The organism is Streptomyces sp. NPDC002853 (assembly GCF_053591915.1).
In genome coordinates this window covers 114279-344964 of record NZ_JBSFUS010000007.1, presented here as the reverse complement: position 1 = coordinate 344964, position 230686 = coordinate 114279, and the positions used below count along the sequence as shown (strand labels likewise).

At 71.0% G+C, this 230686-nt stretch carries 186 protein-coding genes and 3 tRNA genes (2 of these 189 only partly in view); 84 read left to right on the top strand and 105 right to left on the bottom strand.

Annotation, left to right across the window (positions count from 1 at the left end; translation table 11 throughout):
• Positions 1-591 carry the 5' portion of a DJ-1/PfpI family protein gene (locus ACWD02_RS21090; RefSeq protein ID WP_451212830.1) on the bottom strand. Its footprint begins 42 nt before the window's first position, so 591 of the gene's 633 nt are visible here — the first part of the coding sequence; its start codon is at positions 589-591; the stop codon falls past the left edge of the window.
• A gap of 10 nt (positions 592-601) precedes the next feature.
• Positions 602-1594 carry a GlxA family transcriptional regulator gene (locus ACWD02_RS21085; protein ID WP_451212827.1) on the bottom strand — a complete coding sequence of 331 codons (993 nt, stop codon included), beginning with the start codon at positions 1592-1594 and terminating at the stop codon, positions 602-604.
• A gap of 143 nt (positions 1595-1737) precedes the next feature.
• Between ACWD02_RS21085 and ACWD02_RS21080 the strand changes: the two genes are divergently transcribed.
• The 3 genes from ACWD02_RS21080 to ACWD02_RS21070 all read left to right on the top strand — a co-directional run bounded on the left by ACWD02_RS21080 (position 1738) and on the right by ACWD02_RS21070 (position 5353).
• On the top strand, positions 1738-2628 hold the full coding sequence (locus ACWD02_RS21080) for an SCO6745 family protein (protein WP_451212824.1): 891 nt from the start codon (positions 1738-1740) through the stop codon (positions 2626-2628).
• Between the two features lie 118 nt (positions 2629-2746).
• Complete coding sequence (locus tag ACWD02_RS21075; RefSeq protein WP_451212821.1) at positions 2747-2914, top strand: LPFR motif small protein; 168 nt, start codon at positions 2747-2749, stop codon at positions 2912-2914.
• A gap of 63 nt (positions 2915-2977) precedes the next feature.
• On the top strand, positions 2978-5353 hold the full coding sequence (locus ACWD02_RS21070; protein ID WP_451212818.1) for a Tex family protein: 2376 nt from the start codon (positions 2978-2980) through the stop codon (positions 5351-5353).
• Between the two features lie 21 nt (positions 5354-5374).
• Here the strand turns inward: ACWD02_RS21070 and ACWD02_RS21065 are convergent, their stop codons facing one another.
• The 7 genes from ACWD02_RS21065 to ACWD02_RS21035 all read right to left on the bottom strand — a co-directional run bounded on the left by ACWD02_RS21065 (position 5375) and on the right by ACWD02_RS21035 (position 15743).
• On the bottom strand, positions 5375-7018 hold the full coding sequence (locus ACWD02_RS21065) for an ABC-F family ATP-binding cassette domain-containing protein (protein ID WP_451212815.1): 1644 nt from the start codon (positions 7016-7018) through the stop codon (positions 5375-5377).
• Between the two features lie 58 nt (positions 7019-7076).
• Entirely contained in the window at positions 7077-7952 is an 876-nt protein-coding gene (locus ACWD02_RS21060; RefSeq protein WP_451212812.1) for an RNA polymerase sigma-70 factor, read from the bottom strand.
• Between the two features lie 120 nt (positions 7953-8072).
• A complete protein-coding gene (locus tag ACWD02_RS21055) occupies positions 8073-9263 on the bottom strand; it encodes an NAD(P)/FAD-dependent oxidoreductase (RefSeq protein ID WP_451212809.1) in 1191 nt (396 codons plus the stop codon).
• A 150-nt stretch (positions 9264-9413) separates the two neighbouring features.
• Positions 9414-10445: an oxidoreductase gene (locus tag ACWD02_RS21050; protein ID WP_451212806.1), complete on the bottom strand. Its 1032-nt coding sequence runs from the start codon at positions 10443-10445 to the stop codon at positions 9414-9416.
• A gap of 240 nt (positions 10446-10685) precedes the next feature.
• On the bottom strand, positions 10686-12350 hold the full coding sequence (locus tag ACWD02_RS21045; RefSeq protein WP_451212803.1) for a BCCT family transporter: 1665 nt from the start codon (positions 12348-12350) through the stop codon (positions 10686-10688).
• Positions 12351-12483: 133 nt separating this feature from the next.
• Positions 12484-13785, bottom strand: a complete 1302-nt coding sequence (locus tag ACWD02_RS21040; RefSeq protein ID WP_451212800.1) for a M14 family metallopeptidase — start codon at positions 13783-13785, stop codon at positions 12484-12486.
• On the bottom strand, positions 13782-15743 hold the full coding sequence (locus tag ACWD02_RS21035) for a Xaa-Pro dipeptidyl-peptidase (RefSeq protein WP_451212797.1): 1962 nt from the start codon (positions 15741-15743) through the stop codon (positions 13782-13784). Before ACWD02_RS21035 ends, ACWD02_RS21040 begins: the two co-directional genes overlap by 4 nt.
• A 203-nt stretch (positions 15744-15946) precedes the next feature.
• On the opposite strand from ACWD02_RS21035, the gene ACWD02_RS21030 reads away from it, so the two are divergent.
• A complete protein-coding gene (locus ACWD02_RS21030; RefSeq protein ID WP_451212794.1) occupies positions 15947-17473 on the top strand; it encodes a M1 family metallopeptidase in 1527 nt (508 codons plus the stop codon).
• A gap of 99 nt (positions 17474-17572) precedes the next feature.
• Here ACWD02_RS21030 and ACWD02_RS21025 read toward each other — a convergent pair whose 3' ends face one another.
• Positions 17573-18466, bottom strand: coding sequence for an oxygenase MpaB family protein (locus tag ACWD02_RS21025; protein ID WP_451212791.1), 894 nt, complete (start codon positions 18464-18466; stop codon positions 17573-17575).
• A gap of 364 nt (positions 18467-18830) precedes the next feature.
• Here ACWD02_RS21025 and ACWD02_RS21020 point away from each other — a divergent pair, with 364 nt between their 5' ends.
• Entirely contained in the window at positions 18831-20291 is a 1461-nt protein-coding gene (locus ACWD02_RS21020; protein ID WP_451212788.1) for an aldehyde dehydrogenase family protein, read from the top strand.
• Positions 20292-20317: 26 nt separating this feature from the next.
• Here ACWD02_RS21020 and ACWD02_RS21015 read toward each other — a convergent pair whose 3' ends face one another.
• Positions 20318-20929 carry a TetR/AcrR family transcriptional regulator gene (locus ACWD02_RS21015; protein ID WP_451212785.1) on the bottom strand — a complete coding sequence of 204 codons (612 nt, stop codon included), beginning with the start codon at positions 20927-20929 and terminating at the stop codon, positions 20318-20320.
• A gap of 113 nt (positions 20930-21042) precedes the next feature.
• Between ACWD02_RS21015 and ACWD02_RS21010 the strand changes: the two genes are divergently transcribed.
• Positions 21043-22197 (top strand): acyl-CoA dehydrogenase family protein, encoded by a 1155-nt coding sequence (locus ACWD02_RS21010; protein ID WP_451212782.1) that lies wholly within the window; start codon positions 21043-21045, stop codon positions 22195-22197.
• Positions 22198-22218: 21 nt separating this feature from the next.
• Here the strand turns inward: ACWD02_RS21010 and ACWD02_RS21005 are convergent, their stop codons facing one another.
• The 5 genes from ACWD02_RS21005 to ACWD02_RS20985 form a co-directional block, all read right to left on the bottom strand.
• Positions 22219-22992 carry an alpha/beta fold hydrolase gene (locus ACWD02_RS21005; RefSeq protein ID WP_451212779.1) on the bottom strand — a complete coding sequence of 258 codons (774 nt, stop codon included), beginning with the start codon at positions 22990-22992 and terminating at the stop codon, positions 22219-22221.
• A gap of 60 nt (positions 22993-23052) precedes the next feature.
• Positions 23053-23532 (bottom strand): F0F1 ATP synthase subunit B family protein, encoded by a 480-nt coding sequence (locus tag ACWD02_RS21000; RefSeq protein ID WP_451212776.1) that lies wholly within the window; start codon positions 23530-23532, stop codon positions 23053-23055.
• A gap of 93 nt (positions 23533-23625) precedes the next feature.
• Positions 23626-24105: a macro domain-containing protein gene (locus ACWD02_RS20995; RefSeq protein WP_451212773.1), complete on the bottom strand. Its 480-nt coding sequence runs from the start codon at positions 24103-24105 to the stop codon at positions 23626-23628.
• Between the two features lie 54 nt (positions 24106-24159).
• The gene (locus ACWD02_RS20990; protein WP_451212770.1) at positions 24160-25617 is read right to left on the bottom strand and encodes an amino acid permease; all 1458 of its coding nucleotides are present in this window, start codon (positions 25615-25617) and stop codon (positions 24160-24162) included.
• A gap of 205 nt (positions 25618-25822) precedes the next feature.
• Positions 25823-27634: an AMP-dependent synthetase/ligase gene (locus ACWD02_RS20985; protein WP_451212767.1), complete on the bottom strand. Its 1812-nt coding sequence runs from the start codon at positions 27632-27634 to the stop codon at positions 25823-25825.
• A gap of 151 nt (positions 27635-27785) precedes the next feature.
• On the opposite strand from ACWD02_RS20985, the gene ACWD02_RS20980 reads away from it, so the two are divergent.
• Entirely contained in the window at positions 27786-28520 is a 735-nt protein-coding gene (locus tag ACWD02_RS20980; protein WP_451213357.1) for a MerR family transcriptional regulator, read from the top strand.
• Between the two features lie 21 nt (positions 28521-28541).
• Here the strand turns inward: ACWD02_RS20980 and ACWD02_RS20975 are convergent, their stop codons facing one another.
• The 5 genes from ACWD02_RS20975 to ACWD02_RS20955 form a co-directional block, all read right to left on the bottom strand.
• Positions 28542-30713, bottom strand: a complete 2172-nt coding sequence (locus ACWD02_RS20975; RefSeq protein WP_451212764.1) for a 3-hydroxyacyl-CoA dehydrogenase NAD-binding domain-containing protein — start codon at positions 30711-30713, stop codon at positions 28542-28544.
• 264 nt (positions 30714-30977) lie between these two features.
• Positions 30978-32198, bottom strand: coding sequence for an acetyl-CoA C-acetyltransferase (locus ACWD02_RS20970; protein ID WP_451212761.1), 1221 nt, complete (start codon positions 32196-32198; stop codon positions 30978-30980).
• A 47-nt stretch (positions 32199-32245) separates the two neighbouring features.
• On the bottom strand, positions 32246-33388 hold the full coding sequence (locus ACWD02_RS20965; RefSeq protein ID WP_451212758.1) for an acyl-CoA dehydrogenase family protein: 1143 nt from the start codon (positions 33386-33388) through the stop codon (positions 32246-32248).
• A gap of 18 nt (positions 33389-33406) precedes the next feature.
• Positions 33407-34432, bottom strand: coding sequence for an LLM class F420-dependent oxidoreductase (locus ACWD02_RS20960; RefSeq protein ID WP_451212755.1), 1026 nt, complete (start codon positions 34430-34432; stop codon positions 33407-33409).
• On the bottom strand, positions 34432-35589 hold the full coding sequence (locus ACWD02_RS20955) for a CaiB/BaiF CoA transferase family protein (protein WP_451212752.1): 1158 nt from the start codon (positions 35587-35589) through the stop codon (positions 34432-34434). Before ACWD02_RS20955 ends, ACWD02_RS20960 begins: the two co-directional genes overlap by 1 nt.
• Before the next feature lie 196 nt (positions 35590-35785).
• On the opposite strand from ACWD02_RS20955, the gene ACWD02_RS20950 reads away from it, so the two are divergent.
• Positions 35786-36997 (top strand): saccharopine dehydrogenase family protein, encoded by a 1212-nt coding sequence (locus ACWD02_RS20950; protein ID WP_451212749.1) that lies wholly within the window; start codon positions 35786-35788, stop codon positions 36995-36997.
• Here the strand turns inward: ACWD02_RS20950 and ACWD02_RS20945 are convergent.
• Both ACWD02_RS20945 and ACWD02_RS20940 read right to left on the bottom strand, forming a co-directional pair.
• Complete coding sequence (locus ACWD02_RS20945; protein WP_451212746.1) at positions 36969-37697, bottom strand: endonuclease V; 729 nt, start codon at positions 37695-37697, stop codon at positions 36969-36971. The two genes, ACWD02_RS20950 and ACWD02_RS20945, sit on opposite strands and share 29 nt — an antisense overlap.
• 39 nt (positions 37698-37736) lie before the next feature.
• Positions 37737-38300: a hypothetical protein gene (locus ACWD02_RS20940; protein ID WP_451212743.1), complete on the bottom strand. Its 564-nt coding sequence runs from the start codon at positions 38298-38300 to the stop codon at positions 37737-37739.
• Positions 38301-38456: 156 nt separating this feature from the next.
• Here ACWD02_RS20940 and ACWD02_RS20935 point away from each other — a divergent pair, with 156 nt between their 5' ends.
• Positions 38457-38753 (top strand): YciI family protein, encoded by a 297-nt coding sequence (locus ACWD02_RS20935; RefSeq protein WP_363207602.1) that lies wholly within the window; start codon positions 38457-38459, stop codon positions 38751-38753.
• Here the strand turns inward: ACWD02_RS20935 and ACWD02_RS20930 are convergent.
• On the bottom strand, positions 38750-39871 hold the full coding sequence (locus ACWD02_RS20930) for a WD40/YVTN/BNR-like repeat-containing protein (RefSeq protein ID WP_451212740.1): 1122 nt from the start codon (positions 39869-39871) through the stop codon (positions 38750-38752). The two genes, ACWD02_RS20935 and ACWD02_RS20930, sit on opposite strands and share 4 nt — an antisense overlap.
• Before the next feature lie 171 nt (positions 39872-40042).
• Here ACWD02_RS20930 and ACWD02_RS20925 point away from each other — a divergent pair, with 171 nt between their 5' ends.
• Positions 40043-40459 carry an SsgA family sporulation/cell division regulator gene (locus ACWD02_RS20925; RefSeq protein WP_451212737.1) on the top strand — a complete coding sequence of 139 codons (417 nt, stop codon included), beginning with the start codon at positions 40043-40045 and terminating at the stop codon, positions 40457-40459.
• 21 nt (positions 40460-40480) lie between these two features.
• Here the strand turns inward: ACWD02_RS20925 and ACWD02_RS20920 are convergent, their stop codons facing one another.
• Positions 40481-41200 (bottom strand): GOLPH3/VPS74 family protein, encoded by a 720-nt coding sequence (locus tag ACWD02_RS20920; RefSeq protein ID WP_451212734.1) that lies wholly within the window; start codon positions 41198-41200, stop codon positions 40481-40483.
• A 292-nt stretch (positions 41201-41492) separates the two neighbouring features.
• On the opposite strand from ACWD02_RS20920, the gene ACWD02_RS20915 reads away from it, so the two are divergent.
• The 4 genes from ACWD02_RS20915 to ACWD02_RS20900 all read left to right on the top strand — a co-directional run bounded on the left by ACWD02_RS20915 (position 41493) and on the right by ACWD02_RS20900 (position 47442).
• Positions 41493-43124, top strand: coding sequence for an ABC-F family ATP-binding cassette domain-containing protein (locus ACWD02_RS20915; RefSeq protein ID WP_451212731.1), 1632 nt, complete (start codon positions 41493-41495; stop codon positions 43122-43124).
• A 10-nt stretch (positions 43125-43134) separates the two neighbouring features.
• Positions 43135-45435 carry an ATP-binding cassette domain-containing protein gene (locus ACWD02_RS20910; protein WP_451212728.1) on the top strand — a complete coding sequence of 767 codons (2301 nt, stop codon included), beginning with the start codon at positions 43135-43137 and terminating at the stop codon, positions 45433-45435.
• 77 nt (positions 45436-45512) lie between these two features.
• Positions 45513-46289: a dimethylargininase gene (gene ddaH, locus ACWD02_RS20905; RefSeq protein ID WP_451212725.1), complete on the top strand. Its 777-nt coding sequence runs from the start codon at positions 45513-45515 to the stop codon at positions 46287-46289.
• Positions 46290-46470: 181 nt separating this feature from the next.
• Entirely contained in the window at positions 46471-47442 is a 972-nt protein-coding gene (locus ACWD02_RS20900; RefSeq protein ID WP_451212722.1) for an acyl-ACP desaturase, read from the top strand.
• A 66-nt stretch (positions 47443-47508) separates the two neighbouring features.
• Here the strand turns inward: ACWD02_RS20900 and ACWD02_RS20895 are convergent, their stop codons facing one another.
• From ACWD02_RS20895 to ACWD02_RS20875, 5 genes are all read right to left on the bottom strand, one after another.
• Positions 47509-50862, bottom strand: coding sequence for a hypothetical protein (locus ACWD02_RS20895; RefSeq protein WP_451212719.1), 3354 nt, complete (start codon positions 50860-50862; stop codon positions 47509-47511).
• Positions 50863-50914: 52 nt separating this feature from the next.
• A tRNA-Trp gene (locus ACWD02_RS20890) sits at positions 50915-50987 on the bottom strand.
• A 78-nt stretch (positions 50988-51065) separates the two neighbouring features.
• The gene (locus tag ACWD02_RS20885) at positions 51066-52259 is read right to left on the bottom strand and encodes a ribonuclease inhibitor (RefSeq protein ID WP_451212716.1); all 1194 of its coding nucleotides are present in this window, start codon (positions 52257-52259) and stop codon (positions 51066-51068) included.
• Positions 52256-53728 (bottom strand): SDR family NAD(P)-dependent oxidoreductase, encoded by a 1473-nt coding sequence (locus ACWD02_RS20880; RefSeq protein ID WP_451212713.1) that lies wholly within the window; start codon positions 53726-53728, stop codon positions 52256-52258. The genes ACWD02_RS20885 and ACWD02_RS20880 overlap by 4 nt, the downstream gene beginning before the upstream one ends.
• Positions 53729-53758: 30 nt before the next feature.
• Positions 53759-53830: transfer RNA gene (locus tag ACWD02_RS20875), tRNA-Ala, on the bottom strand.
• A 129-nt stretch (positions 53831-53959) separates the two neighbouring features.
• Between ACWD02_RS20875 and ACWD02_RS20870 the strand changes: the two genes are divergently transcribed.
• Positions 53960-56434 (top strand): hypothetical protein, encoded by a 2475-nt coding sequence (locus ACWD02_RS20870; RefSeq protein WP_451212710.1) that lies wholly within the window; start codon positions 53960-53962, stop codon positions 56432-56434.
• Positions 56435-56439: 5 nt separating this feature from the next.
• Here the strand turns inward: ACWD02_RS20870 and ACWD02_RS20865 are convergent, their stop codons facing one another.
• Together ACWD02_RS20865 and ACWD02_RS20860 are read right to left on the bottom strand one after the other, a co-directional pair.
• Positions 56440-56679: a WhiB family transcriptional regulator gene (locus ACWD02_RS20865; RefSeq protein WP_451212708.1), complete on the bottom strand. Its 240-nt coding sequence runs from the start codon at positions 56677-56679 to the stop codon at positions 56440-56442.
• 165 nt (positions 56680-56844) lie between these two features.
• The gene (locus tag ACWD02_RS20860) at positions 56845-57639 is read right to left on the bottom strand and encodes a VOC family protein (protein ID WP_451212705.1); all 795 of its coding nucleotides are present in this window, start codon (positions 57637-57639) and stop codon (positions 56845-56847) included.
• A gap of 232 nt (positions 57640-57871) precedes the next feature.
• Between ACWD02_RS20860 and ACWD02_RS20855 the strand changes: the two genes are divergently transcribed.
• Positions 57872-59098: a glycoside hydrolase family 64 protein gene (locus ACWD02_RS20855; protein ID WP_451212702.1), complete on the top strand. Its 1227-nt coding sequence runs from the start codon at positions 57872-57874 to the stop codon at positions 59096-59098.
• Between the two features lie 108 nt (positions 59099-59206).
• Here the strand turns inward: ACWD02_RS20855 and ACWD02_RS20850 are convergent, their stop codons facing one another.
• The 3 genes from ACWD02_RS20850 to ACWD02_RS20840 all read right to left on the bottom strand — a co-directional run bounded on the left by ACWD02_RS20850 (position 59207) and on the right by ACWD02_RS20840 (position 62291).
• Positions 59207-59455 (bottom strand): chaplin, encoded by a 249-nt coding sequence (locus tag ACWD02_RS20850; RefSeq protein WP_451212700.1) that lies wholly within the window; start codon positions 59453-59455, stop codon positions 59207-59209.
• Between the two features lie 133 nt (positions 59456-59588).
• Positions 59589-60608: a LacI family DNA-binding transcriptional regulator gene (locus tag ACWD02_RS20845; RefSeq protein WP_451212697.1), complete on the bottom strand. Its 1020-nt coding sequence runs from the start codon at positions 60606-60608 to the stop codon at positions 59589-59591.
• A gap of 84 nt (positions 60609-60692) precedes the next feature.
• Positions 60693-62291 (bottom strand): GMC family oxidoreductase, encoded by a 1599-nt coding sequence (locus ACWD02_RS20840; protein WP_451212694.1) that lies wholly within the window; start codon positions 62289-62291, stop codon positions 60693-60695.
• Between the two features lie 238 nt (positions 62292-62529).
• On the opposite strand from ACWD02_RS20840, the gene ACWD02_RS20835 reads away from it, so the two are divergent.
• Together ACWD02_RS20835 and ACWD02_RS20830 are read left to right on the top strand one after the other, a co-directional pair.
• Entirely contained in the window at positions 62530-62706 is a 177-nt protein-coding gene (locus tag ACWD02_RS20835; protein WP_451212691.1) for a hypothetical protein, read from the top strand.
• A gap of 83 nt (positions 62707-62789) precedes the next feature.
• Positions 62790-64307, top strand: a complete 1518-nt coding sequence (locus tag ACWD02_RS20830) for a HEAT repeat domain-containing protein (RefSeq protein WP_451212688.1) — start codon at positions 62790-62792, stop codon at positions 64305-64307.
• Between the two features lie 17 nt (positions 64308-64324).
• Here the strand turns inward: ACWD02_RS20830 and ACWD02_RS20825 are convergent, their stop codons facing one another.
• Positions 64325-65374 carry a multicopper oxidase domain-containing protein gene (locus tag ACWD02_RS20825; RefSeq protein WP_451212685.1) on the bottom strand — a complete coding sequence of 350 codons (1050 nt, stop codon included), beginning with the start codon at positions 65372-65374 and terminating at the stop codon, positions 64325-64327.
• A gap of 215 nt (positions 65375-65589) precedes the next feature.
• Here ACWD02_RS20825 and ACWD02_RS20820 point away from each other — a divergent pair, with 215 nt between their 5' ends.
• Positions 65590-68136 carry a ThuA domain-containing protein gene (locus ACWD02_RS20820; RefSeq protein WP_451212682.1) on the top strand — a complete coding sequence of 849 codons (2547 nt, stop codon included), beginning with the start codon at positions 65590-65592 and terminating at the stop codon, positions 68134-68136.
• 53 nt (positions 68137-68189) lie between these two features.
• Complete coding sequence (locus tag ACWD02_RS20815) at positions 68190-70337, top strand: OmpL47-type beta-barrel domain-containing protein (RefSeq protein ID WP_451213355.1); 2148 nt, start codon at positions 68190-68192, stop codon at positions 70335-70337.
• Between the two features lie 62 nt (positions 70338-70399).
• Here the strand turns inward: ACWD02_RS20815 and ligD are convergent, their stop codons facing one another.
• Positions 70400-71413: a non-homologous end-joining DNA ligase gene (gene ligD, locus ACWD02_RS20810; RefSeq protein ID WP_451212679.1), complete on the bottom strand. Its 1014-nt coding sequence runs from the start codon at positions 71411-71413 to the stop codon at positions 70400-70402.
• Positions 71414-71486: 73 nt separating this feature from the next.
• Here ligD and ACWD02_RS20805 point away from each other — a divergent pair, with 73 nt between their 5' ends.
• Positions 71487-72548: an ATP-dependent DNA ligase gene (locus tag ACWD02_RS20805; RefSeq protein WP_451212676.1), complete on the top strand. Its 1062-nt coding sequence runs from the start codon at positions 71487-71489 to the stop codon at positions 72546-72548.
• Here the strand turns inward: ACWD02_RS20805 and ACWD02_RS20800 are convergent.
• From ACWD02_RS20800 to ACWD02_RS20785, 4 genes are read right to left on the bottom strand one after another with little or no spacing between them, the layout of a single operon-like run.
• Positions 72545-73891: an LLM class flavin-dependent oxidoreductase gene (locus tag ACWD02_RS20800; protein WP_451212673.1), complete on the bottom strand. Its 1347-nt coding sequence runs from the start codon at positions 73889-73891 to the stop codon at positions 72545-72547. The two genes, ACWD02_RS20805 and ACWD02_RS20800, sit on opposite strands and share 4 nt — an antisense overlap.
• Positions 73888-74688 (bottom strand): ABC transporter ATP-binding protein, encoded by an 801-nt coding sequence (locus ACWD02_RS20795; protein WP_451212670.1) that lies wholly within the window; start codon positions 74686-74688, stop codon positions 73888-73890. The genes ACWD02_RS20800 and ACWD02_RS20795 overlap by 4 nt, the downstream gene beginning before the upstream one ends.
• Entirely contained in the window at positions 74664-75521 is an 858-nt protein-coding gene (locus ACWD02_RS20790) for an ABC transporter permease (protein ID WP_451212667.1), read from the bottom strand. The genes ACWD02_RS20795 and ACWD02_RS20790 overlap by 25 nt, the downstream gene beginning before the upstream one ends.
• The gene (locus ACWD02_RS20785; RefSeq protein WP_451212664.1) at positions 75518-76582 is read right to left on the bottom strand and encodes an ABC transporter substrate-binding protein; all 1065 of its coding nucleotides are present in this window, start codon (positions 76580-76582) and stop codon (positions 75518-75520) included. The genes ACWD02_RS20790 and ACWD02_RS20785 overlap by 4 nt, the downstream gene beginning before the upstream one ends.
• A gap of 442 nt (positions 76583-77024) precedes the next feature.
• On the opposite strand from ACWD02_RS20785, the gene ACWD02_RS20780 reads away from it, so the two are divergent.
• Together ACWD02_RS20780 and ACWD02_RS20775 are read left to right on the top strand one after the other, a co-directional pair.
• Positions 77025-78821 carry a hydroxysqualene dehydroxylase gene (locus ACWD02_RS20780; RefSeq protein ID WP_451212661.1) on the top strand — a complete coding sequence of 599 codons (1797 nt, stop codon included), beginning with the start codon at positions 77025-77027 and terminating at the stop codon, positions 78819-78821.
• A gap of 38 nt (positions 78822-78859) precedes the next feature.
• Positions 78860-79801, top strand: coding sequence for a DUF3048 domain-containing protein (locus tag ACWD02_RS20775; protein WP_451212658.1), 942 nt, complete (start codon positions 78860-78862; stop codon positions 79799-79801).
• A 1-nt stretch (position 79802) separates the two neighbouring features.
• Here the strand turns inward: ACWD02_RS20775 and ACWD02_RS20770 are convergent, their stop codons facing one another.
• A complete protein-coding gene (locus ACWD02_RS20770) occupies positions 79803-80270 on the bottom strand; it encodes a MarR family winged helix-turn-helix transcriptional regulator (protein ID WP_451212655.1) in 468 nt (155 codons plus the stop codon).
• A 191-nt stretch (positions 80271-80461) separates the two neighbouring features.
• On the opposite strand from ACWD02_RS20770, the gene ACWD02_RS20765 reads away from it, so the two are divergent.
• The 8 genes from ACWD02_RS20765 (at position 80462) to ACWD02_RS20730 (ending at position 88806) form a co-directional block, all read left to right on the top strand.
• On the top strand, positions 80462-81244 hold the full coding sequence (locus tag ACWD02_RS20765; protein ID WP_451212652.1) for a CoA transferase subunit A: 783 nt from the start codon (positions 80462-80464) through the stop codon (positions 81242-81244).
• Positions 81244-81903: a CoA transferase subunit B gene (locus ACWD02_RS20760; protein WP_451212649.1), complete on the top strand. Its 660-nt coding sequence runs from the start codon at positions 81244-81246 to the stop codon at positions 81901-81903. Before ACWD02_RS20765 ends, ACWD02_RS20760 begins: the two co-directional genes overlap by 1 nt.
• A gap of 2 nt (positions 81904-81905) precedes the next feature.
• Positions 81906-83108: a thiolase family protein gene (locus ACWD02_RS20755; protein ID WP_451213352.1), complete on the top strand. Its 1203-nt coding sequence runs from the start codon at positions 81906-81908 to the stop codon at positions 83106-83108.
• Positions 83109-83155: 47 nt separating this feature from the next.
• Complete coding sequence (gene pcaH, locus ACWD02_RS20750) at positions 83156-83926, top strand: protocatechuate 3,4-dioxygenase subunit beta (protein WP_451212646.1); 771 nt, start codon at positions 83156-83158, stop codon at positions 83924-83926.
• Entirely contained in the window at positions 83926-84480 is a 555-nt protein-coding gene (gene pcaG, locus ACWD02_RS20745) for a protocatechuate 3,4-dioxygenase subunit alpha (RefSeq protein ID WP_451212643.1), read from the top strand. The genes pcaH and pcaG overlap by 1 nt, the downstream gene beginning before the upstream one ends.
• Positions 84477-85892 carry a 3-carboxy-cis,cis-muconate cycloisomerase gene (gene pcaB, locus ACWD02_RS20740; protein WP_451212640.1) on the top strand — a complete coding sequence of 472 codons (1416 nt, stop codon included), beginning with the start codon at positions 84477-84479 and terminating at the stop codon, positions 85890-85892. The genes pcaG and pcaB overlap by 4 nt, the downstream gene beginning before the upstream one ends.
• Positions 85889-87001 (top strand): bifunctional 3-oxoadipate enol-lactonase/4-carboxymuconolactone decarboxylase PcaDC, encoded by a 1113-nt coding sequence (pcaDC, locus tag ACWD02_RS20735; protein WP_451212637.1) that lies wholly within the window; start codon positions 85889-85891, stop codon positions 86999-87001. Before pcaB ends, pcaDC begins: the two co-directional genes overlap by 4 nt.
• 116 nt (positions 87002-87117) lie before the next feature.
• A complete protein-coding gene (locus tag ACWD02_RS20730; RefSeq protein ID WP_451212635.1) occupies positions 87118-88806 on the top strand; it encodes a serine/threonine-protein kinase in 1689 nt (562 codons plus the stop codon).
• Positions 88807-88869: 63 nt separating this feature from the next.
• Here ACWD02_RS20730 and ACWD02_RS20725 read toward each other — a convergent pair whose 3' ends face one another.
• Both ACWD02_RS20725 and ACWD02_RS20720 read right to left on the bottom strand, forming a co-directional pair.
• Positions 88870-89886, bottom strand: coding sequence for an alpha/beta fold hydrolase (locus tag ACWD02_RS20725; RefSeq protein WP_451212632.1), 1017 nt, complete (start codon positions 89884-89886; stop codon positions 88870-88872).
• An 84-nt stretch (positions 89887-89970) separates the two neighbouring features.
• Complete coding sequence (locus ACWD02_RS20720; RefSeq protein WP_451212629.1) at positions 89971-90627, bottom strand: TetR/AcrR family transcriptional regulator; 657 nt, start codon at positions 90625-90627, stop codon at positions 89971-89973.
• A 141-nt stretch (positions 90628-90768) separates the two neighbouring features.
• Between ACWD02_RS20720 and ACWD02_RS20715 the strand changes: the two genes are divergently transcribed.
• The 3 genes from ACWD02_RS20715 (at position 90769) to ACWD02_RS20705 (ending at position 94374) form a co-directional block, all read left to right on the top strand.
• Positions 90769-92205, top strand: coding sequence for a DHA2 family efflux MFS transporter permease subunit (locus tag ACWD02_RS20715; protein WP_451212627.1), 1437 nt, complete (start codon positions 90769-90771; stop codon positions 92203-92205).
• 176 nt (positions 92206-92381) lie between these two features.
• Positions 92382-92753 (top strand): hypothetical protein, encoded by a 372-nt coding sequence (locus ACWD02_RS20710; RefSeq protein WP_451212624.1) that lies wholly within the window; start codon positions 92382-92384, stop codon positions 92751-92753.
• A gap of 118 nt (positions 92754-92871) precedes the next feature.
• The gene (locus tag ACWD02_RS20705) at positions 92872-94374 is read left to right on the top strand and encodes a SulP family inorganic anion transporter (RefSeq protein ID WP_451212622.1); all 1503 of its coding nucleotides are present in this window, start codon (positions 92872-92874) and stop codon (positions 94372-94374) included.
• A 138-nt stretch (positions 94375-94512) separates the two neighbouring features.
• Here ACWD02_RS20705 and ACWD02_RS20700 read toward each other — a convergent pair whose 3' ends face one another.
• Together ACWD02_RS20700 and ACWD02_RS20695 are read right to left on the bottom strand one after the other, a co-directional pair.
• On the bottom strand, positions 94513-95457 hold the full coding sequence (locus ACWD02_RS20700) for an SDR family oxidoreductase (RefSeq protein ID WP_451212620.1): 945 nt from the start codon (positions 95455-95457) through the stop codon (positions 94513-94515).
• Between the two features lie 20 nt (positions 95458-95477).
• A complete protein-coding gene (locus ACWD02_RS20695) occupies positions 95478-96245 on the bottom strand; it encodes an SDR family oxidoreductase (protein ID WP_451212617.1) in 768 nt (255 codons plus the stop codon).
• 67 nt (positions 96246-96312) lie between these two features.
• Here ACWD02_RS20695 and ACWD02_RS20690 point away from each other — a divergent pair, with 67 nt between their 5' ends.
• From ACWD02_RS20690 to ACWD02_RS20675, 4 genes are read left to right on the top strand one after another with little or no spacing between them, the layout of a single operon-like run.
• Complete coding sequence (locus ACWD02_RS20690; RefSeq protein ID WP_451212614.1) at positions 96313-97083, top strand: enoyl-CoA hydratase family protein; 771 nt, start codon at positions 96313-96315, stop codon at positions 97081-97083.
• Positions 97080-97943 (top strand): CoA transferase subunit A, encoded by an 864-nt coding sequence (locus ACWD02_RS20685; RefSeq protein ID WP_451212611.1) that lies wholly within the window; start codon positions 97080-97082, stop codon positions 97941-97943. Before ACWD02_RS20690 ends, ACWD02_RS20685 begins: the two co-directional genes overlap by 4 nt.
• Positions 97940-98737: a CoA-transferase subunit beta gene (locus ACWD02_RS20680; RefSeq protein ID WP_451212608.1), complete on the top strand. Its 798-nt coding sequence runs from the start codon at positions 97940-97942 to the stop codon at positions 98735-98737. Before ACWD02_RS20685 ends, ACWD02_RS20680 begins: the two co-directional genes overlap by 4 nt.
• A gap of 17 nt (positions 98738-98754) precedes the next feature.
• Positions 98755-99795, top strand: coding sequence for an NAD(P)H-dependent flavin oxidoreductase (locus ACWD02_RS20675; RefSeq protein WP_451213349.1), 1041 nt, complete (start codon positions 98755-98757; stop codon positions 99793-99795).
• Between the two features lie 384 nt (positions 99796-100179).
• On the opposite strand, the gene ACWD02_RS20670 is transcribed toward ACWD02_RS20675, so the two are convergent.
• The 4 genes from ACWD02_RS20670 to ACWD02_RS20655 all read right to left on the bottom strand — a co-directional run bounded on the left by ACWD02_RS20670 (position 100180) and on the right by ACWD02_RS20655 (position 105603).
• The gene (locus ACWD02_RS20670) at positions 100180-102828 is read right to left on the bottom strand and encodes an ATP-binding protein (protein ID WP_451212605.1); all 2649 of its coding nucleotides are present in this window, start codon (positions 102826-102828) and stop codon (positions 100180-100182) included.
• A gap of 129 nt (positions 102829-102957) precedes the next feature.
• Complete coding sequence (locus tag ACWD02_RS20665) at positions 102958-104115, bottom strand: acetyl-CoA C-acetyltransferase (RefSeq protein WP_451212602.1); 1158 nt, start codon at positions 104113-104115, stop codon at positions 102958-102960.
• Between the two features lie 57 nt (positions 104116-104172).
• Positions 104173-104805 carry a TetR/AcrR family transcriptional regulator gene (locus tag ACWD02_RS20660; protein WP_451212600.1) on the bottom strand — a complete coding sequence of 211 codons (633 nt, stop codon included), beginning with the start codon at positions 104803-104805 and terminating at the stop codon, positions 104173-104175.
• A gap of 15 nt (positions 104806-104820) precedes the next feature.
• The gene (locus ACWD02_RS20655) at positions 104821-105603 is read right to left on the bottom strand and encodes an SDR family oxidoreductase (protein ID WP_451212597.1); all 783 of its coding nucleotides are present in this window, start codon (positions 105601-105603) and stop codon (positions 104821-104823) included.
• 146 nt (positions 105604-105749) lie between these two features.
• On the opposite strand from ACWD02_RS20655, the gene ACWD02_RS20650 reads away from it, so the two are divergent.
• From ACWD02_RS20650 to ACWD02_RS20640, 3 genes are read left to right on the top strand one after another with little or no spacing between them, the layout of a single operon-like run.
• The gene (locus ACWD02_RS20650; RefSeq protein ID WP_451212595.1) at positions 105750-106904 is read left to right on the top strand and encodes an acyl-CoA dehydrogenase family protein; all 1155 of its coding nucleotides are present in this window, start codon (positions 105750-105752) and stop codon (positions 106902-106904) included.
• Complete coding sequence (locus ACWD02_RS20645; protein ID WP_451212593.1) at positions 106904-107908, top strand: acyl-CoA dehydrogenase family protein; 1005 nt, start codon at positions 106904-106906, stop codon at positions 107906-107908. The genes ACWD02_RS20650 and ACWD02_RS20645 overlap by 1 nt, the downstream gene beginning before the upstream one ends.
• Before the next feature lie 41 nt (positions 107909-107949).
• Positions 107950-108687 (top strand): VOC family protein, encoded by a 738-nt coding sequence (locus tag ACWD02_RS20640; protein ID WP_451212591.1) that lies wholly within the window; start codon positions 107950-107952, stop codon positions 108685-108687.
• A gap of 130 nt (positions 108688-108817) precedes the next feature.
• Here ACWD02_RS20640 and ACWD02_RS20635 read toward each other — a convergent pair whose 3' ends face one another.
• Positions 108818-109795: a hypothetical protein gene (locus tag ACWD02_RS20635; RefSeq protein ID WP_451212588.1), complete on the bottom strand. Its 978-nt coding sequence runs from the start codon at positions 109793-109795 to the stop codon at positions 108818-108820.
• A gap of 120 nt (positions 109796-109915) precedes the next feature.
• On the opposite strand from ACWD02_RS20635, the gene ACWD02_RS20630 reads away from it, so the two are divergent.
• On the top strand, positions 109916-111085 hold the full coding sequence (locus tag ACWD02_RS20630) for an anhydro-N-acetylmuramic acid kinase (RefSeq protein ID WP_451212585.1): 1170 nt from the start codon (positions 109916-109918) through the stop codon (positions 111083-111085).
• A 108-nt stretch (positions 111086-111193) separates the two neighbouring features.
• Positions 111194-112204 (top strand): DUF2510 domain-containing protein, encoded by a 1011-nt coding sequence (locus ACWD02_RS20625; protein ID WP_451212582.1) that lies wholly within the window; start codon positions 111194-111196, stop codon positions 112202-112204.
• Between the two features lie 144 nt (positions 112205-112348).
• On the opposite strand, the gene ACWD02_RS20620 is transcribed toward ACWD02_RS20625, so the two are convergent.
• Positions 112349-112984, bottom strand: coding sequence for a TetR/AcrR family transcriptional regulator C-terminal ligand-binding domain-containing protein (locus ACWD02_RS20620; protein WP_451212579.1), 636 nt, complete (start codon positions 112982-112984; stop codon positions 112349-112351).
• Positions 112985-113181: 197 nt separating this feature from the next.
• On the opposite strand from ACWD02_RS20620, the gene ACWD02_RS20615 reads away from it, so the two are divergent.
• Positions 113182-113994, top strand: coding sequence for a phosphatase PAP2 family protein (locus ACWD02_RS20615; RefSeq protein WP_451212577.1), 813 nt, complete (start codon positions 113182-113184; stop codon positions 113992-113994).
• The gene (locus ACWD02_RS20610) at positions 113991-114935 is read left to right on the top strand and encodes a DMT family transporter (RefSeq protein WP_451212574.1); all 945 of its coding nucleotides are present in this window, start codon (positions 113991-113993) and stop codon (positions 114933-114935) included. Before ACWD02_RS20615 ends, ACWD02_RS20610 begins: the two co-directional genes overlap by 4 nt.
• 68 nt (positions 114936-115003) lie before the next feature.
• On the opposite strand, the gene ACWD02_RS20605 is transcribed toward ACWD02_RS20610, so the two are convergent.
• From ACWD02_RS20605 to helR, 5 genes are all read right to left on the bottom strand, one after another.
• Positions 115004-116008, bottom strand: a complete 1005-nt coding sequence (locus ACWD02_RS20605; RefSeq protein WP_451212571.1) for a phospholipid scramblase-related protein — start codon at positions 116006-116008, stop codon at positions 115004-115006.
• Positions 116009-116154: 146 nt separating this feature from the next.
• Positions 116155-117876, bottom strand: coding sequence for a valine--tRNA ligase (gene valS / locus ACWD02_RS20600; protein WP_451212568.1), 1722 nt, complete (start codon positions 117874-117876; stop codon positions 116155-116157).
• 1 nt (position 117877) lies between these two features.
• Positions 117878-118714: a class I tRNA ligase family protein gene (locus tag ACWD02_RS20595; protein ID WP_451212565.1), complete on the bottom strand. Its 837-nt coding sequence runs from the start codon at positions 118712-118714 to the stop codon at positions 117878-117880.
• A gap of 112 nt (positions 118715-118826) precedes the next feature.
• A complete protein-coding gene (locus tag ACWD02_RS20590; RefSeq protein ID WP_451212562.1) occupies positions 118827-120884 on the bottom strand; it encodes a phosphocholine-specific phospholipase C in 2058 nt (685 codons plus the stop codon).
• A 214-nt stretch (positions 120885-121098) separates the two neighbouring features.
• A complete protein-coding gene (gene helR / locus ACWD02_RS20585; protein WP_451212559.1) occupies positions 121099-123264 on the bottom strand; it encodes an RNA polymerase recycling motor ATPase HelR in 2166 nt (721 codons plus the stop codon).
• Between the two features lie 192 nt (positions 123265-123456).
• Here helR and ACWD02_RS20580 point away from each other — a divergent pair, with 192 nt between their 5' ends.
• Together ACWD02_RS20580 and ACWD02_RS20575 are read left to right on the top strand one after the other, a co-directional pair.
• On the top strand, positions 123457-124641 hold the full coding sequence (locus ACWD02_RS20580) for a serine hydrolase domain-containing protein (RefSeq protein WP_451212556.1): 1185 nt from the start codon (positions 123457-123459) through the stop codon (positions 124639-124641).
• Positions 124642-124766: 125 nt separating this feature from the next.
• The gene (locus tag ACWD02_RS20575) at positions 124767-125459 is read left to right on the top strand and encodes a TetR/AcrR family transcriptional regulator (RefSeq protein WP_451212553.1); all 693 of its coding nucleotides are present in this window, start codon (positions 124767-124769) and stop codon (positions 125457-125459) included.
• Here the strand turns inward: ACWD02_RS20575 and ACWD02_RS20570 are convergent.
• Positions 125456-128056 (bottom strand): beta-glucosidase, encoded by a 2601-nt coding sequence (locus tag ACWD02_RS20570; RefSeq protein ID WP_451212550.1) that lies wholly within the window; start codon positions 128054-128056, stop codon positions 125456-125458. The genes ACWD02_RS20575 and ACWD02_RS20570 overlap by 4 nt on opposite strands.
• Before the next feature lie 404 nt (positions 128057-128460).
• On the opposite strand from ACWD02_RS20570, the gene ACWD02_RS20565 reads away from it, so the two are divergent.
• On the top strand, positions 128461-129393 hold the full coding sequence (locus ACWD02_RS20565; protein ID WP_451212547.1) for an NADP-dependent oxidoreductase: 933 nt from the start codon (positions 128461-128463) through the stop codon (positions 129391-129393).
• A gap of 183 nt (positions 129394-129576) precedes the next feature.
• On the opposite strand, the gene ACWD02_RS20560 is transcribed toward ACWD02_RS20565, so the two are convergent.
• Positions 129577-129966 carry a (2Fe-2S) ferredoxin domain-containing protein gene (locus ACWD02_RS20560; RefSeq protein ID WP_451212545.1) on the bottom strand — a complete coding sequence of 130 codons (390 nt, stop codon included), beginning with the start codon at positions 129964-129966 and terminating at the stop codon, positions 129577-129579.
• Between the two features lie 123 nt (positions 129967-130089).
• On the opposite strand from ACWD02_RS20560, the gene ACWD02_RS20555 reads away from it, so the two are divergent.
• Positions 130090-130527: a VOC family protein gene (locus ACWD02_RS20555; RefSeq protein ID WP_451212542.1), complete on the top strand. Its 438-nt coding sequence runs from the start codon at positions 130090-130092 to the stop codon at positions 130525-130527.
• A 46-nt stretch (positions 130528-130573) separates the two neighbouring features.
• Here ACWD02_RS20555 and ACWD02_RS20550 read toward each other — a convergent pair whose 3' ends face one another.
• Positions 130574-131920, bottom strand: coding sequence for a 6-phospho-beta-glucosidase (locus ACWD02_RS20550; RefSeq protein WP_451212541.1), 1347 nt, complete (start codon positions 131918-131920; stop codon positions 130574-130576).
• Positions 131921-132072: 152 nt separating this feature from the next.
• Here ACWD02_RS20550 and ACWD02_RS20545 point away from each other — a divergent pair, with 152 nt between their 5' ends.
• The 3 genes from ACWD02_RS20545 (at position 132073) to ACWD02_RS20535 (ending at position 134947) form a co-directional block, all read left to right on the top strand.
• The gene (locus tag ACWD02_RS20545; RefSeq protein WP_451212538.1) at positions 132073-132951 is read left to right on the top strand and encodes a hypothetical protein; all 879 of its coding nucleotides are present in this window, start codon (positions 132073-132075) and stop codon (positions 132949-132951) included.
• Between the two features lie 77 nt (positions 132952-133028).
• Positions 133029-134333: an MFS transporter gene (locus ACWD02_RS20540; RefSeq protein ID WP_451213346.1), complete on the top strand. Its 1305-nt coding sequence runs from the start codon at positions 133029-133031 to the stop codon at positions 134331-134333.
• A gap of 122 nt (positions 134334-134455) precedes the next feature.
• Positions 134456-134947, top strand: coding sequence for an excalibur calcium-binding domain-containing protein (locus ACWD02_RS20535; RefSeq protein WP_451212536.1), 492 nt, complete (start codon positions 134456-134458; stop codon positions 134945-134947).
• Positions 134948-134959: 12 nt separating this feature from the next.
• Here ACWD02_RS20535 and ACWD02_RS20530 read toward each other — a convergent pair whose 3' ends face one another.
• The 6 genes from ACWD02_RS20530 to ACWD02_RS20505 all read right to left on the bottom strand — a co-directional run bounded on the left by ACWD02_RS20530 (position 134960) and on the right by ACWD02_RS20505 (position 141976).
• Positions 134960-135496: a thioesterase family protein gene (locus tag ACWD02_RS20530; RefSeq protein WP_451212533.1), complete on the bottom strand. Its 537-nt coding sequence runs from the start codon at positions 135494-135496 to the stop codon at positions 134960-134962.
• Positions 135493-136503, bottom strand: a complete 1011-nt coding sequence (locus ACWD02_RS20525) for a 3-hydroxyacyl-CoA dehydrogenase NAD-binding domain-containing protein (RefSeq protein WP_451212530.1) — start codon at positions 136501-136503, stop codon at positions 135493-135495. Before ACWD02_RS20525 ends, ACWD02_RS20530 begins: the two co-directional genes overlap by 4 nt.
• A 33-nt stretch (positions 136504-136536) precedes the next feature.
• Positions 136537-137433 carry a 3-keto-5-aminohexanoate cleavage protein gene (locus tag ACWD02_RS20520; protein WP_451212527.1) on the bottom strand — a complete coding sequence of 299 codons (897 nt, stop codon included), beginning with the start codon at positions 137431-137433 and terminating at the stop codon, positions 136537-136539.
• Positions 137434-137549: 116 nt separating this feature from the next.
• Positions 137550-138428: a TetR family transcriptional regulator C-terminal domain-containing protein gene (locus ACWD02_RS20515; RefSeq protein ID WP_451212525.1), complete on the bottom strand. Its 879-nt coding sequence runs from the start codon at positions 138426-138428 to the stop codon at positions 137550-137552.
• A gap of 253 nt (positions 138429-138681) precedes the next feature.
• On the bottom strand, positions 138682-140619 hold the full coding sequence (locus ACWD02_RS20510; protein WP_451212522.1) for a beta-N-acetylhexosaminidase family protein: 1938 nt from the start codon (positions 140617-140619) through the stop codon (positions 138682-138684).
• A 94-nt stretch (positions 140620-140713) separates the two neighbouring features.
• Complete coding sequence (locus ACWD02_RS20505) at positions 140714-141976, bottom strand: alpha-L-fucosidase (RefSeq protein ID WP_451212519.1); 1263 nt, start codon at positions 141974-141976, stop codon at positions 140714-140716.
• A gap of 409 nt (positions 141977-142385) precedes the next feature.
• Here ACWD02_RS20505 and ACWD02_RS20500 point away from each other — a divergent pair, with 409 nt between their 5' ends.
• Positions 142386-144635: a terpene synthase family protein gene (locus ACWD02_RS20500; RefSeq protein ID WP_451212516.1), complete on the top strand. Its 2250-nt coding sequence runs from the start codon at positions 142386-142388 to the stop codon at positions 144633-144635.
• A 27-nt stretch (positions 144636-144662) separates the two neighbouring features.
• On the opposite strand, the gene ACWD02_RS20495 is transcribed toward ACWD02_RS20500, so the two are convergent.
• The 5 genes from ACWD02_RS20495 to ACWD02_RS20475 form a co-directional block, all read right to left on the bottom strand.
• Positions 144663-145520, bottom strand: coding sequence for a metallophosphoesterase family protein (locus tag ACWD02_RS20495; protein WP_451212514.1), 858 nt, complete (start codon positions 145518-145520; stop codon positions 144663-144665).
• Positions 145521-145560: 40 nt separating this feature from the next.
• A complete protein-coding gene (gene qcrB / locus ACWD02_RS20490) occupies positions 145561-147210 on the bottom strand; it encodes a cytochrome bc1 complex cytochrome b subunit (RefSeq protein ID WP_451212511.1) in 1650 nt (549 codons plus the stop codon).
• Between the two features lie 128 nt (positions 147211-147338).
• The gene (locus ACWD02_RS20485; protein ID WP_451212508.1) at positions 147339-148400 is read right to left on the bottom strand and encodes an LLM class flavin-dependent oxidoreductase; all 1062 of its coding nucleotides are present in this window, start codon (positions 148398-148400) and stop codon (positions 147339-147341) included.
• Positions 148400-148933, bottom strand: coding sequence for an SRPBCC family protein (locus tag ACWD02_RS20480; RefSeq protein WP_451212505.1), 534 nt, complete (start codon positions 148931-148933; stop codon positions 148400-148402). Before ACWD02_RS20480 ends, ACWD02_RS20485 begins: the two co-directional genes overlap by 1 nt.
• 103 nt (positions 148934-149036) lie before the next feature.
• Positions 149037-149534 (bottom strand): winged helix-turn-helix transcriptional regulator, encoded by a 498-nt coding sequence (locus tag ACWD02_RS20475; protein WP_451212502.1) that lies wholly within the window; start codon positions 149532-149534, stop codon positions 149037-149039.
• Between the two features lie 230 nt (positions 149535-149764).
• Here ACWD02_RS20475 and ACWD02_RS20470 point away from each other — a divergent pair, with 230 nt between their 5' ends.
• The 3 genes from ACWD02_RS20470 to ACWD02_RS20460 all read left to right on the top strand — a co-directional run bounded on the left by ACWD02_RS20470 (position 149765) and on the right by ACWD02_RS20460 (position 153298).
• Positions 149765-150625 (top strand): AAA family ATPase, encoded by an 861-nt coding sequence (locus ACWD02_RS20470; RefSeq protein ID WP_451212500.1) that lies wholly within the window; start codon positions 149765-149767, stop codon positions 150623-150625.
• A complete protein-coding gene (locus ACWD02_RS20465; protein ID WP_451212497.1) occupies positions 150622-152052 on the top strand; it encodes a vWA domain-containing protein in 1431 nt (476 codons plus the stop codon). Before ACWD02_RS20470 ends, ACWD02_RS20465 begins: the two co-directional genes overlap by 4 nt.
• A 145-nt stretch (positions 152053-152197) precedes the next feature.
• Positions 152198-153298, top strand: a complete 1101-nt coding sequence (locus ACWD02_RS20460) for a M20 family metallopeptidase (protein WP_451213343.1) — start codon at positions 152198-152200, stop codon at positions 153296-153298.
• Positions 153299-153720: 422 nt separating this feature from the next.
• On the opposite strand, the gene ACWD02_RS20455 is transcribed toward ACWD02_RS20460, so the two are convergent.
• Genes ACWD02_RS20455 through ACWD02_RS20445 form a run of 3 tightly spaced genes read right to left on the bottom strand, consistent with a single transcriptional unit; the run spans position 153721 to position 156711 of the window.
• A complete protein-coding gene (locus ACWD02_RS20455; RefSeq protein ID WP_451212494.1) occupies positions 153721-154581 on the bottom strand; it encodes an ABC transporter ATP-binding protein in 861 nt (286 codons plus the stop codon).
• Between the two features lie 4 nt (positions 154582-154585).
• Complete coding sequence (locus tag ACWD02_RS20450; RefSeq protein WP_451213340.1) at positions 154586-155680, bottom strand: FecCD family ABC transporter permease; 1095 nt, start codon at positions 155678-155680, stop codon at positions 154586-154588.
• An 11-nt stretch (positions 155681-155691) separates the two neighbouring features.
• Positions 155692-156711, bottom strand: a complete 1020-nt coding sequence (locus tag ACWD02_RS20445; protein WP_451213337.1) for a FecCD family ABC transporter permease — start codon at positions 156709-156711, stop codon at positions 155692-155694.
• A 226-nt stretch (positions 156712-156937) separates the two neighbouring features.
• Here ACWD02_RS20445 and ACWD02_RS20440 point away from each other — a divergent pair, with 226 nt between their 5' ends.
• The 9 genes from ACWD02_RS20440 to ACWD02_RS20400 all read left to right on the top strand — a co-directional run bounded on the left by ACWD02_RS20440 (position 156938) and on the right by ACWD02_RS20400 (position 167276).
• On the top strand, positions 156938-157918 hold the full coding sequence (locus tag ACWD02_RS20440; RefSeq protein ID WP_451212492.1) for an ABC transporter substrate-binding protein: 981 nt from the start codon (positions 156938-156940) through the stop codon (positions 157916-157918).
• Positions 157915-158733 carry a 2,3-dihydro-2,3-dihydroxybenzoate dehydrogenase gene (locus ACWD02_RS20435; protein WP_451212489.1) on the top strand — a complete coding sequence of 273 codons (819 nt, stop codon included), beginning with the start codon at positions 157915-157917 and terminating at the stop codon, positions 158731-158733. Before ACWD02_RS20440 ends, ACWD02_RS20435 begins: the two co-directional genes overlap by 4 nt.
• Before the next feature lie 39 nt (positions 158734-158772).
• Positions 158773-159993, top strand: coding sequence for an isochorismate synthase DhbC (gene dhbC / locus ACWD02_RS20430; protein WP_451212486.1), 1221 nt, complete (start codon positions 158773-158775; stop codon positions 159991-159993).
• The gene (locus tag ACWD02_RS20425) at positions 159990-161615 is read left to right on the top strand and encodes a (2,3-dihydroxybenzoyl)adenylate synthase (RefSeq protein WP_451212483.1); all 1626 of its coding nucleotides are present in this window, start codon (positions 159990-159992) and stop codon (positions 161613-161615) included. Before dhbC ends, ACWD02_RS20425 begins: the two co-directional genes overlap by 4 nt.
• An 83-nt stretch (positions 161616-161698) precedes the next feature.
• Positions 161699-162331, top strand: coding sequence for an isochorismatase family protein (locus tag ACWD02_RS20420; RefSeq protein WP_451212480.1), 633 nt, complete (start codon positions 161699-161701; stop codon positions 162329-162331).
• A gap of 1 nt (position 162332) precedes the next feature.
• On the top strand, positions 162333-162563 hold the full coding sequence (locus tag ACWD02_RS20415; protein WP_451212477.1) for a phosphopantetheine-binding protein: 231 nt from the start codon (positions 162333-162335) through the stop codon (positions 162561-162563).
• Positions 162560-166456: an amino acid adenylation domain-containing protein gene (locus tag ACWD02_RS20410; protein ID WP_451212474.1), complete on the top strand. Its 3897-nt coding sequence runs from the start codon at positions 162560-162562 to the stop codon at positions 166454-166456. The genes ACWD02_RS20415 and ACWD02_RS20410 overlap by 4 nt, the downstream gene beginning before the upstream one ends.
• A complete protein-coding gene (locus ACWD02_RS20405; RefSeq protein WP_451212471.1) occupies positions 166453-166653 on the top strand; it encodes an MbtH family NRPS accessory protein in 201 nt (66 codons plus the stop codon). The genes ACWD02_RS20410 and ACWD02_RS20405 overlap by 4 nt, the downstream gene beginning before the upstream one ends.
• The gene (locus ACWD02_RS20400) at positions 166650-167276 is read left to right on the top strand and encodes a 4'-phosphopantetheinyl transferase family protein (protein WP_451212468.1); all 627 of its coding nucleotides are present in this window, start codon (positions 166650-166652) and stop codon (positions 167274-167276) included. The genes ACWD02_RS20405 and ACWD02_RS20400 overlap by 4 nt, the downstream gene beginning before the upstream one ends.
• Positions 167277-167278: 2 nt before the next feature.
• Here the strand turns inward: ACWD02_RS20400 and fes are convergent, their stop codons facing one another.
• Positions 167279-168568 (bottom strand): enterochelin esterase, encoded by a 1290-nt coding sequence (gene fes / locus ACWD02_RS20395; RefSeq protein WP_451212466.1) that lies wholly within the window; start codon positions 168566-168568, stop codon positions 167279-167281.
• 126 nt (positions 168569-168694) lie between these two features.
• Here fes and ACWD02_RS20390 point away from each other — a divergent pair, with 126 nt between their 5' ends.
• Positions 168695-169591: a hypothetical protein gene (locus ACWD02_RS20390; RefSeq protein ID WP_451212463.1), complete on the top strand. Its 897-nt coding sequence runs from the start codon at positions 168695-168697 to the stop codon at positions 169589-169591.
• 25 nt (positions 169592-169616) lie between these two features.
• Here ACWD02_RS20390 and ACWD02_RS20385 read toward each other — a convergent pair whose 3' ends face one another.
• The 4 genes from ACWD02_RS20385 to ACWD02_RS20370 all read right to left on the bottom strand — a co-directional run bounded on the left by ACWD02_RS20385 (position 169617) and on the right by ACWD02_RS20370 (position 174530).
• Entirely contained in the window at positions 169617-170297 is a 681-nt protein-coding gene (locus tag ACWD02_RS20385) for a response regulator transcription factor (RefSeq protein ID WP_451212460.1), read from the bottom strand.
• On the bottom strand, positions 170294-171457 hold the full coding sequence (locus ACWD02_RS20380) for a sensor histidine kinase (protein ID WP_451212456.1): 1164 nt from the start codon (positions 171455-171457) through the stop codon (positions 170294-170296). The genes ACWD02_RS20385 and ACWD02_RS20380 overlap by 4 nt, the downstream gene beginning before the upstream one ends.
• Before the next feature lie 149 nt (positions 171458-171606).
• Positions 171607-173871, bottom strand: coding sequence for an MMPL family transporter (locus ACWD02_RS20375; RefSeq protein WP_451212454.1), 2265 nt, complete (start codon positions 173869-173871; stop codon positions 171607-171609).
• Positions 173872-174032: 161 nt separating this feature from the next.
• Positions 174033-174530, bottom strand: a complete 498-nt coding sequence (locus ACWD02_RS20370) for a MarR family winged helix-turn-helix transcriptional regulator (RefSeq protein WP_451212451.1) — start codon at positions 174528-174530, stop codon at positions 174033-174035.
• A 173-nt stretch (positions 174531-174703) separates the two neighbouring features.
• On the opposite strand from ACWD02_RS20370, the gene ACWD02_RS20365 reads away from it, so the two are divergent.
• The gene (locus ACWD02_RS20365; protein WP_451212448.1) at positions 174704-176173 is read left to right on the top strand and encodes an MFS transporter; all 1470 of its coding nucleotides are present in this window, start codon (positions 174704-174706) and stop codon (positions 176171-176173) included.
• 112 nt (positions 176174-176285) lie between these two features.
• Here ACWD02_RS20365 and ACWD02_RS20360 read toward each other — a convergent pair.
• Positions 176286-176373: transfer RNA gene (locus ACWD02_RS20360), tRNA-Leu, on the bottom strand.
• 140 nt (positions 176374-176513) lie between these two features.
• Between ACWD02_RS20360 and ACWD02_RS20355 the strand changes: the two genes are divergently transcribed.
• The gene (locus ACWD02_RS20355; RefSeq protein ID WP_451212445.1) at positions 176514-177848 is read left to right on the top strand and encodes a DUF2254 domain-containing protein; all 1335 of its coding nucleotides are present in this window, start codon (positions 176514-176516) and stop codon (positions 177846-177848) included.
• A gap of 27 nt (positions 177849-177875) precedes the next feature.
• On the opposite strand, the gene ACWD02_RS20350 is transcribed toward ACWD02_RS20355, so the two are convergent.
• The 3 genes from ACWD02_RS20350 to sucC all read right to left on the bottom strand — a co-directional run bounded on the left by ACWD02_RS20350 (position 177876) and on the right by sucC (position 181592).
• Complete coding sequence (locus tag ACWD02_RS20350) at positions 177876-179429, bottom strand: aldehyde dehydrogenase family protein (RefSeq protein ID WP_451212442.1); 1554 nt, start codon at positions 179427-179429, stop codon at positions 177876-177878.
• A 134-nt stretch (positions 179430-179563) separates the two neighbouring features.
• Positions 179564-180442 (bottom strand): succinate--CoA ligase subunit alpha, encoded by an 879-nt coding sequence (sucD, locus tag ACWD02_RS20345; RefSeq protein ID WP_451212440.1) that lies wholly within the window; start codon positions 180440-180442, stop codon positions 179564-179566.
• Positions 180443-180452: 10 nt separating this feature from the next.
• Positions 180453-181592 (bottom strand): ADP-forming succinate--CoA ligase subunit beta, encoded by a 1140-nt coding sequence (sucC, locus tag ACWD02_RS20340; RefSeq protein ID WP_451212437.1) that lies wholly within the window; start codon positions 181590-181592, stop codon positions 180453-180455.
• A 200-nt stretch (positions 181593-181792) separates the two neighbouring features.
• Here sucC and ACWD02_RS20335 point away from each other — a divergent pair, with 200 nt between their 5' ends.
• The 4 genes from ACWD02_RS20335 to ACWD02_RS20320 all read left to right on the top strand — a co-directional run bounded on the left by ACWD02_RS20335 (position 181793) and on the right by ACWD02_RS20320 (position 188394).
• Positions 181793-183487: a thiamine pyrophosphate-binding protein gene (locus ACWD02_RS20335; protein WP_451212434.1), complete on the top strand. Its 1695-nt coding sequence runs from the start codon at positions 181793-181795 to the stop codon at positions 183485-183487.
• A 12-nt stretch (positions 183488-183499) separates the two neighbouring features.
• Positions 183500-184732 carry a formyl-CoA transferase gene (frc, locus tag ACWD02_RS20330; protein ID WP_451212431.1) on the top strand — a complete coding sequence of 411 codons (1233 nt, stop codon included), beginning with the start codon at positions 183500-183502 and terminating at the stop codon, positions 184730-184732.
• A gap of 3 nt (positions 184733-184735) precedes the next feature.
• Positions 184736-186880: an acetate--CoA ligase family protein gene (locus ACWD02_RS20325; protein ID WP_451212429.1), complete on the top strand. Its 2145-nt coding sequence runs from the start codon at positions 184736-184738 to the stop codon at positions 186878-186880.
• Between the two features lie 125 nt (positions 186881-187005).
• Positions 187006-188394 (top strand): OFA family MFS transporter, encoded by a 1389-nt coding sequence (locus ACWD02_RS20320; RefSeq protein ID WP_451212426.1) that lies wholly within the window; start codon positions 187006-187008, stop codon positions 188392-188394.
• 81 nt (positions 188395-188475) lie between these two features.
• Here the strand turns inward: ACWD02_RS20320 and ACWD02_RS20315 are convergent, their stop codons facing one another.
• The 16 genes from ACWD02_RS20315 to ACWD02_RS20240 form a co-directional block, all read right to left on the bottom strand.
• Complete coding sequence (locus ACWD02_RS20315; RefSeq protein WP_451212423.1) at positions 188476-189639, bottom strand: sugar phosphate isomerase/epimerase family protein; 1164 nt, start codon at positions 189637-189639, stop codon at positions 188476-188478.
• Positions 189640-189753: 114 nt separating this feature from the next.
• Positions 189754-191130 carry a nucleotide pyrophosphatase/phosphodiesterase family protein gene (locus ACWD02_RS20310; protein ID WP_365815979.1) on the bottom strand — a complete coding sequence of 459 codons (1377 nt, stop codon included), beginning with the start codon at positions 191128-191130 and terminating at the stop codon, positions 189754-189756.
• Positions 191127-192296, bottom strand: coding sequence for a metabolite traffic protein EboE (gene eboE, locus ACWD02_RS20305; protein WP_451212421.1), 1170 nt, complete (start codon positions 192294-192296; stop codon positions 191127-191129). The genes ACWD02_RS20310 and eboE overlap by 4 nt, the downstream gene beginning before the upstream one ends.
• A gap of 3 nt (positions 192297-192299) precedes the next feature.
• Positions 192300-193148, bottom strand: a complete 849-nt coding sequence (locus tag ACWD02_RS20300) for a TatD family hydrolase (RefSeq protein WP_451212419.1) — start codon at positions 193146-193148, stop codon at positions 192300-192302.
• The gene (locus tag ACWD02_RS20295; RefSeq protein WP_451212416.1) at positions 193148-193831 is read right to left on the bottom strand and encodes an EboA domain-containing protein; all 684 of its coding nucleotides are present in this window, start codon (positions 193829-193831) and stop codon (positions 193148-193150) included. The genes ACWD02_RS20300 and ACWD02_RS20295 overlap by 1 nt, the downstream gene beginning before the upstream one ends.
• The gene (locus tag ACWD02_RS20290) at positions 193828-194766 is read right to left on the bottom strand and encodes a sugar phosphate isomerase/epimerase family protein (protein WP_451212413.1); all 939 of its coding nucleotides are present in this window, start codon (positions 194764-194766) and stop codon (positions 193828-193830) included. The genes ACWD02_RS20295 and ACWD02_RS20290 overlap by 4 nt, the downstream gene beginning before the upstream one ends.
• Positions 194763-196037: an SCO3242 family prenyltransferase gene (locus tag ACWD02_RS20285; RefSeq protein ID WP_451213334.1), complete on the bottom strand. Its 1275-nt coding sequence runs from the start codon at positions 196035-196037 to the stop codon at positions 194763-194765. Before ACWD02_RS20285 ends, ACWD02_RS20290 begins: the two co-directional genes overlap by 4 nt.
• Positions 196038-196087: 50 nt before the next feature.
• The gene (locus tag ACWD02_RS20280) at positions 196088-197275 is read right to left on the bottom strand and encodes an inositol-3-phosphate synthase (RefSeq protein WP_451212411.1); all 1188 of its coding nucleotides are present in this window, start codon (positions 197273-197275) and stop codon (positions 196088-196090) included.
• Between the two features lie 101 nt (positions 197276-197376).
• Positions 197377-198759, bottom strand: coding sequence for a ThuA domain-containing protein (locus tag ACWD02_RS20275; protein ID WP_451212408.1), 1383 nt, complete (start codon positions 198757-198759; stop codon positions 197377-197379).
• Between the two features lie 18 nt (positions 198760-198777).
• Positions 198778-201291, bottom strand: coding sequence for a PQQ-dependent sugar dehydrogenase (locus tag ACWD02_RS20270; RefSeq protein ID WP_451212405.1), 2514 nt, complete (start codon positions 201289-201291; stop codon positions 198778-198780).
• A gap of 217 nt (positions 201292-201508) precedes the next feature.
• Complete coding sequence (locus ACWD02_RS20265; protein WP_363207726.1) at positions 201509-202510, bottom strand: sugar phosphate isomerase/epimerase family protein; 1002 nt, start codon at positions 202508-202510, stop codon at positions 201509-201511.
• 12 nt (positions 202511-202522) lie between these two features.
• Positions 202523-203740 (bottom strand): Gfo/Idh/MocA family protein, encoded by a 1218-nt coding sequence (locus ACWD02_RS20260; RefSeq protein ID WP_451212402.1) that lies wholly within the window; start codon positions 203738-203740, stop codon positions 202523-202525.
• A gap of 48 nt (positions 203741-203788) precedes the next feature.
• Entirely contained in the window at positions 203789-204838 is a 1050-nt protein-coding gene (locus ACWD02_RS20255) for a substrate-binding domain-containing protein (RefSeq protein ID WP_451212399.1), read from the bottom strand.
• A 57-nt stretch (positions 204839-204895) separates the two neighbouring features.
• On the bottom strand, positions 204896-205915 hold the full coding sequence (locus tag ACWD02_RS20250; protein ID WP_451212397.1) for an ABC transporter permease: 1020 nt from the start codon (positions 205913-205915) through the stop codon (positions 204896-204898).
• Positions 205912-207429: a sugar ABC transporter ATP-binding protein gene (locus ACWD02_RS20245; protein WP_451212394.1), complete on the bottom strand. Its 1518-nt coding sequence runs from the start codon at positions 207427-207429 to the stop codon at positions 205912-205914. The genes ACWD02_RS20250 and ACWD02_RS20245 overlap by 4 nt, the downstream gene beginning before the upstream one ends.
• 180 nt (positions 207430-207609) lie before the next feature.
• Positions 207610-208791, bottom strand: a complete 1182-nt coding sequence (locus ACWD02_RS20240; protein ID WP_363207731.1) for an ROK family transcriptional regulator — start codon at positions 208789-208791, stop codon at positions 207610-207612.
• Between the two features lie 236 nt (positions 208792-209027).
• On the opposite strand from ACWD02_RS20240, the gene ACWD02_RS20235 reads away from it, so the two are divergent.
• Complete coding sequence (locus tag ACWD02_RS20235; protein WP_451212390.1) at positions 209028-209444, top strand: PaaI family thioesterase; 417 nt, start codon at positions 209028-209030, stop codon at positions 209442-209444.
• Between the two features lie 4 nt (positions 209445-209448).
• Here the strand turns inward: ACWD02_RS20235 and ACWD02_RS20230 are convergent, their stop codons facing one another.
• The 4 genes from ACWD02_RS20230 to ACWD02_RS20215 all read right to left on the bottom strand — a co-directional run bounded on the left by ACWD02_RS20230 (position 209449) and on the right by ACWD02_RS20215 (position 212743).
• Positions 209449-210129 carry a GntR family transcriptional regulator gene (locus ACWD02_RS20230; protein ID WP_451212387.1) on the bottom strand — a complete coding sequence of 227 codons (681 nt, stop codon included), beginning with the start codon at positions 210127-210129 and terminating at the stop codon, positions 209449-209451.
• A 97-nt stretch (positions 210130-210226) separates the two neighbouring features.
• Positions 210227-211174 (bottom strand): beta-ketoacyl-ACP synthase III, encoded by a 948-nt coding sequence (locus ACWD02_RS20225; protein ID WP_451212385.1) that lies wholly within the window; start codon positions 211172-211174, stop codon positions 210227-210229.
• A gap of 122 nt (positions 211175-211296) precedes the next feature.
• Entirely contained in the window at positions 211297-211440 is a 144-nt protein-coding gene (locus ACWD02_RS20220) for an MFS transporter small subunit (RefSeq protein ID WP_451212382.1), read from the bottom strand.
• Positions 211409-212743: an OFA family MFS transporter gene (locus tag ACWD02_RS20215; RefSeq protein WP_451212379.1), complete on the bottom strand. Its 1335-nt coding sequence runs from the start codon at positions 212741-212743 to the stop codon at positions 211409-211411. Before ACWD02_RS20215 ends, ACWD02_RS20220 begins: the two co-directional genes overlap by 32 nt.
• A gap of 226 nt (positions 212744-212969) precedes the next feature.
• On the opposite strand from ACWD02_RS20215, the gene ACWD02_RS20210 reads away from it, so the two are divergent.
• The 7 genes from ACWD02_RS20210 to ACWD02_RS20180 all read left to right on the top strand — a co-directional run bounded on the left by ACWD02_RS20210 (position 212970) and on the right by ACWD02_RS20180 (position 223139).
• Positions 212970-213947 (top strand): 2-dehydropantoate 2-reductase, encoded by a 978-nt coding sequence (locus tag ACWD02_RS20210; protein ID WP_451212376.1) that lies wholly within the window; start codon positions 212970-212972, stop codon positions 213945-213947.
• A 48-nt stretch (positions 213948-213995) separates the two neighbouring features.
• On the top strand, positions 213996-215933 hold the full coding sequence (locus ACWD02_RS20205; RefSeq protein ID WP_451212373.1) for a molybdopterin oxidoreductase family protein: 1938 nt from the start codon (positions 213996-213998) through the stop codon (positions 215931-215933).
• Positions 215934-215936: 3 nt separating this feature from the next.
• A complete protein-coding gene (locus ACWD02_RS20200; protein WP_451212370.1) occupies positions 215937-218003 on the top strand; it encodes an NADH-ubiquinone oxidoreductase-F iron-sulfur binding region domain-containing protein in 2067 nt (688 codons plus the stop codon).
• Positions 218000-218860 (top strand): 2Fe-2S iron-sulfur cluster-binding protein, encoded by an 861-nt coding sequence (locus tag ACWD02_RS20195; protein WP_451212367.1) that lies wholly within the window; start codon positions 218000-218002, stop codon positions 218858-218860. The genes ACWD02_RS20200 and ACWD02_RS20195 overlap by 4 nt, the downstream gene beginning before the upstream one ends.
• A gap of 5 nt (positions 218861-218865) precedes the next feature.
• Positions 218866-219729, top strand: coding sequence for a formate dehydrogenase accessory sulfurtransferase FdhD (fdhD, locus tag ACWD02_RS20190; protein ID WP_451212364.1), 864 nt, complete (start codon positions 218866-218868; stop codon positions 219727-219729).
• Positions 219730-219970: 241 nt separating this feature from the next.
• Entirely contained in the window at positions 219971-221869 is a 1899-nt protein-coding gene (locus tag ACWD02_RS20185) for an exo-alpha-sialidase (protein WP_451212361.1), read from the top strand.
• Between the two features lie 10 nt (positions 221870-221879).
• Positions 221880-223139: a DUF4185 domain-containing protein gene (locus tag ACWD02_RS20180; RefSeq protein WP_451212358.1), complete on the top strand. Its 1260-nt coding sequence runs from the start codon at positions 221880-221882 to the stop codon at positions 223137-223139.
• Here the strand turns inward: ACWD02_RS20180 and ACWD02_RS20175 are convergent.
• The gene (locus ACWD02_RS20175) at positions 223075-224088 is read right to left on the bottom strand and encodes a bile acid:sodium symporter family protein (protein ID WP_451213331.1); all 1014 of its coding nucleotides are present in this window, start codon (positions 224086-224088) and stop codon (positions 223075-223077) included. The genes ACWD02_RS20180 and ACWD02_RS20175 overlap by 65 nt on opposite strands.
• Positions 224089-224230: 142 nt before the next feature.
• Between ACWD02_RS20175 and ACWD02_RS20170 the strand changes: the two genes are divergently transcribed.
• The gene (locus ACWD02_RS20170) at positions 224231-225154 is read left to right on the top strand and encodes a LysR substrate-binding domain-containing protein (protein WP_451212355.1); all 924 of its coding nucleotides are present in this window, start codon (positions 224231-224233) and stop codon (positions 225152-225154) included.
• Here ACWD02_RS20170 and ACWD02_RS20165 read toward each other — a convergent pair.
• Positions 225129-226139 carry an Lrp/AsnC family transcriptional regulator gene (locus ACWD02_RS20165; RefSeq protein WP_451212352.1) on the bottom strand — a complete coding sequence of 337 codons (1011 nt, stop codon included), beginning with the start codon at positions 226137-226139 and terminating at the stop codon, positions 225129-225131. The genes ACWD02_RS20170 and ACWD02_RS20165 overlap by 26 nt on opposite strands.
• Positions 226140-226257: 118 nt before the next feature.
• Here ACWD02_RS20165 and ACWD02_RS20160 point away from each other — a divergent pair, with 118 nt between their 5' ends.
• The 3 genes from ACWD02_RS20160 to ACWD02_RS20150 all read left to right on the top strand — a co-directional run.
• Positions 226258-227781 (top strand): MFS transporter, encoded by a 1524-nt coding sequence (locus ACWD02_RS20160; protein ID WP_451212349.1) that lies wholly within the window; start codon positions 226258-226260, stop codon positions 227779-227781.
• A 204-nt stretch (positions 227782-227985) separates the two neighbouring features.
• Positions 227986-229809 carry an AMP-dependent synthetase/ligase gene (locus ACWD02_RS20155; protein WP_451212346.1) on the top strand — a complete coding sequence of 608 codons (1824 nt, stop codon included), beginning with the start codon at positions 227986-227988 and terminating at the stop codon, positions 229807-229809.
• A gap of 134 nt (positions 229810-229943) precedes the next feature.
• Positions 229944-230686, top strand: partial view of an ABC transporter substrate-binding protein gene (locus tag ACWD02_RS20150; RefSeq protein WP_451212344.1) — the 5' portion only. The gene runs 520 nt beyond the window's last position; the window shows 743 of its 1263 coding nt (coding positions 1-743); its start codon is at positions 229944-229946; its stop codon lies beyond the right edge, outside the window.

Sequence of the window (230686 nt, the reverse complement as noted above, 5' to 3'; positions counted from 1 at the left end):
GTGGGCGGGCGCCTTGTGCGGGGACCCGGCGTCGTAGGGCGGCTGGGGGTCATACTCCGTCAGGAGCTGCAGGGTCTGGGCCTGCTCGTCGCCCGCGATCCGGCCGATGAGGGCGAGCCCCATGTCGATGCCGGAGGAGACCCCGGCCGCCGTGACGTACTTGCCGTCGAACACCACCCGCTCCCCCGTCGCCTCCACGCCGAACCGCCCCAGCTCCGGGAGCGCGAGCCAGTGCGAGGTGGCGCGGCGCCCCTTCAGGAGCCCGGCGGCGGCGAGCAGGAGGGAGCCGGTGCACACGGACGTCGTCCAGGTACTTGTGGCGTCGGCGGACCGCAGCCAGCCAAGCAGCGTCTCGCTCTCCATGTGGTCGCTCTGCCCCGGGCCGCCGGGGACGAGGAGGATGTCGGGGTTGGGCACGTCGGCGAAGGCACGGTCGGCGACGAGCGCGAGGGAGCCGTTGTCGTTGCGCACCGGCCCGGGACGCTCCGCCACGAAGACGGTCTCTGCGCCCGGCGTACGGCCGAGCATCTCGTACGGTCCGACCGCGTCCAGCGCGGTGAAGCGTTCGAACAAGGCAATGGCGATCTGCATGGAGTGCTGCCTATCTGTTGAGGGCGGGTGCGGGCCGGGGGACGAGAGGGGCGTGGAAGCGCCGCCGGTACTCGGCGGGCGCCGCCCCGAGGAGCTTGACGAAAGCGCGGCGCATCGCCTCCGGGGTGCCGTAGCCGCAGGCGCGTGAGACCTCCCCGATCCCGTGCGACGTGTCCTCCAGGAGGCGGCGCGCGTGCTCGACGCGCACGCGCTCGACGTACTTGCCCGGCGTCATCCCCGTCTCCGTCTGGAACGCGCGGGCGAAGTGCCGCGGCGAGAGCCGGGCACGGGCGGCGAGCGACTCGACGCAGAGGTTGTCGTCCGGGTGCTCGGTGATCCACTGCTGGACCTCGCGCAGGGGCTCGCGCAGGGCCGTCTGCGCGGCGAGCTGGGCACTGAACTGTGCCTGGTTCCCCGGCCGCCGCAGGAAGACGACGAGGTAGCGCGCGACCATCAGCGCCTCGTCCCGGCTCAGGTCCTCCTCCACCAGGGCCAGGGCCAGGTCGATGCCCGCGGTCACGCCCGCGGAGGTCGCGACATGACCGTCACGGACGAAGATCGGGTCGGGGTCGACCTCGACGGCCGGGTGATCACGCGCGAGCTCGGCGCAGAACGCCCAGTGCGTCGCCACCCGGCGGCCGTCCAGGAGCCCGGCCTCGGCGAGGAGGATGGCGCCGGTGCAGACCGAGACCAGGCGCTGCGCCCGCGGGGCGTTCGTCCGGAGCCAGTCGATCAGGCGGGGGTCGGCCTCGCGGCTGCCGATGCCGCCCGGGGCGAGGAGGGTGTGCGGCAGGGGGGCGTCGGCGAGGGAGGAGTCCGGTACCAGCGTGAGCCCGCTCGACGTGCGGACGGGGCCACCGTCCAGGGAGGCGGTGCGGACGCGGTACGCGAGCCGGTCTCCGCCGTGGCAGGCGGCGGCGCCCGCGAACACCTCCACCGGTCCCGTGACGTCGAGGCTCTGGACACCGTCGTAGAGGACGACCAGGACAGTTCGCTGTTCCATGCCCCGATTGTTGGCCTCCCACCGGATGGCCGCAATGACGAATGGCCCTCCTTTCCTGCCACCGGCGGCGGTGACGCGCGGGCGGCCAGTTCTCGCGGCGCCCCGGGCTTCACGTCATACCAACCAGTCGGTAGCGTGCGGCCATGACTTCTCTCAAGCCCCCCTCCCCGGCCGCGGCACTGCACCCGCGCGCGGGACGCCGGTGTCACAACGTGCTCAATTCGCTGCACTCGACGCACTACTTCTCGCCCGACACCGGGCGCGAGCTCACCGAGATCGGCATCACCCACCCCAAGGCCGTCAATTTCGCCGTGCGCACCGCGGCGATGGGGCCGGTCGGCGCCGGAGTGGTCACGGCGGCGTTCTACAACTACAAGCACGAGACGGTCGCCCGGCACGTGCCCGGGATCTGGCGCATCGCGTCCCCCGAAGACGTCCTCGCGGCACGCGCGCGTGCCGTCGACTCGACGCTGCGGCGCCTCCTCGGAGAGGAGGCCCTCGCGTCGCCGGAGATGGCGGAGGCCGCCGAGCTCGCGCTGCGCGCCACCGAGGCCTGCTCACGCTCGGCACGGCCGCTCTACGCCGCCCACGCGGACCTGCCCGTACCCGAGCAGCCCCACCTGGCGCTCTGGCACGCCGCGACGCTGCTGCGCGAACACCGGGGCGACGGGCACCTCACGGCCCTCCAGCACGCCGAACTCGACGGCCTGGAGGCGCTGGTGAGCCACACGGCCACCGGCAAGGGCATGCGGCCGAAGTGGAACTTCCACACGCGCGGCTGGACCCAGCAGGACTGGGACGAGGCCGTTGAGCGGCTGCACGCCCGCGGACTGCACGACGGGGTGGCCGAGTTGACCGAGGCGGGCGTCGCGCTGCGCAAGGACGTCGAGGAGGCCACGGACCGCCTGGACCGGGCACCGTACGAGCACCTGGGCGCGGCCGGCGTCGAGCGTCTGACGGAGCTGGGGACCGTCTTCGCGGGCGCGGCGCTCCAGGCGGGAGCGTTCCCCGCGGATCTGCTCGGCAAGGAGTAGCCGGACCCACGGCGCGGTCGGCACCACGGCGCAGGCATGGGTGGCGCCGTGCGAGGTACTCGTTCGTCTCCGCTCCGGCGCATCTGGCGCCGGACCGGGCGACGAAAGGGGAAATCCCGTGTTCCGAGCGATCGCAGATGTCCTGCGCCAGATCGGCGCGGCACTCGCCACCGTGGTGACGCTGCCGTTCCGCGCCGTTGCCCGGCTGTTCGGCGGTGCCTCGAGCTCCACACGGCGATCGGGGCGCCGGTCCGGACGCCGCCCGGGGCGGGCGAGCCGGGTCTGATCCCCCCGCTGTCGGTGCCACCTGCCACAATTGCCCCGCAACCCCAGTGAGAAGGCGGGAAACGTGGCACCTCTGCAGACGTCCACAGCATCGATCGAAGGCAGGATCGCCGAAGAACTCGGCGTACGGGAGCGGCAGGTGAAGGCCGCCGTCGACCTGCTCGACGGCGGCTCGACGGTGCCCTTCATCGCTCGCTACCGCAAGGAAGCGACCGAGATGCTCGACGACGCGCAGCTGCGCACGCTCGAGGAGCGGCTGCGTTATCTGCGGGAGCTCGAGGAGCGGCGCGCCGCGATCCTCGAATCGGTCCGCGAGCAGGGCAAGCTCACCGACGAGCTGGAAGCGCAGATCCGCGCCGCGGACACCAAGGCTCGGCTCGAGGACATCTACCTGCCGTTCAAGCCGAAGCGCCGCACGAAGGCGCAGATCGCCCGCGAGGCAGGGCTCGAACCGCTGGCCGACGGCCTGCTCGGCGACCCCTCGGTGGACCCGCACGCCGCGGCCGCCGCCTTCGTGGACGCCGACAAGGGCGTCGCCGACCCGCAGGCCGCGCTCGACGGTGCCCGCGCGATCCTCGCCGAGCGGTTCTCCGAGGACGCCGACCTGATCGGTGAGCTGCGTGAGCGCATGTGGGTGCGCGGCCGCCTCGCCGCGAAGGTCCGTGCGGGCAAGGAGGAGGCGGGCGCCAAGTTCGCCGACTACTTCGACTTCGCCGAGCCCTTCAAGGAGCTCCCCTCGCACCGCGTCCTCGCGATGCTGCGCGGCGAGAAGGAGGACGTGCTCGATCTCGTCCTGGAGCCGGAGGAGGCCACGGAGGGCCCGTCCTCGTACGAGGGGATGGTCGCCCACCGCTTCGGCGTCGTGGACCGCGGCCGCCCGGCCGACAAGTGGCTGCAGGACACGGTGCGCTGGGCCTGGCGGACCCGCATCCTGGTGCACCTGGGGATCGACCTGCGCCTGCGCCTGCGCACGGCCGCCGAGGACGAGGCCGTGCGGGTCTTCGCGTCGAACCTGCGCGACCTGCTGCTCGCCGCACCCGCGGGCACGCGCGCGACGCTGGGGCTCGACCCCGGTTTCCGTACGGGTGTGAAGGTCGCCGTGGTCGACGCGACCGGCAAGGTCGTCGCCACCGACGTCATCAACCCGCACGTCCCGGCGAACAAGTGGGACCAGTCCCTGGCGACGCTCGCGAAGCTCGCCAAGGAGCACTCGGTCGACCTGATCGCGATCGGGAACGGCACGGCGTCCCGCGAGACGGACAAGCTCGCCGGTGAACTCATCACGAAGCACCCGGAGTTGAACCTCACGAAGGTGATGGTCTCCGAGGCGGGCGCCTCGGTGTACTCCGCTTCGGCCTTCGCCTCGCAGGAGCTGCCCGACATGGACGTGTCGCTGCGCGGCGCCGTGTCCATCGCCCGGCGCCTGCAGGACCCGCTCGCCGAGCTGGTGAAGATCGACCCGAAGTCCATCGGCGTCGGCCAGTACCAGCACGATCTCTCCGAGGTGAAGCTGTCCCGCTCCCTCGACGCGGTCGTCGAGGACTGTGTGAACGGCGTCGGCGTGGACGTGAACACGGCCTCCGCCCCGCTGCTCTCCCGGGTCTCCGGCATCGGCGCCGGCCTCGCCGAGAACATCGTGGCGCACCGCGACACGAACGGCCCCTTCTCCTCCCGCAAGGGCCTCAAGGACGTCGCACGGCTCGGCCCCAAGGCGTACGAGCAGTGCGCGGGCTTCCTGCGCATCCGCGGCGGCGACGACCCGCTGGACGCGTCCAGCGTGCACCCCGAGGCGTATCCGGTGGTGCGCAAGATGGCGAAGAAGACGGGCGGCGAGGTCGCCTCGCTCATCGGCGACACGGCGACGCTGCGCTCGCTGCGGGCGGACGAGTTCGTGGACGAGTCCTTCGGCCTGCCCACCGTCAGCGACATCCTGAAGGAGCTGGAGAAGCCGGGCCGCGACCCGCGTCCCGCCTTCAAGACGGCGACCTTCAAGGACGGCGTCGAGAAGATCTCCGACCTCGCGTCCGGGATGGTCCTGGAGGGGGTCGTCACGAACGTGGCGGCGTTCGGCGCCTTCGTGGACATCGGCGTCCACCAGGACGGGCTCGTCCATGTCTCCGCGATGTCCAGGACGTTCGTCAAGGACCCGCGTGACGTGGTGAAGCCGGGCGACATCGTCAAGGTGAAGGTGATGGACGTCGACATCCCGCGCAAGCGGATCTCGCTGACGCTGCGCCTTGACGACGAGGCGAGCGCCTCCGGCGGGGAGCAGCCGAAGCGGGGCGGGCGTCCCCCGCAGCAGCGGCAGCAGGGCGGCGGCCAGCGCCCCCAGCGGCAGGGCGGTGGTCAGGGGAAGCGGCAGCAGGGGCCGCCGCCGGCCAATGACGCGATGGCGGACGCCTTGCGGCGGGCCGGGCTCCTGGACCCCAAGAAGCGCTGACCCGGGGAGAGTTGACGGAGGTCAGGGTGACAGTTCGGTCACCTTGCCCTCCGTCACCTCCAGCCGCCTCGTCACCCGCACCGCGTCCAGCATCCTGCGGTCGTGCGTCACCAGGAGCAGCGTGCCCTCGTACGCCTCCAGGGCGGACTCCAACTGCTCGATGGCCGGCAGGTCGAGGTGGTTCGTCGGTTCGTCGAGGACCAGGAGGTTGACTCCCCGGCCCTGGAGCAGCGCGAGGCCCGCCCGGGTGCGTTCGCCCGGGGAGAGGGTGGCCGCGGGGCGCAGGACGTGTGCCGCCTTCAGGCCGAACTTGGCCAGCAGCGTGCGGACGTCGGCCGGTTCGGTGTCGGGCACGGCGGCGCAGAACGCGTCCAGGAGCGACTCCGGACCGTGGAACAGCGCACGGGCCTGGTCCACCTCGCCCACGAGCACTCCGGAGCCGAGTGCCGCGTGGCCCGCGTCCGTGGGGATGCGGCCGAGCAGGGTGCCGAGCAGGGTCGACTTGCCCGAGCCGTTCGCGCCGGTGATCGCCACCCGGTCCGCCCAGTCGATCTGCAGGGTCACGGGGCCGAGCGTGAACGCGCCGCGGTGCACCTCGGCGTCGCGAAGGGTGGCGACGACGCTGCCGGAGCGCGGAGCCGACGCGATCTCCATCTGCAGCTCCCACTCCTTGCGGGGCTCCTCCACGGCGTCGAGCCGTTCGATCATGCGCTGCGTCTGGCGCGCCTTGGCTGCCTGCTTCTCGCTGGAGTCGCTGCGGAAGTTACGGCCGATCTTGTCGTTGTCCCCCGCCTTGCGCCGGGCGTTCTTGACGCCCTTGTCCATCCAGGACCGCTGCATCTGGGCGCGGCCTTCCAGGGCGGATTTCTTGTCGGCGTACTCCTCGAACTCGTCGCGGGCGTGGCGCCGTGCGACGTCTCGCTCCTCCAGGTAGGCGTCGTAGCCGCCGCCGTAGAGGTTGACCTGCTGCTGGGCGAGGTCGAGTTCGAGGACCTTGGTGACGGTGCGGGTGAGGAACTCGCGGTCGTGGCTGACGACCACCGTGCCGGCCCGCAGTCCGCGGACGAAGCTCTCCAGGCGTTCGAGGCCCGCGAGGTCGAGGTCGTTGGTCGGCTCGTCCAGGAGGAAGACGTCGTAGCGGGACAGGAGCAGGGAGGCGAGGCCCGCCCGGGCGGCCTGGCCGCCGGAGAGCGAGGTCATGGGCTGGTCGAGGCTGACGTCGAGGCCGAGGGAGGCGGCGACCTCCTCCGCCCGCTCGTCGAGGTCCGCGCCGCCGAGCGCCAGCCAGCGCTCCAGGCTGGAGGCGTACGCGTCGTCGGCGCCCGGGGTCCCGTCGACCAGGCCCTGGGTGGCCTCGTCCATGGTCCGCTGGGCTTCGTCGACACCGGTGCGGCGGGCCAGGAAGGCGCGGATGGTCTCGCCGGGGCGGCGGTCGGGCTCCTGCGGCAGGTGGCCCACGGCCGCGCCGGCCGGGGCGAGGCGCAGTTCCCCGGTCTCCGGGGTGTCCAGGCCGGCGAGGAGGCGCAGGAGGGTCGACTTGCCGGCGCCGTTGGCACCGACCAGGCCGATGACGTCGCCGGGCGCGACGACCAGCTCCAGTGCGGAGAAGAGGGAGCGGTCGCCGTGGCCTGCGGCGAGATTCTTGGCGACGAGGGTTGCGGTCATCAGGGGGTCGAGTTTAGGCGAGACCCGAGCTCGCTCGTCCGGCAGCACGGCCCGGCCGTCACGTGAGGCGCAGGCCGCCGAGTTTGTCCGGGTTGAACTGGAAACGCATGTTGTGGATCAAGCCGTCCGCGAGGTCGTAGGTCAGGCACCCTCCGATGTAGTCGCCCAGTTTGAAGAGGACGCCCAGTTCGCCGTTGATGGTGGCGGGCTCGCAGGTGACGCCCGTCATCACGGGCTTGGCCAGGACGCCGAGGAACCAGCGCGCCACATGGTCGGTGCCGTGCAGCGGGCGGCGGGCCGCCGTGACCTTGCCGCCGCCGTCCGACCATGCGGTGACATCAGGGGCGAGGAGTTCCATGACCGCGTTCAGGTCGCCGCCCGAGCAGGCCGCGAGGAAGCGCGCGGTGACCTGGCGGCGCTCGTCCGCGTCCGTGTCGAAGCGGGGGCGGCGCGCCTGGACGTGGGCGCGGGCGCGGCGCGCGATCTGCCGGACCGTGGCCTCGGGGCGGTCCACGGTCTCGGCTATCTCCGCGTGCGAGTAGCCGAAGACCTCGCGGAGCAGAAAGACCGCGCGCTCCACCGGGCTCAGGGATTCGAGGACGACCAGCATGGCCGTGGAGACGGTGTCGGCCAGCTCGCTCTCCTCGGCTATGTCGGGCGCGGTCAGGAGCGGTTCGGGAAGCCACGGGCCGACGTACTTCTCGCGGGTGGCCCGCGCCGAGGTGAGGCGGTTCAGCGACAGGTTGGTGACGGTGCGCACCAGGTAGGCCTTGGGGTGGCGGACGGTTTCGCGGTCCGCGGAGTTCCAGGTCAGCCACGCGTCCTGCAGGACGTCCTCGGCATCGGTGACGCTGCCCAGCATCCGGTAGGCGGTGGAGTGCAGCAGTCGCCGGTGCTCGAGGAACGGGTCAAGTGCGGGCGTGGCGTCGGTCATCGGGGCATGCTCCCAGCGTGGCGACAGGGCGACAAGGCGTACGCGGCCCTCGCCCGGCCCCTTCACTTGCGGAGGCGGGTCGCCCGTATCGCGGTGACCGCGAACTGGTGGCGAGGCTCGTCACGCGTCCCTCGCGGGCCGGGTCGCGCGGCCGCCGTGGGACAAGTAGGCGGAGACGTAGACGCGCTTGGTGAGGCGGTACATCTTGACCGGACTGCCGCTGATCAGCTCCTTGTAGGCGACAGCGGGCCTGCCGCGCAGGAACCAGCGGCGCGGGGTGTCGTCGGCGCGGGTGAACTGGATGACCGCGTCACGGCGGCCGAGACTGACGGGCTGGTGGAAGTAGCCGAAGCGAAACGGCTTGACGCTCTTGCCACGCAGCCGCCCGGCCAGGGCGTCGGCGGTGTACGCGGCCGTGGGGAGGCCGCTCTGGCAGGTGCCGTGGACCTGGCCCCAGGCCTGGTGGACGGCGGCCGCGTCGCCGATCGCGTGGATCTCCGGGTGCGAGGTCGAGCGGAGGGTCGCGTCGACCAGGATCAGTCCGCGTTCGTCGACGGCGATGCCCGCGTCCGCGGCCAGGGCCGGTACCCGTACGCCGGTGGTCCACAGGCACATGTCGGTCTGGACGATCACGCCGTCGGCCAACTCGACCCCGCCGGGCAGGACTTTGCTGATGGCGGAGCCGGCGCGAAGGGTGATGCCGAGGCGTTCGAACGCGGCGTGGAGGTGGGCGCGCGCCTTCGTGTTCAGCAACGGGCCGGGCTCGCTCCGACTGATCAGCGTGACGCGCAGGCCGGGGTGGCTCTCGGCGATCTCCGTGGCGGCCTCGACGCCGGTCAGGCCGCCTCCGCACACACTCACCGAGCCTCCGGTCGCGGCCAGTTGGGCGAGACGCTCCACGAAGTGGCGTGCGTTTTTCGGATTGTTCAGGGTGTGGGCATGCTCGGCGGCTCCGGGGACCGTGCTCGTGTCGGTGGCGCTGCCGAGGGCGTACACCAGGCTGTCGTAGGCGAGTTCGGCGGACCCGTCAGGTGTTTCGACGGTGACCGCCCGGCCCGCGGTGTCGATGGCCGTGGCCGTGCCCCGGACGAACACGACGCCCGTCCCGTCGAGCAGATCGGCGATGTGGTGATCCGCCAACTCCTGCCCGGCGAAAACCTGATGCATCCGCAGCCGCTCGGTGAAACGGGGCGAGGGATTGACCAGGGTGACGCGGACGCCGGTGCGCCGGGTGCGGCGGGCCAGACGGATGGCGCACAGCATGCCGGTGTAGCCGCCGCCCAGGACGAGGATCCGGTGGTTGGTCTCCATCTTCGACTCCCGCGCTCATGCCCCGGATTCGGGGGCGTCTTGTCGGTGACGCCCATGGGACAAACACGCCGGCCCTGGCGTGACAGGTCGGGGGTGTGAGCCACGTCACACAATCGCAGCCCCCTCGGGGAGAAGTCGAAGACTCTCGGATCATCTCACTATCGGAGCCGTCAGGACGCTGTCCGTCGTCCGGGCCACCACGAACGATTCTCCCTTCGTCGCCTTGGCGTCGAGCCGGACGCGGTGCTCGCCCGGTTCCAGGACGCCGTCGAAGACCTCGTGGACCTGGGTGCGGGAGAGCCGGTCCAGGCGGTAGGCGACGAGCTGCACCCGGCACGTCGAGGTGATCTCCACGTCCGCCGAGCCGTCGGCCGCCGCGAGCCGCGTCAGACGCCGCAGTTCCAGCGGGCTGCGGTCCAGGGCGTGCTCTATCTGCGCGACCAGGAGCGGGATGATCGGGGCAAGCCCGTCGACGTACGCGACCCGGAGTCCTGCCCCGTCGAAGGCCGCCCGCACCCCGTCGCGTGTCACCGCAGGGACGGAGCGGCCGAAGGCCACCGCCCCGTACGTCCGCAACTCGTCCGGGGGCACGCCCGCGGCGTCCGCCGCGATCTCGGCGCCGACTCCGATCGTGCGCAGCGCCGCCGCGAGCTTGGCCAGGACGGCGACGCGGGCGCCGATGAGGAGCACCCTGCGGCGCGGCGCCGGCTCGCCCGCGGTCAGCAACTGCCGCAGTGCCTCGCGGTATTCGGCTCCCTGGAACCGGAAGGGCCCTATGCCGTGATAGCCGTTGAGCTGCAGGTCGGCCCGGTCGGCGGTCTGCCAGGCGAAGTCCCGCCATACGTAGGCGTCGGTGCCGTCCGGTGCCCGCTCGATGACCGCGGTGACCGCTCCGCAGTCCAGGCCCTCGCACTCGGGACAGCCGTAGATGACGTGCCGGTCGTCGAGCAACGGTGCCCGGGTCTCCAGGAGGAGTCCGCGTACATGGTGGGTGAAGATCGCGGGTGGTACGTCGGAGGCGAGCGGGGAGACGGCGTCGAGGTCGGAGAGCTGGAACAGCAGCGGGCGCCCGTTCACGATGAAGTCGACGAAATCCCGGTGGACTTGGAAGTCACCGTTGGCGAGAACTCCACCGGCGCGCATGGCCGGTGCCAGACCGAAAGTCGCGTACTCGGCAGACATGGTGTGAGTATCCCCATCTGGGCGGTGATGTGAGCACGGCATGACGGATTCCGCCACGTTCCCCGTGGGGAGGGGGTGCCGGTCAGTGAGCCGGACGGCACGGACCGGCCGTACGCATGGTCGATGGCGTACGCGGCGAGACGCGGCTGGACTTTCCGCCGCCGGTGCCGGGGGTGCGAGGACGCGCAGAAGGCGGCGCGCCTCGGACACGAAGCGGCCGCCTCCTGAAAGCGGATGAACTCAGACCTTGGTGGCCCCGCTGTCCTCCTCGTCTCCGTTGTCGCTCGGGCCGATGCGGAGCTCGAAGTCACCGTCGTACTGCTCGTGGCCCGCGATCACGGCCTTCTCGACGGCCTCCGTGCCGTGCTCACCGCGGACGATCAGCGGGTCGTGGCGCAGGTCCCGCATCAGGGCCACGCACATCCCGATCATCACCAGGGTGAAGGGCGCGGCGACCAGGATCGTCAGATTCTGCAGGCCCTGGAGTGCGTTGCCGGACCCGTCGCCGATGAGCAGCATGATCGCTGCCACGGCTCCCGTCACGACGCCCCAGAAGACCACCACGAGCTTGCCGGGTTCCAGCGCGCCCTTCTGCGAGAGCGTGCCCATCACGATCGACGCCGCGTCGGCACCCGACACGAAGAAGATGCCCACGAGGATCATCACGAGCAGGCTCGTCACCGTGGCGATCGGGTACTCGTGCAGCAGGCCGAAGAGCTGGCCCTCGGGGGTCGACTCGCCACCGAGACCGCCGCTCTCCTTGACCTTCATCGCCGATCCGCCGAAGACGGCGAACCAGACGAGGCTGACGGTGCTCGGCACCAGGATGACGCCACCGACGAACTGCCGGATCGTGCGCCCGCGGCTGATCCTGGCGATGAACATGCCCACGAAGGGCGTCCAGGAGATCCACCAGGCCCAGTAGAAGACCGTCCAGCTGCCCAGCCAGTCCGAGACACCCTTGCCGCTCGACGCCTCGGTGCGCCCGATGAGCTGGGGCAGGTCGCCGAGGTAGGAGCCGATCGAGGTCGGCAGCAGGTCGAGGACGATGACGGTTGGGCCCGCGATGAAGACGAACACGACGAGCAGCAGCGCGAGCACCATGTTGATGTTGGACAGCCACTGAACGCCCTTCTCCACACCGGAGATGGCGGACGCCACGAAGGCCACCGTGAGGACGGCGATGATGGCGACGAGCAGGCCGGTGCCCGCGTTCTCCATCCAGTCGAGCACCTCGAAGCCGCTGCCGATCTGCAGGGCGCCGAGGCCCAGCGACGCGGCGGAGCCGAAGAGCGTCGCGAAGATGGCGATGATGTCGATGACCCTGCCCCAGGCGCCGTTCGCGCGCTTCTCGCCGATGAGCGGCGTGAAGACGGCGCTGATGGTCTGCCTGCGCTTGCGCCGGAAGGTGCTGTACGCGATGGCCAGACCCACGACCGCGTAGATCGCCCACGGGTGGAGCGTCCAGTGGAAGAGGGTGGTGGACATCGCCGTTTCCATCTTCGCCGCCGAGTCGGCGGGATCGGTGCCCGGCGGGGGCGTGGTGAAGTGGGCGAGCGGCTCGCTCACGCCGTAGAACATCAGGCCGATGCCCATACCGGCGCTGAACATCATCGCGACCCAGGAGATGGTGCGGAACTCCGGCTCCTCACCCTCCTCACCGAGGGTGATCTTTCCGTACCTGCTGCAGGCGAGCCAGAGCGCGAAGACCACGAACCCGCTCGCCGCCAGCATGAAGGCCCAGCCACCGTTGTGGATGAGGCCGTTGAGCATCTTCGTGGAGGCGCTCTCGAGCGAGTCCGTCGCCACGGCACCCCAGACCACGAAGGCCAGGGTGAGCACGGCGGTCACGCCGAACACGATGCGGTCGGTCTGGGGATGGGCGCCGCCATGAGCGGCGTGCATCAGATGTCCGTCCCCTCCCCCGCCGTCCGCTTTCTGTTGGTCTTGCGTCACAAGTACACCTCTCACGGTTTCGCATTCGTACAAACTCTGTGGTCCGCTACCCAGTACCACATGTGACGCACCTAACAACCACTCAACAATTGGTGTCGGGCGAACCTGTGACGAGGTGGTAGGCAGCGCGCTCGTCGAGAAGCAACGGTACGAGAGATCGCGCCGACTGCCGCATCGGCACGTAGGCTCCCTTGCCGTCCTTCCTGACCTTTACTCCGTGCAGGGCGAGTTCGTCCTTGATGTCGCCGAACTGGCCCGCGTCGAGCCGGTAGCCGCACGGCGGGTCCTGGATCACCTCGGCGGGCTCGGCGGGGTCGTTGTCGGCGCCGCCGACATAGACGGGCCCGCGGTCGCGGAAGCCTTCGAGGCGGGCCGCGCCGGTGGCCGCCTCCAGCTGTCCGCGCCGTTCGTCGGCGTAGGTGAACAGGCCTTTCAGCGCCGCCAGTTGAGAGGTGACGCGGCGCCGGTTGTTCAGCGCCTCGTCCTTCTTCTCGGCCTCGGTGAGCGGATCGACGCGGCTCTCGATGAGCAGACCGGCCGCGTGCTTGATGCCGGAGACGTTGCGCAGGATGCGTTCCTGACCGTCACCCGCCGTCTGTTTGATGGGCTCACCGGTCACCGGATCGGTCCAGATTCCATACGTCCCCGTCGTATGTCCCGCCTTGCCCGCGGCGGGCCTGACGTACGCCTTGGACAAGGTCTGCGCCTCCTTGTGGACCGCCTCGTCGGTGTTGAGGTTGCGCGGCCACAGGTCGAACAGGTCTTTGTCGTAGTACTTCGGGGTGGCGCCGTACTCGTGCAGGTCGTAGATGGAGTCGGGCTTTTTGTCGCGGATGACGGCGGCCATGGCGCGGGCCTCCGCGGTCTGCAGGGAGATGTGGTCGCGGTTGATGTCGACGCCGTCGGAGTTGCCGCGGGTGTCGGCGGCGCGGCCGTCCGGATTGGCGGTGGGGATGACGAGGAGTGTGGTGCGCGAGAGGAACTTGTGGGTCTTCTTGTCCTTCGCGTACGCCAGATCGCGGATGGTCGACAGGCAGGCGTCGCGGCCCGACGGCTCGTCGCCGTGCTGGCTGCAGATCAGCAACACCGTGTTCTTCGTGGGGCGTTCGCCGATGCGGACCAGCTGCACGGGCCGGTCCTGCTTGGTGGTGCCGATGCGGGACACCGAGACCCGGTCGGTCGCCTTGTCGACGGTGGCGAGCAGCTTCTGCTCCTCGGGCTGACTGGTCCAGCGCGCGCCGTTGCTCTCCTCGAACCCGGTGCGGGGCGGGGACGGCGTCGCCTGCGCGGGCACCGTCAGGAGCGGCGCGGCGAGCGCGGCGGTGGCGCAGGCGAGCGCCAGGGTGCGGACACGGGGCCTGAGGCGGCCGGTGCGGGGGCTCATGAAGTGCTGCCTCCAGGTACGGGGCGGAACGGACGCGGCGGGGCCACGCCGTCGAGACGGGAGTCGCGGTCGGTGACGGTTCCGGTGGCGCGGAAAGCGTCGGCGCCGCCCACCAGCGGGACCTGCGCCGACGTACGGGACAGGTCGATGGCGAGCGTCGGGGTGTCGGACGGCGGGTCGATGAGGCCCTTGTCCGTGCCCGCGATGATCAGCGCGAGGCGGTGGCCCTTGGGCACGACGTGGTCGCTCGCGGCCAGGTCGAGGGTGATGGTGTGCTTCTTGCCCGGCGTGAGGGGACGGCCCTGGTGGTCGTCGGCCCAGTTGCCGAGGTCGGCCCAGCCGCGGCTGAAGACGGTGTGGTCGACGTCGGCGGTCTTCGCCTTCGTCTCCTTGAAGCAGGAGCTGTCGCCGCCGGTGCTCGGGCCCCAGCAGGTGCGCTCGGGAAGCGTGGTGATGCCCTCGCCGGCACTCGCGTAGTCACGGATGGTGGCGGGGCCGAGGTCGACGAGGACCGCGGAGAGGTGGGCGGTGCGGGTCGTCGGGGTCGCGGTGACGGTGACCTCGGAGGAGCCGGAGAGTCGCAGGTCGCTGCCGAGGGGTCGGCTGACGAACCCGGCCTTCGACGGGGTGGAGGTGTCGATCTGTGCGGCCCAGTCGGTCTCGCTCAGGTTCGGGTCGTCGGTGAAGGTCTCGGTGCCGGAGCCGGGGCGCGTCCCCAGGGTGCCGACGCCGGGCGAAGTCCCCTTGCCGGGGCGGAGCTTGACCGTGTCGGTGGAGCGCGGGGGCCAGACGCGGTCGGTGGTCCACCGTCCGGGTGCGCGCTCGATGTCGGCCATCGGCTCGCGGTCGATGCCGTTGTCGTATCCGAGGAGTTCGTGGTCGAACCAGCGGTGCAGGGTGCGCACCCAGTCACCGCGGCGGAAGTCGAAGGGGTCGACGTGACCGGTCTGGCTGAGCCACACCTTGCGGTCGACGCCCTCGTCGGCGAGCGCGTCCCACCACTGGCCGAAGTGCTTCATCCGGACGTTCAGGTCCTGCATGCCGTGTACGGCGAAGACGCTGGCCCGCACCTTGTCGGCGTCCGGGGTGTGGTCGCGTTCGCTCCACAGCCGGGTCCAGTCGCCGGTGCGGGGCGCCTCGTCGACGAGGCGCTTCTGTACGGCGCCGCAGCGGGCCCTCGCCTCCGGGCTCTCCACGTAGTCCGAGAGCCATTCGGGGCCGCTGTCGTAGAGCGGGGCGCCCTTGGCGAAGTAGTAGTCGTACCACGAGGAGATCGCGCCGATCGGGACGATCGTCTTGAGACCTCGCACTCCGGTGGCGGCCACGCCGTTGGCGACCGTGCCGTCGTAGCTCTTGCCGATCATGCCGGTGGCGCCGTTCGACCAGGACGCCTTGGCGCTCTTGCCTCCGGTGCGGGTGGTGTAGCCGCGGGCCCGGCCGTTCAACCAGTCGACCACGGCCTTGGCGGACTGGACGTCGGAGCGGCCGCCCACGTCCACGCAGCCGTCGGAGCGGTTCGTTCCCGCGAGGTCGACGGCGACGAATCCATAGCCGCGGGGGACGAAGTAGTTGTCGTAGTAGAGCGGGAACTGGACGGGGTTGCCGTCCGCGTCGTACGTCTTCTTCTGGCTCTCGTTGCCGCGCCCGCAGCAGGAGTAGTACGGGCTCGCGTCCATGATCACGGGTATTTTCCGGCCGTGCTGCGCCGGTTCGCGGGGCCGGACGATGTCGACGGCGACCCGGTCGGTCTTCCCGTCGCTGTCACCGTCGATCTTCGTGTCGACCCAGACGGATTCGCGGATCGCGCTCTCGTACGAGTAGACGGGCTTGCTCTCACGTGGGGCGCTCGGCGCCCCTTGGGCGGCTCCCGGGGTCAGGAGCGTGGACAGCAGGGCGGCGATGGCCGCCGCCGGCAGGGATCTCCAGATCAAGCGCGTGCGTCGCGCACGTATCGGCATGGCGCGGAAGGTACACCGGTCAACTCCCGCGCGACAGAGGGCCGTACACACGCATGACAGGTTCGTGGGGCGTTTTGGCACATGTCGGCCGAATGGCGATCGTGTGACAGTAGCGACCATGGACATGACGCGTGGCCAAGGGCTCAATATGGTCGGACCCAGCTACGGATCCACCCCTTCGACGCGTACGACTTGGAGCTCTTGTGCACCGCAGACTCATCGCCCCGGGCGCGCTCGCGGCCTCCCTGCTGCTGGCGATCCCGGCATCGGCGGCCGACTTCACCCCTGGGGCGCCGGGTATCGGCGATCCCTACTACCCGGCGAGCGGCAACGGCGGATACGACGTCTCGCACTACGACCTGCGGCTGAAGTACCAGCCGAAGACCGACCTGCTCGAAGGCACGGCGACCATCAACGCCACCACGACGCAGAACCTCTCCCGCTTCAACCTCGACCTCGGCCTGAAGGTCAGCGAGGTGCGCGTCAACGGCAAGAAGGCCGCCTTCAAGAAGTCCGGCGAGCAGGAGCTGGAGATCACTCCGGCGGCAGGACTGCCCAAGGGCACACCGATCACGGTGGTCGTCCGTTACGCGGGCAAGCCGTCCGAGGTGAAGATCAACGGCTTCACCGCATGGGCGCGCACGCCGGACGGCGGTGTGGCGGCGCAGGAGCCCGACTCGGCCGCCTGGTGGTTCCCGTCCAACGACCACCCGCTGGACAAGGCGACGTACGACGTCTCGGTCTCCGTGCCCGACGGTTCGCAGGCCATCTCCAACGGCGTACTGCAGTCGCAGAGTTCGAAGCTCGGCTGGACGCGCTACAACTGGCGCTCGAACAAGCCGCAGGCCAGCTATCTGGCCACGCTCGCCGTCGGCAAGTTCGACATCACGACCGACAAGACCGCGGACGGTCTGCCCGTCCTGAACGCCTACAGCAAGGACCTCGGCGACAACGCGGGGGCCGCGCGGGCGAGCATCGAGCGCTCCACCGAGGTCGCCGAGTGGCTGGAGACGGTCTTCGGCAAGTACCCCTTCAACGCCCTTGGCGGGTACGTCCCGAACGTGACGAGCGGCTTCGCCCTGGAGACGCAGACGCGGCCGTTCTACAGCCCGAGGCAGTTCGCGAACGGCTCGAACGTGTCCGTCGTGGTCCATGAGCTGGCCCACCAGTGGTACGGCGACAGCGTGTCCGTCGACGGCTGGAAGGACATCTGGATCAACGAGGGCTTCGCGCGGTACAGCCAGTGGCTGTGGTCGGAGAAGGAGGGCGAGGGGACGGCGCAGGAGCTTGCGGACTACGTGTACGCGCAGCACCCCGCCGACGACCCGTTCTGGAAGGTCAAGCCGGGCGACCCCGGTCCGGAGAACCAGTTCGACATCGCCGTGTACGACCGCGGGGCGCTGGCCCTGCAGGCGCTGCGCAACGAGATCGGCGAGAAGTCCTTCTCGGCGATCTTGAAGGGGTGGCCGAAGGAGCACGCGTACGGGAACGCGAAGGTGAGTGACTTCGTGAAGTACGCGGAGAAGGTCTCCGGGAAGCCGCTGGCTTCGCTCTTCGACGCGTGGCTGTTCCAGCCGTCCCGGCCGGATGCTCCCGCCGCGCGGGGCGCGGGGATCGCTCGGTCCTCGGCGGTCCCGGCCGCACCGAAGTCGTGGAAGTCCATCGCTGCGACGAACGGTGTGCACGGGCACGGTCGCGGCCACGATCACGGGCACGGTTCCGGTCACTGATACTGAGCCGCCGCTTCGCGGCGGATGCTTCCCGCCCACCCACCTGATCACCCGGCAGCGAGCTGCTGGGAAGGGTGGGTGGGTCGGCGGGTGGGGGAATCAGCCCGTCCGGCGCTTGAGGACGAGCTCGGCAGAGGCGGTGGTTCTTCCCCGGTGCGCCCGAGCCCTGCGAGCCATCGGCAGGTAGCGCAGGCGTTCCGGCAGGCGGGGCACCACCGTCCGCACGACTCCGCCGAGGCGGCGCAGCCTCCGCTCCTGCGCCGCCGTCCACGGCAGCCCGATGGCCGCCCTCGCGTCCGGGGGCATCAGGCCGATCGTGATGAAGCGCCGGAAGCGGGCCAGCGGCGGCAGCAGCAGCGGCCACAGGGCGCGCAGCGTCACCCGCAGCAGGTAGGGGCCGCGGTCCGGTGGCGGGACCGGGCGGTCCGTGGCGACGAGGTCGCGGACCACCTCGGTCTCCTCGAGCTCATCGGCGAGGATCTTCGCGTAGTACGGCCAGAACTCCTCGATCGTCTGCGGCATGTCCCGGTCACGTATCCCGAGAATGCGGCCCACCTGGAGCCACTCCGCGTACAGCTGCCGCGCCTGCGCCTCGGTGAACGGGCGGCCCAGGTACTTCTGCGCGTGGTGGTAGACGGGGAACCCGGTGGCGTGGACCCACGCGTAGTAAGCGGGCGTCAGCGCGTGGTAGCCACGGCCGTGCGCATCCGTGCCTTGTATGTGTTTGTGCAGGTCACGCAGTCTGCGCCCTTCCTCGGCCGCGCTCTCGCCGCCGTACACCCAGGTCTGCAGGGACCGCAGCGACCGCTCGCCGCGCCCCCAGGGGTCGGTCCGGAAGACGGAGTACGTGTCGACACCCGCGCCCACCGCGGGGTGCGCGACCTGCATCGTGAGCGCGGCGGGCAGCGCGAGCAGGGCGCGGACGTCGCCCGCGATGTCCCACAGGATCCCGCCGGGCGGGGGCGGCTCGGGAGTCTGGCGGCGGTCCGGCATCACACGGCTCCCAGGGTTCGGGGCGGCGGGCCCCGCCGGTCGGTGCCCGGTTTGTACGTCTTCCAGTATGCGACTGCCCAGGTCACGGCCATCCACAGGGGTGGCGGCCCGCACCCGTCCCGCATCTCCCGTCCGGCGGTGACCCGCGGCAGCGGTGTTGACGCGTCCGGCGATACAAGTCGATAGTTCTTGTAACTTTGACACACCGAGCGGAGGAAGGGCATCAAATGGCTTGGCGCGGGGGCAAGTTGAGGCCAGTGACGGCCGGTCAGGTACTCGTGGACGCCGCCGAGGTCCGCTACACCGTACTGAGGCAGCGTCGGCCCGCACTGCCCGTACCCCGGTCACATCCCTGGAGTGCCGCATGACCACCTTCTTCGTACGTTCCCCCGCCACCGGCGAACCGGTCGGCGAGCACCCGGTGCACGGCGCCGACGACATCGCGCACGCGGTCGCACGCGGCCGGGGCGCCGCCGCCGTCTGGGCGGGGCTCGGCTGGTCGGGCCGCCGTGCGCGGCTGCTCAAGTGGAAGCGGTCGCTCGCCGTGCGGATGGACGAGCTCGCGGGGACGGTCGCCGCCGAGACGGGCAAGCCGGAGCACGACGCGCGCGCCGAGGTGCTGCTGTCCCTGGTCCACCTGGACTGGGCGGCCCGGCACGCGCACGGCGTGCTGCGGGTGCGCCGGGTTCCCTCGGGGCTGCTCTCGGTCCACCAGCGGGCGCTGCTCGGCTACCGGCCGCTGGGCGTCGTGGGGGTGATCGGTCCGTGGAACTACCCCGTCTACACCCCCATGGGTTCGATCGGCTACGCACTCGCGGCGGGCAACGCCGTCGTCTACAAGCCGTCCGAACTGACGGCGGGCACCGGGGTGTTACTGGCGTCGACGTTCGACGACGCCGTGCCGGACTGCGCGGGGCTGTTCCAGACGGTGACCGGGCCCGGGTCGACCGGGCAGGCGCTGGCCGAGGCGGGTGTCGACAAGGTCGCGTTCACCGGATCACCGGGGACCGCACGCAAGGTGGCCCAGGTGTGCGCGCGGTCGCTGACGCCGCTCCTCGCGGAGTGCGGGGGCAAGGACGCGGTGATCGTGGGCGCGGACGCCGACCTGACGGCGGCCGCGGACGCGGTGGTGTGGGGCGCGATGGCCAACGCGGGGCAGACCTGCGCCGGTGTGGAGCGGGTGTACGCGGTCGAGTCCGTGCACGAGAGGCTCTGCTCGCTGATCGTCGAGAGGGCGCGTTCGCTCAGCGCCGGGGAGACCTACGGGCCGATGACGCTGCCCGCCCAACTCGGCGTCGTGGAGCGTCACATGAAGGAGGCCCTGGCCGCGGGGGCGCGGGCGCCGCTCGGCGGCCCCGAGGCCGTGCGCGGACCCTATGTGCATCCGGTCGTCCTGGTGGACGTGCCCGAGGACTCGCCCGCGATGACGGAGGAGACCTTCGGCCCGGTGGTCGCGGTGAACCGCGTGCGCGATCTGGACGAGGCCGTACGGCGGGCCAACGCGTCGGCGTACGCGCTGGGCGCGGCGGTCTTCACCGGGTCGCGCAGGACCGGGCTCGCGGTGGCCGCGCGGCTGAACTCCGGCGCTGTGTCGGTGGGTTCGGTGCTCGGGTTCGCGGCTGTGCCCGCGCTGCCGTTCGGCGGCACCGGGGAGTCGGGGTACGGCCGGATACACGGCGCCGAGGGGCTGCGGGCGTTCGCGGTGCCGCGCTCGGTGACGGTGAAGCGGTTCGCGCCGTACGCGGACCTGACGTCGTTCACGACCGCGCGGGAGAAGACGGCGCGGGCGGTGGAACTGGGGCGCAGGCTGCACACCCGGCTCTAGGCCGCCCGTTCACCGACTCTCGGTGCTCAGCTGCCGAGCAGCGGGACCAGGTAACGGCGCGCGAAGTCCCGTACGTGGTCGTCCTCTTCGAGTGCGAAGCAGCTCACCGGATTGAGCAGGAAGGAGACCGTGATCCGCACCATCAGCTCGGCCACCGGCGTCGGATCACCTTCCTCCTTCCCCTCGGCCCGCTGCGCGCGGCGCAGCCGGTCCGTGAGGTATCCGCGCATCGCGAGGAAGGCAGGGCCGCTTTCCAGCGTCAGGAACGGCAGCATCGTCTCCGGTTCCAGGCGCATCAGGCCGCCGATGAGCGGGTGTTCGCGGATGTGCCGCAGCACCACGACGAAGCCCTCGACGATGCGGTCCTCCATCGTCGGGAGCGGGGCGACGGCCTCGTCCACCTCCCCCACGAACCGGCGGTACTCGCGCAGCAGGCAGGCGGAGACGAGCGCCTCCTTGTTGCCGATGCGGCGGTACACGGTGACGCGTGAGACCTTGGCGCGCTTGGCGACGTCGTCGACGGTCGAGCGGCGCAGGCCGAACGTCATGAACTGTTCGCGCGCCGCGTCGAGTATCTGCTCGGTCAGGGCGTCGGGCGGCGGCGCCGCGTCCAGCGCGCGCTCCATCATCGAATCCATGAGCCCTCCCCGTCGTCCCCACGCACTCAACCACAGCTACGGCGCCAACTCCCCGTGGCTACATGGACACTAACTCACGCTCTTTGTAACTATGCCCAGACCAGGAGGGTTCCATGACGCAGCGCCTCAGCTCGGAGCAGTTCGACTTCACCGCCGCGCTCCGCGACTTCGCGCAGCGCGAGTGCGGCACCCGGGAGCAGCGCGACGCCCTGACCGGGGAGTCGGGCGGCCCGCACTCCCCCGCCCTCTACGCGAAGCTGGCCGAACTGGGCTGGCTGGGGGTGTGTCTGCCCGAGGAGTACGGCGGGTCGGGCGGCGGCATGACGGACGCCTGCCTCTTCCTGCGCGAGACGGCGCGCGGCCTGGTCCCCGCGGGCGGCTTCGTCACCTCCGTCATCACGGCCAAGGCGTACGAGAGGTTCGGCTCGGCGGCGCAGAAGAAGGTGGCGGTGGGCGGGGCCGTCGCCGGGCAGGTCCTCTCGATCGCGATGTCGGAGCCGGACGCCGGGTCGGACGTGGCGGCGCTGCGCTGCCGGGCCGAACGCTCCGGTGACCCGGGCGCCGGCGGGTGGTCCATCAACGGGCACAAGACATGGATCTCCAACGCGCACCTGGCCTCGTACATCCTCCTGGTCGCCCGCACGGACGCGAGCGGGCCCAGGCACGAGGGCCTGACCATGTTCCATGTGCCCGCGGACACCCCGGGGATCGAGATCCGGGGGATCTCCACGATGGGCGGCCGCGAGGTCAACGACGTCTACTTCACGGATGTCCGGCTGCCGGCGGACGCGGTGGTGGGAGTCGAGGGCAGGGCGTGGCCGCAGCTGATGGCGGGGCTCAACGCGGAGCGGCTGTTCCTGGCGGCGAACATGCTGGGGCTCGCGGAGCGCATCCTCGACGACACGCTCACGTATGTGCGCGGGCGCGAGCAGTTCGGGCGGCCGGTCGGCTCCTTCCAGGCGCTGCGGCACCGGATCGCGGATCTGGCGACCGAGATCGAGTGCGTACGGCTACTCGTCCTCGACGTGGCGGCGAGGTGTGACGCCGAGCCGGAACGCCTCTTCCCGCGCGAGGCCTCGATGGCCAAGCTGAAGGCCACCGAGACGGCCAAGCGCGCGGCCCTCGAAGGCATGCAGATGATGGGCGGTTACGGCTACGCGACCGAGTACGACATGGAGCGGCATCTGCGGGCCGCGGTGGTGTCGACGGTGTACGGCGGCACCAGTGAGATCCAGCGGGACATCATCGGGAAGAGCTACGGACTGTGAGCCGGCCCCCCGCCGCTCCGCTCAGCGGGCGGCCGCGTACGCCTCGAGCACGAGGTCGGTGACCGCGTCGGGCTCGCGCAGGGTCGGGAAGTGGTCGCTGTCCCGCAGCCGCACGAGCCGGCAGTCCGGGATGCGTGCCGCCATCTGCTCGTTGCAGCGGACCACCTCGGGGTCGTCGTGCTCCCCCAGGGCGAGCACGCACGGCACGTTCAGCTCACCGAGGCGGTCGAAGGCCGGCGGGTCGGGCACGTGGTGGGGGTGAACGGCGAACCAGGACGGGATCACCTCCCTGATGAGCGCCGCCGCGGGGTCGTCCCCGGCCCCCGCGGCGGCCGACGTGCGCCTCACCAGAGCCACGATGCCGTCCATGTCGCCGGCCTCCGCGAGCCTGCCCACCTCGGCGGTGAACTCCTCCATGACGAAGTCCGGGTTGCCGGTGATCCCGGGGACGAGCAGCGCGAGTCCCGCCACCCTGGCGGGGTCGGCGAGCGCCATGCCGATGGCGGTGGCACCGCCCATGCTGGACCCCGCGAGGAACGCCCGTGCGACGTCGAAGTGGTCGAGGACGGCGCTCAGGTCCTCGACGAGCGAGAAGGACGCGGTGGGGACGGGAGACCTGCCGTAACCCCGCGCGTCGTAGCGGATGACCCGGCGTCCTTCCGCCAGGCGCGGCACGATCCCGTCCCAGACCCGGGAGTCGGCGACTCCCGGGTGCAGCAGGACCAGCGGCATTCCCGCGCCGCCGGAGTCCTGCGCCCACACTTCGCCGTCCTTGACCGGCACCATGAGTTCCATGGTGCGAGCGTGCCGTGGGTCCGGCCCGGTGGCCAGACGGAACTCGGCCTGTCTGCCGGCCTAGCGGCCCGAAGCCGACGCCGCCGGGAGCGGCTCTCCCACGATCCTGCTCGCGAGCACCGTCGCCAGCTGGGGAACCCTCGCGTGCAGTTCCACCTCCGCCGACGCACGTTCCGTCGCGATCGCGGCCCGGCCCGCGGCGGAGATCTCGTCGCGTTCGCGCACGGCGTCCTCGCGGGCGGCGGCGATCAGGGCGGCGCCTTCCTCCCGGGCCTGCTGCCGCGTCTGCGCGGCTTCGTGGCGGGCCCGGGCCAGCAGTTCGTCACGCTCGGCGCGTATCCGCTCGGCCTCGCGGCGCAGGTCCGCCGCCGGTCCGCCGGTGACGCCCTCAAGGATCGTGGCGCGCTCTTGGAGTACGCGGTCGACGCGGAGGATCATGCGCCTGACGAAGAAGTAGAGGGAGCCGAACAGCACGGCTCCGACAGCAAGATTCTCGACATCCGGGTTGATCGGCCCTAGCGGCATGGGAATGAGCTGCATGCCGCTGACCTACCCGCTCATGCGTGCCCAACAACGCGCATTTGCACGCCACTTGAGTGACCCCCACCACTCGACGGCTGCCCGGACGGCGGCTCAGTCCCCGAAGTCGTACACCGTCACGGCGATGCCCCGCTCCACCAGACGCCGGGTGATCAGCGGCTCGACGCGGGACCACTTGCCGCCCGCGAGCCCACAGCCGATGCGCGGCATGTGCACGGAGGCGCCGAGCTCGGCCGCCCTGTCGGCGAGCGTGGCCAGGGCGGTGTCGATCGCCTCGTACCGCACGGGGACGCCCTTGCTGCCGGTGCGCATGCCGTGCTGGCCGATCATGTTGGCCACCCAGGTGTAGGGGCCGACCTCGACGAACTGGACGGCTCCCAGGCCGAAGTCGTTCTTCGCGCGCTCGCGGTGCCATCGGCGGTACGCGGCCTCCGGCTCGGGCCAGCGGCGCGACACCGCGACGACGAAGCCCTTGCCCCAGCCGCCGAGGTCGTTGCAGACATGGGCGATCAGCTTGATGCCCTTGCCCGACGGCGCGGTGGCGTCACCTCGGACGTAAGTGATCTCCGACATGACGCCACCGTAGGCGCTGCCACTGACAGTGGCCGTTGACCTGCTGTTGGTGCGCTACTTCGTGAGGCCCGCGGCCTCGCGGTCCACCCTGCGGCGGATGCCGTACCAGCCGACGGCCAGCGCGGCCGCGATGATCGGGATGAGGTAGAGCGTCTTGCGGCCGATCTCGGGGTCCTTCCACATCAGGCCGAGCACGGACAGCAGGAAGACGATCGTGACGATCTCCGTGACCGGGCTGCCGGGGAGCCGGAAGCTCGGGCGGGTGAGCAGGCCCTCCTTGGCACGGCGGACGAACGCCAGGTGACAGATCATGATGATCACCCAGGTGCTGATGATGCCGAGGGACGCCACGTTCAGGACGATCTCGAAGGCCTGGCTCGGCATGAGGAAGTTCAGGCCGACGCCGAGCACGCACACCGCGGAGGTGAGCAGGATGCCGCCGTAGGGGACCTGGCTCTTGTTCATCCTGGCGGTGAACTTCGGCGCCGAACCCGCCATCGCCATCGAGCGCAGGATGCGGCCCGTGGAGTACAGGCCCGAGTTCAGCGAGGACATCGCCGCCGTGAGGACGACCAGGTTCATCACGTCACCGGCCGCGGGGACGCCGATCTTGGACAGGACCGTCACGAACGGACTCTGGTCGGCGGAGTACACCGACCCCGGCAGGAGCAGCGCGAGGAGGACGACCGAGCCGACGTAGAAGAGGCCCACGCGCCACATGATGGAGTTCACCGCGCGCGGGACGATCTTCTGCGGCTCGGCGGTCTCGCCCGCCGCGACACCGACCAGCTCCAGCGAGGCGTACGCGAAGACGACACCCTGCATCACGATCACGACCGGCATCAGGCCGTGCGGCAGGAAGCCGCCGTTGTCGGTGATCACACTCAGGCCCGGCGTCTCGCCGCCGACCTTGTGCTGGGTGACCAGCAGGAAGATGCCGATCAGCATGAAGGCGATCAGGGCCGCGACCTTGACGATCGCGAACCAGAACTCCATCTCGCCGAAGTACTTCACCGAGATCAGGTTGATCACGAGGACGACGGCGAGGGCGATCAGCGCGAGCACCCACTGGGGGATGTCGGTGAAGAGGCTCCAGTAGTGCGTGTAGAGCGCGATCGCGGTGATGTCGGCGATGCCGGTGGTCGACCAGTTGAGGAAGTACATCCAGCCGGCGACGTAGGCGCCCTTCTCGCCGAGGAACTCACGCGCGTAGCTGACGAACGATCCCGACGAGGGCCGGTAGATGACCATCTCGCCGAGGGCGCGCACGACGAAGAAGGCGAAGATGCCGCACACGAGGTACGCGACGGCGAGCGCGGGGCCCGCGGAGTGCAGGCGGCCGCCCGCACCGAGAAAGAGTCCAGTTCCGATCGCGCCACCGATGGCGATCATGTTGACGTGACGGGCCTTGAGGTCCTTGCTGTAACCGGCGTCGCCCGCGTCCGCGGGGGCCTGGGACGCATCTGTGCGGGATGCGTCCGCAGCGGCCGTGTCTACGGCTTCCTTGCTCACGTGGGGGGTCTACTCTCTGGTGCCCGGAAAACTCCGGTGTCCGGATGTGCTCCGGTCCACGACACCCCTGACATGTGCGTGGACCGACGCGACACCTTCCCCCAGAGATCGCCCGACATGCGGTGGCGCACGTCACATAGCGGCACTTCTCACATGGTGGGCAGGGGGTGTACACACCATGATCACAGGGTGTACAGACCGTGCATCACTGGGAGTACAGCCCGTCGATGGCCTCCGCGTACTTCTCCCGGATGACCCTGCGGCGCAGTTTCAGGGAGGGCGTCAGCTCGCCGGTCTCCGGGCCCCACTCCTCCCCCAGAAGCCGGTAGCGCTTGATCTGCTCGGTGCGGTTGAGGCGGGCGTTGGCCGCCTCGACGGCCCGCGCGACCTCGTCCTGTACGGCCTCGCTGGCCAGCAGGTCACCCGTGATCCCGTGGCCCGCTGCCCACACGGGTGCCATCTCGGCGTCCAGGACGAGCAGCGCGACCAGGTAGGAGTGGCCGTCGCCGTGCACGAGGGCCTGGCCGATGAGGGGGTGCTCCTTGAGGGTGTTCTCGACGAGCGCGGGCGAGACGTTCTTGCCCGTCGACGTGACGATCAGCTCCTTCTTGCGGTCGGTGAGCCACAGGAAGCCGTCCTCGTCGATGCGCCCGACGTCACCGGTGGCGAACCAGCCGTCCGCGTCGCAGGCCGACTCCACGCCCCCGTCGGGCAGGAGATAGCCGTCGAAGACCGTAGCGCCGCGCACCAGGATCTCGCCGTCGTCGGTGGTGCGGATCTCCAGGCCGTCCAGGGGCCTGCCCACGGAGCCGAGCCGGAAGGCGTCCGGAGTGTTGATGGTGACGACCCCGGTGGTCTCCGTGAGACCCCACGCGTCCATGATCACGATGTCGAAGCCCGCCCAGAAGCGCACGACGTCCAGGGGCATCGACGCCGCCGCGCTCGCGGTCCACACCAGGCGGTCGAAACCGGCCAGCGAGAGCAGCGGGCCGATGACCTTCTCCTTGGCCTCGCGATACGCCCTCTCCAGGTCGGCCGGCGGTTCCTCGCCGCGCTCGACGCAGTCCACGCGCGCGCGTGCCGTCTCGTTCGCCGCCTCGATGGACTCCCGCTGCTCCTGCGGCAGCCCGGCGAGCACGGCCTTCACGGACGCGGCCAGCTTCTCCCACACGCGCGGGACCCCGAAGAACTGCGCGGGACGCAGCTCACGCGCGGTCGCGGCGACGGCGGTCGGATCCGCGCACAGGTACACGTGCGAGGCGCGGAACACGGGCAGGTAGATGCCCAGCATGCGCTCCGCGACATGGGCGAAGGGGAGGTAGCTGATGTGCTCCACGAAGTCGGGGAGCTCGACCACGGCGTCCAGGGCGACGCCGTTCAGGACGACGTTGCGGTGCGTGATGCGGACACCCTTGGGGTCGCCCGTGGTGCCCGAGGTGTAGACGACGGTCAGCGGATCGTCGGCCCGGGACTCGCGCCATGCCTTCTCGAAGGCGTCCGGATCGAACAGCCGGCCTCCGGTGGCGTGCAGGGAGCCGTACGTGCGGTGCGGGCCCGCGTCGGCCGCCTCGACGACCACCAGGCGCTCGATCGGCGCCTCGGGGTCGGCAAGGAGCGGCTCCCAGCGTTCCAGCTCGCGGGCGCCCTCGATGATCGCGAAGCGGGCACGGCTGTGCCGGGCGATGTGCGCGATCTGCTCGGGGGCCGATGTGCCGTACACGGTGATGGGGACCGCGCCGATGTGCACGAGGGCGAGATCGCTCAGCCAGTGTTCGGGGCGGTTGCCCATCATCATCAGGACGTGCTCGCCGCGCCGTACGCCGAGTGCCGTGTAGCCGGCGGCGAGGACCGCGACCTTGCGGCGTGCCTCGCGCCAGGTCAGTGTCGACCACTCCCCTTCGGGGGTGGCACGCCAGGAGAGTGCGGGGTGGTCGCCGTGGTCCTCGGCGTTGCGGAGCAGCAGGGCGGGGAGCGTGATGTCGGCGGGGTCCCCGGGGAGTCGCAGGATCGTGGTCATGACCGCCTCCTGGCGTCATCGACGAAGCAAGTGACTGGGCGGGACGCTTTCACAACAGTGGTGAGACAGCAATACTGTTGCACCTGATCGGTGCACAACTCGGTGCCCGGCCACGGGTGTACGACTGGGGAGGCGATGCGCTGCCATGACGATGACGACGGCTTCGGACACGGACGAGCCGACGCTCACGGTCGACGAGCTGGCCGCGCGCGCGGGCGTCACCGTCCGCACCATCCGCTTCTACAGCACGAAGGGCCTGCTGCCGCCACCGGTGATCGGCCCGCGCCGGGTGGGGCACTACGGCCAGGAGCATCTGTCCCGGCTCGGTCTCATCGAGGAACTGCAGCACCAGGGCATGACACTGGCCGCGATCGAACGGTACCTGGAACAGCTGCCGCCCGGTCTGAGCGCCCACGACCTCGCCATCCACCGTGCGGTGGTGGCTTCCTGGGCCCCCGACTCGGCCGAGGACACCGACCACGCCGAGCTGGAACGCAGGGCGGGCCGAGCGCTGACGGACGGGGACCTTGACCGGCTCTCGGCGATGGGCGTCGTGGCGCCCGCGGAGGACTCTGGGGCGTACCGCGTCGACCCGGGACTGCTGCGCCTTGGGGTGCAACTGCTCGACGTGCCCATCGCGCACGAGACGATCCTGGCGGCGCGCACGGTCCTGATGGAGCACACCCGCTCGGCCGCCGTCGAACTCTCCCGGCTCTTCCGCGACGAGGTGTGGAGCCCCTACCGCGACCGGGAGTCGGACCCCGAACACGTGGCCGCGATGCGCTCCCTGTCGGCCCACATGCAGCCGATGGTGGTGCAGGCCCTGGTGACGGCGTTCCAGCGCTCCCTCAAGGAGGAGCTGCGGGAGTGGCTCGCAGAAGGCTGAGCCACTCCCGCCTCCCTGCTGTCAGGCGTCGCTGAACTTCTCGCCGTTGTCCGCCTTCTCGACGAGCAGCGCGGGCGGCGTGAACCGCTCGCCGTAGCGGTCGGCCAGCTCACGGGCGCGGGCCACGAATCCGGGCAGGCCGCCCTCGTAGCCGTTGATGTACTGCAGGACACCGCCCGTCCAGCCGGGGAAGCCGATGCCGAAGATGGAGCCGATGTTGGCGTCCGCGACGGACGTCAGGACGCCCTCCTCCACCAGGCGCACCGTGTCGAGCGCCTCCGAGAAGAGCATCCGCTCCTGCATGTCCTGGAACGGGATCTCCGTGCCCGGCTTGGTGAAGTGCTCGCGCAGCCCCGGCCACAGGCCCGCGCGCTTGCCGTCCACGTACTCGTAGAAGCCCGCTCCCCCGCTCCTGCCGGGACGCTCGAACTCGTCGACCATGCGGTCGATGACGGAGTCCGAGGGGTGCCCGGCCCAGGTGCCGCCGGCCTCCTCGACGGCGCGCTTCGTCTCGTTGCGGATCTTGCGGGGCAGGGTGAGGGTCAGCTCGTCCATGAGGGACAGGACCTTCGCCGGGTAGCCCGCCTGGGCCGCCGCCTGCTCGATGGAGGCGGGCTCGATGCCCTCGCCGACCATCGCGACGCCTTCGTTGATGAAGTGCCCGATCACGCGCGAGGTGAAGAAGCCACGCGAGTCGTTGACGACGATCGGCGTCTTGTTGATCTGGCGTACGAGGTCGAAGGCGCGGGCGAGCGCCTCGTCCCCGGTCCGCTCGCCCTTGATGATCTCGACGAGCGGCATCTTGTCGACGGGCGAGAAGAAGTGCAGGCCGATGAAGTCGACGGGCCGCGTGACGCCCTCGGCGAGCTGGGTGATCGGCAGCGTCGAGGTGTTGGAGCACAGCAGCGCGTCCGGCTCGATGACGTCCTGGATCTCCTGGAACACCTTGTGCTTGAGCGAGGTGTCCTCGAAGACGGCCTCGATCACGGCGTCGCAGCCCGCGAGGTCCTGCGGGTCGGCGGTCGGCGTGATCAGGGCGAGCAGCGCGTCGGCCTTCTCCTGGGTCGTACGCCCCCGCTGCACCGCCTTGGCGCACAGCTTCTCGGAGTAGGCCTTGCCCTTGGCGGCGGCCTCGGCGGAGACGTCCTTCAGGACGACCTCGATGCCGGCGCGGGCGCACGAGTAGGCGATGCCCGCGCCCATCATCCCGGCGCCGAGGACGGCGGCCTTGCGGACCTGACGCGGCTCGATGCCCTTGGGGCGGTTGGCGCCGGAGTTGACGGCCTGGAGGTCGAAGAAGAACGCCTGGATCATGTTCTTCGCGGTCTGGCCCGTGACCAGCTCGGTGAAGTACCGGGCCTCGATGGTCAGCGCGGTCTCGAAGTCGACCTGCGCTCCCTCGACGGCCGCCGCGAGGATGTTGCGCGGGGCCGGGTAGGGGGCACCGTTGATCTGCTTCTTCAGGTTGGCCGGGAAGGCGGGCAGCTTCGCGGCGAACTTCGGGTTGGCGGGGGTGCCGCCGGGGATGCGGTAGCCCGGCTTGTCCCAGGGCTGCGCCGACTCGGGGTTGGCGTCGATGAAGGCGCGGGCCTTCTCGATCATCTCCTCGCGGGTGGCGGCCACCTCGTGGACGAGGCCGTTCTCCAGGGCGCGCTTCGGGTTGTACTGGGTGCCCTGGAGCAGCACCTTGAGCAGTGCGTCGGCGATACCCATCAGGCGTACGGTGCGGGTCACGCCGCCGCCCGCCGGGAGCAGGCCGAGGGTGACCTCGGGCAGGCCGATCTTGGATCCGGGCGCGTCAAGGGCGACGCGGTGGTGGCTGGCCAGGGCGATCTCGTAACCGCCGCCCAGGGCCGCGCCGTTGATCGCGGCGACGACCGGCTTGCCCAGGGTCTCGATGCGGCGCAGGGACCTCTTGATGGCGACACCCGCCTCGAACGCGTCCTGCGCGTTCTCGGGGCCCGCCTGCATCATGTCCTTGAGGTCACCGCCCGCGAAGAAGGTCTTCTTGGCGGAGGTGTAGATGATGCCGCGGATGGAGTCCTTCTCGGCCTCCGCGCGGTCGGCGATGGCCGCGATGGAGTCCTTGAACCCCTGGTTCATGGTGTTCGCGGACTGGTTGGGGTCGTCGAGGACGAGCGTGACGACACCGGTGTCGTCCTGTTCCCAGCGGATGGTCGTGCTTTCGGTCATTTTCGGGTCTCCGTGAAGTCAGATGCGGTGGGCGCTTGGCGGTGGCGGGGTCCGGGGAGGGCGCTGCTGTCTCGTTGCCGACTGACGCCGGTGGGGGCTGGTCGCGCAGTTCCCCGCGCCCCTGAGATGCGCACTGCGTGCGCCATCTCAGGGGCGCGCACCGGGGAAGGCAGCGGCGCAGCCGCACGCCTTCAGGGATGCGGGGAACTGCGCGAGCAACCACGACGCACCCGCATTCGGCGACGGACAACAGCCCCACGGCGCTTAGCCGGAGACCCGTTCCACGATCGTGGCGATCCCCATGCCTCCGCCCACGCACAACGTGGCGAGCCCGTACCGCTTGTCCTGACGCTCCAGCTCGTCGACGAGCGTGCCCAGGATCATCGCCCCGGTCGCGCCCAAGGGATGCCCCAACGCAATCGCGCCGCCGTTGACGTTGACCTTGTCCAGGGACAGGCCCATGTCCTTCACGAAGCGGAGCACCACCGCCGCGAAGGCTTCGTTGATCTCGACGAGGTCGATGTCGTCGATGGTCAGACCGGCCTTGGCGAGCGCCTTGCGGGCCGCCGGGGCAGGACCGGTGAGCATGATGGTCGGCTCGGAGCCGGAGACCGCCGCGGAGACGATGCGGGCCCGTGGCGCGAGCCCGTACCGCTCGCCGACCTCCTTCGTGCCGATGGCCACAAGCGCCGCGCCGTCCACGATGCCGGAGGAGTTGCCCGCGTGGTGGACGTGGTCGATCTTCTCGATCCAGTGGTACTTCTGCAGCGCGACGGCGTCGAAGCCTCCGAGGTCGCCGATGTCCTTGAAGGACGGCTTCAGCTTGGCGAGCGAGTCGGCGGTGGTGCCGGGGCGCATGAACTCGTCGTGGTCCAGGACGACCAGACCGCTGCGGTCCTTCACCGGCACGACGGACTTCTCGAAGCGGTTGTCCTTCCAGGCGGCCGCGGCACGCTCCTGGGACAGGGCCGCGTACTCGTCGACGTCACGCCGGGAGTAGCCCTCCACCGTGGCGATGAGGTCGGCGCCGATGCCCTGCGGCACGAAACCCGTCTCGTAGTTGGTCATCGGGTCGGCGAACCAGGCGCCGCCGTCCGAGCCCATCGGAACGCGCGACATCGACTCGACGCCGCCCGCGAGGACGAGGTCCTCCCAGCCCGAACGCACCTTCATCGCGGCCATGTTGACCGCTTCGAGGCCCGAGGCGCAGAAGCGGTTCTCCTGGACGCCGGCGACGGTGTCCGGAAGACCGGCGGCGATGGCCGCGACACGCGCGATGTCGGAGCCCTGGTCGCCGACGGGGCCCACGACGCCGAGGACGATGTCGTCGACGGCCGCCGGGTCCAGGTCGGGGAACCGCGCCCGGATCTCGTGGATCAGGCCGACGACGAGGTCGATCGGCTTGGTGCCGTGCAGGGCACCATTGGCCTTGCCGCGTCCGCGCGGGGTGCGGATCGCGTCGTATACGTACGCTTCGGTGGTCAAGACAGCAGCCTTTCGCAAAGAACTTTGCAGGTGAGGGTGGGGAAGGCTCAGGCGAGCAGGGAGCGGCCGATGATCTCCTTCATGATCTCGGTCGTGCCTCCGTAGATCGTCTGGATGCGGCCGTCGGTGAAGGCCTTGGCGACGCGGTACTCGGTCATGTAGCCGTACCCGCCGTGCAGTTGCAGGCAGCGGTCGGCGACGCGCTTCTGGAGTTCGGTGGCCCACCACTTGGCCATCGAGGCGTGCACGGCGTCGAGTTCGCCGTTCGAGTGGTCGACGATGCAGCGGTCGAGGAACGTACGGGTGACCGCGCACTCGGTGGCCATCTCGGCGATCTCGAAGCGGATGTGCTGCAGCTTGGAGAGCGGGCGCCCGAAGGCCTCGCGCTCCTTGACGTACGACGTGGTGATGTCCAGGAGGTGCTCGGCGGCGGCGATCCCCGCGACGGCGATGCCCATGCGCTCCTGCGCGAGGTTCGTCATCAGGTGGATGAAGGCGCCGTCGAGCTCGCCGAGGAGGTTCTCCTTGGGGACGCGTACGTCGTTGAAGAACAGCTCGGCGGTGTCCTGGGACTTCTGGCCGATCTTGTCGAGGTTGCGGCCCCGCTCGAAGCCGTCCGTGCCGCGCTCGACGACCAGGAGGGACAGGCCCTTCGCGCCGCCCTCCGGGGAGGTCTTGGCGACGACGATCACCAGGTCGGCGAGGATGCCGTTCGAGATGAACGTCTTGGAGCCGTTGAGCAGCCAGTGGTCGCCCTGGTCGGTGGCGGTGGTGCGGATGCCCTGGAGGTCGGAGCCCGCGCCCGGCTCGGTCATCGCGATGGCCGTGATGATCTCGCCGGAGCAGAAGCCGGGCAGCCAGCGCCGCTTCTGGTCCTCGGTGGCGAGGGAGGTCAGGTAGGGGCCGATGATGTCGTTGTGCAGTCCGAGCGCGAGCCCTGAGGCGCCCGCGCGGGTGAACTCCTCGGCGAGGACGGCGCTGTAGCGGAAGTCGGTGTTCCCGCCGCCTCCGTACTCCTCGGGCACGGCGAGCCCGAGCAGCCCCTGCTTGCCCGCCGCGAGCCACGCGTCACGGCTGACGATCCCGTCCTTCTCCCACTCTTCGTAGTGGGGCAGCACTTCCTTGCTGAGGAAGGTGCGGACGGTCTCGCGGAACGCCTCGTGTTCGGCGGAGAAGATCTGTCGCTTCACGTACGGCCTCCTACAGCCCTAGAGCCAGCCCTTGACGGTCTCGATCGACTTGGCCGGCTCGGGGCCGACGGGAATGACGTTGAGCATGGTGACGCCCGCCTCGCGGAAGGCCTCGACACGCTCACGGACGTAGCTCTCGGGACCGCACAGCGACATGAGCTCGCAGAACTCGTCCGGGACGGCGGCCTCGGCCTCCCTCTTCTTGCCCGCGAGATACAGCTCCTGGATGAGCCTTGCTTCCTTCTCGTAGCCGTACGCGACCGCGAGGTCGTTGTAGAAGTTCTTCCCCGGGGCGCCCATGCCGCCTACGTAGAGGGCGATCTGGGGTCGGGCCAGATCCCGTGCGGCAGCCGCGTCGTCACCGATGGCGAGCAGTCCGCCCGCGACCGTCTGCAACGGCCCGAGCGCCGGATCGCGCTTCTCCTTGCCCTCGGCGAGCGGAGCGCCCCACACCTGGTGGGCCTTCTCCGGGATGAAGAGGGTGGGCAGCCAGCCGTCGGCGACCTCGGCGGTCATGCGGACGTTGGCCGGACCGAGGGACGCCACGTACAACGGCACTTCCGGACGCACCGGCCTGGTGAGGATCTTGAGCGGCTTGCCCAGCTTGCCGCCCTTCTCCGCGGGCAGCGGCATGTCCGTGATGCCGTGGTGGTCGATGACCTCGCGGCGCAGGATGCGGCGGGTCAGCTCGATGGCCTCGCGGGTACGGGCGAGGGGCTTGTCGTACGGCTTTCCGTGCCAGCCCTCGACGACCTGCGGGCCCGATGCGCCGAGCCCGATGATCGCCCGGCCGCCGGAGATCGCGTCGAGCCCGGCCGCCGTCTGGGCGATGAGGGCGGGGGTACGCGAGTAGACGTTGAGGATCGCGGCGCCGATCTTCATACGCTCCGTGCGCGCGGCCAGGTAGCCCATGATGGTGGGCGAGTCGAAGCCGTACGCCTCCGCCACCCAGACGGCGTCCAGACCGGCGGACTCCAGGGCCGCGACATCGTCGGCGGCCTGCCGCGGGTCGCCCGCGTAGGCGAGAGGTGCGGAGATCTCCATCAGCTGTGTTCCTTCGTGGTGGTGTCGGAATGCTGGACGAGGGCCGGTACGTCCCAGTCGCGGGCCACGGCATCGGTGTCCGCGCCCGGCTGGGCGGGGCCGCTCCGGACGTCCGTGGGTGTCGCGGAGAAGCGCGGCGCGGGGGCGGGCTGGGTGATGCCGCCGTGGTCCACGAAGGTGCCGCGGGCGGCGAGGTGGGGGTGTGCGGGGGCCTCGCGCAGTGAGAGCACGGGCGCCACGCACGCATCGGAGCCCTCGAAGACGGCCGTCCACTCCTCGCGCGTGCGGGCCTTGAAGCGGGCGGCGACCGCCTCGCGCAGCTCGCCCCAGCGGGCGAGGTCCTTGCGCGCGGGCGCTTCGTCGCTCAGGCCGAGCAGCGCGATGAACTCGTCGTAGAACTGCTGCTCAAGGGCGCCGACGGCCATGTAACCGCCGTCGGAGGTCTCGTAGTTGCCGTAGAACGGGCAGCCGCCGTCCAGGAGGTTGGCGCCGCGCCGGTCCTGCCAGCCGCCGGCCGCGAGCATGCCGTGGATCATCGACGTGAGGTGCGCGGTGCCGTCGACGATCGCGGCGTCCACGACCTGACCGGCGCCGGTCGCACGCGCGTGGTGCAGGGCCGCGAGGATGCCGACGACGAGGTAGAGCGAGCCGCCCGCGTAGTCGCCGACGAGGTTCGCGGGGACGGTGGGCGGCTCACCGGGGTTGCCGATCATGCCGAGGGTGCCGGTGATCGCGATGTACGCGATGTCGTGCCCGGCGCGCTGGGCGAGCGGCCCCTCCTGGCCCCAGCCGGTCATCCGGCCGTAGACGAGCCTCGGGTTGCGGGCGTGGCAGGCGTCCGGGCCGACGCCGAGGCGCTCGGCGACGCCGGGGCGGTAGCCCTCGATGAGGACGTCCGCGCGGTCGACCAGGTCGAGGACGCGGTCCGCGCCGTCCGCCGCCTTGAGGTCGACGATCACGGAGCGTTTGTTGCGGTTGGTGACGTCGTACTCGGGATTGATCGCGAGGCCGCCGCCGCCCGGCCGGTCGACGCGTACGACGTCGGCACCGAGGTCGGCGAGGAGCATGGCCGCGAACGGGCCGGGACCGATGCCCGCGAGCTCGACCACACGCACCCCTGCGAGCGGTCCGTGAACGCCCTTGTCCGGAACTGCCATTGAGCCCCCAGCGCTATGGCACAGCTATGACACAACTGATGTAACACCAGTGATGCTAAGAACGTGTTCCACTCCGCACAAGACCCTAGCAAGCAAGCGCTTAGACAAATCGGGGGACGGGCCTTGCGCCGCGACTCCCCTCGCACGCTAGCCTCGGCCACCGACATCGGCGTGGGGCGCACGGCAGAGAGGTGCCATGACCAGTCAGAACGGCAACGGCAAGGAGCGTGCGGCGGACCGCACGTACGACATCGTGCTCTTCGGGGCGACCGGTTTCGTCGGTGTGCTCACCGCGGAGTACCTCGCGGCACACGCCCCCGAAGGGGTGCGCTGGGCGATCGCGGGGCGTGACACCGGGAAACTGGAGCGGCTGCGGGACAAGCTCGCCGAAGCCCACCCGGCGTGCGCGAAGCTCCCCCTCGTCCGCGCCGACGTGGCGGACCCGGCGTCCCTGCGGGAGATGGCGGGGCACGCGCGCGTGGTGGCCACGACCGTCGGCCCCTACCTCGAGTACGGCCAGGAACTCGTCGCCGCGTGCGCCGACGCGGGCACGGACTACGTGGACCTCACCGGTGAGCCGGAGTTCGTCGACCTCATGTACGTGCGGCACGACGCCCGCGCGCGGGAGACCGGCGCACGCCTCGTGCACTCCTGCGGCTTCGACTCGGTCCCGCACGACCTGGGCGCGTACTTCACGGTGCGCCAGCTCCCCGAGGGCGTGCCGCTGCGCGTCGACGGGTTCGTGCGCAGCAACGCGACCTTCTCCGGGGGTACGTTCGCCTCCGCGCTCGCCCAGTTCGCGCGGGGCCCGCAGATGCTGGCCGCCGCACGGGACCGGCGGCGGCACGAGCCGCGTGTGGTGGGCCGCAAGGCGTACGCCCCGCCGAGCGCGCCCCGGTACGCGGGTGAGGTCGGCGCCTGGGCCCTGCCCCTGCCGACGATCGACCCGCAGGTGGTGCAGCGCTCGGCCCGGGCGCTCGACCGCTACGGGCCCGACTTCCGTTACCGCCACTACGCGGCCGTGAAGACCCTGCCCTTCGCGGTGGGCGGCGCGGTGGCCGTCAGCGGTCTGGTGGCCGCGGCCCAACTGCCGCCCGCGCGGCGGTGGTTGTCCTCACGCCTGAAGCCCGGCGAGGGGCCGAGCGAGCAGCGGCGCGCGGACAGCTGGTTCTCGGTGCGGTTCGTCGGCGAGGGCGGCGGCAAGCGCGTCTACACGGAGGTCTCGGGCGGCGATCCGGGGTACGACGAGACGGCGAAGATGCTGGGCGAGGCGGCCCTGTGCCTGGCCGTCGACGACGATCTGCCGGACGTGGCCGGGCAGCTGACCACCGCCGTGGCGATGGGCGACGCGCTGACGGCGCGCCTGACGGCGGCCGGGCTCAGCTTCCGGGTGGCGGCGTCGCGGTAGCGGTCGCCTCGCGCAGGGCCGCGCGGCAGAGGGCGTCCGCGCGGCGGGTGGACTCCGGGAGGCGGTAGCGCGGTGTCAGCCGGAGCGTGTGGGCGCAGGCGTTGTCCAGGCTCACGCGGTGGCCGACGGAGACGAAGACCGGCTTGACGTCCTCGCGGGTGCGCAGGGCGCGGCCGATCTCCTCGGCCCCGTCCAGGAGCGGGGCCGCGCTCCCCCGGGGCGCGTCCGGAGCCTCGTACGTGAACGTGAAGGGGTTCTTCGCGACGCCGATCGTGGCCAGCCCGGTGAGGACGCCGAGGTGGCTCGCCAGGCCGAACCTGCGGGGGTGGGCGATGCCGTAGCCGTCGCAGACGACGAGGCCCGGGGCGGCCTTGAGTTCTCCCAGGGCGGCCAGCACGGTGGGGATCTCGCGGAAGGCGAGCAGCCCCGGCACGTACGGGAAGGCCACGCGGCCCACCGCGGTCGCCTCCTCGACGACGTCGAGGGTCGCCGCGTCCAGGACGACGACCGCGGCCGCGACGATGTCGCGCTCGTCGTCGTAGGCGACGTCGACGCCGGTGACGTGTCCGGTGCCCGGCTCGGGGCCCGCCTCGTCGAGCACGACCCTGGCGCGGAGCCGGTCCTGGACCGCGCGGGCGGCCGGCTCGTCAACGGGCCAGTTGTCGGGCGCGTGGGAGGGGGCAGTCGTGTGCGTCGTCATCGTGCGGGCAAGCCTAGGCGGCCTCCCGGCTCCCTCGGCTCACTCGGCCGCCGGGAACTTCCAGATGAACGTCCGGCCGTTCTGCTCGGACCAGTGGACCTCCAGGTCCTTCGCGTCCTTGGGGACCAGATAGGTCTCGCACATGACGTGGGTCTCGCCCCGCTTCCAGCCCTTGATGGACGAGGGGGACTCGCAGCCCGGCGCGTTGTCGGCGGCGCCGACGATCAGGGTGCCGCGCCTGCCGTCCGCATAGATCGTGGTGGGCTGGCTGGCGCGCGGGCGCTCCGTGAGGGTCGGTCCCGACCTGTGCGTGTACTTCACGTGGGCGATGGCCGGGACCAGGCCCTTTGCCAGCTTGGGCGCCGAGACCATCTTCGCGGTCTCGGCCTCCGTGCCCAGTTCGACCTTCTGCGCGGTGAGGTCGTAGGTGACGAAGACGTCGCCCTCCTTGGCCTCGCCGGTGGCGCTCTCACCGGTGGCGCGCGCGACCCGCTTCCTGTCCGATGCGTCCTTCTTGCCGCCGTCGCCGCCACAGGCGGTCAGCGCGAGGGCGAGCACCGCCACCGTCGCGACAACCCGCGAAGTGGTCTTTCTGTACAGCAAAGTGAACTCCCGGCAGAAATGGGGCAGCCGCGCGGCGCAGAGTGGCCCCATGGAGCGGCAGGTGGAGCCGTCAGCATAAGAGTCGGTCGGGCGAGGGGCCGCGACCGCCCCGGGCCGCCACCACGGATGGCGGCGCGCGGCGGTAGCCTCGCGATCATGTTCGTTCTCGAGTTGACCTACACCGCGCCCGTGTCCGCCGTCGACAAGGAGCTCGAGGCCCACGTCGCCTGGCTCGACCAGCTCTACGAGCAGGGCGTCTTCATCGCCTCGGGGCGCAAGAATCCGCGCGACGGCGGCGTGATCCTGGCCGTGGCCGACGACCGTGCCGCGATCGAGGAGATCGCGGCGGGCGACCCGTTCGTGCTCGCGGAGGTCTGCGAGTACCGCATCACCGAGTTCATCGCCACGAAGACGGCCCCGGCACTCGCCCCCTACCGCCAGCAGCTTCCCTAGGACCCTGACCGTTCCCAGCGCGCGATCCGGCCCTTCTCGCCGGACGCCCAGCAGGCGCGGTCCCGCGTGCAGTCGACGGTGTCGTAGGACCCGGGGTCGACGGTCCGCCAGCTGCGCCCGCCGTCCGACGTGACGTCCGTGCCGGTCGGCCCGACCGCGAGCGCGTCCCGACGGCTCCCGGGCAGCCAGGCCACGCCGGAGCGGTAGGCGGGCGGAGGCTCGGTGGCCGTGGTCCAGGTGCGGCCGCCGTCGCGGGTGGTGGCCGCGGCCCTGGGAGAGGGTCGGCCCGCGTTGTAGTCGCCGCCGACCGCGATGCCGTGCGTACGGTCGCGGAAGGCGAGGCCGAAGACACCGCGGGCCGGGTCGCCCGCCGGGATCGGCGTGTCCGTGGCCGTCCAGGTGCGACCCCGGTCGCCGGAGTGCAGGACACGCGCGCGTGCCGCTCCCCCGGTGGCGAGCCACACGTCGCGGGAACCGGAGCTCACCAGGCACTGGCCGCTCGCCGCGAAGCCCGCCTCGCCCTCCTGGGCGGCGGGCATGCCGTCGCTGGGCAGGACCTTCCAGGAGCGGCCGCCGTCGGCGGTGGACAGGATGCGGTACTTGCCGTCCACCGGATCACTCATCGCCAGGCCGTGGTGCCGGTCGAAGAACGTCATGCAGTCGTAGAAGGCTTTCGGGTCGGTGTTGCGGAAGCTCTCCGTCCAGGTAGCTCCGCCGTCCGACGTGCGAAAGACCCGTGAGGCCTCGCCCTCGCCGATGGCGAGCACCACCGCGCGGCGGCCGTCGAAGGCTTCGACGTCCCGGAACTCCAGCCCCTCGGCTCCGGGCGGAGAGACGTTTCGCCAGTTCGCGCCGCCGTCCGACGTGCGCAGCACGGTGCCCTTGGAGCCGGCCACCCAGGCGGTGTGCCTGCTGACGGCGGCGAGACCGCGGAAGCGCGCGTCGGTGCCGCTGTCCTTGAGGTCCCAGCCGCCGCCCCGCTGTGCCTGGCTCCCGGCCGCCGCCTGGGCCGTGCCCGGCGCGGCCAGCGCCGTCGCGGCGAGCGCCGCCCCGCACAGTCCCACCGACACCGCGCGGCCCATGGACCGCACCCATCTCGTCTTCCCCAAGGACTTCATGGCGGGCGAAGTTACCACCGGAACGCAGGATTCCTTCCGGGGATTCCGTGAAGAGAGTGAAGAGCACGCGGTGACCGAGGTCACTCCGTGTTCGCGTGCACGGATTCCGTCATTCCGACGTCTATGAAAGTGCCGACCCGAGTCGTCCAGCTGTAGTTGAGGGAGCAGGCGTTGTCCACCAGCATCGAACAAGCCGTAGAGGCCCGCCTCGTCGCCGCCGCACCGCGGATGTCGACCATCCCCGCGACGCTGCACTACGACCCGAGCGATCCGTTCGCCGTCCGGATGAGCTTCCCCGCCCCGGCGACCCTGGAGGGCATCGAGGTCTACTGGACCTTCGCCCGTGAGCTGCTCGCCCAGGGCCTGGAGCAGGCGGTGGGCGACGGAGACGTCCGCGTGCGGCCCTACGGCTTCGACCGCACGGTCGTGGAGTTCCACGCCCCCGAGGGCACGGCGATCGTCCACATCCGCACCGGCGAGCTGCGCGGCTTCCTGCAGCGCTCGCTCTCCCTGGTGCCCATGGGCGACGAGCATCTGTACATCGACCTGGACCGGGACCTCGCCGACCTGATGCGGGACGCCTGCTAGCACCCCACCGCGGACCGCCCCTCAGCCACCCCCGCTGCCGCCCGACCTGGCCGCCTCCGCGGCCGACACCGCCGACGCCAGGGCCTTGCGCAGCCCGCGCATCAGCTCCGGAAGCTCTGGGGCAGGGGCCCCGCCACGGTCGGTGAGCGCGTCGAGCCGGTCCTTGTACTGCCTGCGTTCCTTGCCTGAGATGAGGCCGCGCAGTTTGCCCGTCGCCGCGCAGACCACCAGGGCCGCGTCGCCCGCCGGGACCTCGGAGACCGGCACCGGGCCGCGCAGGACCGCGAGCGCCTCGGCGTGCAGAACCTCCACGTATCCGGCGCGCTCCAGTTCGTGACGCCGGGAGGGGAAGATCCCGAAGACCCGAACGCGCTCCGTCCGCAGATAGCCCTCCGCCACCAGCTGATCGCGCACCCTGTCCATCGTGTACCGCGACTTGTGGGTGATCCAGCCGCGCCATTTGCGGGGCCGGGACTCCTCGATGAGTTCGAGGACGGCGTCGAGCCCCGGGTCCCCGGTGCGGGCGCCGAAGACCGGCGTGACGATGCCGTTCACGTCCGAGACGAGTCCTCGCTGGGCCAGCTCCGCGAGCGCGCAGGCCCGTACCGCGTACTGCAGGTCGGGGGCGCCGGTGATCCTGTTGCGACCGGTGTCCCAGGCCAGCAGGAAGATCCGGGTCGGAAGTGAGAGCGAGCCATAGGGCATGAGGGCCTCCTCGTACGCGCTCTTGTCCGCGCTCACGATAAATCGTTGACAGCCCCAGGGCTGCACCCTACGGTGTATAGCGGTTCTGTTGTCGCCGATAGGAGTAGGACGTTGCTCGTCTGAGGTCTGGTGTCACCGCGTCACACGGCTCGGCCGTGTGCGTAGCGTGCGACCTCGGCGTACGAGCCGTCCCCGGGCGCAGGGCCCTTTTTTCTGCCCTCCTTCCCGCCTTCCGACGACGCTCCTCCCGTCCTCCTGTCGCACCTCGCGGTGTCCCGAAACGCGTTGCCCCTGACCGCGCTTCATCTCACGCAACCGCGAGGACCACATGTCTACCCACCCCACCTCCATCACGTGCACGTCGCTCGACTTCACCTGGCCGGACGGCACCGGCGTCTTCGACGGTTTCCAGGCGGCGTTCGGCACCGGCAGGACCGGCCTCATCGGCGTCAACGGGTCAGGAAAATCGACCCTGTTGAAGCTCGTCGCCGGTGAACTCACGCCGACCGACGGCACCGTCCGTGTCGCCGGCGAGATCGGGTACCTGCCGCAGAACGTCACCCTCGACACCGCTCTGCGCGTCGAGGAGGTGCTCGGCATCGCGTCGACTCGCGCCGCCCTGCACGCCATTGAGGCGGGCGACGTGGCCGAGGAGCGTTTCACGGAAGTCGGTGACGACTGGGACGTGGAGGAGCGCGCCATCGCGGCCCTCGATCAGCTCGGTCTCGGCCACATCGGTCTGGACCGCACCACCGGCGAGGTGTCCGGCGGCGAGTCCGTGCTGCTGCGCCTGGCCGCACTGCTCCTTCGCCGGCCTGACGTGCTCCTGCTCGACGAACCCACCAACAACCTTGACCTGTATGCCCGTCGGCGCCTGTACGCGGCCGTCGAGGCCTGGTCCGGGGTCCTGGTCGTGGTCAGCCACGACCGTGAACTCCTCGATCTGGTCGACCAGATCGCCGATCTGCGGGACGGAGAACTCAAGTGGTACGGAGGCAACTTCTCCGCGTACGAGGAAGCGCTGGCCGCGGAACAGGAGGCGGCGGAGCGCATGGTCCGTGTCGCCGAGTCCGACCTGAAGAAGCAGAAGCGTGAACTGGCCGACGCACACGTCAAGTTGGCCCGCCGCAAGCGGTACGGCCAGAAGATGTGGGACACCAAGCGCGAGCCCAAGGTCGTCATGAGCGAGCGCAAACGGCAGGCCCAGGTGTCCGCGGGCAAGCACCGCATCATGCACGAGGAGAAGCTCACCGAGGCGAAGGAGCGCCTGGACGACGCCGTCGACGCGGTGCGCGACGACGACGAGATCCGCGTCGACCTGCCGTTCACCGCGGTCCCGCCGGGCCGCACGGTGCTCACGCTGCGCGAGCTGACCCTGCGCTACGGAGCCCGCGTGCAGGGCGAGTTCGAGCTGCGCGGCCCCGAGCGGATCGCGCTGGTCGGGCGCAACGGCGCGGGCAAGACCACGCTCCTGCGGACCATCGCCGGAGAGCTGGCAGCCGTGGAAGGAGAGGCGCTCGCGCACGTCCCGCTGCGTTTTCTGCCCCAGCGCCTCGATGTCCTCGACGAGGCGCTGACCGTCGCCGAGAACGTGGCACGGTACGCCCCCGGAGCCACCAACAACAGGATCCGGGCCCGCCTGGCCCGCTTCCTGTTCAAGGGCGCGCGGGCCGATCAGCGGGCGGCGACCCTGTCGGGCGGCGAGCGGTTCCGTGCGGCGCTGGCCGCGCTGCTGCTCGCGGAGCCCGCGCCGCAGCTCCTGATGCTGGACGAGCCGACGAACAACCTGGACATGGCGAGCGTGAAACAGCTGGCCACGGCTCTGGAGTCGTACGAGGGGGCGCTGATCGTGGCCAGTCACGACGTGCCGTTCCTGGAGTCGATCGGCATCACGCGGTGGCTGCTTCTCGACGGAGAAATGAAGGAAATCACGACAGAAGCTGTCGGGTATCCCGGCTAGCTTCGCGTGTATGCACCAATTCATCACCATCACAGGGGCCCGTGAGAACAACCTCAAGGAGGTGAACCTGCGTATTCCGAAGGACCGGCTCACGGTGTTCACCGGCGTATCGGGTTCAGGGAAGTCGTCGGTCGTGTTCGACACGATCGCGGTCGAGTCGCAGCGCCAGCTGAACGAGACGTTCACGTGGTTCGTCCGTAACCGGCTGCCGAAGTACGAGCGGCCGCACGCGGAGACCATCGAGGAGCTCTCGCCCGCGATCGTCGTCGACCAGCGGCCGATCGGCGGTCACTCGCGCTCCACCGTGGGCACCATGACGGACATCTACTCGGTGATGCGCGTGCTGTTCTCGCGGCACGGCACACCGAGTGCGGGTCCGGCCACCGCGTACTCGTTCAACGACCCCTCCGGCATGTGCACCCGGTGCCACGGCCTGGGCAAGACCGTGCGGCCCGACTACGACCGCATCCTGGACCCTGCCAGGTCCCTGGCGGACGGCGCGATCCTCTTCCCGCCGTTCGCCGCCGGGACCTGGCAGGGCCAGACGTACACCAACACCCCCGACCTGGACACCCACAAGCCGGTGGGACGGTTCAGCGCGCGGGAGCGGGAGTTCCTGATGCGCGGCGGCAAGCAGAGCGGCAAGGTCAACGTCGACAACACCGGCGGCGCGCGGGACATCGACTACGAAGGGCTCGCGGACCGCTTCGAGCGGCTCTACCTCAACCGCGACCTGTCGACGCTCTCGCAGAAGACCCGCGACCTCGTGCAGCGCTTTCTGGTCGAGGGCGAGTGCGACCTCTGCGAGGGGGCACGGCTCAACGCGGCGGCGCTCGCCACCCGTATCGACGGCATGAGCATCGCCGACTGCTCGCGCATGGAGGTCACCGATCTCATCCCGGCGCTCGCCCGCATCGACGACCCGGTGGCGGGGCCCGTCGCGTCGGCGGCCGTGGCGGCGCTCGAACGGATCGAGGCGATCGGCCTCGGCTACCTCAGCCTCGGCCGCGAGACGTCCACGCTCTCCGGCGGTGAGGGGCAACGCCTGAAGACCGTGCGGCACCTCGGCTCCAGCCTGACCGGCATGACGTACATCTTCGACGAGCCCAGCGTCGGCCTGCACCCGCGTGACGTGGGGCGGCTGAACGATCTGCTGCTGCGCCTGCGCGACAAGGGGAACACGGTCCTGGTCGTCGAGCACGACCCGGACGTGATCGCCGTCGCGGACCACGTCGTCGACATGGGTCCCGCGGCGGGCACGGGCGGCGGTCTGGTCGTCTTCGAGGGGACACCGCAGGAGCTGCGCCGCGCCGACACACTCACGGGCCGGCACCTGCGCCGCTCGACGGGCGTCAAGGAGAGCCCGCGCGAGGCGATCGGCGGACGGTGGGTCAAGGGCGCCGACCTGCACAACCTCAAGGACGTCAGCGTGCGCGTGCCGACGGGGGTGCTCACGGCGGTGACGGGCGTCGCAGGGTCGGGCAAGAGCACGCTGGTGTCGCGGGCGTTCGTCGCCGAGCACCCGGACGCCGTGGTCGTCGACCAGTCGGGCATCGGCATCTCGGGCCGGTCGACCCCGGCGACGTACCTCGGGATCATGGACTCGCTGCGCAAGCTGTTCGCGCGCGAGACCGGCCGGGAGGCGGGGCTGTTCAGCTTCAACTCGGCGGGAGCGTGCGGGAGTTGCCAGGGGCGCGGGATCATCTACAGCGACCTGGCCTTCATGGATCCGGTGACGACGACCTGTGAGGCGTGCGAGGGGCGCCGCTTCAAGGAGGAGGTGCTGCGGCTGACCGTCGGCGGCAGCTCCATCGCCGACGTCCTCGACATGACGGCCGAGCGCGCCCTGGAGTTCCTCGCCGCGGTCGATGCCGCCGACGCCACAGCCGTGAGCCGCCGGCTGCGGGCCCTGCACGACGTGGGGCTCACCTATCTGACGCTCGGGCAGCCGCTGAGCACCCTGTCGGGCGGTGAGCGGCAGCGCATCAAGCTCGCCACACAGCTGCACCGCACCGGCACGACGTACGTCCTCGACGAGCCGACGACCGGCCTGCACATGGCGGACGTGGACGGCCTGCTCGCCCTTCTGGACCGGCTCGTGGACGCGGGGAACACCGTGCTCGTCGTCGAGCACAACCTGGAGGTCGTCAAGCACGCGGACTGGGTGATCGACCTCGGCCCCGACGGCGGCAAGCACGGGGGCCGGATCGTGTTCGAGGGAACGCCGGGACAGCTGGTCGAGGCGGAAGGCTCGTTCACCGCCGATCATCTGCGCCGAGACCTGGGCCTGGACCCCTCGCACGCTGCATGATGTGCGGCAGGTCCCCGGGCCGGCGTCCGCCGGACGGGGGCGCCCCCCCGCCGCTCCATCCCTACGGAGAACATCCCGTGCCCAGCAGGAAAGCGCTGATCCGCCGGCCAGGACCGCGCCTCGCCGAAGGCCTGGTCACCCATGTCGAGCGGACCCCGGTCGACGCGGGTCTCGCCCTCCGGCAGTGGGAGGCGTACGCCGACGCGCTGCGGGCGCACGGCTGGGAGACGGTCGAGGTGGAGCCGGCCGACGACTGCCCGGACTCGGTCTTCGTCGAGGACACCGTCGTCGTCTTCCGCAACGTGGCACTGATCGCCCGCCCCGGCGCCGAGTCGCGGCGGGCGGAGACGGCCGCCGTGGAGGAGGCCGTGGCCCGCCTCGGCGCCTCCGTGAACTGGGTGTGGGAGCCGGGCACGCTGGACGGCGGCGACATCCTCAAGGTCGACGACACCATCTACGTGGGGCGCGGCGGGCGCACGAACGCCGCCGGCGTGCGGCAGCTCCGGGCGGTCTTCGAACCGTTGGGGGCGCGGGTCGTGGCCGTACCCGTCAGCAAGGTCCTGCATCTGAAGTCGGCGGTGACGGCGCTGCCGGACGGCACGGTCATCGGCCACCCGCCTTTCGTGGACTCGCCCTCGCTCTTCCCGCGCTTCCTGCCCGTGCCCGAGGAATCCGGGGCTCACGTGGTGCTTCTCGGTGGCGCGAAACTGCTCCTTGCGGCGAGTGCGCCCAAGAGCGCGGAACTGCTCGCGGACCTCGGTTTCGAACCCGTCGTGGTGGATATCAGCGAGTTCGAGAAGCTTGAAGGCTGTGTGACATGCCTCTCAGTCCGGCTCAGGGAGCTGTACGCCTGACCAGTCCTGGGGCGGGCGGGACACGAGGGGGTCATGGGCCCCCTGTCTCGGCCACTTTACGGAGGGCTTAACCTACGGCAACGTAACCTACGAGACCGTAGGTAGGTAGCACCCGCTCGGGCTACCGCGTAACCCCTACGCACGTAATCCGTAAAAAAACTCCCGTCCCCCTGGAGCCCCCGTGACGATCACCTCTCCTCATCTCGGCAGCACCGACGACTGGACCGATGCCCGGTTGCTGTTCGCCCTGGAAGAAGTGGTCGAGCAGGAGCTGAACCGCCACCTGAAGGTGGCGAAGGACTGGATGCCGCACGAGTACGTCCCGTTCTCCGACGCCCGGAACTTCCCCGGTTACTTCGAGGACGGCGAGGCCTGGGAGCCCGAGCAGTCCAAGGTGACCGACATCGGCAAGATCGCCCTCGTCGTCAACCTGCTGACCGAGGACAACCTCCCCAGCTACCACCACGAGATCGCCTCCCTCTTCGGCCGTGACGGCGCCTGGGGCACCTGGGTGCACCGCTGGACCGCGGAGGAGGGCCGCCACGGCATCGTGATGCGCGACTACCTCCTGGCCTCGCGCGCCGTGGACCCGGACAAGCTCGAGCAGTTCCGCATGGCGCACATGGCCGAGGGCTTCGAGTCCGACAACCGCCACTCGATGCTCCACTCGGTGGCGTACGTGGCCTTCCAGGAGCTCGCGACCCGCGTCTCGCACCGCAACACGGGCCACCAGTCTGGCGACCCGGTCTGCGACCGCATGCTGGCGCGCATCGCCACCGACGAGAACCTGCACATGGTCTTCTACCGCAACCTCCTGGGCGCGGCCTTCGAGCTCGCCCCGGACCTGACCATGCAGTCCGTGCGTGACGTCGTCGTCAACTTCCGGATGCCCGGCCACGGCATGCCCGGCTTCGAGCGCGCCGCCGCCCAGATGGCGATCGGCGAGATCTACAACATGCGCATCCACCACGACGACGTGATCCAGCCCGTCCTCCGCTTCCTGAAGGTCATGGAGATCGGCGGGCTCGGCCCCGAGGGTCTCAAGGCGCAGGAAGAGCTCGGCCTGTACATGAACGGCCTGGACACCGAGGCCGCCAAGTTCGACGAGAAGCTCGCCGCCCGCAAGGCGCGGATGGCGGCTCGGGGCAAGTAGGCCCTTGGCCCGCGGGCTGCCGGGTGGGCGGGTTCTTGCCCGCCCACCCCTCTGATCGCCCCGCGGTCACTCGTACGACGTGCACACCGACAGCGCGGCGTCCCGCACGTCCGGGACTCCGTGCCCCCGCAGGGACCCCAGCAGGTCCCGCCACGGGGCCGCCCAGCCGTCCCGCTCCCCGCAGGACTCCACCACCGCCACGGCGAAGAGGCCGGACGCAAAGCTGCCGTCCCCGGCCAGGCCGCCGGCCACCGCGAGGAGCGGAGCCACCCCGCCCGCAAACTCCGTGCCGGAGAGCCGCGCGCCCAGCGTCGACGCCGTCCGCACGGCCAGCGCGGGCCGCCCCTCGTGCAGCCTGGCCAGTCGCGCCAACGCGGCCGCCGCTTGCGCGGGCTCGCCGTCCAGCGCCACGGCGCCGGCCAGCACCTCAGCGGCCTGCGGCACGAAATCCCCGTACCCGGCGAGCAGCCCGGCCGCCCGCAGGGCAGCCGTCCGGTACACCTCGCCCTCGTCCGCCAGCGTCCGGGCCACATACTCGATCCGCCGCCGCGCGGGCAGATCCCGGTCCGGCGAATCGGGCGCATCGACCCCTGCCAAGGCGGCGAGGGCGCCGCACAGCGCCTCGCCGCCCCGGGGCGCGGTCGCCGCCGCCGTCACGAGCCCCCGCGCGGCCACCTGCCACGTGGCCCGCCGGTCGAGGTCCGCGACCGCGTGCGCGAGGACCGGGGCCGCATCCGGCGACCACGGGGCCCACCGCGCCAGGGCGGCGAGCGCCTGGCCCGCCACGTCGTCGTCATCGGCGCCGACCGCGTCGCGCACAAGATGCGCGTACCGCTCCCGGTGTTCCCGCGCCAGGTCGAGCGGCCGGACCCGCAGCACCGCCGTCCGCAGCACTGCCTCTCCCCCGGCCGCGTCCCTCAGCAGCTCCCACACCCGCTCCTCGCCGAGCAGCCCGCCCGCGAAGGCGACACACGCCGCGCGCACGTCACGGTGGGCGTCCGGTGCCTCATAGGCGTCGCCGAGCAGCGCAGCCGCCCGAGGCGCGGGCAGCCGCACGGCGGCGAGACGCGCGGCCTCCTTGCGGCTCGTGACCTTCTTGCCGGGCCCGCACAGGACGTCGCGCAGCATCTCCGCGAGCCGGGACGGCGCGACGTGCCGGGACGCCCGCGTCGCCGCGTACACGGCGACCCGCGCCCGCTCGCCACCCGCGTGCGCGAGCAGGGCGGGCAGTGTGTCCCCGGGCCGCGAGGTGTGGGCGAGGGCGCCGATGGCCGCCTCGGCGAGCACGGTGTCGGACGATCCGGTCCAGCGGTGTACGAGCTCGTCGCCCGCGCCGGGGATGCACGCACCGCGTGCGATCGCCTCGGCGCGGTCCCACGCCGGGAGCCCCGCGTCGTCGGCCGCCTGCTCCAACTGCCGCGCCAGTGCTGCCTGTTGACGCGGCAGCCAATGGCGGACCTCGCGGGCGTCGGCGGGCACGGTCCAGGTCGCACCCTTGGTCAGGAACCGTCCGTAGGGCGGCGTGGTGGAAAGAAGCGGGTCGAGCAGGTCCGTGCGGCGCGAGCACAGCACGGTGTGGACCGGGGTGAGCACGCCGGTCGACTGCTCGTGTGCCAGTACGCGGGCGACGCGTTCGTCGCGGGTCGCGGGTGGCTGCAACCACAGGTCGACCGCTCTCGACACCGTCGCGTTGCTGCCGAACCTGATGGCCTGCCAGAGGAGTTCCTGCAACTCCCTCATTCCGGCGGCACGGCGGCCGACCGCGCGGGCCAACGCGAAGGTGAGGCTGTAGTCGGCCTTCTCCGCGCCCGCCTCGATCCAGGGGCGCAGCGCCTCGAACACGTCGTGCTCCTGGCCACGGCGCAGGGTGTGGTCCAGGCGCCCGAGGTCGGCGCCGCCGGTGTTGCCGGAGATGCGGACGAGCGTGCGCAGCGCCCAGTTCACCAACTCCCGCTGCCCGCCCGCAGCGTGCTCGCGCAGGACGGCGACGGCCAGGCGGCTGAGGCTGCCGCGGGTGGCGTGCGAGGAGTCGCGGGCCGCGACGGCGTCTGCGGAGATCCGGTCGAGGAACGGTTCGGCGTCGGCCCCGAAGAGGGCGGGGCGGGTCTCGGCGAGCGCGGTCAGGGCAGCGGCCCGAACAGGATCCTGTTCGTTCGCGAGCCGGGTCATCTCGCCGAGTACGGCTGTGACTTGGGCAACTTCACCGGAGCGGGCGGCGTTGCGGACGAGCAGCGGCCAGGCTTGCGCGCGGTCGTCGGCCGCGGGCCGCCGGGTCGCCGCCACGAGCCGGTCGCGCACCTCCGCACAGGGCAGGAAGGACTCGGCGAGCAGTATCGCGCTCCAGTGTCCGCCGTTCCGCTCGGCCCGTCCGGCCATCCGTCGCGCCTCTTCGGCCACGGCGTTGCGGGGCAGCGCGCCGAGGATGACCCCGTCGACGATGCGGAACCCCGCGCCACGCCCCTCGACGGCGCGCGCGTGGACCGCGGCCCGTTCGGCCGGCCGGTGGGCGAGCATCAGCCGGGCGAGGTCGGCGGAGTCGTCGGCGACGGTGCGGGCGTACGCGCGCAGTTCGGGAGCGCCGGAGCGGGCGAGCTTGCGCAGCACGGAGGAGGTGAGCGCACCACTGCGTCGCAGGGGCCATCCCCAGGGACCGGCGAGGATCGTGAGGACACGACCCGGCGCGGCGTCGGCCAACACACCGAGGCGCCGTCGGAGTTGAGTCGGAAACGCGCTGGGCGCGAACCGTTCGAGCAGGTCGAGCACCCGGGTCGGCTCCGCCTCCGTGACGGCCGCGACCCCCGCCGCGTACCGCTGCCACCACGTGTCCCGCAGCGCTTCGGGCAGGTCGTCGAGCTCACGTCCGGCGACGTCGAGCAGGGCTCCCGCGTGCCGTGCGGCCAGCGGGCGCCAACCCCGTACGGCATGGAAGAGCCCGGGCAGCAGCCGCTCGACCACGGGGCCCGAGCAGCCGGGGAGCAGCCTGGCCGCCTCGGCGTCACCCCATTGCCCGCGCAGCGGGTCGATGACGCGATCGGCGAGCGTGCTGCGCCGCCCGGCGACGATCGCCCGCAGCAACTGCCGCCGCACCACCTCGGGAGCGTCGTCGAGCGCGGCCTCGAAGGCGGCGTCCGGCACCCCGTGGCTCTCCGCGACCCGCAGCGCGTGCCCCCGCACGAAGGGGTCGGGGTCGGCGATCCGCGCCCCGGTCCACTCGGCGTCCCCACCCGCACAGGCCAGCAGGACGGCCACTCCCCGCTCGTACGGGCCGCCGCGCTCGAGCTCCTCGACGACCGGCCGCAGCGCCCCGCGCCCCGCGAGGTCCCGGGCAGTCTCGGCGATCTCCCGTACCCGTCGCGGATGGGGCAGGGGGTCGAGGTCGGAGAGCAGGTATTGGGCGGCGGTCTTCTCGTGCGGAGCCATGCGCGGATTCTGCCCGGCGGGACCGGCCCGCGGACAGCGAATTGCGAAGGGGGCGGGACGGCTGGAATCGAACCAGCGTGTTCCGGTTTTGGAGACCGGCGCGACAGCCCCTGCGCTACGCCCCGCCTTGCGGTGAATCGTATCCCCAGGGCGGGCCGAGGGCTCGCGATTCGGGGCGGTGAGAGGGGATTCGCCTCACGAGCTCAACGGTGCACGCTGCGTACCGCCGCCACATCCCGTGGGGTCGCCGGTGCCGGAATGTGTGCGCTGAAGGCGGCGAGACGGCGTTTGATGCTCGCCGCGATGCCCTGGCCGAGGACGAAGCGGGTGGGTGTGCGCGCGTGTGCGGCGGTGTCGAGCAGACGGTGGGCCTGGCGACTGCGCAGGCCGGTGTGGCTGAGCACCAGGTGCACCAGGCGGTGTTCGACCGCGGCGAGGCTTTCCGCGATGGCTCCGGCCGCCGTGTCGTCGACGTGGTTGTCCGCCGCGCCGAGCGTCCCCGCGGCGCGCACCCGGCCGAGGTCGAGCAGCCGCACCCCGGCGGTCACGGAGGCCGCGACAAGCCGGGCGGCGCCCCGCGGCCCGATGCCGTTGCTGGCCAGAGCCAGGCGATCGAGCCCGCCCGGCGCCGCGCGCTCCAGCGCCTCCGCGATCAGCAACGCCCCCTCGTCGCCCAACCCCGCGGCCGATACGTACAGTTCGCGCACACCGCCCCGCGCGATCAGCTCGGCCAGCGGGGCCGCGCCCGACGGTCCGAGCGGGTTGCCGCCCAGGAAGACCCGCTCGACGCCTCGCCCGGCACCGGACGCCGCGAGCAGGGCGTCGGCGACGGCCGCCGTGCCGGCCGCGTCCAGGCCGGTCTGGACGAGGTCGAGGGTGCGCAACGTGCGTACGGACTCGATCAGTTCGGTGGCGGCGGCTCCCGCACCCGGGCCCAGCGGATTGCGTTTGAGCCAGAGACCGGTCACGACCTGCGGCGAGGCTCGCAGCTGGTCCGCGATGCGGCAGGCGCCGCCGGCGGTGATGCCGTTGCAGCCCAGGTAGAGCGTCTCGACGCCGGTGGGGCCCGCCTCGCCGGTCGCGGCCGCCGCCGCGACGGCCGCTCCCTCATCGCCCAGGCCGTCCGTGCCGAGCAGCAAGTGCCTCACGGCGGGCCCCTGCTCGCCTCGATCGGCCCGTAGCGCCCCGGCGATCAGTGCGGCGCCTTTCGCTCCGATCGCTTGCTTGCACAGGTCGAGCCGCCCGTCCGGGAGCACCGTCCCGGCTGCGAAGTCGAGACGCGCACTCGCCGCCTTCCCGTCTCGCAACCAGGCCAGGAGTGGGGCCAGTTCGGAGGTGGGGCGCGGATCGACGCCGGGCACAACCGCGAACCGCCGCGCCTCGAAGGGGTCGTTCACCACTCGGCCTCCCTGTAGTCCTTGAGGAAGACTCCCGAGACCGGCACGCCCGCCTCGCCGCGCACGATCGGGTCGTAGATCCGGGCCGCGCCGTCGACCACGTCGAGGGGCGTGCGGAAGCCCGCTTCGGCGATGCGGTCCTTCTTCGGCGCGGGGTTCTCGTCGGTGATCCAGCCGGTGTCGATGGCGCACATGTGCACGCCCTGGTCGGCGAGTTCGGCGGCGCTCGTGCGCGTGAGCATGTTCAGGGCGGCCTTGGCCATGTTGGTGTGCGGATGCCCGGCCGTCTTGTTGCGCACCGCGAAGCGCCCCTCGACCGCGGTGACGTTGACGATGTACGTGCGGGGGCGCGGCGAGGCGAGCAGCAGCGGCAGCAACCGGTCACAGAGCAGGGCCGGGGCGAACGCGTTGACCAGCTGCGTCTCGAGGACCTCGGCCGGGTCGAGGTCGCCGAGCCGGGCCGACCAGGAGTTCTCCGGCGAGGGATCGGGCAGCAGGCCCGCCTCGTCGGCCGCGCGCAGGGCAGCGGACGCGCTCTGCGGGCCCCCGTCACCCGGGGCGTCGGCCTCGCTCAGGACGAGAGCGAGCGCGCCCCGCGTCGCGGCGGAGCCCTCCAGTGCCGCCATCGGGCGGAATCCGGGCGCGCCACGGGCCCCGGCGGGCAGTCGCGCCGCTTCCCCCGCCGTGAGCGCCGCGTACGACTCAGGTGGTCTGCGCACCGTCTGCGCGGCGTTGTTGACCAGGATGTCCAGCGGTTCGCCCTCCTGCCGCAACTCCTCGCACAGGCCCAGGACTTGGCGCGGGTCACGCAGGTCGACGGCGAGCACGGTGAGCCGGTCGAGCCACTTCTCGCTGCCCGGCACGGCAGCGAAGCGCCGCCGTGTGTCGTGCGGGAAGCGGCTGGTGACCAGGAGTTCCACGCCGTCGCGCAGCATCATCAGGGCCAGTTGGAAGCCGATCTTCACGCGGCCTCCGGTGAGCAGCGCACGGCGCCCGCTCAGATCGGTGGCGAGACCGCGCCGGGCCCGGTTGTCGGCGGCACACTCGGGGCAGAGCCGATGGTAGAAGGAGTCGACCTGTCGATACGACGCCTTGCAGACATAGCAGGGCCTGGGTCGCCGGAAGACTCCCGCGACACCCGCAGGGACCCCAGTGCTCGCGACACCCGCGACACCCGCAGCCCCCGCAGCCCCCGCAGCACCATCGGCGACCAGCGGCGCGTCCTCACGGCGGTCGTCCGCCCCGGTGGCCGTGGCGGCCATCACGGCCGCGTCGGCGGCGGAGAGTTCGGCTCCGCGCGCCTTGCGCCTGCGCAGCCGTCCGTCGCGGGCGAAGGACGCGGCGACCTGCTCGGCGCGCAGCCGGGCGGGGTCGTCGACCGGCAGTGCGCGGAGCCTGCCGATCACGTCGTGGAAGACCGCGAGATCGGCCTCGCTGATCACCTCGCCGGTGTCACCGCTCTCACTCATCCGTCCCGCCCCGCCCGTACCGTCCGCTCGTGGTCCCGACCGGATTCGAACCGGCGTATCCGCCATGCCATGGCGGTGAGTCTGCCTCTGCTCTACAGGACCCCGCACACACGCGGACCAGGAGTGTTCCGGTCCGCCCGCGCCCCCGGATCGTAACCGCACAAGACCCCTGTGCCGAACCGATTTACGACCGCCCGCCCCGGTGCAACGGTGGGCACGGGGGTGGAACCCATGGCACAGACCCATGAATGGATGTTCTACGAGGTCATGTGGCGCGGCTGGGCGGGACGGGCTCAGGTGCCCTACCCCGTTCCGTGGTGGGCCCAGGCGGCCTTCCGGCGCTGGAGCGACGACTTCGACCCGGGAACGTACGAATCCAAGGAGGCCGCCTTCGCCTCCAACGCCCTGTACCGCTACTGGCACATGGTGGGCGTCAAGGACCACCGGCAGGAGTCCCTGATCGGGCAGGCGGGCGAGATCGAACCGGTCTACGACAAGTACTGCCTGTCCTTCTTCCTCTACTCACCGTCGACCGGCGCCGTCCGGCTGCCGCAGCTGACGGACGCCGGGGCCGTCGGCCAGCGCATGGAGGCGCCCCATCTGCCGGTGGTCCTGACGACGTTCCGCACCGCGGACGGCACCGAATTCGTGCAGCGCACCTTCGGCACGGCGATCGGCCCCCGGCAGCGGGACCTCGTCGTGACCCGGCTGACCGTGGGCAGCGCCACCGGGCAGCCGCGCGAGGGCTGGCTGTGCGCGGCCGTCATGCCCGCGGGGCCGAGCGGTTTCCAGCGGCACGACCGCAACGGCCGCCAGATCACCGACCGGCGCCTGACGTTTCTGCGCCACCTGCCCGACGAGGGGCGGGTGGAGACGAACTCGGGCTGGGGCCCGGTGTTCGACACAGCCCCCGAGCAGTACGGCGTGTACGGCAATCCGGACTTCACGTACGACCCGGGCTCCTATCTGACCCGCAACCCGTTCCACGACCTCGTCACCGGCGGCAAGCTGAACGGTGCCCTGCAGGCGCAGGACCAGATCGCCGGCCTGTGCAGCGCGGCCTTCGCCTGGCCCTACCGCATCACCGACGACGAGCTGTTCGAGCTCGATGTGCGGCTTCCTGTCGACCTCTACAGCGGGCCCGCCGACCTGGCGGAGATCAAGGCCACGCCCGCCGCGGACCTGGAGGAGGCCAACCGAGTGTTCTGGACGGGCCAACTGATCGCGCACGGCGTGCAGCCGCAACTGCCGCAGCCCGTGGCCCACTTGGCCGACCAGTTCCGCCAGTGCCGCTCGCAGCTCCTGATCCTCTCCGACCACGGCGAGATCCACCCGGGGCCGACGGTGTACGACTCCTTCTGGATCCGTGACTCCTCCGTCGAGGCCACGGCGTGTTCACTGGTCGGCGACACGGCGCTCGCCGAGCGCCAGTTGGGCACGCACTACCCGCTCAAGTTCAACCGCGGCTCGGGCCGCATCGGGCCGTGCGCGGAGTACGGCTTCTACGGCGGGCCGCACGAGAAGGACGACCGCGAGTGGGACAGCAACGGCCAGGCGCTGTGGGCGATCGGCCGCTTCGACCGGACCCATGGCCGAGCCACCGCGTTCGGCGCCAAGCTCTACACGCCGTACGTCATCGACGGCGCCCGGTGGCTGCGGGACAACCGCGACCAGAACGGCCTGTTGCACAGCGGCTGGAGCGCCGAACACCTCGGCGAGCGCCACAAGCCGCACTACTGGGACGACCTGTGGGGCCTGGCAGGGCTCTACGAGGCCGCGCGGCTGGCGGAGCGGCTCGGCTCCCCCGACGTGGCCGAACTCTGGGGAGCCTTCGACGACTTGAAGCGAGCGACGGCCGCCTCGATCCGCTGGGTCCTCGATGAGCAGCGCAAGCAAGGTGCCTGGGAGACGTACATCCCGACCGGGCCGGCCGACGTCGGGCGGCTCGACTCGACGATGATCGGCACGGCGGCGTTCTTCCACCCGCTGCGGCTGCACATGGGCAGCAAGCTGGGCGAGGACATCGACCGGGCGGCCCGCTGGACGCTCGACACGATGTACGCGCACTTCGTGACCGGCGGCTACCGCCACGAAGCGGCCTGGAACACCTACGGCCCCTACCTCACGACCCAGTTGGCGCACGCCTATCTGCTCGCCGGGGACACCGAGCGAATGGACGCGCTGCTCGGCTGGATCGTCGGCGCGTCGCTGCCGCGGGCCGAGGAGCGGGCGGTGGCGCTCGGCGCGTGGAACGAGCAGCACGCCTTCCCCATCGCCTCCGACTACCGCGAAGTCCCCGACCGGCACTGGTACATGGGGGACATCCCGCACGGCTGGGCGGCGGCGGAGTATCTGCTCCTGATCCGCGACATCCTCTTCTTCGAGGCCGACGAGGACCGCGACCCGCACCTCTACATCGCTCCGGGCATACGCCCCCACTGGGTGCCGGACGGCGCCACGGTGGCCGTCGACGACGCCCCGAACCTGTTCGGCGCGCCATTCGGCTACCGGCTCGCCCACGACGCGGGCGGGCGGAAGGTGACCGTGGACATCACGCGGGCCCCGAAGCGGGTGCGCTACGTCTATCCGTGCCGGTTCGGCCCGGTGCGGGCGGTCACGGCGGACGGCCGCGACCTGACGGTGACGGGGGACAACGTACACATTCCGGCGGGCACGAGGAGGTTCACGGTCACCTACGGCACGTGAGGGGGTCAGGTGCGTCTGAGGCTGAGCCGCTCCTTCTCCGAGAGGCCGCCCCAGACGCCGAACCGCTCGTCATGGGCCAAGGCGTATTCGAGGCACGCGGGGCGCATCTCGCAGAGCCGGCAGATGTACTTGGCCTCGCGCACCGAGCTGCCCGGTTCGGGGAAGAAGAACTCGGATCCGGTCTGGGCGCACAGGGCCTGCTCCTGCCAGGCGAGTTCCGGCTCGGCTGTCATCTCGATCTGCATGCCGCCGATGCTGGCAGGGCGCGCGAAACAGGAGATCAACGAACGATCAACGCGGCGACGTGCACCGATTTCGGGCGCCTTCTGCTTGCCCACGTGGAACGTGGCGAAAACGCGCACGCCGCCGCAAAGCCGCAAGCCGTCAGCCGCAAGCAGCAACCGCTCCTCTCAGCCCGCGCCCGGCGCCTCCGGCTGCATCAGCGCGAACCGCGCCCCCGAGGGATCGGCAAGCTTGGCGAAGCTGCCGACGCCCGCGAGGTCCATGCGCGCCGTCCGCACCGTGCCCCCGGCAGGCTCGACCTGGGCGAGCACCGCGTCGATGTCGGTCACCTGGAAGTACGGAGTCCAGTACGCCCCGGCCTCGGCTTCGTCCGGGGCGTCGGACAGCGGCCACAGGCCGGCGAACATGTCGTCCGCCGTGCCGCCCGCGGGGTGCACCATCGTGTACGAACCGCCCTCGATGCCCTGGGTGGTGGCGCCCCAGCCGAACACGGAGGCGTAGAACTCCTGGGCCGCCGCGATGTCCGGGGTGTAGAGCTCGGTCCAGGACATGCTGTTCGGGGCGTCGACCAGGTCGAGGCCCTTGTTCGTGCCCGGCTGCCACACCGCGAAGCCGACGCCCTGGGGATCGCTCAGGACGGCCATGCGACCCAGGTCGCCTACGTCCATCGCCTCGTACACCACGCTGCCGCCTGCCTGCTCGACCGCCTTCACCGTCGCGTCGGCGTCCGTCGTCCTGAAGTAGATCGTCCAGGCCGGAGGCGCCTGGTCCGCGGGGACGGTCATGGCGCCCGCCACGGTCTTCCCGTCCGCCTGATACATGCCATATCCACCGAATTCCGCACCGCCGGACAGGAACTCCCAGCCGAACAGTGCGCGGTAGAAGGCATGGGCGCCTTCAAGATCCGGGGTGCCGAGGTCCACCCACGTGGGAGCGCCCACGACATAACGGGTATTGAGCATGATCGACTCCTTTGTCGCATCTCTCTGCCGTCCTTCCGAGTCTGACACCCGGCACTGACAGTGCGCGCTTGCTGCCACCTTGTGAAAGAAACAAGATTCTGAGAGCGCTCTCAGTCACAACTCTTGACGACCGAATTGGCCGACGCGACAGTGGTCGCACCACACGGCCACCACCCCCCACACGGCCGCACGGCCGCACGACATCCCCCCCACACATCCCGGGAGACCTTCCGTGATTTCGCGTCGAGTGTTCCTGTCCACTGCCGCCGGTGCCGCCGGAGCCCTCACCTACCCCGTCTGGGGAAGCGCCCTCAGCCCCGGCGCCAAGGCAGCCCCCGCGACCTGTGAACTCGCCCTGCAGAACAAGTCGTTGCCCGGCGAGGTCCGCGCCTACGTCACCGGACACGAGCAGGGAACCGACCGCTGGGTCCTGCTGAAGCCGGACGGGGGCGTCTACCGGCCCGACTCCCCGTCGGCCCCGCAGACCCCGCTGCCCGTAGACTGCGCGATCCCGCTCGGCGCCGCGGGCTCAGCCCCGAAGGTCCTGACGCTGCCTCAGATGTACGGCGCGCGCGTCTACTTCGTGCGGGACGACAAGCTGGACTTCTTCCTGAACCCGGGCCCTTCGCTGGTCGAGCCGGCCTTCGCGACCAAGGAGGACGCCAACTACGGGCGCACCTGGTCGTTCTGCGAGTTCACCTTCAACAGCTCGCAGCTGTACGCCAACATCAGCTACGTGGACCTCGTCACCGCCCTGCCCATCGGGCTGACCCTGGAGGGCGACGGCACGCACACGGTGGCCCCGCTGCCGGACGGCGCCGTCGACAAGATAGCCGCCGACCTCGTGGCCCAGGGCGAGAAGGACGGGCAGCCCTGGGGTGATCTGGTGATCCGTGGCGACGGCGACAAGGTACTCCGGGTCATCTCGCCGCAGAACCTGATGGCCCCGTACTTCGACCGCCCGAACGAGATGCCGTTCCGGGACGTGTGGAACAGCTACATCGACCAGGCGTGGGAGAAGTACCGCGGCACCGACCTGAAGATCGACCTCCAGGGCGGCCGGGGCGTGTTCACGGGCCGCGTGAGCGGCGACACGCTGACGTTCAACGGCGGGCACACCTTCCCGAAGCCGACGTCGAAGGACATCTTCACCTGCAACCACGGGCCCTTCACCAACAACCCCGGGGACTCCGACGACAAGAAGGGCCTCCTCGCGCGGCTCGCGGCGGGCTTCAACCGCAGCATCATGCTGTCGCACGCGCAGCAGCCGAACGGGGCCGGCGCCGGGGACTACTACAAGGGTGACGTGACCAACCACTGGGCCCGTGTGGTGCACGCGAACTCACCGATCGGCTACGCGTTCCCGTACGACGACGTCCGGCCGGACGGCGAGCCCGATGTCTCCGGGGCGGCGCACGACGGCAACCCGCGCCGCTTCACGGTGAGCGTCGGTTCCTGACACCAGCGGCTCTCGCGGGCCCACCCCCACACGTGCTCCGCCCCGTCGCGCACTGGTCGCGACGGGGCGGCGTGCCGTCCGGCAGGGATCGCCCGCCGGCCCGGAGACCTACTTGCAGTGGTTGCCGGCGGCCGGGTTGAGGAGACCGACGACGTTCAGCGAGTTGCCGCAGGCGTTGATCGGAATGTCAACGGGAACCTGGACGACGTTGCCGCTGAGGACGCCCGGCGAGTTCTTGGCCGTGCCCTCGGCGTAGGCGCCGGAGCCCGGGCCGGGGTCGGCGGCGGCGGAACCGGCCCCGCCGATGACGGTGACCGCGGCGAAGGCCGCTGCTGCCAGGATCGCGCACTTGCGCATGGTGTTACCTCCGGATGAGTGGAAGTGCTGAAGCGAGCCTCACCCGGCCACGACGCGACAAAAACGCGGGTGGACCGTGCGGGGGAACGAGGGCACCCGTTCGTGGGACGGAGAGGGTGCCGGGCCCCCGCGCCTACGCCGACGTCCGTCGCACCAGCTTGGTCGGCAGGACCACGCTCTCCGGGGGGAGGGCATCGCGTGACAGCAGCATGCGGGCCATGAGACGGCCCATCTCCTCGATGTCCTGGCGCACCGTCGTCAGCGGTGGGTCCACCTGTTCGGCCACCGCGAGCATGTCGTCGAAGCCCACCACCGCGACGTCCTCCGGCACCCGCTTGCCCCGCTCCCGGAGCACCCGGAGCGCACCCGACGCCGTCAGGTCGTTGGCGGCGAAGACCGCGTCCAGGTCGGGTACGCGGTCCAAGAGCTCGCGCATCGCCCGCTCGCCGCCCGCCGGGGTGAAGTCGCCGTGCGCGACGAACCTCTCCCCCGCCTCCGGAAGCACGTCGCGGAAGCCGTCGAGGCGGTCCACGGCCGACGTCTGGTCGAGCGCACCGGTGATGTGCGCGATGCGCGTGCGGCCCAGCGAGCGGAGGTGACGGACCGCGTCCCTGGCCCCGCCGCGGTTGTCGCAGTCGACGTACGGAGTCGTCACCGTGCCGTCCGGCCACCCGGGACGGCCGCCGAAGACCGTCGGCACCCCCGCGCCCTGGATGATGCCGGGCAGCGGGTCGTCCAGGTGCAGGGAGAAGACGAGGGCGCCGTCCACATGGCCACCGGCCAGATAGCGGCCGACCCGCTCGTGATCGTCCCGCCCCTCCGTGAGCAGCAGCACCAGCTGGACGTCCCGCGACGTCAGCTCCTTGCTGATGCCCCGCAGTTGAAGCGCGAAGAAGGGGTCGGCGAAGACCCGGGTCTCCGGTTCGGCGATCACCACGGCGACCGCGTCATGCCGACGGGTCACCAGACTGCGGGCGGCGCGGTTCGGGACGTAGCCGAGCTCGTCGACCGCCAGCCTGACCCTCTCGGCCAGCACCTCACGTACGCCCGTGTCGCCGTTGACGACACGGGACACCGTGGCCCGCGAGACCCCGGCTCGGGCGGCCACGGCCTCCAGGGTGGGGCGCGGGGCGGCGCTCGGCGGCTCGGTCACGTGGGGCTCCTCGGGGGCGGCTGGCTGGTGCGCCGGTCAGGATACGACCGGTGGGCGGGGCGGGGGGATGTCCCCCCGCCCTCGTCACGCGCGCGCGTCCGCCCTGATCAGCTCGGCCGCCTTCTCCGCGAGCGCCACCGTGGGGGCGTGCGTGTGGCCGCGCGTGATCCGCGGCATCACCGAGGCGTCCACGACCCGCAGCGCCAATGTGCCCCGCACCCGCAGCGCCGGATCGGTCACGGAGGCGTCGTCGAGGCCCATCCGGCAGGTGCCGACCGGGTGGTAGAGGGTCTCGGACGCCCCGCGGATCGTCCGGGCGAGCGTCGCGTCGTCGACCGTGCCCGGATGCGGCGCCAGCGGCCCCGATGTGTACGGGCCGAGGGCGGGCCCCGCGAGCAGTTCCTCGGCGCGGCGCACCCCGGCGACGAGCGTGCGGATGTCGGCCTCGGCCGTCAGATATCCGGGGTCTATGAGCGGCGCGGCGCCCACGCCCGGCCCCCTCGGCGTGATCCGGCCCTCGCTCTCCGGCTGGAGGAGCACCACGCCGATCGTGATGCCGTGTTCGGTGGGCGGGGTCAGGCCGTGGTGGACGAAGGGGACGGGGGCATAGACCAACTCGATGTCGGGGGCCGCCAGTTCCGGCCGCGTCTTGATGAAGGCGACGGCCTCGCCGACGTTCGACGTGAGCGGGCCACGCCCGCCGAGCAGGAAGCGTCCGACGTTGGCGAGGGAGTCCGCGCCGGTCAGCGTGACGGGCTCCGGGCAGCGCATGGTGACCGCGTAGGCGAGATGGTCCTGGAGGTTGCGGCCCACGCCACGGGACGCGATGCGTGGTTCGATGCCCGCCTTCGCGAGGTCGTCCGGGTCGCCGACGCCGGACGCCTGGAGAAGCTGCGGGGAGCCGATCGCGCCCGCGCTGAGGAGCACCTCGCGGCGGGCGATCAGCTTGCCGGGGACACCGTCGGCGATGACCCCGGCCACGCGCGTCCCGTCGAACTCCAGCCTGCGGACCCGCGCTTCGGTCAGGACGTCCAGGTTCCGGCGCCGCCTGGCCGGTTTCAGGTAGCCGTCGGCGGCGCTCCACCGTCGCCCGCGGCGCTGGTTGACCGGGGTGAGCGCGAAGCCGCTGTGGTCCGGCTCGTTCAGCTCCGTCAGCTCGCGCAGGCCCGCGTCGCGGCAGGCGTCGAGGAACGCGCCGGTGGTCGGGTTGAGGGCGCGGGGCGGCGAGATCCAGAGCGGCCCGTCACTGCCGTACACACTGCGGGCGCCGGAGCCGCACGCCCCGCCCGCCCACCGCTCCGCGCGCCGGAAGTACGGCTCCAACGCGTCGTAGGACCACTCGGGCCCCGCGGCCTCGCCCCAGGCGTCATAGTCGTCGCGGTGGCCGCGCACCCACATCATGGCGTTCATCGAGGACGAGCCGCCCAGCGTGTGGCCGCGCGGCCAGTACAGTTCGCGGCCGTCGAGCGCGGACTGCTTCACGGTGGAGTAGTCCCAGTCGTAGGACGTCTTGAACAGCTTCGGGAAGGCCGCCGGGACACGGATCTCGGGCTTGCGGTCACGTGGCCCCGACTCGACGAGCGCCACCCGCACCTTGGGGTCCTCGGAGAGCCGTGCGGCGAGAACACATCCCGCGGAACCGGCACCGACGATGACGTAGTCGTACACGCTGTCCTTGCTCAACTCGACTCCCTTGAATGGCAGTTCACGGAGGGGTGCGCACAGGGGACGTACGGGTGCTGCGCATGGATGACGCGTACAAGGAGTACACCCATCGTGGACCTCTGGGTAAAGGGATGGCGCGAGGATCGGCCTGTCCCACACGATCTCCACATGACGAACAGAAAGGACGACGCCGAGCACAGCACCCGGCGGGCCTTCTCCCTCCTTCGGCGGGTACGGCGAAGAGCGTGACCGGCTCGTGCACGCCGAGCTCCGGCAAGACGAGGTCCGGCCGTACACCTCCGGACGGCTCGTCGGGCCCGGCGGAGACCCGCTCGGATGCCGCGGGACCGTCAGCCGTGGCCCGCGGATCTACGTACAGGACGAGCCGTACACCGCGTGGGCCGTGCTCGACATCGGCACGCTCGGCGTGTGACGCGGCCACTGCGGACGAGCGTCGCCGGTCGCCCGGCCCTCATCGGGCCTCATCGGTCCTCAGGAGGACCCTAGGCTGTCGGGATGTTCACGAAGCGCAGGGAGCGCAAGCAGGCGGAGTTGCACGAGAAGCTGGCCGCCGAGCTCCGGGACCCGGACGCGGCGGTCCGGCGCAGGGCGGCGGCCACCGCGGCCGCGAGTGCCGATCCGCGGTGGGCACTGCGCGAGCTGACGTCGGCCGTCGAGCGCGAGCCGTGGGCGGAGGAGTTCCAGGAGACGGTGGTGGACGGCTTCGCCGCCGCGCTGCGCCGCGAGCAGCCGGTCCGCGAGCGTACGGAGCGGATCTTCGCGGCGCATCTCGACGACCCCGAGGGCTTCGTGCGGGCCTGGACCGAGCTGACGGAGGAGCTCGGCGGCGCCCCCGCCGTGCGGGAGGTCCCCGGGGACCTGCGCGACGACATGCGGGCGCGCCTCACCTCCCTGAAGGAGCGGGGCTGGACGGCGCAGGGCCTGGCCGGTCTCGGCCGGCCGGACGACTTCGTACGGGAGCTGGCGTTCGACCTGGCGGTTCTGCTGGCGTCCGTCGTGATGCGCCGGAACACGCCGCTGCCCGCCGAGGAGGCGGCGCAGGTCCGCGCCGAGGCGCGCGCGACCCTCAAGAAGGCGCTGCCCCACGCACCGGGGAGCACCGAACGGGCGGCGCTCCTGGGCCCCTTTCCCCGCAAGGCGGAGCTGGGGTCGTGGACCGACCGGGCGCGCGCGGGCCTGCGCGCCGACGAGGCACTGGCGCTCTGCGCGAGCGACGAGCCGGAGTTGATCACGCTCGGCGCCGAGGCCCTGGCCAAGCTGCTCTTCGGCGAGGCGGTCCGCCGCGAGGAGGTACTCACCACCCTCGACCGCCTGCTCACCGACCCGGCCCCTTTCCTCCTGAGCCGGATTCTGGACTGCTACAGCAACCTGCACGCGGTGCTGCCCCTGGACCCGGCGCCCCTTGGCCTCTTCCTGGACGGTCTTCGCCACCCTGATCCCGGGGTCCGGGCCTCCGCCGCCGAAGGTCTCGAATCGATCGCGCCGGGCTCCGCCGACGAGGGCCGGGCCGTGGAGGGGCTCGTCGATCTTCTGGACGACGACCCGGAGATTCTGGTCCGCCGGCACGCCGCGACCGCGCTGCGCTGGATGGACTACGGCGAGGACCGCCACTCCCGCGTCGGCGCCGAGGCCCTGAAGCGTCAGGCGGACGCCGCCGACCCCGAACTGCGCGCGCACAGCGTCGCCGACGCGCTGCGCTGTGGCGTCCCGGACGCGTACGACCGGTTCCTCGCCGGGCTCGAATCTCCCCACGTGCACAGCCAGTTGCTGTCGGGGCTCCTCAACGTACCCACCGACTCCGGGTTCGTCCTGCCCTCGCGCTCCGTACGCAAGGAGCTCATCGAACGCCTGGAAGCCCTGCGCGACTCGGGCTGGGCGGACCAGGAGGCGCCCGGCGCCACCGCGCCCAAGACCCCGGGCCCCGACTCGGCCCGCCCGAACGTGGAGTTCCTGACCGCCGCCGACCGGGCGGAGCTGCTCGCGGACCTCATCGAGGCCCTGCGCGACCTCTAGGGCCCCGTCCTTGGCCCCTAGCCGTGATCGTGCCCGGACGCACCGGACTTGGCCTCTCCGGAGTCGCTCGACTTGCCGGAGTCGCTCGACTTGCCGGACTTCCTCGCGGCCGACGGATGATGCGGCTCGTAGTCCGGGATGGTGCCGTCCGCCTTCTTCACCAGGAAGTATCCCGCCATCCCCATGTCGGAGTGGCTCTGCACATGGCAGTGGTACATCCAGGCGCCCGCGCCCACCCCCTCCCCCGCGATGACCTGGAAGCCGAAGGAGTCGCCGGGCCCGGTGATCTTGTCGTCCAGGACCTGGCTCGGGTCGTCGGGGCCGGTCAGCAGGCCCGTGCGGTTGTCGGCCCAGCGGTGACCGTGGACGTGGAACGTGTGGTAGTACTCCCCGTGCGTGATCGAGATGAACTCGACCCGATCGCCCACCGTGGCCTCGAAGTTGGGGCTGTCATGCCCCGCCTTGTTGTTGATCGTCATGTCGTTGAAGACGATCGTGAAGGTCTTGTCCGGCAGCAGGTCGCCCTTGCGGCGCACGACCAGCGCGCCGTAGAGCCCCTTGCGCACGCCACCCGTCCCGTGATCGGTGCCGACGACGTGGTCGTGGTAGTGCCAATAGCCCGCCGTGCCCGGCCGCCACGTGCCGTCCTTGCGGCGGCCCGGGGCGTGGGTGCGCCAGGTGTACGTCCGCTTGCCGCCCGGCTCGACGTGGCTCTTGGTGTGTCTGGTGCCGTCGCTGGAGATCTCGTAGTCCATGCCGTGCACGTGCAGGCTGGCGTCCACGTCCATCGTGTTCTCGAACTCGATGTGCAGCGTGTCGCCCTCGTTCAGCTCGATGAGCGGGCCGGGGATGGACGCCTTGCCCTTCTCCAGGCCGTATCCCATCTGCCCGTCCGGCAGCTTCTCGGCGTACATCTTGATGCGGCGCACCTCGCCGCCCGCGGGGGCGGTCTTGGGCCCTTCGGCCGTGCTCGCCTCGGGCGCGGTGGCCAGCGACAACGATGTCACCCCGGCCGTCGCGACCGCCCCGCCCACGAGCATCCGTCGGTTGAAGCTCCGTCGGTCCATGCCGAACCGGTCCATGCCGAACTCCCCACTGCGGTACGGGTGCTGACGGGGCGCAGGTGGCCCCCGGGACGGCCACACGGTATCGGGGGGATCTTCGTTTATCCACACGCAGGACAAAGTTCGCGGTATTCCGTCCGTACCTATTGGCGAGTGGCAAAAAGAGGTCTAGCTTCGTCCGCGCCTGTTGCTGTGACCGACGAGGGGTGGGTGTACTCATGCGGCTCACACCGCATCAAGAGCCCTTGGCTGTACGAGGGTTGAGCAGAGCCAGACGCAGACCGAACCGCAACGACCGGAACCGGAGCCGCACACGCCGCGCCTGGGCCGCCGCCCTGATCTCCGGGGTCATGGTCACCGGCGCGCTCTCCACACAGGCCGCCACTGCGCGGCCCTATCCCGAGCCACCGTTGACAACGATGTCCCTGCCGTCGCCGCCCGGCCAGGCGAACGTGCGTGTCCTCGTGTTCCACGGATCGGCGGCGGGCGGCGACGAGTCGCCCGTCGTGAACGCCGGCATCGAGGCCATCGAGAAGATCGGCCAGTCCGGCCCGGCCGCCCAGCGGTTCAAGGTCGAGGCGACGGACGACCCGGCGGTCTTCACGAACGAGGCCAAGCTCGGCAAGTACAACGCGATCGCCTTCCTGACCGGCGGCGGCGACGTCCTGGACCCCGAGCAGGAAGCGGGCCTGGAGGCGTACATGGAGGCGGGCGGCGGCTTCGTCGGCATCCATGACGCGGCGCGCGCCGAGCCGTACTCGACCTGGTTCACCGGCCTGATCGGCGCCCGCCCGGCCGATTCGAGCCCGACGAACGTGCAGCGCGCCACCGTCGAGGTCGGTGACCGGGAGAATCCGGCCACCAAGGATCTTCCCCTGGAGTGGAAGCGCCCCGACCAGTGGCTGAACTGGACCAAGAACCCGACCGGCGAGGTCCACACCGTGGCCCGCGTGCGGGAGTCCACCTACCAGCCGGGGCAGAGCAAGAACGGCGCCGACCACCCGGTCTCCTGGTGCCGTGACTACGACGGCGGGCGCTCCTTCTACACCGGAATGGGCGGCACGGCAGCCTCGTACGACGAGACGGACTTCCGTCAGCACCTGCGGGGCGCCCTGCTCTGGACCAGCCGCATCGCGCGGGCCGACTGCAAGTCGACCATCACCGCCAACTACAAGGCGTCGCGCCTGACCCAGCCCAACCAGCCGGGCCAGAACGACCAGATCGGCGAGCCGCACGGCCTGGTCACCGCGCCCGACGGCCGTGTCTTCTACATCGGCCGCGGCGGCGCCGACTCCTCCCAGCCGGTCATCACCGACTGGAACAACCCGGACATCGGCAAGGGCAAGGGCGAGATCCACGTCTACGACCCGAAGACCAAGAAGACGACTCTCGCCGGAGCACTGACGATCTTCGGCAACAAGGGTGGCGGCGATGAGCTGATCAAGGTCGAGGAGGGCCTGCTCGGCATCGAGCTCGACCCCGAGTTCGAGCAGAACGGCTGGGTGTACCTGCACTACACGCCCCACTCGAAGATCAACCGTGAGACGCACATGGCCGAGCGCTACGTCTCGCGCTTCACGCTCGACCAGGCCACGAACAAGCTGGACCTCGCGAGCGAGAAGGTCCTGCTCAAGTGGCCGGTTCAGATCCACAGTTGCTGCCACGCGGGTGGCGGCATGGCCTGGGACTCCAAGGACAACCTCTACATCGCGACCGGCGACAACAACTCGTCGGGCTTCAGCGACGGGTACTCGGGCAACAACCCGCAGCCCAACTTCAAGGGCGTCTCCTTCGCCGACGCGCGCCGCACCGCGGGCAACACCAACAACCTCAACGGCAAGATCCTGCGCATCCACCCGGAGGCCGACGGGACGTACACCCTCCCCGAAGGCAACCTCTTCACCGGCAAGGAGCCGGACGAGGGCGGCGGCAAGACGCGCGGCGAGATCTATGTGATGGGTGTCCGCAACCCGGCGCGCATCTCCGTCGACAAGAAGACGGACACGCTGTACGCGGGCTGGGTCGGCCCGGACGCGGGCGCGCCGTCGACGACGTGGGGCCCGGCGAAGTACGACACGTTCGCCGCGATCACCCACGCCTCCAACCGCGGCTGGCCGTACTGCATGGGCAACAACCAGCCCTACCGCGACCGCAATCTGCCGGACCCGACGAAGCCGCTGGGCTGGTACGACTGCAAGAACCTCAAGAACGAGTCGCCCAACAACGACGGCCTGGTGAACATCCCGCCGGCCGAGCCCAACAACATCTGGTACTCGCCGCAGGGCGGCGGCGTCGACTACCCGCGCGACGCGAAGGGCGTCCCGAGCTACAAGACGGAGGAGCAGAAGATCCTCCTGCCGTGGCTCAAGGGCGGCGGCCAGGCCACGATGAACGGCCCGGTCTACCGCTTCGACGCGGCCAACACCAGTGCGGACAAGTGGCCTTCTTACTGGGACGGCAAGTGGTTCGTCGGTGACTTCTACGACGCCGACCAGCCCCGGCACGCGGTCCTGACCGACCCGAAGACGGTCGGCAAGGGCGGACTGCCCACGCACGCCGAGTCCCTGAAGAAGATCATCCTGATCGGCAACGACGGCATCAAGAACCTCATGGACTGGAAGTTCGCCGCCGACGGTTCGCTCTACGTCCTCGACTACGGCCGCGGGTTCTTCACCTCGGACTCCAAGTCGGCGCTGTGGCGCGTCACTTACTCGGGCGGCGCGGCCACACCGGCCGCCAAGGACCTGGCAAGGAAGGCCGGATGATGCCAACCGTGAACAAGCGAAGACTCTGGACGGCGCTGTTCGCGTCGCTCCTGATGGTGCTCGGCCTGACCTCGACGGCGGCGAGCCAGCCCGACAATCCGGGCCGGGCGGCGGCCCAGACCCTGACCTGGACCGCCGACAACGCGATCGACAAGTACGCCTCCGCGCCCGCCACGGCGGTCGCGGGCGCGACGACGATCGTCTTCGAGAACAGCGAGGCGACCGGCAACAACACCGGCATGCCGCACACGCTGACGTTCGACGTCTCGGACCCCGAGTACAACAACGACGTACCGCTGAACATCCTGGCCAACCCGAACGACGACCAGGGCGGCAAGCACACGGCGGAAGTCACCCTCACCCCCGGCAGGTACCGCTACCACTGCACGATCCCCGGCCACGGCTCGATGCAGGGCATCCTCGTGGTGACCGAGGGCGGCGGCGAGGACACCACCGCTCCCGAGACCGCGGCCAAGGTCGAGGGGCAGACCAACTCCGATGGCGCGTACGTCGGTTCCGCCACCGTCGCGGTGACGGCGACCGATGAGGGTTCGGGTGTCGACAAGACCGAGTTCGCGGTCGGGGCGGACGGCGCCTGGCAGCCGTACACGGCGCCCGTGGTCGTCGACCAGGTCGGCACCCACAAGATCCGCTATCGCGCGAGCGACAAGGCGGGCAACGTGGCCGCGGAGAAATCCGTGGACTTCACGGTGGTCCCGCCGTCGACCGACGACAAGACGCCACCGGAGACCTCGGCCACGGTGACCGGCGAGAAGAACGACAAGGGCGAGTACGTCGGGATGGCGACCGTCACCGTGACGGCGTCCGACACCGGATCCGGCGTCAACAAGATCGAGTACGCGGTCGGCGACGGCGGCGCGTGGACGGCGTACACCGCGCCGGTCATGGTCCACGCGGCGGGCGCGCACAAGATCCGCTACCGCGCGTCCGACAAGGCGGGGAACCAGGCGGCCGAGAAGTCCGTCGAGTTCACCGTGGTCACGCCGCCGGTCGAGGACAAGACGCCGCCGGAGACCACCGCGAAGGTCGAGGGCGACAAGAACTCGGACGGCGCGTACGTCGGCAAGGCGAAGGTTTCGGTCAGCGCGACCGACGCCGACTCCGGTGTCGACAAGGTCGAGTACTCCCTGGACGGCGGCCCGTATCTCGCGTACGCCGAACCGGTGGTCGTCGACCGCGTGGGCCGGCACACGGTGGCCTACCGCGCGAGCGACAAGGCGGGCAACACCTCGGCGGCCAAGGACGTGTCCTTCACCGTCGCGGAGGGTGGCGGTGTCCCGGCGCCCAACTGTGCCGAGTTCGACGAGCGGTTGACGGTCATCGTCGGCACGGTCGACACGGGCATCCCGAACCGCGTCACCAACAACCGGTGCCGCATCAACGAGATGATCGAGGACGAGAAGGAGTGGACGTCCCACGCGCTCTTCCTGAAGCACGTCAAGAGCGTCACGGACAAGCTCCTGAAGGCCGGTGAGATCGACCGGCGCGAGTACAACAAGATCAACCGCGCCGCCAAGCAGTCCGGCATCGGCAAGCCGGGCCAGACCGAGGGCTACCGCAAGATCTTCGACGGCACCCAGGAGTCCCTGAACAAGTGGGAGCAGGTCGGCGGCGGCAAGTTCGGCCTGAACGCCGACGGTTCGATCACCAGCAGCACCACCGTCGAGGGCATGGGCATGCTGTGGTTCCCCGAGCGCAAGTACGGCGACTTCTCGCTGAAGCTCCAGTGGCGGGACGACGCGCCGGGCAACGGCAACGCCAACGGCGGCGCCTTCGTGCGCTTCCCGCAGGTCCACGACCACCCGGAGGAGTCGCGTCCGGAGTGGGTCGCCATCAAGTACGGGCACGAGGTGCAGATGCTCGACCGGCCCGACGGCGACATGTACAAGACGGGGTCGATCTACGGCTTCGACCGGGTGGGTCTCGGCGGCGCCGGGGTCACCCCGAAGGGCACGTGGAACGACTACGAGATCAAGGTGGTGGACCAGCACTACTCGATCTACCGCAACGGCGTCCTGATCAACGAGTTCGACAACACGGGCGGCCAGGTCTTCACGCCGCCGCGTGGCGACGACCCGGGCACGGACGGACGGCGCTACTCGTCCGGCTATGTCGGGCTCCAGGTGCACGGGGTCACGGATGTGATCTCGTACCGGGACATCCGGATCAAGGAGCTGTAGTCGCCTCCTGATCGGCCCTTCTTCGGCCCCCGCACCCCGGCTTCGGGGAGCGGGGGCCGTCGTCAGTCCTCGTGCCTGGCCCGGCTCGGCTGCACCCGCTTCGGCTCGCCCGGCATCTTCGGGTACTCCGGCGGGTAGGGCAGGTCGCCGCGGCCATGGTCCCGCTCGTCCTTGGCGGCGAGTTCGAGGAGCGCGTCCAGGGTGAAGGCGTGTTTCTCCATGTCCGCGTGTACGTCGCCGACCTCGGCGAACCGCTCGGGCATCGTGCCGATGTCGAAGTCCTCGGGCACCGCGTCATCGACCTCGTCCCAGCGCAGCGGCGCCGACACGGGGGCGTTCGGCCGGGGGCGCACCGAGTAGGCGGAGGCGATGGTGCGGTCACGGGCGGCCTGGTTGTAGTCGACGAAGATCCGCTCGCCCCGCTCCTCCTTCCACCACGCGGTGGTCACCTGGTCCGGCATGCGGCGCTCCAGCTCGCGGCCGCAGGCGATCACGGCACGCCGCACCCCGGTGAACTCCCACCGCGGTTCGATCGGCACGAAGACGTGCAGGCCACGCCCGCCGGACGTCTTGGGCCAGCCCTGGAGGCCGTACTCGTCGAGGATCGCGCGGAGCTCGTGCGCGGCGCGGACCGCGTCGGCGTAGTCCGTGCCGGGCTGCGGATCCAGGTCGATGCGGAGTTCGTCGGGGTGGTCGGTGTCGCCGCGCCGTACCGGCCAGGGGTGGAAGGTCAACGTGTTGAACTGGGCGGCCCATACGACCGCGCCCACCTCCGTGGGGCACATCTCCTCGGCGGTGCGGCCGCTGGGGAAGGCGATGGTGGCCGTGGGGATCCAGTCGGGGTGAGTCTTGGGGATGCGTTTTTGGTAGAAGAACTCGCCGGCGACCCCGTCCGGGAAGCGCTGGAGCGTCGTGGGGCGGTCCCGCAGGGCGCGCACGATCCCGTCGCCGACCGCGATGAAGTAGCGGGCGACGTCCAGCTTGGTGAACCCCCGCTCCGGAAAGACGACCTTGTCCGGACTGGAGAGCCGCACCGTACGCCCGCCCGCGTCGAGCTCCACCGCTTTACCACCCATGCCGCCACGCTAGGCGCAGCGGAGACATGTCGCATACCGGGCACAAAGTGACGTATGGGCTCAGAATCGGAGCATGGATCTGCCGGTCATGCCCCCCGTCAAGCCCATGCTCGCCAAACCCGTCGCGAAAATCCCGCCGGGCATGCAGTACGAGGCCAAGTGGGACGGCTTTCGCGCGATCGTCTTCCGGGACGGCCCTGACCTGGAGATCGGCAGCCGTACGGGCAAGCCGCTGACCCGCTACTTCCCGGAGCTGGCCGAGGCCCTGCTCGACCGGCTGCCCGACCGGTGCGTCGTGGACGGCGAGATCGTGATCGCCCGGGACGGCCACCTCGACTTCGACGCGCTCACCGAGCGCATCCACCCGGCCGCGTCCCGGGTGCGCACGCTCGCCGAGCGGACCCCGGCGTCCTTCGTGGCCTTCGACCTCCTGGCGGCGGGCGACGAGAGCCTGCTCGACGTACCCCTCACCGAGCGCCGCACACGTCTGACCGAGGCCCTGGAGGGCGTGCGCGCCCCCGTGCACCTCGCGCCCGCGACCACGGATCCGGAGCTGGCCCAGGAGTGGTTCGAGCAGTACGAGGGCGCTGGGCTGGACGGTGTCATCGCCAAGCCTCTCGACCTGCGCTACCGGCAGAACGAACGCCTCATGTTCAAGATCAAGCATGAGCGCACGGCGGACTGCGTGGTCGCCGGCTACCGCTTCCACAAGAGCGGCCCCATCGTCGGATCGATGCTCCTCGGCCTGTACGACGACTCGGGCACCCTGCAGCACGTCGGCGTCTGCGCCGCGTTCTCCATGCGGCGGCGCGCGGAGCTGATCGACGAGCTCGAACCCCTGCGTCTGGAGTCGGCCGACGAGCACCCCTGGGCCGCCTGGGGGGACGAGTCCGCGCACGAGACGTCCCGGATGCCGGGCGCGCCGAGCCGCTGGACGGGCAAGAAGGACCTCTCCTGGGTGCCGCTGCGCCCCGAGCGCGTCTGCGAGGTGGCTTATGACCACATGGAGAACGGGCAGCGTTTCCGGCACACCGCGCGCTTTCGCACCTGGCGACCGGACCGCACCCCTGACAGCTGTACGTTCGCCCAGCTGGAGGAGCCGGTCCGGTACGACCTGGCGGATGTGCTGCGCTAACCGGCGGGCCTGCTCGCGCCCACGCCCGCGTACTGGCTCTCCGGGCGTGCGAGGCCGTAGTGGTCGCGCAGGGTCGTGCCCGTGTACGCGGTGCGGAACAGGCCACGGGCCCGCAGGATCGGCACGACCTCGTCCGCGAAGAGGTCGAAGCCGCCGGGCAGCCCTGGCGGCATCACGTTGAAACCGTCCGCGGCACCCTGCTCGAACCACTCCTGGATCTGATCGGCCACCTGTTCCGGCGTGCCCGCGATGACGCGGTGCCCGCGCGCCCCCGCCAGACGGTGCAACAGGCCCCGCACGGTGGGCTGTTCGCGGTCGATGATGTCGAGGATCACCTGGAATCGGCTGCCGTTGCCGCGCTCGCCGCCGGTCTCGATGAGGTCCCGGGGCACGGGGCCGTCCAGTTGCTCCGCGGTGAGCCGCAGCCCGAGCATGCGGTGCAGGAGCTGCAACGAGTACTCGGGCTGGGTGAGTTCGTTGTACTCGTCGTGCAGGGCGCGCGCCTCGGCCTCCGTGGAGCCGATGAAGGGGCTGATGCCGGGCAGGACGAGCACCTTGTCGGGGTCGCGCCCTAGCCCCGCGGCCCGCTTCTTGAGGTCGGCGTAGAAGTCCTGGCCGTTGCGGAGGGTCTGGTGCGCGGTGAACACCGCCTCCGCGTACCGCGCGGCGAACGCACGGCCGTCCTCCGACGAACCCGCCTGTACGTAGACGGGGCGGCCCTGGGGTGTGCGGGGCGTGTTGAGCGGGCCGCGCACCTTGAGGCGTGGGCCCTCGTGGTCGATGGCATGGATGCGGTCGGTGTCCGCGAAGAGCCCGTTCTTCTGGTCGGCGACGAGCGCGTCGTCCTCCCAGCTGTCCCAGAGCTTGGTGACGACGTCGAGGAACTCCCTTGCCCTGTCGTACCGTTCGGCGTGCACGGGGTGCGCGTCGAGGCCGAAGTTCAGGGCGGCCTGCGGGGCTCCGGTGGTGACGATGTTCCAGCCCGCACGCCCCCGGCTGAGATGGTCGAGGGAGGCGAAGAGGCGGGCCAGGTTGTAGGGCTCGCTGTAAGTGGTGGACGCGGTCGCGATGAGGCCGATCCGTGAGGTGACGGCGGCGATCGCGGAGAGCCAGGTGAAGGGCTCCAGGCGGAAACGGCTCGCATAGCGGACGTTGTCGGCGAGCGCCGGGCCGTCGGCGAAGAAGATCCCGTCGAAGGTGGCGGCCTCGGCGCGCCGGGCGAGGTCCTGGTAGAAGTCGATGTCCAGGATTCGTGCGGGGTCGGACGCGTGGTGCCGCCAGGCGGCCTCGTGGTGCCCGCCGGGGTAGACGAAGAGGTTGAGGTGCAGCTCGCGAGGGCTCATGCGACAGCCGCCTTCTCCTTGGGGGCGCGCTCGGCGTCGTCGGTCCGTGCGGCGTCGTCGGTTCGTGCGGGGTCGTCCTCGGCGAGATCCACGCCCAGTTGCCGCAGCAGCCGCCCTCGCAGCGCCGCGTACTCCGGGCTCCCCTGTCCGCGCGGCGCGGGCAGCTCCACCCGTATGTCGGCCGCGATGCGTCCGGCGTCCAGGACGACCACCCGGTCGGCGAGTGCGATCGCCTCGTCGACGTCATGGGTGACCAGGAGCACGGCGGGGCGGTGTGCCTCGCAGAGGCGTCGCAGCAAGGCGTGCATCCGGATGCGCGTCAGCGCGTCCAGGGCACCGAACGGCTCGTCGGCGAGCAGCAGTTGTGGTTCACGGACCAGGGAGCGGGCCAGCGAGACCCGCTGCTGTTCGCCGCCGGACAGGTCCGCGGGCCAGGCGTTCTCCCGGCCCGCCAGACCCACCTCGGCGAGGGCCTCGCGGGCCCGCTCCCGCGCCCCGGCGCCCGTCAGGCCGAGGGCGACGTTGTCCAGGACCCGCTTCCAGGGCAGCAGCCGTGCGTCCTGGAAGACGACCGAGACATCAGCGGGCGCCGCGAGGTCTCCGCTCCCCGCGACCTCGTGGTCGAGGCCGGCAAGCGCACGGAGCAGCGTTGATTTCCCGGAGCCGCTACGGCCCAGGAGGGCCACGAACTCCCCTGCCCCGATGCGGAGTTCGAGTCCGTCCAGGATCTTCCGGTCGCCGAACGACCGGACGAGGTTCTCGATCCGGACCGTCAGCCCGCCAGCGTGCGTCGCCATGACAGCGCCTTCCTCTCCACGAGCCGTACGAGTGCGTCCGAGACGAGACCGAGGAGGCCGTACACGACGAGGCCGACGATGATGATGTCCGTCTGCCCGTAGGTGCGGGCGAGCTCCATCATGTAGCCGATGCCGCTCGTCGCGTTGACCTGCTCGACCACGACGAGCGAGAGCCACGCCGCGGTGACCGCGAACCGCATGCCGAGCAGGAAACCCGGCAGCGCTCCCGGCAGGACGACATGGCGCACGAACCCCGAACGTGAGAGCCCGACGGTCTCGGCGAGTTCGGCGTAGCGGCCGTCGATCGTCCGCAGGCCGTTGTGGGTGTGGATGTAGACGGGCACGAACACGCCGAGCGCGATGGTGATGACCTTCATCGACTCGCCGATGCCGAACCAGAGGATGAGCAGCGGGATCAGCGCGAGCGAGGGGATGGCCCGCTTGATCTGTACGGGGCCGTCGATGATGCCCTCGCCGATCCTGCTGAGCCCGGCGGCGATCGCCAGGGCGAGCCCGGCGGCAGTGCCGAACAGCAGTCCCAGGGCGGCACGTTGGGCGGAGGTGGCGAGGTTCGACTGGAGCCGCCCCTCGGCGATCAGATCACCGGCGGTGCTCACCACGGTCCAGGGCGCGGAGAGGTTGCGGGCATCGATGAACCCGGCGGCCGACCCCGCCGACCAGATGGCGAGCAGCAGCAGCGGGCCGATCGCCCAGCCGTACGGGATGGGCCTGCCGGGACCGAGCCTGCGGCGGCGCTGACCACGGCGCGCGCGGGCCACGGGCTCGGGGCGGGTGGCGGAAGCCTTGGTCAGAGTGGGTGCTTCGGCGCTCATGATTCCTCCCCCGCACCGGACTTGAGGGCGTCCGCGCCGACCGACTCGTACCGCCGGTCGAAGAGGACCTCCGCGTCGAAGGTCTTGCGGCCGGTCTCCTTCGCGAGCAGGTCGACGGTCTTCTGCTGGCGGGCGATGGCGGTGGTCCAGTCGGCCGGGATGTCCGGATGGCCGATCCCCTTGACCAGGTACTCGCCGTCCGCGCGGGTCAGGCCCTGATCCTTGACGTACCAGCCGGCGATCCACTCGTCGGGGTGTTTGTCGGCCCATTCGGAGGCGCGCGCCCAGTACTTGACGAACTCCCGGATGGCCGCGGCCTTCTGGGGGTCCTCCACCGACTCGGTCGGCACCCACAGATGCCCCGGGTCGTCGCGCAGGCCGTGCTGGATCGTCTTCGCGCCGTCCTTGCCGTACTTCGCGGGATAGCGCTTGATGTTGACCCCGCCCAGCGGCGCCGCGTCGACCTGGCCGTTGCCGAGCGCCGACGGATAGACGTCACCGGTGCTCGGCAGTTCGACGAGTTCCACGTCGTCCTTGGCGAGCCCGGCCTTGGCGAGGATGCGCAGGACGAGGGCGCCCTGCGCCTGCCCCGGGCTGTAGGCGATCTTCTTGCCGCGCAGGTCCTTCAGCGTGTCGATGTCCGCGCCGGGTGCGATGCCGAGCTCGTACACGGGGTGCTTCAGCGGGTCCTTGCGGTATTTGGCGGCGACCAATTTCGTGTCGAGCCCCGTCCAATGGGCGTGAATGGACGGTATTTCCGCCGCGGAGCACACGTCCAGGGAATGCGCCCTAAATGCCTCGGAGCACTGGGGGCCGCCGCTGATGTTGGCCCATTTCACCTTGAAGGGCAGCTTGTCGAGCTGTCCGGAGAGTTTCAGGGCGACCTGGGTGTCCGGCGCCCCTACGGTGATGGTGGTGTCCGGATCCACTTTCGCCGGGATCTTGGCGGAGACCTGTTTGGCGTCGACGGTCGTGGTCGAGGCGCCGTTGCCTGCGCAGCCGGCCAGGAGCAGCGGGGCGAGGAGGGCAGCGGCGAGCGCCGCCCGTATATGTGTGGGCATGGGTTCTTTCCCGGAGTGCGGACCTTCACGGAGGGAGGAAAGACCGGCAGCGGAATTGCCTGCGGCTCCTCACAGTGATTCACGAGAGAACGTGCGTTTTGAAGGTCAGCTACACAGAGCGGTGGCCACGCGCATCAGATCAACAGCGCGCCGCTGCTTGAACCGCCGGGATATTCGCATGGCGACGAAACTAGCCACGGCACCAAGAGGGGGTCAAGCCATCTCACCCGCCCCGGCTTTCCGGAAACGCAGCCTTCGCACTGTGGCCATACGCGCGTCACACCACGCCATGACCACGCCATGACCACGCCACGACTCCTTGCCGGGAGCGCATTCGCGCCAATGTTCCGGCTCGCGCCCGCACGTCGCTTCCACGTCACCGACCCCGACCGTAAGCTCCCTCGCCGGATACGGGAGTTACTTACGGTAAGGGGGCCGACGCATGGGGTACTCGGGATCTGCGGGCAGCACGAGGCGGACCTTCGTCGCGGGGGCGGCCGCCGCGGGCGGCGTGGCGGCGCTCGGCGCGGGGGCGCTTCCTGCGGCGGCCGCCGACCGCGCCCCGCGGGCGGAAGCTGCGGCGAAGGTCTCCGTGGCCGTACTGGGCGGCGGCGTCGCGGGCCTGACCGCCGCGCACGAACTGGCCGAGCGCGGCTTCGCCGTCACGGTCTACGAGCGCAGGGCGCTCGGCGGCAAGGCCCGCAGCATGGACGTACCGGACAGCGCGAAGGGCAACCGGAAGCCGCTGCCGGGCGAGCACGGGTTCCGCTTCATCCCGGGGATCTACCACAACCTCCCGGACACGATGCGCCGCATCCCCTTCCCCGGGAACGCGAACGGCGTCTGGGACAACCTCGCGGCGCCGCGCGAGATGTCGTTCGCGCGCACCGGACGCGAGGACATCCGGATGCCGATCCCGTGGCCGGGCAGCGAGCCGGAGAAGCTCACTCTGGACGACATCGCGCGGGCCCTCACCGCGCTCCTCGACACCGCCTTCAACCTGCCCGCGCACGAGGTGGCGTACTTCGTGAACCGCGCCCTGGTCTTCCTCACGAGCTGCGACGAACGCCGGGACAGCACCTGGGAGTCGACGCCCTGGTGGGAGTTCACGCGCGCCGCGAAGATGTCGAAGGACTACCAGCGCATCCTCGCGATCGGCGTCACCCGCAACATCGTCGCCACCAAGGCCGAGGAGGCGAGCACCCGCACCGTCGGCACGCTCGGCGAGGCCTTCGTCCTCAATGCTCTCGGGCAGGGCGCCGACGGTCCGCCGGACCGGCTCCTGAACGCGCCGACGAACGAGGCGTGGATCGATCCCTGGGTGGCCCATCTGAAGTCGCTGGGCGTGGAGTTCCGGATCGGCTGGAGCGTGCGCCAGTTGGGCTTCGCGGGCGGCTGCGTCAGCAAGGCCGTCATCGAGGATCCCGACGGCGTACGCCGCGACATCACCGCCGACCACTACATCCAGGCCATGCCGGTGGAGCACGCCCGCAAGACGTGGAGCGCGGAACTGAAGGCGGCCGACCCCCAGTTGGCGCGCTGCGACAAGCTGGAGACGGACTGGATGACGGGCATCCAGTTCTATCTGACGGAGCGTCCGCCCACCGTGAAGGGTCATTTCAACTGCATCGACTCGCCCTGGTCGCTCACGGGCATCGCCCAGGCGGGCCACTGGCCGGGCCGTGACTTCGCGAGGGACTACGGGGACGGCGCCGCGGTCGAGTGCCTCTCGGTGGACATCTCCGAGTGGGACAAGCCGGGGATCCTCTACGGCAAGACCGCCAAGCAGTGCACGCGTGACGAGGTCGCCAAGGAGGTGTGGGCGCAGCTCAAGGCCGCCCTCAACGACACCGGCAAAGTGGTCCTCAGTGACAGCAAGCTGCACTCGTGGTTCCTCGACCCCGGCGTCGACGGCATCGGGACGCCGAACCCGACCAACGAGGACGAGCTGCTCATCCACCCGGTCGGCACCCTGCACAACCGCCCGTCGGCGGCGACGAAGATCCCCAACCTCTGTCTGGCGGGCGACTACGTGGCCGTGCCGATCGACCTGGCGACGATGGAGGGCGCCAACACATCGGCACGCCAGGCGGTGAACGCCGTCCTGGAGAGGGTCGGTTCGGATGCCGAGCCCTGCACGGTGACCTCCTTGTACCGCGCTCCGGCGGTCGAGCTCCTCAAGCGCCACGACCGCACCCGCTACCGTCTCGGTCTGCGCAACGCCCTCGATCTGGGCTGAGGGCGGGAGAGCAGGGGCGTTCGGGGTAGGACACCCGTATGGGAACGCGGACACGGACACGACGCACGGCGGTGGCGGCGGTGGCGGCCGTCGCCGCCCTGGCCCTGGCACCCGGCTGCACCCTGAGCCGGACCGGCGAGGGCGACGCGAAGGACCCCGGCGGCGGGCGGGTGCTCGCCGTGAAGATCGACAACGTAGGTCCGGCCCGCCCGCAGACGGGTCTCGACGCGGCGGACGTCGTGTACGCGGAGCAGGTCGAGGCCGGTCTGAGCCGCCTGATGGCGGTGTACGCGGGCCGGCTTCCGCCGGTCATCGGCCCGGTGCGCAGCGCGCGGGAGACGGACCTGGAGCTGCTGCGGCAGTTCGACGACCCGGCTCTGGTGTTCTCCGGGGCGCAGTCGAAGCTCCTCCCGCTGATCTCGGCGGCACCCCTGCGCCAGCTGTCGCCCGGCAAGGCGCCGGGCGACGCCTATTTCCGGGGCGCCGACAAGCCGGCCCCGCACAACCTCTTCGTACGCCCGAAGGCACTGGACGCCACTCCGGGCGACGGAGGCCTGAAGAGCATGGGCTTCAGCTTCGGCCCGCGCCCCAAGGGCGGCACCCCGGAGCGTGAGCGCACCGTCCGCTTCCCGGCGGCGCGGTTCACCTTCACCTGGGCCGCCGAACAGCAGCGCTGGCTGGTCTCCATGGACGGTGAGCGGGCGCGCACGGCGGACGGCAGGACGCTCGGCGCGTCGACGGTCGTCGTGCAGTACGTGAAGGTGCGCGAGTCGCGGTTCCACGACCGCGGGGGCAACAACACGCCGTTCACCGAGACCGTCGGCTCCGGGAAGGCCCGGGTCCTGCGGGACGGCCGTGCCTACGAGGCGCGCTGGGAGCGGACCACCCCGCGGGACGGCACGGAGTTCACGACGGCGGACGACGGCAAGGCGCTGCCGTTCGCCAAGGGTCAGGTGTGGGTGGTGTACGCGAAGGCGTGACTCATCCCTGGTGGGCGACGACGGGCTCGGTGGGGTTGCGCAGGCCCTCCGCCGCGTCCGAGACCCGCTGGATCAGGTCGAAGAACACCGTCTGCTCGGCCGCGGAGAGCGGTCCGAGGAAGACCTGGTTCATCCGGGCCGTCCGCACCGTCAGCTTGCGGTGCGTGCGCTTGCCCTCGTCGGTGAGGTGCAGCAGATACCGGCGGCCGTCCTGCGGATCGCGGACCTTGTCGAGCAGTTCGCGGCGCATCAGGCGGCTGATGACCTCCGCGATGGTGGAGCGGTCGAGGCCGACCCGCTCGCCGACGGTGCGCTGGTCGAGGCCGGGCTCGGCGACGAGCGCGTTCAGGACGGCGAACTGCGGCGAGGTGATCTCCTCGGAGACCATCGTGTTCCACAGCAGGTAGTGCGCCTGCTGCAGGCGCCGGGCCAGGTGCCCGGGGTGGGTGGTCAGGTCCACCGCGGCCATGAGTTCCTCCACTGCCTTGAGCCTGCTGCTTGAGCTGTTCGGGCCCGCGCATTTCTGTAGGTGCACTGAACAGTACCCGCCCTTGACGGCTTAGGGAACGAGTGGCAGCGTAAGCCGGACCTCGTGGAAATAGTCAGTGCCCTGATTAATTGGCGGGGCATCGAAGGCCAGGAAGAGATGGGGCTCGACAGATGGACAAGGTGGTGGCCTCGGCCGCCGACGCGGTGGCCGATGTGGGGGACGGTGCGTCCCTGGCGGTCGGCGGGTTCGGGCTGAGCGGTGTGCCCGGCGTGCTGATCGCGGCGCTGTACGAGGCCGGTGTGTCGGGCCTGCGGGTGGTGTCCAACAACTGCGGGGCGATGGAGTCGGGCCTTGCCGTGCTGCTCTCGGCGGGCCGGATCGCACGGGTGACCGGCTCGTACATCGGCGCGAACAAGGAGTTCGCCCGCCAGTATCTGGGCGGTGAGCTGGAGGTGGAGATGATCCCGCAGGGCACGCTCGCCGAGCGGCTGCGCGCGGGAGGATGCGGAATCCCGGCGTTCTACACCCCGGCCGGGGTGGGCACGCAGGTCGCCGACGGCGGACTCCCGTGGCGCTACGACGGTTCGGGCGGGGTGGCGCTCGCCTCGCCCGCCAAGGAGGTGCGGGAGTTCGACGGGCGGGAGTACGTCCTGGAACGCGGCATCCGGACCGACTTCGCCTTGGTGCGGGCCGCCAGGGGTGACCGGCACGGGAACCTCGTGTTCAACAAGTCCACCCGCAACTTCAACCCCCTGGCCGCGATGGCCGGACGGGTCACCGTCGCCGAGGTGGAGGAGCTGGTGGAGCCGGGCGAGATCGACCCCGACTCCGTGCATCTCCCGGGGATCTACGTCCAGCGGGTCGTCGAGCTCACCCCCGAGCAGGCCGCCGACAAGCAGATCGAGCGGCGTACGGTCTCCGCGCCGCCGGCCCGAGGCACGGTGGGCGCCTGATGGCCTGGACGCGAGAGCAGATGGCCGCACGCGCCGCACGCGAGCTGCGCGACGGGCAGTACGTGAACCTGGGCATCGGCCTGCCCACGCTGATCCCCAACTACCTCCCCGAGGGCGTCGAGGTCATCCTGGAGTCGGAGAACGGCATCCTCGGCGTGGGCCGCTACCCCACCGACGCCGAGGTGGACCCGGACCTGATCAACGCGGGCAAGGAGACGGTCACCGTCCGCCCCGGCGCCTCCTACTTCGACTCGGCCCTGTCCTTCGGAATGATCCGCGGCGGCCACATCGATGTCGCGGTGCTCGGCGCCATGCAGGTGTCCGCGCGCGGAGACCTGGCCAACTGGGCGATCCCCGGCAAGATGATCACGGGGATCGGCGGTGCGATGGACCTGGTGCACGGCGCCCGCACGGTGATCGTGGCGATGACGCACACCGCCAAGGACGGCTCCCCCAAGATCCTGGAGGAGTGCGCGCTGCCGCTGACCGGCAAGGGCTGCGTGAACCGGATCATCACCGATCTGGGCGTCCTGGACGTCACCGGAACCGGTCTGGAACTGGTCGAGTCGGCGCCCGGTGTCACCGCCGAGGAGATCGTCGCCAAGACCGCGGCCCAGGTCCGCGTCCCCGAAGCCCTCTCCGAAGGAACCCCGTCATGAGCCTGCGCGACGTCTACATCGTCGACGCCGTACGCACCCCCGCCGGCAAGTACAACGGCGCACTCGCGGGCGTCCGCCCGGACGATCTCGGCGCGCACGCGATCCGCGAACTCCTCGCCCGTACGCCGGACTTGGACCCCTCGCGGATCGGTGACGTCTACTTCGGCAACGCGAACGGCGCGGGCGAGGAGAACCGCAACGTCGGCCGCATGGCCGCCCTGCTCGCCGGTCTCCCCGTGACGGTGCCGGGCGTGACCGTCAACCGGCTCTGCGCCTCCGGGCTCGAAGCCGTCATCCAGGCAGCGCGGGCCATCGCACTCGGCGACGTCTCCATCGCCCTGGCCGGCGGCGTCGAGTCGATGACCCGCGCCCCCTACGTCCTGCCGAAGAGCGACCGACCCTTCCCCGCCGGGCACACCGAGCTGTACTCCACCACGCTGGGCTGGCGCATGGTCAACCCGAGGATGGAGCCGCAGTGGACGATCCCGCTGGGCGAGAGCGCCGAACTCATCGCGGACAAGCACGGGATCACGCGCGAGCAGCAGGACGCGTACGCCCTGAGCAGCCATCAGAAGGCGGCCGCAGCACAGCGGGAGGGGCTGTTCGACGCGGAGATCGCCCCGGTCTCCCTCCCGCAGCGCAAGGGCGAGCCCGTCCTCTTCGCACACGACGAGTGCGTACGCGCCGACGCCTCCCTGGAGGCCATGGCCAAGCTGAAGCCGTCCTTCCGCCCTTCGGAAGGGACCGTCACACCCGGCAACGCCTCGCCGCTCAACGACGGCGCGGCCGCGCTGCTCCTGGTCGACGAGGAAGGCCTGCGGGCGACGGGCCGGGAGCCGCTCGCCCGCGTTTCGGCGTCCGGCGTTTCCGCGACCGATCCGCACTACTTCGGTCTCGCGCCGGTCGAGGCCGTCAACCGCGCCCTCGCCAAGGCGGGCAGGTCCTTCGCCGAGCTGAGCACGCTGGAGCTGAACGAGGCCTTCGCGGCACAGGTGTTGGGGTGCGCGGCCGAATGGCCCGACCTCGACCCGGCCGTCCTTAACCCGCTCGGCGGCGCGATCGCGCTCGGCCATCCGCTCGGCGCGTCCGGCGCGCGACTCGCCGGAACCGTCGCCCACCAGCTCGCCCGGCGCGGCTCGGGCACGGGCGTCGCCACCCTCTGCATCGGCGTCGGGCAGGGCCTGGCCCTCGTCCTCGAACGCTGACCCGCAGCCCCCTTCCGCAGCACGCCGTACTCACGGAGCCGACAGACATGACCCTCACCGAACCCCTGCCCGACGGGCTCAGCCAGCGCGAGATAGACACCGAGGTCGCCAAGGCGCAAGCCGCTGCCGCGCCCTCCGACCACCCGCCGCGCGACTATCCCCCGTACCGCAGCAGCCACTTCCGTCACCCCAAGCAGCCACTGGTCCCGCTGCGCGACCCGGAGGCGGTGGAGCTGAGCGGCCCCGCGTTCGGCGTCACCGACATCACCGCGCTCGACCGCGACCTCACGCGCCAGCACCTGGGCGAGCCGCTCGGCGAGCGGATCACCGTGTCCGGCCGTGTCCTGGACCGCGAAGGGCGGCCCGTACGCGGCCAGTTGGTCGAGCTGTGGCAGGCCAACGCGTCCGGCCGTTACGCCCACCAGCTGGACCAGCACCCCGCTCCGCTCGACCCGAACTTCACGGGCTTCGGCCGCTGCCTGACCGACGACGAGGGCACGTACAGCTTCACGACGATCAAGCCGGGCGCGTACCCGTGGCGCAACCACGTCAACGCCTGGCGCCCCGCACACATCCACTTCTCGCTCTTCGGCACCGCGTTCACCCAGCGCCTGGTGACCCAGATGTACTTCCCGGGCGACCCGCTGTTCCCCTACGACCCGGTCCTGCGCTCGGTCACCGACGAGTCGGCCCGCAAGCGGCTGGTCTCCGCCTACGACCACGATCTCTCCGCCCCCGAGTGGTCGCTCGGCTACCGCTGGGACATCGTGCTCGACGGCCCGTCCGCGACCCTCTTCGAGGAAGGCGACCACCACTGATGTCGTACGCTCCGACTCCCTCCCAGACGGTCGGCCCCTTCTACGGCTACGCGCTGCCCTTCCCGCGCGGCGGCGAGGTCGCCCCGACCGGCCACCCGGACACGATCACCCTGCACGGGTACGTGTACGACGGCGCGGGAAACCCCGTCCCGGACGCGCTCATCGAGACCTGGCAGCCCGCGTCCGACGGCTCCCGCAAGGGCGCGCCGGGATCGCTGCGGCACGACCCGGTCACCGGCGAGGTCATCGGCCGTGACGGTGTCGCGTTCACCGGGTTCGGCCGCGTCCCGACCGACGCGGACGGCCACTGGACGGTCCGTACGCTCCCGCCGGGCGGCGCCTCGTACATCGCGCTCGCGGTCTTCGCGCGCGGCCTGCTGCACCATCTGTACACGCGCGCCTACCTGGTCGACGAGCCGGGCGACCCGCTCCTCGGCTCCCTCGACCCGGCGCGGCGTACGACACTGATCGCCCGCCCCGAGACGAGCCACACGTACCGTTTCGACATCCGCCTTCAGGGCGAGGGCGAAACGGTGTTCCTGGAGTTCCAGTGAGTGGTGACGGTGACGGTACCGACGTCGGCCTGCTCGCCCCCGGGCGTGCGGGCTCCCCTGCCGAGTCCAAGACGGGCGACACGGCCTTCCTGCAGGCGATGCTGGACGCGGAGGCGGCGCTGACGCGGGCGCAGGCCGAGGTGGGCCTCGCCCCGGCGGACGCGGCGGCGGCCGTCGGCGCGGCGGCTTCCGCCGACCGTTTCGACGTACGTGACATCGCGCTCCGCGCGCGGTCCGGCGGCAATCCGGTGATCCCGCTGGTCGCGGACCTGACGGCGGCGGTGCCCGCGCAGGCCGCGCCGTACGTCCACCGGGGGGCGACGAGCCAGGACATCATGGACACCGCGATGATGCTGGTCGCCCGGCGCACGCTCGACTCGATCCTGGCGGACCTGACCCGCACGGAGGCGGCACTGGCCCGCATCGCGGCGGAACACCGGGACACGGTGATGCCGGGCCGCACCCTGACGCAGCACGCGGTCCCCACGACGTTCGGCCTCAAGGCCGCGGGCTGGCGGTCACTGGCCCTGGACGCCCGGGACAGGGTGCGGTCGGTGCGTGACACGCTCCCGGCCCAACTGGGCGGCGCGGCGGGCACGTTGGCGGCTTTCGGGGCTTACGGGGCTCATGCGGGCGGCAGCGGGGGTTCGGCGGGAGCAGGCTCGGCGTCCCCGGAAGACGGGCCCTCGGCCACCGCGCGGAGCGGCCTCGGGGAGGAACTCGTCGCTGTGTACGCCAGGGAACTGCGGCTGGCCGAACCGGCGCTGCCCTGGCACACCCTCCGCACCCCGGTGGCCGACCTCGCCGGAGTTCTCGCCTTCGTCGCCGGGGCCCTGGGCAAGGCGGCCGTGGATGTCCTCACCCTCAGCCGCACGGAGATCGCCGAGCTTTCCGAAGGTGCGGGCGGCGGTTCCTCCGCCATGCCCCACAAGGCGAACCCCGTGCGCTCCACCCTCGTCGCGGCCGCCGCCCGCCGCGCTCCCGCCCTGGCCGCGACGCTGCACGCGTCGATGGCCGCCGAGGACGAACGCCCGGCAGGGGCCTGGCACGCGGAGTGGGAGGCCCTGCGCGACCTCCTGCGCACGGTGGGCGGCGCGAGCCACCACGCGGCGGAGCTCACCGAGAACCTCCGGGTCCACCCGGAGGCGATGCGCGAACACCTCGGCCTCACCCATGGGTTGATCGTCTCCGAACGCCTCACCGCGGAGCTGACGCCCCTCCTGGGCCGGGCCCGCGCGAAGGAGCTGCTCACCTCGGCGGCCCGTCGTACCCGCGACGAGGGCAGGAGCCTCGCGGAGGTGCTCGCCGAGGAGCCCGCTCTTGCCGCCGTAAACCTCACCGAACTCACCGACCCCGCCCGTTACACCGGCTCCGCCGGAGCCCTCACCGACCGAGCCCTGGAGCGACGATGACCGGCAAACTGCCGCACCACACGAGCGAGGGCGCCCCGACGGCGCCGCCCCTCATCCTCGGCTCGTCCGTCGGCACCTCCACCGCCCTGTGGGACGCCGTGGCGCCCGAACTCTCCACCACCCACCGGGTCATCCGCTGGGACCTGCCCGGTCACGGCAAATCCCCCGCCGACCTGATCGGCCCGGGAGCGACCGTCGCCGACCTGGCGGCGCTCGTCCTCGCGCTCGCCGACTCCCTCGGCATCGACCGCTTCGCGTACGCGGGCGTCTCCCTGGGCGGCGCCATCGGCCTGCACCTGGCCGCGCATCACCCGGAGCGCGTGGAGAGCCTCGCCGTGATCTGCTCGTCGGCGCACTTCGGCGGCAGCGCCCGCTGGGAGGAGCGCGCGGCACTCGTCCGTCGCGAAGGACTCGCCTCGCTCGCGGACAGCTCCCCGGAGCGCTGGTTCACCCCCGGCTTCACGGTCCCCGGCCTGGTGGAGGACCACCGGACCACCGACCCCGACGCGTACGCCGCCTGCTGTGACGCGCTGGCGGCGTATGACATCAGGGACGCGCTGGCGTCGATCACCGCGCCCACGCTCGTCGTCGCCGGCCGCGAGGACCCGGCGACGCCGCCCGCCCACGCACGCGAGATCGCCGACGCGGTGCCGGGCGCCTCCCTCGCGGAGCTGGCGGGTGCCTCCCATCTGGCGCCCGCGGAACGCCCGGAGGCCGTGGTCGCGGCGTTGCGCACGCACGTGGCGGGGGCAGCCGCGAGCGGCATGGCGGTCCGGCGGGCCGTTCTCGGCGACGCGCACGTGGACCGCGCGCAGGGCAACACCACCCCCTTCACGGCCCGCTTCCAGGACTTCATCTCCCGCTACGCCTGGGGCGAGATCTGGACCGACCCCACCCTCGCGCGCCGCGAGCGCAGCATGATCACCATGACGGCCCTGGTCGCGCACGGGCACCATGACGAGCTGGCCATGCACATCCGGGCGGCCCGCCGCATCGGGCTCACCCCCGAGGAGATCGGCGCGGTGCTGCTCCAGACGGCGGTCTACTGCGGTGTACCCGCGGCCAATTCGGCGTTCGCAGTAGCACAGCGGGTCCTCTCCGAGGAGTAGCGAATCAGTAGGTGAAGTAGTAGAGGAGTAAACGGTCTCGGGCCGACCCTTTAGGCTGCTGCTGATCAGGGGGATCAGAGGAGCAGGGGCTCAGGGGAACCGGGGGGCAAGAGGCCATGAACGACGCGACCGAGGTGTTCCAGCCGCTGCAGGCGGAGGATCCGCCGGTGGTGGCCGGTTACCGGCTCGCGGCCAGGCTCGGCGCCGGCGGCATGGGCCGGGTCTATCTGTCGCACACACAGGGCGGCCGACCGGTCGCGATCAAGGTGGTACGGCCCGAGCTGGCCGACGACCCGGCCTTCCGGCGGCGGTTCGGCCGGGAGATCAAGGCGGCCCAGCGGGTCCGGGGCGCCTACACGGCCGAGCTGATCGACGCCGACGCCGACGGCGTACCGCCCTGGCTGGCCACCCTGTACGTGCCCGGCCCCTCCCTGACGGAGGCCGTCGCCCGGCGCGGTCCGCTGCCGGTGCCCGCGCTGCTGTGGCTGATGGCGGGGATCGCCGAGGCGCTGCAGGCCATCCACGGCGCCGGAATCGTGCACCGTGACCTGAAGCCGTCGAACGTGCTGCTGGCCGCCGACGGACCGCGCGTGATCGACTTCGGCATCTCGCTGACCTCCAGCGCCACGTCCGCGTACACGGCCACCGGTTCCGCCGTCGGCACGCCTCAGTTCATGGCTCCCGAGCAGGGGTCCGTGGGTGAGGTCACGGCGGCCACCGATGTCTTCGCACTGGGTCAGACCGCCGCGTTCGCGGCACTGGGCGAGCCGCTGTACGGGGACGGCCCCTCGGTCAGCGTGCTGTACCGGATCGTGCACTCGGAGCCCGACCTCTCCCTTCTGCCCGCCCAACTGCGTCCGCTGTTCGCCAAGTGCCTGGCCGCCGATCCACGGGACCGGGCCACCCCGGCCGAGATCGTCGAGTGGTGCCGTCAGCGCCTCGGCCGGGACACCGACGCGGGAGCCGGCCTTGCCGTCTGGCGCGATGTCATGGGGCCCGAGGTCACGGTCCCGGCGCCGGTCCCCCACCCCACGCCGGTGCACACGCTGCCGCTGTTCGCCCCGCCTCAGCCGTCGCCGACGACCCGGCCGACTCAGACGGACGAGCGGCGGGCCCGCCGAAGACGCAACGCGCTCATCGCGGCCGTGGTGACGGGGTGCGCGCTGCTGGTGCTCGGCCTGACCTGGGCGGTCACGGACGCGATGGGTCTGCGCGTACGGGACACATACTCAAAGTCCGGGTCTGACGCGTCCGGTTCGGATGCCTCCGGCCGGTCGTCGGGGACCACGTCGGGCTCCACATCCGGGTCCACCGCGGGTTCCGGGGACGGCAAGAGAGCGGCGACCGGCGAGAACGCCGACGCCGGTGACAAGAGCGACGGGTCGCCGGACGCGTCCCGCCCCTCCTCGAAGGCGCCCAGTCCCCCACGCCCCGCCGCGTATCCCCAGGAATGGTTCGACGAGAAGAACTCCGTGAGCCTCAGGGAGCCCGTCCGCCGCAAGGACCGCAAGGGCGACCTCCGCTTCGTCTGCGGGCAGGGCCGCTGTTCGCTGCAGAGCGACAAGAGCGTGATCTCCTTGCTGTACAGCAAGCCGGGGGCCACCCTCGACTCATGCCGCGTCGCCCTCCAGGGCGCCGACAGCCACAACCTCCCGCTGGCCGCGGTGGCGGCCGGCAGCGAGATCTGCGTGAAGAACCCCTCCGGGGACATCGCCCTGCTGGTGGTCCAGGTGAAGTCGACCGCGCTCCCGAACGACGGGATCAGCTTCCTGACCGCGGACATGACGGTCTGGCGGGAGGCCTGACAGACGGGCGCCGGCACCAGGAGACGCGGGGCGCGGTCCCGGCCCGGCAGCTGTCAGGAGGGGCTAGGTGGCGCTGCGCTCGCTCGCCTCACGGTACCGCCGCTCGATCGCGTCGACGTATGCCTCGTCGCCCGGCCGCCCCGCCCGCAGCAGACGCCACCACTGCTCGATGCTCCAATTGGCCGGTTCCGTCGCCCCGATGAACTCCTCGACGAGCGCGAGGAAACGCACCGGATCGGCGTGGAAGGGGAAGTGCCCGGCCCCGGGGAAAATTTCGAGGCGGCTGCCGGGCATCGCCTCGTGCGCGGTGTACGCGTGGTCGACCGGAAGGACGCCGTCCCGGTCGCCCCAGACGATGAGGGTGGGCATGCCCTGGGCGAGGTAGCAGCGGTCCAGCATCGTGACCACTTGACCGCGCCAGTCGACGACCGACCGCAGCGTGCGGATGAACGCGGCCCGCGCCCACACGTCGGGAAGCGCGTCGACCAGGCCCATCAGCTCCGGCGCGTCCTGCCCGAGCCCGGTGTCGAGCAGCCGCAGCAGCGCGACGGTCCCCCGGACCGGCAGATCGGCGCCGGGCAGCCCGAGCAGGGAGAGCAGCAGCGCGGCGCCGGGCAGTGAGACGCCCCGCAGCACGGGGGTGACCTGCGGGCCGACGCCTCCGGTGCTCACCAGGACGAGCCGGTCGACGCGCTCGGGGAACTGGTAGGCGAACTGCATCGCGACCCCGCCGCCGAACGAATGCCCGACGAGGGTGACGCGCTCGATGCCCAGCACGCCGAGCAGGTCCCGGACCCCGTTGGCGTACGCCGCCACCGAGTAGTCGGCCCGGGGCTTCTCGGACGCGCCGTGGCCGAGCAGATCAGGGGCGATGACGGTGTGGGCGCGGGCCAGTCGGGGGATCAGCGGGGCCCACGTCGCGGACGAGTCGCCGACGCCGTGGATCAGCAGGATCGCCGGTCCCTCACCCGCGATGCGGTACGCGCGCCGGTAGCCGTGCACGGTGCGGAACCGCAGGGCGGGCCCGCTCTCGCCGCCGGTGGGAAGCCGCCTGGTCTCGAAGGGCAGGATCCGCGCCATGGGCCGGAGTGTAGGCGGGCTGCGCGGTGGGGTGGTTGCGAGGGGGTTTCGGGTGGCGCAATTCGGGCGCTTCGCCCTGCGGCGCTATGCGGTGGCGTAGAACCCCAGGAACATGTCGACACCGGCGACGATCAGACGCTCCGTCAGGTCCTCGCTGACGTCGGTCCCGTACGAGCCGAAGACCAGGTGCGGGAAGACCAGCAGGGAGTAGAGCTGGAGGACCGCCGTCTCCATGTCGGGGACGGTGAGCCGTCCCCGTTCGGCGAGCTCGCGCAACGCGCCCGCGATGGCGGGGTGATGACCTTCCGGGCCGCGCGCTCCCCATGCCTCGCCGAGCGAGGGGAAGCGGTGGATCTCCCGGGCCACGAGGTGGCGCAGGGCGTTCATCTCTTGGTCGTTGCGGACGACGTCGACCCAGGAGCGGGCCACGTTCAGGAACGCCTCGCGCAGGTCGTCCGCCTCGGTGAGGCCGTCGAGCGCGGCGACGGACGACGAGGCGTCGAGGGGTTCGTCGAGCGCGTCCGCGATCACCGCGACGAACAGCGTCTCCTTGTTTCCGAAGTGGTTGTAGACGGTCACCTTGGACACGCCCGCCTCGGCCGCGATGGCGTCCATGCCGACATCGAAGCCCTCCCGCAGGAACAGCGAGCGGGCCGCCCGGACGATCGCCTCGCGCTTGCGCTCGGCGCGCGGGCCCGTGGGGCCGCCACTTCGTGCCTCGCCGTTTCCCTCAGTGCGCATGCGCCGCACTTTACCAGCGAACTGAACTGAACAGTTGAGTTCACATGAACTAGTCAGTACAGTTCAGTTGCAGCGGCCATGCGCCCGCCCCGCACCGCCCCAGCCCCTCCCCTGCCTCTCCCGCTGCCCCAAGGACCCGCCATGTCGCATGCCCACCCGACCCCGGCCGCCGCGCCCCACACGGCCGCGCCACCCCCCACCGGCTCGCGCCCGTGGGCGGCGCTCACGCTGTTGTGCGTCGCCCAGTTCATGCTGGTGCTCGACGTGACGGTCGTGAACGTCGCGCTGCCGAGCATGGCCGCCGATCTCGACCTCGGCCGCACCGAGCTGACCTGGGTCGTCACGTCGTACACGCTCTGCTTCGGCGGCCTGATGCTGCTCGGCGGACGGCTCGCGGACGTCCTCGGCGCGCGCCGCACCCTCCTCTGCGGCCTCGCCCTGTTCACCGCCGCCTCCTTGCTGACGGGCCTGGCCTCGGGCCCGGCGACGCTCCTCGCGGGCCGGACCGCGCAAGGCGTCGGAGCCGCGCTGCTCTCCCCCGCCGCCCTGGCCATCGTCACCACGACCTTCCGGGGACGGGACCGCCATCGCGCGCTCGGCGTGTGGTCGGCGATCGGCGGTGCGGGCGCGGCGATCGGCGTCCTGCTCGGCGGAGTCCTGACCGACGGACCCGGCTGGGAGTGGATCTTCTACGTCAACGTGCCCATCGGCGCGGCCCTGCTCCTCGCCCTGCCCGCCGTCGTCCCCGCCCGCGCGCCCCGGCCCGCCCGCCTCGACGTACCCGGCGCGCTGCTGGTCACCGCCGGCACGGGCTCGCTCATCTACGGCCTCGTGGCGGCGGGCGACACGGGCTGGTCGAACCCCCGGACGCTGGTGCCGGTGGCCGCCGCGATCGTGGCCTACGGAGCCTTCGCCGCCGTGGAGCGGGCGCAGCGTTCACCGCTGATCGATCCGGCCGTCCTGCGGCGCCGTCCTGTCGTCGCCGGCTCGTATCTGATGCTGGTCGCGACGGCGTTGCTGATCTCGCTGTTCTTCCTGGGGTCGGTGTTCCTCCAGGAAGTACGCGGCCACAGCGCCCTGCGGACCGGGGTGCTGTTCCTGCCGGTGGCCGTCGCCACCGGAGTCGGCGCGCACCTCGGCGGGCGGTTCGTGGGCCAGTGGGGAGCCCGGCCCACCGCGGCCGGGGGGCTCGCGCTGGCGGGGCTCGGCACCGCTCTGCTCGCCGGGGCGGGGACCGAAGGCAACGCGTGGGCGAGTGTGGCCCCGGGTATGTCCGTCGCCGCCCTGGGGCTCGGTTCGGTGTTCGTGGCCGCCACCACCACCGCGCTGGGCTTCATCGCCCACGAGGAGGCGGGCGTCGCGTCCGGCGTGGTCAACACCTGCCATGAGGTGGGCGGATCCATCGGCGTGGCCGTGATGTCGACGGTCGCCGCCGCCGGGATCGACGGCGGGACGGGAGGCGGCTTCGCGGACGCGTTCATGGTGTGTGCCGTGGCCGCGGCGGTCAGCGCGGCCGCCTCGTTCGCCCTCGTGCCGAGCGGGAAGCCGCAGCTGACCGGCGGGCCGCACGTGCACTGACGCCACCCCGCGCCGGGCGGGGCCCGCACACCCCGCCCGCGCAGACGCGGCACGCACACCTGATCGAAGGGTGGCTGTCGCGCCACGTGACCGAACGATCACCCAGGTGACGGTTCCGGCGGTTAAGTTGCTTGGTGACCATGGGAGTTACGCGGCCACGTGAGGACTTTGCCACTGTGACGGGAGCCGGGGTGCGCAGGCGGATGCTGTCCGCGGCGCTGGTCGCCGTACTCCTGGTGATCGTCCAGTTCTTCGCGCACGGGGTCAACGAATACGCGTCCGCCGTGGAATCCCGTACGCCGCCGGCCACGGCGCCCTACGCCCAGTGCGGGGAGAACACGCACCCCGAGGAGTCCGAGCGCTTCCCGGCGCGCGGACGCCCGCACTGCCGTGACCTCACCCCCGACACGGCTCCGCACCCGCACGCCCGGCCTGCCACGACCGCGGACGACGGCACGCGCGCGTGCCGCGCCATAGCCGTCACCCACTCCACGACGAAACCCGCGGGCCGCGAACTGCCGGCCCTCCTTCAGGTCTTCCGCTGCTGATCGGGATCTCCGGCACGGCCATGCCGCCAGGCTCTCCCGCCTGACGCGCCGCCGGCCGGACCCGAACCGGTCCACGTCACACCGATGCGCCCCCCACGGCGCTCAGGAGTCAACCGACATGCAGCCTTCCCCTGCCTCCCTGCTCGACCGCGCCCGCTCGGTGTTCACGGCACCCGACGGCGCACGACACGACTTCGCGGCCTCCGTGGTCGTCTTCCTCGTCGCCCTGCCGCTGTGCGCGGGCGTGGCCGTCGCCTCCGGAGTACCCGCCGAACTCGGCCTGATCACCGGCGTCGTCGGCGGTCTCGTCACCGGCCTGCTGCCCGGCAGCAGCCTCCAGGTCAGCGGTCCCGCCGCGGGGCTCACCGTGCTCGTGTACGAAGCCGTGCAGCAGTACGGTCTCGCCGCGCTCGGAGCCCTCGTGCTCGCCGCCGGGCTGCTCCAGCTGGCCATGGGCGCGCTCCGCCTCGGCCGCTTCTTCCGCGCCATTTCCGTGGCCGTCGTCGAGGGCATGCTCGCCGGGATCGGACTCATCCTGATCGCCGGGCAGTTGTACGCCATGACGGACAGCGAGGCCCCCACGAGCGGCGTCGGCAAGATCGCCGGGCTGCCGGGGATGCTCGCCGGCGCGATCGGCTCGCAACGCGCCCTCGCCGCCCTCGGACTCGGCGTGGGCACCATCGTCGTCCTCGTGTGCTGGCACAGGCTTCCCCCGAAGGTCCGCGTGGTCCCCGCGCCGCTGGCCGCCGTGGTGCTCGCCACGGGTACCTCGCTGCTCTTCTCCCTGCCGGTGGCCACCGTCGAGGTGCAGGGGCTCGTCGAGGCGGTGCGGGTGCCGGACGCCGCCGCCTTCGGGGAGCTGATGAGTCTCGGTGCCGTCGGCACCGTCCTGGCGTTCGCCCTGATCGCGTCGGCGGAAAGCCTGTTCAGCGCGGCCGCCGTGGACCGCATGCACGACGGACCGCGCACGTCGTACGACAAGGAGCTGATGGCGCAGGGCGCGGGCAACACCATGAGCGGGCTGCTCGGCGCGCTGCCGATGACCGCGGTCATCGTCCGCAGCTCCGCCAACGTGCGGGCGGGCGCGCGGACGAAGGCGTCCCGCGTCCTGCACGGGGTCTGGCTGCTCCTCTTCGCGGCGCTGCTGCCCGCGGCGCTCGGCCTCATCCCCGTCGCCACGCTGGCGGGCGTCCTCGTGCACGCGGGCTGCAAGCTGATCCCGGTGCGGCAGTTGGCGCACCTGTGGCGCGAGCACCGCGGCGAGGCGGTGGTCCTGGTCGTGACGGCCACGGCGATCGTCACGGTGAGCATGTTCGAGGGGGTCCTCATCGGCCTGGTGCTCGCCGTGGTCAAGTCCGCCTGGGAGACGTCGCACGTGCACGTGGACATCGTCGACAAGGGCGTGGGGCCGATCCACGTGCACCTGTCGGGCAACGCCACGTTCCTGCGGCTCCCCAAGCTCCTCGACGCGCTGGAGTCCCTGCCCCCGGACCGCCCGGTCGAACTCGACCTCACGGGGCTGCGGCATCTGGACCACGCCTGCCATACGTCGCTGGAGAACTGGGCGGAGCGGCACAGCGCGGAGGGCACGGATCCGGTGCGGGTGGCGTCAGGGGCCTGAGGGTCGCACGGAGCGGCCCTGTCCGGCCCTGTCCGGCTCTGGCCGGCTCTGGCGGCACTTGGTTCGGCGGGTGCGCCCTGGGTTCTGGTGGCACTTGGTTCAGCGGTGCGCCCTGTCCGGTTCTGGCGGCGCCTGGTCCTACCGAGCCCCGTGGACCGGTTGAGGCGCCTCGGCCCCGGCGAGCAGCTCTAGGGCCGAGTCGCCCGCCTCCGCCGGGGTCCAGCGTGCCCCCTTGTCGGCCGTCGGCCCCGGCCGCCAGCCCTCCATGACGGTGATGCGCCCCGCCTCGGCCTCGAAGACTCGTCCCGTGACCCCCGCGGACGACTCGGAGCCGAGCCACACCACGAGCGGCGACACGTTCTCCGGGGCCATCGCGTCGAAGCCGCCGCCTTCGGGCGCGGCCATGGTTGCCGCGAAGGTGGTCTCCGTCATCCGCGTGCGCGCGGCGGGCGCTATGGCGTTGACCCGCACTCCGTAGGCGGCGAGTTCCGCGGAGGCGACCAGGGTGAGCCCGAGAATCCCGGCCTTGGCCGCGCTGTAGTTGCCCTGCCCCACGCTGCCCGACAGCCCTGCCCCGGAGCTGGTGTTGACCACGCACGCGTGCCGCGCACGGCCCGCCTTCGCCTCGCCTCGCCAGTACGCCGCCGCGTGCTTCAGCGGCAGGAAGTGCCCCTTCAGATGGACGCGCATCACCGCGTCCCAGTCGTCCTCCTCAAGGTTGACCAGCATCCGGTCCCGTAGGAAACCCGCGTTGTTGACGAGGGTGTCGAGGCTTCCGTACGTGTCGAGTGCGGTCCGCACCAGGGACGCGGCGCCCTCGGACGTGGCGATGTCACCGCCGTGCGCGACGGCCTCGCCTCCCGCCGCGCGGATCTCCTCGACGACCTCGTGCGCCGGTCCGCCGGAGGCCCCGGAGCCGTCGGCGCCCACTCCCAGGTCGTTCACCACGACCTTGGCGCCTTCCGCGGCACAGGCGCGCGCGTGCGCACGGCCGAGGCCACGGCCCGCGCCCGTGACGATCACGACGCGGCCCGCGCAGATTCCCGTGCCCGGCTTCGTGGCTGAGGTCATGCCTGAGGTCATGCGGAACTCCTCGGATGCATTCAGTGGTTGACGGACGCGGCGTCCAGGAAAGCGGGGCGTTCGCCGCCCCCGTGCAGGTGCAGTGCGGCGCCGCTGATGTAGCGGGCGCTGTCGGAGGCGAGGAACACGCACGCGTCCCCGACGTCCGACGGATCGGCGAGACGGCCGAGCGGCACGGTGCGGGCGACCGCCGCGACACCGGCCTCGTCCCCGTAGTGCAGGTGGGCGCTCTCGGTACGGGCCAGGCCGAGCACGACGGTGTTCACGCGCACCTCCGGGGCCCACTCCACGGCCATCGTGCGCGCGAGGTTCTCCAGGCCCGCCTTGGCCGCCCCATAGGCACCGGAGCCGGGCGAGGGCCGGGAGCCGCTGACGCTGCCGATCATGGTGATGCTGCCGCCGCCGCTCTCCTGGCCGCGCATCACCTCGTACGCCGCCAAGGACGCGTAGAGCGGGGCCAGCAGATTGAGTTCGACGATCTTCGCCTGGCGGGCCGGGGCCGACTCCGCGAGCAGTCCGAACGGCGTGCCGCCCGCGTTGTTCACCAGGGCGTCCAACCGGCCGTGATCGGCTGCCACATCGGCGAAGAACGCGTGCGCCGCATCCGCGTCACGCAGGTCCAGGCGCCTGAACTCGGCTTTCGCTCCCGCCACTTCGATCGGCCGGTCCGGCGGTCTGCGGGCACAGACGACGACCCTCGCACCGGCCGCGAGGAAGCTGCGGGCGATACCGGCGCCGACGCCTCGGGTGCCGCCGGTGACGACCACCACCTGTCGGGTGTCAGTCATCGCTGCTACCTTCCTGACTAACAAATGTTTGGTTGAAGGGCCTGGTTGAAAGGTAGCGGATCCTCAGATGTCTGTCTCCACCTCCACCCCGGACAAGGGCGTTGCTGTCGTCACCGTCGACTTCCCGCCCGTCAACGCCCTGCCCGTGCAGGGGTGGTTCGACCTGGCGGCAGCGGTGCGCGCGGTGGGCCAGGACCCCGGGACGCGCTGCGTCGTCCTCGCCGCCGCCGGCCGCGGTTTCAACGCGGGCGTGGACATCAAGGAGATGCAGCGCGACAGCGGCCACAACGCCCTGATAGGCGCCAACCGCGGGTGCTACGAGGCGTTCTCGGCGGTGTACGAGTGCGAGATACCGGTCGTGGCGGCGGTGCACGGCTTCTGTCTGGGCGGTGGCATCGGCCTGGTGGGCAACGCGGACGCGATCGTGGCGAGCGATGACGCCACCTTCGGCCTGCCCGAACTCGACCGGGGCGCGCTCGGCGCGGCCACGCATCTCTCCCGCCTGGTGCCGCAGCACCTGATGCGCGCCTTGTACTACACCTCGCGCACGGCGACAGCGGCGGAACTGCACGCGCACGGCTCCGTGTGGCGGGTCGTCCCGCGCGAGGAACTGCGCGATGCGTCAATGGAGTTGGCGCGGGAGATCGCGCGGAAGGACGGGACGCTGCTGCGGTTCGCGAAGGCCGCGATCAACGGCATCGACCCCGTGGACGTACACCGCAGCTACCGCTTCGAGCAGGGCTTCACCTTCGAGGCGAACCTGAGCGGTCTGGCCGACCGGATCCGCGAGGACTTCGGGACGGCGCCCGGAGAGAAGGAGGAGGAGGGCAGGGCATGACGGACAAGACCATGACGCCCGACGCGATCGTGGGGCGGCTGCGCAGCGGGATGACGCTCGGCATCGGCGGCTGGGGGTCGCGCCGCAAGCCCATGGCCCTGGTGCGGGCCCTGCTCCGGTCCGGGATCACCGACCTCACCGTCGTGTCGTACGGCGGTCCGGACGTCGGTCTGCTCGCCGCAGCGGGAAAGATCCGCAAGCTGGTCACGGCGTTCACGACCCTCGACTCGATCCCCCTGGAGCCGCATTTCCGCGCGGCACGCGAGCGTGGCGCCCTCGAACTGGTCGAGCTGGACGAGGCGATGTTCATGCAGGGCCTGACCGCCGGCGCCCAGCGGCTGCCGTTCCTGCCGATCCGCGCGGGCCTCGGCTCGGACGTCCTGCGGGTCAACCCCCAGCTGCGTACGGTCACTTCGCCCTACGACGACAAGGAGGAGCTGGTCGCCGTGCCCGCCCTGCGGATGGACGCGGCCCTGGTGCACCTGAACCGCGCCGACCGCCTGGGCAACGCCCAGTACTTGGGCCCCGACCCGTACTTCGACGACTTGTTCTGCGAGGCGGCCGACACGGCGTACGTGTCGTGCGAGCGGATCGTCGAGTCGAGCGAGCTCACCGAACGGTCGGCGCCGCAGACGATGCTGGTCTCACGGCACGCGGTGACGGGTGTGACCGAGACACCCAACGGCGCGCACTTCACCTCGTGCGTGCCGGACTACGGCCGCGACGAGCCCTTCCAGAAGGCGTATGCCACGGCCGCGGGCGACCCGGACGCCTGGAAGGAATTCGAGGACCGCTTCCTCGCCGGCACCGAGCAGGACTATCAGATGGCCGTCCAGACGTGGCACGAGGAGCAGCGATGACGCGGACCGACCCGACGGCCACGGCCGGTGCGTCCGAGACGACCGCCGTCACGCGCGCCGAGTACTGCGTGATCGCCTGCGCCGAGGCCTGGCGGGACGCCGGCGAGATCCTCGCGTCGCCTATGGGCACGATCCCCTCGATCGCCGCCCGCCTGGCCAAGCTGACGTTCTCACCGGATCTGCTGCTCACGGACGGCGAGGCGCTGCTGATCGGGGATGTGCCTGCCGTGGGGGCGCCGTCGGCGGTGACGGAGGGCTGGTTGCCGTACAGGAAGCACCTGACGATGGTCATGGGCGGCAGGCGTCACGTGATGATGGGCGCGAGCCAGATCGACCGCTTCGGGAACCAGAACATCTCCTGCATCGGTGACTGGGAGCGGCCCAGGCGCCAACTGCTCGGGGTGCGCGGCGCCCCGGTCAACACCCTCAACAATCCGGTGAGTTACTGGATCCCGCGCCACTCGACACGCGTCTTCGTGGAGAAGGTCGACATGATCAGCGGCGTGGGTTACGACAGCGCGGCGGCAGCCGGGCCGGCCGCGACCCGCTTCCACGACCTGCGCCGGGTCGTGTCGGACCTCGGCGTCCTCGACTTCGGGGCGGCGGACCACGCGATGCGCCTGGTGTCCCTGCATCCGGGTGTGACGGTGGAGCAGGTGCGGGAATCGACCGGCTTCGCGCTCGTCACGGCGGACGACGTCCCTTCCACCCGCGAGCCCACCGCGCAGGAACTCCGGCTGATCCGGGACGTGGTGGACCCGCGCGGGCTGCGTGAGCGCGAGGTCCGCTCGTGACGCCGCCCCCGGCGAGCATGGAGACGGCACTGACCAAGCTGGTCGGCGTCCGGTATCCGATCGTGCAGACCGGCATGGGCTGGGTGGCGGGCCCGCGCCTGGTTTCCGCGACGGCGAACGCGGGCGCTCTGGGCATCCTGGCCTCCGCGACGATGACGGTCGACCAGTTGCGCTCCGCCGTCCGCGAGGTCAAGTCCCGTACGGACGAGCCGTTCGGGGTCAATCTCCGCGCCGACGCGGGCGACGCGCGGGAGCGGGTGCGGATCATCGCCGACGAGGGGGTTCGGGTGGCGTCCTTCGCGCTCGCTCCCTCGAAGGAGCTGATCGCGGAGCTGAAGGACGCCGGGGTCGTCGTCATCCCGTCCATCGGTGCGCGTCGGCATGCCGAGAAGGTGGCGGCGTGGGGCGCGGACGCGGTCGTCGTGCAGGGCGGTGAGGGCGGCGGGCACACGGGTGAGGTCGCTACGACCGTACTGTTGCCGCAGGTCGTGGACGCGGTCGACATCCCGGTGATCGCGGCGGGCGGCTTCTTCGACGGCCGGGGGCTCGTCGCCGCGCTCGCCTACGGCGCGGCGGGCGTCGCGATGGGCACACGCTTCCTGCTGACGTCGGACTCGACGGTGCCGGACGCGGTCAAGGCCCGCTATCTTGCCGCGTCGGTCAAGGACATCACGGTGACCACGCGCGTGGACGGCCTCCCCCACCGCATGCTGCGGACGGACTTCGTCGCGTCCCTGGAGAAGTCGGGCCGGACGGCCTCCCTCGCACGGGCCGTGCGGCACGCGGCGGCGTTCCGGAAGACGTCCGGCATGGGGTGGCGGGAGATGATCCGCGACGGACTCACGATGCGGCACGGCAAGGGCCTGACATGGAGCCAGACGCTGCTCGCCGCGAACACACCGATGATGCTGAAGTCAGCGATGGTGAACGGCTCCCCGGAGGCCGGAATCATGGCTTCCGGCCAGGTAGCGGGCGTGATCGAAGACCTGCCGACGTGCGAGGAGCTGATCACGGGGGTGATGACGGAGGCAGCGGCGGTGGTGGCGCGACTGGGTTGAGAGGGAGGCTTTGTGCGGGTGGTCCTGTGTGCTGGCTTCGGCTGGGTCATGCGGCGCAGGGGTGGTTGGTGCAGGGGGCGGCGCAGAGGTGGTCAGCGCAGGGGCGGTCGGCCGCCTGGTGACCGGACGCACGCCCGCGCTCAGACCCCGCCACCTCGCCAGCGAAGCCCGCGCAAAGCCCCCGCCACCTCCAGCGGGGGGCTTTGCGGGTGCTGCTGCGCGGCGGCCTCGGCTGGGGTCATGCGGCGCAGAGGTGGTCGGCGCAGAGGTGGTTGGTGCAGGGCAGGCCGGCCCTGGTCACCGGACGCACGCCCGCGCTCAGATCCCGCGCACCTCCAGCGAAGCCCGCGCTCAGACCCCCGCCACCTCCAGCGAAGCCCCCGCTCAGACCCCCGCCACCTCCAGCGAAGCCCGTGCTCGGGCGACCAAGCCCGCTGCCCCGCAGGATTCGGCCAGGGCGAGGCCGCGGGCCAGTTCGCTCGCGGAGCCCGCCACGATCCCGTACTCGACCCGGGCGACGGCGTGTTCGTACGCGCACGGCGACGCCTCCAGGCAGGCGACGGCTCGTGCGTACAGCTCGACCGCCCGCCGGCCGCTCTCCAGGGACGCCGCACACCGCAGCGCCTCGCCGATCGCCGTCTCCGTTCCGAAGTGCTCCGCCTGGACCCGTGCTTCGGCGACGAGGTCGGCGGCCCGCCGCGGGTCCTCGGTGGCGACCGCCCGGGCCAGTTCGTACGCCCAGGGGTTGACGACGGTGTTGTAGCAGCCGCGCTCGTGGGCCGTCTTCGCCGCCACTTCCAGTTCGTTGACGCCCTCCGGCCGTTGCCCCGAGGCGATAAGGAGACGGCCGCGCACGTAGTGGATGTCGGGCAGGAAGATCGTGGAGGGGTAGGGCGGCGCGATGCCGTAGCGATCGGCGGCCTCCCGGGCCTCGTCGATCTTGCCGCGGGAGAGCAGCACGTCGATGAGCTTGCACGCGGCGTCCCAGTGCATCGGCAGCCCGCTGCCGACACGGTCGGTGAGCCGAAGGCTCTCCCGCAGCGATTCCTCCGCCTCGGCGAGACGTCCGCGCCTGCGGTACACCAGGCCCAGCCAGGCCTTGGCGACGGCCAGATGACCGCCGCTCCAGCCCGCGGCCTCATAGGCGCGGACCCCTTCGGCGAAGACGCTCTCGGCACGGTCGAGGCGGTCGGTGAAGATGTAGGCGCCGCCCAGCATCGTCAGGAGTTCGAAGCCCCACTCCGTGTCGGTCCAGCCGAGCCCGGGCGCGAGGCGGCCGTTGACGAGGGCGCGGTCGCAGAGCTCGACGACCTCCTCCGCGTTCTCCCCGCGGGTCATGGCATCGAACGCGCGCAGGATCAGCAGGGCACGCTCGGAGTTGTCGCGTCCCGGCAGCGGCCGGGCGAGCGCGGCGAGGCGGCGCGAACGACCCGTGGCGTCGTCCTCACGCGCGTGGATGCCCTCCCACATGTAGTGGACGCCCTCCAGACGCATCCGGTCGGGTCCGGGGTCAAGACGCTCGGCCTCGGCGTCCACGACCCGCAGGGCCTCCTCCAGCTGGTCGTTGTGCACCAGGGCTTGGGAGAGTCGGCAGACCGCGTCCACCCGCAGCTTCCGGTCGAGGCCCGGCGTGTGCAGGGCCTCGCGCAGGTGACCGATGGTCGTGGCGGGCGAGGTGAGGAGGGTGGCGCAGCCCAGTTCGTAGAGCACGCGCGCGTGGGTCTCGGGCAGCGGTGGTTCCCGCAGGGCCCGTTCGAGGCAGCGGCGGGCGGCGTCCGGCGCGCCGACCGCGAGGTGCTCGGCCGCCGCTTCACGCAACTGCTTGACCAGTTCGGGATCGTCGTCCGGATGCACCTCGAGGAGGTGCCGGGAAGCGGCGGCGGCGCCGCGGCCCGACAGCGTGACGGCCCAGGCGGCCTGGCCGTGGAACGCGGTACGGGTGGCGGCCGGGATCGAGCGGTAGACGGTGCTCGCGATCAGCGGATGGACGAATTCCAGCCCCTCGTCGGCGCCGAGCAGGATGCGCGCGGTGCGCAGCCGCTCCGCGCACCGCTCGGCCGCCTCACGGGTCATCCCGGCGAGCGAGGCGGCGAGGTCCAGCGGGATGGCGGTGCCCAGGATCGCGGCCGCCCACGCGAACCGCGTGACGTCCGTGCCGAGTCCTTCGAGACGGGCGACCAGTCCGCGGCCGCGCGCCGAGCGGTTCAGGGCGCGCAGTTCGGCGGCGGAACCCTCCACCGGCTCCAGTTCGCTGTCCTGCACCTTGGCCAGCAGTTCCACGGATTCGTACGGATTGCCGCCGGTGACCGCCCAGACCTCGCGGCAGAACGGGGCGTCCGCGTGCTCGCCGAGGGTGGCGCGAGTGAGTCCGGCCGCCGCGTCCGGGGTGAGCGCGCGCAGTGGGGGCAGCGGGCGGGCCGCCGCGCCGACCGCCGCGAGGTGGCGCGCGCTGTCGCCGGTGGCGTCGTCGGGCCGGTGGGCGACCACCACAAGGACGGGCAGTTCGTCGAGGCGCTGGGCGAACGCGGCCAGCCAGTGCAGCGTCTCCTGGTCGGCCCAGTGCGCGTCGTCGATGAGCAGGACCAGCGGCCAGTGCAGTCCCGAGAGGCGCGCGACCGCCTCGATCAGGCCGTCGCACACACCCTGCGGGTCGGCCTGCAGACCGGTCGGCTCGGCTATGCCGAGGGCGGGTCCCGCGATCTCGTACCAGTCGCCGAGATACTCCCGCGACTCGTCGGGCGAGAGGGCGACGAGTGCCGGCTGCAGCAACTGGCGTACGACGTTGAAGGGGACGGAGGTGACGGTCTCGCCGCCCCGCGCGGACCACACCACGGCCCGCCCTTCCGCGATGCGGCGCACTTCGGCGAGCAGCGCCGTCTTGCCGATGCCCGCCTCGCCCTGGAAGACGAGCAGTCCGCCCGCCGTCGTCGAGTCGGAACACAGCTCGTCAACGGCCCTCGCGGCAGCGGCGAGTTCCGCGTCGCGCTCCCACAGCGGGGCCCAGGTGGCACCTCCGGGCCGTCCCTGCGTCATCGCGCTACCTCCCGAGGTCGCTCAATCGACGTACAGACATCGAGACTAGCCGGGTAGAAGGCCTCACGGTGCGGGGTCCGGGCAGCAACTCCCACAAGGGGTGAAGGTCAAGCCCGAAGCTGGACGACGTCAGAGGCGCTCGATGATGGTCACGTTCGCCTGGCCGCCGCCCTCGCACATGGTCTGCAGGCCGAACCGGCCGCCGGTGCGCTCCAGTTCGTGCAGGAGCGTCGTCATCAGTTTGACGCCCGTCGCGCCGAGGGGATGACCGAGGGCTATCGCACCACCATTGACGTTGACCCTCTCCGGGTCGGCGCCGGTCTCCTTCAGCCAGGCGAGGACGACCGGCGCGAAGGCTTCGTTGATCTCGACGAGGTCGATGTCGCCGATGCTCATGCCGGTCTTCTTCAGGGCGTACGCGGTGGCGGGGATCGGCGCGGACAGCATGCGGATCGGGTCCTCGCCGCGCACCGAGAGGTGGTGGACGCGGGCGCGGGGCGTCAACCCGTGGTCCCTTACGGCCCTTTCGCTCGCGACGAGCAGGGCGGCGGCACCGTCCGACACCTGCGAGGAGCAGGCGGCGGTGATGGTGCCGTCGTCCAGGACGGGCTTGAGACCCGCCATCTTCTCCGGTGTCGTGTCACGGCGCGGGCCCTCGTCGGTGGTCACGTCCCCATAGGCGGTGAGTTCGCGGTCGAAGCGGCCCTCGTCGATCGCGCGGACGGCCCGCCGGTGCGAGCGCAGAGCGAACTCCTCCATGTCCCGGCGGCTGATGCCCCACTTCTCGGCGATCAGCTGCGCGCCGTGGAACTGGTTGACTGGCCGGTCCCCGTAGCGGGCGCGCCAGCCCTCGCTGCCCGCGTACGGACCTTCGGTGAGGCCGAGTGGTTCGGCGGCCTGCCGGGAGGCGAAGGCGATGGGGATCATCGACATGTTCTGTGTGCCGCCCGCGACGACGAGGTCCTGCGTGCCGGACAGGACGCCCTGCGCCGCGAAGTGCACGGCCTGCTGCGAGGACCCGCACTGCCGGTCGATCGTCACGCCGGGCACCTCTTCGGGCAGTCCCGCCGCGAGCCAGGAGGTGCGGGCGATGTCCCCGGCCTGCGGCCCGACCGTGTCCAGGCAGCCGAAGACGACGTCCTCGACGGCTGAGGGGTCGACACCGGTGCGCTCGACGAGTGCCTTCAGGACGTGGGCGCCCAGGTCGGCGGGGTGGACGGCCGAGAGGCCGCCCTTGCGCCTGCCGACGGGGGTACGGACCGCTTCGACGATGTAGGCCTCGGCCATGACTGCGTACTCCTCGTGCTCGTCGGTCGGTGCGGTCGCCGGGCGACGACGCGCGCTCTACGTGGTGCGTACGGCGATGCCGTCCAGGACCATGGAGAGGTACTGGCGGGCGATCTCCTCGGGGCTGTGGCCGCCGCCGGGGCGATACCAGGACGCGGCGACCCAGACGGTGTCGCGCACGAAGCGGTAGGCGAGCCGGATGTCCAGGTCGTCGCGGAAGACACCCTCCGCGACACCGCGCTCCAGCGTCGTCAGCCAGGTCTTCTCGAAGCGCTGCTGCGAGTCGGTCAGGTACTGGAAGCGCGCCTGCGCGACCAGGTGCCTGGACTCCTTCTGGTAGATCGCGACGGCCGAGCGGTGCCGGTCGATCTCCCGGAAGGACTCGGTGACGAGCGCTTCGAGGGTCTCGCGGGGGCCGAGCCGCGACTGGAGCACGGTGTCGTACCCGTCCCACAGCTCGGTGAGGAAGGTGGAGAGGATCTCCTCGAGCATCGACTCCTTGGAGTCGAAGTGGTAGTAGAGGCTGCCGGCGAGCATGCCCGCGGAGTCCGCGATCTTGCGGACCGTGGTCGCGTTGTACCCCTGCTCGGCGAAGACGTCGGCCGCGATGGCGAGGAGTTCGCCGCGGCGCTCGGGCGAGCTCACGGGGGCCTTCTTCTTCGTGGTGCTGCTCTGCTTCTGTTTCGACACACGGTCATTCTCCGCCTAGGCGTGCTGGTTGCTGACCGAGACCGTCTCCCCCGTCATGTACGAGGAGTACTCGCTGGCGAGGAACACGATGACGTTGGCTATCTCCCACGGCTCGGCATGGCGCCCGAACGCCTCGCGCGCGGTCAGCTCTTCGAGCAGCTCCGGCGAGGTGACCTTCGCCAGGTGCGGGTGCATGGCGAGGCTGGGTGAGACCGCGTTGATCCTTATGCCGTGGGGCGCGGCCTCGACGGCGGCGCAGCGGGTGAGGGCCATGACGCCCGCCTTCGCCGCGGCGTAGTGCGCCTGGCCGGCCTGGGCGCGCCAGCCGAGCACCGAGGCGTTGTTCACGATCACGCCGCCGCGGTCGGCCGCACGCATGCGGCGCAGGGCGGCCCTGGTGGAGCGGAACGTGCCGTTCAGCGTGACGTCGATGACTCTGTCCCACTGCTCGTCGGTCATCTCGGTGAGCTCGGCCGTGCCGCCGAGGCCCGCGTTGTTCACGACGATGTCCAGACCGCCGTGGCACCGCTCGGCCAGGTCGTACAGCCCCTGCACCTGGGCTTCGTCCGTGACGTCGCACGGCGTCCCCTCGATCCGCCCTGCACCGAACTCCTCGGCCAGCGCCTCCACCGTCTCCTTGGTGCGGCGCGGGTGCGCGTCGCCTATGACGATGCGCGCGCCCTCCTCCAGGAAGCGGCGCGCGGTGGCGCCACCGATGCCCGCTCCGGCCGCGGCGGTGATGACGGCGGTGCGGCCCGCGAGCAGACCGTGCCCCGGCACGTAGGTGGGCGCGTCCATGCTCGGCCTCCCTTGACTCTCGACTCACTGACTCGCTCTCGACGACTGACTCGATCTCAGGGTAATCTACCAAACACTTGTTAGGGAAGGCCGCTGGGCAACACAAAGACCGCTGGAGAAGAACCGACCGAAGAGGTGGGCCATCGATGGACCTCGACTTCACCGCCGGAGAAGAGGAGTTCAGGCAGCGGGCCCGTGACTGGCTGGCCGGGCACGTGCCGGCCGAGCCGCTGCCGTCGCTGGAGACCCACGAGGGTTTCGCCGCGCACCGCGCCTGGGAGGGTGAACTCGCGGCCGATCGCTGGTCGGTGGTCTCCTGGCCCGAGGAGTACGGCGGGCAGGGCGTCGACATCGTCACATGGCTGGTGTTCGAGGAGGAGTACTTCGCCGCGGGCGCCCCCGGCCGCGTCTCGCAGAACGGCATCAACCTCCTCGCGCCGACCCTCTTCGACTTCGGCACCGAGGAGCAGCGCGCCCGCGTGCTGCCCCCGATGGCGAGCGGCGAGGTGATCTGGGCACAGGCCTGGTCCGAGCCGGAGTCGGGCTCGGACCTGGCGTCGCTGCGCTCCACCGCCCGCCGCACGGACGGCGGTTGGCTGATCAGCGGGCAGAAGACCTGGTCGTCGCGGGCCGCGTTCGCCGACCGCGCCTTCGGCCTGTTCCGCAGCGATCCCGCGGTCGACTCCGCCAAGCCGCACCGCGGCCTGACCTATCTGATGTTCCCGCTCGACGCGGACGGCGTGACCGTCCGCCCCATCGGCCGCCTCGACGGCAAGCCCGCGTTCGCCGAGCTCTTCCTCGACGACGTCTTCGTGCCGGACGAGGACGTGATCGGCGAGCCGGGCCAGGGCTGGCGGATCGCCATGTCGACGACGGGCAACGAACGCGGCCTGACCCTGCGCTCCCCCGGCCGCTTCGTCGCCGCCGCGGACCGCCTCGTGGGGCAGTGGCACGCGCACGGAGACCCCGCGGACACCGCACTGCGCGACCGTGTCGCCGACGCCGTGATCGGGGCCCGCGCCTACCAGTTGTTCACCTGGGCCAACGCGTCGCGCTTCGCGGCGGGCGAGACGATCGGCGCGGAGTCCAGCCTGAACAAGGTCTTCTGGTCCGAGTACGACATCGCGCTGCACGAGACCGCACTCGATCTCCTGGGCGCCGAAGGCGAGTTGGCGGAGGGCGGCGAATGGGCCGAGGGGTATGTCTTCTCGCTCGCCGGGCCGATCTACGCGGGCACCAACGAGATCCAGCGCGACATCATCGCCGAGCGGCTGCTCGGACTGCCGAAGGGACGCCGCTGATGAGGTTCCTCCTCGACGACGAGCAGCGCGAGTTCGCACGCTCGCTCGACGCGATGCTGACCGCGGCGGACACCCCGGCGGCCGCGCGGGCGTGGGCCGAAGGGGACCACGCGCGGGGGCGTGCCGTGTGGGGCCGTCTCGCGGACGCGGGTGTGTTCGCCCTGGCCGTCCCCGAGGAGTACGAAGGCGTGGGGCCGCTCCCGGTGGAAATGGCCGTCTCCTTGCTCGAGTTGGGGCGCCATGCCATGCCGGGACCGGTGGTCGAGACGGTGGCTGCGGGCGCGCTGCTCGCCCGCCTCGCCGAACTGGGCGACGCGGCTCCCGCCAAGCGGCTTCTTGCGTCCGTGGCCTCCGGGGAGGCCATCACGACGCTCGCGCTCCCCGAAGGGGGTCCGTTCGCACTGGATGCGGACTCGGCGACGCTGCGGTTGACCGCCGGGGGCGGTGAGTTGCGCCTGGCATCCGGGCACGCGCGCGTGGAGCGGTCGCTGGACCCGGCACGGCGCCTCGCCCGGCTCCGGCCCGGCGAACTGCTCGCCTCGGGCCCCTCGGTGACGGAAGCTTCCCGGTACGCGGCCGACTGGGCCTCGCTCGCGACGGCGGCGCAGGCCCTGGGGGTCGGGCTCGCGCTGCTCGACAGGACGGTGGCGTACGTCAAGCAGCGCACCCAGTTCGGCACGCCGATCGGTGGCTTCCAGGCGGTCAAGCACCGCCTGGCGGACGTCCTGACAGGTCTTGAGTTCGCCCGGCCCCTCGTGTTCGGGGCGGCGTTGACCCTGGAGACGGCGGATGTGGCCGCGGCGAAGGTGGCGGCGAGCGAAGCCGCGTACGGCGCCGCGCGGGCGGCACTCCAACTCCACGGCGCCATCGGCTACACCGCGGAGTACGACCTGTCGCTGTGGCTGACGAAGGCACGGGCGCTGCGCGGCGCGTGGGGCAGCCCCGGGGAGTGCCGCCGGCTGGTGTTGTCCGGGGGCCGGCGGGCCGGTCGGTTCCGGGAGTAATTTCCGGCCCCCGCCCTCCACCTGTGCATATGATCCACCGCATGCCGCTGCGACTTGTGAACGTGAATTTCAAGGCCCGGGACGACTCGGCGCTTGGCCGGTTCTGGGGAGAGGCACTCGGCTGGGGCCTGTCCAGCGAGGGCCCCGGCGTCACGAACGTCGAACCCGAGGGCGTCTCCTGGCCGGACCCCTCCGCCATCTGCGTCGATGTCGTCACCGTTCCGGACCCCGAGACGGTGAAGTACCGCGTGCACATGGATCTCGCGACCACCTCCGAGGCCCATCAGGCGGAGCTGGTCGCGCGCCTGAAGGAGCTCGGCGCCACCACCGCCGACGTGGGCCAGGGCGATGTCCCCTGGACGGTCATGGCCGACCCGGAGGGCAACGTCTTCTGTGTGCTCGAGCCTCGCGAGCTCTACCGGGACACCGGGCCCGTCGCCGCCATCGTGGTCGACTGTGCCGATCCGCGGGCCATGGCCCGGTTCTGGGACGAGGCGATGGACTGGACCCTGCACGAGGTGTCCGACGATCACGCCCGGCTGCGTTCGTCCAAGGGCGTCGGCCCCTACCTGGAGTTCCTCCGCACGTCCGGCGAGAAGACCATGGTGAGCCGCGCCCACCTCGACGTGGCGCCGTACACCGGTGACGACAAGGCGGCGGAGGTGGCCCGGCTGCGGGCCCTGGGCGCCACCGACGCCGACGTCGGCCAGGGCGACGTGCCCTGGACGTGCCTCGCCGACCCGGAAGGCAACGATTTCTGCGTCCTCTCCCTGCGCTGAGGCAAAGCCCTGCGCTGAGGAACAGCCCAGGGCTGGGGCAGAGCCCCCCGCCTGAGACAAAGCCAAAGCCCCGCGCGGCCGCGGAACCCTGCGCCGCCGCGGAGTTCCGCCACCTGCGGACCGCGCCCCGTCACCCGTACTCCCAACTCCCCTCGCCCACCTGCTCCCGGGCGATCCTGCGCCACTCCCGCACGCCGCCGGGGAGCGGCCAGGCCCACGTGGGGCGGTGGGCCGTACGCAGTTCGTCGAGGCGGCGCACCAGGGCGGGTCCCGCGAACTCGGCGCCGTCGGGGACGCGCGGGCCCTGCGCTGCACGCAGCGCGGTGAACCGCTCGAGTTCCGTCTCGTACGTCGCCACCGCCCGCTCCGTGCCGGAGTCCACCTCGTCCCGCGGAACGGTCCGTCGCAGTTCCAGGACCGGCGGCTCCACGGATTCGGCGATCGCCGCGGCCAGTCGGGCGTGCCCGTCCAGGACGAGGTGGCTGTCGAGACCGCTCACCCACCAGAGCAGGACCGGCGGCAGCGTGCCGTCCCTCGCCTGCTTGCGGTAGGCCTTGACCCTGGGGTCGTCGGCGTCGGGCATCGCCCTGAGCGGAAGAATCTCCCATGAGCCGTTGTGGATGAACCACTCGATGTACCCATCGGGATCACCCTCGATGAGGAGCGAGTTCCAGTACTCACCGGGTGACGCGCCATGGCGATTCGGGCAGCGACGCAGCAGCGGGTCCGGGGAGAGCACCCAACGCCCGTCGTGCAGGGGGCTGTCGGGCGTCGTCGCGAGCAAGGTCGCGAAGTGGTGGCCCCAGCGCTCCGCCGAGCCCTCGAAGGCGCGGGCCATGTGTGCGCGCAGGGGTGGGACCAAGGGGCGGCGGCGCCCGGTCCGCCAGAAGTCGACTCCGTCGCGGTCCGGGTCCACCACGGCAAGGAGCAGCGGATCCGCGGTCGCCCCTTGCGTCAGGAGCAGACGGTTCCCGGCGGTCCAGAGGCACATCTCGGGTCGTGGCCGATCACGCACCTCCAGGAGCAGGCCGCTCCAGGCACCGTCGGTTCGGGTGAGGTTCGTACGGCGCACACCCGGGCGCGGACCGGTCGATCCCGTGCTGGACATGAACAAGTCGCCTCTCCCCCAGCGCCGATGGCCTGAACTGGATCGTACGTGCGAGTGCGCTCGCCCCTTCTTCGCTGCAATGATCAAACGCACTGGTGAGGAGAGTGAGAGGGGCAGCACGTGCGCGTAATCGGGCTCATGTCGGGGACTTCGTACGATGCCATCGACGCGGCGGCGGCCGACCTGACGATCGACGGCGATCGCCTGCTGCTCTCCCCGCTGGGCCTGATCACCCGCGGGTACGACGAGGAGTTGCGCACGGCGCTCGCCGCCGCGCTGCCGCCCGCCGCCACCACGCTGGCGGACGTGTGCCGCCTCGACACCCGCATCGGTCAGGCCTTCGCCACCGCGGCGGCCGAGGCCGATCGTGAGCTGTGCGACGGGCGCGCCGAGTTGGTCGCGTCGCACGGCCAGACGGTCTACCACTGGGTGGCGGACGGCCAGGTGCACGGCACGCTCCAGATCGGGCAGCCCGCCTGGATCGCCGAGGCGACGGGCCTTCCGGTGGTCGCCGATTTCCGCCCCCGTGACATCGCCGCGGGCGGCCAGGGCGCACCCCTGGTCAGCATCGTCGACCAGATGTGGCTGCGCGGCAGGCCCGGCGCCCCCGCCGCACTGAATCTGGGCGGCATCGCCAACATCACCGCCGCGGACGGCACCGCCTTCGACACCGGTCCCGCGAACGCGCTCATCGATGCCGCCGTGCGCGAGCTGACCCGGGAGCGGCTCACGTACGACATGGACGGCGAGATGGCCGCGCGCGGCGCCGTCGACGAGGGGCTGCTCGCGGTGCTGCTGCGCGAGCCGTACTACGCGCGCCCCGCCCCGAAGACCACCGGCAAGGAGCTCTTCCATCTGCCCTATCTGCGGGCGGCCCTCGCCGGGTACGAGACGCTCGCCCCGCAGGACGTCATCGCCACCCTCACCCTCCTGACCGCCCGGACGGTGGCCGACGCCGTCAGGTCGGTGGACGCCTCCGAGGTCATCGCTTCCGGCGGCGGCACCCGAAATCCGACGCTGATGGCGTTCCTGCGGGCCGAGTTGGGGGGCAAGGTCCCGGTGCGCACGTCCGATGAGCTCGGTCTGCCGTCCGCGGCGAAGGAGGCGTACGCCTTCGCGGTCCTCGGTTTCCTGACGGCGCACGGGCTGCCGGGGACGGTGCCGGAGAGTACGGGTGCGCGGCATGCGAGCGTGCTGGGGTCGATCACTCCGGGCCGGGCCGGCGTGCGGGTGCCCGCTCCTGAGGGCGGCGGCCCGGTGCGGCTGGTGGTGGACGGACGGGTGCGGTGAACTTGCCGCCTCCCGCAAGGAGTACAGCGGCGCGCGGCAGCCGAACGGTGACCTTTGTCGTGGCCCCCTCTCATGCCGCTTTCACCGAATGCTCATACCCTGACGCCCATGACCCAGGTAACCCCTCCCGGCTGGTACCCCGACCCCGGCCAGACAACTGACGGCCCCCGTACCGAACGCTGGTGGGACGGGAACGTATGGACGGACCAGGTCCGCGCGGTGGGATCCGCCGCCGGGTGGAGCGGTTCCGCCCCGGCGACTCCCCCGGCCTATCCGCCCGGCGCCCCGACGGGTGCCCCGGGCGCATACGCCGCCTACCCCTCCTCTCCGGGCCAGCCCACCGCTCCTCGGCGCGGCCTGCGCACAGGCATAGCCATAGGCGTGGCCCTGGTGGTCCTGGCCGGGATAGGCGGCGGCGTCTACTTCCTGACCGCCGATGACGACGGGGACGGCGACAACACCGCCAAGAACCCCTCGTCCTCCGCCCCTTCGAAGCCCGGCGCTCCGCAGGACCCTCAGGACCCGCAGGACCCCGAGCAGTCCAAGCCGCCGGGCGGCGGCTCGGCCCCGCCGTCGGAGGAGGGGTACGCCACCGACCCCCTCAGCGGCATCAGCCTCCCGGTGCCGGACGGCTGGACCGGCGCGGCCGGCCAGAGCGGCGGCGCCTCGGTGACCACGGGGCCCTACCCCTGCCCCAGGGACACCGCCAAGACCTGCTCGCGCGGCGGCGCGTACGCCGGACTCGCCGAGGGTTTCAAGATCGACGAAAAGACGGCGGAGGCGGCCGCCAAGGCCGACATCTCCGTCAATGCCAAGGAGTCGTACGGCGGCAAGACCTACGGGAAGATCACCTCGCACAAGGAGCTGGAGTCCAAGGCGGTCACCGTGGCCGGCCAGAAGGGCTACCTCGTGCGCTGGAAGGCCGTCACCGAGAAGAGCGACGACGGGTACGTCCAGTCGCTGGCCTTCCCCTCTCCCACCCTGAAGTCGAAGCTCGTCATCGTCCGCTTCGGCATCGACGTGAACGACAAGTCCCCGAAGCTGTCCGTCATGGACGAGATCACCAAGGGGATCAAGGCCGCGTCGGGCGGCGGGGGCGGCAACGGCCGGGAGGTCTGACGGGCGCCGGGAACGTCAGAGCCGGGCGGCCGGAACCACGAGGGTTCCGCCCGCCCGGCCAAGAGCGGCCACGCCACCCCCGTCCCCACGGTGCGGCGCGCCAGGCGGATCGGGGCCCGTCATCCACCGGGCCCCGGTCCACGATCAGGTGGCTCTGGTCAGGCCCAGTGCGGGCAGCACGCACGCCTCCACGAAGTCGGACAGGTACGCCTCGTCCGCTTGCTTGCCCTCCAGGACGGGCCGGGCCCGGACCACGCCCATGAGCTGAGCCGTGATGAATCTGGTGGCCGGATGGTCCGCGGCGATCTCGCCCCGGGCCACCCCGCGCTCGATCACCTCGTCGAGCGCCTTCGTCTCGGGCTCGACCAGCGCTTCGCGCAGCGCGCTGCGCAGGTCCTCGTCCTGGAGCACCGCGTGGCTCAGCGCCTGCACCAGCATGCTGTCCCGCGTCGACCACTCCCCCGCGGCCCGCGCCGCCTCGCGCAGATCACCGGCGAGCGTGCCGGTGTCGATGCCCGCGAACCGCACGCAGCGATTGGCGCGCAGCGCGGCGGCCACGAACTGGGGCTTGGTCTTCCACTGACGGTAGAGGGTGGACTTGCTGCACCGGGTGGTCGCGGCCACGCCCTCCATGGTCACGGCGTCGTACCCGCACTCGCGGAGCTGGTCGAGGACGGCCTCGTAGAACTCCTGCTCACGCTCGGGCGTGATCTTGGAGCGGCGCGAGGAGCCCGTGGGGTCCGTCGTGCCTGCTTCTGCTGCCCGGTCCGGCGACGTCATGGCTCTTCTCCTCGATGCGGCGGCTTCGACCGACCCTATCGATACGCCAGTGTACCGGTACGCCCGCGTATCGGTACACTGGCGTATCGGTACACTGGCGTATCGATGAGTGCGGCGCTCCACGACTGCAACGACCGCGCGAGGCGCTTCCCACTCACTACCCGCACCACCCAGTCGTCACGTAAAGGGGCCGGGGGATGGAATCCCGAACCGAGCCTGCCGAAAGGGAACCGGACATAGCCGTCCGGGAGCCGGACACATCTGCCCGACCGCCCCTCGTCCGCGAGCTCCTCCTCGTCGTAGGACTTTTCCTCGTCTACAAGTTCGGCAGGCAGCTGGCCAACGGCCACACCGGTGAGGCCTTCCGCAACGCCCACCACGTGTGGGACGCCGAACGCACCCTGCACCTGCCGGGCGAGGGCGCCGTACAGCACGCGCTGCTCAGCAGCGACACCCTGGTGCACATCGCGAACACCTACTACGCGACCGTGCACTTCCCGGCCACCGCGCTCTTCCTGATCTGGCTCTACCTGCGCCGGCCCCGGCACTACGTGTGGAGCCGCCGGGTGCTCGCCGCGCTGACCGCGGCGGCCCTCGTGCTGCACCTGACCTTCCCGCTGGCACCGCCCCGGATGCTGGAGGCGACCGGCCTCGTGGACACCGGGCAGGTGTACGGGCCGACCGTGTACGGCGCCACCCCGCGGACCGACTCGATGGCCAACCAGTTCGCCGCCATGCCGTCCCTGCACTTCGGATGGGCGCTGATGCTCGCCGTCGGTCTCATCGTCGCGACCTCCTCACGGTGGCGCTGGCTGTGGCTGCTGCACCCGCTGATCACCCTGCTCGTGGTCGTCGGGACCGCCAACCACTACTGGCTCGACGCCCTCGTGGTGACCGCGCTGCTCGGCATCGCGCTCGCCGTGATCAAGCTGCCGGATCCCGCGCGCTCGCGTGTCGTGCGGCGGTACGCGCCGACGCGCGAGCTGGCCGCTCCCGGGGTCCGCCGATGAACGCCACCCTCCTCGCCGTCGCGCTCTCGCTCGTCTCGGCCGCCGCGTACGCCTGTGCCGCCGTGGCCCAGGAACGCCTCGCCACCCGCATCACGGACTCCGGCAACGGCTTCCTGCGGCTGCTCGGCAGCGGTCCCTGGTGGTCGTCGGTCGGGCTCAACGCGTCCGCGGCCCTGCTCCACGTGGCGGCCCTGAAGTACGGTCCGCTGACCCTGGTGCAGCCGCTCGGCGCGCTCACCCTGGTCGCCGCCGTGCCGCTGGGCGCCCGCCTCGCGGGACGGCGCGTCACCCCGCCGGAGTGGCGAGGCACCGGGCTCACCCTCATCGGCCTCGGCGCCCTGCTCCTCACCGCTACCGGGCCCGCGCCCGACGACACGCTGACCCTGACGGAGGCGCTGGCCGTCGCGGGCGTCACGATGGCCGTGATCGGCATGCTCTCCCGTCCCGGTACACGGCCGGGGCTGCGTCACGCGACCGCTTCCGGGTTCGCCTCCGGCGTCGCTTCCGCGCTCACCCAGACCGTGACGGTCGCCGCGACGGACCGCTCGGGTCCGCTGCTCGGCCCGCAGGTGATCGTCGTGGCGCTGCTCGTCGCCGCGTTCGCCGTGGGCGGGCTCCTCCTGTCCCAGACCGCGTATCGCGGGGGCCTCGGGGCACCACTGGCCGTCGTCACCCTGGCCAATCCGGTGGCCGCCGCCGTCATCGGTCTCACCCTGCTCGGGGAGCGGCTGCAGGGAGGCGTGGCCGGACTGTTCCTGGCGGCCGGGGGCGCGGCTATCGCGGCGTACGGCGTGGTGGTCCTGACCCGCTCACCGCATGACGAGCCACACGCGAAGGCACCCTCGGAGCTGCCTTCGGAGCTGCCCTCGGAGCTGCCTTCGGAGGACTTCCTGCCGTCCATCCCAAGCCAGTCGGAACCAGTGGCACTGCACCTGTCGTAGCCCGGAAACGGCATCGGCGGCGCCCCGGATCCAGGGCGCCGCCGATGCCGTTTCCGAGAGGAACAACCTCACCCGAAGCCGCGGGAGTCCTGCTTCAGGGCCGTGTCCACCGTCAGAGCCGTCGCAACGACGAGGCTCAGGAGCGGCTCGGGCAGCTGGTAGTGGATCTGCAGGACGTAGTTGTCCGCGGTCGTGAACATCGTCTTGGCGAGGCCTTCCCAGGTCTTCGTGATCCGGGCGACCTCGTTGTCCGCGTGGTCGACGATCGAGAAGTTCCAGGCGCGCCAGTTCTCGGCCTTGATCGCGCCGGCCTGCTGGCCGTTCACCATGATCGCGAAGTTGATCTTGCCGATCATGTTCTGCTGGACGATCTCACCGATCGGCTGACCATCGGGGCGCTCGACGATGACCCGCGACTTCACGAATTTGCGGGGGCGGGTCAGGTTGAGCACCGGCTGGCCGTACGCGTCACGGATCTCGAGCTTGTGCGTCATGAACTGGTCGACGCTGGAGACGAAGCGCGCGACCTTCTTCAGCGTGCTCTGACCGACCTGCACGACCGAGCCGAGCGTGTTGCCCGCCTGGTCCATCACGCTGTACTCGTTCGTCAGCTCGATGAGCTTGGCCTTCTGGTTCACGACCAGGACCGGCTCGGTGAAGAGCGAGCCGCCGCCCTGCGCCGTGGGCGTGACGCCCGCCTGCTGCTGGACCTGACGCTGCACCTTGGCCGGGTCCGCCTGCGGGGCCCCCTGCTGGGGGTGGCCGTACTGCGCCTGCTGCGGAGCCTGCTGCGGGACCGCCTGCTGACCGAACTGCCCCTGCTGCTGGCCGAACTGAGCCTGCGGCTGGGCGTACGCGCCCTGCGGCTGCTGGGCCGGCTGTTGCTGGGCCGAGGGGGCCTGCTGCGGGACCTGCTGAGGCTGGGCCTGCTGGGCCTGCGCGGGCTGACCACCGGCCTGCTGGCTCGGGTTGGTGTGCTGGGTCCACTGGGACCCGTCCCACCAGCGCAGCAGCTGGGGCGCGCCCTGGGGGTCCGGATACCAGCCTGCAGGAGTGTTCGATTGCGTTGTCACCCGGGCACACTACCCCGCGAATGGGGGCGCTTCGCCAGCCCCTCGCGCCCCCTGCGAAGCACGACAGCGGCACGCTGGTGGACACGAGGAGTTCGACTGCCACCCCCACCTGCGAGGACGGCGGTCACCATGTCGCGGCCCCCAGGTCAGACGCGCACCTCGACCGTCAGCCGCGGCTCCCCCTCGCGCGTCTCCACGGTCCCGACCCGGCCCGCGGCCCGCACGTCCGCCTGTGCGAGCTCGAAGCGGTCCAGGCTCGCACGCGGCCCGAGGACCACCAGTCCCGCGACCTCCGCCCGCATGGAGAGCCGGGCCTCCGACTTCGCCCTGCGGATCGCCGCGATGACCTCCGAGGCCGTCGCGAGGACCGAGGCGTCCGCTCCTTCGGGGACCTGAGGGATGGGCCACGCGGCGCGGTGGACGGAACCCTTGGCGTACCAGGACCACACCTCCTCCGTGACGAAGGGCAGGACCGGCGCCAACAGGCGGACCAGTGCGTCGAGAACGGTCCGCAGCGTCGCGCGCGCCGACTGCGTCCCCGCGTCCTCGTCCTGGTCGCCGTACGCCCGCGCCTTCACCAGCTCCACGTAGTCGTCGCAGAAGCGCCAGAAGAAGCGTTCCGTACGCTCCAGCGCCCGCGCGTAGTCGAAGGCGTCGAAGGCGGCCGTCGCCTCCTCGACGGTGGCGGCGAGTTCGGCGAGCACCGCCCGGTCCAGCGGTTCGGTGACCGGAGCCGGGTCCGCGGGACCGGCCGCTTCACCGAGGCTCAGGACGAACTTGCCGACGTTCAGGAGCTTGGTCGCCAGGCGGCGGCCGACCTTCATCTGGCCGACGTCGAACGCCGTGTCCGTGCCGGGCCGTCCGCTCGCCGCCCAGTAGCGGACCGCGTCCGAGCCATGCCGCACGAGCAGGTCCCCGGGCGTGACCGCGTTCGACTTCGTCTTCGACATCTTCTTGCGGTGGGGGTCGAGGATCCAGCCGGAGATCGCGGCATGCCGCCACGGCAGCTCCCCTTGCTCGGCGTGAGCGCGCACCACCGTCGAGAACAGCCAGGTACGGATGATCTCGTGGGCCTGCGGCCGGACGTCCATCGGGAAGACCCGCGCGAACAGGTCCGGGTCCGAGCGCCAGCCACCGGCGATCTGCGGGGTGAGCGAGGAGGTGGCCCAGGTGTCCATCACGTCCGGGTCGCCGGTGAAGCCGTGCGGCTCGCCTCGCTGGGCGTCCTCATACCCGGGCGGCGTTTCCGCGCTCGGATCGACGGGCAGAGCGCGAGTGTCCGGGACGATCGGGCGGGTGTGATCGGGCTGGGCATTGCCGTCCAGCGGGTACCAGACCGGGATCGGGACGCCGAAGAAGCGCTGCCGGCTGACCAGCCAGTCACCGTTCAGGCCGCCGACCCAGTTCTCGTAACGCACCCGCATGTGCGGCGGATGCCAGGTCAACTCGCCGCCGCGCGCCATGAGTTCATCCCGCAGGCGCTCGTCGCGGCCGCCGTTGCGCAGGTACCACTGCCGGGTGGTGACGATCTCCAGGGGCCGGTCGCCCTTTTCGTAGAACTTCACTGCGTGCGTGATGGGCCGCGGCTCACCCTCCAGTTCGCCGCCGGCCCGCAGCAACTCCACGATCCGCTCCCGTGCGGTGTGCGCGGTGGCGCCCGCCAGCTTCGTGTACGCGGCGACGGCCTCCGCCGACTCGACACCGCTCGGCGGCTGCGCCAGGAAGCGGCCGTCCCAGCCGATCACCGGGCGTGTGGCGAGGCGCAGTTCACGCCACCAGGTCACGTCGGCCGTGTCACCGAACGTGCAGATCATCGCGATTCCCGTGCCCTTGTCCGGGACAGCGGCGCGGTGGGCGACGACGGGCACCTCAAACGCCGAAGAGCGGGGTGCGGACCGTCGTGCCGATCAGGTCCCTGTGGCGCTCGTCGTCGGGGTGGACGACCAGAGCGACGCAGGCCGGAAGGAGTTCGGGCCGGGTGGTGTCGATGGTGACCGGCCTGCCGTCGGAGCCGTGGAAGGTGAGCCGGTGGTAGGCGCCTGGCCGCTCCCTGTCCTCCAGTTCGGCCTGCGCGACGGCCGTGCGGTAAGTGATGTCCCACAGGGTGGGCGCCTCGGCGATGTACGCCTCGCCGCGCGCCAGGTTGTTGAGGAACGCGAGCTGCGCGGTGGCGCGCGCCTCGGTGCCGATCGTCCGGTACGTACGCGACCAGTCGACGGACAGACCGAGCAGCCGCCACAGCTCCTCGAAGGCTTTCTCGTCCTCGATGGTGAGCCGCTCGCACAGTTCGATGAAGTTGCGCCGTGAGACCGGGAGTTGGTTCTTCGGCGGCGACTCCGGCGGCCGGAACGAAGGGTCGTAGGGCAGCGCGGGGTCGCACCGGACACCGAAGTGGATCTGGACGCGGCGTTCGGTCGGCAGGCCGTTGTCGTCCCAGCCCATCGGGTAGAAGACTTCCTTGCCGCGCATGCGCTGGTAGCGGGCGACGGCGTCGGTGTGCGTGTACGAGAAGACGTGCCCGACGTGCAGGGAGCCGCTGACCGTGGGTGGCGGGGTGTCGACGGAGAAGACCTCCTCCCGCGTCCTGGTGCGGTCGAAGGCGTATACGCCGGACTCGTCCCATCGCCTCGCCCATTTCTCCTCGAGCCCGTCGAGAGAGGGTTTGTCGGGGGCGCCGTCCGCGCTGGTGCGATGGGGAAAGGTCATGCCTCCGCATGCTAAGCGCGGGCGGGACGCACCGGCCTCCGGTTTTCCGGCGGGAGCGGCGGCCCCAGGTGCTCACGCGCGTGGGGCCGCCGCTCCTAGGGCCGCCGAATGGTCAGGCGGAGATGATCGCCGGGTCGCTGACGCCCGCCTGGCCGTTCTCCACGTGCCCGGAGAAGCGCCGCAGGAAGCCGGCGTCGGCGTCGGACTTCACCGTCACGTCGTACCAGCGCTTGCTCGCCCGCAGGTCGACGGTGTGCTCGACGGTGCCGCCCGCCTTCACCTTGAACGTCTGGGCGGCGCCGCCGTAGGCGTTGGAGACGCTGAGGTTCACGTCGGCCGTGCCCGCGTTCTTCAGCGTCAGCCTGAGGTTGCCGGTTGCCTTGTCGTGGCGGGCGGTGACCTCGGGGCCCGCGGTCTTGCCGGGTCCCTTGAAGACGCGCAGGAAGCCGTTCGGCCCGAACACCGACAGGTCGTACGCACCCTTCGAGTACGCCGCGTTCCAGGTGTCGGAGATCTTCTTGCCCGCCTCCGTGGTGTACGTCCAGGGCCCGTCCGTGCGGTTGCCGGAGCGGACGTGGAAGCAGACGCCGGCCGCGTCGCCGCCGCTGAAGGTGAGCGTGAACTTGCCGTCGGCGGGCGTCGCGGCTCCGTCCACCAGGGGTGCGTACGGCAGCGGGCGCGCGGGCCGGGAGCCGGACTCCTGCTTGGGCAGGTTCGCTTTCGCGGGGGCCTTGGGCACGTAGTCGGGGTGGCGCTCCTTGTCCGGCGGCTCGTAGGCGGAGGTGTCCGGCATCTCGTCGGGGTCCATGTCCCTGCCGCTGAAGTCGAAGGCAGAGGTCAGGTCGCCGCAGATGGCGCGGCGCCACGGCGAGATGTTCGGCTCACGGACACCGAAGCGCTTCTCCATGAACCGGATGATCGATGTGTGGTCGAAGACCTCGGAGTTCACGAAGCCGCCGGTGCTCCACGGCGAGACGACGACCATCGGGACACGCTGGCCGAGGCCGTAGTGTCCCGCGGCGTACTGCGCGTTGCCGGGGAAGTGGTCGAGGGCCGTGTCGACGGTGGACTTGCCCTGGTTGGCGTCCTTGGGGACGTACGGCGGCACGACGTGGTCGAAGTAGCCGTCGTTCTCGTCGTACGTGATGAAGAGGGCCGTCTTGGCCCACACCTCGGGGTTGGAGGTGAGCGCGTCCAGGACCTGCGCGATGTACCACGCGCCGAAGTTCGCCGGCCAGTTCGGGTGCTCGGTGAAGGCCTCGGGCGCGGCGATGTAGGAGACCTGCGGCAGCTTGTCGGCCTTCACGTCGGCCTTCAGGATGTCGAAGTACCCGTCGCCCGCCTTCACGTTCGTGCCGGTGCGCGCCTTGTCGTAGAGGGGGTCGCCGGGCTTGGCGTTGCGGTACTTGTTGAAGTAGAGCAGCGAGTTGTCGCCGTAGTTCCCGCGGTAGGCGTCATCGATCCAGCCCCAGTGCCCGGCCTTGTCCAGGCCGTCGCCGATGTCCTGGTAGACCTTCCACGAGACCCCGGCCTGCTCCAGGCGCTCGGCGTACGTCGTCCAGTCGTAGCCCAATTCCTGGTTGCCGAGGACGGGGCCGCCGCCCTTGCCGTCGTTGCCGACGTGGCCCGTCAGCATGTAGTAGCGGTTGGGGTCGGTGGCCCCCATGAACGAACAGTGGTAGTCGTCGCAGACGGTGAACGCGTCGGCGAGGGCGTAGTGGAACGGGATGTCGTCGCGCGTCAGGTAGGCCATCGTCCGCTCGGACTTGGCGGCGATCCAGTTGTCGTACTTGCCGCCGGCGAAGGCGCTGTGGCCGCCCGCCCAGTCGTGGTCGAGGCCCGCGATGAACTGCATGCCGAGGTCTTCGGCGTCCGGGTGGAAGGGCAGCACTTCCTTGCCGCCGCCCGACTGGTTCCAGACGGGTTTGCCGCTGGGCAGCGTCACGGGGCGCGGGTCACCGAAGCCGCGTACGCCCTTCATCGTGCCGAAGTAGTGGTCGAATGAACGGTTCTCCTGCATCAGGACGATGACGTGCTCGACGTCCTCTATGGAACCGGAGCGGCGCTGTGCGGGCAGAGAGGCTGCGCGGGCGATGCTCTGCGAGAGCGACGCGAAGGCCGCGGTGCCTCCGGCGAGTTGCATGAACCGGCGCCGATTGAGTTCTGGCATGAGTGGATTCGACCTCGTGGTGTGGGGTGTGGGGGGCGTGAGCGGGTGAAGTGTGTCAAGGGGAGCAATGATCAGGGAAGGGGCCGTGACCTGGATGTGAAGAGAAGTCCAACCCTTGGTGCGCAGGACACAAGGCCTGACCTTATGGGGGTCGAAGTCCCATATTTGACACATGTGAACCCGCGCGCCTGACCAGCCCGAAGGCACGGCCCCGTCAGCTCGTGAGGACGACGAGCTGCTGGGTCGCCCGGGTCATCGCCACATAGCGGTCGACCGCGCCTTCGACGCCCTCGCCGAAGTGGTCCGGGTCGACGAGGACGACCAGGTCGAACTCGAGTCCCTTCGCGAGCTCCGGGGTCAGTGACCGGACGCGGGACGTCTCCCGGAAGTCGGGATCGCCGATGACACAGGCGATCCCGTCGGCGTGGGCGGCGAGCCAGCCGTCGAGGACCTCGTCCAGCTCCGTCACCGGCCCGTGCACCACGGGGATGCCGCTGCTGCGCACGGAGGTCGGCACGTTGGCGTCCGGGAGCGCGGCCCGGATGACCGGCTCGGCCTCCGTCATGACCTCTTCCGGCGTCCGGTAGTTGACGCTCAGGGAGGCCACCTCGATCCGGTCGAGCCCGATCCGCTCAAGGCGCTCCTGCCAGGACTCCGTGAAGCCGTGCCTGGCCTGCGCGCGGTCGCCGACGATGGTGAAGCTGCGGGACGGGCAGCGCAGCAGCAGCATCTGCCACTCCGCGTCCGTCAGTTCCTGGGCCTCGTCCACCACGACGTGCGCGAACGGGCCCGCGAGGCGGTCCGGGTCGGCGGGCGGCAGCTCGGACTCGTCGACCAGGCTGACCTGGGCGTCCTTGCCACGCAACATCGTCACCAGGCCCTCGCCGTCGTCACCGTCGGCGCCGGAGGCGGACGCGGCGTCGATCAGGTTGTCGACGACCTGCGCCATCTGCTCGCGCTGCGCGGCGAGGATCGCCTCGTGCCGCCGCTTCTGCCGGACCGCCTCGGGGTCTCCGAGCCGCTGGCGTGCCGCGTCAAGGAGCGGCAGGTCGGAGACAGTCCAGGCCTGCGGAGCCGCCTTGCGCAGCAGCGTGCGCACCTCGTCCCGGTCGAGCCAGGGGGCGCACATCCGCAGGTAGGCGGAGTTCGACCACAGGTCGCCGACGAGGTCGGCCGCTTCGAGCAGCGGCCATGCCTGGTGCAGGGTGGTGACCAGCTCCTCGTCGTGCCGCAGCGCCCGCTCGAAGAGATCGCCGGGGACGTCGCCGCCGACCTTGTCGAGGAGGATCGCGACGAGCTCCTCCCAGATCAGCTCACGCGCCTCGTTGTGCGGTGTGCCGCGTCCCGCCGCGTCGAACGCCTCCGCCCAGTCGTCGGCGCTCAGCCGGACGTCCGCCCAGTCGGTCGAGACCGTCATCCCCTTGGTGGGCGGCTCCTCGTAGAACCTGACGGCCTTCTCGATCGCCTTCACCATGTCCGCGGACGACTTCAGGCGAGCCACCTCCGGGTCGCTCTCGGCCTGTGCCGTGGCTCCCTCGGTGACCAGGTCCTGCAGGATGCAGGTCTGCACACCCTCCTCGCCGAGGCTGGGCAGGACGTCGGCGACGTAGTTCAGGTAGGGCCGGTGCGGGCCGACGAACAGCACGCCTCCCCGGCTGTGCCCGAGGCGGGGGTCGGCGTAGAGAAGGTAGGCGGAGCGGTGCAGGGCGACGACGGTCTTGCCCGTGCCCGGACCGCCGTCGACGACAAGAGCACCGCGGGAGCCCGCCCGGATGATGGCGTCCTGGTCGGACTGGATGGTGGCGAGCACGTCGCGCATCCGCGACGAGCGGTTGCCGCCCAGGCTGGCGATGAAGGCGGACTGGTCGTCGAGCGCCGCGTGCCCTTCGAGCCCGTCGGCGGTGAACACCTCGTCCCAGTAGTCACTGATCCGGCCGTCGGTCCAGCGGTATCTGCGGCGGCTCGCCAGACCCATCGGGTCGGCGTGGGTCGCCGCGAAGAACGGCTCGGCCGCGGGGGCACGCCAGTCGAGCAGCAGACGGCGCCCCTCGCTGTCGGTGAGGCCGAGCCTGCCGATGTAGACGGGCTCGGGGTCGTCCGCGGTCACGATGTGTCCCAGGCACAGGTCGAGGCCGAAGCGGCTCAGGGTGCGCAGGCGGCCGGACAGGCGGTGGATCTCCAGGTCCCGGTCCATGGCCTCACGGCCGATGCCGCCGGGCGCCCTGCGCAGGTCGTCGAGACGCCCGGAAACCTCGGCGACGGTCTGCTCAAGGGTCTGTGCGACGGACGCGAAGTGCTGCTCGTCCCGGCCGATGAGCGCCGGGTCGGCCTTGGCGGCGAGGCGGGCGGGAAGGTCGAACGCTGACAGCAACGCAGGCACTTAAGGAGTCTCCCGTTTTCGCAGGTCGTGGGCTTAGGCCTGCGATTGTGCGGTACGACCGGGGCCTTGCCGCAAGCCCCCCACTGCGCTATAAATTAAGAGTGGCAAGGAGTGGGAACACCTCCTTGCCTTCTTTTTTTGTCTCGTTCTTGCCTCCTGCCGGGCCGGCGCTTCCAGCGATCGAGGAGAGTCATGACCGCACGCATCCATGGAACCGTCGCCCCGGGATTCGAGGGCGTACGCGAGGAGTTCGAGCGCAACTTCGCCGAGCGCGGCGATCTCGGGGCTTCCGTCGCGGCGACGGTCGGCGGTGAGTTCGTCGTCGATCTGTGGGGCGGGGACGCGGACCGGACGGGCACGCGCGCGTGGGAGCGCGATTCGCTGGTGAACGTGTACTCCACGACCAAGGGGATGACCGCGCTGTGCGCGCATCTGCTTGCCGACCGGGGCGAGCTCGACCTGGACGCACCCGTCGCCCGCTACTGGCCGGAGTTCGCCCAGGAGGGCAAGGCCGACATCCCGGTGCGCTGGCTCCTGAGCCACCGCTCCGGGGTGATCGCGCCGCGCGAGCCCATGACGCCGGACGACCTCTACGACTGGGAGAAGGTGTGCGGGGCGCTGGCCGCGACGCCGCCGTGGTGGAAGCCGGGTTCGGCGCAGGGGTACCACGCGCTGAGCTTCGGCTACCTGGTCGGTGAGGTGGTCCGGCGTATCACCGGGGTCTCGCTCGGCAGGTTCCTGCGGAGCGAGGTCACGGGACCGCTCGGCGCGGATGTGTACGTGGGCACTCCGGAGAGCGAGCACGTCCGGTGCGCGAACATGGCGAGGCCGCTCGCCTCCGACGGCCCGCGCAGCGCGCTCGGTTCCGCCCCTCCGCCCGCGCCGCCGGTGACCGCGATCGACGCCCACCCGATGGCCGTCGTCACGCTCGCCCTGCAGTACCTGCCCGTCGGTAACGTGAACAGTGCGGCCTACCGGTCCGCCGAGATCCCCGCGGCCAACGGTCACGCTTCCGCGCGCGGGCTCGCGACGGTGTACGCGGCGCTGGGAGGCGGCGAGCTGCTGAGCTCCGCGGCACTTGAGCGGGCCCGGACGCGGCAGGGCGAGCCCGATGAGCCGGACCTGGTGCTCGCGGCGGGCACGGCGTGGGGCGAGAAGTGGGACTGGGGACTCGGCTACATGCTGAACCGGTACGGGCAGGCGGGGCCCAATCCACGGGCCTTGGGGCACGGAGGTGCGGGCGGCTCCTACGCGTTCGCCGACCCCGAGAACCGGGTCTCGTACGCGTACGTGATGAACCGGATGGGCGGCGGAACCTCCGGGGAGGACTTGCGGAGCGTGCATTTGGTGGGGGCGCTGTACCGCGGGCTGGGGTAGGGCGGTAGGGGTGGCAAGGGTTGGCGATGCATGGCCAGGGGTGCGCGGCCGGGGTGCGCGGCCAGGGGTGCGCGGCCAGGGATGCGTGGCCGGGGGCGCGGGTTCGGGCGACGTAATCTGCCTCCATGGAGCAGCGCACCCCCCGCCACCGCCCGTCAGGGCAGTACGCCGCCGCCGATTCCCGCAGGGCGGCCATCATCGACGCGGCTCTCGCGCTCTTCGCCAAGGCGGGCTATCTGAACTCCTCCCTGGCGAAGATCGCCGAGGAGGCGGGTACCTCCGCCACCGTCATCACCCACCACTTCGGGTCGAAGCAGCGCCTCCTGATGGCGGTGCTCGAAGCCCGCGAGGAGCGCACGGTCCGTACCTTCGGGCGGCTCGGCCCCGACTCCGGCGGTGACGACGTGCGCGCGCTGTTCCGGGAGGTGCTCGCGCTGGCCGCCTACAACCTCACCCAGCCGGGGCTCATCGAGCTCTACACCAGGCTGTCGGCGGAGGCGGGCGACCCCTCGCACCCGGCGCACGCCTATTTCACCGAGCGGTACGAACGTGTCGCGCACTTTCTCGCCTCGGTGCTGCAACGAGCGGTCACAGAGGGGCAGTTGAAGCCCGGAACCGACCCTGAGGGCGTCGCGCGGGAGATCCTCGCCGTGTCCGACGGGCTCCAGGTGCAGTGGGCCATCGCCGAAGGCCGTCTGGATTTCGTGGAGTTGTACCGCGCGTACCTGGACCGGCTCACCCAAGCACTAGCCGTGGACGGCAAGGGGCTTGGTGAGCCGGCCGAGACGGAACAACTCCCCCAGGCCACCGCCCCCTAGCGCGCCACCCCCGTCAGCCGGATGTCTCGGGACGACGACCCCACGTACACCGAGCGCCGCCCCTCGGGACGCACCCAGCGGCCGCGGTCCGTGTCCCAGTACGACAGCTGCCGCTCGGCGACCCGCACCCTGACCCGGCGCGACTCCCCCGCGCGCAGCTCGACGCGGTCGAAGCCGGCCAGCGTCTTGACGGCCATCTCGACCCGGGCGCCGCGTGGCGCGCCCACGTACACCTGCGGGACCTCCGCGCCCGAGCGCCGCCCCCGGTTCGTCACCGTGAACGACACCTCGTATCCCTCGCCCGCCCTGCGCACGGACAGGTCGCGGTAGCCGAACTCCGTGTAGGACAGGCCGTGTCCGAAGGGGAAGAGGGGCTCGATGCCCGCCTTGTCGAAGCCGCGGTAGCCGGTGAAGATGCCCTCGCTGTACTTGACCACCCCGTCGACGCCGTAGTAACGCTCGGGGTGGGCCGGGTCCAGGGTGGGGTGGTCCGTGTCCTTCTTCGGCCAGGTCACCGTGGCCTTGCCGCCCGGGTTCGCGCGGCCGGTGAGCAGATCGGCGGTGGACCAGCCGCCCTCCTGGCCGACGTAACCGGTGTGCAGGATCGTGCCGACCTCGCGGCGCCAGGGCATGGTCGCCGGGCAGCCGGTGGTCAGGACGACGACCGTACGCGGATTGGCCTTCGCCACCGCCGTGATCAGCTCGTCCTGGTGGGCGGGGAGCGTCAGCGTGGTGAAGTCACCGCTGCCGCCCACCGATCCGCCCGAACCGTTGAAGGCGAAGACGACCGGGGTGTGGACGCGCCGGGCCAGCTTCGCCGCGGCGGTGATCGAGGCGGTGCGCTGCTGCGGGGTCACCCAGGCGAACCGCACCTGGACCGGGCCGCGTTCGGCGATGGTCTCGGCCCAGCCGGTGGCCTTGACGACGAGTTGGTAGGACTTGCCACCGGTGAGCTGGATGGGGTCCGCCTGGCCGTTGTCGAGACCGTCCGTGGTCGGGACGATCGAGGACCACTTGCGCGCGAAGCTGTCGCGGGCACCGGCCGCGGTCGTCAGCTCCTTGCCGTCGAGGCTGAGCGAGACGGCGGCGCCCCAGCCCTGGATCTTGAGCGCGTACTCGCCGGTGGTGGGTGGCACGAAGGTGCCGGTCCACTCGGCCGTCGTGCCGACCGGGAGCGCCTTGTCACCGACGAAGTCGACTCTCTTGTCCGTGCCCTTGGCCGTGCCACCGTCCTTGCGTGTCAGGCCCTTGGGGAACGCGGAGGCGGGGACGGCCGTGCCCGTGAGGTCGACGCCGGCCTCGTAGGCGATCTTCCGCTTGGTGCTGCGGCGCAGTGCGTCGAGGGGGCTGACCAAGCGGTCCTCGAAGCCGTACGCGCGCTCGCCCGACACGGATGTGGCGACCTGGCCCGCGGTCGGGCCGATGAGTGCGAGGTCGCGCAACGCGGAGTGGGACAGCGGGAGTCCGCCGTCGTTGGCGAGCAACACCGCGCCTTGGGTGGCCACTTCGCGGGCGACACGTGCACCGGCTTTGACGTCGATCTTCTTGCGGGCGGGGACACGGCTGCCGTCGAGCATGCCGAAGGCGTCGTACTGACCGAGGATGCGGGAGACGGCGGTGTCCAGGGCGGCCTCGGGGATGGAACCGTCCTTGATCGCCTTCTTCAGGGGCTCCCCGTAGAACGAGCCGTCCCACATCTGCATGTCCTGACCCGCTTCGAGCGCGGCCGTGGAATGGGTGGCGCCCCAGTCGGAGGTGACGAAGCCCTTGAAGCCGAGTTCGCCACGGAGGATGTCGGTGAGGGTGGTGCTCTGCTCGGAATTCCACTTGCCGTTGAGGTGGTTGTACGCCGACATGACGGAGGCGACACCGGCACGGACGACGGCTTCGAAGGCGGGCAGGTACAGCTCGTGGAGCGTCCGGTCGTCCACGACGAAGTCGTAGGAGTTCTCCGGCTTCTCGCGGTCGAACTCGTGCAGGCGCTGGTTGTTGGCGAGGAAGTGCTTGGCCTGGGCGAGCATGCCCTGCGCCTGGACGCCCTCGACCTGGGCGGCGCCGATCAGGCCGTTGAGGTAGGGGTCCTCTCCGGACTGGTCCTTGTTGCGGCTGAAGAACGGCGTCCGGGAGAGCTCGATCTGCGGGGCGAGCAGGACGTCCATGTCGAGGGTGCGGCCCTCACGGCCCATGACCTCGCCGTACTCGCGGGCGAGTTCGAGGTTGAAGGAGGAGCCGAGCGTGGCGACCGGCGGGAGGCCGGTCGCCGACTTCGTCACGTTCACGCCCGCGGGGCCGTCGCTCAGGCGCAGCTCCGGTATGCCGAGGCGCTCGACACCCGGCAGGTAACCGGCCTGACCCAGTCTGCGCGGGTCGGTCGCGCCGTGGACGAGGCTGATCTTCTCGTCAAGGGTGAGGCGGGCGATGAGCCCCCGGACGCGGCGCGTGGCGGCGGCCGCGCCCGGGGAGGCGGGAGCTTGCGTTCCCGCGGCGGCGGTGGCGGGCGTCGCCGAGGCGAGAGGGCCGGCGGCGGCCACGAATGCGAAGGCGGCTGCGGTGCCGCCCAGTTGCTTCATGAGTTCACGACGTGTGGTGGCAGGCATGGCGAAATGGCCTCCGAACGCGGCTCTGGGCGTGCCGAACTGGTTCGACGACGCCAAGAGCTGAATGCGTCACCCGCGCCAGTGCGGTGTTGTGGGGCCTGAGTCTTGATTGGTTGAACACGCAAGGTCAAGGCTCGCGTCGGGAAAACTTTGTGGGGCGTTCAGTTTTGAGGTCGGGGCGCTGGACGGCCTCTCGTTGCGACCTCGTGAATGCCGTGGCGTACGGGGAATAGCGGGGCGATCGTGGCGGTCGTCCTGGGTGACAGTCACGTCGGATCACGGTTCACGATTCACGGTTCACGAGTTACGGCTCCCAGTGCACGGTGCACGTGCACGGTGCACGGTGCACGGTGCTGAGACCAGTGATCGAGGACCGGGTTTCACGGCTCGAAGCGAGGGAGCACATGTCCAAGGCGTACGTATTCACGCGGTTCGGCGGCCCTGAAGTGGAGGCCTTTGTCGAGCAGGACCCACCGGAGCCCGGTCCGGGGCAACTCCTGGTCGCGGTGCGGGCGGCGGGGGTCAACCCGGTCGACTGGAAGCTGCGCGCGGGCAAGCGGAGGCCGGGGGCGCCGCCCGCCGAGTTCCCCGAGGTGCTGGGGAGCGAGGTCGCCGGCGTGGTCCAAGCGGTCGGTTCGGGAGTCGAAGGCTTCACGGTCGGCGATGCGGTGTTCGGCAATCCGGACACGGGCGGCTATGCCGAGTACACCCTGCTGCCCGCCTCTCTTGCCGCGCACAAGCCGGAGGGCCTGACGTTCGCGGAAGCCGCCGCGCTGCCGGTCGCCGTGGCGACGGCGTACGACGGGGTGCACCAGTTGGCGCTGCCTGCCGGGGCCACCCTGCTGATCACCGGGGTCGGCGGCGGGGTGGGCGTGGCGGCGGCGCAACTGGCGAGGCATCTCGGCATCCAGGTCGTGGGCACGGCGAGCGCGGGCAAGAAGGACTTCGTCGAGTCCCTGGGCGCGGTGCACGTACCGCCGGGCCCCGACCTGGTGGACCGCGTGCGGGCAGCGGCGCCGGGCGGGCAGGTGGACGCGATCTTCGACCTGGTGGGCGGCGAGGATCTCGTGGCGGTGGCGTCCCTGCTGCCGTTCGCTGACCGCGAGGGGAAGCTGATCACCGCTGCGGCCAAGGAGACGGTCGGGGAGCTGGGCGGGGCGGCGGTTGCGCGGGCACGGACCAGCGAGGTCCTGGACGCGGTGGCGCAACTCGCCGTCGACGGGGTGCTACGGCCGCAGGTGACGGTGACGTACCCACTGAAGCGGGCCGACGAGGCGCTTCGGGCGGTGGAGGGCGGGCATGCGCGGGGCAAGGTCGTGATCGAGGTGGGGCCTTGAGGGGGCCGGCCTCGCGGCCTTGAGCGGGGCGGGGGCGTGAGGGGGGCGGATGGCCTCGCGGCGCTGAGCTGGGCGCGGGGCGTGGGGGGGGCTGACCTCGCACGGCTTCGTCGACAAGGTCCTCGAAGGGACGACGGCGGCGGCCTGCCTCTCGGCCCCGACCCACACCCCGTCCTTCGCCCCTCAGGTCTGCCGGGGGTCCACCACCTGCAGGGTCAGCGCCGCCGACGGTGCCGCGACTCCCGGTCCGCCCGCCTCGGCCCACGCGACTATCTCGTCGATCGAGTCGTCGTCCATGGCGAAACCGATCCAGACGGCCCGGCCACCGCGCCTGCGCCCCTCCCGCGAGGGCTGTACGACGACGATGTTCGCCTGCCCGCAGGGCCCGAGGCACTCACTCGTACGCACCGCGAACCGCCCCGCCGACTCCGCGGCGGCGGCCCGCATCCGCGCCAGCTGCCAGTCGTGGTCCGTACCGGGATGCTTCCGCGAGTTGCCGCAGCAGCAGCCTCGGCACACGACCAGTGTGCAGGGGCGGGCGGCGGCGGATCCGATGGAGATGACGGGGCTCATCCAATGATCATCTCAGCCCTGCATCAGCATCAGTGTCAGACCCTTGTGGCACGCTCGATTCATCACCATCCAACGCCATCCATCGCGATCCGCGCGGAGGTACGCAGGAGAGGGAGAGCGCTCATGGCCATCCAATGGACCGTCACCATCGACTGCGCGCGGCCGGGCGAGCTGGCCAAGTTCTGGGCCCTGGCGCTCGGTTACTACGAGAAGCCACCGCCGGCCGGCTTCGACAGCTGGAAGGCATGGCTGGCGCACTACGACGTCCCCGAGGAGGAGTGGGACGACGGCGCCTATCTGTCGGACCCGGACGGCCTTGGCCCCACCCTCTCCTTCCTCAAGGTCCCGGAGCCGAAGATGGTCAAGAACCGCCTCCACCTGGACGTACAGGTCGGCGGCGGCCGCGAGACCCCCTGGGACGTCCGCTGGCCCCGGGTCGTCGCCGCGGCCGAGAAGCTGACCGCGGCCGGGGCGACGGTGATCCGGCAGCACGAAGTGCAGGGAAAACCCGACCACATAGAGATGGCAGACCCGGAAGGCAACGAGTTCTGTTTGGTATGACCTGGGCCTCGGCCGCCGCCCGTGCCTGTCGCCCGCCGCTCCCACCTCACCCCAAGTACGCAAGCCCCGGATGCACCGCCCCGTAGCCCTCCACCAAGCGGCGCGCCACCGTCACGGAGTCCACCAGGGGGTGCAGTGCGAACGCCTTTACCGCGGTGGCGCGTGAGCCGCTTTCCGCTGCCGCGAGGATCTCTCGCTCCACCGCCTTCACCGCGCACACGAGGCCCGTCGCGTGACCCGGCAGCGGGTCCACTGCCATGGGGTGCGCGCCGTTGGCGTCGACGGAGCACGGGACCTCGATCACCGCGTCGGCGTCCAGTGCCGACAGGGTCGTGCGGTTGCGGACGTTGAGGATCAGCGTCGTCCGCTCGTCCCGTGCGATCGCCCGCATCAGGGCGAGGGCGACCTTCTCGTAGCCACCGGATTCGAGGTCCTCGGGCGCTCGCTCACCGACACCCGCGGCCTCCCGGTTCTCGGCCATGTAGGTGGCCTCCCGCTCCGCCCGCGTGGCGTCCCATGCCTTGAGCGCCGAGGACACCTCCTCGTCCCGGCCCAGCTGTTCGTAGAAGCGCGCCTGCTGGTCGCGCAGGAACGCACCCCTCGTCTGCTCCGCCTCCTGGTAGGCGCGGACCGCCTCACGGTTGAAGTAGTAATAGTGCAGGTATTCGTTGGGGATGGCGCCCAGCGACTGGAGCCATTCCGCGCCGAACAGCCGCCCCTCCTCGAAGGAGTCCAGCATCCGCGCGTCGCCGAGCAGTCGCGGCAGCTCGTCGCGGCCCGCGATGCGCAGTCCGCGCAGCCAGCCCAGGTGGTTGAGTCCGACGTAGTCGATGAACGCCTCGTCGGGGTTGCCGCCCAGCATGCGTGCCACGCGGCGTCCCAGGCCCACCGGCGAGTCGCAGATGCCGATGACGCGGTCGCCGATGTGCCGGGACATCGCCTCGGTGACCAGGCCCGCGGGGTTGGTGAAGTTGATGACCCAGGCATCAGGGGCGAGCTGCCGTACGCGGCGCGCGATGTCCACGGCGACGGGCACGGTCCGCAGGCCGTACGCGATGCCGCCGGCGCCGACCGTCTCCTGGCCAAGGACACCCTCCGCGAGCGCCACCCGCTCGTCGGCCGCTCGTCCCTCCAGGCCCCCCACCCGGATCGCCGAGAAGACGAAGTCCGCGCCCCGCAGGGCGTCGTCGAGGTCGGTCGTCACCGTCACGGCGGGGGCGTCCGGTACGCCGGCAGCCTGCTCGGCCAGCACACGGGCGACCGCGCCGAGCCGTCCCGCGTCCAGGTCGTGCAGGACGACCTCCGTGACCCGGCCCTCGGCATGGTCGCCGAGCAGCGCGCCGTACACGAGCGGAACGCGGAATCCGCCGCCACCGAGAATGACCAGCCTCACGTCTCAACCACCTTCTGTCGGAACAGCCGTCGCCCGGACGTCGCAGCCGCCGCCGGAACACCTGTCGACCTGTCAGAACTCACCCGTCGACAGAGGTCACGTTACGTACGATTGCCCGGCAGCGATCGACCCCCCACGGAGGTAGCGCACCGATGACACCCCTCAAGACGTCCGCGAAGGCATCCGCGGCCCTGCTCGGCGCCCTCGCGCTGGCCGTGACGACCGGCTCCGCGGCATCGGCCGACACGGCCCCCAGATCCCCCGGCGGCTGGCAGGAGACCGGCGTCTCGTCCGTCAACTCCCTCACCGGCAGCCAGGGCCTGGCCAGCCGCGCCGACGGCAGTCTCCTCTACCGGGGCCTCGCCTCGATCCCGCTCGACCTGCGGGCCAAGGGCTGGAGCCATGTCGGCGACCCGGACATAGCCGCCGGCCACACCGTCGACGCCTACCAGGGCGGCGACGACGCGAAGTCGAAGATGTTCGCGGTCACGACACCGGGCGGGAAGCGCTACCTCTACGAGCACCGACTCGACGCGGGCGAGAAGCTGAACAACTCCTTCGCGGCCGTCGCGCCCGGCAACCAGTGGCTGGTGTCGGGCGAATGGGGCGACCAGAACCGACTCCAGGTCTTCCCCGCCCCGCTCCTCAACTCCTCGACCCCGCCCACCGGCGGCGCGCTCCCCCAGGCCGGTCAGATCTCGCTCGACAAGCCGGTGCGTGACATCCAGGGCTGCGACTTCGTCTCCGAAACCCGCCTCGTGTGCGCGTCCAACGACGCGTCGAAGGAGCTGTGGCCCGAGGACCGGCCCGTCCTCCAGGTGGACCTGGAGCGCGCGCTCGACGGGAAGCCGGTGACGGGCAAGGTCACAAGCCTGTTCGCCGTCCCGCAACGAAGCCTGTGCCGGGGCACGTTCGAGACGGAGGGCATCGACTACGACTCCGAACGCCGCACGCTGCGCGCCCAGGTCGTACCGCCGGCGCCGTGCCTGGTGACGACATCGGTGTACTCGTACAAGCCAACGACCGGCTGACCAAGACCGGCCGGCCCGCACACACCCTCGACATGCCGTACGTGTGCGAAGGGGCCGGGCGGGGGATGGTCGCGATCATGACACAGCAACACCGGCACGACCCCGTGTCCGAAACGCGCCCCGCTCGGCCCCGCCGCCCCATACGCCAACTCCTCGCCGCCTCCGTGGGCAATGCCGTGGAGTGGTACGACTGGTACGCGTATACGTTCCTCGCCACGTATATCGCCGACCAGGTCTTTCCGAAGGGCTCGGGGAACTCTCTCGTGCCGCTGCTCTCCACCTTCGCCGTCTTCGCCGTCGGCTTCTTCATGCGGCCGGTCGGTGGGCTGCTCATGGGGGCGGTCGCCGACCGGCGCGGCCGGCGGGCCGCGCTGACCGTCACGATCCTGCTGATGGGCGGCAGCAGCCTGCTGGTCGGCCTGACGCCGACGTACGCGTCCGTCGGGGTGCTCGCTCCGGTCGTCCTGGTCCTGGCCCGGCTGCTCCAGGGCCTTTCCGTGGGCGGCGAGTTCGCGGCATCGACGACGTTCCTCGTGGAGTCCGCGGGGCCCGGTCGCCGAGGGCTCTTCTCCAGCTTCCAGTACGTGTCGACGAGCGTGGGCCAGCTCGCCGCGTCCGGTGTCGCCGCGCTGCTCGTCGGCATGCTCTCCGAGGGGCAGATGGACGGCTGGGGGTGGCGGCTGCCGTTCGTCATCGGCGCGGTGCTGAGCCTGGTCGGCTTCTGGATCAGGCAGGGCGCGCAGGAGACCCATCAGACACCCCAGGACGAGTCCGAACGCCCCCGCCTTTTCGACGCGTTGCGCAACTACCCGCGCCAGTCGTTGCTGATCTGCGGCATCACGGCCGGCGGCACGATCGCGTATTACACGTGGACGTCGTACCTGCCGACGTACGCCGAGCTGAACACCGACATCAGCAAGAGCCAGGCGCTGCTGTCCGGCACGCTCTCACTGGCGTTCTTCACCCTGCTCCAGCCGGTCGGCGGACTGCTCTCCGACCGCTTCGGCCGCAGGCCGCTCCTGCTCTTCTTCGGAATAGGCTTCGCCGTCCTGAGCGTGCCGCTGCTGCGATCCCTGGACGGTTCGTTCGGCTCGCTCCTGATGGTGCAGTGCGCGGGCATGGTGCTGCTCACCGGCTTCACGTCCATCTCGGCGGCCGTGAACGCGGAGGTGTTCCCCGCCCACGTCCGCGCCGCGGGCATCGGCTTCCCGTACTCCCTCACCGTCGCCCTGTTCGGCGGCACGGCCCCGTACATGGGCACTCTGTTCAAGGAAATCGGCAACCCGGGCCTCTTCCCCTGGTACGTGGCCGTGCTCTGCCTCGCGTCATCGGCGGTGTATCTCAACCTCCCGGAAACGGCCCACAAGGAACTGGAGCGCTAGCCCTCACAGATGGGGCGACAGCCCTCATTGGTCACGGATCCATCACTGCTCACACAAAATACCTTCACATCTGACATCGCAGGACTAGCGTCGTGCCACTTTCCCGCAACCAGGGGGGCACCATGGCCGATCCATATCCCGCGCCGCCGTCGACACCCGGGCCGGGGCCTGCGCCGAGGCAGGCACCGAAGTGGGCTCGCAAGCGCTTCGCGCTACCCGCCCTCGCCCTCACCTTCTTCATCGGCCTCGCCGCCGGTCTCGGGGACGACGGCAGCACCTCGGCCAAGGCCGCCGCGAAGGAAGCGGGCCCGACTCCGACCGTCACGGCCACAGCTACGGCGACGGCGACCGAGACGGCCGAGCCGAAGCCCGCTCCCACGGTCACCAAGACCGTCAAGGCCACGAAGACGGTGAAGGCCACCGTCACCGCCCAGCCGGAGGCGGCCGCCCCCGGCTCGGGTGACAGCGACTCCGGCACCGGCGGGGGCGGCAGCGTCGCCTACGGGAACTGCACCGAGGCCCGCGCCGCGGGAGCCGCTCCCGTGCACCGCGGCGAGCCCGGCTACGGGCCTCACCTCGACCGCGACGGTGACGGCGTCGGCTGCGACACCTGACCGTCCACGCGGTCAGGACGGGCGGGGCACCTCGGCGATCGAACGGCCCGCCCACTCCGGGGCCGGTTCCGTGAGGCCCTTCAGGTGGGTGTGGATTCCCTCCGGGAAGGGGGTTGCCCTGCCCGCGTTCTGGTCGACGTGCAGGGCCAGGAGCTCTGTGGTCGCCACCGGGCTCGCGTCCGGGGTGATGTCCGCTCCGGGCTCGTCGACCACGTACAGCTCGTGGGTGAAACGGGCCTTCTTGGCGTCGGCGCCCAGGATGCGGGTGCGGACGGCGAGGTGGGCGCCCTCCGCCACGTCGTCGAGGTAGCGGATGTGCGCCTCGACCGTGTAGAGGGAGCAGCCCGTGGACTCGCGGTAGCCCTCGTGCAGGCCGGTCTCGATCATCATGGCGTCGGTGGCATAGCCGAAGACGAGGACGTAGAAGGCCTCGCTCATGTGGCCGTTGTAGTCGATCCACTCCGGCCGTACGGTCCGGTGGAGGGGCGGCAGGGGCTCGAAAGGCGCGGGCTCGGTATGCACGGGCTCGGTATGCACGGGCTCGCTCACTTGGTGTCCTCCTGTGCGCGCTGCTGCGGCAGGCGTCCCGTCGCCCGCAGTACGTCGATGACTCCCTGGTCGCGCTCGGCGACCAGGTCCGCGATGGTCCGGCCGTCCGCCGCGTCGTCGCAGCCGGCCACCACGGCGTCGTACAGCTTCTTGTCGAGCTCGGGTGCTTCCAGGCGCGTCCACGGGGACTTCAGGGACGGGCCGAAGTGGTCGAGCATGTGGGCCATGCCGCCCTCGCCGCCGGCGAGCGCGAAGGTGAGCATGGGGCCCATGAACGCCCAACGCAGGCCGGGTCCTTCGGTGATCGAGTCGTCGATCTCCTTCACCGTGGCCTCGCCGTTGGCGACCATGTGCAGGGCCTCGCGCCAGAGCGCTTCCTGGAGGCGGTTGGCTATGAAGCCGGGCACCTCGCTTGCCATGGTGATCACGGACTTGCCCGCGACCTCGTAGAAGCGGGAGGCCCAAGTGACCGCGTGCGCGGCCGTCTTGTCGCCGCCCACCACCTCGACGAGCGGGATGAGGTAGGGCGGGTTGAAGGGGTGTCCGACGACGAGGCGGCCCGGGTCGGCGGCCGTGGTCTGCATGTCGGTCATCGGGTAGCCGGAGGTGGAGGAGGCGATGACGACTCCGGCGGGCGCGGCCGCGTCCAGCTGGGCCAGCAGGTCGCGCTTCAGCTCCAGCTTCTCGGGGGCGCTCTCCTGCACGAACTGGGCGTCGGCGACCGCCTCTTCGAGAGTGGCGGTGACGGTGAGGCGGTCCGGTGACGCACCTTCCGCGAGGCCCAGTTGTGTCAGCGCGGGCCAGGCCGCGTCGACCAGGCGGCGCAGCTTCTGCTCGGCGTCGGGGGCGGGGTCCCAGGCGGTGACCTCGTAGCCACGGGCGAGGTAGTGGGCGACCCACCCGCCGCCGATCACTCCGGCGCCGACGCAGGCGATGCGGCGTACGTCTTCGGGGGCGCAGGGGGCGGGGGGTGTGGGGACGGAGTCGGTCGTGACGGAGTCAGCCATGAGGGTGAAGATCCTTCAGTGTGGGGGGGGAGTTCAGACACGGGGTTTGAGGCCGAGCTTCTGGCGCGCCTCGTCCGGCGTGGCCACGCGCGAGCCGAGATTCTCGGTGATCTGCACGGCCCGCTCGACGAGTTGGGCGTTGCTGACCTTGTTGCCCTTGCCGAGGTAGAGGTTGTCCTCGAGGCCCACGCGGACCTGACCGCCGAGCAGGATCGACTGGGCGACCCACGGCATCTGCATGCGGCCGAGGGCGAAGCTGGCCCACTGGGCGCCGTCGGGCAGCATGTTGACCATCGACTGGAGCACGCCCGGGTCGGCCGGCGCGCCCCACGGGATGCCCATGCAGAGCTGGAAGACGGTGGGGTTGTCGAGCAGCCCTTCCGCGAGCAGCTGCTTGGCGAACCAGAGCTGTCCGGTGTCGAAGATCTCCAACTCGGGCCGCACGCCCAGCTCCTGGATGCGCTTGGCGCCCTGCCGGAGCATGTCGGGGGTGGAGATGTAGAGGTTGTCGCCGAAGTTGAGGGAGCCGCAGTCGAGGGTGCAGATGTCGGGCAGCAGGTCCTCGACGTGCGGGAGGCGGTCGAGGCCGCCCACGAGGTCGGTGCCCGGCAGCTCGCCGAGTTCCTTGAGCGGCTCGACCGGGTCGATGACCAGGTCGCCGCCCATGCCCGCGGTGAGGTTGATGACGACGTCGGTGCCGGTCTCCTTGATGCGCTCGACGACCTCGCGGTACAGACGGGGGTCGCGCGAGGGGTCGCCGGTCTCGGGGTCGCGTACGTGAATGTGCACGACGGCGGCGCCGGCCTCGGCGGCCTCCACGGCGGAGGTGGCTATCTGCTCGGGGGTGACGGGGACGTGGGGACTCTTGCGCACGGTGTCGCCCGCGCCGGTGAGCGCGGCGGTGATGATGACGTCTTGGTTCACGGGCATGGCGAACTCTCCCTCGGGGGTGGGGTGTTGGAGGTGTGGAAGTGCGGAGGTACGGAGGTGTAGAGGCAGGGACGTACGGAGGTGCTGCGGAGCTGCCGTGGAGCGCTGCCCGGTGCCTACGCCGGTCTCGGCACGGCGAGCGTCGCGTCCACGTACACGAGCAGCGCCTCGTGCATGTCGTCGGGGGTGGTGCCGTCGTCTCCCGGGGTCGAGGCGAGCACCTGGGTGGCGAGGCCGTCGATCAGCGCGGTGAGCCGGAGCGCCGCGGACTGCGGGTCGACGAGGCGGAAGACGCCCTCGTCGACGCCACGCCGGATGACGTCGGCGACCGTCGAACGCCACTGCCGGTAGTAGTCGGCGTGCAGCCGTCCCACGGCCGTCGACCGGGCGGCCTCCGCCCACAGGTCGAGCCAGACGCTCCACTGCCAGCGCTGTTGCGGGGTGCGGGGCGTCTGGAGCTCGATCAGCTGGCGCAGCTCGTCGGCGGCATCGGACGCCTCGGCGACGCGGGCCGCCCGGCGGGCGGTGTCCTCGTCCATGCACCAGCGGACGGCGGCCTCAAGGAGGTCGTCGCGGCCGGGGAAGTGGTAGTGGATGGCGGCGGTGCTGGTGGCGCAGGCTTCGGCGATGTCCGCCACGCGTACGGCATGGAATCCGCGCTCGGCGACGAGCCGTACGGTCTCGCGGACGATCTGGAGGGGGCGCCCGCCCTCCGGGGCCGCTGCGGTGCGTTCCCGGCGGGTCAGGGGTGCGGCGTTCCGAGCGCCCAGTGGCTGGGCGCCCGGCAGCTGGGTGCCCAGGAGCCAGCCCGCGTCCACGCCGCCGGTGTCGGCGATGCGGGCGAGCTCGGCGGCGGTGAAACGGCGGGTGCCGCCGAGGGAACGGGAGAGCTTGGAGGGGTCCATCACGATGCGGCGGGCGAACTCGCGCTGGGTCGCTCCGGCGTCGGCGATGACCTTGCGGACTCTGTCCGCGACCTCGGGGTCTTGCTGCATGGGCGGTTACGCTACCTGGGCGTTGCGGTGATCGCAATCCACGAGACGGATTTCTACAGGTGAATGCCGCGTTGCGATTCTGACTGATGTCTCAGTCACCCCGAATCCCGCAACAACAGCGAGCAGCTAAACCCACGCCCACCCACCCGCTCCCCCTGCACGCGGGGCAAACGAGGGGGCGGGCGAGTGAGTGAGTGGGTGAGTGGGTGGGAGTTTCCGCCGCAGCACGGCGGTCAGGTCGGGTCAGGCCGGATCAGGTCCGGTCCTGCACCCCGGAGACGAACTCATCCAGGTAAGGATCGGCGATCTTCACCGGCCCCAGCTGATGATGCTCGGCCGGATCCACCGTGATCGCACGGGCCCGCTTCACGAGGGACTCCATCGAGGCCCGTTCCCGCGCGGCCCCCGCATCGTCCCCCTCCTGGGCGAAGGACAGCGCCGCAAGGCCGTGCCCCAGCGCGGAACCCCACAGCTCCGTCGCGTCCAGCCACTGCTTCGCGTCATGGAGGAACAACTCGTCCGGCACCCCGGAGCGCAGCACCGCGGGCACCTTCTCGATCTCCCGCGCGGTGGGCCGCAGCGCCCGTACCGCCCCGGCGGGATCACTCTCGTACCGCTTCCAGAACGCGTCCAGCTTCGGCCCGAGAACCGGGGACTGCGGCTGCCAGTTCGTCTCGCCGAAGGTGGGCGCCGCGTGGTTGAGGTCCACGAACGTCTGCACCGCGTCGGCGACCCGCTCATCGCCCCCGGCGAGATACAGCGCGGCCTGCCGCCCCGACCGCGCCCGGTCGTACCCGTGGTCGTTCCACGAGAAGTCGTTCATGGTGAAGACGGCGAGCTTGCTCGCCCCCTCCTGGTTCATCGGATTGGACACGATGCCGCTGAGGTGGCCGGACAGACCGGGCTCGCGCTTGTCGTAGGGCGCGAGCAGCAGCCGTCCCGCCGTACGCGCGAAGTCGTTCACCGGGTAGTTGTCCCAGACGAACACCTTGCGCCCGAAGAGCTCGGCGGCCTTCTCCGCCTGGGAGTTGGTGATCTCCGGCGGGACCACGTCGGTGCCCGTCCACATCACCTCGACGGCGTCGTCGAGCTCGGCCCGCATCGTCTGCTTGTACGCGGTGTCCGTGAGGTCCCCGTACTCCGTGGGCACCATCTGCAGCGGGTTGGCGTCCTCGTGCCGTGCGATGAAGTCCCGTTGGATGGCGTTGAGCAGCCCCACCTGGGCCTTGGCCGCAGGACCGCGGCCGGGCTCGCCGAACGTCGCCTTGTCGGCGTCGCAGTTCCACTTGGTGTAGCTGATGTCGTCGAGCGGCACGGAGAAGGACCGCACCCCGAGGTCGTACATCGCCTGGAGCTTGGCCGTCAGCGCCTTGACGTCCGCCGGGTCCGAGTAGCAGATGGAGCCGCCCGGCGAGACCGCGAACGTGAAGCGGACGTGGTTGGCCGTGGCGCGGTCGATCAGCTTGCCGAGTTCGGTGAGCTTGTCCGCCGGGTACGGCTCACGCCACTTCTCCCGGTGGTAGGGGTCGTCCTTCGGCGCGTACACATACGTGTTGGCCTTGGTGTCGCCGAGGAAGTCCATCTGGTCGAGCCGTTCGGCCTCGGTCCAGGGCGGTCCGTAGAACCCCTCGATGCTGCCGCGCAGCGGCATGGAGGGGAAGTCGGAGACCTCGGCACCCGCTATGCGCCCCTTGGTGATGAGCTGACCGAGGGTCTGCGCCGCGTAGAACTGCCCGGTGGCGTCCTTGCCGCCGAGCGCGACGGTGCGGTGCCGCGTCCGCAGCGCGTAGCCCTCCGCCTGCTCGGGCACCTTCGTCGTGCCGAGCGCCTTCGCGATGTCCGGCCGGGTCGCGGGGCCGAGCAGGACGGTCAGCGGGGCACGGCCCGACGCCTTCGCGCGTACGTCGATGTCACGCACCCCGTGGGCACGCAGCGTCTCGGTGACGCGCTGCCTGGCCACCTCGTCCGTGTCGTCGCCCACGACGAGTTCGGCGCGCCGGGCGAGCGGCACGTCGCCGCCCGCCCGCGCCATGTGCTGCGGGGTCGGGGAGACGACGGGGAGCCGGTGGGACGCTGCTTCCTTCTGCGCCGCGGGAGGTGCGGCGGAGGCCGCGGGCGCCGACGGGACGGCGAGGACGGCCAGCGCGAGGAGCACCGTGCGTGCTCTGAGCGTACGAGCGGGGCGGGGCATGGAACCTCCGGGCTTGGGGTGGGAGGGGTGCGGGTGGGGTGCTGAAGGGGTGCGGGTGGGTTCAGGGAGCCGGCGAGGAGGGGCGGGCTGCGGCTCAGTCGCGCGTGTGCGCGCGGTACAGGTCGAGAGCGCCGTCGAGTTCCAGGGCGACGACCGTGCACAGCGGATCGAGGAGGTCGTCGGTGAGATGGACGTACTCCCAGCCCGGTACGTCACCGAGGCCGCCGACGCGCTCGTGCCTGACGGTGGCGTCCGTCCCGAGCACGCGGGCGGACGTCACGCCGTTGCGCACGCCCCGCAGCACCACGTACTCGTTGGGCCGGTCGAAAAGGAACAGATACAGGGTGCGGCGGTCGGCGGAGAGCGTCGAAGGGCCGTAGAAGTGGCCGTGCGGAAGGCCGCGTACCGTCCCGTAGACCGCTTCGGCGTGCCGGCCCGTCCACTCCCCCAGCGCTTCGAGGCGCGCGATCTGTTCGGGGAGCAGCGTGCCGTCCTCCTTCGGGCCGACGTCGAGGAGCAGATTGCCGCCGCCTCCGACGGCCTCGACGAAGATGCGGACCAGCTGACGCGGTGACTTGTGGTTCGTGTCCTGCGGCTGATAGCCCCAGGAGTCGTTGACCGTGAGGCACAACTCCCAGGGCCCGCCCGGTGGTTCGATCGGGACGCCCTGCTCGGGAGTGGCGTAGTCGCCGTGCCCGGTGAGGCGGCCGTTGACGACGGTGTGCGGGGAGAGCGCCCGGATCTCCTCGGCGAGTTCCGCCATGCGCCACTGCTCGGGGCCGCGTTCCCACTCGCCGTCGAACCACAGCAGGTCCGGTTCGAAGCGTTCGAGGAGCTCCCGCACCTGTGCGCGGTGGAAGGCGAGGAAGTCCGCCCACCTCTCCTCGGACTCCTCGCCGACGGCGGGCATGGAGTAGCGGTTGCCGCGTTCGGCGGGGTCCTGGCCGTCGTGGCGCACGGTGGCGTAGTCGGGGTGTGACCAGTCCAGGTGCGAGTAGTAGAGGCCGACCTTGATGCCTCGGGCGCGCAGGGCGGCGACGTACGGGGTGACGAGGTCACGGCCCGCGGGGGTGCGCTTGACGACGGAGAGGTCGTTCGCCGCCGTGTCCCAGAGGGCGACCCCGTCGTGGTGCTTGGCGGTGAGGACGGCGTAGCGGGCCCCCGCGCGGACGAAGAGATCGGCCCATGCCTCGGGGTCGTAGGCGGAGGCGGTGAAGCCGTCGAGCTGCGCCATGTACCGGTCGTACGGGACACGTCCGTCGAAGAAGGACCAGGACTCGGCCACCCCGTCCACGCTGTAGATGCCCCAGTGGAGAAAGATCCCGAGCTTGGAGTCCGTGAACCACGGCTGAATCATGGGCAGTTCTCCTCGTCGTGCGTGCGCGTCCGGATTGGCAACGTTGTCTACAGGGCGGGGAGGGGTGCCGACGGCCGGACGGCCACCGAGCTGAAGCGCTTGAGCGCCAGCAGGCTAGATCGAGAAAGATGCCGTATACAAGGGGGCGTCGGGGGGCAAATTCCGGTGTCGTCACGGGCCTTGACGGGGCCGTGTTTCTGCTTCACCCTCACCGCCGGCCAAGTCGCCGCACACCGAGTCGTCACGGCGACGTTTGAACCGCGTGCATCACGCAATGGTGTGAGTCTCCGGCGGTCACCGCATCGGTCACCCCCGCTCGGGTAGTGCTCCGCTGCCCGTAAGCCGCCGTCTCCGGAAACAGCCGTCACCGCCATCACCGCCCTCACCGCCGTCGCGAGGAGAACGCCGCATGCCGTCGCAGCCCTTCGAACTGCCCAGCTTCTACATGGTGCATCCCGCCCGTCTCAACCCCCATCTGGAAGAGGCGAGGGAGCACTCCGGGAAGTGGGCACGCGACATGGGGATGCTGGAGGGTTCGGGCGTCTGGGAGCAGCGCGACCTGGACGCCCATGACTACGCGCTGCTGTGCGCGTACACCCACCCCGACTGTGACGGACCCACGTTGTCCCTGGTCACCGACTGGTATGTGTGGGTGTTCTTCTTCGACGACCACTTTCTCGAACTGTTCAAGCGGACCCATGACCGGGAAGGCGGCAGAGCCTATCTGGACCGGTTGCCCGCCTTCATGCCGATGGACCTGTCCACGCCGGTGCCGGAGCCGACCAATCCGGTCGAGGCGGGGCTCGCGGACCTCTGGGCGCGGACCGTGCCGTTCATGTCGCGTGACTGGCGGGCGCGGTTCGCGGAGAGCACGGAGAATCTGCTCAACGAATCGTTGTGGGAGCTCTCGAACATCAACGAGGGCCGGATCGCCAACCCCGTCGAGTACATCGAGATGCGCCGCAAGGTGGGAGGCGCACCCTGGTCGGCGGGCCTGATCGAGTACGCGACGGGCGCGGAGGTCCCCCCGGCCGTCGCCGGGTCCAGGCCGCTGCGCGTCCTCAAGGAGACGTTCTCCGACGCCGTCCACCTGCGCAACGACCTCTTCTCGTACCAGCGGGAGATCGAGGAGGAGGGTGAACTGTCCAACGGCGTCCTGGTCCTGGAGAAGTTCCTGGACTGCTCCACGCAGGAGGCGGCCGATGCCGTGAACGACCTCCTGACCTCACGGATGCAGCAGTTCGAGAACACGGCGCTGACCGAACTCGCCCCGCTCTTCGCGGAGACGGGGCTGCCGCCGAAGGAGTGCGCCGACGTCCTCGCGTACACCAAGGGACTCCAGGACTGGCAGTCCGGCGGGCAGGAGTGGCACATGGTGTCCAGCCGCTACATGAACAAGGGCGGCACCACACCCTCGCCGCTGGACGGGCCCACCGGACCCGGCACGGCCGCCGCCGGGATCAAGGCCCTGATCGCCGCCACGGGCGCGGAACGGCTGCGCGGCCACACGCACGTCCCCTTCCAGCGGGTGGGGCCGTCCCGGCTGCCCGACTTCGACCTGCCGTTCCGGACCCGCCTCTCGCCCCACCTGGAGGCGGCACGCCCGCGTGCCGTGGCGTGGGCGAGCCGGATGGGCATGCTCCGGCCCCAGCCCGGCGTGCCGAGCTCGGACATCTGGGACGCGCACAAGGTGCACGGCTTCGACTTCCCGCTCTGCGCGGCGGGCCTCCACCCGGACGCCGACCTGGAAGCCCTCGACCTGGGCTCGCAGTGGCTGACCTGGGGAACGTACGGGGACGACTACTTCCCCGTGGTCTTCGGCAGGCCCCGCGACCTGGCGGGCGCGAAACTCTGCAACGACCGGCTCTCGCTCTTCATGCCGCAGGACCTCGCGGACATGCCGGCGCCGACGAGCGCGATGGAGCGTGGCCTCGCGGACCTGTGGGTACGCACCGCAGGCCCGATGGACGACGAGGCGCGCCGCACGCTGCGCACCGCCGTCGAGGTCATGACGGCCAGCTGGCTCTGGGAGCTGGACAACCAGGCGCAGAACCGTATCCCCGACCCCGTCGACTACATCGAGATGCGCCGCCTCACCTTCGGCGCCCCGCTCACCCTGAGCCTGTGCCGCCTGGGCAACGGCCCGCAGGTCCCGCCCGAGATCTACCGGAGCGGCCCGATGCAGAACCTGGAGAACGCGGCGGTCGACTACGCGACCCTGATGAACGACGTCTTCTCGTACCAGAAGGAGATCGAGTACGAGGGCGAGATCCACAACGGCGTCCTCGTCGTCCAGAACTTCTTCGGCTGCGACTATCCGACCGCGCTCGGCATCATCGACGACCTGATGAAGTCGCGACTGAGTCAGTTCCAGCACGTCGTGACCCACGAACTGCCTGTCCTCTACGACGACTTCAAGCTTCCCCGGTCGACACGGGACATCCTCGACGCCTATGTGCGCGATCTCGAGAACTGGATCGCGGGCATCTACACCTGGCACCGCGACTGCCGCCGCTACCGCGAGGAGCACTTGTCCCACGGCCCGCTGCGCAGCCCGTCGGGATTCGGCATGGCGGCCGTACGACCGGACTGGCTGCGGGAGTTCGGCCTGGCCGTGGACCGGCAGATGGAGGGTGCGCCAGGGCTGGGGCAGAACTGAAACGGCCGGTCCCGGCCCGGCCGGCGGTCAGGTGTCCCGCGGCTCCGGGAGGATCTGGCGCAGTTGCGGGGCGGGGTGGTGGTCGCGGCGCCACTCGCGGGGATAGCCGACCGATACCTCCTGGAAGCGGACGCCGTCGTGCCAGGTGGTGCGGGGGATGTGCAGGTGGCCGTAGACGACCGCCGCCGCCTCGTACTTCACGTGCCAGTCGGCGGTCAGCTCGGTGCCGCACCACAGGGCGAACTCGGGGTAGTGCAGGATCCGGGTGGGGTCGCGCACCAGCGGCCAGTGGTTGATCAGGACCGTGGGCAGGCCGGGCGTGCGCCGGGCGAGCATCTCCTCGGTGAATGCCACGCGGGCGCGGCACCAGTCGTCGCGGCCCAGGTAGGGGTCGGGGTGCAGGAGCACCTCGTCGGTGCAGACGACGCCCGCCGCGTGCGCCGCCTCCAGCGCGTCCCGCTTCGCGTGCGTGCCCTCGGGGCGGAACGTGTAGTCGTAGAGCAGGAACAGCGGGGCCACGGTGACGGGTCCGCCGTCGCCGCGCCACACCGGGTAGGGGTCCTCGGGGGTCGCGGCTCCCAAGGAGCGGCACAGGTCGACGAGGTGGCGGTAACGGGCCTCGCCACGCAACTGGTTCGGGTCGTCGCGTGGCGTCCACAGTTCGTGGTTGCCCGGCGTCCACACCACCTTGGCGAAACGGTCGGTGAGCGTGCGCAGCGCCCATTCGACGTCGGCCATGCGCTCGGCGGTGTCCCCCGCGACGATCAGCCAGTCCTCGTCGGTCTCCGGGCGCAGGGACTCGAGGAATTTCCGGTTGGCGTCGTACGCGACATGCAGATCACTGATGGCGTACAACTTCGGTTTCTTCTCGGGTACTTGTGTCACCTCGTGAGGCTATCCGCCGCGTTGACGCCGTGTGGCGCGATCAGTGGTGTCCGTCCCCGCCGCCCCGCTGGATCTCCAGGTACTCCTCGGGCGTCGCCTTGGGCACCTGGGCCGACGGTCCGTACATGGCCCGTCCGAGGCGTGCCCGCAGGCGTTCGCCTCGGCTGATCCTGCGTGCCACTCCGTGGGCGTCGACCTCCGGGCCGATCTCGTACGGCTTGGGCTGCTCGTGCGCCGTCAGCTTGTACAACTCGCCCTGGGTGAGCGGCACATGGACCTCCACGTACTCCCCGTGCGGCAGGCGTTTGATCGTGCCGCTCTCGCGGCCGTGCAGTGCCTTCTCACGGTCACGGAGTTGCAGCCCCATGCACCACCGATGGGTCACGAAGAAGGCGAGCACCGGCACGACGAAGACACCGACCCGTACGGCCCAGGTGATCGCGTTGATGGACAGATGGAACTGCGTGGCCCAGATGTCGTTGCCGCCGCCGACCATCAGTACGCCGAACAGCGAGAGCCACGCCACGCCGAGCCCGGTACGCACCGGGGCATTGCGCGGCCGGTCGGCGATGTGGTGCTCGCGTTTGTCGCCGGTGACCCAGGCCTCGATGAACGGATAGACGGCGATCGCCGCCAGGATCAGCGGGAAGAGCATGAACGGGATGAAGACGCCCAGTTCGGCCGTGTGCCCCCAGGCATTGATCTCCCAGGTCGGCATCACCCGGATCAGGCCCTCGGAGAAGCCCAGATACCAGTCGGGTTGGGCGCCCGTGGAGACCAGGTCCGGGCGGTAGGGTCCGATCACCCACACGGGGTTGATGGTGGCGATCGCGCCCATGAGCGCGAGGACACCGAAGACGAGGAAGAAGAAGCCGCCCGCCTTGGCGACGTAGATGGGCATGAAGGGCGCCCCGACCACGTTCTTCTCGGTCTTTCCGGGCCCGGCGAACTGGGTGTGCTTGTGGTAGAAGACCAGGATCAGGTGGGCGACGACGAGGCCCAGCATGATCCCCGGCAACAGCAGCACATGCACGCTGAAGAGCCGCGGAATGATGGCATCACCCGGGAACTCCCCGCCGAAGAGGAAGAAGGAGATGTACGTCCCCACGACGGGGATGGAGAGGATCGCACCCTGCGCGAAGCGGATGCCGGTGCCCGAGAGCAGGTCGTCCGGGAGTGAGTAGCCGGTGAGGCCGGTGATGATCCCGAGGAACAGCAGCGTCCAGCCGAACAGCCAGTTGACCTCGCGCGGCTTGCGGAACGCGCCGGTGAAGAACACCCGCATCATGTGCACGAGCATGGCGGCCACGAACACGAGCGCGGCCCAGTGGTGGATCTGCCGGATCAGCAGGCCGCCGCGCACCTCCATGCTGATGTCGACCGTGGACTCGAAGGCCTTGGTCATCTGGATGCCCTTGAGCGGGGTGTAGACGCCGTCGTAGATCACCTCGGAGCCGCTCGGCTCGAAGAAGAGCGTCAGCCAGACCCCGGTGAGGATCAGGATCAGGAAGCTGTAGAGGCAGATCTCCCCGAACATGAAGGACCAGTGGTCGGGGAAGATCTTCCGCATCTGGCTCTTGGCCAGGGTGTGGATGCCCAGCCGGCCGTCCGCCCAGTCGGCGACCCGCTCCCCCTTGCCGGCCGGAGCCGTGCGTTTGCTGTCCCGGGTGTGCTCGACGCTTCCACTCATGCGGCTACCCCCCTCAGGCGGATCCCAGGTTAGATCAAGGGGTTGCCTGAGCCAACAGGCCCTCCGTGGGCGGTAGTTGACGATCTTGGGGTGCGCAGGTCGGACCACCGCACGCGGAGGAGGTCACATCACTGCGGCGCCTCCCGCTCCAACTCCCGCACCAGATCCAGCGCCCGCCCCAGCGTCGCGAGCCGCGCCTCCAGGCTCTCGCCCGCCGGGTAGAAGCGGATCGTGTCCACGCCCGCCGCGCGCCACACCCTCAGCCGCTCGCGGACCATGGCCTCGGTACCGATGAGGGTGGTGGCGAGGACCATGTCGTCGGTGATCAGGGCGGCCGCGCCCTCGCGGTCGCCGGACTGCCAGCGCGCGTGCACCTCGGCGGCGATGTCAGCCCAACCCTGCCTGCTGTAGGCGTTGTTGTAGTAGTTGGTCGTGGCGGAGCCCATGCCACCCAGGCTGAAGGCGAGCTCCTTCTTGCGGCCCGCGACCATCGCGCGCAGGGCGTCCTCGTCGTCGGCGAAGGCCACTTCGGCGCCCTGGCAGACGTTCAGGTCGCCGCGGGTGCGGCCGGAGGCGGCCAGGCCCGCGTCGAGGTGGTCGAAGTAGGCCTCCTTCGCGCCCTCGGGGACGAAGCTGGTGCCCAGCCAGCCGTCGGCGATCTCGCCGGTCAGGCGCAGCATCTTGGGCGAGAGCGTGGCCAGGTAGACGGGCAGTTCGTGCTCGGCGCGCATGGACAGGCGCATGGGCCTGGCCTCGCCGCCGGGCAGCGGCAGGGTGAACTCCCGCCCCGCGTACGAGACCTTCTCCCCCGAGGCCGCCAGGCGGACGATCTCCACGGTCTCCCGCATCCGGGTGAGGGGCCGGGCGAACGGCACCCCGTGCAGGCCTTCGATCACCTGCGGGCCCGACGGACCGAGCCCGAGGACGAAGCGGCCCTCGGAGATGTTGGAGAGGGTGATCGCCGCGCGGGCGATGGCCGCGGGGGTCCGGGTCGCGAGCTGGATGATGCCGGAGCCGAGCAGCATGCGTTCCGTGCGCGCGGCCAAGTAGCCGATCGGGGACGGCGCTTCGGAGCCCCACGCCTCCGCGACCCAGCAGATGTCCATCCCCAGCTTCTCGGCCTCGGTGACGAAGTCGACGGTCTCCCGCCAGTTCGCCCCGCTCGCCTCGATGGTCGTCGATGTACGCATCAGACGTCCGCCTTCCCGGCAGCCGCGCCCTCGGCCAGCTTCTTGATCGCGTCCAGCGTGGCGGTCATGTTCTGCTCGAACTCCCGCATCCGTACGTACACGATCTTCTGCTCCTTCTCCGGCATCCGGTCGATCGCGTACGACAGACCCGAGCGGCCGGGACCCATCCGCATCCACTGGGTCAGCTCGGTGCCGCCGTCGTCCGCCGCGGTGAGGCTGAACCGCCAGACGGCGCTGGGCCGTTCGGGGTCCTCGACCGCCCAGGCGAACACCCGCGGGGCCTCGCACTCGACGACGTACGACGTGGTCTCCCACGCGCCGAACGACGGGTGCTCGCTGCGGCCGACGAACCGCGCGCCGAGCGCGGGCCAGGTCGTTCCGTCCAGCCATTCGACCGAACGCAGCTCCGCGCTCAGTGTGGGCATCAGGGCGATGTCGGAGACCAGCTCCCACACGCGTTCCGGTGACGCGGCGATCCGCGTGCGCACCTCGGCCGTCGGCTCGTCCGCGTAGCGCGCGCCTGTCCACTCCATCGGTGGTCGCCTCTCTGTAGTCAACTTCGTAGCCGCTGACCACGAGAGTTGCGTAGATAGACTCACTCGTCAAGGGTGAGAACGCTCATGGTGAGGCAAGGGTTCAGCGGTTGAAGCGGTCCCGGATGTCCGGCCGTTCGGCGAGCCGTGCCGGGTAGCCGGGGCCCAGGCGTGCGTGTGTGTCCGCGGCCGACATCGGCTCCTTGCAGTGGCCGCAGACCACCTCGGCCGTGGCCTCGTGCCCGCAGCGGTCGTGCTCGAAGACGACCGGCGGCCCCTCGTCGCCGCTCAGCCAGCGGTTGCCCCAGCTGTTCATCACGGCGAGCACTCCGAAGAAGTCGCGGCCCTTCTCGGTGAGCACGTAGTCGTAGCGCACCGGCTCGCTCTGGTACGCGCGTTTCTCCATGAGGCCCTCGTCGACCAGGCGGCGCAGCCGGTCGGTCAGGGTGTTGCGCGCGATGCCCAGCTCCTGCTGGAAGGTGTCGAAACGCTTGATCCCGTAGAACGCCTCGCGCAGCACGAGCGGGGTCCACCAGTCACCCAGCAGGTCCATGGTGCGGGCGATGGAGCAGGGCCAGTCGGCAAAGGAGGTCCGCCTCATGCCGCAAGGATACGAGAAGAGGCCGTGGAGCCCGGTGGGTCTCGGCACTGGACTCAGCAGTCCGCGGCGGGTCGGCACCGGTCACGTGACGTTCGACGCAAACGCGGCGGCCCCGTTGTGGAGCGGACCGGGGGCTGATCAAGTGGCAGCAGCGGTCGTACCCGAACACGCGCCACCACCCGACGACACCCGACCGCGATCACGCCGCACGCGCCAAGCCGGAGGCTCCGTTGCTCTTCACCTCAGTGGACGATGTCGCCGAGCGGCTCGCCGAGACGGGCTATCTGGCCTCGACGGCCGTCGCCACCACCGTCTTCCTGGCCGACCGCCTGGGCAAGCCGCTGCTCGTGGAGGGTCCCGCGGGCGTCGGCAAGACCGAGCTGGCCAAGGCCGTGGCCGAGGTCGCGGACGCGCGTCTGGTCCGGCTCCAGTGCTACGAGGGCGTGGACGAGTCCCGCGCGCTCTACGAGTGGAACCACGCCAAGCAGCTCCTGCGCATCACCGCGGGCCGCGACGAGTCGTGGGACGAGACGCGCACGGACATCTTCAGCGAGGAGTTCCTGCTCCCTCGCCCGCTGCTCACCGCCATCCGCGGCGACGAGCCGAAGGTGCTCCTGATCGACGAGACCGACAAGGCGGACGTCGAAGTCGAGGGCCTGCTCCTCGAGGTCCTCAGCGATTTCCAGGTCACGGTCCCCGAGCTCGGCACCATCACCGCCACCCGGCGCCCCTTCACCGTTCTCACCTCCAACGCGAGCCGTGAGCTCTCCGAGGCGCTGCGCCGCCGCTGCCTCTTCCTCCACATCGGCTTCCCCGAGGAGGAGTTGGAGCGCCGCATCGTCCGCCTGAAGGTCCCCGGACTCGACGAAGCCCTCGCGCGGTCCGTCGTGCGGGTGGTGGGTGCGCTGCGGGCGATGGACCTTCGCAAGGTGCCGTCGGTCGCCGAGACCATCGACTGGGCCCGTACGCTCCTCGCCCTCGGCGCCGACTCCCTCGACGAGGACGTCGTACGCGACAGTCTCGGCGTCGTGCTCAAGCACCAGGACGACGTGCTGAAGGCGGCGGCCAAACTGGACCTGGACACCGTGTGACCGGGCCGGCCACCGGGGTTCCGGAGCGGCTCACCGCGCTCGTGCAGGCGCTGCGCTCGCACGGCATCCGGATCGGCACGGGCGAGACGGTGGACGCCGGCCAGGCCATCGAGGCGCTCGGCCTCACCGAGCGGGAGCGGCTACGGGAGGGGCTCGCCGCCGCGCTGCTGCACGGCGAGGGGCAGCGGCCCGTCTTCGATCCGGTCTTCGACCTGTACTTTCCGCGCGGGATCGGCGCACCGGACACCCCGGACGGCTCCGGCACAGGCCAGCCCTTCGACAGGGACGACCTGCGTGAGCGCCTGGCCGCCGCGCTCGCCGCCAACGACCAAGCGCAGCTTAACCAGTTGGCGGCCGAGGCGGTGGAGGGCATGGGCGGATACGGGACGCGTCCCGGGTCCGGAGGTACAGGAGGCTCGGACGGCTGGTCGTCACACCAGACGCTCTCCCGGCTGCGCCCGGAGACCCTGCTGGCCCGCGTCCTGGCAGGAATCCGCAGGAGCGCGGCCGAAGGAGACCCTGACGACGGCGAGTTCACGGACGACGACTTCACGGACCGGCTCACCGCCGACGAGATCCGCCGCCGCATCGAGGGCTTCCGCACGCTCGTGGGCAACGAAGCGCGCCGCCGGGTCGCCGAGCGGCGCGGTGCGGACGTGATCGCCCGGCGGGCCATCGCCCCGACCGCCGACCGGGTGGACTTCCTCATCGCGGGCCGCGCGCAGCTCGACGAACTCCGCAGGACGGTCCAGCCGCTGGCCCGCAAACTCGCGACGCGCCTCGCCGCCCGCCGCCGCCGCGCTGCCCGCGGCCACATCGACCTGCGCAGAACGCTGCGCGGCTCGCTGTCCACGGGCGGCATCCCGATGCGCCCGGTCCTGCGAAGGCGCCGCCCCGCGCGCCCCGAACTGGTGCTCCTGTGCGACGTGTCGGGCTCGGTGTCGGGCTTCGCCAACTTCACGATGCTGCTCGTCCAGGCGTTGCACGACCAGTTCAGCAAGGTGCGGGTCTTCGCCTTCGTCAACCGCGTCGACGAGGTCACGGACCTCATCGCCCGCGGCACCGCCGACACCGAGGGCCTGAGCGGCCGCATCATCTCGGGCGCGGCGGTCACCGGCCACCACGGCAGCAGCGACTACGGCTCCGCCCTGGGTGAGTTCGCCGAGCGCTGTTTCGAAGCGGTCACCTCGCGCTCCACGGTCTTCGTGCTCGGAGACGCCCGCACGAACATGAGCGACCCGAACGTCCCCGCCCTGCGCACCATCGCCTCCCGCGCCCGCAAGGTGTACTGGCTCAACCCGGAGCGCCGCGCCCAGTGGCAGACGGGCGACTCGGTGGCGGGGACGTACGCCGAGTTCGTGGAGATGTACGAGTGCCGCAACGCACGGCAGCTCAGCGCGCTGATCGGGCGGTTGTTGCCGGTCTGAACGGGAGCGCTGCGATCCGTAAGCTGGCCGGGCGGGATGTTCGGTGGCAGTGGCGCCGGCAGTGGCAGGGCGAGGAGGACGCGTGACAGGCGACGGGCGCGATGGGGCCGATGGGCTCGATGGGCTCGATGGGCTCAAGGAGGAGATCCGGGCTCGGATCGGCGAGGTGCGGGGTGAGCTCGTCGGGCTCAGTCGGCGGATTCACGCCCATCCGGAGATCGCCTTCGAGGAGCGGCGGGCGGCCGGGTGGTGCGCGGACGTGCTGCGCGGGCACGGCTTCGCGGTGACCGCTCCGGCGTACGGGCTGGAGACCGCCTTCGAGGCGACCATCGGGACCGGGCCCGTGACCGTCGCGCTTGCCTGTGAGTACGACGCGCTGCCCGGCATGGGGCATGCCTGCGGGCACAATCTGATCGCGGCGGCGGGCGTGGGGGCCGCCCTTGGGCTCGCCTCGGCCGTCGACCGACTCGGGCTCACCGTCCGCGTGCTGGGGACGCCCGCGGAGGAGAGCGGGGCCGGGAAGGCGCTGATGCTCGATGCCGGGGCCTTTGAGGGGGTCGACGCGGCGATGATGGTTCACCCGTGCCCGTTCGAGGTGGCCGACTTCCACTCGTATGCGATGGGGGCGCTCTCGGTCGAGTACACGGGAAAGTCCGCGCACGCCGCACTCAACCCGCAGGACGGGAGGAACGCGGCCGACGCGCTGACCGTGGCGCAAGTGGCCCTGGGGCTGCTCCGGCAGCAGCTGCCCGGGGAGTGGAAGGTGCACGGGATCACCACCGGGGCCGGGACCGCGCTCAACGCGATCCCCGAGCGGGCGAGTGCCGCCTACGCGCTGCGGACGCCGTCGGTGGAGGAGCTGCGCGAGCTGCGGGAGCGGGTGGCCGACTGTTTCCGGGCGGGGGCGCTGGCGGCCGGGTGCGCGGTGGAGCTGGAGCAGCCCGCGCCCGACTACCTCGACTTCCGGTCCGACGCCGGTCTCGTCGCCCTGTGGGAGGCGAACGCGCGCGCCCTCGGGCGGCCTGAACCGCAGCGGCGCGGCCCCTTCGCGTCCACGGACATGGGCAACGTCTCGCACGTCGTCCCGTCCATCCACCCCGTGCTCGACATCAGCGGGGGCGGCTGCGGCCCACATCAGCCGGAGTTCGCCGCCGCGGCCGCCACGCCGGTCGCCGAACAAGCCATGATCGACGGGGCCGTGGGGCTCGCGTGGACGGCCGCGGACTTCGCGGTCAGCCGGGCCTAGCGGCGTTCGCGGGCGGTGACGCCTGCTCGGGCTGCCTCGCGGGCGTCCCGACGAACGCTCCCCGGACACCAGCCGACCGCTGCGGGCGGGGGCGCGGCCGGACGCCGAAGCGTACGCGGCGCCCCATTCGGGCTCGCTCACCGGCGCCCCTCGGACGCCTCTCCCAACCCCTTCACGGACGCCGGTCAGCCGTGCTCAGCGGCCTTCGCTGACGTCGAGCACGGGGTGGAGACCGCGCCAGGGGCCTGCTCTTCCGGCGCCCCCTGGGGCGCCTTCGCGGACGCAGGTCAGCCGCGCTCGACCGCCTGCGCGGGCGGTCGCAACACCGGCGCCACGCCCCCGCTCAGACGTCTGACCCGACCTTCTCGCCAACGCCCCCAAACGCCTCCCCCAACCCCTCCGCGGACGCCGGTCAGCCGGACTCAGCCGGACTCAGCCGCCTTCGCGGAAGCCGTGGTCGAGGCCGCTTCAGGGGCCTGCTCTTCCGGCGCCCCCTGGGGCGCCTTCGCGGTCATCGTCGGTACCACCACCGGGGAGCCGTCGCCCGGCGCCTGGAGGATGTCCGCGTCGATCCCGTACAGCTCCTTGACCAGCTCGGCGGTCACCACCTCGCGGGCCGGGCCGTTCGCGACGACCTTGCCCGCGTTCATGGCGATGACGGTGTCGGCGTAACGGGCGGCGCTCGCCAGGTCGTGCAGGACCATGACGACGGTGCGGCCCGCGGCGGCCACCTCCCGTACCAGGGAGAGGACTTCGACGGCGTGCCCGAGGTCGAGCGCGCTCGTCGGCTCGTCCAGGAGAACGATCGGTGTCTGTTGCGCGAGGACCATCGCCAGCCAGCAGCGCTGGCGCTGGCCGCCGGAGAGGTGGTCGAGGCGGCGCCCGGCTAGGTCCGTGGTGCCGGTGGCTTCGAGGGCCTCGCGTACGGCGGCCTCGTCCTCGCGCGACCACTGGCGGAACAAACCCTGGTGGGGGTGACGGCCGTAGCGCACGAGTCCGGCGACGGTGACCGCCTCGGGGGCCTGCGGGGACTGTGCGAGCAGCGCGATGCGGTGCGCCGCGCGGCGCTGGGTCAGCCGCCACACGTCCTCGTCACCGGCGCGGACCGTGCCCGAACTCGGCTTGTGCAGCCGGGAGATGGAACGAAGCAGCGTCGACTTGCCGCAGCCGTTGGGGCCGACGATGGCGGCGACCTGTCCGCTGGGGATGGTGAGGTCGATGCCGTCCACGGCGGCCGTGTGGCCGGGGTAGCCGGAGGTGAGCGCCTCGACGGTCAGTTGCACGGGGTCAGGCCTTTCCGGTCTGCTGCCCTGAATTCTTGCCGAAGAGGACCCAGAGGAGGAAGGGTCCGCCGAGGACGCTGGTGATGACGCCGACCGGGATCTCCACGGGGGCGACGACACGGCCGAGCGCGTCGGCGGCGCCCACGAGGGCCGCGCCGACCAGGGCCGAGCCGATGATCGGGACCCGGGTCGGTCCGCCGAGCCGGGAGGCGACGACGGGTGCGGCGAGCGCGACGAACGCGATCGGGCCGCCGATGCCCACGGCCACGCCGGACAGGGCGACGGCGAGCGCGAGGGTCACGGCGCGGACGCGGCGGACGTTGACGCCGAGGGTGGCCGCCATGTCGTCGTCGAAGCGCAGGAGTTGGAGGCGGCTGCCGGCGACGAGCGACAGCGGAACGAGGATGAGCAAGATCAACGACAGGGGTGTGCCGACGCTCCAGTCACGGCCGCTGAGCGAGCCGACGGTCCAGAGGAAGACGCCGCCCGCGGTGTTGTCGTTCTCGCGGGACATGACGAGGTCGGTGACGGCGCCGATGACCGTGGAGACGCCGATGCCGACGACGAGGATGCGGTATCCGCCGCTGCCCGCGCCGCCCGCGCAGGCGACGACGACCATGGCCGCCGCGGCGGCACCGATGGGCCCGAGCCACCAGTCCCCGATCATGCCGGTGGACGAGCCGACGACCGAGGCGACGACGGCCGCGGTGGCGCCTTCGTTCACGCCGATGATGTCGGGGGTGGCGAGGCGGTTTCCGGCGAGCGTCTGCGTCAGGCACCCCGCGATGCCGAGCGCCGCGCCGACCATGAGCCCCACGGCGATCCGCGGGAGCCGGAAGTCCTGCACCAGCATGACGGTGGCGAAGTCGCCGGTTCCGAGCAGCCCGGAGAGGCTCTCGGAGAAGCTCATCCCGGTGGAGCTCGCGAAGGTGGCGAGCGAGACGACCACCGCGATCACCAGCGTGAGACCGACGGCGGCGAGCGCGCTGCGGTAGGGGAAGAGCCAGGAGAAGGTCCCGACGCGTACCGCGGTGGAGTCGGGCGGGGTGACGTCGGCCTGCTGCTTCCGCGCGGGTTCCGGAGTCTCGGCCTCCGGCATCTCTCGCGTACTCACGCGGCCACCCCCGCCGTCGACATCCGCTGCGAGCGGGCGATCCAGATCAGCAACGGGCCGCCGATGAAGGCGAGCAGCACGCTGACCGGGGTCTCCCAGGGGCGGATCACGACCCTGGCGAGGAGGTCCGCGGCGATCATCACGTTCGCCGCGACCAGCGCGGAGAGCACCAACTGGCCCGCCATCCGGGGGCCGGTGACCGCGCGCGCGGCGTACGGGGCGAGGAGGCCCAGGAAGGCGATGGGGCCCGCGAGGGCGACCGCCGAGCCCGCGAGGAGGGTCACGGCCGTCGCGACGATCAGCCGGATGCGCCCCGGGTGATGGCCGAGGGAGCGCGCGCTGTCGTCGCCGAGCGCGAGGGCGGAGAGCGGGCGCACGCAGGAGAAGGCGATGAGCAGCCCGACCGCGATCAGCGGGATCAGGGGGTAGGTCTCGGACGTCTTGATGCCGGCGAGGGACCCGATGGTCCAGTAGCGGTAGGTGTCGAACGTGGCCTGCTCTCCCAGGAGTACGTACGACGTCATGCCGTGGAAGGTCGCGCCGAGCGCCGATCCGGCGAGGACGAGCCGCAGCGGCGAACCCGCGGCCCTGCCGGACGCGGCGAGCAGCAGGACCACGGCGCTGGCGGCCATGCCGCCGACCAGGGCCCACACCAACACGCCGTAGGCGGAGGTCACTTCGAAGTAGGTGAGACCGATCACCACACCGAGTGCCGCACCGGAGTTGACCCCGAGGAGGCCCGTCTCGGCGAGCGGATTGCGCGTGACGGCCTGCAGGAGGCAGCCGGCGGCGCCGAGGGCGACGCCGACCAGGACGCCGGCGAGCGTACGCGGGAGGCGTACGTCCATGACGGCGAGCCGTATCTGGGCGTCGGCCCGCGCGGAGGGGTCCCCGGTGAGGAAGTCCCAGGCGCGGCCCATCGGGGTCGACCCGGACCCGATCAGGAGCGAGAGCAGGCCGAGCGACAGGAGCAGGACAACAAGGGCGGCAGCCGCCCACAGCGTGGGGCGATGCATCTTCGCCAAGTCCGGTATCGGAGGTCTGGATCCGGACGTTGGGACCGGCCCCCCTTGCGCAACCAACATGAAGTTAGCCTAACCTAACCTTGACCTGGAGCCCCGAGTCGGGGTGGCGGCGAACTCCCTGTTCCTTCAGGGGTACTTCGCCATGCCCCGACACGGCCAGGAATAACCCTTATGTCCGGACTGACCGCCGGGCAACTGAAGCATGGAGATCACGGACATGTCCTCGAACCACTCCCCGCGTACCCGGCTGACCGCGGTTGCGGCCCTCACTCTGGCCTCCGCGCTCACCCTTTCCGCCTGCGGTTCGGACTCGTCCGACGACTCCGGCTCCAGCAGCAAGGCCAAAAACGCCACGAAGGTGAGCGTCACCGACGCCTCGGGTGCGGAGGTAAAGGTTCCGGCCAATCCCAAGAAGGTCATCGCGCTGAGCGAGATGGACCTGGACTCCGCCCTCGCCCTGAAGGTCAAGCCCGTCGGTCTCTCCGCGGGCAGAGGCCAGAAGGGCGCCCCCGAGTACCTGGCCGACCAGGCCAAGGGCATCCCGGTGGTGGGCGCGGTCACCGGACCCGACATCGAGAAGGTCCTCCAGGCCAAGCCGGACGTCATCCTGGCGGGCCAGCTCGCCGACCAGCAGGTGCTCAAGCAGCTGAAGGCGATAGCCCCGACGGTCGTCACGATCGACAGGACCAAGGACTGGAAGAAGTCCCTGGAGCTCACCGGCAAGGTGCTCGGCAAGTCGAACGAGGCGAGCGCGTTCCTCGAGGACTACGACACCAAGGCCGCCGCCGTGCAGAAGAACCTCGGCGACAACGCGGGCGCGAGCGTCTCCGTGGCGCGCTACTCCGCCAAGGGCACCGCCGTCATGCAGCAGGGCGTGTTCATCTCCGACGTCCTGAAGGACCTCGGCTTCAAGCGGCCCGGCATCCAGAACAAGAAGGGCGAGGGCCACTCGACGCCGCTCAGCGACGAGGACCTCAAGCAGATCGACGCCGACTGGCTGTTCATCGGCACCCTCGCCTCGGCCGGTCCGGACGCCGACCTCTTCAAGGAGCTGAAGGGCAAGGCCGCGTACAAGCAGCTCGACGCGGTCAAGAAGAACCACACGACCGAGATCGACGGCTCGAAGTGGACCAGCCTCGGTGGCGCGCAGGCCGCCGTCTCCGTCCTTGAGGACGTCGAGAAGGCGATGGGCAAGTGACTTCCGGCATAACCGACCCTGAGCTCGCGGGCCGGGTGGCTCTGGTCACCGGCGCGGGCCGGGGCATCGGTCGGGCAGTGGCCCGCGCGCTCGCCGAGCGCGGCGCGCGGGTCGTCGCCGCCGACCGGTCACCCGACGTCAAGGAGCAGGACGCCGAGGAGCAGGACGTCGAAGAGCGGCCGGCGGGCGGCGGCCGCGTCACCGGCATGGTCCTCGACGTCACCGACGCGGCTGCCGTGGACGCCGCGTTCGAGGAAGTCGAGCGCACCGTCGGGCCGTTGGACATCCTCGTGAACGTGGCGGGCATCCTGCGGCCCGCCCCGGTCGTCGAACTCACCGACACCGACTGGGCCGAGACCTTCGCCGTCAACACGAACGGCGTCTTCCACACCTCGCGCGCCGCGGCCCGCCGCATGACCGCGCGGGGCAAGGGCTCCATCGTGACGGTCGGCTCGAACGCCGCCGGGGTGCCCCGCACCCAGATGGCCGCGTACGCCGCGTCCAAGGCCGCCGCCACGATGTTCACCAAATGCCTCGGTCTGGAGGTCGCCCGCGACGGCGTGCGCTGCAACGTCGTGTCGCCGGGCTCCACCCACACCGACATGCAGCGGCAGTTGTGGACCGGCGACCACGAGCTGGCCGAGGCCCGGGTCATCGACGGCGACCCCGCCTCGTACCGGGTCGGCATTCCGCTCGGCCGGATCGCCGACCCCTCCGACATCGCCGAAGCGGTCGCCTTCCTGGTCTCCGACCGGGCCAGGCACATCACCCTGCACGACCTGTACGTGGACGGCGGCGCCACCCTGCGCGCCTGAAAGCCGCGCCGCCCTCCCCTACTTGACGAGGAGTCATCCGTGACACCCCCCAATGACGTGGTCGCTCCCGCCGCCCCCACCACCCCCGGGGCCGTCGGCGCGGCGACCGCGCTGCTCGACGCCTACCGACCCGGCGACACCCGGTTCTTCGCGTCGCCCACCCGCACCCTCCTCGCCCACGGCACCGCCGCCGAAGTACCCCACGACGAGCGGCCGTTGACGGAGCGGGTCGCCGCCACCCTGGACGCGCAGCGGCGCGCCGGCAACCAGGCGCCGATCGTGGTGGGCTCCATCCCCTTCGACCCCACCGAGCCCGCCGTGCTCACGGTGCCCGAAGCGGCACGCTGGGCGCCCGCGCTGCGCACTGACCCGCTCGTGGCGCTGCCCACGCCGCCGCCCGCCACGGCCGGCGGCTGGCAGGTGCGCGAGGTTCCCTCGGGCGAGGAGTACGCCGCCTCCGTCGAGGCCGCCGTGGCCCGCATGAAGAGCGGCGAGTTCGACAAGGTCGTCCTCGCCCGCACCCTGGAGCTGTCCACGGACGGCCCGCTCGACCTGCCCGCGATGCTCCAGCGCCTGGCCCGCCGCGACCCGCGCGGCTACTCCTTCGCCGTGCCCACGGGCGCGGGCCGCACCCTCCTCGGCGCCAGCCCGGAGCTGCTCGTATCCCGGCACGGCAACCGCCTGACCGCCAACCCGCTGGCCGGTTCGACGCCCCGTTCCGCGGACCTGGCTGAGGACGTGCGCCGGGCGGCCGCGCTGCTCGAATCGGCGAAGGACCTGCACGAGCACGCCGTCGTCGTGGACGCCGTGCACAAGGCACTCGCCCCGTTCTGCACCGACCTCGACGTGCCGGAACGGCCCACCCTGGTCCGCACCGCCACCATGTGGCACCTGTCGACGACCGTCACCGGCGAACTCGCCGAACCGGCCACCTCCGCACTGGAGCTGGCCACCGCCCTGCACCCGACCCCGGCCGTGTGCGGCACCCCGACCGGGCACGCCCGTGACGTGATCGGCGAACTGGAGCCCTTCGGCCGCGGCCACTACACCGGCATGGTGGGCTGGAGCGACGCGCACGGCGACGGCGAGTGGGTCGTCACCATCCGCTGCGCGGAGTCCGAGGAGACGGCGGACGGCAGCGGACGGCTGCGGCTCTTCGCGGGCGCGGGCGTCGTGGCCGACTCCTCGCCGGAGGCCGAACGCGCCGAGACAGGCGCCAAGTTCCGTACGTTCCTCGACGCGGTGGGAGTCGACCGATGACGACGGCAGACAGCCGCAGAGACGCACCACCGATACCGGAGGTCTTCGCCGAGCGGTATCGCGCCGCCGGGTACTGGCGCGGCGAGACCTTCGGCGGCATGCTCCGTGAGCGTGCCGACGCGCACCCCGCCCGGGTCGCGATCACCGACGGGGACCGGAACTGGACGTACGGCGAACTCGACGTACGGGCGGACCAGTTGGCCGCCGGTTTCGCCGCACGCGGCATCAGCAAGGGCGACCGGGTCGTCGTCCAGCTGCCGAACGTCGCCGAGTTCTTCGAGGTGATCTTCGCGCTGTTCCGGATCGGCGCCCTTCCGGTCTTCGCGCTGCCGGCGCACCGCGAGACGGAGATCCACTACTTCTGCGAGTTCACCGAGGCCGTCGCCTACGTCATCCCGGACCGCGTCGGCGGCTTCGACCACCGTGACCTCGCCTCCAAGGTCCTTTCCGAAGTCCCCACACTGCGCGACGTGTTCGTGGTCGGTGAGCCGGGCGAGCACACCGCGCTCGCCGACGTGCCGCGCGAGCCCATCGAGATCGACGGGCCCGAACCCTCCGACCTCGCGTTCCTCCAGCTGTCGGGCGGCAGCACCGGCGTACCCAAGCTGATCCCGCGCACCCACGACGACTACATGTACTCGCTGTGGGGCTCGAACGAGCTCTGTGGGGTGACGGAGGACTCCGTCTATCTCGTGGCGCTGCCCGCGGCCCACAACTTCCCGCTCTCCTCGCCGGGTTCGCTCGGTCTGCTCTACGCGGGCGGCCGTGTCGTGATGTGCCCGCAGCCCGACCCGGACACCGCGTTCCCGCTCATCGAGCGGGAGCGGGTGACGATCACCGGTCTCGTCCCGCCGCTCGCCCTGGTGTGGACGGACGCGGGGCGCAGCACGCCGTACGACATCTCCAGCCTCGAAGTGCTGCTCGTGGGCGGCGCGAAGTTCAGCGAGTCGGCCGCGCGCCGGGTCGCCCCCGCGCTCGGCTGCACTCTCCAGCAGGTCTTCGGGATGGCGGAGGGTCTTGTCAACTACACGCGTCTGGACGACCCGGCGGAGACCATCGTCACCACTCAGGGCCGCCCGATCTCCCCGGACGACGAGATCCGCATCGTCGACGACCTCGACCAGGACGTGCCGGAAGGCCGGCCGGGCCACCTGCTGACCCGCGGCCCGTACACCATCCGCGGCTACTGGCGGGCGCCCGAGCACAACGCCCGCTCGTTCACCGCCGACGGCTTCTACCGCACCGGCGACATCGTGAGCCGCACCCCCACCGGACATCTGGTGGTGGAGGGCCGGGCGAAGGACCAGATCAACCGCGGCGGCGAGAAGATCGCGCCGGAGGAGGTCGAGAACATCATCCTCGCCCACCCGCACGTCCACGATGTGTCGGTCGTCGCCGTCCCCGACGAGTACCTGGGCGAGCGGACCCTCGCGTACGTGATCCTGCGTGCGGACGCCGAGCCGCTGAAGCCCGTCGTCATCAAGAAGTTCGTGCGGGAGCGCGGTCTCGCCGCGTACAAGGTGCCCGACCGGGTCGAGTTCGTGACCGCCTTCCCGCAGACCGGCATCGGCAAGATCAGCAAGAAGGAGCAGCGGACGACCGCCGCCGCACCAGGCAATTGACCGCTGCCGCTCCGGGCAGCTGACCCCTGCCCCGGCAGCACCCCGATGCACCCAGCTACCTTGAGTTCCCGAAAGGCCCCACCATGGCGCTCCCCGCCGTCACGCCGTACCCGATGCCCTCGCCCGAGGAGCTGCCCGACAACCGGGTCGCGTGGACCATCGACCCGCAGCGGGCGGTGCTGCTCGTCCATGACCTGCAGAACCACTTCCTGACCGCCTACACCCCCGACACCTCGCCGACCACCGAACTGCTGGCCAATGTCGGCGAGTTGGCGAAGTCGGCCCGCGCGGCCGGCATCCCCGTCCTGTACTCCGCACAGCCCGGCGGCCAGACGCCGGCCGAGCGCGGTCTGCAGCAGGACTTCTGGGGCCCCGGTCTGCCCGACGACGAGCACGCCAAGGCCATCGCGGGCCCGGTCGCGCCGGAGCCCGGCGACACCGTGCTCACGAAGTGGAAGTACAGCGCGTACGTCCGCACCGACCTCGAGGAGCGCATGCGTGCGGCGGGCCGGGACCAGATCGTCATCGTCGGCGTGTACGCGCACATCGGCGTCCTCATGACGGCCTGCGACGCCTGGATGCGGGACGTCCAGGCGTTCGTCGTCGCGGACGCGGTGGCGGACTTCTCCCGCGAGGACCACGACATGGCCCTGCGTTACGCGGCCGGCCGGTGCGCGGTCGTCACCACCACCGACGCGGTTCTGAAGGGGATCTGACATGGCGCTCAGCGTGGAACTCATACGGGCCGACGTCGCCGATGTGCTCGGCGAGGACCCGGCCGACATCCCCCTCGACGAGAACCTCGTCGACTACGGCCTCGACTCGGTGCGCATCATGTCGCTCATCGAGCGCTGGCGCCGCGAGCACGACATCACCGCCACCTTCGTGGACCTGGCCGAACAGCCGGCCATCGAGGCCTGGGCGCCGCTCCTTGGAGCCTCGGCATGAGGCTCACCGCTGCCCAGTCGGGCATGTGGTTCGCGCAGGCGCTCGACCCCGGCAGCCCGGCCCAGAACACGGCCGAGTGCCTGGAGATCCACGGCCCCATCGACCCGTCGCTGTTCGCGCGGACGCTGCGGCAGGTGGTGTCCGAGGCCGACGCCCTGCGCGTACGGATCATCGAAGGGGCCGACGGGCCGCAGCAGTTGGAGGTCGTCGACCCGACGCTGCCGCTGAAGGTGCGCGACCTGCGCGCCGCGTCCGACCCGGACGCCGAGGCGCAGGCGTGGATGCGCGAGGACCTGTCCACGCCGTTCGACCTGGCGGCCGGGCCACTGTTCGCGCACGCGCTGTTCCGCGTCGCCGACGAGCGGTGGCTCTGGTACCAGCGGGTGCACCACATCGTGATGGACGGCTTCGGCTACTCGCTGCTCGCGCGGCGCACCGCCGAGGTCTACACCGCGCTGGCCGCGGGCGAGGAGCCCGGCGAGAGCCCCTTCGGGCGGCTTGCGGACCTGGTCGCCGAGGACACCGCGTACCGCTCATCGGATGCGTTCGAAACCGACCGCCGCTTCTGGGACGGTGCCTTCGCCGACCGCCCCGACGCCCCCAACCTGGCCGGACGCACCGCGCTGCCCTCCCGCGCCTTCCACCGCCGCAGCGCCCGCCTCTCCCCCGAGGCGACCGCACGGCTGCGGGAGTCGGCGTCCTCGATGCGGGCGACGTGGCCCGAGGTGCTCGTCGCCGCGCAGGCCCTGTACGTCTCGCGGGCCACCGGATCGGCCGAGGTGGTGCTGGGCCTGCCGATGATGGGCCGCATGGGCTCGGTGGCGCTTCGCGTGCCCGGCATGGTCATGAACGTGCTGCCACTGCGGCTCACCGTGACCCCACAGGCCACCTTCGCCGAGCTGACCCGCCAGGTGGTGCTCGGCATCCGCGCCGCCCGCCGCCACCAGCGCTACCGCTACGAGGACATCCGCCGCGACCTGGGCCTCCTGGGCGAGGGCCGATCCCTGGTCGGGCCGCTGATCAACGTCATGCCGTTCGACTACGGCCTTACCTTCGCGGGCGCCCGCACCGACGCCCACAACCTGTCGGCGGGCCCGGTCGACGACCTCACGGTCAATGTCTACGACCGCGCCGACGGCAGCGGCCTGCGCATCGACTACGACGGCAATCCCGCCCTGTACGAGCCGGACGAACTCGCCGTGCACCAGGCGCGTTTCATGGAACTCCTGGAGCGCATCGCCGACGCGGGCCCGCACACCCCGCTGGCCGAGCACACCATCGCCCGCCGCATCGAACTCTCCCTGGTGGTCGACGAGTTCAACGCCACGGCGCACCCGGTGCCGCCCACCACGCTGATCGGCCCGATCGAGGGCCAGGCGGTCCGCACCCCGGACGCCACCGCCCTGGTCTTCGGTGACCAGGAGCTGACCTACGCCGAGCTGAACGCCCGCGCCAACCGGCTCGCCCACCATCTCATCGAGGCCGGCGTACGTCCGGGCGCGCTCGCGGCGGTCGCCGTGCCCCGCTCCCTGGACCTGGTGATCACTCTCCTCGCCGTGCTGAAGGCGGGCGGCGCCTATCTTCCGCTCGACCCGGACTACCCGGCGGACCGTCTCGCGTACATGCTTCAGGACGCGGGTCCGGCCTGCGTGATCGCCGACCGCGCCGACCGGGTGCCCGCGTCGGGCGTCCCGCTCGTCGCCCTGGACAGCCTGGACACGACGTCGTACGGCACGTACGACCCGCCGCGCGCGCTCACCCCGCACCACCCCGCCTACGTCATCTACACGTCCGGTTCGACCGGCCGCCCCAAGGGCGTCGTCGTGCCGCACGCGGCGATCGACAACCGCCTTCGCTGGATGCAGGCGACGTACGAACTCGGCGCAGGTGACCGGGTGTTGCAGAAGACGCCGTCCGGTTTCGACGTGTCGGTGTGGGAGTTCTTCTGGGCGCTGCGGGTGGGTGCGACACTCGTCGTCGCCGAGCCCGGCGGCCACAAGGACCCGGCGTACCTCGCGCGCGTCATCCGCGAACAGGGCATCACCGTCTGTCACTTCGTGCCGTCGATGCTCCAGGTGTTCCTGTCCGAGCCCGCCGCCGCGGACTGCACGGACCTGCGGCATGTCTTCTGCAGCGGTGAGGCGCTGCCGCGCGAGACGGTGCGGGACTTCGGGCGCGTGCTCGACGGCGTGCCGCTGCACAATCTGTACGGCCCGACCGAGGCGGCCGTCGACGTGACGTACCACCCGTGCGCCACCGGCGCGTCGGGCCCGGTGCCGATCGGCAGGCCCGTCTGGAACACGCGCCTGTACGTCCTGGACGCGGCGCTCCAGCCGTGCCCGCCCGGAATCCAGGGCGAGTTGTATCTCGCGGGGACCCAGCTGGCGAGCGAGTACCTCGGGCGGCCCGAGCTGACCGCGGCCCGTTTCGTCGCCGACCCCTTCGGCCCGCCCGGCACCCGCATGTACCGCACGGGTGACCTGGCGCGCTGGACCGAGCACGGCGAGATCGAGTACCTCGGTCGCACCGACCACCAGGTGAAGCTGCGCGGCCTGCGCATCGAACTGGGCGAGATCGAGGCCGAGTTGGCCGCCGACCCGGCAGTGGGCGCGGCCGGTGTCCTGGTCCGCGAGGACCGGCCGGGCGACCAGCGGCTCGTGGGGTACGTGACGCCCTCCGGCGCCGGAGCCGTCGCCGACCCCGACGAGCTGCGCGCCCGGCTCGCCCGTACGCTGCCGGACTACATGGTGCCTGGCGCGATCCTCGTCCTGGACGACTTCCCGCTCAGCCCGAACGGCAAGCTGGACCGGCGCGCCCTGCCCGCTCCCGCCTTCGAGGGCTCGGGCGACGGGGGCCGGGTGCCGAGCGGCCACCGCGAGGAGACGCTCACCCGGCTCTTCGCCGAGATCCTCGGCGTGCCTCAACTAAGCGTGGACGACGCCTTCTTCGATTTGGGCGGCACCTCGCTCCTCGCGGCCCGTCTGGTCGCCAGGGTCCGCGACACGCTGGGTGCCGAGCTCACCATCGGCACGCTCTTCCAGGCGCAGACCCCGGCCGCGCTCGCCGCGCTCCTGGACGCGGACCACAACGCGGCCGACCGCTCCCTTGACGTACTGCTTCCGCTGCGCGCGGGCGGCGACCGCACCCCGCTGTTCGCCTTCCACCCGGCGGGCGGCATGAGCTGGTGCTACTCGGGGCTGCTGTCGCGGCTCGACCCCGGGCAGCCGGTGTACGGCCTCCAGGCGCGCGGTCTGCACGGCTCGCCCGACGACGGTGAACTCCCCACCACCATGGAGGACATGGCGGCCGAGTACGTCGAGGCACTGCGCGCGGTACGGCCGCACGGCCCCTACCGGCTGCTCGGCTGGTCGGTCGGCGGTGTGCTCGCCCACACGGTCGCCGTACTCCTGCAAGAGGCGGGCGAGGAGGTCGAGTTGCTCGCGCTGCTCGACGCCTACCCCTCGGACCAGTGGCGCGACGCCGTGGTCCCGGAAGAGGCGGACGCACTGGCGGCCCTGCTGCGGATGGCAGGCTACGACCGCACGGACGAGATGACCCGCGAGGACGTCCTGGCGACGCTTCAGCGCGAGGGCAGTGCTCTGGCGGGCCTGCCCGACCGGACCCTGTCGGCGGTCCTCGACATCGTGGTCAACAACGCCCGCCTGATGCGCGAGCACGACCACCGTCCCTTCGACGGCGACGCCCTGTTCTTCACGGCGGCCGCACCGCGCGCCGAGGACTGGCTGACGAGGGAGGCCTGGGCGCCGTACGTCACAGGTTCGGTCATCAACCACGACGTGGACTGCCTGCACCCGGAGCTGACCCAGCCGCGCCGCCTCGACGAGGTCTGCGCCGTCCTCGCCGCCCGCCTGAAGGAGCTGGATCACGCATGACGACGACACCCGGCCCCTTCGACCCGGTCACCCCTGCCGACGCCGACACCGAGCCGACGCACCTGATCCTGGAGAACGCGCTCGGCGAGTACTCCCTGTGGCCGGTCTTCCGCGCCGCGCCCGATGGCTGGACCACGGCGTACGGACCCGAGACGTACGGCCGTTGCGTCGCCCGGCTCCAGGATCCACCCGCGTGACGGACATCCAGCTGGTCCGCCCGGCCCCGCTCGACGTGTCGCTCCTCGACGCGGAGGAGCGGCGCCGGGCGGCGGCGTTGCGGCGCCCGGCCGACCGGGAGCTGTACGCGGCGGCGCACACCGCGCTGCGGCGGCGGCTCGGCGCGTACCTCGGCATCGATCCGGCGGCGGTGGAACTGGTGCGGCTGCCGTGCCCGCTGTGCGGTGCCCCGCACGGCCGCCCCGCGGTGGCCGGCGGATCGGGACCGCACTTCTCCCTCTCCCACACGGACGGCCTGGCGCTGCTCGCCTTCGCGGACCGCCCGGTCGGCGCCGACGTGGAGAGACTCCCGTCGGCGAGCACGGTGACGGACGTGGCCGCGTCCCTGCACCCTCAAGAGCAAAGGGAGCTGGCCCAACTCCCGCCCGCCGACAGGCCCTTGGCCTTCACTCGCTGCTGGACACGCAAGGAGGCATGCCTCAAGGGAACAGGCGAGGGCCTCGCGGCCGGCGGGATGACCTCACTCCTGGCGGGCACAGGCACCACACCCCTCGAGGTCCAAGGCTGGACCATACGAGACGTGCCGGCCCCCGACGGCTACGCGGCAGCAGTCGCCACAGCAGAGTCCCCCGCCCCCATGTAGACCTAGGCGGCAGCGGTCTCCACCGCGGCCCCCGTGGACTCCGGGCCCAGCAGTCCGATCAGCCCGTCCGCGAGTTCCGTGCGCCAGCACAAGTAGTCGTGTCCGCCGTTGAACTCGCGGTACACGGCGTCCTCGTAGCCCTTCTCCCGCAGAGTGGCGCGCAGTCTGCGCATGGCGGGAAGCGCGACCCACTCCTGCTCGCCGGCCGACAGCCAGAAGCGGACGGGCAGCCTTTCGCTCTCCGCGATGCGGGCGGTCAACCACTCGGAGCGTTCGAGGTCGGGGCCGTCCGGCCACCAGAAGGACCCCGACTGCGCGAGGACCCGGCCGAACCGCTCCGGTGCGATCACTCCGGCGTACGCGGCGGTGAGGCCGCCCAGGCTCTGCCCCGCGACCACGGTCCGTGCCGGGTCGGCGGTCAGGGAGAGGTGTTCGCCGGCCCAAGGCAGCAGTTCGGTGTGGAGGAACCCGACGAACCGCTCGTTGCAGGCGAGCTCGGCCCAGCGCTGGTCGGCGCTCAGGGATTCGGGCAGCAGCGCGGCCAGGGGCGGGATGCGGCCGTCGGCGATGAGGTTGTCCAGGAGGGCCGCGACATCCAGTCCCGGCTGCCACATCTCGCCGTCCATGAGCACGAGGACGGGCAGATCGCGTCCGCCGCCCGGCGGCTCGTACAGGTGCACCCGGCGTTCGTTGCCCAGGAGTTCACTGCGCACGGTATGCGCGCTGACGGCGCCGCGCGCGACACCGTCTCGACGCTGCCAGTCGTCACCCGCCGGCGCCTGCGGCAGCTCGACGCACGAGACCGGCTCACCACCCCAACGCCTGCTGAGAGTGCGCGAGTTGAGGGGGTCGGTGCGCTGCTGCTGCCGCAGCCAGGGCCAGTATCCGGCGTCGTCGGCCCCGGGCCCGTCCCCCTCGTCCACACACAGGCTGTAGGTGGCCCGCCAGTCCGCCCGCATCCGGATCGACCAGTGCCAGATGTCCGTGCCGGGTACCCGTTCCATCAGGTTGGGGGCCATGTCACGCGGGTCGACGATCTTGTTCGGCATGACGAGGACGGCTCGGGTCGTGTCCGTGCCGCGCCACAGGAAGGTGACCACCCGGTGCTCGTCGTCACCCCGCGGATCGGGCTCGACGACCGGCGAACCACCCGCCTCCCGCACCGCGTCCCAGAAGCCGCCCCTCTCCACGGCCCGCCCGACCCACGCACTGACCGCACGCTCGACCGGCCGCGGCCGCGGGATGCGGGGCGGCCGACGGGTCGCCCCGGTGGGAGGAGCGGTGAGCGGCATGAGCAAGCCTCCTGGGGTTCACTGCGTACGCATAGCTAAGGGTGACCTTACTTGAGCCGGTCACCCCTGGGCGACCAGGGCCGGGCCACGTCCACCCGCCCGGGGGCCAGCGGTACATTGCCGCCTATGTCGATACCGAATCCCCAGCCCAACCAACCCAATCAGCCCCCGCAGCCCTCCCAGCCCAATCCGTACCAGCAGACCCCGAATCCCTATCAGCAGCCCCCGGGTGCGGTGCCGCCCCAGGGCTCGCCCCAGCCCTACGGCCAGCCACCCGGCCCGTACGGCCAGCAGCCGGGCCCCTACGGCCAGCCGCCCGCACCGCCGGCACCCCCGGCAGGCCCACGCAAGCCCACGCCGGGCTGGGTGTGGGGCATCGGCGGCGTCGTGGTCGCGTCGGCCCTGTGGGCGGGTGCCCTCTTCGCCACCGGCAACCTCGGCTCCACGGGCGACAGCGGCGACGACGCGAAGGCCGACCTCGCCGGATACGAGTACGCGAAGAACCTCTGCGACGTCTCCCCGCTCGACGCCTTCAAGGAGAAGTTCGAGATCGACTCGGACTCCACCTCGACCACCCACTACGGCACGCGGCAGAAGGGGTTCGACCAGAGCTACTGCAGCCGCAAGCTCAAGGACCCGAAGGCGGACGCCGACTCGTACTCGAGCATCTACGTCTACTCGACCGCCCGTTGGCACAAGGCCACCGACCCGAAGGGCGAGTTCGCCTCCGAGCAGAAGGCCTACGAGGACCAGTCGCAGAAGACTTACACCTACACGACCAAGGCCGTCAGCGGCATCGGCGACGAGGCGTACCTGGTGACCGACAAGAGCGGCACGAGCGGCTCGAGCGGTGACGACCTCAACGGCATGACGCTCGCCGTGCGGGAGGGCTGGTTCACCATCGAGACACGCTGGAGCTACTACGGCGGCGCGGACGACAAGTCCGAGCCGCCGACCGCTTCGGAGGTCGAGGAGATGCTCAAGTCCGACACGCGCGCGGCGATGGACGGGCTCAAGAAGTGAGGTGCGGGCTCAGGAGTTCCTGAGCTCAGCACAGGGGCGGGGCGGGGCGGACGAGGCCCGACTGGTAGGCGATGACGACCAGTTGGGCGCGGTCCCGGGCATCGAGCTTGGTCATGGCGCGCTGGACGTGGGTGCGTACGGTCAGCGGGCTGACGAAGAGCGCGTCGGCGATCTCGGCGTTGGACTTTCCCTCGGCGACCAGAGCCATCACTTCCCGCTCGCGGGCGGTGAGCGCGGCGAGGCTCTCGGGCGGCACCAGGTGGCCGCCGGGGTCGGGGGTGGCGAGGAAGCGGGTGATGAGGGCGCGCGTGGCCGACGGGGAGAGCAGCGAATCGCCCGCGACCACGGTGCGGATCGCGCCGAGGAGTTCGTCGACGCCCACGTCCTTGCCGAGGAATCCGCTCGCTCCGGCGCGCAGGGCCTGGGCGACGTACTCGTCGGTCTCGAAGGTCGTGAGGATGAGGACGCGGGTGGCGGCGAGGTCCGGGTCGGCGCAGATGTGGGCGGTCGCCGCAAGGCCGTCCGTGCCCGGCATGCGGATGTCCATGAGGGCGAGGTCGGGGCGGTGGATATGGGTGAGTTCGAGGGCTTCCTTGCCGTCGGTGGCCTCGGCGACCACCTCCATGTCGTCGCAGGAGTCGATCAGGATGCGGAAGGTCGCCCGGAGGAGGGCCTGGTCGTCGGCAAGCAGGACGCGGAGGGTCATGTGGTGCGGTTCTCTTCCGTGTTCTCGGGGTGCGGCGGCAGGTGGGCGGTGACTTCGAACCCGCCTTCGGGGCGATGGCCGGCATGCAGGTGACCGCCGACGGAGTGGGCGCGTTCCCGCATGCCTATGAGGCCGAAGCCGTGTCCGCCGACGGGCGTGGCGGGGGCCGTGTGGTGTCCGTCGTCGGTGACCTTGAGGGTCAGGCCGTCGGGGGCGTGGGTCAGGTGGACGTACGCCGTCTCCGTGCGGGCGTGTTTGCTGACGTTGGTGAGCGCTTCCTGCACGATTCGGAATGCTGTCAGATCGACCGCCGCCGAGAGCGGCTGCGGCTCGCCCTCCGTGGTGACGGTGACCGTGAGTCCGGTGGAGGCGAACGACGCGGTGAGGTCGGCGAGCCGGGCGAGCCCGGGGGACGGCTCAAGGGGGGTGTCGGTGTCGCTCGCCTGGCGCAGCAGCCCCACAGTGGCCTTGAGCTCCCGCAGCGCCGTCGCGGTGGTGCCCGTGAGGTCGGTGAGGATCTGCTTGGCCTGGTCGGGGTGGGTGGCCGCGAGGTGCGCGGCCGTGCCGGCCTGGGCGTTGGCCAGGGTCAGGTGGTGGGCGACGACGTCGTGCAACTCCCGGGCGATGCGCATGCGTTCGGCGTGCGCGGCGCGGGTCTGCAGGGACTCCAGGTAGGCACGGCGCAGTTGGACTCCGCTGCCGAACATCGCTGACAGGAGGATCCAGGCGATGGGGTTGAGCGTCTTGAGGAGCAGCGAGTGATTGACGGTGTCCGCGAACAGGGCCGTGCCACCCACCAGGACGGCGACGGCCAGCGTGTACTCACGGGTGACCTTGCGGCCGCTGCCGACGGCCAGCCAGTAGAGCGCCACCATGACCGGGCCGAGGAGCAGGGGCGTGAGCAGGAAGCCCATCGCGCTCAGGCTTATGGCGCAGAGCGTGGTCACGGCGACGACGGTGCGGGGACGGCCGCGCTGCCACAGCAGGGCCGTACAGCCGACGGCGGAGGCCGCCACCCCGGCCCACCACGCGGGCCGGTCGGAGGGATTGGTGGTGCTGAGCATGCTGCCGGAGAAGGAGACGCCGAACAGCAGCAGCGCCACGGCCGCGTCGGCGACGCGGGGGTGGGCCTCCGCGTGGCGCTGCCAGCTGGTGAGCATCGAGTTCTCCGATCAGGGTTCTTGAGCCATCGTCGGCCACGCGGCGCCCCGACGGGCGCAGGGCCGCCCCGTGTCCCGCAGGGGACGGCCGTCCCGCACGGGACGGCCCCGCGTCCGTTGGTCCGTCACACGGTCCGCCACGCCATGGGTCAGGTCCGCACCGCCTCGCGATCGGCCGTCCGGGCGGGGGCCGCTATGACGGTGGACCTGCGGCTGAGCGCCTCGCCCTCCACGTCGACGCGGGGCAGCAGCCGGTCCAGCGGGCGCGGCAACCACCACGCCGCCCTGCCGAGCAGGGCGAGGACGGCGGGGACGAGCGCCATACGGACGACGAATGCGTCGAACAGGACCGCCACGGCAAGTCCGAACCCGATCGTCTTGATCATGGATTCACCGGCGCCGATGAACCCGGAGAACACCGCCATCATGATCAGCGCGGCCGCCACCACGACACGTGCGCTGTACCGGAAGCCGCTGACGACGGCCTGACCCGGCCGGTCCCCGTGCACGTAGGCCTCGCGCATCCGTGCGACGAGGAACACCTCGTAGTCCATGGCGAGCCCGAAGACGATGCCCACCAGGAATATCGGCATCAGGCTCATGACCGGGCCGGTCTGCTCGACGCCGAGGAGCCCGGCGCCCCAGCCCCACTGGAAGACCGCGACGACCGAGCCGAGGGCGGCGCCGACCGACAGGAGGAAGCCGAGGGCCGCCTTGAGCGGTACGAGGACGGAGCGGAAGACCACCATCAGGAGCAGCACGGCCAGGCCCACCACGACCGCGAGGTACGGGATCAAGGCGTCCTGCACCTTCTGGGCCATGTCGATGTTCGTCGCGGTGGAGCCGGTGACCTCGAAGGTGGCCCCCTGGGTGGTGGCCTCGATCGCGGGTCGGTCGCCGCGGATGCCGTGGACGAGGTCCTTGGTCTTCTGGTCGGTGGGAGCGGCGGCCGGCACGGCGGTGAACATCGCGGTGTCACCGGCGGGGTTGAACCGCGCGGGTGACACGGACACGACCCCCTCCGTGGCGCCGACACGCTGCTCTACCGTCGTCACCGCCGCCTTCGGGTCGGCTGCTCCCTTGGCGTCGACGACTATGGTCAGCGGTCCGTTGAACCCGGGTCCGAAGCCGTCGGCGAGCGCGTCGTAGGCGCGGCGTTCCGTGGTCGAGGTGGGCTTGGCCTCGGCCCCCGGCATACCGAGCCGGAGATCGAGCACCGGCAGGGCCAGCGCGCCGAGCCCCGCGACGGAGGCGAGCAGCACGGGGACGGGGCGGCGCAGGACGAACCTGGCCCAGCGGCTGCCGCCATTGCTCTCACCGCCATTGCTCTCACCGCCGACGCTCGCGCCGTCGTGGCGTCTTGCGCCGCCCTTGCCGCTGCCGCTGCCGCGCCTGCGGGTCGCGCGGGAGAGCACTGCGTTCGGCCAGAGGCCGAGCAGGGCGGGCACGAGGGTGAGCGCGATGACGACGGAGACGACGACCGCCCCTGCGGCGGCCAGCCCCATCTTGGTCAGCATCGGGATGCCGACCACCGAGAGCCCGGCCAGCGCGATGACCACGGTGAGCCCGGCGAAGACGACCGCGGAACCGGCCGTACCCGCGGCCAGGCCCGCCGCCTCCTGGGGCGCGTGGCCCTTGGCGCGCTCTTCGCGGTAGCGGGAGACGACGAACAGGGCGTAGTCGATGCCGCAGGCGAGGCCGAGCATGGTGGCGAGGGTGCCGGTCGTCGCGGAGAGGCCGAGCGCGCTGCCCAGGGCCAGGATCGAGGCCATGCTGACGCCGACGCCGATGATCGCGGTGAGCAGCGGAAGCCCGGCCGCGGCCAGCGACCCGAAGGTGATCAGCAGGACGGCGGCGGCGATGACGACGCCGATCCCTTCGGCCGCCCCACCCGCCTCGGGCTGGGTGGCGAGCGCGTTTCCGCCCGCCTCGACGTTCAGGCCCGCTCCCCTGGCCTCCTCCATGGCGTGCTCGATGGCCGTCTTGCTCCGGTCGGTGAGGTCGCCGGCCTCCACCTTGTACGTGACCGTCGCGTACGCCGTCGAGTCGTCCTCACTCACCGCCCGCGCCTTGAACGGGTCGGCCGCTTGAGCGACTTGGGGCCCGTCGGCCGCCTTGTCCACGAATTCCTCGACGGCCTGGCGGTTCTCGCCGGCGGTGACCTTCTGCCCGTCGGGGGCGACGAAGACGATGCGCGCGCTCGCCCCGTCGGCCGCGGCCCCGGGGAAGCGCTGCTCCATCAGGTCGAACGCCTTCTGGGACTCGATGCCCGGCATGGAGTTGCCCTCGTCCGGGGCGGCGGGCGCCGTGACCGCGCCGAAGCCGACGGCACCGAGGACCGCCGCCCACAGCAGGGCGACGTACCAGCGCCGCCGGAAGGCCAGACGGCCAAGGCGATAGAGAAGAGTAGCCACGGGCAGAGGTCTCCAGATCTGATCTCGGGTACCTCCACAGGTTCTCCGGGCGCGGGGGGTCCGGTCGTCGTACACCTGCAGGCAATCCGGCGTACTGATCTGGCAGTACTCAGTCCCGTCTCGTCATACGTGGGGGTTACTTCCCCGCGGGTCGAAGGGGTTCACGGGCGCGGCCAGGGGTGACCCTCCAGGCGCTCGATGTCGCTGTTGAAGCGCTGGAGGAAGCCCGCGAACGCGTCCACGTCCTCCGCCGACCAGTTGTCCATGACCTTTTCGAGGCCCTGGGTGTACTCGGCGCGGTCGGCGTCGAGCTGCCGCGCACCCTCCGCGGAGATGCGGAACTTGCGGGCCATGCCGCCGTCGGGGTCCGGGATGCGCTCGACGAGACCGCCGCGCAACATCGCGGCGGTCTGCCGGTTCAGGGTGGAGGCGTCGAGGCCGAAGGCGTCGGTGAGCTGGCCGATGGACATCGGTCCGTCCATCTGGATGCGGCTGAGCAGGATGTACGCGCTGCGGTCGAGGCGCCCACCGGATGAGCGGGTGCGGGGGTTGAACAGGTGCGAATGCCGTCCGAGCAGCATCGTCTCGAATTCGACCCGCCGCACGGGCTTCTCCGTGCGGTCGGCGGGCTTGTTGGTGCGACGACCGGGCTTTTCCATGAGGCCATTCTACTCGGCATGTGCATCATGCACTTCATATGTATAGTGCACAACGTCGCGGCACATCGTGCTGCCGTCAGGCCATCCGCCTGAAGACCGTCGAGGTCACCCGATCGTCCGGAAGCCGCCTGGAAGTCGTCCAGGGGCCACCCGGGAAGCCGAAGGAGAAGCCAGTGGTCAGCTCGAAGCCCGATGTCCGCCCCGATGTACGCCCGGGGCGCATCGTCGGGGTACTCGCCCTCGCGGGGATCGTGGCCGCGGTCATGCAGACGCTGGTGGTGCCCCTGATCGGCGACCTCCCCAGCATGCTCGACACCACCCCCTCGAACGCCTCGTGGGTGGTCACGGCCACGCTGCTCTCGGCGGCGGTGGCGACGCCGGTGGCCGGGCGGCTCGGCGACATGTACGGCAAGCGGCGCATGCTGCTCGTCTCGGTGATACCGCTCGTGGTCGGCTCGGTCGTGTGCGCCCTCGCCTCATCCGTGGTGCCGATGATCGTCGGCCGTGGCCTCCAGGGCCTCGGCATGGGCGTGGTGCCGCTGGGCGTCAGCCTCCTGCGTGACGTGCTGCCGCCCGAGAAGCTCGGCTCCTCCATCGCCCTGATGAGCGCGTCCATGGGCGTGGGCGGCGCGCTCGGACTGCCCTTCTCCGCGGCCGTGGCCGAGAACGCCAGCTGGCGCGTGCTGTTCTGGGTCGCCGCCGGTCTGAGCCTCCTGGTCGCCGTCCTGGCCTGGCTGTTCGTGCCCGCGGGCCGGGAGGGCTCCGGCTCGGCCCGCTTCGATGTGCTGGGTGCGATCGGACTCGGCAGCGGCCTCGTCTGCCTGCTGCTCGCCGTCTCCAAGGGCTCCGACTGGGGCTGGACGAGCGGCACCACGCTCGGCCTGTTCGCCGCCGCGGTCGTCATCCTGCTGGCCTGGGGCCGGTGGGAGCTGTGCAGTGACCAGCCGCTGGTCGACCTGCGCGTCACCGCGCGGCCGCAGATCCTGATGACCAACGCGGCCTCGGTGCTCGTCGGTTTCGCGATGTACGCCCAGTCGCTGGTCGTTCCCCAGCTCCTCCAACTGCCGGAGGCCACCGGCTACGGCCTGGGCCAGTCGATGATGGCCATGGGCCTGTGGATGGCCCCGGCGGGCCTGATGATGATGGCCCTCGCGCCGCTCGGCGCCAAGCTGTCGGACGCCCGCGGCCCCAAGGTCACCCTGGCCGTCGGCAGCCTGATCATCTCCCTCGGCTACGCCTCCTCCATGCTGCTGCTCGGCTCCACCTGGGGTCTGCTGGCCGTGACGATCGTCTGCAACGCGGGCGTGGGTCTGGCGTACGGGGCGATGCCGGCGCTCATCATGGGCGCGGTCCCGCAGGAGGAGACCGCGTCGGCCAACAGCTTCAACACCCTGATGCGCTCGATCGGCAGCTCCGCGGCGGCGGCCGTGATCGGCGTGGTCCTCGCCCAGATGACGACGGACTTCGGCGGCCACTTCCTCCCGTCGGAGAACGGCTTCAGGACCGCCATGCTGATGGGCTGCGGGGTGGCCCTCGCGGCGGCGGCGGTGGCGTCGATGATTCCGGTGCGCCGGGCGGACGCGGGCTCCGACGCCTCCGAGGAGAAGACAGACCCGCGGGCCGCTTCGGGCGCCACGGCCTGACCTCCCTTTTCATGCCCGCCCTCCCTCTCCCGGGGAGGGCGGGCACGGAGCTTCCCCAGAAAGGCGGGCATGACAAAACCCCACGGTCTCGAAGAGACCGTGGGGTTCTGGCTGGTGTCCGAGGGGGGACTTGAACCCCCACGCCCGATAAAGGGCACTAGCACCTCAAGCTAGCGCGTCTGCCATTCCGCCACCCGGACTAGGTGTCTGCCGTTCGCGGGGTGTTCCCCGCGGCGACATGGACAACAATACCAAGCTTTCGGAGTGCCTTTCACCTGCGTATCCGTACGTCGGCGGGCGGATGCCCGGTCACCCGATCCGCCGCGTCTACAGTCTCACCATGAGTGACGCCTCGGTTACGGAAGTGCTCGGTGGTGTGAAGGTGCGGCGGCCCCGGCTGCTGTCCCCGTTGCGCGAGCACCTGCGGGACACCATGTGGTTCGCGCCGACCGCCGGGCTCGTGGGAGCCATGGTGCTGTGGGCCGTCGCGGCCGAGGTCGACGGACGGATCGTGGCGTTGCTGCAGGAGGACGGTGACTACGACACCGTCCGGGACCTGATGGGCGTCGCCGATGACGCCAAGGCGGTGATCAACACCATCGGCTCGGCCATGATGACCTTCATCGGTGTCGTCTTCAGCATCTCGCTGGTGGCCGTGCAGATGGCCAGCGGGCAGTTCAGCCCGCGGGTGGTGCGGCTGTACGTCAGGTCGCGGATCACCAAGGTCACGCTCACCGTCTTTCTGGCGACGTTCCTGTTCTCGCTGATGACCATGACGTCCTTCGACAGCGAGAGCGATCCGCGGCTCCTGACGAGCGTGCCGCTGGTCGAGTCGGTCCTGGCGATGGCGATGGTGCTCCTGAGCCTGCTGCTTTTCGTCGCGTACGTGAACGGCACCCTCCGCATGATGCGGATCAGCTTCGTCATCGACCGGATCGCCCGGGAGTCGTTCCGGGTGGCCGTGAAGCACCCGACCGAAGGCGCGGTGGACGACGAACGTCTCGGCCCCGCCACCGCCCGGATCACTCACGACGGGCGGGCCGGGGTACTGCGGGACGTGAACATCGCCCGCGTCGTGCGTGCGGCCGGACGCCACGGCGTGGTGCTGCGACTGCTGCCGCGCATCGGGGACTTCGTGGTGCCGGGGACGCCGGTGTTCACCGTGCACGGCGGCGCGGCGCCGCCCCCGCGCGCGCTGCGGTACACGGTGTCCGTCAGCGTGGAGCGCACCTTCCACCAGGATCTCGGGTTCGGTCTTCGCCAGCTCGCCGACATCGCGCTGCGGGCCCTCTCCCCCGCGGTGAACGACCCGACCACCGCCGTGCAGGCCCTGGACCGCATCGTCCAGTTCCTGGCCTCGGTGGCCGGCCATCCGCTGGGCGCCCTGCACCACCGCGACCGACGCGGGGCCGTGCGCATGGTGCAGCCCGTACCGGACTGGACCGCACTGGTGGACCTCGGGTTCGCCGAGATCCGGGGGTGCGCGGTCGGCAACCCGCAGGTCACCCGGCGCATGGTGGCCGGTCTCGACGACCTGCTCCGGCTCGCGCCAAAGGAGCGCAGGGAGCCGCTCCTGCGCCACCGCGAACTGCTCGCGCAGGCGGTGGCACGCACGGTCCCGGAGGCCGCCGACCGCGCGTTCGCCCTGCTGCCGGACCGGCAGGGCATCGGCTAGGCAACCGATCCCCTGCCGGTTCGGGGCTCACGCCATCAGGTGGTAGCTCGGGAAGTTCCCCGGCGGCCGCTCCGTCGCCGGGCCGTGTGTGACCGCGCGCACCAGCAGCTCACCGCCGACGAACGCGCCGCGCCAGGACGCGCCGAAACCGCCGAACAGCTCGTCCCGGTCGCCGCGCGAGCGGGGCTTGCCGCGGCCCGTCTTGAACGCACGGATCTGCGGCGCGAGGCGTTCGTACGTCGCGGTGTCATCGGTCGACAGCGTGGCGACCAGCGCTCCGTTCGACGCGTTCATGGCGGCGAGCAGTTCCGCCTCCGTGTCGACCAGGACGATGGTGTCGACCGGGCCGAACGGCTCCGCGTGGTGCAGCGGGGACGACGGGGGCGGGTTGAGGAGCGTGACGGGGTGGACGTACGCGTCGGTGTCCTGGCCCGGCAGGAAGGCGTTCGCCGCCGACTTGCCGCGGTACAGCGGCACCGCACCACGGTCGATGGCCTCCGCCACCTGGTCGCCCAGCTCCTTGGCCTTGGCCGCGTTGATCAGCGGACCGAAGTCCAGTTGTGGGTACGGGTCGTCGGCGTGCTCGACCGCCAGGGGGTGGCCGACGCGGACGGTGCGCACGGCCGGCAGGTAGGCGGCGAGGAACTCGTCGAAGAGGGCTCGCTGGACGACGAAGCGCGGATACGCCGTGCAGCGTTGCTTGCCGTAGTCGAAGAGTTTGGGGATGACGGCGCTGAGCGCGTCCCAGTCGCTGTAGCTCCAGATGCCCCAGGTGTTCAGTCCTTCCTGTTCGAGGATGTGCCGCTTGCCGAGGTCGGCGACGGCGGTGGCGACGGCGGCGCCCGTGTCACGTCCGCCGACGAAGGAGACGCAGCCGATCTCGGGTGCGCGGACCAGCGCTTCGGACAGTTCGCCGCCGCTGCCGCTCACGAGGGTGACGGGAATCCCCTCACGGGCGGCCAGGGCGCACGCGAGGGTCAGACAGGCGACGCCGCCATCGGTCGGGGTCTTGGCGATGACTGCGTTTCCTGCGAGTGCCTGTACCAACACTGCGTGAACGAGCACGCTCATCGGGTAGTTCCAGCTCGCGATGTTGGATACGGGACCGTCCAGCGGGGTCCGGCCATCGACCATCGGCTCGATGCCGTCGACGTACCAGCGCACGCCGTCGATGGCCCGGTCGACGTCGGCCTGGGCGAGCCGCCAGGGCTTGCCGATCTCCCAGACGAGGAGAAGTGCGAGCAGTTCGCGGTGTTCGGTGAGGGCGTCGAGGGTGGCGGCGACGCGGGCGCGCCGTTCGTCCAACGGGACGTGCCGCCAGGCCCGGTGCTGGTCGAGTGAGGCGCGTACGGCCTGCTGGGCGGTGGTGGCGTCGAGGCGCGGCGGACCTGCGATGGGGCTGCCGTCGACGGGCGAAGTGGCGGGCAGGACCCGGCCGTCCGCCTGCCAGGTGCCGTTCCAGAGGTTGAGGACGCGGTCGTCTCGGAAAGCCTCGGGCGCGACGGCGACGCAGCGTCGCCAGGCGTCGGCCCAGGCGTTTCCTGCTTTGAGGACGCGGGGGTTGGTGAGGGTGGGTGCCATTCGTTTGTCTCCGCTCACGGTGCACAAGTCGGGGCGGGAGGTGCATGGCTCGTGCGGCGCCGCTCAGCTCGCGGCCCCACACGTGTGTGCTGGGGGACGGTAGTGCAGTCAGCGCCGGTCACCTATGAGTGACATCACGCCCCGAGTTGGTCGAGAACGAGGCGGGCCGTTTCCGTCGGTGTGGCGCCCACCCGTACTCCTGCGGCTTCCAGCGCCTCCTGCTTCGCGCGCGCGGTGCCGGACGAGCCCGAGACGATGGCTCCCGCGTGGCCCATGGTCTTGCCCTCGGGTGCGGTGAAGCCCGCGATGTAGGCGATGACGGGCTTGGTGACGGCCTGTTGGATGTATGCGGCCGCGCGTTCCTCCGCGTCGCCGCCGATCTCACCGATGAGGACGATCAGTTCGGTGTCGGGATCGTCCTCGAAGGCGGTCAGGCAGTCGATGTGCGTGGTGCCGACGACCGGGTCGCCGCCGATGCCGACACAAGTGGAGAACCCGATGTCGCGCAACTCGTACATGAGTTGGTAGGTGAGCGTGCCGGACTTCGACACCAGGCCGATGCGGCCGGACTTGGTGATGTCGGCGGGGATGATGCCCGCGTTGGCCTGGCCGGGGGTGATGAGCCCCGGGCAGTTGGGGCCGATGACACGTGTGCCGCGCTTCTTGGCGTACGCGTGGAAGGCGACGGAGTCGTGTACGGGGATGCCCTCCGTGATGACCACGGCGAGGCCGATCCCGGCGTCGGCGGCCTCGGTGACCGCCGTCTTGGAGAAGGCGGGCGGCACGAAGACCACGGTGACGTCGGCGCCCGTGGCCTCGATGCCTTCGCGGACGGAGCCGAAGACGGGGACGGCCCGGTCGTCGAAGTCGATGGTGCGGCCGGCCTTGCGGGGGTTGACGCCGCCGACGACGTCCGTCCCGGCCGCGAGCATGCGCCGGGTGTGCTTCATGCCCTCGGCGCCGGTCATGCCCTGGACGAGGACCTTGCTCTCCTTGGTGAGGTAGATCGCCATGTCCGGCTCCTTAGGCTGCGGTTGTGTGACCGGCGAGTTCGGCGGCTCGGCGCGCGGCGCCGTCCATCGTGGTGGCCTGCTGGACCAAGGGGTGGGAGCGCGCGTCGAGTATGGCGCGGCCGCGTACGGCGTTGTTGCCGTCGAGGCGGACCACCAGCGGCTTGGTCAACTGGACTGACTCCAGGGCCTGGACGATGCCGTCGGCTACGGCGTCGCACGCGGTGATACCGCCGAAGACATTGACGAAGACGGACTTGACCGCGAGGTCGGAGAGGATGACGGAGAGTCCGTCGGCCATGATCTGGGCGGAGGCGCCGCCTCCGATGTCGAGGAAGTTGGCGGGACGCGCGCCGCAGCCCGCGACCACGTCGAGGGTGGACATGACGAGGCCCGCGCCGTTGCCGATGATGCCGACCTCGCCGTCGAGTTTGACGTAGTTGAGGCCCTTGGAGGCGGCGACCGATTCCAGCGGGTCGTCGTGTTCGGAGTCGTCGGCGCCCCAGCGGGCCTGGCGGAAGCGTGCGTTGTCGTCCAGGGTGACCTTGCCGTCGAGGGCGAGGATCTCTCCCTGGGCGGTTCGGACGAGGGGGTTCACCTCTACAAGGAGGGCGTCTTCGCGGATCAGTACCTGCCAGAGCTTGACCAAGACGTCGGCGGTGGCGTCGGGCAGGCCGGCCGCGGCAGCGATCTCTGCGGCCTTCGCGGCGTCCACGCCCTCCGCCGGGTCGATCTCCACGCGCGCGACGGCTTCCGGCCGGCTCGCCGCCACCTCCTCGATCTCCATGCCGCCCTCGGCGGACGCGATCGCAAGGAAGCGCCCCGCCGCGCGGTCCAGCACATACGAGACGTAGAACTCGCTGTCGATCTCGACGGGTTGGGCCACCATCACCTTGTGCACGGTGTGGCCCTTGATGTCCATGCCGAGGATCTGGCGTGCGGTGATCTCGGCGGCGGCCGCGTCCGCGACCACCTTCACGCCGCCCGCCTTGCCGCGTCCGCCGGTCTTCACCTGGGCCTTGACGACGACGCGGCCGCCCAGGCGTTCCGCGCCCGCGCGGGCCTCCTTCGCCGTGTCGGCGACCTCCGCTTGCGGCACCAAGATGCCGTGTTCCTCGAAGAGTTCCCTTGCCTGGTGCTCGAACAGGTCCATTCCGGCTCCTGACGCCTTGTCGTTCCGGGGAGCGAACCCCCCGCCTCCGAAAAGTGCCGCACGCCCCCTGGACACCACTGACCGGATGCGGGATAACAAGCTTCATACAGTATTCGTCGACTGTATGCAATCTACCGCGAGAGCACCTACGAGCAGCGTGTGAGCGCTCCAACTCCCCTACGAAGGGACAGGACTTCGCCATGCCCGACGGCAGCAGCGACACGAACCAAACCCACATCTCCGGTGGGCATCTGGTCGCCAAGGCACTCAAAGCAGAGGGTGTGGAGGTCATCTACACCTTGTGCGGCGGCCACATCATCGACATCTACGACGGCTGCGTCGACGAGGGGATCGATGTCGTCGACGTACGCCACGAGCAGGTCGCCGCCCACGCGGCCGACGGCTACGCGCGCCTCACCGGGAAGCCCGGGTGCGCCGTCGTGACGGCAGGACCGGGAACGACGGACGCCGTCACGGGCGTCGCGAACGCCTTCCGCGCGGAGTCCCCCATGCTGCTGATCGGCGGCCAGGGAGCACACACCCAGCACAAGATGGGCTCACTCCAGGACCTTCCGCACGTCGACATGATGACGCCCATCACCAAGTTCGCCGCGACGGTCCCGGACACGGCGCGCGCCGCCGACATGGTCTCGATGGCCTTCCGCGAGTGCTTCCACGGCGCTCCCGGCCCGTCCTTCCTGGAGATACCGCGCGATGTGCTCGACGCCAAGGTGCCGGTGGACAAGGCCCGGGTGCCGCAGGCCGGGCAGTACCGCGCCTCCACCCGCTCCACAGGCGACCCCGAGGCCGTCGAGAAGCTCGCCGACCTGCTCGTGCACGCCGAGAAGCCCGCGATCCTGCTGGGCAGCCAGGTGTGGACGACACGGGGCACCGCGTCCGCCATCGAGCTCGTGCGGACCCTGAACGTGCCCGCCTATATGAACGGCGCGGGCCGCGGCACCCTGCCACCCGGCGACCCGCACCACTTCCAGCTCTCACGGCGGTACGCCTTCTCCAACGCCGACCTCATCGTCATCGTGGGGACGCCCTTCGACTTCCGCATGGGCTACGGGAAGCGGCTCTCCCCCGACGCCACAGTCGTACAGATCGACCTCGACTACCGCACCGTCGGCAAGAACAGGGACATCGACCTCGGCATCGTCGGTGACGCCGGGCTCATCCTGAAGTCGGTCACCGAAGCCGCCTCCGGGCGCCTCAACGGAGGCGCGTCCAAGCGCAAGGAGTGGCTCGACGAGCTGCGTGCCGCGGAGCAGACGGCGATCGAGAAGCGGCTTCCGAACCTGAGGTCCGACGCCTCGCCCATCCACCCCTACCGTCTCGTGAGCGAAATCAACGACTTCCTTACCGAAGACTCCATCTACATCGGCGACGGCGGCGACATCGTCACCTTCTCCGGGCAGGTCGTGCAGCCCAAGTCGCCCGGCCACTGGATGGACCCCGGACCGCTCGGCACGCTCGGCGTCGGCATCCCCTTCGTGCTCGCCGCCAAGCAGGCGCGGCCCGACAAGGAGGTGGTGGCCCTCTTCGGAGACGGCGCCTTCTCGCTGACCGGGTGGGACTTCGAGACGCTCGTGCGCTACAACCTGCCCTTCGTAGGGATCGTCGGCAACAACTCCTCGATGAACCAGATCCGTTACGGCCAGAAGGCCAAGTACGGCGAGGAGCGCGAGCGGATCGGCAACACCCTCGGAGACGTCCACTACGACAAGTTCGCCCAGATGCTCGGCGGTCACGGCGAAGAGGTCCGCGACCCCGCCGACATCGGCCCCGCGCTGCAGAGGGCCCGCGAGTCGGGCAAGCCCTCGCTGATCAACGTATGGGTCGATCCGGACGCGTACGCCCCCGGAACCATGAACCAGACCATGTACAAGTGAGGAGCCCGCGCGATGACGACCAAGGCTCTTGAGGGCGTACGCGTCCTCGACATGACACACGTCCAGTCCGGGCCCTCCGCCACCCAGCTGCTCGCCTGGCTCGGTGCGGACGTGGTGAAGCTGGAGGCGCCCTCCGGAGACATCACGCGCAAGCAGCTGCGTGACCTCCCGGACGTCGACTCCCTCTACTTCACGATGCTCAACTGCAACAAGCGGAGCATCACCCTCAACACCAAGACCGAGCGCGGCAAGGAGCTCCTCACCGAGCTGATCCGGCGCTCCGACGTGATGGTCGAGAACTTCGGACCCGGCGCCGTGGACCGCATGGGCTTCACCTGGGACCGCATCCAGGAGATCAACCCGCGGATCGTCTACGCCTCGATCAAGGGCTTCGGAGACGGCCCCTACACCAACTTCAAGGCCTACGAAGTGGTCGCCCAGGCCATGGGCGGCTCCATGTCGACCACGGGCTTCGAGGACGGTCCGCCGCTCGCCACCGGCGCCCAGATCGGCGACTCCGGGACCGGCATCCACGCCGTCGCCGGCATTCTCGCCGCCCTCTTCCAGCGGGAGAACACCGGTCGCGGGCAGCGTGTGAACGTGGCCATGCAGCACGCCGTGCTCAACCTGTGCCGGGTCAAGCTGCGCGACCAGCAGCGCCTGGCACACGGACCGCTCGCCGAGTACCCGAACGAGGACTTCGGGGACGAGGTGCCGCGCTCGGGCAACGCGAGCGGCGGCGGACAGCCCGGCTGGGCGGTCAAGTGCGCGCCCGGCGGCCCGAACGACTACGTGTACGTCATCGTGCAGCCCGTCGGCTGGCGGCCGCTCACCGAGCTCATCGGACGCCCCGAGCTCGCGGAGGATCCCGAGTGGGCCTCTCCGGAGTCGCGGCTTCCCAAGCTCGGCAAGATGTTCCAGCTGATCGAGGAGTGGTCCTCCACGCTGCCCAAGTGGGAGGTCCTGGAGCGGCTGAACGCCCACAACATCCCGTGCGGCCCGATCCTCTCCACCAAGGAGATCATCGAGGACGCCTCCCTTGCCGCCAACGAGATGGTCGTCGAGGTCGCGCACCCGCAGCGCGGCTCCTTCACCACGGTCGGCTCCCCGTTGAAGCTGTCGGACTCCCCCGTGAACGTGGTCAGTTCGCCGCTCCTGGGCGAGCACAACGCGGAGGTCTTCGTCGGTGAGCTCGGCCTCGGCGACGAGGAACTGCGCCTGCTCAAGTCGAACGGAGTGATCTGATTGATGGCCGAAGACCGCGCACTGACCGTGCGGGCGCTCCTGGACACCGTGCGGGCCGAGGGACGGACCTCCCTGACGGCACCGGAGGGCAAGATCCTCGCGGACGCGTACGGGATCGCCGTGCCGGGCGAGGAGCTTGCGACCGACGTGGACGAGGCGGTGGCGCACGCGGCCCGCTTCGAGGGGCCCGTCGTCATGAAGATCGTCTCCCCCGACATCCTGCACAAGACCGACGCGGGCGGTGTCATCGTCGGGGTGGAGGGCGCCACCGACGTACGGGCGGCCTTCTGCGAAATCGTGAAGAACGCGCGCGCGTACGCGCCAGAAGCACGTATCGAGGGCGTGCAGGTGCAGGAACTGCTCCCCTCCGGCCAGGAAGTGATCGTCGGGGCGGTGACCGACCCGACGTTCGGGAAGGTCGTGGCCTTCGGGCTCGGCGGCGTACTCGTCGAGGTCCTCAAGGACGTCACGTTCCGGCTCGCGCCGGTCGACGCGGACGAGGCCGCCTCGATGCTCGACTCCATCCGGGCCGCGGAGGCCCTGCGCGGCGTGCGGGGAGCACCCGCGGTGGACCGGTGGGCCGTCGCCGAGCAGATACGGCGGGTGTCCCAACTGGTCACCGACTTCCCGGAGATCGCCGAGGTGGACCTCAACCCGGTGATCGCCACTCCGGAGGGCGCGATCGCAGCGGACATCCGCGTCATCCTCTCCGAAGGGACCACGAAACAGCGCCGCACGTACACGCGCGAGGAGATGCTCACGTCGATGCGGCGGCTGATGGAGCCCCGCTCCGTCGCCGTGATCGGCGCCTCCAACGAACAGGGCAAGATCGGCAACTCGGTGATGCGCAACCTCATCGACGGCGGCTTCTCCGGCGAGATCCATCCGGTGAACCCCAAGGCCGATGACATCTTGGGCCGCAAGGCGTACAAGAGTGTCACGGACGTTCCCGGTGAGGTGGATGTGGCGGTCTTCGCGATCCCCGCAAAGTTCGTGGCGTCGGCCTTGGAGGAGGTGGGTCGCAAGGGCATCCCCAACGCGGTCCTGATCCCCTCCGGGTTCGCCGAGACCGGTGAACAGGCCCTCCAGGACGAGATCGTGGAGATCGGCGAGCGGCTCGGGGTGCGGCTGCTCGGCCCGAACATCTACGGCTACTACTCGACGTGGCAGGACCTGTGCGCCACGTTCTGCACGCCGTACGACGTCAAGGGCGGGGTCGCCCTGACGAGTCAGTCCGGCGGCATCGGGATGGCCATCCTCGGTTTCGCGCGCACCACGAAGACGGGCGTTTCGGCGATCGTCGGGCTCGGCAACAAGTCCGACCTGGACGAGGACGATCTCCTCACGTGGTTCGGCGAGGACCCCCACACCCAGTGCATCGCCATGCACCTGGAGGACCTCAAGGACGGCCGCGCCTTCGTGGAGGCCGCGCGGGCCACCGTTCCGAAGAAGCCTGTCGTGGTCCTGAAGGCCGGGCGTACGGCCGCCGGGGCGAAGGCCGCCGGATCGCACACGGGCGCTCTGGCGGGCGATGACGCCGTGTACGACGACATCCTCAGGCAGGCGGGCGTCATCAGGGCGCCGGGCCTCAACGAGATGCTGGAGTACGCGCGCGCGTTGCCCGTGCTCCCCACCCCGCAGGGCGACAACATCGTGATCATCACGGGCGCCGGAGGTTCCGGGGTACTGCTCTCCGACGCGGTGACCGACAACGGGCTGCGGCTGATGGAGATCCCCGACGACCTGGACGCGTCCTTCCGGGCCTTCATCCCGCCCTTCGGGGCGGCGGGAAACCCCGTCGACATCACCGGGGGCGAGCCTCCGTCGACGTACGAGGCGACGATCAGGCTCGGCCTCGAGGACCCGCGCATTCACGCGCTCGTCCTGGGTTACTGGCACACCATCGTGACCCCTCCCATGGTGTTCGCCGAACTGACGGCCCGCGTGATCGCCGAGTTCCGTGAGCGCGGCATCGAGAAGCCCGTCGTGGCATCCCTGGCGGGCGACGTCGAGGTGGAGGAGGCCTGCCAGTACCTCTTCGAGCGGGGCGTCGTGGCGTATCCGTACACCACGGAGAAGCCGGTCGCCGCGCTCGGCGCGAAGTACCGGTGGGCCCGAGCGGCCGGCCTGTTGGGGGGCGGTCGATGAGGTGACCGGTGTTGGGTCCTGCCGGCGGTGCGCGTCGGCAGGACCCGGGACCCGTGCGCACACGAAAGGTATTGGACAGGGGGCGCTGGCCAGGATCTTTTCGACGCAAGGGGTGCTGAACCAACATGACGACAACTGACATACCCACTGCCGTCCCCTACAGGGAGGTGACGGACGCCAACGGCCGGATGTACCGGGTCGGCGAGACCGACATCGACATCATGGGCCGTAAGCGCAAGTGGATGGTCATCCTGCCGTGGATCGGCATGATGGGCATCAGCTCGGCCGAGTACGCATTCGCCTCTGCCGAGGACACCCTGCACACCGCGCATTCCTGGGGCGACACCCACATCTTCTGGATGCTGGGCGTGTGGGTCTTCTTCCAGGCCGCGGTGGCCTTCCCCGCGGGCAAGTTGCGCGAGAGCGGAAAACTCCCGGCGCGCTGGGCGATGATGTGCGGCGCTGTCGGCACACTCCTGGGCTATCTGTCACTGGCGTTCGCGCCACATGTCATCGTCGCCTACATCGGCTTCGGCATGTTCAGCGGTATGGGCGCCGGCATGGTGTACGCGACCTGCGTGAACATGGTCGGCAAGTGGTATCCCGAACGGAAGGGAGGAAAGACCGGATTCGTCAACGGCGGATTCGCCTACGGCTCGGTGCCGTTCGTGTTCATCTTCACCGGCTACATGGACCTGACGAACTTCCGCTGGGTGCTCGTGTCCGTCGGCCTCTTCCTCGCGGCGATGGTCGCCGTGGCGGGCTATTTCTTCCAGGACCCGCCGAAGAACTGGTGGCCGGCCGACGTGGACCCGCTGCGGCCGCCGACGGATCCGCGGGCCAGGCGCGCGCTGGCGATGAACCCGCCGGCCGTGCGGCAGTACACGCCCAAGGAGGCGTGGCAGACCGGACGTGTCGCGCTGATGTGGTTCTGCCTGTTGTGCACATCAGGCGTGAACATCTTCGGCATCGCATTCCAGGTGGACATCGGAAAGGAAGCCGGATTCGCCGGTGGCATCGTCGCCACGGCCATGTCCTTGAAGGCCATCGTCAACGGCACGGGCCGAGGCGTCATCGGCTGGCTCTCGGACCTCTACGGACGCAAACGCTGCCTGATCTTCGTCTGTATCGTCCTGGGCCTTTCCCAGTACGGCATCCTGTGGTCCGCGAACATCGAGAACCTCCCGCTGTTCCTTGTCTTCTCCAGCATCTCCGGATTCGGGGGCGGCGCCATCTTCCCGATGTTCGCGGCGATGACCGCGGACTACTTCGGCGAGAACAACAACGCCTCCAATTACGGCCTGGTCTACAGTTCCAAGCTGGTATCCGGGCTTCTCGGGTCCGGTATGGGTGCCGTCGTGGTGAGCAACTGGGGCCACAGCGGGGCCTTCACACTGGCCGGCTCCATCTCCCTTTTCGCGGGATTCATCGCACTCTTCCTTTCCCAGCCGGGAAGGCCCAAGGACAAAGGCATCAAACCCAATCCGCAACCCCTCGGCGAGGAGATGGCCTGACAACGCGCTCAGCGATCCGACTGACGTCGAACAGCTCTCGCCGCGCATCCTTTGCGCGGCGAGAGCTGTTTGTGCGGGTGCTCAGCGCTTCTTGCGGAGTGCCGCCAAGTTGTCGTAGCCGATCTTCGAGAGCTTCAGGGACTGGCCGGCATCGGTGGCGCTGGGTGCGTTGTCCTGCTCGACCATGGGGTTGTGGTAATTCTTCTCGCCCACGCGGCTGAAGAAGGTGCGGTAGTCGATGACGCCCTCACCGAAGGCCACCATGTCATAGCCCTGGCCGCTGGTGTCGTTGCGCGTGCCGTCCTTGGCGTGGAACAGCGGGTAGCGCTTGTTGTTGCGGCTGACCAGCGCGGCCGGATCGAAGACCTTCTTCCGCTGCGAGCCGTCGTGCGCGGTGTACGTGTGGAACTTGTACTGCGCGACGTGCGCCCAGTAGACATCCATCTCCAGCCAGACCGACCTCGGGTCGGTGGCCTTGAGGAAGTACTCCAACTTGCGGATGCCGGAACTGCGGGTGGGGCGGCCCTGCGCGTCGAGCGGACCACCGTCGAGCAGGAAGCCGTACGCCGCGTCGTGGTTGTGCGTGTAGAGCTTGATGCCGGCCTTGCGCGCGATGGAGCCCATGGCGTTCCACTTGTCGGCGGCGACGTCCCAATCGGCCTTGTACGAGCTGTTGGTGGGGTCGCCGCCGGTGCCCATGTGGTCCATGCCGAGGATGTTGGCGATCTCCAGGTGCTTCTTGAACGTGTCCAGGTCGGGCTGCGAGAGCGGCCATGACCCCGGTATGAAGCCGTGGTTGCCCTGGGCGCGCAGGCCGTAGTCGTCGAGCCACGAGCGCAGCAGTTTGGCGCCGGCGACGGATTCCAGGCTGGCTCCGCCGGGCGCGTTGGCGTGCTGGCCGTAGCCCGCGAACTCGACCTGCTTGTACCCGTAGCGGGCCAGCTCCTTGAACACCTCGCGGAAGCCGGAGGGAAGGGTGCTGGCAAGCGGGTCGCGGCCGGTCGCGTCACGCACCGTGTAAAGGATGATCCCGCGCTTCTTCGCGGGCACCAGTTCGCGGCCGTGACCGTGGCCATGGCTGCCCTCGGTCTGCGACTGGGCGAAGGACGGTGCCGCGCCGAACACGGGCGCGGCGATCGCGCCCGCGCCCACGGCGGTGCACGTGCTGAGGAAACGGCGGCGATTGACGCCGAGACGCTGTCTGAGGGCCTCGTCGGCAGCGGGAGTGTCGTGGAAGTCGGTCACGGGTGCCTCTCCTGGACTCTAGGACTCTCGGGGTTTTCCCGGATCTTTCGACGTGCGGGCGGGTGCCACTGGCGCGTTGTCAGTGGCGCGTGCTTCACTCTCTGTAACTGCTCTTCAGCCCAGGCCGGCCAGGTCGAGGAGCAGGGATTTCACGGCGGTGGCCGCGATCCGGTCGGGAAACGCATGGGGGGTGGAGCTGATGATGAGCGGACCGTCGTCGTCGCTCAGGGGAAGGCGGCCGTGGCTGCCTCGAATAGGTGACGCGTCCAGGGGCACGACCGCCATGCGGTAGCGCATGCCGAGCTTCTTGCGGGCCAGCGCGGACGCGGCCTTGACGCGGACGTAGGGGTCCTCGGGGTCCATGAAGAGCTCGACGGGGTCGTAGCCGGGTTTGCGATGGATCTCGACGAGCTGCGCGAAGTCGGGCGCGCGGTCGTCGTCGAGCCAGTAGTAGTACGTGAACCAGGCGTCCGGCTCCGCGACGGCGACGAGTTCGCCGGAGCGCGGGTGGTCCAGGTGGTGCGCCTTCTTGCCCTCGTCGTCGAGGAGTTGCTCGATTCCGGGCAGGTCGGCGAGTGCCTGACGCGTGACCTCCAGGTCCTCGGGCCTGCGCACGTAGATGTGGGCGATCTGGTGATCCGCGACGGCGAAAGCGCGCGACGTCATGGGGTCCAGGTACTCCATGCCGTCCTGCGTGTGCACTTCGAGCAGGCCGGCACGGCGCAGGGCGCGGTTGATGTCGACGGGGCGGTCCACGCGGGTGATGCCGTACTCGGACAGGGCGACGACGGTGCGGCCCTCGGCCTTCGCCTCGTCGAGGAGGGGGGCGATGGTCGCGTCGAGTTCGGCGGCGGCCCGGTGGGAGCGCGGGTCGTCGGGGCCGAAGCGCTGCAGGTCGTAGTCGAGGTGCGGGAGGTAGCAGAGGGCCAGGTCGGGGTGGCGGGTGCTGAGGATGTGACGCGTGGCGTTCACGATCCAGCGGCTGGAGACGATGTCGGCACCGGGGCCCCAGAAGTGGAACAGGGGGAACGTACCGAATTTGTCGGTGAGTTCGTCGTGCAGGGCCGGGGGCCGGGTGTAGCAGTCGGGCTCCTTGCGGCCATCGGCGTAGTAGACGGGGCGGGGGGTGATGGTGATGTCGGTGTCGGCGCCCATGGCGTACCACCAGCAGATATTGGCGACGGTGTAGCCGGGGTGCGCGCGACGGGCGGCGTCCCACAGCTTGTCGCCGGCGACGAGGCCGTTGTGCTGGCGCCACAGGAGTACGTCGCCGAGCTCGCGGAAGTACCAGCCGTTGCCGACGATGCCGTGTTCGGCGGGGGTGGTGCCGGTGAGGAAGGTCGACTGGGCGGCGCAGGTGACGGCGGGCAGCACCGTGCCGAGCGGGGCCCGGGAGCCGGACTGTCCGAGGGACTTGAGGTGCGGCATGTGGTCGAGGAGACGGGGGGTGAGGCCGACGACGTCCAGGACGAGGAGGGGTGTGGGGCTCATGGCAGTTCCTTCAGGCCGAGGTCCGTCAGGAGATCGCGGGCGAGGGTGAGCTCGGCGGCGATCCCGTCGGCGAGCTGGGGGCGGGAGCGGGGGCGCAGCTCGGGCGGCAGCGCCTGCCAGGTGTAGGTCTCGACCTCGAGGTGCCGGGTGCGGGGGTCGGGCCCGCCGACCAGGAGGGCGAGGGTGTCCTTGAGTACGGGGAGCGTGGAGGTGAGGGGAGGCGCGGGAGGCTCGTGCAGGGGGACGTGGAAGTGGGCGCGCCAGGGTGCCGTCTCGGGCAGCGAGTCACCGGCGAGGGATTGTCCGAGGTCGTCGGTGCCGCGCAGTCCGGCCGCGGTGCGGGTGCGGGTCTGGTGCAGGAAGCGGGGTTCGTCGAAGGCGGCGAGGGCCTCGCGGACTTCGGGGAGATGGGGGTGTTCGGCGTGCAGGGCGGCGGAGAGCTGGGACTTGACGACGGGGATGCCCGCGACGGCGAGGGCGTCGAGCGCGGTCTGCGGGTCCTCGAAGGAGGTGGCGAGATGGCAGGTGTCGACGCAGACACCGATGCGGTCGTGGCCGATCGCCGTGAGAGGGGCGATCGCGTCGCCCGTGGTCTCCACGGTGCAGCCCGGCTCCGGTTCGAGGCCGACGCGGATCGACTTGCCGGTCAGCTCGGCGAGCGCGTCAAGGCGTTGAGCGAGCGCAGTGAGGGCAGTGCGGGCGGCCTCGGCGTGCGTGACGTCGAACGGGGTGCGCCAGGCGAGAGGAAGGGTGGAGATGGTGCCCTCGGTGACGTCGTCCGGGAGGAGGGCGGCAAGGAGACGAGCCAGGTCGGTTGTGTGAGACAGCCGCTCGGGGTCGGTCCAGTCCGGTTTGTAGACGCGGTACTTGACCTCTTCCGCACCGAACCCTTCATACGGGAAGCCGTTGAGGGTGACGACCTCGAGGCCGCGCCGGTCGAGCTCGCAGCGCAGGCCGCGCAGCGCGGCCGGATCGGTGACGAGGGCGCGCGCGGCGTCCTTGGCGAGCCACAGGCCGATGCCCAGGCGGTCCCTGCCGAGCCGTTTGCGTACGGGTTCGCAGTGGTCGCGGAGCTGGGCGAGGACGCCGTCGAGGGTTTCGGCGGGGTGGACGTTGGTGCAGTACGCGAGGTGGACGACGGTGCCGTCGGGGTGCCGGAAGCGCATGGCTCACTCCCCGCCGCGAAGGATGGAGTTGCCCTCGTGGGTGCCTTCGGTGTCCGTGACGTCGAGCGCGAGGCGGCCGCTGAGTCCGTAGAAGGCGACCGGGTTGCGCCAGAGCACCAGGTCGACGTCGTCCTCGCTGAACCCGGAGGCGAGCATGGCGTCGGCGACCTTTCGGGTCTTGAGGGGGTCGCTCTTGCCCCAGTCGGCGGCCGAGTTGACCAGGACCCGCTCGGGCCCGTGGTCGCGCAGTATGGCCACCATCCGGTCCTCGTCCATCTTGGTGTCGGGATAGACGGAGAAGCCGAGCCAGCAGCCGCTGTCCTTGGCCTCCTTGACCGTGGTCTCGTTGAGATGGTCGACGAGGACACGGTCCAGGGGCAGTGCGGACTCCCGGACGACGTCGAGGGTGCGGCGCAGGCCCGCGAGCTTGTCGCGGTGCGGGGTGTGGACCATCGCGGGCAGCTCGTGGTCGGCGGCGAGCTGGAGCTGGGCGGTGAGCGCGGCGTCCTCGGCGGGGGTCATGGAGTCGTAGCCGATCTCGCCGACGGCCACGACGTTGTCCTTGACGAGATAGCGGGGCAGTTCGTCCAGGACGGGGGTGCAGCGGGGGTCGTTCGCCTCTTTGGGGTTGAGGGCGATGGTGCAGTGGTGGGCGATGCCGTACTGGGCCGCGCGGAAGGGTTCCCAGCCGAGGAGCGAGTCGAAGTAGTCGAAGAAGGAGGCGGGTGAGGTGCGGGGCTGGCCAAGCCAGAACGCGGGCTCGACGACGGCACGGACGCCTGCGGCGTACATGGCCTGGTAGTCGTCGGTGGTACGGGACGTCATGTGGATGTGGGGGTCGAAAATGCGCATCAGGACTCCTGTTCCTCGCCGGTGGAAGGGGCCGTGGGGGCCGGGGGCGCCGCTGCGGCCGAGGGGGCCGTAGGGGCGGTCAGGGCCAGGACGCGGTGCAGATCGTCGGGGACGGTACGACCGGCGGCGGTGCGTTCGCCGGCGTAGTCGCCGAGCATGCGGGCGAGCTCGGCGTCGGCGGCGGCCCTGCGGTCCAGTTCGGCTACGGCTTCCACGGGGACGCCGGTGAACAGGCATTTCAGGACCGCGTGCCGCCAGTCGTGCGAAGGGAGGTGCCGGGCGGCGTACGGGCCGACGGCGGCGGCGACGAGCCGCGTGTCGTTGGTGCGCAGGGCGTCCTCGACCAGGGGCAGCGCCTCGGGGCCCTGGACCAGGTGGGGCAGGGCCCGCAGGACGGCGCGGCGTTCGGCGGCGGTGCCCTGTCCGTAGATACGGGTGAGGGTGGCCGGGTCCGCTCCGGCCGCGTGCAGGAGCAGAACGCGGGCGGCGTCGGCGTGGTCCTGGCCGCAGCGTCGTCCGGCCTCGGCGAAGCGCAGCTCCCACACGGGGGTCGTGTGGTGGGCCGGTCTGTCGCGGTGGGCGGCGGCCTCCGCGGTGGCCTGGTCCAGCCAGGCGCGGGCGGCTCCGCCGAGGGTGGCTTCGATGCGGGTGCGGAGGTCTTCGATGACGGGGGCTTCGGTCACGGGGTTCCTCCTCCGGCCGGGGTGGGGATCGGCGCTGTGCGGGTCGCTTCGGCGGCCGCCCTGTGCAGGAACTCGATGGAGTGAGAGGCGAGTTGTGGGCCGGCGTGGGAGTGGCGGGGCAGTTCGACGACGGTGAGGCCCTGGTAGCCGGTGGAGGCCAGGGCTTCGAGGACGGGCGGGAAGTCGATCTCGCCGTCACCGAACGGGAGGTGTTCGTGGACGCCGCGGCGCATGTCCTCGATCTGGACGTGCCGCAGCCAGGGGGCGGCGGCGCGTACGCAGTTGGCGGGTGACTGCGGTTCGAGGCATTGGCAGTGGCCGATGTCGAGGGTGAGGCCCAGGTTCTCGGGGTCGCCCAGTGCGTGACGGAGCCGGTGGAAGTCGGCGAGGGTGGAGAGGAGGTGGCCGGGCTCGGGTTCGATGGCCAGGGGGACGCCGGCGCCGGACGAGGCGTCGAGGACCGGGCCGAGGGCTTCGGCGAGGCGCTGCCAGGCGGTGTCCTCCGGGGTGCCTTCGGGGGTGATGCCGCTGAAGCAGTGCACGGCGTGGGCGCCCAGGTCGGCGGCGACCTGCACGGCACGGATCAGCAGGCGGACGCGGGCTGCGCGTGCGTCCGGGTCGGGGTCGAGGAGCGAGGGGCCGTGCTTGCGGCGCGGGTCGAGCACGTAGCGGGCGCCGGTCTCGATCGTCACCGTCAGACCGAGGCGTTCCAGGCTGCGGGCCACGTGGCGGGTGCGGGCGGCGAGGTCGGGGGCGAGGGGATCGAGGTGCATGTGGTCGAGGGTGAGTCCGACGCCGGCGTAGCCGAGATCGGCGAGGAGCCCGAGGGCGTCATCGAGCCGCAGGTCGGTCAGGCCGTTGGTGCCGTACCCGAACCGCAAAGGCCGACGCCCAGCAGCACGCGGAACGCCTGCCCCGTCCATCGTCTCGGTCATGTGACGCTCACCTTCCGGCCGAACTTGCGGGCCGCCGGAGCCAGCGCGGCGGTCAGCAGCGCGGGGCCCAGGGCGCCGGTGCGGGCGGAGAGCGCGGCCTGGAGCGGGATCATGGCTCGGATGCCGCCGCCCACGGCCCGCTGGGTGAGTTGGGGGGACGGGTTGAGCGCGGCGTGGAAGAAGGGGCGGGCCGCGGTGGCCGCGTAGGTGACGGCGAGCGCGGCCTGGACAGCACCGCGAGCTCCGGTCCGCCAGGCGCTGCCGGACTGTCCTGAGGCGGGCCCGGTCACGCCGCCGGTGCGCCACGCTCGGCCCACCGCCTGTCCTGCCGTCAGCCCCATCACCTGCCCCACCACACGGCGGCCCCGTGACGGCTCCCCCGGGGTGAAGCCCGGCAGGCCGCGGGTGGCTGCTCCGCCGCGGCCTGCCGGGAGTTGGGAGGTTCCCGTGCCGGTGCTCGCGCCGGTGCCGACGCCTGAGCCAGCGCTGGCGCTCACGCCGGCGCCCACGCTCGCGCCGGTGTCTGCGGTAGCAAACCCGCGGCCACCGTTGGCACTGGCACTGGCACCGGCACCGGCACCGGCGTCGGCGTTGGCGCCAGCGCCTGGGGTCAGTAGTCGGGTGAGTGCGGCTGTCGCGGCGAGTGCGGCCAGGGGGGTCGCCGTGGAGCCGCCCTGTGCCTCGCGGCGCGAGACCGCGGTCACCGCGAGGGTGTGGGCGCCCAGAACGAGGGCGGAGGGCCCGGCAGCGCGAAGAGCTGAAACGGAACCCCGTAGCCCAGTACCAGCCACCCCCGCTGCCCCCGCCCCCGCCCCAGCCCCCGCCGAAGTAGCCGCCGCCCCCAGCAGCAAGTCGAGGGAGCGGGCCCCGGCCATGGCCACCGGGCCCGCCGGAGTGTGCTTGAGGCCCAGGTCGTAGGCCCACACCGTGGCCGCCAACGCGCCCGCCACCGTCAGGGCGGGGCGCCCCGCACCGGCGGCCAGGGCCAGGCCCCCTGCCGTCAGAGCCGCCGCCGCGCCCAGGGCGACCGGTGGAGCGATGCGGCCGGACGGCAGCGGGCGGTGCGGGCGTTCGACCGCGTCCTCCTTCCGGTCGGCCCAGTCGTTGAGAGCCATGCCCGCTTCGTAGAGGGAGAGGGAGGCGGCGATGGCCAGGAGCGTGCGGCGGTTGGGGTTCAGCCCTGTCGCCGCCGCACCGGCCAGGGCGTCCCCCGGAACGGTGAACAGCGCGGACACGCGCAGCAGTTCGGCCCAATCGCGGCCTGCCCCCAGAGGCGTACCACCGCCCGTACCGCCACCAGCGCCCACAGCACCAGCCCCCTTCACGCACTCACCCCCCGCAGCCGCGACGCGAAGCCCACGAGCGCCTCGTACTGCTCGGCCAGCGCCGACGACGAGCCGTCGTCCGGGTCCTTGAAGAAGAAGCCGAGTTCGCCCAACGGGCCGGTCAGGCCGACCTCGTGGGCGCGGGCCGTCAGGCGTGCCAGGTCCAGGATCAGCGGCGCCGCCAGGGCCGAGTCGCAGCCCTGCCAGGTCGTCTGCAGGACCATCCGCGCGCCGAGGAACCCGTCGAACGCGATGTGATCCCAGGCGGTCTTCCAGTCGCCGAGCGACGGGACGTCGTCGATGTGGACCTCGCCCTCCGGGGCGGAGCCGAGCGTGTCGGCGAGGACCCGTTCCTTGCCCGCGTTCTTCGCCGCGGCCGCGGCGGGGTCCGCGAGGGCGGCGCCGTCGCCGCCGCCCAGGAGGTTCGTGCCGGACCAGGCGCGGACGGCCAGCGCACGCTGGGCGAACATCGGGCCGAGGACCGAGCGGAGGAGGGTCTGGCCCGTCTTGCCGTCCCGGCCCGCGTAAGGGAGCCCGGACGAGGCCGCCGGGGACGCGAGCGCCGGGTGGTGCAAGCCCGCCGACGGGGTGAAGTTCACGTACGGGCAGCCTGCCCGCAGCGCCGCCGCCGCGTAGAGGGAGCTGGCGGGGAGCCTGTCCTCGCCCTCCACCGGCAGCGGTTCCGTCGAGGCGACGTTCACCACCACCGCACGGGCGAGCCCCCGGCGGCGTACGAAATCGCGGAGGTCGGCGGCGAAGGACTCGATCAGCTCCTCGTCCGTCCTGGTGTCGGAGTCCCCGCGGCGCGGCCCGCCCATGCGGATCTCGGCGTCCGCCGCGGCCAGTTCGGCGCCCACCGCCGAGGGGACGCCGTGCGGGAGCACGCCCCCGGCGGCCAGCTGCTCCGCACGCTTGGGCAGCGGGCACTCCACCGTGTCGTGGCCGCCGAAGACGAGCGACGACAACGTTGGCAGACCGCAGTCCGCGAACGGCGGGGTCTCCGTGATCATGCCGGTCGGCGGGTGGAGCCCGGCCGTCACGGCAGCGCACCCCGCGACAGCCGTCGTGGCGACCGAACCGCGCGCCCCGATCAGCCACACCCCGGTCGGCCCGCCACCCGGAGCACCAGTACCAGCACCAGTAGCAGGTGAACCAGAAGAACCGGTAGAGGAAGAGTTGGACATGGCTGCCTCCTGTCGTACACGCGGCGAAACCCGCGGGGGATGGGACGGCGGACGGGGATAAGACGGCGGGCGGAGGTCCGGCGTCCTCCGCCCGCCGCCGTCTAGCGGCCCACGCCGGACGCGGTGCGGGCCGGCAGGTCCTTCACCCGGATGTCACGGAAGGAGATCTGGTCGTCGGCACCGTGGTTCTGGATGCCGATGTGACCGTCCTTGAGGCTCCTCGCCGGATCCGTGTTGGTGAAGTCGTTGATCTTCACTCCGTTGAGATAGATCCGAAGGCGTTCGCCCTCGACCCGGAGTTCGTACGTGTTCCACTCCCCCGCCGGATTCAGCGCCTTGTCGCGCTTCTTCAGGTCGGCGGACTTGAAGCCGTAGACGGAGCCCGTGGTCTTCTCCGGGACGTCGGTGGCATCGATCTGGATCTCATAGCCGTTGTTCACGGCCGACCAGGGGTCGTCGGAGGGCGGGAAGCCCACGAAGATCCCCGAGTTGTCGTCGCCGTCCATGCGCCAGTCCAGCTTCAGGGAGTAGGAGCCGAGCTCCTTCGCCCCGTCGTACCAGAGCATGCCCATGCCGCCGACAGTCGTCAGGGTCCCGTCCTTCTCGTTCACCTCGAACGAACCGGGACCCGCCTGCTTCCAGGCCTCGAGCGACTTGGCCGTGCCGTCGAAGAGGGGCGTGTAGCCCTTCTCCGGGCGGCAGTCGGCCTGCGCCGCACCCGCCGCCCAGCGGATTCCGCCGAGCAGATGGGTGCGGTACGCGGGGTCGGCGAACGACTCCTTGGTGTGGCCGCTGCCCGTGTAGAAGGAGCGGCCCCCCTTGTAGTCCTGGCACCAGGCGATGGGATGGTCGCCCGACATCGAGCCGCCCGTGTAGGACGACTCGTCGAGCGAGGCGAGGACATGGGCGTGGTCGCGGGGGTTGGAACGGTAGTTGTACCACTCGTCGGTCCGCTCCCAGATCCCCGGCAGATGTGCCGTGGACGGGTGCCCGTGGTCCTCGACCTGCACCTTCGCGGGCTGGATCGCGGGGTGCGACTGGAAGTACGCGCCCGCGAGTCCGCCGTAGAAGGGCCAGTCGTACTCGGTGTCGGCGGCGGCGTGGACGCCCACGTACCCGCCGCCCTTCTTGATGTAGCCCTCGAAAGCGGCCTGCTGCTTGCCGTCGAGGACATCGCCGGTCGTGGAGAGCCAGATCACGGCGTCGTACCGCGCGAGGTTCTTGGCCGTGAAGGCCTTCGCGTCCTCGGTGGCGTCGACCGTGAAGCCGTTCGCCGCGCCCAGCTCCTTGATGGCCGCGATGCCCTCAGGGATCGAGTCGTGGCGGAAGCCCGCGGTCTTGGAGAAGACCAGGACCTTCTCACCGGCGGCCTTGCCCGCGGAACCCGCGGGTCCTTCCGGCCTGGAGGCCGCAGGACCCGACACGCAGCCGATGAGCAGGGCGGCCGTAGCGGTGGCGATGGTGATGCGTGCGGATGCCCGCATGGTGGGGTGGCCCCTTCCTCAGCGCGTGGTGAAGGTGAAGTCGTCGACCTCGTACAGAGCTCCGGAACCCTTGCCCTTGAAGACCAGGAAGAGCGTCGTCGTCTTCTTGGGTGCCTTGCTGATGGCGGCGCTCACGTCCGCGTACGTCTCCCATCCGCCGGTCGGTGCGACCTTGGCCTTGCCCAGGAGCCTGCCGGTGGCCGATCCGCTGCGGACCTCGAGCGTGCCGCCCTCGCCGGCCGACGCGACGCGCGCGGTCAGCTTGGTGGCGTTGCCGAGGATGTAGGGCTCGAAGGAGATCCAGTCGCCGTTGTTGATCTCGCCGACCGTCTTGCCGCCGTGCGCCGGGGTGTGGTTCACCACGGAGACGCCCTTGGAGTCGTTGTAGTGCTCGCCCTGGCGGTGCTTGGGCTGGACGACGTTCTGGTCGTGGGTGGTCAGCGCGGGCTGGCCGCCTGCGCCCTTGTCGGTGTACTCGGCGTCGAAGACCCCGAAGATGTTGGCGTTCGGGTCGTGTTCGCCGTCCGCGGACGTCTGCAGGGTGCCCTCACAGCCGTTGGCCGAGGTCACCGGGTGGCCGTGGCTGTCGTGGCCGAGGATGTGGGTGACCTTGACCTTCGTGCAGTCGATCGGGCCGTCCTCCTTGTCGGTCACCTTGACCTTGAAGGGGATCTTGTCGCCGAAGGTGAACAGTTGCCCGTCGCCCGGGAGTTCCAGGGTGACCTTGGGCGCGGTGTTGCCGACGGTGACGTGCGCGCTGGCCGAACCGGTGCGCCCGGTGGAGTCCTTGACGGTCACGGTCGCGGTGTAGACGCCGTTCTTCTTGTACGTGTACGAGGGGTTCTGCTGGGTCGACTTGCCGCCGTCACCGAAGTCCCACGCGTAGGTCAGGGTGCCGCCGTCGGCGTCCGTGGCCTTCGCGGTGAACTTGGTCTTGAGCGGGGCCTGTCCGCTGGTCACGGAGGCGCTCGCCTCGACGACCGGGGAGTGGCCGTCGGTGGCGTTCTCGATGCGGAAGAGGCCGGAGTTCTCGTCGCCGCCGAACCAGGCCGTGCCGTAGTCGAGAACGTAGAGCGCGCCGTCGGGGCCGAACTCCATGTCCATGATCTGGGTGCCGGTCCACGGGAACGGGTTGATGGACTGGACCGTGCCGTCCGCGCCGTGCTCGATGCGCTTGATCCAGCGCCGTCCGAACTCGCCGGCGAAGAAGTCGCCGTCGTACGCCTCCGGGAACTTCACCGGGGAGGTGTTGGCGGCGTCATAGCGGTAGACGGGCCCTGCCATCGGGGACTCGGAGCCGGAGCCGAACTCGGGGACGGAACCTCCGTCGTACGGAATCCAGGCTTCCTGCGCGGCCGGCAGGTCGGTCAGGCCGGTGTTGTGCGGGGAGTCGTTCTTCGGCGCGGCGCAGTCGAAGGCGGCACCGGAGGTCTGCGTGGCGAAGTCGTAGTCGATGTAGGCGTCGTTCTTGCCGGTGCAGTACGGCCAGCCGAAGTTGCCCGGCTTGGTCACGCGGGCGAACTCGACCTGGCCCGCGGGGCCGCGCTTGGGGTCGGCGGCTCCCGCGTCGGGGCCGTAGTCACCGACGTAGACCGTGCCGGTGGGCTTGTCGACGCTCATGCGGAAGGGGTTGCGGAAGCCCATCGCGTAGATCTCGGGGCGGGTCTTGTCCGTCCCCGGGGCGAAGAGGTTGCCGTCCGGGACGGTGTACGAGCCGTCGTCGGCGACCTTGATGCGCAGGATCTTGCCGCGCAGGTCGTTGGTGTTGCCGGCGCCGCGGCGGGCGTCGAAGGCGGGGTTGCGGTCGGCGCGCTCGTCGATGGGCGTGAAGCCGTCCGAGGCGAAGGGGTTGGAGTCGTCGCCCGTCGAGAGGTAGAGGTTGCCGTCCTTGTCGAAGTCGATGTCGCCGCCGACGTGGCAGCAGATGCCGCGGCTGGCGGGGACGTCGAGGACCTTCTTCTCGCTGGCGTTGTCGAGGGTGCCGTCGGTCTTCAGGACGAAGCGGGAGAGGCGGTTGACGCCGTCGAACTTCTTGAAGTCCTCGGCCGTGCCGGTCTCCGGTGCGTCACCGGCCGGGGTGTCGAGCGGGGGCGCGTAATAGAGGTAGATCGCGCGGTTCTCGCTGAACTTCGGGTCGAGGCCGACGCCTTGGAGGCCCTCTTCGTCGTGCGTGTAGACCGGTATCTTGCCCGCGATCTTGGTGTTGCCCGCGGCGTCCGTGAGGCGGAGCGTGCCGTCGCGGGAGGTGTGCAGGACGGAGCGGTCGGGCAGGACGGCGAGTGTCATGGGCTCGCCGGTCTCGGGCTCGCCCTTGGCGAGGGTGACCTGCTGGAAGTCCTCGGCCGCGGCGGCCTTGCCCGCAGCCGCCTTGTCCGCCTGGGCCTGGGCTGCGCGGACGGCCTCCGGGTCGGCGGCGTTCGCGGTGGGGGCGGTGAGGCTGAGGGTGGCACCGGCCAGCAGGGTGCCGGTGAAGAGGGCGAGGGTCTTGCGAAGGCTGTGGGTCTTACCGAGTCTGAGGCGTTTCCTGTGCACGGGGTTCCTCCGGAAGGGGGACGGTCGTACGCGGGCGTGGTGCGAAGAGGGCGCTGGGCGCCGGGGTGCGCCGTCACCCCGGAGAGGTTCATGTCCTGTACACATCAGGGACGGTAGCCACGTTTGTCCGGGACGGAAAGCCCTTGCACAGCAATGAAGTTCAGCTTTTTCCTTGCCCAGGACAAAGTGGCTCCGCGGCACTGCCGCTCGTGGCGGCTCAGTTCCCGCCGAACGCCGCGTCGAACGACGCCGTCGGCGGCTCGAAGTCGAAGGCCTTCAGGCTCTTCAGCGCCTCGGGCGCCCCCTGGAGGCGGTCCATCCCCGCGTCCTCCCACTCGACCGAGACAGGACCCTCGTACGCGATCGAGCGCAGCATCCGGAACACGTCCTCCCAGGGGACGTCCCCGTGGCCGGCCGACACGAAGTCCCAGCCGCGGCGCGGGTCGCCCCACGGGAGGTGCGAGCCCAGGCGGCCGTTGCGGCCGTCCAGGCGGCGCCGGGCCTCCTTGCAGTCGACGTGGTAGATCCGGTCCCGGAAGTCGTAGAGGAAGCCGACCGGGTCCAGGTCCTGCCACACGAAGTGCGAGGGGTCGAAGTTCAGGCCGAAGGCCGGGCGGTGGTCGACCGCCTCCAGGGCGCGCTGCGTCGTCCAGTAGTCGTACGCGATCTCTGAGGGGTGCACCTCATGGGCGAAGCGCACGCCCTGTACGTCGAAGACGTCGAGGATCGGGTTCCAGCGTTCGGCGAAGTCGTCGTAGCCGCGCTCGATCATCGACTCCGGCGCGGGCGGGAACATCGCCACCAGATGCCAGATCGCCGAGCCCGTGAAGCCGACGACCGTGTCGACGCCGAAGGCGGCCGCCGCGCGCGCCGTGTCCTCCATCTCGCGGGCGGCTCGCTGCCTTACGCCTTCGCCGTCCCCGTCGCCCCAGATGCGGGCGGGCAGGATCGCCTGGTGCCGCTCGTCGATGATCGCGTCACAGACGGCCTGCCCGACCAGGTGGTTGGAGATGGCCCAGCACTTGAGGCCGTACTTGTCGAGGAGCTGACGGCGCGAGTCCAGGTAGGAACTGTCGCTCAGCGCCTTGTCGACCTCGAAGTGGTCTCCCCAGCAGGCGAGTTCGAGGCCGTCGTAGCCGAAGTCGCGGGCGAGCCGGCAGACCTCCTCCAGCGGCAGGTCGGCCCACTGGCCGGTGAAGAGCGTGAAGTCGCGGGGCATGAACAGGCCTCCTCAGACCGTGACGGGGGTGGACGCTACGGAGGTGTAGACCGAGTTCTTCGCCGCGCTCTCCTCCACCGCGGCGAGCACCCGCTGCACCGACAGGCCCGCGGCGAAGGACGGCTCGGGCTGCTCTCCGGTGGCGACGGCATGCAGCAGGTCGCGCGCCTGGTGCACGAACGTGTGCTCGTAGCCGAGTCCGTGCCCCGGCGGCCACCAGGCCTCCAGGTACGGATGGCCGGGCTCGGTCACCAGGATGCGCCGGAAGCCCGATGACGCCGCGGGCTCCGTGTGGTCGTGGAAGGAGAGCTCGTTCAGGCGCTCCAGGTCGAAGGCCAACGACCCGTCAGAGCCGTTGAGTTCGAGCTTCAGGGCATTCTTGCGGCCCGCTGCGAAGCGGGTCGCCTCGAAGGAGGCGAGGGCTCCCGACGGGAAGCGTCCCGTGAAGACCGCCGCGTCGTCCACCGTGACCTGGCCGAGCGCGCTGCCTCCCTCCGCGGTGAGCCCGCTCGACGCCCCGTCGAGCAGCGGACGCTCCCGTACGAACGTCTCCGTCAGCGCCGAGACGCCCGCCACCGGCTCCCCCACCAGGAACTGCGCGAGGTCCACGATGTGCGCGCCCAGGTCGCCGAGCGCGCCCGACCCCGCCCGGTCCTTGCGCAGCCGCCAGGTGAGCGGGAAGCCGGGGTCGACCAGCCAGTCCTGGAGGTACGTGAGCCGGACGTGCCGCAGCGTGCCGAGCCGGCCTTCGGCGACCATCTGCCGGGCGAGCGCGAGGGCGGGGACCCGGCGGTAGTTGAAGCCGACCATCGCCACCTGCCCCCGCGCACGGGCCCGCTCGGCGGCCTCGACCATCGCCTCGGCCTCCTCGACGGTGTTCGCCAGGGGCTTCTCGCACAGCACGTGCTTGCCCGCGTCGAGCGCCGCGATGGCGATCTCCGCGTGGCTGTCGCCGGGGGTGCAGATGTCGACGAGATCGACGTCGTCACGGGCCACGAGGGCGCGCCAGTCGGTCTCCGCCGCCGCCCACCCGAGGCGGTCCGCCGCGGCACGCACCGCGGTGGCGTCGCGTCCGCAGACCGCCGAGAGGACCGGTTGTACCGGCAGGTCGAAGACGCGTCCGACAGTGCGCCAGCCCTGGGAGTGGGCGGCACCCATGAAGGCGTAGCCGATCATGCCCACTCCCAAGGACCGCTTCCCTGTCCCGGCCTCGTGTTCCGTCTCACGCATGCGTTACTCCTCCTCGTAAATGCTCGGTGGGGGGTGCGGACGCGCGGATCACTTGAAGCCGGTGGACATGTACTTGCCGACGTTCTCCTTGTCGACCACGGCGGAGTAGAGCGTGATGAAGGCCGGGATCTCGAACTCGGCCATCCCGCTGACGCCCTTGCCCTGGCCGAGCGCACGCGCCAGGTCGATCGCGGAGGCGGCCATGGTCGGCGGGTAGAGCACGGTGGCCTTGAGGACGCTGTCGTCGGACTCGATGGCCTGCATCGCGGAGAGGGCACCGGCGCCGCCGACCATCAGGAAGTCGTCACGGCCGGCCTGCTTGATGGCGCGCAGGGCGCCCACGCCCTGGTCGTCGTCGTGGTTCCACAGGGCGTCGAAGTTCTTCTGCGCCTGCAGGAGCTGGGACATCTTCTGCTGACCCGACTCGACGGTGAACTCGGCGGCCTGCCGGGCGACCTTCTCGATGTTCGAGTAGTTCTTCAGGGCGTCGTCGAAACCCTTGGAACGCTGCTTCGTCAGTTCGAGGTTGTCGAGACCCGCGAGCTCGACGACCTTGGCGTTCTTCTTGCCCTTGAGCTTCTCGCCGATGTAGTGCCCGGCGTTGAGACCCATGCCGTAGTTGTCGCCGCCGATCCAGCAGCGGTAGGCCTGCGGTGACGCGAAGACCCGGTCGAGGTTGACGACGGGTATGCCCGCCTTCATGGCCTTCAGGCCGACCTGGGTGAGCGCCTTGCCGTCGGCCGGCAGGATCACCAGGACGTCGACCTTCTTGTTGATCAGCGTCTCGACCTGGCCGATCTGGGCCGCGGTGTCGTTCGAGCCCTCGGTGGACTCAAGGGTGACGTCCGAGTACTTCTTCGCCCGCTCCTTGGCGTTGTCATTGATCGCGTTGAGCCAGCCGTGGTCGGCCTGCGGACCCGCGAAGCCGATGGTGACCTCCTTGCCGGGCTTGTCGTCGGCGACCGGCTGGTCCTTGCTGTCCGACCCTTCGTCCTTGGGCTCGTTGCTGGTGCACCCGGTGATGAGGGCACCGGTCGACAGGGCGGCGGCTCCGAAGAGCAGTCCTCTGCGGCTCGCGAATGGGGATGTGTCTGGCATGGCGGTGAACCCTTCGGGTCTGCGGGTCAGGGATCGGGGATCAGATGAGGCAACACGTCAATGAGTTGCGGACGTTCGTCGCTGGACCAGCACCGCGGCGACGATGATCGCCCCCTTGGCGATCTGCTGGACGGCGGTCTCCAGGTTGTTGAGCGCGAAGATGTTCTGGATCGTGATGAAGATCAGGACGCCGAGCACGGAGCCGATGATGGTGCCCCGGCCGCCGCTGAGCAGGGTGCCGCCGATGATCGCGGCGGCGATGGCGTCGAGCTCGTACAGATTGCCGTTGGTGTTCTGGCCCGACCCGGAGAGGATGATCAGCATGAAGGCCGCGATGCCGCAGCAGAGTCCGGAGAGCAGGTAGAGGTAGAGCCGCTGCCTGCGTACGTCGATGCCGGCGAGCCGTGCCGCTTCCGCGTTGCCGCCGACGGCGACCGAGCGCCGTCCGAAGGTGGTGCGGTTCAGGAGCAGCCAGCCGACGACGGTGACGGCCGCGAAGACGAGCACGAGCGGCGGTATGCCGAGGATGTAGGAGTCGCGCTCGCCGAGCTTCAACACCCCGTCCACGGTGACCATTTGGGTCTTGCCGTCGGTGATCTCGAGCGCGAGGCCCCGGCCCGACGCCAGCATGGCGAGGGTCGCGATGAACGGCACCATCCCGCCGTACGCGATGAGCATTCCGTTGACGAGGCCGCAGGCCAGACCGACGATCACGGCGGTGAACAGGATTCCCGCCACGCCGTACTCCTGGGTGGCGACCGTCGTCGCCCACACCGAGGCGAGCGCGACGATCGCGCCGACCGACAGGTCGATGCCACCGGAGATGATCACGAAGGTCATGCCGACCGTGACGACGCCGATGACGGACGCCTGGGTCAGGATCAGCTGGACGTTGTCGGTGTCGAGGAACGAGTCGGGCTGGGTGATGCCGCCGATCAGGATCAGGACGGCGAGCACGCCGAGCAGGGACAGCGTCCGCACGTCGGCACGTGCGGAGAGTGTCCGCAACGGGCTTGCGCCGTCCGCAGGGCCACTCTTCGATGTGGCGGGCCGTGGCGGCGATGCGGGCTGCGTCATGACGCCGGGCTCCCTTCGAGTACGAGGTCGAGTACGCGGTGTTCGTCGAGGTCACGGGCGGGCGCCGTATGGACGACGCGGCCCTCGCGAAGGACCAGGACACGGTCGGCGAGGCCCAGGACTTCGGGCACTTCACTGGAGACGAGCAGGACGGCGAGGCCGTCGTCGGCGAGGCGGCGGATCACGGCGTACAGCTCGGCGCGGGCGCCGACGTCGACGCCGCGGGTGGGCTCGTCGAGCAGCAGGACGCGGCAGCCGCGGAGCAGCCAGCGGGCCAGGACGGCTTTTTGCTGGTTGCCGCCGGAGAGCGTGCGCACGGGTGCGGTGGGGTTGTCGGGGCGCAGGGACAGCTCGCGGGTGGCGGTCTGTGCGGCCTTCCTCTCCGCGCCCCGGTCGAGCCAACCGCCGCGCGAGAAGCGGGACATGGAGGAGACCGACACGTTGTTGGTGACCGATTCGAGCATCAGCAGGGCCTGCGCCTTGCGCTCCTCGGGTGCCAGGCCGAGCCCCGCGCGGACGGCGGCGCGCACACTGCCGGGCTTCAACACCTGGCCGCCCAGCATCACTTGACCGCCGGTCGCCTTGCGCGCGCCGTAGATGGTCTCCAGGATCTCGGAGCGCCCGGAGCCGACGAGACCGGCCAGGCCCACGATCTCGCCGGGGCGCAGTTCGAGGTCGATGGGTTCGAACTCGCCCGTGCGGGCGAGGCCCGTGACCTTCAACACCGGTTCGGTGGTGGGGGGTCCGGTCGGCCTGTCCGGGAAGACGTACTCGACGTTGCGCCCGGTCATCAGGGCGACGACCTCGCGGGTCGGGGTCTCCTTCGCGGGGAGTCCGCCGGCCACCGCCCGGCCGTCCTTGAGGACGGTGACGCGGTCGCCGATGCGGCGGATCTCTTCGAGGCGGTGGGAGATGTAGACGACGGCGACCCCGTCCGCCGTGAGGTCGCCGACGATGCGGAAGAGGTTGTCGACCTCGTCGGGGTCGAGGGCGGCCGACGGCTCGTCCATGACGATGAGGCGTACTTCGTGCGAGAGCGCGCGGGCCATGGAGACGATCTGCTGATGGGCGGCGGAGAGTTCACCGACGAGCGTCCCCGGGTCGATCTCGCCGTGCCCGAGCCGCTTGAGCAGGGCGGCGGTCGACGCCTTGGCCTCCCGCCCCTTGACGACGAAACCGGCGGCGGTCGGCTCATGCCCGAGGTGGACGTTCTCGGCGACGGACAGGTGCTCCACCAGGTCGAGCTCCTGGTAGATGGTGGCGATGCCGAGGCGCATGGCGGCGATCGGCGACTTGAGCGTGGTGCGCTCGCCGCGCCAGGTGATCTCGCCGTCGTCGGGCTGGTGGGCCCCGGCGAGGACCTTGATGAGCGTGGATTTCCCGGCGCCGTTCTGGCCGAGGAGGCAGTGCACTTCGCCGGCCTGGACCTGGAGGTCGACGCCGTCGAGGGCGCGGACGCCGGGGAACGACTTGGTGATGCCGGACATCGTGAGCAGCGGTGGTTCTGGTGCCATGACGGTTCCCTTGGGCGGGTCGGCGGGTGCGGCCGGTTTCAGGGCAGGGCGGGGTAGGGCGATGGCCCCTCGCGGGGGCGGAGGTGTTCCGGAGCAGGGCGAGGCAGCGCGCTGTACTGGGTGAGGTGTGGTGCGGGGCGTCGTACGGGTCGTACAGGTGGTACGGGTGGTGCGTACGGATCAGGCCGGTGAGAACAGGTGGTCACTGATGAGCCGGGCGCCGCCGATGACTCCGGCGGTCGGCCCCAACTCGCCGAGGACGATGGGGAGGTTGCCGGTCGCCAGGGGCAGCGACTGGCGGTAGACCTGGGTGCGGATGGCGGCGAGCAGCGTGTGGCCGAGGCCGGTCACACCGCCGCCGATCACCACGAGGCCCGGGTTGAAGAAGCTGACGAGGCCCGCGATGACCTGTCCGGTGCGGTTGCCGCCCGCGCGGATGAGGTCGAGTGCGGTGGCGTCACCGGCGGCGGCTGCCGCCGAGACGTCGATCGCGCTGAGCTTCCCTGCGGCTTCCAGGCGGGTCGCGAGCTCCTGGGAGAGCCCTTGACCGGCGGCGTCCTCCGCGTCGCGGGCGAGTGCCGCGCCGCTGAAGTACGCCTCGAGGCAGCCCTTGTTGCCGCAGGCACAAGGCCGCCCGTCCGGTTCGACCTGGATGTGGCCGATGTCGCCCGCGCTGCCGGTCACCCCTCGGTAGACCTCGCTGCCGACGACGATCCCGCAGCCGATGCCCGTGCCGATCTTGACGCAGAGGAAGTCACCCACGGAGCGTGCGACGCCCGCGTGCTGTTCCCCCATCGCCATCAGGTTCACGTCGTTGTCGACCATGACGGGACAGCCCAGGTCCTGGCTGATGGCCTCCCGTACGGGGAAGCCGTCCCACCCCGGCATGATCGGCGGGGCGACCGGGACGCCCTCGGGGAAGCGGACGGGACCCGGGACGCCGATGCCGGCGCCGTCGAACCCTTCCGCGAGCCCGGAGGCCTTCAACTTGGCCGCCATGGCGAGGACTTGCTCGAAGACGGCGACGGGGCCTTCGCGCACGTCCATGGGCTGGTTGATGTGGCCGAGGACCTCCAGCTCGGCGTTGGTCACCGCTACGTCGACCGAGGTCGCGCCGATGTCCACGCCGAGGAAGCGGAGGGCGGGGGCCAGGCGGATGTTGTGGGAGCGGCGGCCGCCGCGCGAGGCGGCGAGTCCGTCGGCGACCACGAGTCCGGTCTCCAGGAGCCGGTCCACCTCGACGGCCAGCTTCGACCGCGAGAGGTCGACCTGATCGCCCAGCTGGGCACGGGAGTTGGGCCCTCCGTCACGCAGCAGCCGCAGCAGTCGCGCCTGGTGCGCATTGGCGGGTCGAGCCGTCATACGTCTCACGCGCCCCTCCCCGCCTCATCGGGCAACTCATGTCGTCACGCCCGGCTTTCGTTCTTCTCGCCGGGCTTTCGAGGGGAACGTAGCAGCGCCTGCCGGGAGTGGGAAGAAGTTGCGCACGAATTACCCACGACTTTCTCCAGTCACAGGACAAAGAGGCGGACAGACCTGTCCCCCGCATGACCTCCGAGGTAATCGACCCCCTTGTGCGTCACGGGCACAGTGGGCGCATGCCTTCAGACACAGCGCGTACAGCCGACCTCCTGGCCGCTCTCCCCTTCGCCCGGCACCTGGGCATCACCCTCGACGAGGCCACGGCCGAGCGTGCCTGCGGCGTGCTGCCCTGGTCGGCGGAGCTGTGCACGGTGGGCGGCGTCCTGCACGGCGGTGCGCTCATGACGCTCGCCGACACCGTGGGCGCGGTCTGCGCCTACCTCAATCTGCCCGCGGGCGCGAGCACGTCCACGGTGGAGTCCAAGACGAACTTCTTCCGCGCCGTGCGCACCGGCGGCGCCCGCGCCGTGGCCCGCCCGCTGCACGTGGGCGGCTCCTTCGTCGTCGTACAGACCGAGGTCCACGACGACGAAGGGCGCCTCGCCGGGCAGACCACGCAGACGCAGGCGGTCCTCGCGGCCCGCGAGGGCTGACGCGTCAGGCGTCGCGGTCCCGCCGGTGGTATGTCTCGCGGGTGTGTTCCGTGTGCGCGCGCATGATCTCCGTGGCCCGGCCCTCGTCGCGCTCGGCGATCGCCGCGATCAGCCTGCGGTGCTCGATCCAGGACTGCTTGCCGCGCTGACGGGCCACCGGCGTGTAGTACCAGCGCACCCGGCGGTCCACCTGCCCGGCGAGTTCGGCGAGGACGACATTGCCCGCGAGTTCCATGACCTTGGCGTGGAAGGCCGCGTTCGTGGCCACCACCAGGTCCACCTCGCCGTCGGCGACGGCCTTCTCGCCCTTGTCGCACAGCTCTTCCAGCGCGGTGATTCCCGCGGTGCCCGTGTTGGCGGCGGCGAGCCGGGCCGCCTCCGCCCCCAGGAGCGTGCGCACCGTGAGCAGCTGGTCCGCCTCCTCCTCGGTGGGCTCGTGCACGAACGCGCCCTGGGCGGGCCGCAGATCGACCCAGCCCTCGGTGTTGAGCCGCTGCAGCGCCTCGCGCACGGGCTGCCGTGACACCCCGAGGTGCCCGGCCAGTTCGCTCTCCACGAGGTGCTGGCCCGGCTGGAGCGCGCGGGTCGTGATGAGTTCGAGCAGCGCCTCGTAGACCCGCTCCCGGAGCGGACCAGGGCGTTCCAGCTTGGGCACCGCCCCCTGCGGCAGTCCTGTGGACAACATCGCGGTCCCCTCCTCGACGATTGCCTTTTGTCTACAGTCTACTGAGCACAATGGCCAGCACCAGGGGGAGTCGCTCCCGTCACACGGGGTGTACCCGCTACGGGCAGCGGATGACCTGGCCCGCGTACGACAGGTTCCCGCCGAAGCCGAAGAGCAGCACCGGGTCCCCGTGGTTGATCTCGCCGCGCTCCACCAGCTTGGACAGGGCGAGCGGGATGCTGCCCGCCGAGGTGTTGCCGGAGTTCACGACATCGCGCGCGACGACCGCGTTGACCGCGCCGATCCGCTCGGCGAGCGGCTCGATGATCCGCAGGTTGGCCTGGTGCAGGACGACCGCCGCCAGGTCGGCGGGGGTGAGACCGGCCTTCTCGCAGGCCTTGCGGGCGAGTGGCGGCAGCTGTGTCGTCGCCCAGCGGTAGACGCTCTGACCCTCCTGCGCGAACCGCGGGGGCGTGCCCTCGATCCGGACGGCGTTGCCCATCTCGGGCACCGAGCCCCAGAGCACGGGACCGATGCCGGCCTCCTCGCCCGGCCCGCACGCCTCGACGACGGCCGCGCCCGCCCCGTCCCCGACCAGGACGCACGTGGTGCGGTCCGTCCAGTCGGCCACCTCGGACATCTTGTCCGCGCCGATCACCAGGGCCCGGGTGGCACCCCCGGCCCGTACGGCGTGGTCGGCCGTGGCGAGCGCGTGCGTGAAGCCCGCGCAGACCACGTTGATGTCCATGGCGGCCGGCGACGGGATGCCGAGGCGGGCCGCCACCCGCGCCGCCATGTTCGGCGAGCGGTCGATCGCGGTCGAGGTGGCGACCAGGACCAGGTCGATGGCGTCGGGCGCGAGCCCCGCCGCGGCGACGGCCTTGGCCCCCGCGTGCGCGGCGAGCTCGTCGACCGGCTCGTCGGGTCCGGCGATGTGACGGGTGCGGATGCCCACGCGGGAGCGGATCCACTCGTCGCTGGTGTCGACCATGCCCGCCAGATCCTCGTTGGTGAGGATCTTGGCGGGCTGGTAGTGGCCGACGGCGGCGATGCGTGAGCCGTGCATGAACGGGTCCCCCTTGTTGCCGGAGATGCGGGACCGTCCAGTCTGCTCAGCGACTCACCGGTAACAGGACGCGTAAAGCGACAGGAATCGGGCGATGGGTTTGGCGACTTCTCATCATCACGTCACCCCGTGAAGAGCTGGGTGGCCTTGTGTACGAGCTCATACACCCCATATGCGAGCGGAACCCCCACCCAGACCCAGGCGGCGACGATCAGCGCCCGGCGGCGGGGCGGATCACTTGGCGGCGTGCTGGTCGGTGCCGTCATGGGCTTCCTCCCTCGGGGCGGGGATGTGGTGGCGGGCGTGCACAGGGCGGACGAACTCGTTCGCCACGAAGCCGATGACAAGCAGACCGATCATGATCGTGAGGGAGAGGCCGTAGAGCCCCGCCCCACTCTTGCCCGCCTCTTCCTGGCGGTCGGCGACCCAGTTGACGATCAGCGGACCGAGAACGCCCGCCGTCGACCAGGCCGTGAGGAGACGGCCATGGATCGCGCCCACCTGGTAGGTCCCGAAGAGGTCCTTCAGATACGCGGGAACCGTCGCGAAGCCGCCTCCGTAGAAGGAGAGGATCACCAGCGCGCAGACGATGAACAGCGGCTTCGATTCGTCCCCGAAGAGGACGATCAGGAGATACATCAGCGCCCCGACGCCCAGATAGACGCGGTAGACGTTCTTTCGTCCGATCAGGTCCGACGTCGACGACCAGCCGATGCGTCCGGCCATGTTCGCCGCGGAGAGCAGGGCGACGAAGCCCGCCGCCGCCGCGGCCGAGACCGGCGTCGAGGTGTCGGCGAAGAAGTCGGTGATCATCGGCGCCGCCTTCTCCAGGATGCCGATGCCCGCGGTCACGTTCATGCAGAGCACGAGCCACAGGCACCAGAACTGGGGTGTCCGCACGGCTGCCCGCGCGGACACCTGCGGGCCGTCGAGCACGCCGGGAGCGCCGGGTGTCCGGGCCCCTTCCGTACGCGGCACCCGCACCAGGAACACGCCGAGCGCCATGAAGACGGCGTACGTGAGGCCGTGCACGAGGAAGGCGAGCGCGATGCCGTCGTTGTCCGAGCCGAAGGAGTCCAGCATCTGCGCGGACCACGGGGACGCGATGAGCGCGCCGCCGCCGAAGCCCATGATCGCGATGCCGGTCGCCATGCCGGGACGGTCCGGGAACCACTTGATCAGGGTCGACACGGGCGAGATGTAGCCGATGCCCAGGCCGATGCCGCCGACGAAACCGTAGCCGAAGACGATCAGCCAGTACTGGCTGATCGCCGCGCCGAGGGCCGCGATCAGGAAGCCGGACGAGAAGCAGACGAGGGCGACCGTCATCGCCCAGCGCGGGCCGTTGCGCTCGACGAGGGTGCCGCCGAAGGCCGCCGAGAGGCCGAGCATCACGATGCCGAGCTGGAAGGGGAGGGCGCTCTGGGTGCCGCTGAGGTGGAGTGCTGATTCCAGTGGGGGTTTGAAGACGCTCCAGGCGTAGGCCTGGCCGATGGAGAGGTGAACGGACAGTGCGGCGGGCGGTACGAGCCAGCGGCTCCATCCCGGTGGTGCGACGGGGGGCCTCATGATCCCGAACAGTAGGAAGCCGGGAGGGGAGTTGGGAAGAGGCAAGCGCGATTCCGTCGACGGTATGCAATGTGGCGCGCGACCTCTTGCTGGCCCAACTTCCATACTGTAGACAATATTCCATCGACAGTCATGGCATCCGATGGCGAACCCTCGCCGTGCCGGCGCCATGCGATGTCGACCCCGAGCCTTCTTCGGATCCCTCAACCGAACGGAGCGCGCCACCGTGAAAGTCGCAGTCCTCGGCGCCGGTGCGATCGGCGCCTACGTCGGAGCCGCGCTGCACCGCGCCGGTGCCGACGTCCATCTCGTCGCCCGTGGACCGCATCTGGCGGCCATGAGGCAGCACGGAGTACGTGTCCACAGCCCGCGCGGCGACTTCACCGCGCGGGCCCACGCCACCGACGACCCGGCCGACATCGGCCCCGTCGACTACGTCTTCCTGGGCCTGAAGGCCAACTCGTACGCGGCGTGCGGGCCGCTGATCGAGCCGCTCCTGCACGACAGCACGGCGGTGATAGCCGCCCAGAACGGCATCCCCTGGTGGTACTTCCACCGGCACGGCGGCCCGCACGACGGCCACCGCGTCAGCAGCGTGGACCCCGACGGCGCGGTCAGTGCGGTGATCGCGCCCGAGCGGGCCATCGGGTGCGTGGTGTACGCGGCGACCGAGCTCGAAGGCCCCGGCGTCGTACGGCACTTGGAGGGCACCCGGTTCTCCGTCGGGGAGCCGGACCGCTCGCGCTCCGAGCGCTGTCTCGCCTTCAGCGAGGCGATGCGGGCCGGCGGCCTGAAGTGTCCCGTCGAGCCCGAACTGCGCGGCGACATCTGGATCAAGCTGCTCGGCAACATCTCCTTCAACCCGATCAGCGCGCTCTCCCGCGCCACCATGCGCGAGATGTGCCTGCACGGCGGCACGCGCCGCGTCATCGAGATCATGATGAACGAGACGCTCGCCGTCGCGGCGGCACTCGGCTGCCGCCCGGACATCTCCGTGGAGCGGCGCCTTGCGGGCGCCGAGCGCGTCGGCGACCACCGCACCTCCACGCTCCAGGACCTGGAGCGCGGCAAACCCCTTGAACTCGACGTGCTGCTCGCGGCCGTCGTGGAGCTCGCGGAGATCACCGGGGTCCCGGTGCCGACGCTCCGAACCGTCCACGCCATCTCGGATCTGCTGGCCGACCGCATGAGGAGCGCGGCATGAACGAGAACACGAGGAGCGCGCCATGAGCCGGACCACCTGGAGCGCGCCATGAGCAGGAAACGGGACCGGGTGCCCACCACCTACACCCGGCTCACCCACCCCCTCGTACGCGACTCCCGCGACGAGCCGTTCCGCCGGGCCACCTGGGACGAGGCGCTGGCCCGCACCGCGGAGGGTCTGCAGGCCGCACGTGGCGCTTTCGGCATGTTCTCCTGCGCCCGCGCGACCAACGAGATGAACTACGTGGCACAGAAGTTCGCCCGCGTGGTGATGGGCACGAACAACGTCGACTCCTGCAACCGCACCTGCCACGCCCCGAGTGTCGCGGGCCTGTCCGCGGCCTTCGGCTCGGGCGGCGGCACGTCTTCCTACGAAGAGGTCGAGCACACCGACCTGATCGTGATGTGGGGCTCCAACGCCCGCTTTGCGCACCCGATCTTCTTCCAGCACGTCCTGCGGGGGATCAGGAACGGCGCCCGCATGTACGCGGTCGACCCGCGCCGCACCAAGACCGCCGAGTGGGCGGAGGGCTGGCTCGGCCTGAACGTCGGCACGGACATCCCGATGGCGCACGCGATCGGCCGCGAGATCATCCACGCGGGCCTGACCAACCGGGCGTTCATCGAACGGGCCACGTCCGGCTTCGAGGCGTACGCGGCCCTGGTCGAGCCATGGACCCTGTCACTCGCCGAGAAGGTGACGGGCGTACCGGCCGCCGCGATAAGGGAGTTGGCACACGCCTACGCACGCGCCGAACGAGCCCAGCTGTGCTGGACCCTCGGCATCACCGAGCACCACAACGGCACCGACAACGTCCGCGCCCTGATCAACCTCTCGCTCCTGACCGGCCACGTGGGGCGCTACGGCTCGGGCCTGCAACCCCTGCGCGGGCAGAACAACGTGCAGGGCGGCGGCGACATGGGGGCGATCCCCAACCGCCTGCCGGGCTTCCAGGACATTCTTGACCCCGACTCGCGGCTGAAGTTCGAGACGGCCTGGGACACCGTCATACAGCCGCGCTACGGGCTGAACCTGACCGAGATGTTCGAGGCGATGGAAGAGGGGTCGCTCAAGGCCGTCTACTGCATCGGCGAGAACCCCGCCCAGTCGGAGGCGGACAGCGAGCAGGCGATACGGCGGATGCGGGCCCTGGACTTCTTCGTGGTCCAGGACATCTTCCTCACCAAGACCGCCGAGCTCGCCGATGTCGTCCTTCCCGCGACCGCCGCCTGGGCGGAGACCGACGGCACGACGACCAACAGCGAGCGGCGCGTGCAGCGGGTGCGCAAGGCCGTGCGGCCGCCCGGCGAGGCGCGCGAGGACATCGACATCCTCTGCGACCTCGCCGAACGGCTCGGCCACGACTGGAAGTACGCGGACGCGCAGGCGGTCTGGGACGAACTGCGGTCGGTGTCGCCCGATCACTGGGGCATGACGTACGACCGCCTCGAGTCCCTGCAGGGCATCCAGTGGCCCTGCCCGTCGGAGGAGCGGGTCGAACCGACGTACCTGCACGGCCGGTTGTGGGAGGCGGACCCGGCGCGACGCGGAGTACTCGCGCCCTTCGGGCTCGTCGCGCACGATCCGCCGGTCGACCTCACCGACGACTCCTACCCGATCCGCCTGACGACCGGGCGGCGGCTCGACTCCTACAACACCGGTGTGCAGAGCGGGAGTTTCGCCTCGCCGTTGCGGCGCGGCGAGTACGTCGAGCTGTGCCCCGAGGACGCGGAGCGTTACGGGGTCGTGGTCGGCGAGCAGGTCCGCGTGTCGTCCCGGCGCGGTGCGGTGACGGCGCCCGTGTGGGTGGACCCCGGGCTGCGCCCCGGTCTGGCCTTCATGACCATGCACTTCCCCGACGAGGTCGACACCAACCAGCTCACGATCGAGGCCAATTGCCCGATCGCGGGCACGGCGGAGTTCAAGGCGTCGGCGATACGAATCGACAAGCTGACCGTGCCGGCGAGGTCCAGTGAGGTGAGGTGACGTATGGATCTGCACTTCGGTGACAGCAAGCCGACGGACGAGGAGCGGGCGGCCGTCGACGCCGTGCTCGGGCCGCCCGAGTCCGCCTGGGAGGGTGCCGACGACCGCAGCGACGCGGATCTGCGGTGGGCCCGGGGAGGCCGTGCGGCGCGGGAGCGGCGGGATGAGCTGTTGCCGGGGCTGCACGCGCTGAACGATCGCGTGGGGTGGGTGAGCGAGGGAGGGCTGGACTACCTCTGCCGGCGGCTTATGGTGCCGCCGGCGGAGGGGTACGGGGTGGCCACGTTCTACTCCATGTTCTCGGTGCGGCCGCGGCCCGCGACGGTGGTGCGGGTGTGTACGGATCTTGCTTGTGGGGGCGGGGCGGAGCTGTGCGGGGAGGTTTCGGCGCGTCTTGGCCCCGCGTCCGGGGTGGCGGTCGAGGCCTCGCCTTGCCTGGGGCTGTGTGAGCGGGCTCCGGCGGCGCTTGTGGTGCGGGCCGGTGTGCCTGCGGCGCTTCCTTCCCCAACCCCGCCCCTTCCCGAAAACTCGCCGGCGCGAGGGCCTGGGGTGACCGCTCATCGCCTTGACGGCTCGTCCTCAAACGCCGGACTGGCTGAAGGATCACGGCCGGGCGAGGGGGTCTCAGCCCGTCCGGCGTTTGAGGACGAACTCGGCGGAGCCGGTGATCCGCGGCAACCAAGGCCCCCGCGCCGGAGCGGGTTTTCGGGAAGGGGCGGGGTTGGGGACAAGACCTACGTCACCGCAACCCTCGCCCCCGCCACCCCCGACACCCTCACCCAAGCCGCCCTGGCCCCGGAAGCCGCCCCCGCCGAGCCCGAGGCGGCACTCGCCGTCCCCCAGGCAGGGCAGGGCGGCCTCCTCCTGCTCGGCAGGATCGGCACCGTAGACCCCACCTCCCTGGACGACTACCGCGCCCACGGCGGCTACACCGCCCTGAGGCAGGCCTTCGCCATGGGCCCCGCCGCAGTCATCCGCGAGGTCACGGACTCCGGCCTCGTCGGCCGAGGAGGCGCCGCCTTCCCCACGGGAAGGAAGTGGCAGGCCACCGCGGCCCAGCCCGACCACCCCCACTACCTCGTCTGCAACGCGGACGAATCGGAGCCCGGCACCTTCAAGGACCGGGTGATCATGGAGGGCGACCCGTACTCGCTCATCGAGGCGATGACCATCGCGGGGTACGCCACCGGCGCCCACCTCGGTTATCTCTACCTCCGCGGCGAGTACCCCCGCGCGCTCCAGAGGCTGGAGCACGCCATCACGCAGGCCCGCGCCCGCGGCTTCCTCGGGGACGACGTCCTCGGGCAGGGGTACGCCTTCGACATCGAGATCCGGCGCGGCGCCGGCGCCTATATATGCGGCGAGGAGACCGCCCTCTTCAATTCCATCGAGGGCTACAGAGGAGAGCCACGCTCCAAGCCGCCGTTCCCCGTCGAAAAGGGACTCTTCGGCAAACCCACCGCTGAGAACAACGTCGAAACCCTCGTCAATGTCCTCCCCATCCTCATCATGGGCGCGCGCGCCTACGCCGCCATCGGCACGGAGAAGTCCACCGGGCCCAAGCTCTTCTGCGTCTCGGGAAGCGTCGAACGCCCCGGCATCTACGAGCTCCCCTTCGGCGCCACCCTCGGCGAGCTCCTCACCCTCGCGAGGACGCCGGACAACCTCCGCGCGGTTCTCCTGGGCGGCGCGGCCGGCGGCTTCGTACGGCCCGACGAGCTCGGCATTCCGCTCACCTTCGAGGGGACGAGGGAGGCGGGCACCACGCTCGGCTCCGGCGTCGTGCTCGCCCTGGACGACACCGTGCCGCTCCCCCGCGTCCTGCTGCGCATCGCCGAGTTCTTCCGGGACGAGTCCTGCGGGCAGTGCGTGCCCTGCCGGGTCGGCACCGTCCGGCAGGAGGAGGCCCTGCATCGCATCGTGGAGCGGACCGGGGCCGATGCCGCCGGTGACATCGCTCTCCTGCGCGAGGTGGGGCGGACCATGCGGGACGCCTCGATCTGCGGGCTCGGCCAGACCGCGTGGAACGCCGTGGAATCCGCCATCGACCGCCTGGGGGCGTACAAGTGACCGCCGTACCGCTGGGAATCCCGCGCCGACTTGTCGAATTCACCCTTGACGGGCAGGACGCCAGAGTGCCCGAGGGGGCCACCATCCTGGACGCCTGCCGGGCCGCGGGCAAGGACGTCCCGACCCTCTGCGAGGGCGACACCCTTACCCCGAAGAACGCCTGCCGGGTGTGTGTCGTGGAGGTCGAGGGCGCCCGTACGCTCGCCCCGGCCTGCTCACGCCGGGCCGAGCCGGGCATGACCGTCCTGACCGACACCGAGCGCACCCGTCACAGCCGGAAGGTGGTGCTCGAACTGCTCGCCTCGTCCGTCGACATGTCGACCACCCCGAAGGTCGCGGGCTGGCTCAAGGAGTACGAGGCCAAGCCCGACCGTTTCGGCCCGGAGGCCGCCCGGGTCAACGAGGAGCCCAGGGTCGACAACGACCTCTACGTCCGCGACTACGACAAGTGCATCCTCTGCTACAAGTGCGTCGACGCCTGCGGTGACCAGTGGCAGAACACGTTCGCGATTTCCGTGGCGGGCCGCGGCTTCGACGCCCGGATCGCCGTCGAGCACGACGGACCGCTGACCGACTCCGCGTGCGTGTACTGCGGCAACTGCATCGAGGTCTGCCCGACCGGGGCGCTCAGCTTCAAGTCCGAGTTCGACATGCGGGCCGCCGGGACCTGGGACGAGGAGCGGCAGACCGAGACGACGACGGTGTGTGCGTACTGCGGAGTCGGCTGCAATCTGACCCTGCACGTGCAGGACAATGACATCGTGAAGGTCACCTCACCGCACGACAATCCGGTGACCCACGGCAACCTCTGCATCAAGGGCCGTTTCGGCTACCAGCACGTACAGAACCGGGACTGATCGACATGGGACGAGTCACGGAGCGCCGCCGCGTCATCCGCATCAGGGACGGGGCCGTCACCGAGCGGCCGGACACCCTGGTCGCGGAGGAACCGCTGGAGATCAGGCTCAACGGGAAGCCCCTTGCCATCACCATGCGCACGCCGGGTGATGACTTCGCGCTCGCGGCCGGCTTCCTGGTGAGCGAGGGGGTCCTCGGCTCGGCGGACGAACTGCAGTCGATCGTGTACTGCGCCGGGGCCACGGCGGACGGCGTGAACACGTACAACGTGGTCGACGTGAAGACCGCTCCGGGGCTCGTCCTGCCCGACATCAATCTCGAACGCAACGTCTACACCACCTCGTCCTGCGGCCTGTGCGGCAAGGCGAGCCTGGACGCGGTCCGTACGACGGCCCGCTGGGCGATCGACGACACGGACGGCGGCGCCACTCCCCCGCTCCGGCTCGGGACCGACCTGCTCGCGTGCCTCCCCGACCGGCTGCGCGCGGCCCAGCGGGTCTTCGACCGGACCGGCGGCCTGCACGCGGCGGCGCTGTTCTCGGAGGACGGCGAGCTGCTCGACATACGGGAGGACGTGGGCCGGCACAACGCGGTCGACAAGCTCGTCGGGCGTGCCCTGCAGGACGACCGGCTGCCGTTGTCGCGCGCGGTCCTCCTGGTGTCGGGGCGCGCCTCCTTCGAGCTGGCGCAGAAGGCGGTGATGGCGGGCATCCCGATGCTCGCCGCCGTCTCCGCGCCGTCGTCCCTCGCCGTCGACCTGGCCGCCGAGACGGGACTGACCCTGGTCGGCTTCCTGCGCGGCTCCTCCATGAACGTGTACGCGGGCGAGCACCGGATCGCCGTGCGGGCCGCGGCCTCCCAGGGCTGACCGGCCGCTCCCCGCTGCACGGCGGCGGGACCCCGACCGGCGGGGAGCGCCCCCTGCGCCGGCGGGGTCCCGGTCCCGCTCCCCTGTTGCCCTGTCCGGGTTCCGGCCCCTGACCAGGCCGCGTCCATTCGTGCCACGCACGCTTCTTGTGGGGTGTCGAGCCGTCCAAGTAGCGTCTGAGGCGCGAACGTTGGACGTGGGATGTCAGGATGTCCAGTCACCTTGAAGGGTGGGCCGCGCCATGCCATCAGCTCTCCGTGTACGCCTCAGATCCCTGCGCACCGCCACAGCCGCGCTCACCGTGGTCGCCGTGGGGGCGCTGCTGCCCGGGCCCACGGCGCAGGCGGCGCCGGACGCCCGGGCTGCGGGGTTCGAGCAGCAGGTGCTTTTCAAGGCCTCGCAGGATCCCGGGTATGCCTGTTACCGCATTCCCGCCGTGGTGAAGACGGTCAAGGGCACGCTCCTCGCCTTCGCCGAAGGCCGGGTGAACGACTGCAGTGACGCGGGTGACATAGACATCGTCGTCAAGCGGTCGCACGACGGCGGCCGCACCTGGAGTCCGCTCCAGGTCGTCAACGAAGGCGCCGGTGACACGCACGGCAACCCCGCCCCGATCGTCGACCGCAGGACCGGCCGCATCGTCCTCGCGGAGACGTACAACACGGGCCGCACGGACGGACAGAACTGCGCCATACCGTGTGACCGCACCCCGCACATGCAGTACAGCGACGACGACGGGCGCAGCTGGTCGGCGCCGCGTGACCTGAGCGACCAGATCCTGCCGAAGGACTGGAACTCCTGGTACGCGACCGGGCCCGTGCACGGCCTCCAGGTGACCCGCGGCCGGCACGCGGGGCGGCTCGTCTTCACCGCCAACACCGAGACGTGGGACGGCAGTCGGGTCACCGCGAACCACGCGGCCCTGATCGTCAGCGACGACGGCGGCGACAACTGGAAGATCGGCGCCAAGGACTCGTACCCGATAGCGCAGGACGGTACGTTCCGGCAGAAGCCGTCGGAGATGACCATCACGGAGCGCCCGGACGGGGAGCTCTACGTCAGCGGGCGCGAGCAGGACGGCACCGACCTCGGGCATCGCACGCACACGGTCAGCCGTGACGGAGGTGACTCCTTCGTGGCGCCCTTCAAGGCCATCCCTGATCTCTACACGCCCCAAGTGCAGGGTTCCACGCTCCAGTTCGGCAAGCGGATGCTGCTCGCCTGCCCGGGCGACCCCGACCGCCGCCGCACGATGCAGATCCGCTCGTCCTACGACGGCGGCCGCACCTGGGACAGCGTGGACCGCGGCACGACCGTCACCACGGACTGGTCCGGCTACTCGGACATGGTGCGGGCCGACGGCGAGCACGTGGGCCTGATGTACGAGGGCGGGGCGGTCGACGCGCGCGACGAGATCCGCTTCGCGCGCTTCACCGAGGACTGGCTGCAGCCGCGCCGCGGCCCGGACCCGACGACCGCCGACCGCGCGCCGCGCGCGAAGGCCGCGGCCGTGCTCGGCGGGGCCTCCACCGCCGATGGCCGGTTCGGCAGGGCCATCGCCCTCGACGGCCGGGACGACGCCGTACGCCTGCCCTTCCGGAGTCAACTGCCGCTCGGCACGAAGGACTTCACGGCGTCGATGTGGTTCCGCTACTCCGCGACCAGCGGTGAACAGCCGCTGCTCTGGATGGGCGGCATCGGCACCAACCAGCCGCAGGTGTGGCTGCGCGGCGAGCCCGCGAGCAACCGCGTCACGGGCCTGATCACCACACGCCAGGGCTCCACTCCCCCGAGGTCCGCGTCCGTGCGCACCACGGGCGCCTACAACGACGGCCAGTGGCACCACATCGCCCTGCGGCGAGGCGGCGGACAGCTCACCCTCTCCGTCGACGGCACGCCGATCACCACCGCGGACGTCCCGGGCACGGTCACCCGCACCTCCGGGTACGGCTTCCACATCGGCCAAAGGGTCGACAGCCGGGCTCATTTCAGCGGGTCCATCGACGAGGTACGGCTCTATGACCGTGCGTTGAGCGATGCCGAACTGACCTCGCTCGGCGGGGACGGCGCGGCCAAGGCGCCTGTGACGAGGGACACCGTCGCATGGCTCCCCATGGACCACGTCCGCGGGAGCAACTAACGTCCCGCACGTGTCCGCCGACCAAGGTCCACGCCGAGGCTGGGGCGCGCGCAGGACGTGGCTCGTCCTGCTGCTCGCCCTGGCCTGCGCGGCCGTGCTGCTCACCGCCCTCCCGGAAGACGACCGGGAGGGCGGCGACGCATGTCAGGCACGCACCGTCTCGTCCTGGACCGCCGACGACAAGGTCACCGACGCGTTCGCCCGCTACGGCGACGACGCCGCGCGGGCGGACGACTGGACGGGCGGCGACGGCACTCATTCGGTGCGCCTGCCCGACGGGCGTCTCCTCTGGCTGTTCTCCGACACCTTCCTCGGCCAGGTGCACGCGCCCCCGAACCCCGCGGGCCAGCCGCACACCTGGCGTGACGCGAGCGCGCCCATGGTCCGCAACTCGGGTGTGGTGATGTCGCGTTCGGGCTCCCTGGAGCGCACCCTGCCCGCCCCGCTCTTCGCCGACCCGGCACCCCAGCAGTGGCGCTGGCCGGTCGCCGCGAAGGTGGAGCCCCGCTCCCCCGGCTCGTCCGAAAAGGTCGTGCGCGTCCTGCTGTGGACCCGCTCCACCGGCACGGGCCCGTGGATCTACGGAGTGCCGCACGCCACCGAGGTCGCCACGCTCTCCCTGCCCGACCTGCGTGTCGAGGGCATCGTCAAGGTCTCCGACCAGAGTTCCGTGCCGGACCTCGACAAGCGTGTCCTGTACGGCACGACGACGGTGGACGACGGCGACTGGACGTACGTCTTCGGCGGCAACGACGGCAAGGCGGTCTCGCGCCCCGCCTCGCACGCCTACGTGGCACGCGTCCCCAAGGGCAGGCTGGCCGAGCCCGGCGCGTGGCGGTACTGGGACGGCGAGGACTGGAGGGAGTCCGGGAAACCGCGGGCCGTGCTCGGTGACGGCGAACGCAAGGGGGTGGGCAGCGCGTTCACCGTGGTGCGCGTGAAGGGCACGTACGTCCTGTTCACGATGGCCGCGGGGGCGGCGGGCCTGACCAATGTGACCTCGTACTGGGCGTGTTCGCCCACCGGCCCCTGGCACGGCCCCGCGAAGGGCTTCGCGCCGCCCCTGCCGAAGGACGGCGCGGCCCAGCAGGACACGGCCGCGTACAACCCCCAGGCCCATCCCGCCCTCAGCGGCGACGGGCGGCTGCTGCTCAGCTACGACGTCAACTGGCTGGACGCGGCGCCCGCCGGCGCGCAGGCGAACGTCAGCCGGAACGTGTCGCTGTACCGACCGCGGTTCGTGTCCGTTCGGCTGGCGACGGCTCGGTGAGGAAGTCCTCGGGGTCGCGCGAGCGCCGCTTGGCGATCACCGCGCAGACCATCAGCTGCATCTGGTGGAAGAGCATCAGCGGCAGCACGGCGAGCGAGGCCTCGGCCCCGAACAGGACGCTCGCCATGGGCAGTCCGGCCGCGAGGGACTTCTTCGACCCGGCGAACTGGATGGCGATGCGGTCCCCGCGGCCGAACCCGAGCCGCTTGGCCCCGTACCAGGTCAGGGCGAGCATCACGGCAAGCAGCACCGCCTCCACGCCGAGCAGCGCGCCGAGCCGCAGCGGCGTCACCTGGTGCCAGATGCCCTGCACCATGCCCTCGCTGAACGCGGTGTAGACGACCAGCAGGATCGAGCCGCGGTCGACGAGGCCGAGCACCTTCTTGTTCCGTGCGATGAAGCCGCCGACCCACTTGCGCAGGAACTGACCGGCGAGGAACGGCACGAGGAGCTGCAGCACGATCTTGAGGACGGAGTCCGCGGAGAACCCACCCCCGCTGTTGCCGAGCAGGGCGGCCGCGAGCAGCGGTGTGAGGACGATGCCGGCCAGCGAGGAGAAGGAGCCCGCGCAGATCGCCGCGGGGACGTTGCCGCGCGCCATGGAGGTGAAGGCGATCGACGACTGGATCGTGGACGGCACGAGCGTCAGGAAGAGGAACCCGCTGTAGAGGGCGGGCGTCAGGACGTACGGGACGAGGCCCTTGGCCGCGAGCCCGAGCAGCGGGAAGACCAGGAACGTACAGGCCAGGACGGTGGTGTGGAGCCGCCAGTGCTTGAGTCCGTCCAGCGCCTCGCGGGTGGAGAGCCGCGCCCCGTAGAGGAAGAACAGGAGCGCCACGGCCCCGGTCGACGCGCCGCCCGCGACCTCGGCACCCACGCCGCGCGCGGGCAGCAGCGCGGCGACGCCCACTGTGCCGAGCAACGCCAGGATGTAGGGGTCGATCGGCATCCAGGTGGGCCAGCTCGGGCGTTTCACTTCGCTCCAACGGTTCGGTTCATGTCGTGCCCTCTCGATGATCCTCCTGATCACCGCGATCGGGAATCCCGGATACCGCTCTGACTGTCATCACGTTCCGCGATAACCTCGTGGCATGTACGACCCGGCCCAGCTCCGAACGTTCCTCGCGGTGGCCCAGACGTTGAGCTTCACCCAGGCCGCCCGGCGCCTGGGGCTTCGCCAGTCCACGGTGAGCCAGCACGTGCGCCGCCTGGAGGACGCCACCGGACGCCAGCTCTTCGCGCGCGACACGCACTCCGTGGAGCTGACCGAGGACGGCGAGGCCATGCTCGGCTTCGCGCGGCGGATCCTGGAGGTGCACGAGCAGGCGACGGCGTTCTTCACCGGTACGCGGCTTGGCGGGCGGCTGCGGTTCGGCGCCTCGGAGGACTTCGTCCTGACCCGGCTCACCGACATCCTGGAGTCGTTCCGGCACGATCACCCCGACGTCGACCTGGAGCTGACGGTGGAGCTGTCCGGCACGCTCCACGCGAGTCTCGACGCGGGCGATCTCGACCTGGTCCTGGCCAAGCGACGCCCGGAGGACCCGCGCGGCGAACTGGTCTGGCACGACGAGCTGGTGTGGATCGGTGCCGAGCGGCTGCGGCTGGACCCCGACAAACCGGTGCCGCTCATCGTGTACCCGCCGCCGGGCATCAGTCGCGCCCTCGCCCTGGAAGCCCTGGAGCGGCGCGGCCGCGCCTGGCGCGTCGCCTGCACGAGCGGCAGCCTGAACGGCCTGGTCGCCGCGGCCCGCGCGGGGCTCGGCGTGATGGCGCACGCGCACGGCCTGATCCCGCCCGGCCTGGTCCGGATCCCGGAGCGGGCGGGCCTTCCGGAGCTCGGCGCGGTCGACTTCGTGCTCCTGCACGGGGAGCGACGGGCCTCGGCGCAGGGCGCGGCGGACGCGCTCGCGGCCTCGATCCTCACGGGCGGCGACCGGCTCCATCGGCGGCGTCAGCGGGCATGGGCGGTCAGCGGTACAGGGCCGGTCAGCGGGGATAGGGCCGGTACGTGAGCTGCTTGACGCGGCGCATGAACGGCGCCGTCTCGACGTGCTGGACGCCGTCGAGCTGCCCCAACTTCTGACTGAGGTAGGCGTAGAGCGCCGGGATGTCCCGGGTCACGGCCGTCGCCATGATGTTGGAGGGCCCGGCCACGGCGGTGGCGTGGGCGATCTCGGCGTGCGAGGAGAGCGCCTTGCCGACCGAGTCCATGGCCCAGGGTGCGGTGGTGATCCAGAGCATCGCCCCTACGTGCATGCCGATGAGGGCGTTGGCGTACTCGATGTCGATGTAGATGGCGCCGGACGCGATCAGCGCGCCGAGGCGTCGCTTGACGGCCGACTCCGAACGCCCGGTGGCCCGCTGGAGTTCCGGATAGGTCGCACGGCCGTCCTGTTCGAGCGCGGCGACGAGGGCCTCGTCCTCCGGCTCGACGCGCTGGGGCGCCTTGGCGCGGGCGGCGGGCGTGGGCGGCACGGTGCGCAGGGCCGCGATCTGGTCGTCGCCGAGCGGCCCGTGCTTCATCAGCCAGCCGTCCGGGCCGCCGAAGAACCGGTGCAGCATCTGCTGGGCGCGGATGTCCACGATGTGCGGGGTGCGCGGGAGCTTGGCGAGCAGCAGCTCGTCCTGGTCGGTGCGGGTGCGCGGTCTGGTGCAGCAGACGACTTCGGTGCCGCCGGAGGTGAGGCCGATCCATGACGTGTCGGAGCGGCGCGCGAGGGCGGTGGCGATGGCGTCGGCTCCCTCGGGGGCGCAGCGAAGGCGCAGCATCCACTGGTCCTGGCCGAGCTTCTCGTGGTCCCGGACGGCGACGATCCGCAGGCTCCCGTCGGACACCAGCCTGCGGTAGCGGCGCGCGACGGTCTGGTCGGAGACCCCGAGGACGGCGGCGATCTTGCTGAAGGGCGCGCGCCCGTCGAGTTCCAGGGCCTGGAGAAGCTTGACGTCGAACAGGTCCGGTGCGTCCGGTGTAGAGGATTCCATCGCGGCACTGCCCATTGATGTCGGATTCCTTCGCTCTCGGTCGGCTGATGACCCGGATCGTCCGGCCGGACTCCATCGTACGAGGAACGAGGAACGCACACGCGTCGTACGAGTCGCACGAGGAGAACTGAGAATGCGTACATGGGGGCCGCTCACAGCGGTGTGCCTGGGGACGTTCATGCTGCTGCTGGACGTGACCATCGTGGTCGTGGCGCTGCCCGACATGGCGAGAGCGCTCGACGCCTCGCTGAGTGACCTGCAATGGGTGATCGACGGCTATGCCCTCGCGCTCGCCGCGCTGCTGCTCGGGGTCGGCGCCGCGGCGGACGTGCTCGGCCGGCGGCGGCTCAACGTGGTGGGCACCGCGCTCTTCGCGCTCGCCTCGCTCGGCTGCGGGCTCGCCACGAACGCGGAGGTCCTGGTGGCCGCCCGTGCCTTGCAGGGGCTGGGGGCGGCCGCGATGTTCGCGACGACGCTGCCACTCCTTGGCGCCGCCTATCAGGGGCGGGACCGGTCGGTCGCGCTCGGCGTCTGGGGCGCGGTCAGCGGGGCCGCGGCGGCGCTCGGGCCGATCGTCGGCGGGCTGCTCACCGAGGGGCCCGGCTGGCGGTGGATCTTCTTCGTGAACCTGCCGGTGAGCGTCGTCTCGATGTGGCTGACGCTGCGCGTGGTGCCGGAGTCGAAGGGGCAGGCGGGCCGCCGGGTCGACTGGGCGGGCACGGTGACGTTCGCGCTGTTCGCGGGCGCGCTGACGTACGGGGTGGTGCGGGCCGGTTCGGAGGGCTGGGCGTCGGTGCCCACCGTGCTGACCCTGACGGTCGCGGTGCTCGCGCTCGTCGCGTTCGTGGCCGTCGAACGCCGGGTCGCGCACCCGCTGCTCGACCTGCGGCTCCTGCGCGTGCCCGCGTTCACGGGCGTCCTGGTCGGCGCGATCGGCTACAACGCCGCCGCGTTCGGCCTGATGCCCTACCTCTCGATCTGGCTGCAGACCGTGCTCGGCATGAGCCCGGTGACCGGCAGCCTCGTCATGCTGCCGCTGGCCGCGACCTCGTTCGTCGTGGCCGCGATCGGCGGGAGGCTGCTGCACGGGGTGCCCGCGCGCCTGACCATCGGCGTGGGCCTGCTCCTGATCGGCGCGGGCGGCATCGCCCTGGCGGTGCTCGACGCCGGGTCGTCGTGGGGTTCGCTCGTCCCCGGGCTGACGCTCGCGGGCGTCGGCACCGGCCTGGTCTCGCCCGCCCTGGGCGGCGCGGCCCTCGCGGCGGTGCCGCCGGCGAACGCGGGGATGGCGGGCGGGGCGGTCAACACGTTCCGGCAGCTCGGGTACGCGGTCGGTGTGGCCGCCTTCGGCACCGTGCTGACCTCTCGGATGCAGGACTCGCTCGGCCATGACGCGGCGCACGCCGTCGCGGGCGGCGGCGCATCGGCGGTGCGTGGCACGCTTTCCGAGCACGCGGTGCGGTCGGCGTTCGCCTCCGGCCTGAACGGGGCCGCGGTCGTCGCGGGCGTGGTGGGCCTGGCGGCCGGAGCGGCGGTCCTCGTCATGGTGCGGTCCGCGCGCAAGGCCCGTCCGGGCACGGGAACGCCGGAAGTGATCATTCCGGCTGAAGCGGGGCGGACCTCCGCACGGGTCTCCGAAAGCCCGGCACAGCCGTAACCGCTGCGTACAGATTCGGTGGAGATTACGCCACCGAAACTTACTCAACCGTAAGTATTCTGTCCCGCCTCTCCCCTTGTGGCCGGATTTACCCGTGTGACCAGCGTGAATGTTACGTACCGACGGGTCGGTCGCCCCTCTCCCGCCGGGCTGCGCTGTGGGGTACCGTCACCGGCGCTGTGCGGAGCGCCACAAGGAGCATCATTGCGCGAGTTCACGAACCCTCCGATGGCGTCGGCGCCGCTGGTGGGCGGCCTTGCCGACGTCGTGTTCGACCATGCCCTTGAGGATCCGCTCCACGTCGCCTTCGGCCGCAAGACCGACGGCGAGTGGCGTGACGTCACGTCGGCGGAGTTCCGCGACCAGGTGATGTCGCTCGCCAAGGGGCTGCTCGCCCAGGGCGTGCGCTTCGGCGACCGGGTCGCCATCATGTGCCGCACCCGCTACGAGTGGACGCTCTTCGACTACGCGCTCTGGACGGTCGGCGCCCAGGTGGTGCCGGTCTACCCCACGTCCTCCGCCGAGCAGGTCTTCTGGATGCTGCACGACGCACAGGTGTCGGCCGCCATGGTCGAGCACGAGGACCACGCGATGACGATCGGCTCGGTGATCGACCGGCTGCCGCAGCTGCGCAGGCTGTGGCAGCTGGACGCCGACGCCGTGGAGGAGCTGTACCGGGCGGGCCAGGACGTCGACGACGAGGTGGTCAACCGCCACCGCCGTGCCGTCACCCCCGACTCGATCGCCACGATCATCTACACCTCGGGCACCACGGGCCGCCCCAAGGGCTGTCTGATCTCCCACGCGAACTTCATGTTCGAGGCGGAGACGGTCATCCAGCGCTGGGAGCCGGTCTTCCACTCCCGGCGCGGCGACGAGGCGACCACGTTGCTCTTCCTGCCGCTCGCGCACGTCTTCGGGCGCATGGTGCAGGTCGCGGCGGTCCGTGGCGGGGTCAAGCTGGGGCATCAGCCGAGCCTGAACGCGGCAGCGCTCATCCCCGACCTGGCCGCGTTCCGCCCGTCCTTCATCCTGGCCGTGCCGTACATCTTCGAGAAGGTCTTCAACGCGGCACGGCGCAAGGCCGAGAAGGACGGCAGAACCGGCCCCTTCGACAAGGCCGTGGAGTGCGCCGTGCGGTACGCCGACGCCATGGAGGCCAAGGCCTTCGGCACCGGGCCGGGCCCCTCGGCGGCCCTGCGCATGCAGCACTCGCTCTTCGAGAAGCTCGTCTACGCCAAGGTGCGCGACGCGATGGGCGGCCGCGTCCGGCACGCGATGTCGGGCGGCTCCGGGATGGACCGGCGCCTTGGCCTGTTCTTCTCGGGCGCGGGCGTCGAGATCTACGAGGGCTACGGCCTGACGGAGTCGACCGCCGCCGCCACCGCCAACCCTCCCGAGCGCACCCGTTACGGCACGGTCGGCCAGGCCATCCCCGGCACCACCGTCTACATCGCGGAGGACGGCGAGGTCTGGCTGAACGGCGACAACGTCTTCCAGGGGTACCTCAACGACCCCAAGGCCACCGACGCCACCCTGCACGAGGGCTGGCTCGCCACCGGCGACCTGGGCGCCCTCGACGAGGACGGCTACCTCACGATCACCGGACGCAAGAAGGAGATCCTGGTGACGTCCGGCGGCAAGAGCGTCTCGCCGGGGCAGCTGGAGGAGCGGGTGCGCGACCATCCGCTGGTCGCGCAGTGCATCGTGGTGGGCAACGACCGCCCGTACATCGCGGCGCTCGTCACGCTGGACGGCGAGGCCGTCGAGCACTGGCTGAACATGCGCCGCAAGCCGCCGATGTCCCCGACCGACCTGGTGCGCGACCCGGACCTGGAGACCGAGGTGCGCCGTGCCGTGGTGGCCGCCAACACCCTCGTGTCGCAGGCCGAGTCGATCCGTACGTTCCGGATACTGGCCCACCAGTTCACCGAGGAGCACGGGCTGCTGACCCCCTCGCTGAAGTTGAAGCGCAAGGCGATCGAGAACGCCTACTCGACGGAGGTCGAGGCTCTTTACCGGGCGTGAGGTGAGCCGGGCGCCGGGCGTCAGGTGAGCTCGGCGCGTTTCTGACGGTTCATCAATTACCGTCGCGTCGGTTATTGACGGTTCATCAGGTCCCGCACAGAATCAGCCCCACTTCGACGGAGGGGGCTCGAACCGTGTCGCGACCGATCCGCACCATCACCGCCACCGTAGCCGCACTGCTGCTCGCCACTGCCTGCAACTCCGCCTCCAACAGCAGTGATTCCGGCGGCGGCGACAAGGCAGGCGGCTCCGTACGCGGCGTGAGCGCCGACTCCATCAAGGTCGGCGGCATCGTCTCCATGACGACCGCCAGCGGCTACAGCAAGAAGGACACCGACCTCGGCGCCAAGGCCCGCTTCGACCGCGTGAACGCCGAAGGCGGCGTACACGGACGGAAGATCGACTACCTGGGCGCCGAGGACGACGGCCAGGACCCGGGCAAGAATCTCGCGGCGGCGCGCAAACTCGTCCAGCAGGACAAGGTGTTCGCGATCTCGCCGATGAGCTCGGTGACCTTCTCCGGCGCCGACTTCCTCCAGAAGCAGAAGGTCCCGACCTTCGGCTGGGGCACCATCCCACCCTTCTGCGGGCCGAGTTACATGTACGGCTACGGCGGCTGCATGGTCCCGATGCCGGGCGGGACCATCACACAGAGCTGGCCCGAGGGCCTGAAGAAGGTGACGGACGGCTCGAAGGGCAAGTCCGTGGCCATCCTCGCCAACGACAACGACGCGGGCACCTTCGCCATCCGCACCTACAAGCAGAGCTTCGCCGCCGCCGGTTACAAGGTCACGTACGCGAAGTCGACCGTGCCCGCGACCTCCGTGCCGAGCGACTGGTCGGCGTACACCAAGGAGATCCTGCGCTCGGACGGCGG

Excerpts from the sequence above, each read along its gene's own strand:
- sucC (WP_451212437.1), bottom strand. The coding sequence starts at position 181,592 with ATGGACCTGTTCGAGCACCAGGCAAGGGAACTCTTCGAGGAACACGGC.
- ACWD02_RS20570 (WP_451212550.1), bottom strand. The coding sequence starts at position 128,056 with ATGCCTGCCACCACACGTCGTGAACTCATGAAGCAACTGGGCGGCACC.
- ACWD02_RS20350 (WP_451212442.1), bottom strand. The coding sequence starts at position 179,429 with ATGGCACCCACCCTCACCAACCCCCGCGTCCTCAAAGCAGGAAACGCC.
- ACWD02_RS20805 (WP_451212676.1), top strand. The coding sequence starts at position 71,487 with ATGGATCTGCCGGTCATGCCCCCCGTCAAGCCCATGCTCGCCAAACCC.
- ACWD02_RS21010 (WP_451212782.1), top strand. The coding sequence starts at position 21,043 with ATGACGCAGCGCCTCAGCTCGGAGCAGTTCGACTTCACCGCCGCGCTC.
- ACWD02_RS20700 (WP_451212620.1), bottom strand. The coding sequence starts at position 95,457 with ATGACCTCAGGCATGACCTCAGCCACGAAGCCGGGCACGGGAATCTGC.
- ACWD02_RS20690 (WP_451212614.1), top strand. The coding sequence starts at position 96,313 with ATGTCTGTCTCCACCTCCACCCCGGACAAGGGCGTTGCTGTCGTCACC.
- ACWD02_RS20760 (WP_451212649.1), top strand. The coding sequence starts at position 81,244 with ATGGCCTGGACGCGAGAGCAGATGGCCGCACGCGCCGCACGCGAGCTG.
- ACWD02_RS20930 (WP_451212740.1), bottom strand. The coding sequence starts at position 39,871 with ATGAAGTCCTTGGGGAAGACGAGATGGGTGCGGTCCATGGGCCGCGCG.
- ACWD02_RS20425 (WP_451212483.1), top strand. The coding sequence starts at position 159,990 with ATGACGACGGCAGACAGCCGCAGAGACGCACCACCGATACCGGAGGTC.
- ACWD02_RS20825 (WP_451212685.1), bottom strand. The coding sequence starts at position 65,374 with ATGGACCGACGGAGCTTCAACCGACGGATGCTCGTGGGCGGGGCGGTC.
- ACWD02_RS20440 (WP_451212492.1), top strand. The coding sequence starts at position 156,938 with ATGTCCTCGAACCACTCCCCGCGTACCCGGCTGACCGCGGTTGCGGCC.
- ACWD02_RS20880 (WP_451212713.1), bottom strand. The coding sequence starts at position 53,728 with ATGAGTGAGAGCGGTGACACCGGCGAGGTGATCAGCGAGGCCGATCTC.
- ACWD02_RS20260 (WP_451212402.1), bottom strand. The coding sequence starts at position 203,740 with ATGCGTGAGACGGAACACGAGGCCGGGACAGGGAAGCGGTCCTTGGGA.
- ACWD02_RS20620 (WP_451212579.1), bottom strand. The coding sequence starts at position 112,984 with ATGACGTCGCCGGACCGGGCAGCAGAAGCAGGCACGACGGACCCCACG.
- ACWD02_RS20935 (WP_363207602.1), top strand. The coding sequence starts at position 38,457 with ATGTTCGTTCTCGAGTTGACCTACACCGCGCCCGTGTCCGCCGTCGAC.
- ACWD02_RS20300 (WP_451212419.1), bottom strand. The coding sequence starts at position 193,148 with ATGCGCATTTTCGACCCCCACATCCACATGACGTCCCGTACCACCGAC.
- ACWD02_RS21035 (WP_451212797.1), bottom strand. The coding sequence starts at position 15,743 with ATGCCGATACGTGCGCGACGCACGCGCTTGATCTGGAGATCCCTGCCG.
- eboE (WP_451212421.1), bottom strand. The coding sequence starts at position 192,296 with ATGCGCTTCCGGCACCCCGACGGCACCGTCGTCCACCTCGCGTACTGC.
- ACWD02_RS21050 (WP_451212806.1), bottom strand. The coding sequence starts at position 10,445 with ATGTCTGCCGAGTACGCGACTTTCGGTCTGGCACCGGCCATGCGCGCC.
- ACWD02_RS20380 (WP_451212456.1), bottom strand. The coding sequence starts at position 171,457 with ATGCTCACCAGCTGGCAGCGCCACGCGGAGGCCCACCCCCGCGTCGCC.
- ACWD02_RS20565 (WP_451212547.1), top strand. The coding sequence starts at position 128,461 with ATGTCCAAGGCGTACGTATTCACGCGGTTCGGCGGCCCTGAAGTGGAG.
- ACWD02_RS20655 (WP_451212597.1), bottom strand. The coding sequence starts at position 105,603 with ATGGACGCGCCCACCTACGTGCCGGGGCACGGTCTGCTCGCGGGCCGC.
- ACWD02_RS20895 (WP_451212719.1), bottom strand. The coding sequence starts at position 50,862 with ATGGCTCCGCACGAGAAGACCGCCGCCCAATACCTGCTCTCCGACCTC.
- ACWD02_RS20185 (WP_451212361.1), top strand. The coding sequence starts at position 219,971 with ATGCCATCAGCTCTCCGTGTACGCCTCAGATCCCTGCGCACCGCCACA.
- pcaDC (WP_451212637.1), top strand. The coding sequence starts at position 85,889 with ATGACCGGCAAACTGCCGCACCACACGAGCGAGGGCGCCCCGACGGCG.
- ACWD02_RS20910 (WP_451212728.1), top strand. The coding sequence starts at position 43,135 with ATGCACCAATTCATCACCATCACAGGGGCCCGTGAGAACAACCTCAAG.
- ACWD02_RS21085 (WP_451212827.1), bottom strand. The coding sequence starts at position 1,594 with ATGGAACAGCGAACTGTCCTGGTCGTCCTCTACGACGGTGTCCAGAGC.
- ACWD02_RS21015 (WP_451212785.1), bottom strand. The coding sequence starts at position 20,929 with ATGGATTCGATGATGGAGCGCGCGCTGGACGCGGCGCCGCCGCCCGAC.
- ACWD02_RS20830 (WP_451212688.1), top strand. The coding sequence starts at position 62,790 with ATGTTCACGAAGCGCAGGGAGCGCAAGCAGGCGGAGTTGCACGAGAAG.
- ACWD02_RS20245 (WP_451212394.1), bottom strand. The coding sequence starts at position 207,429 with ATGGCACCAGAACCACCGCTGCTCACGATGTCCGGCATCACCAAGTCG.
- ACWD02_RS20410 (WP_451212474.1), top strand. The coding sequence starts at position 162,560 with ATGAGGCTCACCGCTGCCCAGTCGGGCATGTGGTTCGCGCAGGCGCTC.
- ACWD02_RS20545 (WP_451212538.1), top strand. The coding sequence starts at position 132,073 with ATGACACCCCTCAAGACGTCCGCGAAGGCATCCGCGGCCCTGCTCGGC.
- ACWD02_RS21025 (WP_451212791.1), bottom strand. The coding sequence starts at position 18,466 with ATGCCGGACCGCCGCCAGACTCCCGAGCCGCCCCCGCCCGGCGGGATC.
- ACWD02_RS20200 (WP_451212370.1), top strand. The coding sequence starts at position 215,937 with ATGGATCTGCACTTCGGTGACAGCAAGCCGACGGACGAGGAGCGGGCG.
- ACWD02_RS20775 (WP_451212658.1), top strand. The coding sequence starts at position 78,860 with ATGGGAACGCGGACACGGACACGACGCACGGCGGTGGCGGCGGTGGCG.
- ACWD02_RS20645 (WP_451212593.1), top strand. The coding sequence starts at position 106,904 with ATGAGGTTCCTCCTCGACGACGAGCAGCGCGAGTTCGCACGCTCGCTC.
- ACWD02_RS20770 (WP_451212655.1), bottom strand. The coding sequence starts at position 80,270 with ATGGCCGCGGTGGACCTGACCACCCACCCCGGGCACCTGGCCCGGCGC.
- ACWD02_RS20505 (WP_451212519.1), bottom strand. The coding sequence starts at position 141,976 with ATGATTCAGCCGTGGTTCACGGACTCCAAGCTCGGGATCTTTCTCCAC.
- ACWD02_RS20165 (WP_451212352.1), bottom strand. The coding sequence starts at position 226,139 with ATGGGCAGTGCCGCGATGGAATCCTCTACACCGGACGCACCGGACCTG.
- ACWD02_RS20230 (WP_451212387.1), bottom strand. The coding sequence starts at position 210,129 with ATGTTGTCCACAGGACTGCCGCAGGGGGCGGTGCCCAAGCTGGAACGC.
- ACWD02_RS20785 (WP_451212664.1), bottom strand. The coding sequence starts at position 76,582 with ATGCCCACACATATACGGGCGGCGCTCGCCGCTGCCCTCCTCGCCCCG.
- ACWD02_RS20590 (WP_451212562.1), bottom strand. The coding sequence starts at position 120,884 with ATGCCAGAACTCAATCGGCGCCGGTTCATGCAACTCGCCGGAGGCACC.
- ACWD02_RS20945 (WP_451212746.1), bottom strand. The coding sequence starts at position 37,697 with ATGACGACGCACACGACTGCCCCCTCCCACGCGCCCGACAACTGGCCC.
- ACWD02_RS20310 (WP_365815979.1), bottom strand. The coding sequence starts at position 191,130 with ATGAGCCCCACACCCCTCCTCGTCCTGGACGTCGTCGGCCTCACCCCC.
- ACWD02_RS20790 (WP_451212667.1), bottom strand. The coding sequence starts at position 75,521 with ATGAGCGCCGAAGCACCCACTCTGACCAAGGCTTCCGCCACCCGCCCC.
- ACWD02_RS20540 (WP_451213346.1), top strand. The coding sequence starts at position 133,029 with ATGACACAGCAACACCGGCACGACCCCGTGTCCGAAACGCGCCCCGCT.
- ACWD02_RS20275 (WP_451212408.1), bottom strand. The coding sequence starts at position 198,759 with ATGCGGGCATCCGCACGCATCACCATCGCCACCGCTACGGCCGCCCTG.
- ACWD02_RS20705 (WP_451212622.1), top strand. The coding sequence starts at position 92,872 with ATGCAGCCTTCCCCTGCCTCCCTGCTCGACCGCGCCCGCTCGGTGTTC.
- ACWD02_RS20475 (WP_451212502.1), bottom strand. The coding sequence starts at position 149,534 with ATGAGGCGGACCTCCTTTGCCGACTGGCCCTGCTCCATCGCCCGCACC.
- ACWD02_RS20815 (WP_451213355.1), top strand. The coding sequence starts at position 68,190 with ATGGTGCTCGGCCTGACCTCGACGGCGGCGAGCCAGCCCGACAATCCG.
- ACWD02_RS20995 (WP_451212773.1), bottom strand. The coding sequence starts at position 24,105 with ATGTCGGAGATCACTTACGTCCGAGGTGACGCCACCGCGCCGTCGGGC.
- ACWD02_RS21000 (WP_451212776.1), bottom strand. The coding sequence starts at position 23,532 with ATGCAGCTCATTCCCATGCCGCTAGGGCCGATCAACCCGGATGTCGAG.
- ACWD02_RS21045 (WP_451212803.1), bottom strand. The coding sequence starts at position 12,350 with ATGCACGCCGCTCATGGCGGCGCCCATCCCCAGACCGACCGCATCGTG.
- ACWD02_RS20975 (WP_451212764.1), bottom strand. The coding sequence starts at position 30,713 with ATGACCGAAAGCACGACCATCCGCTGGGAACAGGACGACACCGGTGTC.
- ACWD02_RS20325 (WP_451212429.1), top strand. The coding sequence starts at position 184,736 with ATGGCCGAAGACCGCGCACTGACCGTGCGGGCGCTCCTGGACACCGTG.
- ACWD02_RS20560 (WP_451212545.1), bottom strand. The coding sequence starts at position 129,966 with ATGAGCCCCGTCATCTCCATCGGATCCGCCGCCGCCCGCCCCTGCACA.
- ACWD02_RS20225 (WP_451212385.1), bottom strand. The coding sequence starts at position 211,174 with ATGCACGGCTCACGCATCGCCGCCGTCGGCCACTACCAGCCCGCCAAG.
- ACWD02_RS20320 (WP_451212426.1), top strand. The coding sequence starts at position 187,006 with ATGACGACAACTGACATACCCACTGCCGTCCCCTACAGGGAGGTGACG.
- ACWD02_RS20205 (WP_451212373.1), top strand. The coding sequence starts at position 213,996 with ATGAGCAGGAAACGGGACCGGGTGCCCACCACCTACACCCGGCTCACC.
- ACWD02_RS20215 (WP_451212379.1), bottom strand. The coding sequence starts at position 212,743 with ATGAGGCCCCCCGTCGCACCACCGGGATGGAGCCGCTGGCTCGTACCG.
- ACWD02_RS21055 (WP_451212809.1), bottom strand. The coding sequence starts at position 9,263 with ATGGAGACCAACCACCGGATCCTCGTCCTGGGCGGCGGCTACACCGGC.
- ACWD02_RS20765 (WP_451212652.1), top strand. The coding sequence starts at position 80,462 with ATGGACAAGGTGGTGGCCTCGGCCGCCGACGCGGTGGCCGATGTGGGG.
- ACWD02_RS20615 (WP_451212577.1), top strand. The coding sequence starts at position 113,182 with ATGGAATCCCGAACCGAGCCTGCCGAAAGGGAACCGGACATAGCCGTC.
- ACWD02_RS20515 (WP_451212525.1), bottom strand. The coding sequence starts at position 138,428 with ATGCAGCAAGACCCCGAGGTCGCGGACAGAGTCCGCAAGGTCATCGCC.
- ACWD02_RS20450 (WP_451213340.1), bottom strand. The coding sequence starts at position 155,680 with ATGCCGGAGGCCGAGACTCCGGAACCCGCGCGGAAGCAGCAGGCCGAC.
- ACWD02_RS20665 (WP_451212602.1), bottom strand. The coding sequence starts at position 104,115 with ATGGCCGAGGCCTACATCGTCGAAGCGGTCCGTACCCCCGTCGGCAGG.
- ACWD02_RS20725 (WP_451212632.1), bottom strand. The coding sequence starts at position 89,886 with ATGGCGCGGATCCTGCCCTTCGAGACCAGGCGGCTTCCCACCGGCGGC.
- ACWD02_RS20915 (WP_451212731.1), top strand. The coding sequence starts at position 41,493 with ATGTCTACCCACCCCACCTCCATCACGTGCACGTCGCTCGACTTCACC.
- ACWD02_RS20485 (WP_451212508.1), bottom strand. The coding sequence starts at position 148,400 with ATGCGTACATCGACGACCATCGAGGCGAGCGGGGCGAACTGGCGGGAG.
- ACWD02_RS21020 (WP_451212788.1), top strand. The coding sequence starts at position 18,831 with ATGACCACCTTCTTCGTACGTTCCCCCGCCACCGGCGAACCGGTCGGC.
- ACWD02_RS20650 (WP_451212595.1), top strand. The coding sequence starts at position 105,750 with ATGGACCTCGACTTCACCGCCGGAGAAGAGGAGTTCAGGCAGCGGGCC.
- ACWD02_RS20415 (WP_451212477.1), top strand. The coding sequence starts at position 162,333 with ATGGCGCTCAGCGTGGAACTCATACGGGCCGACGTCGCCGATGTGCTC.
- ACWD02_RS20390 (WP_451212463.1), top strand. The coding sequence starts at position 168,695 with ATGTCGATACCGAATCCCCAGCCCAACCAACCCAATCAGCCCCCGCAG.
- ACWD02_RS20290 (WP_451212413.1), bottom strand. The coding sequence starts at position 194,766 with ATGACCGAGACGATGGACGGGGCAGGCGTTCCGCGTGCTGCTGGGCGT.
- frc (WP_451212431.1), top strand. The coding sequence starts at position 183,500 with ATGACGACCAAGGCTCTTGAGGGCGTACGCGTCCTCGACATGACACAC.
- ACWD02_RS20640 (WP_451212591.1), top strand. The coding sequence starts at position 107,950 with ATGCCGCTGCGACTTGTGAACGTGAATTTCAAGGCCCGGGACGACTCG.
- ACWD02_RS20795 (WP_451212670.1), bottom strand. The coding sequence starts at position 74,688 with ATGGCGACGCACGCTGGCGGGCTGACGGTCCGGATCGAGAACCTCGTC.
- ACWD02_RS20675 (WP_451213349.1), top strand. The coding sequence starts at position 98,755 with ATGGAGACGGCACTGACCAAGCTGGTCGGCGTCCGGTATCCGATCGTG.
- ACWD02_RS20445 (WP_451213337.1), bottom strand. The coding sequence starts at position 156,711 with ATGCATCGCCCCACGCTGTGGGCGGCTGCCGCCCTTGTTGTCCTGCTC.
- ACWD02_RS21080 (WP_451212824.1), top strand. The coding sequence starts at position 1,738 with ATGACTTCTCTCAAGCCCCCCTCCCCGGCCGCGGCACTGCACCCGCGC.
- ACWD02_RS20730 (WP_451212635.1), top strand. The coding sequence starts at position 87,118 with ATGAACGACGCGACCGAGGTGTTCCAGCCGCTGCAGGCGGAGGATCCG.
- ACWD02_RS20720 (WP_451212629.1), bottom strand. The coding sequence starts at position 90,627 with ATGCGCACTGAGGGAAACGGCGAGGCACGAAGTGGCGGCCCCACGGGC.
- ACWD02_RS20850 (WP_451212700.1), bottom strand. The coding sequence starts at position 59,455 with ATGCGCAAGTGCGCGATCCTGGCAGCAGCGGCCTTCGCCGCGGTCACC.
- ACWD02_RS20635 (WP_451212588.1), bottom strand. The coding sequence starts at position 109,795 with ATGTCCAGCACGGGATCGACCGGTCCGCGCCCGGGTGTGCGCCGTACG.
- ACWD02_RS20370 (WP_451212451.1), bottom strand. The coding sequence starts at position 174,530 with ATGGAAAAGCCCGGTCGTCGCACCAACAAGCCCGCCGACCGCACGGAG.
- ACWD02_RS20680 (WP_451212608.1), top strand. The coding sequence starts at position 97,940 with ATGACGCGGACCGACCCGACGGCCACGGCCGGTGCGTCCGAGACGACC.
- ACWD02_RS20535 (WP_451212536.1), top strand. The coding sequence starts at position 134,456 with ATGGCCGATCCATATCCCGCGCCGCCGTCGACACCCGGGCCGGGGCCT.
- ACWD02_RS20870 (WP_451212710.1), top strand. The coding sequence starts at position 53,960 with ATGGCACAGACCCATGAATGGATGTTCTACGAGGTCATGTGGCGCGGC.
- ACWD02_RS20580 (WP_451212556.1), top strand. The coding sequence starts at position 123,457 with ATGACCGCACGCATCCATGGAACCGTCGCCCCGGGATTCGAGGGCGTA.
- sucD (WP_451212440.1), bottom strand. The coding sequence starts at position 180,442 with ATGGCGATCTACCTCACCAAGGAGAGCAAGGTCCTCGTCCAGGGCATG.
- ACWD02_RS20420 (WP_451212480.1), top strand. The coding sequence starts at position 161,699 with ATGGCGCTCCCCGCCGTCACGCCGTACCCGATGCCCTCGCCCGAGGAG.
- ACWD02_RS20960 (WP_451212755.1), bottom strand. The coding sequence starts at position 34,432 with ATGGAGATCTCCGCACCTCTCGCCTACGCGGGCGACCCGCGGCAGGCC.
- ACWD02_RS20385 (WP_451212460.1), bottom strand. The coding sequence starts at position 170,297 with ATGACCCTCCGCGTCCTGCTTGCCGACGACCAGGCCCTCCTCCGGGCG.
- ACWD02_RS20265 (WP_363207726.1), bottom strand. The coding sequence starts at position 202,510 with ATGCCCCGCGACTTCACGCTCTTCACCGGCCAGTGGGCCGACCTGCCG.
- ACWD02_RS20355 (WP_451212445.1), top strand. The coding sequence starts at position 176,514 with ATGAGTGACGCCTCGGTTACGGAAGTGCTCGGTGGTGTGAAGGTGCGG.
- ACWD02_RS20510 (WP_451212522.1), bottom strand. The coding sequence starts at position 140,619 with ATGCCCCGCCCCGCTCGTACGCTCAGAGCACGCACGGTGCTCCTCGCG.
- ACWD02_RS20175 (WP_451213331.1), bottom strand. The coding sequence starts at position 224,088 with ATGCCGATCGACCCCTACATCCTGGCGTTGCTCGGCACAGTGGGCGTC.
- ACWD02_RS20670 (WP_451212605.1), bottom strand. The coding sequence starts at position 102,828 with ATGACGCAGGGACGGCCCGGAGGTGCCACCTGGGCCCCGCTGTGGGAG.
- ACWD02_RS20160 (WP_451212349.1), top strand. The coding sequence starts at position 226,258 with ATGCGTACATGGGGGCCGCTCACAGCGGTGTGCCTGGGGACGTTCATG.
- ACWD02_RS20595 (WP_451212565.1), bottom strand. The coding sequence starts at position 118,714 with ATGACCTTTCCCCATCGCACCAGCGCGGACGGCGCCCCCGACAAACCC.
- ACWD02_RS20280 (WP_451212411.1), bottom strand. The coding sequence starts at position 197,275 with ATGTCCAACTCTTCCTCTACCGGTTCTTCTGGTTCACCTGCTACTGGT.
- ACWD02_RS20255 (WP_451212399.1), bottom strand. The coding sequence starts at position 204,838 with ATGCCAGACACATCCCCATTCGCGAGCCGCAGAGGACTGCTCTTCGGA.
- ACWD02_RS20170 (WP_451212355.1), top strand. The coding sequence starts at position 224,231 with ATGTACGACCCGGCCCAGCTCCGAACGTTCCTCGCGGTGGCCCAGACG.
- ACWD02_RS20405 (WP_451212471.1), top strand. The coding sequence starts at position 166,453 with ATGACGACGACACCCGGCCCCTTCGACCCGGTCACCCCTGCCGACGCC.
- ACWD02_RS20500 (WP_451212516.1), top strand. The coding sequence starts at position 142,386 with ATGCCGTCGCAGCCCTTCGAACTGCCCAGCTTCTACATGGTGCATCCC.
- ACWD02_RS20950 (WP_451212749.1), top strand. The coding sequence starts at position 35,786 with ATGACCAGTCAGAACGGCAACGGCAAGGAGCGTGCGGCGGACCGCACG.
- ACWD02_RS20695 (WP_451212617.1), bottom strand. The coding sequence starts at position 96,245 with ATGACTGACACCCGACAGGTGGTGGTCGTCACCGGCGGCACCCGAGGC.
- ACWD02_RS20980 (WP_451213357.1), top strand. The coding sequence starts at position 27,786 with ATGACGACGGCTTCGGACACGGACGAGCCGACGCTCACGGTCGACGAG.
- ACWD02_RS20780 (WP_451212661.1), top strand. The coding sequence starts at position 77,025 with ATGGGGTACTCGGGATCTGCGGGCAGCACGAGGCGGACCTTCGTCGCG.
- ACWD02_RS20985 (WP_451212767.1), bottom strand. The coding sequence starts at position 27,634 with ATGACCACGATCCTGCGACTCCCCGGGGACCCCGCCGACATCACGCTC.
- ACWD02_RS20625 (WP_451212582.1), top strand. The coding sequence starts at position 111,194 with ATGACCCAGGTAACCCCTCCCGGCTGGTACCCCGACCCCGGCCAGACA.
- ACWD02_RS20235 (WP_451212390.1), top strand. The coding sequence starts at position 209,028 with ATGCCTTCAGACACAGCGCGTACAGCCGACCTCCTGGCCGCTCTCCCC.
- ACWD02_RS20575 (WP_451212553.1), top strand. The coding sequence starts at position 124,767 with ATGGAGCAGCGCACCCCCCGCCACCGCCCGTCAGGGCAGTACGCCGCC.
- ACWD02_RS20715 (WP_451212627.1), top strand. The coding sequence starts at position 90,769 with ATGTCGCATGCCCACCCGACCCCGGCCGCCGCGCCCCACACGGCCGCG.
- pcaH (WP_451212646.1), top strand. The coding sequence starts at position 83,156 with ATGACCCTCACCGAACCCCTGCCCGACGGGCTCAGCCAGCGCGAGATA.
- ACWD02_RS21040 (WP_451212800.1), bottom strand. The coding sequence starts at position 13,785 with ATGAGCCCCCGCACCGGCCGCCTCAGGCCCCGTGTCCGCACCCTGGCG.
- ACWD02_RS20220 (WP_451212382.1), bottom strand. The coding sequence starts at position 211,440 with ATGACGGCACCGACCAGCACGCCGCCAAGTGATCCGCCCCGCCGCCGG.
- ACWD02_RS20610 (WP_451212574.1), top strand. The coding sequence starts at position 113,991 with ATGAACGCCACCCTCCTCGCCGTCGCGCTCTCGCTCGTCTCGGCCGCC.
- ACWD02_RS20525 (WP_451212530.1), bottom strand. The coding sequence starts at position 136,503 with ATGGCTGACTCCGTCACGACCGACTCCGTCCCCACACCCCCCGCCCCC.
- ACWD02_RS20820 (WP_451212682.1), top strand. The coding sequence starts at position 65,590 with ATGCGGCTCACACCGCATCAAGAGCCCTTGGCTGTACGAGGGTTGAGC.
- ligD (WP_451212679.1), bottom strand. The coding sequence starts at position 71,413 with ATGGGTGGTAAAGCGGTGGAGCTCGACGCGGGCGGGCGTACGGTGCGG.
- ACWD02_RS20555 (WP_451212542.1), top strand. The coding sequence starts at position 130,090 with ATGGCCATCCAATGGACCGTCACCATCGACTGCGCGCGGCCGGGCGAG.
- pcaG (WP_451212643.1), top strand. The coding sequence starts at position 83,926 with ATGTCGTACGCTCCGACTCCCTCCCAGACGGTCGGCCCCTTCTACGGC.
- ACWD02_RS20800 (WP_451212673.1), bottom strand. The coding sequence starts at position 73,891 with ATGAGCCCTCGCGAGCTGCACCTCAACCTCTTCGTCTACCCCGGCGGG.
- qcrB (WP_451212511.1), bottom strand. The coding sequence starts at position 147,210 with ATGAGTGGAAGCGTCGAGCACACCCGGGACAGCAAACGCACGGCTCCG.
- fes (WP_451212466.1), bottom strand. The coding sequence starts at position 168,568 with ATGCCGCTCACCGCTCCTCCCACCGGGGCGACCCGTCGGCCGCCCCGC.
- ACWD02_RS20955 (WP_451212752.1), bottom strand. The coding sequence starts at position 35,589 with ATGGCAGTTCCGGACAAGGGCGTTCACGGACCGCTCGCAGGGGTGCGT.
- ACWD02_RS20250 (WP_451212397.1), bottom strand. The coding sequence starts at position 205,915 with ATGACGCAGCCCGCATCGCCGCCACGGCCCGCCACATCGAAGAGTGGC.
- ACWD02_RS20480 (WP_451212505.1), bottom strand. The coding sequence starts at position 148,933 with ATGGAGTGGACAGGCGCGCGCTACGCGGACGAGCCGACGGCCGAGGTG.
- ACWD02_RS21060 (WP_451212812.1), bottom strand. The coding sequence starts at position 7,952 with ATGACCGACGCCACGCCCGCACTTGACCCGTTCCTCGAGCACCGGCGA.
- ACWD02_RS20520 (WP_451212527.1), bottom strand. The coding sequence starts at position 137,433 with ATGCCCGTGAACCAAGACGTCATCATCACCGCCGCGCTCACCGGCGCG.
- ACWD02_RS20685 (WP_451212611.1), top strand. The coding sequence starts at position 97,080 with ATGACGGACAAGACCATGACGCCCGACGCGATCGTGGGGCGGCTGCGC.
- ACWD02_RS21065 (WP_451212815.1), bottom strand. The coding sequence starts at position 7,018 with ATGACCGCAACCCTCGTCGCCAAGAATCTCGCCGCAGGCCACGGCGAC.
- ACWD02_RS20335 (WP_451212434.1), top strand. The coding sequence starts at position 181,793 with ATGCCCGACGGCAGCAGCGACACGAACCAAACCCACATCTCCGGTGGG.
- fdhD (WP_451212364.1), top strand. The coding sequence starts at position 218,866 with ATGGGACGAGTCACGGAGCGCCGCCGCGTCATCCGCATCAGGGACGGG.
- ACWD02_RS20865 (WP_451212708.1), bottom strand. The coding sequence starts at position 56,679 with ATGCAGATCGAGATGACAGCCGAGCCGGAACTCGCCTGGCAGGAGCAG.
- ACWD02_RS20860 (WP_451212705.1), bottom strand. The coding sequence starts at position 57,639 with ATGCTCAATACCCGTTATGTCGTGGGCGCTCCCACGTGGGTGGACCTC.
- ACWD02_RS21005 (WP_451212779.1), bottom strand. The coding sequence starts at position 22,992 with ATGGAACTCATGGTGCCGGTCAAGGACGGCGAAGTGTGGGCGCAGGAC.
- ACWD02_RS20240 (WP_363207731.1), bottom strand. The coding sequence starts at position 208,791 with ATGACGGCTCGACCCGCCAATGCGCACCAGGCGCGACTGCTGCGGCTG.